Below are 176,764 nucleotides of genomic sequence, written 5' to 3'. Positions count from 1 at the left end.
AGAGGGTTTGCGTTTTGCCATCCGCGAGGGTGGGCGGACGGTGGGCGCCGGCGTGGTGTCGAAAATCATCGAGTGAGAAGGCGGCGCGGCCCTGCGGCCGCGCCATGTTGCAAACGGCATTCAGGCCAGTAGCTCAATTGGCAGAGCGGCGGTCTCCAAAACCGCAGGTTGGGGGTTCGAGACCCTCCTGGCCTGCCAGACACACCGGCGCGGCGGCCACCGCTTCCGGGAAACAGGCGACGCCGCCGGTTGCCCGTTGAAGCGCCACCGCGCCCGAGGCTTAAGTCATGGCAGACAGAATCAAACTGGCCCTGGCGGGCCTTGCCATCGTGGCGGGGCTCGTCGGGTTTTATGCATTGGCCAACCAGCCCCTGGTGCTGCGCGTGCTCTCCGTCATTGGCGGGGTGGCGGCGGCGGCCGTGGTGGGCTGGTTCACCGAGCCGGGGCGCCAGTTTGTGGTCTTCGCCCGGGAGTCCGTCGCCGAGGCCAAGCGTGTGGTCTGGCCCACCCGCAAGGAAGCCATGCAGACCACGGGGGTGGTGTTCGTTTTCGTGGTCCTCATGGCGCTGTTCATCTTCGTGGTGGACGTGTCGCTTTCCGCAATCGTGCGCATGTTGATGGAACGGGGAAGCTGATGGCCAAACGCTGGTACGTGGTGCACACCTATTCCGGCTTCGAGAAGAGTGTCAAGCGGGCCCTCGAGGAACGCATCAAGCGCGCCCACATGGAGGACAAGTTCGGCCAGATCCTGGTGCCCGTGGAAGAAGTGGTGGAGATGAAGGGCGGCCAAAAGCGCACCAGCGAACGCAAGTTCTTCCCGGGTTATGTGCTGGTGGAAATGGAAATGGACGATGCCACCTGGCACCTGGTGAAGAGCGTGCCCAAGGTCACCGGCTTCGTCGGCGGCTCCGCCGCCAAGCCCACCCCCATCAGCGAGAAGGAAGTGCAGGCGCTGATGCAGCAGATCCAGGAAGGCGTGGAAAAACCCAAGCCCAAGGTCCTCTTCGAGGTAGGCGAGGCGGTGCGGGTGACGGAAGGCCCCTTCGCCGACTTCCACGGCAACGTGGAAGAGGTCAATTACGACAAGAACAAGCTGCGGGTGTCGGTGATGATCTTTGGCCGTTCCACCCCCGTGGAGCTGGATTTCAGCCAGGTGGAAAAGGCCTGAGGCACACCGCAGGCTGCGCGCGAGGCGCGGCCCAGCAGGGTGTGGCGTATTCGGGCAGGCCGGAAGCCCTGATTCCGGCACGAGGAGCGCGAGCCGGCTTGCCGGCCGTGCGTTTGGACTCACTTCAAGCAAAGGAAAGCCATCATGGCAAAGAAAATCGTCGGCTACATCAAGCTCCAGGTGCCGGCGGGCAAGGCCAATCCCTCGCCCCCCATCGGCCCTGCGCTGGGCCAGCGCGGCCTCAACATCATGGAATTCTGCAAGGCCTTCAATGCCCAGACCCAGGGCATGGAGCCCGGCCTGCCGATTCCCGTGGTGATCACCGCCTACGCGGACAAATCCTTCACCTTCGTGCTCAAGACGCCGCCCGCCAGCGTGCTCCTGAAGAAGGCGGCGAAGGTGGAGAAGGGCTCCAGCAAGCCCCACACCGACAAGGTGGGCCGCATCACCCGCGCCCAGGCCGAGGAAATCGCCAAAATGAAAATGCCCGATCTCACCGCCGCCGATCTGGAGGCCGCGGTGCGCACCATTGCCGGCAGCGCCCGCAGCATGGGCATCGAAGTGGAGGGAGTCTGACATGGCGAAGATTTCCAAACGCCGCCAGGCCATCCTGGCCAAGGTGGACCGCACCAAGGCCTATCCCGTGGACGAGGCGCTGAAACTGGTGAAGGAAACCGCCACTGCCAAATTCGACGAGTCGGTGGATGTGGCGGTGAATCTGGGGGTGGATGCGCGCAAATCCGATCAGCTCGTGCGCGGCTCCCTGGTGCTGCCCAAGGGCACCGGCAAGAAGGTGCGGGTGGCGGTCTTCGCCCAGGGTCCGGCCGCCGAAGCGGCGAAGGAAGCGGGGGCCGACGTGGTGGGCTTCGATGATCTCGCCGCCCGGATCAAGGAAGGCTGGCTGGAATTCGACGTGGTCATCGCCACCCCCGATTCCATGCGGGTGGTGGGCCAGTTGGGCCAGATTCTCGGTCCGCGGGGGCTGATGCCCAATCCCAAGGTGGGCACCGTCACCCCCAACGTGGCGGAGGCGGTGAAAAATGCCAAGGCGGGTCAGGTGCAGTTCCGCACCGATAAGGCCGGCATCGTCCATTGCACCATTGGCCGCGCCTCCTTCCCGCCCGAGGATCTGAAGGCGAATCTCCTGGCCCTGGTGGAGGCGCTCAACAAAGCCAAGCCGGCTGCCGCCAAGGGGGTGTATCTCAAGCGCATCGCCGTCTCCAGCACCATGGGGGTGGGCGTGAAGGTGGACCAGGGGTCGCTGACCGCCTGAGGTGCGCCCCGCCTGCCTGCCGCGCGGCGCAGGCAGACGCGGCCGAACAGGGGAAGGGAAAAGACTTTGGGCCCGGTCACTCGACTGGTCGCCGCATCTCCGCCGGTTACCGACCGCAACTCCGGTAACCGGCGGGGATCGGCGGCCGGGTTGGGTGAACGGGGTTATCAAAGACCGTAGGTGTCCGTGAGGACTCAATGGAAGGCGAAGGGAAACGGGCACAGGGTGCTGCCGCTCCCACCAGCCGGAAGCCTACGCAGATGGCGTACCCAAGACAGGATGATCGTTGTGCAAGCGATGTTCTCCTATCGGAAGGTCGCCGATTCGCGGTGAGTTCAAGCCGCATTCGACGTAAGGAGTAAGACCGTGGCTCTCAATCTGCAGAAGAAGCAAGAGGTCGTGGCCGAGGTGAGCGAGCAGGTGGCGCGCGCCCAGGCCATCATCCTCGCTGAGTACCGCGGCCTGGGAGCGGGGGACATGACGGTACTGCGGGCGAAAGCGCGCAATGCCGGCGTGTACTTCCGCGTGCTGAAGAACACGCTGGCCCGGCGCGCCGTGGCGAACACGCCGTTTGCTCCCCTGGCGGAGAAAATGGTGGGTCCGCTGGCGTTTGCGATTTCCGCCGATCCGGTGGCCGCCGCAAAAGTGCTCGACGAGTTTGCCAAGAGCAACGAAAAACTCGTGATCAAGGGGGGTGCGCTGCCCAACACGATCATGGGGCCGAAGGAGGTGGCAAGCCTTGCCGCCCTGCCTTCGCGCGAGGAGCTTCTGGCGAAACTGATGGGCACCATGCAGGCGCCCATCGCCCAGTTCGTGCGGACGCTCAACGAAGTGCCGGCACGGTTCGTGCGCACGCTGGCGGCGATCCGTGACAGCAAACAGGCTGCCTGAATCAACCTTTTCGAATCTTGACTGGAGAACATCATGGCCGTATCCAAAGCTGAAATCCTCGATGCCCTTGCCAACATGAGCGTGCTGGAGCTGTCCGAGCTCATCAAGGAAATGGAGGAAAAATTCGGTGTGTCCGCCGCGGCTGCCGCCGTGGCCGTGGCCGCCGCCCCTGCTGCCGGTAGCGCTGCCGCCCCGGCGGAAGAAAAGACCGACTTCAGCGTCGTGCTCACCGCAGCCGGCGAGAAGAAGGTGGAAGTGATCAAGGTGGTGCGTGCCATCACCGGTCTCGGTCTGAAAGAGGCCAAGGACCTGGTGGACGGTGCGCCCAAGCCCGTGAAGGAAGGCATTCCCAAGGCCGAAGCCGAGGCGATCGCCAAGCAGCTCACGGAAGCCGGCGCCACTTGCGAAATCAAGTAAGCGCGGCCACTGCGGCGGATGGCTGGCAACCCGTCAGGGTCGCCGGCCTTTTGCCGCTTCTGGAGCCGAAATCAGAACTGAGCGGATGGCGTCCGCTCACTTGTGATTTCGCCGGGCTGCCCGCCCGGGCCGATTTCCGCTTGCCTCTACCGGAGATGCCATGACCTACTCTTTCGCCGAGAAGAAACGTATCCGCAAGAGCTTCGCCAAGCGTCCCAGCGTGCTCGACGTGCCTTACCTGCTCGCCATGCAGCTGGATTCCTACCGCTCGTTCCTGCAGGCCGACGTGCCGCCCGAGGAGCGCAAGGTGGAGGGGCTGGAGGCGGCGTTCCGCTCCATCTTCCCGATCGTTTCCCATTCCGGCAATGCGCGTCTCGAATACGTGAGCTATACCCTGGGCGATCCCCCCTTCGACGTCAAGGAGTGCCAGCAGCGCGGCCTCACCTATGCTGCGCCCCTGCGGGCCAAGGTGCGCCTGGTGATCATGGACAAGGAGGCGTCCAAGCCCACGGTCAAGGAAGCCAAGGAGCAGGAGGTCTATTTCGGCGAAATCCCGCTCATGACCAACAACGGTTCCTTCATCATCAACGGCACCGAGCGGGTAATCGTCTCCCAACTGCACCGCTCGCCGGGGGTGTTCTTCGAGCACGACCGGGGCAAGACCCATTCCTCCGGCAAGCTCCTCTTCTCCGGGCGCATCATCCCCTATCGCGGCTCCTGGCTCGATTTCGAGTTCGATCCCAAGGATTACGTCTATTTCCGCGTCGACCGGCGGCGCAAGATGCCGGTCACCATCCTGCTCAAGGCGCTGGGCTACACGCCGGAACAGATCCTGCAGATTTTCTTCCAGTTCGACACCTTCCATCTGACCAAGAAGGGCATTGAATTCGAACTCGTGCCCGAGCGCCTGCGGGGCGAGATCGCGCGTTTCGACATCGCGGCCAAGGGTAAGGTCATCGTGCCCAAGGACAAGCGGATTACCGTCAAGCACATCCGCGAGATGGAGGCGGCGGGCCTCAAGAAAATGATCGTGCCGGAGGATTTCCTCATTGGCCGTGTGCTCGCGACCAATGTCATCGACAAGGAAACCGGCGAGCTCATCGCCCGCGCCAATGACGAGATCACCGAGGAGGTGCTGAAGAAGCTCATGGCCGCGGGCATCGACACCATCCAGACCCTCTACACCAACGATTTGGACCACGGCCCCTACATCTCGCAGACCCTGCGCATCGACGAGACGGCCGACACCATGGCCGCGCGTGTGGCCATCTACCGCATGATGCGGCCCGGTGAGCCGCCGACGGAGGAAGCGGTGGAGACCCTCTTCAACCGCCTCTTCTTCTCCGAGGAAACCTACGACCTGTCCAAGGTGGGGCGGATGAAGTTCAACCGCCGTGTGGGCCGCAGCGAGCTCACCGGCCCCGGTACCCTGACGCCGGAGGACATCGTGCAGGTGATCCACCTCCTGGTGGAGCTCCGAAACGGCCGCGGCGAGGTGGACGACATCGACCACCTGGGCAACCGGCGCGTGCGCTCGGTGGGTGAGCTCGCGGAAAACCAGTTCCGTGCTGGCCTGGTGCGGGTGGAACGCGCGGTGCGCGAGCGGCTGGCGCAGGCGGAGTCGGAAAACCTCATGCCCCACGATCTCATCAATGCCAAGCCGGTATCGGGGGCGGTGAAGGAATTTTTCGGCTCCAGCCAGCTTTCCCAGTTCATGGACCAGACCAACCCGCTGTCCGAGATCACCCACAAGCGGCGGGTGTCGGCCCTGGGTCCGGGGGGCCTGACCCGGGAGCGGGCGGGCTTCGAGGTGCGCGACGTGCATCCGACCCACTACGGCCGCGTCTGTCCGATCGAGACGCCGGAAGGCCCCAACATCGGCCTCATCAATTCGCTCGCGCTTTATGCACGCACCAACGAATATGGCTTCCTGGAAACGCCCTACCGCAAGGTCGTGAATGGCCGGGTCACCGATGAGATCGAGTACCTGTCGGCCATCGAGGAGGGCCAGTACGTCATCGCCCAGGCCAACGCCGAGCTGGACAAGAACGGCCGCTTCAAGGAGGAATACGTCTCCTGCCGGCACCGCAACGAGTTCACCATGGCGCCGCGGGAGAACGTGCAGTACATGGACGTGGCGCCGGCGCAGATCGTCTCGGTGGCCGCCTCCCTCATTCCCTTCCTTGAGCACGACGACGCCAACCGGGCGTTGATGGGTTCCAACATGCAGCGCCAGGCGGTGCCCTGCCTGCGTCCGGAAAAGCCGCTGGTGGGCACCGGCATCGAGCGTACCGCCGCGGTTGATTCCGGCACCGTGGTCACCGCGGTACGGGGGGGCGTGGTGGACTATGTGGATGCCACCCGTATCGTGGTGCGCGTCAACGATGACGAGACCGCCCCCGGCGAGGTGGGCGTGGACATTTACAGCCTGACCAAATTCACCCGTTCCAACCAGAACACCAACATCAACCAGCGGCCGCTGGTCCGCATCGGGGATGTGATCCAGCGAGGGGATGTGATCGCCGACGGCGCCTCCACCGACACCGGGGAGCTCGCCTTGGGGCAGAACATGTTCGTCGCCTTCATGCCCTGGAACGGCTACAACTTCGAGGACTCCATCCTCATCAGCGAGCGCGTGGTCGCGGACGACCGCTACACCTCCATCCACATCGAGGAACTGTCGGTGGTGGCGCGGGATACCAAGCTGGGTCCGGAGGAGATCACCCGCGACATCCCCAATCTGTCGGAGCGCATGGCGGCGCGGCTCGACGAGTCGGGCATCGTCTATATCGGTGCCGAGGTGCAGGCGGGCGATGTGCTGGTGGGCAAGGTCACACCCAAGGGCGAAACGCAGCTCACCCCGGAGGAAAAACTGCTGCGCGCCATCTTCGGCGAGAAGGCCTCCGACGTGAAGGACACCAGCCTGCGGGTGCCGTCCGGCATGTCCGGCACGGTGATCGACGTGCAGGTCTTCACCCGCGAGGGCATCGAGCGGGACAAACGCGCGGCGCAGATCATCGACAGCATGCTCAACGAGTACAAGAAGGACCTCGCCGACCGCATGCGTATCGTCGAGGATGACACCTTCGGCCGCATCGAGCGCCTGCTCATCGGCAAGGTGGCCAACGGCGGACCGAAGAAGCTCGCCAAGGGAACGAAGATCACCAAGAAATACCTGGAGGAGCTCAACCGCTACGAGTGGTTCGATATCCGGCTCGCCAACGAGGAGGCCGCGCAGCAGCTCGAGCGCCTCAAGGAAAGCCTGGAGGCCAAGCGCCGCGAATTCGACCAGATGTTCGCCGAGAAGAAGAAAAAGCTCACCTCCGGTGACGAGCTGCCGCCCGGCGTGCTGAAAATGGTCAAGGTCTATCTCGCCGTCAAGCGCCGGCTACAGCCCGGTGACAAGATGGCGGGGCGCCATGGCAACAAGGGGGTCATCTCCAAGATCGTGCCGGTGGAAGACATGCCCTACATGGAGGACGGCACGCCGGTGGACATCGTGCTCAATCCGCTGGGGGTGCCCTCCCGCATGAACGTGGGCCAGATTCTCGAAACCCACCTGGGCTGGGCGGCCAAGGGACTGGGGCAGAAAATCGCCAAAATGCTGGAAGACGCCGAGAACGTCACCGTGGCGGAGCTGCGCAAGTATCTGGAGAAGATTTACAACCGCACCGGCCGTCCGGAACGTCTCGATCTGCTCACCGACAAGGAGATCGTCGAGCTGGCAGTCAACCTCCGCGATGGCGTGCCCTTCGCCTCGCCGGTGTTCGACGGCGCCACGGAAGAGGAGATCAAGGACATGCTGGAGCTCGCCGGCCTGCCCCGTTCCGGTCAGGTCACCCTCTACGACGGTCGCACCGGCGAACCCTTCGAGCGGCCCGTCACCGTGGGCTACATGCACATGCTGAAGCTGCACCACCTGGTGGACGACAAGATGCATGCGCGTTCCACCGGTCCCTACAGCCTGGTCACCCAGCAGCCGCTGGGCGGCAAGGCGCAGTTCGGTGGCCAGCGCTTCGGCGAAATGGAGGTGTGGGCGCTGGAGGCCTACGGCGCCGCCTATACGCTGCAGGAAATGTTGACGGTCAAGTCCGACGACGTCACCGGCCGCACCAAGGTGTACGAAAACATCGTCAAGGGCGACCACCGCATCGATGCCGGCATGCCCGAGTCCTTCAACGTGCTGGTGAAGGAAATCCGCTCGCTGGCCATCGACATCGATCTGGAGCGGGATTGAGTCATAGGGGAATGAGCCAACAGCAGGTTTGACCAGGACGGGGCGTGTTCGGGGAAAAGGGTTTTCGGCTCCCTCACCTCACCACCGTCCTCTGAAACGGAGTGTCACATGAAAGCACTGCTCGATTTGTTCAAACAGGTCACCCAGGAAGAGGAATTCGATGCCATCCGCATCGCCCTCGCATCGCCGGACAAAATCCGCTCCTGGTCCTATGGTGAGGTGAAGAAACCGGAGACCATCAACTACCGCACCTTCAAGCCGGAGCGGGATGGCCTCTTCTGCGCCAAGATTTTCGGCCCGGTGAAGGATTACGAGTGTCTGTGCGGCAAGTACAAGCGCTTGAAGCACCGGGGCGTCATCTGCGAGAAATGCGGCGTTGAGGTGACCCTGGCCAAGGTGCGGCGGGAACGCATGGGCCACATCGAACTGGCGAGCCCCGTGGCCCATATCTGGTTCCTCAAGTCCCTGCCGTCGCGGCTGGGGATGGTGCTGGACATGCCCCTGCGCGACATCGAGCGGGTGCTCTATTTCGAGGCCTACGTGGTCATTGATCCGGGCATGACGCCCCTCGACCGCGGCCAGCTTTTGAGCGAGGACGATTATCTCGCCAAGGTCGAGGAATACGGCGATGAATTCAAGGCGGCCATGGGCGCGGAAGGTATCCGCGATCTGCTGCGCGCCATCGACATCAACGCCGAAGTGGAAAAGCTGCGGGCCGAGCTCGCCGGCACCACCTCCGACACCAAGCTGAAGAAAATCGCCAAGCGGCTCAAGGTGCTGGAAGCCTTCCAGCGTTCCGGCGTGCGCCCGGAATGGATGATCCTGGAGGTGCTGCCAGTGCTGCCGCCGGAGCTGCGGCCGCTGGTGCCCCTGGATGGCGGACGTTTCGCCACCAGCGACCTCAATGATCTCTACCGGCGCGTCATCAACCGCAACAACCGCTTGAAGCGGCTTCTGGAGCTCAAGGCGCCGGAGATCATCGTCCGCAACGAAAAGCGCATGCTGCAGGAGGCGGTGGATTCCCTGCTGGACAACGGCCGGCGGGGCAAGGCCATGACCGGCGCCAACAAGCGGCCGCTGAAGTCCCTCGCCGACATGATCAAGGGCAAGGGCGGCCGCTTCCGCCAGAACCTCCTGGGCAAGCGGGTGGACTATTCGGGTCGTTCCGTGATCGTGGTCGGCCCGCAACTGAAGCTGCACCAGTGTGGTCTGCCGAAGAAAATGGCGCTGGAGCTGTTCAAGCCCTTCATCTTCCACAAGCTGGAGGTGCAGGGGTTGGCCACCACCATCAAGGCGGCCAAGCGCATGGTGGAACAGGAAACGCCGGAAGTGTGGGACATCCTGGAGGAGGTGATCCGCGAGCATCCGGTGCTCCTCAACCGGGCGCCCACCCTGCACCGCCTGGGCATCCAGGCCTTCGAGCCGGTGCTCATCGAGGGCAAGGCCATCCAGCTCCATCCCCTGGTGTGTGCGGCATTCAACGCCGACTTCGACGGCGACCAGATGGCGGTGCACGTGCCGCTGTCGCTGGAAGCGCAGATGGAGGCGCGCACCCTGATGCTGTCCTCCAACAACGTGCTTTCGCCCGCCAATGGTGACCCCATCATCGTCCCCTCCCAGGACATCGTGCTGGGGCTCTACTACATGACGCGGGAGCGCATCAATGCGCGGGGCGAGGGCATGTATTTCGCCGACGTGGCGGAAGTCTCCCGCGCCTATGAGAGCCGTCAGGTGGACCTGCACGCGCGGATCACGGTGCGCATCAAGGAATACGAAATCGGCCCCGATGGGGAAAAAATCGAGAAAATCACCCGCTACAACACCACCGTGGGCCGGGCGCTTCTGTCCGAGATCCTGCCGCCGGGGCTGCCCTTCGAGCTGGTGAACAAGACGCTCAAGAAAAAGGAAATCTCCAAGCTCATCAACGCCAGCTTCCGCCGCGTGGGCCTGCGGGAGACGGTGATTCTCGCCGACAAGCTCATGTACACCGGCTTTTCCTTCGCCACCCGCGCCGGCATCTCCTTCTGTGTGGACGACATGCTGGTGCCCCAGGAAAAGCAGGCCATCCTCGCCGCGGCCGAAGAGGAGGTGAAGGAGATCGAGCGGCAGTACGCCTCCGGCCTGGTCACCCAGGGCGAGCGCTACAACAAGGTGGTGGATATCTGGGGTCGCGCCGGTGACGTGGTGGCCAAGGCGATGATGGAACAGTTGGGCAGCGAGGAGGTGATCGACCGCGAGGGCAGGAAGGTGAAGCAGGAGTCCTTCAACTCCATCTACATGATGGCGGACTCCGGCGCCCGGGGTTCGGCGGCGCAGATCCGGCAGCTTGCCGGCATGCGGGGCCTGATGGCCAAGCCCGACGGCTCCATCATCGAAACCCCCATCACGGCCAACTTCCGTGAAGGGCTGAATGTGCTGCAGTACTTCATCTCCACCCACGGTGCCCGCAAGGGCCTTGCCGATACGGCACTGAAGACCGCCAACTCGGGTTATCTCACCCGCCGCCTGGTGGACGTGACCCAGGACCTGGTGATCACCGAACAGGATTGCGGCACCGAGAATGGCGTGTCCATGAAGGCCCTGATCGAAGGCGGCGAGGTGGTGGAGCCGCTGCGGGAGCGCATCCTCGGCCGCGTGGCCGCGGTGGACATCATCAGCCCCGACACCGGTGCCGTGCTCTTCCCGGCGGGGACGCTGCTCAACGAGGACGTGGTGGATGCCATCGAGGCGGCGGGCATCGACGAGGTCAAGGTGCGCACGCCGCTCACCTGCGAAACCCGCTATGGGCTATGCGCCCAGTGCTATGGGCGCGATCTGGCGCGGGGCAGCCTGGTCAACGTGGGCGAGGCGGTGGGCGTGATCGCCGCCCAGTCCATCGGCGAGCCGGGCACCCAGCTCACCATGCGCACCTTCCACATCGGCGGTGCCGCCTCGCGCGCCGCGGTGGCGAGCCAGATCGAAGTCAAGTCCAATGGGACGGTGCGCTTCGGTCCCACCATGCGCTATGTCACCAATGCCCGCGGCGAGCAGGTGGTCATCTCCCGCACCGGCGAGCTCATGGTGCAGGACGAATCCGGGCGCGAGCGGGAGCGGCACAAGGTCCCCTACGGCGCGACCCTGCACGTGCTCGACGGCGCCGCGGTGAAGGCAGGCAAGGTGGTGGCAAGCTGGGACCCCCATACCCGTCCCATCATCACCGAGTATGCCGGCCGGGTCCATTTCGAGAACGTGGAAGAGGGGGTGACCGTCGCCAAGCAGATCGACGAGGTGACCGGCCTGTCCACCCTGGTGGTGATCGACCCCAAACGGCGCGGTATCACCACCAAGGGCCTGCGCCCGCAGGTGAAACTGCTGGATGCCGAGGGCAAGGAGGTGAAGCTCGCCAATTCCGAAACCCCGGTCAGCATCAGTTTCCCGGTGGGCGCCATCATCACCGTGCGCGATGGCCAGGAGGTGGCGGTGGGCGAGGTGCTGGCGCGCATTCCCCAGGAAACCTCCAAGACCCGGGACATCACCGGCGGTCTGCCGCGGGTGGCCGAGCTCTTCGAGGCGCGCACGCCCAAGGATGCCGGCATGCTGGCGGAGGTCACCGGCACGGTCTCCTTCGGCAAGGACACCAAGGGCAAGCAGCGCCTCATCATCACCGACCTCGATGGCGTCGCCCACGAATACCTGATTCCCAAGGACAAGCACGTCACCGTGCACGAGGGGCAGGTGGTGAACAAGGGCGAGATGATCGTCGATGGTCCGCCCGATCCCCACGACATCCTGCGGCTTTTGGGGGTGGAAGCGCTCGCCCGCTACATCACCGACGAGGTGCAGGATGTCTATCGCCTGCAGGGGGTGCGTATCAATGACAAACACATCGAGGTCATCGTGCGGCAGATGTTGCGGCGGGTGAACATCACCGATCCGGGCGATACCCGCTTCATCCAGGGTGAGCAGGTGGAACGCGCCGAGGTGCTGCAGGAGAACGATCGCGTGATCGCCGAAGGCAAACGCCCCGCCAGCTTCGAATACGTGTTGCTGGGGATCACCAAGGCGTCCCTCTCCACGGATTCCTTCATCTCGGCGGCCTCCTTCCAGGAGACCACCCGCGTGCTCACCGAGGCCGCCATCATGGGCAAGCGCGACGAGCTGCGCGGCCTGAAGGAAAACGTCATCGTTGGTCGGCTCATCCCCGCGGGCACCGGTCTTGCCTACCACCGCAACCGCAAGCGGCAGAAACTGGGCCTCGATGCGGTGACCGGCACCACCGAGATCACCCTCAACGAAGAGGGGACCGGCTCCGGCCAGGAAGAAGTGGCGTAGGCGGCAGGGGGCCGGTTGACCTGCCCACCGCGGCCCGCGCGGTGGGCGTTTTCGTCCCCCTTTGGACGGGCAGGGGTCCTCGCGGGCGGGCCGTCGAGCTGGGAGGATGGCTGGCATGAAGCGCCCCCCGACACTTTTCTGGGCGGCCCTCGCCTACACCGCCTTCGTCGTCTATGGCAGCCTCGTGCCCCTGGATTTCCGGCCGCTGCCCTGGGAAGAGGCGGTGGCGCGGCTGCGCGCCATTCCCTGGCTCAATCTGGGCGTGGGCGCCCGCGCCGACTGGGTGGCCAATGTCCTCCTTTTCATCCCGTTGAGCTTTCTTTGGCTGGGACTGGCGTGGCACGGTGCGTCCAATGCCCGGCGCCTCCTGGCAAGTCTTATCGTCTTCGCCGCTGCCGTTTTGCTTTCGGCGGCCATCGAATTCACCCAGCTCTTCTTCCCCCCTCGCACCGTCTCCCTCAATGACCTGGCGGCGGAAAGCCTGGGCGCCTTGCTGGGTATCCTCGCCTGGTGGCGCCTGGGTCCCCCTTTGCTGCTTTGGCTTCAAACATGGCGCAATGTCCACGGCCCCCTGGAGAAGAGTGAGCGCTGGCTTGCAGTGTGGCTTGCGGGGCTCTTCCTCTATAACCTCTTGCCCCTGGACCTCACCCTGAGCCCGGTGGAGCTCTATCACAAGTACAAGGAGGGGCGGGTTTTGCTGCGGCCCTTCGCCGGCCTGCCCCATGAGCCCGTCGCCGCCGCCTGGGAACTTGCCACCGATGTGGCCCTGTGGTTGCCTGCCGCCTGGCTGTGGCGGGCAGCGGGCGCCTCCCGGGCGCGCGCCGTGGCTTCCACGGTGGCCGCGGCCACCCTGCTGGAATTCCTGCAACTGTGGGTCTGGAGCCGGGTGTCCGATGTGACCGACATCCTCACCGCGACCCTCGGCGCATTCCTGGGGGCGGGACTCGCCCGCCCGGGCCGGCCCGGCCTTCCCCCTCTTGCCCGTGGCCCGGCCCTCACCCTGGCCTTCCTCTGGCTGGGGCTGGTCGTGGCCGTCTTCTGGTATCCCTTCGACTTCCGTCTCGATGCCCCCCGGCTCGCCCGGGAAGCAGCAGGCCTCCTCCGGGTGCCCTTTGCCCTTTATTACTTCGGCACGGAATTCCGCGCGGTCACGGAAGTGCTCCACAAGGTGTTGTTTTTCCTCCCCCTGGGCTTTCTTCTCGGGACGGCGTGGGGCCGGCGGGCGGCCTTGGTCCTCGGCGCCCTGGGCGCCGCGGCGGTGGAGGGGGGGCAGCTTTTCCTGCCGGGCAAGCACGCCGATTTCACCGACTGGCTCCTGGAGGCGGGCGGCGTGGCCTTGGGGGCGGCGCTGGCGCCGGCTGCAGGGGGTCAAGTGCTCCGCCGGGCCCCCTCTGTTCGCCGCCGTCCCGGTTTCGTCCTGGGCCTTTGGCTTGCGTTCACCCTCGGCGGTCTCTTTGCCAGCCGCTTGAGCCCTCTGCCCTACAACGTGCGAGAACTCTTCGCAAGTGACCACCCGCTTCTTTCCTCGGCTCTGCTGAGCCTGCTTCTCCTTTGGGGGGCGGGGCTGCCGGTGGCGGTGGCGCGGCTCGCCCGCACTTCCCCCCATCCTTTCCGCCTTTTCCTTTTCGCACTGCCCCTTCACGGCCTGGTGGGCTATTTCCTGCTGCGGCTTGCCGTGCCCCTGGAGGCCCTGGACGACATCCTCGGCAGCCCCAGCCTCGGCTGGCCCTGGGAGTGGGAGCGCCTGGGCCGTTTCCTGGGGCTTGCCGCCGCTTCGGCTGCGGCAGTCTTCGGCGCGGCGCTGATGGTCTTCGGCGCCCCACGGCCCCTGCGCTGGCTGTGGGGGGCGCTGCTTTTCCCCCTGCTTTTGCTGGCCTATGCCGTGGTGGTGCTCGCCGCTAATACCGACAACCTCACCGAGCTCCTCGCCCATGGGGGGCGTCTGGATGCTTTCCTCTGGGTCTGGCTTGCCGGCTTTTTCACCTCCCTCGCCGGATACGGGGTGGCCCGCTGGGCCGGGACGGGGCGTCCGCGCTGGGTGCCGGCGGCGATCCTCGCGGCGGCCGGCCTCACCTGGGGCGCGCTAACGCTGGGGCTGGAATCGGTGGTGGTGAAATACGGGCAGGTGTTCTCGGCGCTGCAGTTCCTGTTGAGCCGGGACCGCAGTCACTATGCGGCGGGGGGTGAGCTTGTGCTCCGCTTCACCCTGGCCTGGACGCTGGCGGTGGCGCTGCTTGCCCTCGTGGCGGGCTCAGTGGCGCGGGTCGTGGGTGATGGCCGCGTGCACGCCCAGATAGAGCGCGGCAAGCCACGGCCAGGCCACGGCGGCGAGGGCCGCGAAACCCGTGACGTTGAAATGGCGCGCTGAGCCGTCGAGGGGCATAGGCCCGGCCAGCAGCGCGGCAAGGAGCGCCAGGGCCAGGGCGAACCCCGCCGGCCCCCAGCGGGCGGCGGGCCCGGCAGCCTGCAAAAGACGCGCGGCGGACAGCGCCCCGGCGGCCATCCCGCCGGCCAGTTCCAGGGAAAAGAGCCGCGGCGTGACGTGCCACTTCACCAAGGTGGTGGCGGCGAGGAACTTGCCGGCAAGGAAAAGCGCGCCGCCAAGGAGCAGCAGAAGTCCAAGCGGTGGCGGCTGCCGCAGGACGCTCGCGAGGACGCTTGTCAGCACCACGTATTCCACCGCGTAGAGGGCGGCGAGCGCCGGCTCGATGCGTTCCGGCGCCTGCGCCACTTCCCACAGGGGCAGAAAGCCCGTCTTCAGATGCCCGGCGATGAGGGAGGGCGGATCGAGGGAGAACTGGGGCAAAAGCCACAGGGCCAGGAGCAAAAGCCCGAGGGTAGCAAGATGCCCCGACGCAAACCAGCGCACGCGCAGGGCGAGAAGCCACCGCCCCGGCGAGCGCCGGCGGCGGGCCAGTCCATAGATCACCGCGCCCAACAGCGCCCCCAGGGTGTTGGTGGCGATGTCGAGATTGGAGGCGACACGCTCCGGCACGAAGAGCTGGCCGCATTCCAGCGCGGTGGACAGCGCCAGCGCCAGAAGGGAGATCAGGGGCAGCGCCCGCCGCAGCCGCCGCCGCGCGGTGAGGTGACGGGCGGCGAGGAAACCGAAGGGGACATAGATCAGCACGTTGGTGAGGAGATCGGTGCGGGTGACGAAGGCGGGCCAGGGCTGTAGGAGGAAGCGGAACTGCTCCGGCTGCGGCACACGCAGGGGATGCCAGGGATAGAGGCTGCCATAGACGAGGAGCGCCAGATAGAAAAAGAGCGCCCAGGGCAGCCGGCGGATCATGGGCGGCGGCATTCCCAGGCCCAGGCATGGGCGATGAGGGGGGCAAGGGCCGGATGTAGATACTTGAGGGCGAGCCAGTGGGCCTCGGCCAGGTCCGCCAGGTGCACGTCGTCGCGGATGCAGGTGCCATCGGAGGTGTCGTCGTCGCGACCGAACACACTCAGAGGGGGCAGTGGTCCCCTCGCCGCGGCCAGCGCCAAGGGGATGAGATGGGTTTCCGGCTCGTGGCCTTTCCCCAGAGGGCCGGCGGGATCCGCTCCCGCCACGTTGCGCTCCAGCAGCAGGGCCACCATGGGGGAGCCGATATCACCGGCCCCGCCAACGATAAGGAGGGAAAGGGAGGGCGCCATGGGGCCAAGTGTATAAGCAGCCCGTGATTCCCGCTAGAATGGCGCCATGCCCCACTATGACGTCTTCAACGGCGATGCCGACGGCATCTGCGCCCTGCACATGTTGCGGCTCGCCCATCCCCGGGACGCCCGGCTCATCACCGGCGTGAAGCGGGACATCGCGCTTCTTGCGCGGGTCAACGCCGGCGCGGGGGATTCCCTCACCGTGCTGGACATCTCCCTCGACAAAAACCGCGCCGCACTTTTGCGACTGCTGGAAGCCGGCGCCACGGTGGAATACTTCGATCATCACCAGGCGGGTGACATCCCCCTCCATCCCGGCTTGACCGCCCACATCGACACCGGCGCCGAATGGTGCACCAGCCTCATCGTCGATCGCCATCTCGAGGGTCGGTACCGCATCTGGGCGGTGGTGGCAGCCTTCGGCGACAACCTGGAGGAAGCGGCGCGGCGCGCGGCGGCGCCGCTTTCCCTCGCTGCGGCGCAACTGGCATTGCTGCGCGAGCTGGGTGAATGCCTCAACTACAACGCCTATGGCGAAAGTGTGGACGATCTCTACTATCACCCCGCAGAACTCTATCGCCTCGTTCACGCCCACACCGACCCCTTCACCTTCATGGAGCAGGAGAAGGCTTTCGTCCTCCTCCGGCAGGGCTATGCCCAGGACATGGAACGGGCGCAAGGCGCCCATCCCGTGTACGAATCGGAGGCGGGAGCCCTCTACGTCCTGCCGGACGAGGCCTGGGCGCGGCGGGTGTCGGGCGTGTTCGGCAATGCCCTGGCGAGCCGTTTCCCCGCCCGCGCCCACGCCATCCTCACCCGCAAGCCGGGTGGTTATCTGGTCTCCATCCGTGCGCCCCTCACCACGCGGCGGGGTGCCGATGAATTGGCCGGGCGCTTCGCCACCGGTGGCGGACGCAAGGGCGCGGCGGGCATCAACCATCTGCCGGAGGCGGAGCTTGCCCGCTTCATCGCCGAATTCGAGCGCGTCTTCGGCGGACAGGCTGAGGGGCAGGCGTGACAGGTGGCATGGAAACTTTGATTGCGCCATACGGTGGCAGACTCATCAACCTCATCGTGGATGAGGCCCGGGCCGCCGCGCTGCGGGAGGAGGCGCGGGATCTGCCCGACCTCGACCTGAGCCGCGAGGCACTGTGCGATCTGGAGCTCCTCCTCAATGGCGGCTATTCCCCCTTGGAAGGGTATTGCTCCCAGGCGGATTACTTCTCCATCCTCCGCGCCGGGCGGCTTACGGATGGCACCTGGTGGCCCTGGCCGGTGGTGCTGCGGCTTAATGCCAAGCGGGCGCAGGCGCTGGTGCCGGGCGGGCGCTATGCCCTGCGCGACCCGGAAGGCTTCATGCCCGCGGTGCTCACCGTGAGCGAAGTCTGGCCGGCGGACGAGGCCCTCGAGGCGGCGGTCCTCGGTCAGACCCTGGGCGGAGTGTGCGTGGGCGGCCGGGTGGAAGGCGTGGCGTTTCCGCCGCGGCACGATTTCCTTGACCTTAGGCTCGCTCCCGTTCAGCTTCGCGCCCTCTTCCAGCGGCGCGGCTACAAACGCGTCATCGCCTACCAGACGGCGCAGCCCGTACAGCGGGTGCACGAAGCCTTCGCCGTCGAGGCCTCCCTGGCGCGGGAAGCCAATCTCCTCGTGCATGGGGTGGCCGGCGTGCTGCCCCCCAATGAGGCGGAATATTTCGCCCGCGTGCGGGCCTGGCAGGCGGCGGTGAAACACCTGCCCCCCGCCTCCAGCCTGCTGAGCCTTCTACCCCTCGCCCAACTGCCCACGGGTCCGCGCGGGGTGATGCTGCGCGCCATCCTCGCCCGCAACTTCGGCGCCGCCCATCTCATCGTCGGCGGGGAGGACACCGGGGATACCCCCCTCCGGCGCGGCGCCGACATCGTCGCGGAGGTGGAGGAAAAGCTCGCTCCCACTCTCGACGCGGTGGAGGTGGAGCTCGTGCCTTTTCCCCGCATGCTCTACGTGGAGGAAAAAGACCAGTTCATGGGGGAGGAGGAAGTGCCGCCGGGTGCGCGCGCCTTCGCCTATTCCGCCGGGGAATTCCACCGCCGCCTCGACTGGGGGCTCGCCATCCCCGCCTGGCTGGCCTGGCCCGACGTGGCGGCGGCCCTGCAGCGCGCCCACCCGCCCCGTCACCAGCAGGGCTTCTGTGTTTTCTTTACCGGCCTATCCGGCGCAGGCAAATCTACCCTCGCCAAGGCACTGCAGATCAAGCTGCTGGAAATCACCGGGCGCCAGGTCACCCTGCTCGATGGCGACATCGTGCGCAAACACCTGTCCAGCGAGCTGGGTTTCTCCCGGGAACACCGGGAGATCAACGTGCGGCGCATCGGCTTCGTGGCAAGCGAAATCGTCAAACACCGCGGCATTGCCATCTCCGCCCCCATTGCCCCCTACCGGGAAAGCCGGCGTGCGGTGCGGGAGCTGATCCGCCAGTATGGCGGCTTCTTCGAGGTCTATGTCTCCACCCCCATCGAGGTGTGCGAGGCCCGCGACCGCAAGGGACTCTACGCGAAAGCCCGCGCCGGACTCATCCAGGCTTTCACCGGCGTATCCGACCCCTACGAGGTGCCGGCGCATCCGGAGCTTTCCCTCGACACGAGCCAGCTCACCGTGGACGAGGCGGTGCAGCGTATCCTTCTCACCCTGGAGCGGGAGGGGTATCTGCGTTGAGGAGGCCGGCAGGGTAAAGAAAAACCCGGCAGCAAGAACTGCCGGGTTTGCACACCCGCCCCGTCAGGCCGTCTGGCGGCGCCGAGCGGCCGCCAGACCCGCGAGGCCCAGACCCAGCAGCGCCAGGGAAGCGGGTTCGGGAACGCCGGGGTTCGGGTTGGAAGTGGCAAGGCATTCTCGCGTATCTTGCGCATTGACGCAGAGCACGGACTTGGCGAGTGTCACGAACCAGCCATCATTAGTTACATCGATTGAGATGCCGACTTTCAAGCCGTTCGTGATGTCGTCAAAGACACTCAAGGGCAGGGTGAACGTCGTGAAATTCCACATATTGTTTGCCCCCGCAAGGTAACCCAACGAAACCGGGCTGGCGCCATCGTAGGCAAAGATTTGGTCGCGCTCGCCCTGGCTGAAATCCACATCGAAGGCGCTGATGAGGAGGTATGCGGAGGTGATCGGCCCGGCGATGGGGTTGTGTGTCCAGTCCCAGTCCTGGCCGTTCCCGCGGTAATAGGGCGAGCTATACTTCTGGGGATCCGTGGGAACGAAATAACCCGTGGGTGCCTGAACGGTATCGATGATGGCCGCGGAGGCGGGAAGGCTCGCAAGCAACCCGGCCGCGCCCAGGAGGGCGGTGAGCAGTTTATTGCGGATCATGATTGGCTCCTTGGTTGGGGTGGCGAAAGGAGGGCACGCCCTCCATGACCTTGAAACGCAGTGCGTTCGCCAGTTCTTAAGCAACTGTCATGCCACAGTTGAAAAACCGTTTTTTATCAGGGAGATGCCAGTTTCCCGCGGAGAGGCGGCAGTGGGGAGTGTAAAAAAAACCGACATAGAGGGGCGCCCGCGGCGGGCACGAGGCTTTTGGTGCGCCCGCATTCCCTGATTCCCGTACAATCGCCACCGCCGCCAACGGGGTGGGAAGCGAAACCCGGCCCTGCGGCCGGATGAGGGAGGCGCAATGCGTTACTGGTTGATGAAGTCGGAGCCGTCGGAATACAGCATCGATGATCTCGCCCGCGACGGCACGGTGGCCTGGTTTGGCGTGCGCAACTATCAGGCGCGCAATTTCATGCGGGATCAGATGAAGCCCGGCGATCTGGCTTTCTTCTATCACTCGAGCTGCGCTGAGCCGGGTATTGCCGGCATCTGTGAGGTGTCGAAGGCGGCCTATCCCGATGCTACCCAGTTCGATCCCACGAGCAAGTATTACGACCCCAAGGCCACACCGGAGAAGCCCCGCTGGTTCAATGTGGAAGTGCGCTTCGTGCGCAAGACCCGCCTGGTTCCATTGAGCGAGTTGCGCGCCCATCCGGAGCTTGCCCACATGCGCATCCTGGCGCGGGGCAACCGGCTGTCCATCACGCCCGTCGATCCGCGGGAGTGGGCCTTTATCGAAAAGCTTTTGTGAGCGGTGGGGCGTGCTGACCGCCGACGTGCTCACCGAGTGGCTGGCCTACTCCATCCTGGGGGCTGCCGCGGGTTTCCTCGCGGGGCTGTTGGGGGTGGGGGGCGGCCTCATCATCGTCCCCGTGCTCACCTTCATTTTCACGGGGCTTCATTTTCCCGCCACACACGTGGTGCATCTGGCCCTGGGGACGTCCCTTGCCACCATCCTTTTCACTTCCATTTCCAGCCTGCGCGCCCATCACGCCCACGGCGCGGTGAACTGGCGCATCTGGCGGGGGATCACCCCCGGCATCGTCACCGGCACCCTGGCCGGCAGCGTGCTCGCGGCGTGGCTGTCCAGCGCCTTCCTCAAGGGGTTTTTTGTCGTCTTCCTTTTCTACGTGGGCACACAGATGCTCCTCGATATCCGGCCCAAGGCCTCCCGTGAGCTGCCGGGCCCCCTGGGGCTGTTCCTCGCCGGCAACGTGATCGGTGCCGTCTCGAGCCTGGTGGGGATTGGCGGTGGCACGCTTTCCGTGCCCTTCATGACCTGGTGCAACGTGAAGCTGCACGAAGCCATCGGCACCTCCGCCGCCATCGGCCTTCCCATCGCCGCGGCCGGTGCGGTGGGTTATGGGGTGAACGGGCTCTCGGTAACGGGGCTGCCGGCCGGCAGCCTCGGCTTCGTTTATCTGCCGGCGCTGGCCGCCATTGCCTTGGTGAGTGTGCTCACCGCGCCCCTGGGAGCGAAACTGGCCCACCGCCTGCCGGTGAAGAAACTCAAGCGCATTTTTGCCCTGCTGCTCTACGCCCTGGGCGTGCGCATGGCGTTGACCCTGGCTTGAGGGGCGGTTCAGGTGTAGCGCTTCATCTCCCGGCGGCGGCCGGGTTTTTTCTTGAGGATCACCACGCCGCGAATGGCCGAAGGGCCGGCGATGGTGAAGGAGGGGTATTTGGGGTTGAGGGCGTGCAGCGACCAGACCCCGTCGCGGATGCGAAGCTGGCGGAAATAGAACTCCCCCTCGTGTTCCGCGACGACGAAGGCGCCATCCCGCGCGAGGCCCTCCGGTTCGCAGACGATGATTTCCCCATGGTGGAATTCCGGCTCCATGTAGTCGTCCAGCACCATGAGGGCAAAGGGCTCCGCCCCGGCGCAGTGGCTCACTTCCGCCAGGGGGTTGATGGGAATGACTTTCTTGTCGCTCATGGGCCAAGCATAGCGCGGGCGATGCGGCGAATCCACCCTAGAAAGTGTGGGTGTATTGCAGGCCAAGAATGTCCACGCGGCTTTTGTAGGTGCCGGTCACGCCGTTGGCGATGGGCGCATCCTTGACGAAGAGGTGGCTCAAGGCGAAATCAAGGCTGTCGTGGTCGTTGAGGCGCAGACCCACGCCCGCGGCGAGCCACAGGCGGTCGTTATCCGGGATGCGCACGGTGCGGTGTTGCGCGTCGGGCACGGGGGTCTCGTCATAGCCGACACCCATGCGCAGCCGGGTCGTGGCCGAAAGCTGGTAATGGAGACCCAGGGAATAGCGGGTGGTGTCCTTCCAGCTTTCCGGGGTGGCCGCCAGTGTACTGCCGTTGGCGCGCACCACGCGCAGTTCCTGGAAACTGGACCAGCCGGTGCGGGCGATGTCGGCAAGCAGCGCCCAGCGTGGGGAGAGACGGTGATAAAGGCTCAGCGTCCAGGTGTCGGGCAGGAGGATGTCTGCGCTGCCACCGGTGTTCAGTGTTGGCATATTGCTGAACGTGATGTCCCCCGTGAGATGCTGTTTCACCCGGGAGCGGTAGGAAAGGCCCAGCCGGGTGTTTCCGTCCACTTCGTAGAGCAGGCCTGCGTTGTAGCCGTAACCCCAGTCGTCGCCCCGGATGGTCAACGTGCCGGGGCCGGGCGCGGGGACGAAACTGGTGAGCTCCGCCTCGATGTACATGGCGTTGAGGCCCAACCCCAGGGAAAGCTTGTCATTGAGCCGCCAGGCAACCGCGGGGTTGATATTGACGGTCTTCATTTCGGATTTGATGCCCTGGGCTTTGCCCACCCAGTTGGGGTCGTATTCGGTCTTGAGGCCGAAGGGGACGTTGATGCCGAGGCCAAACCAGAGGCTCGCGGTGATGGGCATGGCGTAGTAGAGATTGGGCACCAGGCTGAGTCCGCCGGCATCGCCGCCGTCCGCCGTGGCGGGATTGCCGTCATTGAATCGGACGCTGACGTCGATGGCGTGCAGCGAGGCGACGAGCTGCCGGCCCGGCAGGCGGGTCATGCCCGCCGGATTGAAGAAGAGGGTGCTCGCATTCTCGGCCACCGCGGCGCTGCCGGCGTAGGCGGAACCCTGGCCGTCGGCATTGGATTCGATCAGGCTGAAACCGGAGGCCTGAGCGGCGGTCGCAATGGCCAGGCCGAGACTGACAGTGAGCGGACGCAGTGACATGGTTTTTTCCTCCTGGTGGTGGGTTATCGGTCGGCGCGCAAATCCGCATAGAGAGCGGCGATGGCGTCGCGGTATTTTTCCGTGAGGGGACCCCGTTTCATTTTCAGCGTGGGCGTGAGCAGGCCATTGTCCACCGTCCATTCGTCGAGGGTGGCATGGACACGCCTTATCTGGGCATAGCCCGGGAAATCCCGCAGCCGTTCGCCGATGCGCGCCAGCAGGGCCTTCTGCACACGGCCATCCGTCAGCGCGGCGGGATCGGCGGGGTCGACTCCGAGCTCGCGGGCGAAGGCGGGCCAGTGCTCCCGGTCGAGGCTGGCCACGGCCACAAGACAAGGCCGGGCCTCACCCACCACCAGCACCTGGGCGAAGAGGGGATCGAGGGTGATGGCTGACTCCATGTCCGCCGGCGGCACCTTCTCGCCATTGGAGAGCACAATGATTTCCTTGATGCGGCCCACGATGTGGTAATGGCCGTATTCGTCCAGCCGCGCCTTGTCCCCCGTATGCAGCCAGCCCTCGGCGTCAATGGTGGCGCGGGTGGCCTCCTCATCAGCCCAATAGCCCTGCATGACGCAGCGGCTGCGGGTGAGCAGTTCCCCATCGTCGGCGAGGCGGACCTCCACATGGGGCAGGGGCAGGCCGATGCTTGCGGGAATGTTGGACTTGGGCCGGTTGACCGTGATCACGGGGCTGGTCTCGGTGAGCCCGTAACCCTGGTAGAGGGGCAGCCCCAGCCCGATGAAGACCCGCGCCAGGGTGGGCGAGAGGGCGGCGCCCCCGGAGACGGCGAAGCGCAGGCGTCCCCCGAAGCGGTTGATGAGGGGAGCGGCGATGCGTTTTTGCAGCAGCGGCCACAGCAGGAGTTTCGGCTGCCAGCGGGCACGACCCTGCTGCCATTCGAACCGATGCCAGCCCACCTCCACCGTGAGTTCGAAAAGCCAGCGGGCGATGGCCGGTTTCTTTTCCAGTGCATCGCGGATGCGGGCGTGGAAGCGCTCGTAGATGCGGGGCACGGAAATGAGCACGGTGGGCCGGATGGTCTCCAGATCGTGGGCAAGCAGCAGGACGGAGCGGGCATACGCGACCTCCGCGCCGAGGGCCATGGGCAGATAGACGCCTGCGGTGCGCTCCAGGGTGTGCGACATGGGTAGGAAGGAGAGAAAAACGTCGCTGGCGGAGAAGGGGCCGCAGTGCAGGGTGTACCAGATGTTCCACAGAATGTTGCCGTGGGAGAGCATCACCCCCTTGGGGCGGCCGGTGGTGCCGGAGGTGTAGACGATGGAGGCCAGGCTTTCGAGATTCACCGGTAGCGGCGGCGGCGGGGAGCCGCCCGCGGCAAGCCAGGCGTCGGCCACGACAAGCCGGGGGTCGCTGGGGCTGCCCGCCTCGGGGGGCGTGAGGCTCACCACCCGGCGCAGGCTCGGACTGCCGGCGAGGATGGCATCGAGTTTGCGGTGCTGCACCCGCCCTTCCACGAAAAGCAGGCGCGCCTGCGCATGCTCGAGAATGTAGGAGGCGTTTTCCGGGCGGTCGTCGAGATAAAGGGGCACCACGACGAGGCCCAGGCTCATGGCGGCGAGATCGAAGATCACCCAATGGGGTGAGTTGCGCAGCATCACCGCCACGCGGTCGCCGGGGGAGAACGCCTCCCGGGCGAGGGCGGCGCGATAGCGCGCCACTTCCTGCGCCACTTCGTTCCAGGTGAGTGTTTTCCAGGTCTCCTCGGCGTTATCGTAATAGCGGTAGGCGACCTTGTCCGGCATGGCCGCCACCCGCGCCGCGAAGAGCCCCGGCAGCGAGCCGGCCTCTTCCGGCGCAATGGCGGTGTCCGCCAGATATTCCGGAGGATCGCGGTAGGGTTCACGCATCCGGCACGGCCTCCTTCAGCGGACTCCGGCAGTGGATTCGCCAGCAAGCAGGTGCATGGGCTTCTCCCCGCAAACCCTCATGGCGCCCCGCCGCCCCGAATGGGGACGGGGAAACGCTTGCCGTTGTTTCCCGTCGCGGGGGCAACCCCAACCCTGACCACGCCCATGCGCTGCCACCCTGTCTGGCTTTCAGGTGAGACGACGCAAAGCTTCGCGGTATTTCTCCGCTGTCCTCGCGATCACCTCCGGGGGCAGGGAGGGCGGCGGCGGGGCCTTGTTCCAGCCGGATGCCTCCAGCCAGTCCCGCACATACTGCTTGTCGAAGCTGACCGGATTGGTTCCCGGCCGATAGTCCTCCGCCGGCCAGAAGCGCGAGGAATCCGGCGTCAGGGCCTCGTCGATGAGGTAGAGGATGCCGCAGCCATCGGTGCCGAATTCGAACTTGGTGTCGGCGATGATGATGCCCCGCGCCAGGGCATAGGCCGCCGCCTCCCGGTAGAGGGCAAGCGCCACCTCGCGCACGCGTTCCGCTGCCCCCGCGCCGATGAGTTCCGCCATGCGGGCAAAGGAGATGTTTTCGTCGTGGCTGCCCTGGGGGGCCTTGGTGGAAGGCGTGAACAGAGGCTCCGGCAGGCGGTCGGCCAGGCGCAGGCCGGCGGGCAGGGGAATGCCGCACACGCTGCCGGTGGCCTGGTATTCCTTCCAGGCGGAGCCCACCAGGTAGCCGCGGACGATGGCCTCGATGGGCAGCGGCGTGAGTCTGCGCACCACCAGGGCGCGGTTTTTCACCTGTCCCACCTCGTCCGCAGCCACCACCGATTCCGGGGCATCCTCCGTCAGATGGTTGGGCACGATGTGGCGGAGTTTGGCGAACCAGAAACGGGAAATGGCGGTGAGCACTTCCCCCTTGCCGGGGATGGGCTCCTTCATCACCACGTCGAAGGCGGATAGGCGGTCGGTGGTGACGATGAGGAGCCGTTTCGCATCCACTTCGTAGATGTCCCGCACCTTGCCCCGGTGCAACAGCGTGAGGCTTTTCAGGTCGGACTGGTAGAGGGGGTTCGTCATTTTTCAGCGTCCCGGCGGTCTGAGGGAGCGCAGCTCGGCGTGCGCATCATCCTGGGGATAAGGGTAACGGGTATGCCCATAGCGGATGGCCAGCACCGCCAGGGCCAGGAGCAGGATCGCCCCGGTGACCGCCAGCATGCGAAAGACATCCATTTCCTTCATGTCGAGGATGAGATAACGGGCCAGCGCCACCATGGCGATGTAAAGGGGGAAGCGCACGGGCAGTTTGCCGGAGCCGTAGTAGAGCCCCACCATGGTCAACACTTCGAGATAGATGAAAAGCAGCAGCAGGTCGGCAAGCCGCACGTGACGCGCCTCGATCATCACGCCCACCTCCTGGGCGGTGGCGATCACCGTCGCCACGGCAATGATGAACAGGCCCACATGCTCGATGAGGGCAAGCGCCCGTTTGTTCCAGTCGGCGAGTGGGTGCATGGGGGGGGAAACCTCAGGCGGGGCAAAGGGCGGGCACACTCATGCGGCGGGCTCCCTGTGCGTCGGGGCGGGGCCTTCGACCCCCACCGCGGCGCGCGCGGCCAGGGCCTGGCTGAGGGCGGCTTCCAGGGTGGGGGCGACCACGTTGAAGTGACCCATCTTGCGCCCCGGGCGCGCCTGCCGCTTGCCATAGAGGTGGAGCTTCAGATTGGGATGGGCAAGGAGTCCGCCCCAGTCGGGCGTGCCCCCTCCCCAGATATCGCCGAGGAGGTTCACCATCACCACGGGGGAAAACAACCGCGTCTCCCCCAGGGGCAGGCCGCAGGTGACCCGCACCTGCTGCTCGAACTGGCTGGTCAGGCATGCGTCCAGCGTGTAATGCCCGCTGTTGTGGGGGCGTGGCGCGATCTCGTTCACCAGCAGACGGTCGCCATTGAGGAGGAAAAACTCCACCGCCATCACGCCGCAGTAACCGAGCCGCTCGGCAATGGCCACCGCCATCTCCCGGGCGCGGGTTTCCACTTCCACACCGATGCGGGCGGGCGCCATGCTGATGTCGAGGATGCCATTGCGGTGCTGGTTTTCGGCGACAGGGTAACACACGGTGCGGCCCACCCCATCCCGCGCCAGCACCACCGACAGCTCGGCACGCAGGGGGAGGAAGGCTTCCAGTACACAGGGCTCGTTGCCCATGGCGGCATGGGCGGCGATGGCCTCCTCCAGGGAATCCACGCGCGCCTGACCCTTGCCGTCATAGCCGAACCGGCTCACCTTGAGCAGGGCGGGAAAGCCGGTGGCGCGGGCTGCCGCGCTGATTGCCGAGGGCTCCGGCACGAGGCCGAAGGGTGCGGTGGGAAAGCCGTTTTCGGCGAGGAAAGTCTTTTCCCGCGCGCGGTCCTGGACAATCGCCACGGCCTGCGCCGACGGCCGCACCACGGTGTGGTTTTCCAGCAGGCGCAGGCTGTCGGCGTGCACGTTCTCGAACTCGATGGTCACCGCGGCGCAGGTGCGGCCCATGTGGGCGAGCGCTGCCGGATCCCGGTAATCGGCGCACAGATGTTCACTGGCGATGCGGCCGGCGGGACTGTCGGGGTCCGGATCGAGCACCACCACGCGGTAACCCATGGTGAGCGCGGCCATGGTGAACATGCGGCCCAGTTGACCGCCGCCCAGCACGCCCAGTGTGGCCCCCGGCAAGATGGGGGTCATGGCGACTCCGGCAGGGTCATTGCCAGCACGCTTTCCGTCTGCCGCGCTCGATAGGCTTCCAGCCGGGCGGCGAGCATCCCGTCCTGCAGCGCCAGCAGGGCGGCGGCGTAGAGGGCGGCATTGGCGGCGCCTGCGGCACCGATGGCGAAGGTGGCCACCGGTACCCCCTTGGGCATCTGCACGATGGAGAGGAGCGAATCCAGGCCCTGGAGATGCCGCGAAGGCACCGGCACCCCCAACACCGGCAGTCGCGTCTTGGCCGCCAGCATGCCGGGCAGATGGGCCGCGCCGCCGGCGCCGGCAATGATGCACATAAGGCCTCTGTCCACGGCGCGCTCGGCGTATTCGAAGAGGAGATCAGGCGTACGGTGGGCGGAGACCACCCGCGCCTCGTGGGGGATCGACAGTTCCTTCAGCACCGCACAGGCGTGCTGCATCACCTCCCAGTCGGAAGTGCTGCCCATCACCACACCCACCCGAGGTTGTTCCATGGCCGTCTCCCTGCGGCGCGACATTGGCGAAAACGGGAATTATCCCAAATTCGGGCGGGGGGGCACAGGGGACGGGCATCAATGGTCAGTGGGCAGTGGCCAGAGGACGCCGTGTTCTTCCGCGTCCCCGGTGGTTTCCCAAGCCTTTGCCCGCTGGCTGCGCGTGGTCCCTCGCTTCTAGCGCCGGGTGCGGGTGGCGGCCAGGCTGGCGAAGACGGAGGTGGCGATGATGAGGGCCACCACACCCAGGGCGATGCCCACCGGCACCTTGTAGAAATCGGCGAGCAGCATCTTCGCCCCCACCAGGACCAGTACCAGGGCGAGGCCGTACTTGAGCAGGTGGAAGCGCTCCGCCATGTCGGCAAGGAGGAAGTAGAGGGCGCGCAGGCCGAGGATGGCGAAGATATTGGAGGTGAAGACGATGAAGGGGTCGGTGGTGATGGCGAAAATGGCGGGAATGGAATCCACCGCGAAGATGAGATCCGAGGTCTCGATCAGCACCAGCACCACGAAGAGGGGGGTGAACCAGCGCGCGCCTTCCTGGACGACGACGAAGCGCTCGCCGTGATAGCGTTCGGTGATGGGCAAATGACGGCGCAGCCAGCGCAGGACGGGGTTTTTGTCCAGGTCGGGTTCGTGCTCGGCGAAGATGAGCATCTTGATGCCGGTGACCACCAAAAAGGCACCGAACAGATAGAGCACCCAGTGGAAACGGCTCACCAGCCACACGCCGAGGAGGATCATGATGGCGCGCATCACGATTGCGCCCAGCACGCCGTAGAGGAGCACCCGTCGCTGATACTCGGGCGGTACGGCGAAATGGCTGAAGATCATGAGGAAGACGAAGATGTTGTCCACCGACAATGACTTTTCGATGAGATAGCCGGTGAGGAAGGCCGCCGCCTTGGCGTTGGCCACCTCGCGGCCCACGGTGGTGTCGAGATACCACCACAGCAGGCCGCAGAAGACCAAGGCGAGGCTCAGCCACAGCACACTCCAGGCGAGGGCCTCACGCACGGCGACACGGTGGGCCTGGCGGCCACCGAGGAGGAAAAGATCCAGCGCCAGCATGGCGAGGATGAACAAAACAAACCCCGCCCAGAGGGCGGGGGTGCCGACGCTGATGGCATCCATGGAAGGGTCAGCCCAGGGCCCGCAGGGCGGCGATACGCTCTTCCAGTGGCGGGTGGGTCATGAACAGGCGTTTGAGGCCATGGCCGATGCCACCGCTGATGCCGAAGGCGGCCATTTTGTCGGGCAGAGGCGCGGTGTGGACCCGCATCAGCCGCTCCAGGGCGGCGATCATCTTGTCGCGCCCGGCGAGCTGGGCGCCGCCACGGTCGGCGCGGAATTCGCGCTGCCGCGAGAACCACATGACGATGAGGGAGGCCAAAAGACCCAGCACCAGCTCGGCGATGATCATGGTGACGAAGAAGGCGGGGCCGTGGCCTTCCTCGTTCTTGAAGATCAGCCGGTCGACGGTGTGGCCGATCACCCGCGACAGGAACATGACGAAGGTGTTGACCACGCCCTGGATCAGCGCCAGGGTGACCATGTCCCCGTTGGCGATGTGGGAGACCTCGTGGCCGAGGACGGCTTCCGCCTCATCCCGCGTCATCGAATGCAAAAGACCGGTGGAGACGGCGACGAGAGCATCGTTCTTGTTCCAACCGGTGGCGAAGGCATTCACCTCGGGGGAATCATAGATGGCGACCTCTGGCATGCCGATCCCCGCCTGGCGGGCCTGCCGGCGGACGGTTTCGATGAGCCAGCGCTCGGCTTCCGTCCTCGGCTGGTCGATGACCTGCGCGCCCACCGCCATCTTCGCGCTCCATTTGGACATCAGCAGGGAGAGGAAGGCGCCGCCGAAGCCGAATACCGCGGCGAAGACGAGCAGGGCGTTGACATTAAGCCCTTGGCTCGTGAGGTAGGGCTCGACACCGAGAAGGCGCAGGGTGATGGACAGCATCACCACGATGGCCAGGTTGGTGGCGAGGAACAACAGAATGCGTTTCATGGCAGGACTCCTTGATTGACCGACAATGACACAGGGTGGATTGTAAGGGCGGCAGGCTAAAATAAAATTCGAATGTTTGTGATTAAATCATCGGTTTTATCGAATGATCAACCTCAAGCACCTCTACTACTTCTGGACGGTGGCCAAGAGCGGCAGCATTGCCGCCGCGGCGGAACGGCTGCATCTTACCCCCCAGACCATCAGCGCCCAGATCAAGCTCCTGGAGGAGCGCCTGGGCACCGCCCTCACCCAGCCGGTGGGGCGGCGCCTCAAGCTGACGGAAGCGGGCGTGCGCGCGGCCGCCTACGCCGACGAAATCTTCGCCTTGGCGGAGGCGCTCGCGCGGGATCTCACCAGCCCCGGCGGGGCGGCGCAGCCCCTGCGGGTGGGCATTTCCGATGCCGTGGCGAAAAATGTCGCCTACCGGCTGCTTGCCCCCGTCACTGAACTGGCGGAGCCGGTGCGCTTGATCTGCCAGGAAGGCAAGCTCAACCCGCTCCTTGCCGAGCTCGCCCTGCACCGGCTGGACGTGGTGGTGGCGGACCGTCCCCTGCCACCCACGGTGCGGGTGAAGGGCTACAACCACAAGCTCGGCGAATCGGAGCTCGCCTTCTTCGCCGCACCGGCGCTCGCCCGCCGCTGCCGGCACTTTCCCGCCTGCCTCGATGGCGCTCCGCTCCTGCTGCCGGGGGAGGATTCCGCCTCCCGCGCGCGCCTGACCGACTGGCTGGAAGCCCAGCGGCTTCACCCCCGGGTGGTGGGGGAGTTCGATGATGCGGCGTTGATGAACGCCTTCGGCCAGGCGGGGCGGGGGATTTTTCCCGCCCCCGCGGTGCTCGCCCAGGAGGTGGAGAGCCAGTACGGGGTACGCGAGATCGGCCGGGCACACGGCGTGCGGGAGACCTATTACGCCATCACCGGCGAGCGGCGCATCAGCCACCCGGCCCTGCGCCTGGTGACGGAGAACGCGCGGGACCGTTTCTTCGCCGCCTGAAGCACTCGGCCCGCCACGACCGTGCCCCGCTCGTTGCCGGCAAAAGACTTGGTCCCTTGGTCATGATTCGCCGCCTGCCTTCCCGCCCAGGGCGGCGGCCACGGCGGCAATGCGCGCGGCGGTGACGGCGGCGCGGATTGCCTCGCCCCCCTGATGCTGGCGGGCAATCGTGCCGGCATCGACGGTGGCGGCGGCGCGGAAAGCCGCGGCCAGGCGCTCGGCGCCCGGCATGCGGCGCGCCTCGTAGCCGGGGCGGCCCTGGTAATCGGCCTCGCAGGCTTGCAGGAATTGCTGGAAGCGGGCGGGCTGGCGAAAGGCATCCAGCCGGACGAGGAGATCGACAAGCCGTTCGGCATCCGCTTCATCGGCCCGGTGGGCTTCCCCGTGCCAGCGGGCGACCAGGACTGCCAGCTCGCGACAGTCATGGGGCGCGCGCAGACGGGCGGCGAGGCCCTGCACGAGGGGCACGCCCCGCTCCTCATGGCCGGGATGGAAGGGCCATGCTTCCGGCGGGGTGGTGCCTTTGCCAAGATCGTGGGTGAGGGCGGCGAAGCGCACCGGCAGGGCGCCGCCGTTGGCGGCGGCCCGGTCCACCACCCGCATCACATGCTCCCCCGTGTCTACTTCCGGATGACTTTTGGGATGCTGGGGCACGCCGAAGAGGCGATCCACCTCGGGGAGGATTTTCGCCAGCGCCCCACATTCCCGCAGCACCTCAAACATGCGCGAGGGGCGGGCTTCCATGAGGCCGCGGGAAAGCTCCTGCCATACCCGTTCCGGCACCAGGGCATCCACCTCGCCGCTTTCCACCATCTGCCGCATCAGCGCCAGAGTTTCCTCGGCGAGGGTGAAGTCGGTGAAGCGGGCGGCAAAGCGCGCCACCCGCAGGATACGCACTGGGTCTTCGGCGAAGGCCGGGCTCACGTGGCGCAGCACCCGGTTTTGCAGGTCGCGCCGGCCGCCGTAGGGGTCGATGTACTGACCGGTCTCGTCCTTGGCGATGGCGTTGATGGTGAGGTCCCGCCGCGCCAGATCCTCCTCTAGGGTCACTTCGGGGGAGGCATAGACGGTGAAGCCCTTGTAGCCCCGGCCGCTTTTGCGTTCCGTGCGCGCCAGGGCATATTCCTCATGGGTGACCGGATGCAGGAAGACGGGAAAGTCCCGCCCCACCGGCAGGAAGCCCAGGCGCACCATTTCTTCCGGGGTGGCGCCCACCACCACCCAGTCGCGGTCGGCGACCGGCAGGCCGAGGAGCTCGTCCCGCACCGCGCCGCCGACCATGTAGGTTTTCATGGAGCTTGGCGGGCGCGTTAGCGGCGTGCCCCATGCCGCAGCGCGTCGTAGCGGGAGACCACCGCGTGCGGGCCGATGTAGTGGGGGGCCACCGCTTCCAGGGCCAGCGGATGAATGCCGAAGACAGGGGGGAAAGGCCCGCTGCAGACGCTGTCCACTTGCAGCGAGTAAAAGTTGTCCCGGGTCATGAGGCGCCCCGGCAGATGTTCCAGCAGCCAGGCATTGAGGTAGGACAGTCGCGGGGAAAGGGGCAGGATGATAGGCCGCCGGCCTTCCAGGCTCGCCACGTATTCCACGAGCTCGCGGAAGGTGTAGGTCCGCGGGCCGCAAAGATCGTAGGTCTGGCCGTAGGTGGCCGGGTTCTCCAGGCTGCTCGTGAAGGCGGCGGCCACGTCCTCCACGAACACCGGCGCAAAACGGGCATTGGGGCAGGCAAGGGGGATCACCGGCAGGCGGCGCACCAGGCTGGCAAGCTTGGTGAGGAAGGAATCGCCGCGGCCGAAGATCACCGAGGGACGGAACACCGTGGTGGCCAGGGAATGACCGCGGATGAACTTCGGCCCGTCGAGATACCAGGTCTCGGCCTCCCGGTGGGGCAGTCCCGCCTCCCGCACGAGGGCCTCGCCCACCCCCTTGGAGCGGAGATAGGCACTCCTTGCCACCGGATTGGCGTTGAGGGCACTCATGTGCAGCAGGCGCCGCACGCCCTGCTCGCCGCAGGCGTGGATGATTTTGCGGGGCAGCTCCACGTGCACCTCGTGGAAATCGCCCCGCCGCGCGGTGGGCAGGTCCACGCGGCCCAATCGCACCTCATGGAGGATGCCCACCAGATTGATGGCTGCATCCATCCCCGCGAGAAGCCGCGCCAGCGCCGCCGGGTCGTGGATGTCGGCTTCCACCACCTCCACGCCGGGCAGAACGAGCAATTCCTTCGCCCGCGCAGGCCGGCGCGTGGGCACGCGCACCGTGTAACCGGCGCCGATCAGGCGGTGGACCACGTGCTGGCCGACGAAACCGCTGCCGCCGAAGACGCAGACGCCGTGTATCTTGGGCAGGGTGGGGATCGCTCCGTAGGAGGAAGCCTGTGCTTGCATTTGGTTTGGGATGTTTTCGGCTCGAGGGGAATCGCAGACTTGTCCCCTCATTCTACCCAAGGCAGCTTGCCCCCCGCCAGCGCGAGGGGCGCTTTCAGAAGACGATCACCTCGCCGCGCGTAAGCCGCCGCAGGCAGCGGCTGGAGCAGGCGGCCTGGATTTCCGCCCAGATTTCCTCTTCGCGGCCGGGTTCCATGTGGGTGATGTGGACCATCACCCCGGGAGGGACATGGGCAAGCGCCAGGGCGAGCCGGCGTGCATTGTTGTGTCCGGCGGCCTCGCACGCCGCCTCGAGGGCATTGAGGAAGGTGGTCTCGATGATGAGATGGCGCAGGTTGGCAATGTGCTTGAGTTCGGCAAAGAAGGTTTCGCTGTAGGTGGTGTCGCCGGTGAAGACGAGGCTTGCTGCCCCCGAGTCGATCCGCCAGGCGCAGGCGGGGATGGCGTGTTTCACCGGCAGGGGCTGAAAGCGCCGGCCGCCGATTTCCACCGTCTCGCCCAAGGCCACCGGCTGCAGCCGCACATAGGGCAGGGCCTCCGAGGTGTAATCGGGCCAGACCCGGTTGTTGAAAATGCACTCGCGCAGGGTTTGCAGGGTTTCCGGAAGGCCATGGACGACAAGGGGCTCATCGCGCCGATCCACCCGCGCATCTGCCAGCATGGGCAGTAGCGCGATGTGGTCCAGGTGGGCGTGGGTGAGAAAAACCTGGTCGATAACGATCAGCGCGGCAAGGGGGGAATCCCCCACTCCCGTGCCGCAGTCGATGAGGGTGTCCTCGTCCACCTGCAGGGCGGTGGTGCGCGCCTCGCCGCCGATGCCCCCGCTTGCGCCGAGAACCTTCAGCCGGATCATGGGCGCATTATAGTCGGGCTGGCGCGGCTCGCCCGTAAAGAAAGCGTCATACGCCGGTCACAACACCCCTGTAGCGTGGGCAAAAGCCCTTTTTTTGTCCATGGACCGCGATCCCGCCAGCGAGCTCAATGCCGCCCTTGCCGACCTCGCCCATCAGGTCGCCACCCTGCGCCGCGCGGTGCGGCGGGGTTGCCGCGAGCTGTTGCGGCAATGGGCGCCTTGGCTTTTGCGCCGCGCCTTCCACGGCGGCGCGGAGAACCTCGCCGCCTACATCATTCTCCGCCGCCACGATCTGCGGGCGCTTCAGGAGCGGCTGGCCACCTATGGGCTCTCTTCCCTGGGGCGGGCGGAAGGCCATGTGCTCCCCGCCCTGGATACCCTTCATCAGGCATTGCAACTCATGCTGGGCAAGCCGGTGGATGCGGGCCGGGCCCGTCGCCTGGCCGCCGCCATGAATCACCGCCCCGACCTGGAGGCCCATACCGACCGGCTGCTGGGCCCGCCGCCCCTGCCCAGGCGGGTGCGCATCATGGTCACCCTGCCGGCGGAGGCGGCCGGCGACTATCCCTTCGTGCGGGAGCTGGTGCTGCGGGGCATGGATTGCGCCCGCATCAATTGCGCCCATGATGATCCCGCGAGCTGGGAGCGCATGGCGGCGCACGTGCGGCGCGCGGCGGAGGAAACGGGCCGGTCCTGCCGCATCCTCATGGATTTGGCCGGTCCCCGGGTGCGCACCGGGCCGGTGAAGGCGGGGCCAGAGGTGCTGCATCTGAAGCCGGGGCGGGACAAACTGGGGCGGCTCGTCCGGCCGGTGCGGGTGATTTTGGACGGCAGCGGCATGCCGGGGCGACCCGCGGAAAAAGATCCCTTCGGCCGGGTCCTGCCCGCGCGTGTGGCGGTGTCGGCCCCTTGGGTCAGGGGACTTGAGCCCGGGGAGAGCATCCACTTCACCGATGCGCGGGGGCGCAGCCGGCGGCTTACGGTGCGCGTGCGTCTGACGGAACTCGAAGTGCTCGCCGACGGCGAGGAGGGGTTTTATCTCACGCCGGGGATCATCCTCCGCCGGGAGCGGGCAGGCGGCAAGGAGGAGCGGGAGACGGCGTGTGGTGCCATCGCTGCGCCGCCCATGGAAATCCGCCTGCACGCGGGCGATTATCTGTATCTCACGCGGGCGCCACTGCCCGGCGAGCCGATGGCGCCGGACGCCGGAGGTGAGGCTTTGCCCTTCGCCCATATTCCCTGTCTGCCGCCGGAGGTCTTCGATTTCCTGAGGGAAGGGGAGCCCGTCTTCATCGATGAGGGGCGCATCGCCGCCCGCATCGAGCAGGCGGATGCCCAGGGGGCACTGTTGCGCATCCTCCGCACGCGGCCCGAGGGGGAGAAACTGCGGCCGGAAAAAGGGGTGAATTTCCCGGAAAGCGAGCTTGCCCTGCCCGCGCTGACGGACAAGGACCTGGAAGACCTGGATTTCGTCGTCCGCCATGCCGATCTGGTGGGCTACTCCTTCGTGCAGACGGGGGAGGACATGGACCGGCTTCTGGAGGCGCTCGCCCGGCGCGGCGCCAGGGGGTTGGGCATCGTGGCCAAGATCGAGACGCGGCGAGCGGTGCACAACCTGCCGGAAATCATCGTCCGCGGCGCGGGCCGCCACCCCTTCGGCCTCATGATCGCCCGCGGCGACCTGGCGGTGGAGATCGGTTACGAAAGACTGGCGGAAATCCAGGAAGAACTGTTGTGGCTTGCCGAGGCGGCCCACGTGCCGGTGATCTGGGCCACCCAGGTGCTGGAAAGCCTGGTGAAACACGGTCTGCCTTCGCGCCCCGAGATCACCGATGCGGCCATGGCGGAGCGGGCCGAATGCGTGATGATCAACAAGGGTCCCTTCGTCCTCGACGCCATCGCCCTTCTCGACGACGTGGTGGAGCGCATGCAGGCCCACCAGCAGAAAAAGATGGCGCGGCTGCGCGCCCTGCACTGGTGAGCCGTTACGGCTCCCCGAGCGGTGGGCAGCGTTTGACTTCCTCCCAGGCGCGGGGCAGGGCGGCCAGGGCTTTGCGCCGTTGCCGCTTCACCCAGGCAAGAAAACGGGTGGCCTGCTCGCGGCGGGGGGTGGAACGGCGCTCCTTCGCCCACCTTTCCATCACCTGCGCGGCTTCTGCGAGGTCGTTGAGTTCCCCCAGCCGGTCCTGGAGGCGGGAAAGCCGCCGCAGCCAGGGCTTGCGGGCCGCCTCGGGAAGGAGGGTGCCGAGGAATTCCAGGCCATAGCGCAGCTTCTTCGCCTGCACCCGCAGCCGGTGGCGTTTCACATCATCGCCCCACTTGAGCTTTTTCCCCACGCGGAGGAGCCTTCGGCGGCGCTTTTCCAACCACTCACCGGCGAGGCGCGCCACGGGCGCGGCAAGGAGGCTTCGGCGGCTTGCGTCGGCGCCCTTGCGCCAGCCGCGGCTCGCGAGCCACTCCCCCATCTCCAGCATGAGCACCCCGTAAGCCGTCCCCCCCACGAGGGCCTGCACCTCGGCGTGCGCCTGCCTTCGCCTGGCGGCGATTGCCCGTCGCAGGTGGGGCGCACGCATCTTTTCCGATGCCTCGAAGGCGGGCAGCAGGTGCATGGCGAGGACATCCCAGTCCCGCGCTTGACCCAGCTTCGCGGCAAGGGTGCGTAGCCGGGGGGCCCAGCCTGCCCAGGTGTCGGCCGGCACGGCTTTGCGAAAGAGGGTGAAAAGCGCCCGCAGGCGGCGCAGGCCCACCCGCATCTGGTGCAGGAATTCCGGGTCGCCGCTGGCAAGCACCCCCGGCTGGTTGCGGGTGATCTGTTGCAGGGTGTGCCCAAAGAGGGTGGCGAAGGCAGCATCCACACTCTGCCGGGGGAAGAGGGGCGGCACCGTGGCGCGGGTCGGCGCTTCTTCCCGCCCCTCGATCAGGGCGTAACCCCGCTCGGCCTTGGAACGGGACTCCGGCGCGAGGGGAATCTGACTGGCGAGCAGCCGCGCCACCTGGTAAAGCGCACGGCTTGGGCCGGCGTTCAGTTCCAGCTCCAGCTCGAGAAAGGCGCGCTCCCGCTCACCGCAGCGGATCACGCCCCGGTCGAGGGCCGCTTCCAGCCTCGCTTCCCCGTGGGCGAGGGGCCAAATTTCGCGCTGGAAATCGGTGACGAAGACCGGTGTCAGCGAAGCCGGGTCGAGACCCGCAGCCGCAAGTGCCGTGGCATCGGGCCGGGGTTCTCTCACCTTCAGGTTTTCCTCCTCGCGGCGGTGCAGCCCGCCGCTTTCCCCGCCGCCCCCCTTGAGGGTCTGTACCCACTGGCGGCCGACGCGGCGGATGCGCAGGGCATAACCCCGCGCCGCAAGCGCAAGCTCGGGCGTGTCGTAGTAGATACTCAGCACATGGGTGCGGCGGGGTGGGCCGGCGAGGCGACGCAGGGCCGCGCGCAGACGGCGCACATCCGTTGGCGCCAGGCGCAGCTTAAGCTCCGTTTCCTCAGCCATCGCCGCCAGAGCGTGCCAGGCGGGCGAGCAGCGCGCCCTGAGCGCTGTAGGGCTTGCGCCGTCCGGGTTGAAGGCGAACATAGTTGCCGTCCGGCTGCATCTCCCAGGCCTGCAGGTTGTCCTTGAGATAGGGTAGCAGGCCCTCGCGGATCACCCGTCGTTTGAGGCGGGCATCGAGCACGGGAAAAGCCACTTCGATGCGGCGGAAGAGATTGCGGTGCATCCAGTCGGCGCTGGAGAGATAGACGTCGTCGGCGCCGTCGTTGCGGAACCAGAAAATGCGCGTGTGTTCCAGGAAGCGACCCACCACCGAACGCACGCGGATCCGCTCCGAGATACCGGCAAGGCCGGGGCGCAGGGCACACACGCCGCGCACGATGAGATCGATTTCCACCCCGGCGCGGGAAGCCTCGTAGAGGGCATGAATCACCTGCGGTTCCACCAGCGCATTCATCTTGGCCACAATGCGGGCGTGACGCCCGAGTCGGGCATGCTCCGCTTCGCGGGCGATGGCTTCCAGAAGCCGCGTGTGCAGGGTGAAGGGAGCCTGCCAGAGATGGGAGAGATTGCCGGCGCGGCCCAAGCCGGTGAGCTGGACGAAGATCTGGGCCACGTCGGCGCACAACCCTTCGTGGGCGGTGAGCAGGCCCATGTCGGTGTAAAGCTTGGTGGTGCGGGGATGATAGTTGCCCGTGCCCAGATGGGCGTAACGGCGCAGACGGCCGCCTTCCCGCCGCACCACCAGCGCCATCTTGGCGTGGGTCTTGTAGCCCACCACGCCATAGACCACGTGGGCGCCGGCTTCCTCGAGTTTTTGCGCCCAATTGATGTTGGCCTGCTCGTCGAAGCGGGCCAGGAGTTCCACCACCACTGTCACCTCCTTGCCCCGCTGGGCCGCCTCGATGAGCGCCTCCATGATTTCCGAATCGGTGCCGGTGCGATAGACCGTCTGGCGGATGGAGAGCACATCGGGATCCCGGGCCGCCTGCTGCACGAACTCGATCACCGGATTGAAGGACTGGAAGGGATGGTGCAGCAGCACGTCACCACGGCGGATGACGGCGAACAGATCGGCGCCCTTGCTGCCGCTCAAGGCGGGGGGCAGGCCGGGGGCGAAGGGGGGGAATTTGAGATCGGGCCGGTCCACCCAGTCCGGCACCTGCATGAGCCGCACCAGATTGACCGGACCGTGCACCTGGTAGAGGTCCTCGTCTTCCAGGTGGAACTCCCGCAGCAGGAAGCGGGCCATGGCTTCCGGGCAGTTGTCCGCCACCTCCAGCCGCACCGCTTCGCCAAACTGACGATGGGACAGCTCCCCCTGCAGCGCCTCGCGCAGATTGGTGACCTCCTCCTCGTCCACGAAGAGATCGCTGTTGCGCGTGACGCGGAACTGGTAGCAACCCTTGACGGTCATGCCGGCGAAGAGCTCGCCGACGTGGGCATGGAGAATGGAGGAGAGGAAAACGAAGCCATAGTCGCAGCCGGCAATTTCGCTGGGCATGCGGATCACCCGCGGCAGCACCCGGGGCGCCTGCACGATGGCGGTGCCGGAGGAACGTCCGAAGGCGTCGCGCCCCTCCAGCTCCACGGCGAAATTGAGCGCCTTGTTGAGCACGCGGGGAAAGGGATGGGCGGGATCGAGGCCGATGGGGGTGAGGACCGGCATCACGTGCTCGAAGAAATAATCCCGCACCCACTTTCGCTGTACTTCATTCCAATGGGTGCGGCGCAGAAAGCGGATGCCCTCGCCGGCCAGAGCGGGCAGGATGTCCTCGTTGAGGAGCCGATACTGGCGCTGGATGAGGGCATGGGCTTCGCGGCTCACCGCGCGCAACACCTCAGCGGCGCTCATGCCGTCGGGACCGGGAATGCCGCCGTGGGCCACCTGCTGCTTGAGGCCGGCGACGCGGATTTCGAAGAACTCGTCCAGGTTGCTGCTGACGATGCAGAGAAAGCGCAGCCTTTCCAGGAGCGGTGTGGCCGCATCTTCCGCCTGGGCGAGGACCCGCTGGTTGAAGGCGAGCTGGGCGAGCTCGCGATTGAGGAAGAGTTCGTGGGACAGGTTCATGAATGAGCGCGTCTATTCTACGAACCCGTCGCCCGCAGATTGTGACAACCCTGTGACAGCCGGCCCCAAGGCGCGGCCCGGCATGCCCCGGCAGCGGGGTGGCGGGGCAAAAAGGGGAAAACGGGAGCGCTACTTGCCCCGGGGCGGGACGTAGCCTGCGGGCATGTCGGCACCGCCGCCGAAGAAATAGGCCTCCATCTGTTCCATGAGGTATTTGCGGGCGCGGGGGTCGGCCAGGTTGAGGCGGTTTTCATTGACCAGCATGGTCTGCAGACGAATCCAGCCCTGCCAGGCCTCCTTGGAGACGTTTTCGAAAATGCGTTTGCCCAGCTCGCCGGGGTAGGGCGGGTAATCCAGACCTTCCGCCTCGCGCCCCAGCTTCACGCAATGAACCATTCTTGGCATGGGGTTTCCTTTTCGCGTTGCAAAAAGCCAATGATAACGTGAAACCGCCCCGTTGCGGCCGGCTCCTTACGCGGCTTCGCCCAGGGCGGGATGATCGCCCCTCGGCATGTCCAGATGATAGCCCTGCACGAAGTCCACGCCGAACTCCCGCAGCATGAGCAAGGTGGCCTCGTCCTCCACGAATTCGGCGATGACGGGTTTGCGCATGCCCTGGGCGACACCGACGATGGCCTTGACGAACATCTGGTTGTCGTAGTCGTTGGGCAGGTCGCGGATGAACAGCCCATCGATCTTGAGGATGTCCGCCTTCAGGTGCTTGAGATAGGCAAAGGAGGAAAAACCGCTGCCGAAATCGTCCAGGCAGACGCGGCAGCCAGCCAGATGCAGCGCCTCGATGAAGCGTTGCGCATCGTGCAGGTCGGACACCGCCGCGGTTTCCGTGAGCTCCACCATCAGGCGGTGGGGGGCGACACCGTGGCGATGGAGGGTGTCAGCGATGAACTGGGGCAGGAAGGGATCGTCGAAGGAACGCCCGGAGACATTGACCGCCAGGGCCGGCAGCCCCTGCAGGCGGGCGAGAAGCTTGATGCTTTCGGCGATCACCCAGCGGTCGATGTCCAGAATGCGGCCGCTTGCTTCCGCCAGGGGAATGAAATGGCCGGGCATGATGAGCCGTTCCGGATCGGCTTCGTCCACCATGCGCACCAGCACCTCGAGATGGGACAGGCGACCATCCCGTGCCCCGTACACCCCCTGAAAGTGCAGGCGCAGCAGGCCCTTGTCCAGGGCATTGGCGATGCGTTCGTTCCAGGTGAGTCGGGAAAGCCTCTGGCGCGAGGCATCGAGATCGGCGCGATAGATGCGCCAGGCGTTCTTGCCCGCCTCCTTGGCCTGATACATGGCGGCATCGGCATGGGCGATGAGTTCCTCCACGCTCGTGGCGTGTAGAGGATAGAGGGCAATGCCCACACTGGTGGTGAGCCGGATGTTCTGCCCTTCGAAGCGGAAGGGAATCTGGGCAATGGCGCGCACGATGCGCTCGCCCAGCATGGCCGCTTCCTTTTCCCCGGCATCCGGCAGGAGGACGGCGAATTCATCGCCCCCCAGCCGGCTGAAAATCTCGTTGCGCCGGATGAGGGCACTCACTTCGCCGGCCACCCGGATGAGCATGGCATCGCCCGCCCGGTGGCCGAAGGTGTCGTTGACGTATTTGAATTCGTCCAGATCAAAGAACAGCAGCGCACCCTGGGAGTTGCGGCGGTCCACTTCCGCCATCATGCGCGCAAGCTCCTCCTGGAAACGGCGCCGGTTGTACAGTCCCGTCAGCGAATCCCGCTCGGCGAGGTAAATCAACTGTTCGGCAGTCTGCCGCTCCCGTGTCACGTCTTCGTAAATCCACAGCCGGCCGATGAACCGCCCCTCCTCATCGCGCACGGGATAGGAAATCTGGGTGACCACCCGTCCGTCGGCCATGACGATCTCGAAGGTCTCGCTCACTTCGTGGGTGGCGGTGACCTGCAGCACGTGTTTGGAAAAATGATCGGGACGGGCGAGCACGTTGCCAGAATAGCCCAGCACCTCCGTCGTCCGCCGGCCGGCGAGGTCCACGTTGTCGCGGATGAGCCAGATGCGGCGAAACGCGGCATTGACGTAGATGACCCGGTTGTCGGCATTCTCGAACAGGATGCCGATGTTCATCGCCGACAATAGCGAAGCGAGGCGCGCCTGCTCCTGCCGGGCCTGCTCCAGAAGCCGCCGCTGGATGTCCTCCGACTGTCGGAGTTCCTCGATCGCTTCCTGCAGGACGAACTGGGCCTCCTTCAATTCGGAGATGTCGCGGATGCCGAGGCGGATGCCCAGATATTCGCCCCGCGGCCCATGGATGGGCTGCCAGGCCGCGGAGCACCAGACGAGGGCGCCGTCCTTGCGGTTTATGCGCATTTCGTAGTTGTCCACCGAGGTGCCGGAGATGGCCCGGGTGAGCTCGGCATAGACCCGTTCCCGATCCTCCGCCGCGATCAGGGGCAGGGGATAGTCGGGCATGGCCATCACCTCCTCCGGCGTGTAACCGGTGATGCGCCGCACCGACGGGTTCACCCACAAAAGCCGCCCGTCGGGTCCCAGCCAGGATTCCCAGTCGTAGGTGTAATCGGCGATGGCATGGAAGCGCCGCTCGCTTTCCTCGAGCGCCGCGATGCGGTTTTCGATGGCTGCCGCCATGCGGTTGAAACTGCGCGTGAGACTGGCCACCTCGTCGTCGCCGCTCACCGGCAGGCGCAGATCGAAGCGCCCGGCCGCCACCTCCTCCGCGGCCCGCGTAAGCAACCCGAGATGCCGGGTGAGCCAGTAGCTGAGCAGGATGAGGAGCAGGATGGAGAGCACAATCACCAGCGTGGCGATGGTGAAGGTATCCCGTACCAGGCGCTGGCGGGTGTCGTCGAGGAAACGGGTGGAGATACCGTAGCGCAGCTCGCCATGTACCACCCCGGCAAGTACGATGGGCAGGCGGGCATGGAAGACCTCTTTTCGTCCCAGCGCGGAGTCCGCATCCACCGGCGGCAGCGGCTGGCTGCGATCCCAGCCGGCGGCGGCCGCGACCCGGCCCAGGCCGTCGAAGAGCACGAGATAGGGCAGACCCTGGGCGGAGCGCAATTCGGTGAGGATTTCCTGCAGCGTGGCGTAATCCCGCTGCGCCAAGGGCGCGGCGAGCGCCGCACGCAGCAGGGGCTTGAGCTCCTCGTTGCGGGCGCGGGTCTGATTGATGAGGCTGTCGTCCACCAGACGCACGCCATTGGCAAGGAGCAGACCCACCATGGCGAGTTCCACCAGCACCGCCACCACGATGAGGCGCAGCCGCAGCGAGTGGAATCCACGTCGCCGTTCCCCGCCGGCTGGTTTCAGCACGGCGTTCTCCTCTTTCATCTCTGCCCTCCTTTTTTTGTCCCCGATTCTTCGCCGGGGTGGGTTGGTCATGGGCCGCGCGGGCCTTCGCTTGGGGATTCTCAGAGGCGTTTGACGAACACTTTCGACCGCCGCTGGTAGTTGTAGAGGGCCTGCTTCTGCTTCGGCAGCGCCTCGACGCTGGTTTCGACGAAGCCGTGTTCCACGAACCAGTGGGCGGTGCGGGTGGTGAGCACGAACAGGCGCGTGAATTTCTTCCGCCGCGCGATTTCCTCCATGCGCTGCAGAAGCAGCGTACCGCGGCCGGCATCCCGATAATCCGGGTGCACGGCGAGACACGCGAGCTCCGCTGCCTTCTCCTCGGGAAAAGGATAGAGGGCGGCGCAGCCGACGATGATGCCATCGTGGTCCAGGACGTAGAAGCGGTCGATCTCCATTTCCAGCAGTTCCCGGGAGCGCCGCACCAGGATGCCCTCCTCCTCCAGCGGCTGGATCAGGGCGAGGATGCCGCCCACGTCGTCGATGGTGGCCTGGCGCAGTTGTTCCACCGGGTCCTTGGTGATCATGGTGCCCACCCCTTCGCGGGTGAACAGCTCCTGGACGATGGCACCATCCAGATGACGGCTGATGAGGTGGGCGCGCCCCACGCCGTTGCGGCAGGCCTTGATGGCATAGGGCAGGTAGAGGGCCACGTCGGAGGTGGTGTCCTTCATGGTGCGCAGCACCCGCTCCGCCTCCTGCGCGGTGAGCTCCTTGAGGAGTCTGCCCTTGGCGTCGGTGACCCCCGGCGTTTCCATGAGGAAGATGAGCTTCTCCGCCTTGAGGGCGATGGCGGCGGCGGTGGCCACGTCCTCCAGGGTGAGATTGAACACCTCCCCCGTGGGTGAATAGCCCACCGGAGAAAGCAGCACGATCTCGTTCTGATCCAGGCGCCGCTGAATGGCGACGGCGTCGATCTTGCGCACCTCCCCCGTGTGCTGCAGGTCTACCCCTTCGCGCACCCCCATGGGTTGGGCGGTGACGAAATTGCCGCTGGCGACCCGGATGTCCGCCCCCGCCATGGGCGAGTTGGGCAGCCCCATGGACAGCATGGCCTCGATCTCCACCCGCACCGATCCCGCGGCCTCCTTGACGCAGGCCAGCGCCTCCGCATCGGTGATGCGCAGGCCCCCCGCATATTTCATGGCCACGCCGCGCTCCTTGAGCTCCGCCTCGATCTGCGGCCGCGCCCCGTGCACCAGCACGACGCGCACGTCGAGGGCATTGAGGAGATTGATGTCATGGGCAAGGCGCACGAAATCGCCCTCGCTCACCACCTCACCGCCGAAGGCGATGACGAAGGTACGGCCACCGAAGGCGTGGATGTAGGGCGCAGCGGAGCGGAACCAGTTGACGAAATCCTGGCTGCGGCTTGTGGCGGGGCGAGGTGGGGCCGTTTTCCGGTTCATGGTGGGGGCAAGTTTACTCAAAGGAGGCGCTTTTGGTCAGAAATCCCCCCACAGGGCCTGGATGGCGGCCAGGGCGGCGAGCGCCGCCGTCTCCGTGCGCAGGATGCGGGGTCCCAGCCGGACCGGCAGGAAACCCTGGTGGCGCGCCGCGGCCGCTTCCGCCTCCGTGAAGCCCCCTTCCGGGCCGGCGAGGAGGATGACGGGCCCCTGGGGTTCGCCAAGCGCGGCAAGGCGCGCCCCGCCGGCGGGGCTCAACAGCAGCGCCCGCTCGTCTCCCTGGCGCTGCGCCGTCCAGGTGGCGAGCCAGTCGGCAAGGCGCAGCGGCGCGTGCACCGGCGGCACCCTGCTGCGGCCGCTCTGCTCGCAGGCGGCAATCGCCACCCGCTGCCAGTGGAGGCGGCGTTTTTCCGCGCGTTCCCGGTCAAGCCGCACCACGCTGCGCTCGGCGAGGAGGGGCCAGATTTCCGCCACCCCCAGCTCCACCGCCTTCTGCACCGTATAGTCCATGCGCTCGCCGCTGGAGATGCCCTGCAAAAGCACGAGTTTCAGCGGCGGCTCCCGGTCGTTCGTCGCCGCCGCCTCGACGGCCACCCACACCGTGCCGCCCTCGATGGAGGTGATGCGCGCGGAAAACTCGTGACCCTCGCCATCGAAAAGGCCAATGGGATCCCCAGACTTGAGGCGCAGCACGCGGATGGCGTGATGGGCGGCCTCGGCCGGCAGGGTAAGCCGTGCACCCGGCGCGAGATCCCGTGGACAATGGAAACGATGCATGGTTTAACCCAGATTACCCATTAGACCGGCGTAAGCCTATAGGGGAGACGGGTAGGGTCGGCAAAGGTCTCCGGCATCTCCCATTGCCCGAACCTACGCGGGCCTCGCGTGCCCCTGCCCGGCCATTTTGCGCGCAACTTTTCTCCCGGATGTTCCATCCGGGCTGCGGCCGTCGCGCGCAAACTGTCTCGAGCATGGGCTGCGCGCCTTCCCGCGTCCCCATGGACAATCTGGGTTTAACCCAGATTTGTCATTAGGCCGGCCTCTGCCTTCGATTGGCGCTTTGGTGAGTCGAATCGCATCTGCGTTGCTATTTCATCCCCGCCTGCGCGCGCTCTGGCGGCCGTCTTTCGGCATCTTCGCACCCGTGCTCCTCACCCATAGGCCTCGCTATGGGCTCGTCGCCCGTGCACGAATCTGCTCGAAACCCGGCTCGCCATCATCGCGCGCCCTAATGACAAATCTGGGTTTAACGGCCAGCGGCCAGCGTGCGCAGCAGCCCTTCCACATAGGGGTCCAGGCTGCGCAGCTCTCCTTCCGTGGGCGGTCGCAGACCCAGATAGCCTAGGGATTCCAGGAACTGGCGTCCCTCCGGCGTCTGTTGCACGAAGGTCTGGATGAGGTTGGCGTAGCGCTCCGCTTCCCGGGGGGGCAGGTCCCGGCGGGCGAGGATCATGACGTGGGGCGCCGAGGCCGTGCGCGCAAGGGGCCGCAAGCCCGCCCGCTGTTCCGCCGGCAGTTGCTGAAAGGCGGTTTGCGAGACCACCGCGGCTGCCACTGCGCCCTGTTTTACGGCCAGCACGGCGGCGTTGTGGCTGGGGACTTCCTGCAGGCTCAGATCGCGCCCCGGCTCGAGGTTTTGGCTGCGCAGCGTCTCCAGGGCGAGCCGCGTGATGAGGGCGAGGCTGTCCGGCGTGGCGAGGGTTTTGCCCCGCAGATCGGCAAGACTGCGGGCGGGGCTGTCTTCCGCCACCAGGAAGACGCCCGCCAGATCGGGCTCGGCCCGCAAAAGGGGGCGGTAACCGGCTTCCCGTTGTGCCAGGCGGGCAAAATGGGGGGCTGTCACCACCAGCGGATAAGTGCCGCTCAAGGTGCGGTCGACGAAGCTTCTCATGTCGGGCGCGGTGACCATCACCACCCGCCGGCCGAGCCGGTTTTCCAGATAACGCTGCAGGGGTTGCCAGACTGCAAGCAACGTTCGCGTGGAAAGATAGGGAAAGATGCCGATGGTCAACGGCGTTTCCTCCTCCGCCCGCACCGGGGAGGGGCCGGCCGCCACGGCAAAGAGGAGTAGCAGAAGCGACAGGATGCGGATCACGCTGAGGCTTGCCCGCCGGAAACCCATGATATGTGGATGCTAGCACGTGACCCTGACCCCTCCAAGGTGAAATACGGTGCCATGCGGGTGAGCCGGCTCGGACTGGTGGCCGCCGCCGGGCCCGGGTTAAACTGCGCTTCACGGGCGCGGTTTGTTGAACACCGGCTGCCCTCGCGAAAGGAGCACGAATCATGGTCAGTCTCACCACCCCCGTCTGTGAATTCGGCCGCAAGGCCCCGGATTTCGATCTGCCCGGCGTGGATGGCCGGCGTTACACCCTCGCCAGCACCCGCGGGCCCCGGGGTCTGCTCGTCATGTTCATCTGCAACCATTGCCCTTACGTGAAGGCGATCCGCAGCCGCATCATCCGCGATGCCCGCGACCTCGCCGCCGAGGGCATCGGCGTGGTGGCCATCAATTCCAACGACGCAAGCCAGTACCCGGAGGATTCTTTCGAGGCCATGCAGAAGGTGGCGGCGGAATACGGCTATCCCTTCCCATACCTTTACGATGAGACGCAGGCCGTGGCCCGCGCCTATGGCGCGGTGTGCACGCCGGATTTCTTTGGTTTCAACGCCGACCTCGAGCTGCAATATCGTGGCCGCCTGGATGCCTCCCGCAAGGAGACGGCACCCGAGGATGCCCGGCGGGAGCTCTACGAGGCCATGGTGCAGATTGCCCGCACCGGGCGCGGGCCGGCGGAACAGATTCCCAGCATGGGCTGCTCCATCAAGTGGAAGGAAGGCGCCTAGGCGGGCGGGCGACATGCTCGAGGCGGTCATTCACACCGTCAAACGGGTGGCGCAGCATGAGATCGTGCCCCGCTACCTGCGGGTGGCCCACCAGCACAAGGTGGATGGCAGCCTGTGCACCATCGCCGACACCGCGGCCCAGGCGGCGCTGGTGGAAAGCCTGCGTGCCATCGCCCCCTGCCCGGTGCTGGGGGAGGAGATGGGCGCCGCGGAACAGCAGAAGCTGTGGCAGGCGGGGGGCGAGGGGCTGTGGGTGATCGATCCCATCGATGGCACCTCCAATTTCGTCAACGGCCTACCTTATTTCGCCGTCTCCGTTGCCTTCTGGCGCGGGGAGCGGCCGCGCCTCGGGGTCATCTACGCACCGGAACTGGACGAGATGTTCTGGGCGGTGGAGGGACAGGGGGCCTTCCTCAACGGCGAGCGGCTGCCCATCAAGGAAAAACCGCCGCGCAACCTGCGGGCGGCGCTGGCGGGGGTGGACCTCAAGCGGCTCGACCGGCGGCTCGCCGAGGAGCTGGCGGCGCGGCCGCCCTACCGCTCCCAGCGCAATTTTGGCTCCAGTGCGCTGGATTGGTGTTTCGTTGCCGCCGGCCGCTTCGATGTTTACCTGCACGGCGGGCAGAAGCTGTGGGACTTCGCCGCCGGGGCGTTGATTCTCGAGGAGGCGGGGGGGCGGCTGGCCACCCTGGAGGTGGACGATTTCTGGTCCGCAAGCCCCTGGAAACGCTCCGTCATCGCCGCCTGGCATCCCCCCCTGTTCGAGGCCTGGCGGGACTGGCTGCGCGCACCCCGCTGATGGCCGCGTCCCCTTTGCGCGCCCGCCTGGGCTTTTCGGGAAGCCCGGGACAAAAGCCAAGTCATTGAAAAGCCTGGCGGATTATCCTGTTGCCAAGCTTTGGCGGGCTAGGGGATAATTTCACTTTTGACGTGAGAGCAGACGACGCGTTCCCTCCTCCCTGGCGGAAAAAGACAGGGCGAGGGAATGGAATCATGGCGAATCGCCGTCTCATCCTTCGGGGCGAGGCGGCGCCATGACCGTTCGCTTGAACAGGAACTCGGCAAGCCCGAGCCCCGTCCCCTTCCCCGGGGAGGGGAAAGAAGACTCCGCCCCCGAGCGGGGCATGGCTGGCGCCCCCGGTCTTGTGCCGTCACTCCCCGCCCAGCACTGAAGATGGAATGCGACAAGCCGGCGCGGCCGGCTGGTGGACGAGGTTTCTCAACAAATAAGGACGTTCTGACATGGCAACTCGCAAAGACCTGGCCAATGCGATCCGCATCCTGGCGATCGACGCTGTGGAAAAAGCCAAATCGGGGCACCCTGGGGCGCCCATGGGCATGGCGGAAATCGCCGAGGTCCTGTGGAATCACCACCTGCGGCACAATCCCAACAATCCCAAATGGTTCGACCGCGACCGTTTCGTGCTTTCCAACGGTCACGGCTCCATGCTCCTCTATGCCCTGCTCCACCTCACCGGCTACGACCTGCCGATGGAGGAGATCAAGCGCTTCCGCCAACTCCATTCGAAAACCCCGGGGCATCCCGAATACGGCTACACACCGGGGGTGGAGACCACCACCGGCCCCCTCGGCCAGGGCATTTCCAATGCAGTGGGCATGGCCCTGGCGGAAAAGATCCTCGCCCAGCAGTTCAACCGGCCCGGCCATGAGATCGTCGATCATTACACCTATGTCTTCCTCGGTGATGGCTGCATGATGGAAGGCATCTCCCACGAGGCCTGTTCCCTGGCAGGCACCTGGGGGCTCAACAAGCTCATCGCCATCTACGACGATAACGGCATTTCCATCGACGGCCACGTGGAGGGCTGGTTCACCGACGACACGCCCGCCCGTTTCGAAGCCTACGGCTGGAACGTCATCCGCAACGTGGATGGCCACGATCCGGTGGCGGTGGATCAGGCCATCCGCGCCGCCAAGGAATCCAAGGACAAGCCCACCCTCATCTGCTGCAAGACCATCATCGGCAAGGGTTCGCCCAACAAGGCCGGCACCCATGACGTCCACGGCGCGGCGCTGGGGGAGGCCGAGGTGGAGGCCACGCGCAAGCACCTGGGCTGGACCTATCCCCCCTTCGAGATTCCCCAGGACATCTACGAGGGCTGGGATTGCCGCACCAAGGGCCAGGGCCTAGAAAACCTGTGGAACAACAAGTTCGCCGAATACAAGAAGGCCTATCCTGCCGAGGCCGCGGAATTCGAGCGCCGTATGCGGGGCGAGCTGCCGGCCAACTGGAAGGAGCACGTGGCCAAGGCGCTGGCGGCCATCAACGAGAAGGCGGAGAACGTCGCCACCCGCAAGGCTTCCCAGATCGCCATCAATGCCCTGGCGCCGGTGCTGCCCGAGTTCGTCGGCGGCTCGGCGGATCTGACCGGCTCCAACCTCACCAACTGGACCGGCTGCCATCACACCCACGGCCGCAAGATCGGCAATTATTTCAGCTATGGCGTGCGGGAATTCGGCATGGCCGCCATCATGAACGGCATGGCCCTGCACGGCGGGGTGCTGCCCTTCGGTGGCACCTTCCTCATGTTCTCCGAATATTCCCGCAATGCCCTGCGCATGGCGGCGCTGATGAAGCAGCGCGTCATCCACGTCTTCACCCACGACTCCATCGGCCTGGGTGAGGATGGCCCCACCCACCAGCCCATCGAACAGACCGCCACCCTGCGCCTCATGCCCAACATGGAAGTGTGGCGGCCTTGCGACACCGTGGAGACCTTCCAGGCCTGGGTGGCGGCGGTGGAGAAAAAGGACGGCCCCACCAGTCTCATCCTGTCGCGGCAGAATCTCACCTTCCAGAAACGCACACCGGAACAGATCGAGGCCATCCGGCGCGGCGGTTACGTGCTCGCGGATGCGGAGAACCCCAAGGTGGTGCTGATCGCCACCGGCTCCGAAGTGCAGTTGGCGATGGATGCGAAGAAGGTGCTGGATGCCCAGGGCATCCCCACCCGTGTCGTGTCCATGCCCTCCACCACCACCTTCGACCGTCAGGAGCCGGCCTACAAGGACAGCGTCCTGCCCCCCGGCGTGAAACGGGTGGCCATCGAGGCCGGCTCCACCGACGGCTGGTACAAGTACGTGGGTTGCGATGGCGCCATCATCGGCATCAATCGCTTCGGCGAGTCCGCGCCGGCTGCCGATCTCTTCAAGGAATTCGGGTTCACCGTCGAGAACGTCGTGAATACGGTGAAGGGAATCCTCTGACAAAGCCATTCACCGCGGGGAGGCGCGGTGCGGAGGGGCAAATCCGGAAGGGTTCCCGTGACCAGCGCCTTCTCCGTGGGCAAAGATTTTTGTCATCTAACCTGAAGGAGAAACGCTCATGGCAATCAAAGTCGGCATCAATGGCTTCGGTCGCATCGGCCGCATGGCTTTCCGCGCCATCGCCAAGGAATTCCCCAACCTGGAGGTGGTCGCCATCAACGACCTCCTGGAGCCGGATTATCTCGCCTACATGCTGCGTTATGACTCGGTGCATGGCCGTTTCAATGGCGAGATCAAGGTCGAGGGCGGCCACCTGGTGGTGAACGGCAGGAAAATCCGCATCACGGCGGAGAAGGACCCCGCGAATCTGAAATGGAACGAAGCCGGTGCCGACATCGTCCTCGAGTGCACCGGCTTTTTCCTTGATGAGGAGTCCTGCCAGGCGCACCTCAAGGCCGGCGCCAAAAAGGTGGTGATGTCGGCGCCCTCCAAGGACAAGACGCCGATGTTCGTCTATGGCGTGAACCACAACAGCTATGCCGGCCAGGCCATCGTCTCCGCTGCCTCCTGCACCACCAATTGCCTTGCTCCGGTGGCCAAGGTGCTGCACGACAACTGGGGCATCAAACGCGGTCTGATGTCCACCGTGCATGCCGCCACGGCGACGCAGAAGACCGTGGACGGCCCGTCCAAGAAAGACTGGCGCGGCGGCCGCGGCATCCTGGAAAACATCATCCCCTCCTCCACCGGCGCGGCCAAGGCGGTGGGCAAGGTGCTGCCGGACCTGAACGGCAAGCTGACCGGCATGGCCTTCCGCGTTCCCACCTCCGACGTGTCGGTGGTGGACCTCACGGTGGAGCTTTTGAAACCGGCCAAGTATGAAGACATCTGCGCCGCGATGAAGAAGGCTTCCGAGTCGGGCGAGCTGAGCAAGACGCTGGGTTACACGGACGAGAAAGTGGTGTCCACCGACTTCCGTGGTTGCAGCTACGCTTCCATCTTCGATGCGGAAGCCGGCATCGCCCTGGATGACACCTTCGTCAAGGTGGTGGCCTGGTACGACAACGAGTACGGCTACACCTGCAACATGCTGCGCTTCGCCGAACACATCGCGAAGTAATCGATTCGCGGAAGGGCAGGCCGCGGGAGCGCCCGCGGCCTGCGCCGTGAGGTGTCAGGCATGGAGAGGCTCCATGCCTGACACCTTATCGCAATCAGGAGGGAACCATGTCCGTCATCAAACTCACCGATCTCGATCTGAAGGGCAAACGGGTGTTCATCCGCGCCGATCTGAACGTGCCGGTCAAGGATGGCAAAGTGACCTCGGATGCCCGCATCGCCGCCTCCATGGCCACCATCGAGCATTGCCTGAAGCAGGGCGCGCGGGTCATGGTCACCTCCCACCTGGGGCGGCCCACGGAAGGGGAGTTTTCCGAAGAAAACTCGTTGAAGCCCGTGGCCGACAACATCTCCCAACGGCTGGGCAAATCCGTCCGCCTCATCCGCAACTGGGTGGATGGCGGCTTCGAGGTGGCGGAAGGCGAGCTCGTGGTGCTGGAAAACGTTCGTTTCAACAAGGGCGAGAAAAAGAACGACGACGAGCTGGCGAAGAAATACGCCGCCCTGTGCGATGTCTTCGTCATGGATGCCTTCGGCACCGCCCACCGCGCCGAGGCTTCCACCCATGGTATCGCCAAGTATGCGCCGGTGGCCTGCGCCGGGCTGCTGCTGATGCAGGAGCTGGAGGCTCTGGAAAAGGCCCTGGCCAATCCGGCGCGGCCGATGGTGGCCATCGTCGGCGGCTCCAAGGTTTCCACCAAGCTCACCGTTCTCGAATCCCTTTCGGAAAAGGTGGATCAGCTCGTGGTGGGGGGCGGCATTGCCAACACCTTCATCAAGGCGGCGGGCTACAACGTGGGCAAATCCCTGTGCGAGGATGACCTGGTTCCCACCGCGAAATCGCTGATGGAGAAAATGTCCGCCCGCGGGGCGCGTATCCCCATCCCGGTGGACGTGGTGGTGGGCAAGAAGTTTGACGCCAATGAACCGGCCGTGGTGAAGGACGTCAAGGAAGTGGCCGACGACGACATGATCTTCGACATCGGCCCGAGAAGCGCCCAGGAACTGGCCGACATCATCATGGCCGCCGGCACGGTGGTGTGGAACGGTCCGGTGGGGGTGTTCGAGTTCGACCAGTTCGGCGAGGGCACGAAGAAAATCGCCGAGGCCATTGCCGCCACCCCGGCCTTCACCCTGGCCGGCGGCGGCGATACCATCGCCGCCATCCAGAAATACGGCATCTACGACAAGGTGTCCTACATCTCCACCGCGGGTGGCGCCTTCCTCGAATACCTGGAAGGGAAGAAACTGCCCGCGGTGGCCATCCTGGAAGAACGGGCGCGGGGTTGAGGCAAAGGCGGATCGGGGCGCGCGGGCCGCGGCGCGAGCGGCCGGGCGCCTTTTGCATTTTGAGTGAAGGACGTCAATGCTAAGACGCACCAAAATCGTCGCCACCCTCGGCCCTGCCTGTGACGACCCGAAGGTTCTGGACAAGATGATCGCCGCAGGCCTCGACGTGGTGCGCCTCAATTTCTCCCACGGTACCGCCGAGGACCACATCCGCCGGGCGGAGATGATCCGCTCCTTGGCGCGGGCGCGGGGCAAGACGGTGGGGGTGCTCGCCGACCTGCAGGGACCCAAGATCCGCATCGGCAAGTTCGCCACCGGCTCGGTCACCCTGAAGGCCGGTGACCGTTTCATCCTCGATGCCAACTGCGAGCTGGGCAATCAGGAACGCGTCGGCCTGGACTACAAAGAGCTGCCGCGGGATGTCTCCCGTGGCTCCACGCTCCTCTTGGACGATGGCCGCATTACCATGTGGGTGGAGGAGGTGCGCGGGGATGAAATCATCTGCACCGTTAAGCAGGGGGGCGTGCTGTCCAACAACAAGGGCATCAACCGCCTCGGTGGGGGGCTGTCCGCGCCGGCGCTGACGGAAAAGGATATCGAGGACATCCAGACCGCGGCCGCCTTCAAGGCGGATTATCTCGCCGTCTCCTTTCCCCGCAGCGGCGCCGACGTGGAGCGGGCGCGGCGTCTGTTGCGCGAGGCGGGTGGGCGCGGGCTCATCGTCGCCAAGATCGAGCGGGCGGAGGCGGTGGCGGCCCTGGAGGAAATCATCGATGCGGCGGATGCCATCATGGTGGCGCGGGGCGACCTCGGTGTGGAGGTGGGGGATGCCGCCGTGCCCGGCCTGCAGAAAAGAATGATCCGCATGGCCCGCCAGCAGAACAAGCTCGCCATCATCGCCACGCAGATGATGGAATCCATGATCGAGAACCCCATCCCCACGCGTGCCGAGGTCTCCGACGTGGCCAATGCCGTGCTCGACGGCACGGACGCGGTCATGCTGTCGGCGGAGACGGCCACCGGCAAGTATCCGGTGGAAACCATCGCCGCCATGGACCGCATCTGCGCCGAGGCAGAAAAAGAAGTCGACATTTCCTTCCTCGCCCAATACAAGGTGAAGAAGGTGTTCGAACGGGCGGACGAGGCCATCGCCATGTCCACCATGTTCACCGCCAACCACATCAAGGTGAAGGCCATCTGTGCGCTGACCCAGTCCGGCTCCACCGCCCTCTGGATGTCCCGGCTTCACTCGGAAGTGCCCATCTACGCCTTGACACCCGAAGTCGAAACCCGTAGAAAGTTGACGTTGTTCCGCGGCGTCTACCCCGTCAACTTCAAGACCACGACGAAAGATCGGGAACAGCTCCTGCTGGAGGCGGAAGACGAGCTGCGTCGCCGTGGCGCCGTGCGTGACGGCGACCTGATCATCATCACCTTCGGTGAAGCCATCGGCAAATCGGGGGGAACCAACACCATGCGCATCGTGCGGGTGGGCGATCACAGGAGGGCGTGAATGGCCAACTGCCTTTCCGCCCGGAACGTTTAGTCAAACCCTCAAGGAGAGAACAATGGCACTGATCACCCTGCGCCAACTGCTGGATCACGCCGCCGAGAACGGCTACGGCGTGCCGGCATTCAATGTCAACAATCTGGAACAGATGCGCGCCATCATGGAGGCGGCACACGAGACCAACAGCCCCGTCATCGTCCAGGCTTCCGCCGGGGCGCGCAAATATGCAGGGGCGCCTTTCCTGCGCCACCTGATCCTGGCGGCGATCGAAGAGTGGCCCCACATCCCGGTGTGCATGCACCAGGACCATGGCACCTCGCCCGCGGTCTGCGTCCGTTCCATCCAGCTTGGCTTCTCCTCGGTCATGATGGACGGCTCCCTGCTGGAAGACGGCAAAACCCCCTCCAGCTACGAATACAACGTGGAAGTCACCCGCAAGGTGGTGGAGATCGCCCATGCCTGCGGCGTTTCCGTGGAGGGTGAGCTGGGCTGCCTGGGTTCCCTGGAAACCGGCAAGGCCGGCGAGGAGGATGGCATCGGCGCCGAAGGCACCCTCGACCATTCCAAGCTCCTCACCGACCCCAACGAGGCGGCCGACTTCGTGCGCAAGACCGGCGTGGATGCGCTGGCCATCGCCATCGGCACTTCCCATGGCGCCTACAAGTTCACCCGCCCGCCGACGGGGGACATCCTCGCCATCGACCGGGTGAAGGAAATCCACGCCCGCATTCCCAACGTCCACCTGGTCATGCACGGCTCCTCCTCCGTGCCCCAGGAGTGGTTGAAGATCATCAACGAGTATGGCGGCGACATGGGCGAGACCTATGGCGTGCCGGTGGAGGAGATCGTCGAAGGCATCAAACATGGCGTGCGCAAGGTCAACATCGATACCGACCTGCGCATGGCCTCCACTGGGGCGGTGCGCAAGTTCCTCACCGAAAACAAGAAGGAATTCGATCCGCGCAAATTCCTGAGCGCTGCCACCAAGGCGATGAAGGAAATCTGCAAGGCGCGCTACGAAGCCTTCGGCACCGCGGGTCAGGCAAGCAAGTTCACCAAGATCTACTCCCTCGAGGAGATGTCCAAGCGCTACGAGAAGGGCGAGCTTGATCCCAAGGTCAACTGAAGCTGCTGTCAGGCGGATGTGAAAAACGGCCCGTATGGGCCGTTTTTCTTGGTGCGCCCGGCACGGGCACACTCTTGTGGACGAAAGCCCCACCGTAAGTTGATCACAGCGAGCGAAGCGAAGCGCAACTGCATGGGGGTGACCGAGTGTGGGGAGGAAGCGTGGAGCGAAACTGCGAGCCGAAGAATGTCAGCCCGACCGGCCGCAGAATCATCGTCGCCCCCTTGGCGGGGCCTGCCCCCCCACGGCAGCGCGTTACGGTCCGTGCCGCGGTAACAGTAGCTGCACGTGGCTACGCAGAAAGTCGAGAAACGTTCTCGCCACCACGGACAATTGCTTGCCCCGCAGCCGCACCACGTACCAGTAGCGTTTGATCGGGAATCCCTCGACCTTGAGGATCGTTATCTCCTTCCGGCCCGGATCGAGGCTCAGGGTGCTCTGGGACAGCACCGCCAACCCCAACCCACCGGCGACGGCCTGCTTGATCGCCTCGTTGCTGCCCAACTCCATCTTGATCTTGAGCGGCACGTTCCGCTCCTGAAACACGCGCTCGACAGTCAGCCGCGTGCCGGAACCGCGCTCGCGCACGATGAAGGGTTCGTTGGCCAGATCGGCGAACGCAATGCGCTTGCGCTTTGTCAACGGATGGGAGGCGGGTGCCAGCACCACCAGGGGGTTTTCCAGGAACGGTTCGCACTCGATGTCCAACCCCTCCGGCGGCACGCCCATGATGTAGAGATCGTCCTGATTACGCGCCAGGCGCTCTAGCAGCCGGTCTCGGTTGATCACCTCCAGCGCGATGTCGATGCCCGGATACTGCGCGCAAAAGGGGCCCAGTAGCCGCGGCATGAAGTACTTGGTGGTGGTCACCGCCGCGATCCGCAGCCGACCCTGCTTGATGCCCTTGAGGTCGGCGATGGTCTGCTCGAAGCGGCTCCAGGTCTCCAGCCACTCGGCGCAGGTGGCATAGAGCTGCTCGCCGGCCTCGGTGAGAAAGACCTTCTTGCCGATCTGCTCCAGCAGCGGCAGCCCAACTTCCTCGTGCAGCAGGCGGATTTGCTTCGACACCGTGGGCTGGGTGACGTGCAGCTCCTCCGCCGCACGGGAAAAACTCTTCAGGCGCGCCACGGCCTCGAAGGTCCGCAGCTGGCGCAGGGTGACATGCATCACGGGACGAACCCTCCGCTCATGTATTGCCTAAAGGCTATCATTTTTATGCGAACAATTCATTAGCGGTTTAATCGGCTACTCCCTAGACTCGGCGGCAAGACGTTCAAAGGACGCTCTTTCTACCGACCTCACTCTTAAGGAGTCCGGCCCATGCCACCGACGCTGAGTTCGTTCATTCCAGCTCTCGTCCTCTTCCCGTCCGCCTTGCTTTGGCTGGTCGGTCTCACTCCGGCCGGCTTGGCCAACGCACGCCCCCGCCTGATGGCGCAGATGAACGAGGGCGCCGCCTGGCTCGCGTTCGCCGGTGCCCTCGCGGCGGGGTTTGCCTACCTGTTCGGCACGCCCCACACCTGGGTCCTGTTCTCCCTCGCCCTGCCCGGCGACATCGGCGCCTTCTCCATCGGCACCTACGTCAACAGCGTCACCGTGATCATGCTGCTGCTGGTGTCCTTCGTCGGCGCCATCGTGTCGCGCTATGCGCGCAACTATCTCGACGGCGATCCGAACCAGGGCCGCTTCCACAAGTGGCTCATCCTCACCCTGGCCTCGATCCTGACCCTGATCGTCTCCGGCAACCTGCTGATGTTCTCGCTCGCCTGGATCGTCACCAGCCTGTGCCTGCACCAGCTGCTGATGTTCTACCGGGAGCGGCCGGCCGCGGTGCTCTCGGCCCACAAGAAGTTCATCGCCAGCCGCATCGGCGATGCGAGCCTGCTGCTGGCGATCTTACTGATCGGCTCGACGCTGCACACCCTGGAATTCAACGAAATCTTCGCACGCATGGCCGCCCTGGAGGGCCCGCTGCCTGCGCGTCTGCAAGCTGCGAGCCTGCTGGTGGTGGTGAGCGCGGCGCTCAAGTCGGCCCAGTTCCCGTTCCACGGCTGGCTGATCCAGGTGATGGAAGCGCCCACCCCGGTGTCCGCCCTGCTGCACGCGGGCATCGTCAACGCCGGCGCCTTCCTTGTCATTCGCATGAGCCCGATCATGTCCCACTCCGGCACCGCCATGGCGCTGCTTGCGATCATCGGCCTGGTGACCCTGGCGCTTGCCTCGCTGGTGATGCTGACGCAGACCAGCATCAAGGTCTCGCTGGCCTGGTCCACCACGGCGCAGATGGGCTTCATGCTGCTGGAGTGTGGCCTTGGCCTCTACAGCCTGGCCATGCTGCACCTCGTCGCCCATTCGCTGTACAAGGCCCATGCCTTCCTCGCCTCGGGAAGCGGGGTGGACGCCTTCCGCGCGCCGGCCATCCGCTACGAGGCGAAGGGTTTCCAGCTTGGCCAGCTGCTGCTCGCGCTGATCATCGCCGGCGCCATGACAGCGGGCGTGGGGGCGGCATTCGGCGTAACCTGGCAGCAACAGCCCGCCCTCATCGCCGCCGGCACCATCGTGGCCATCGCCGTGAGCCAGCTCATGCTGCAGACCGCGACCCTACTCGGCAACGCCGCCGCGCTGCTGCGCGCCGTCGGGCTCAGCGCGGTCGTGTCCATCGTCTACTTCATCCTGCACGCGCTGTTCGATCACGCCCTGCACGGCAGCGTGCTGCCCCTGCGCGACGCCGCCGCCGGCTTCCAGGCGGTGCTCGTGCCGCTGACCATCGCCGCGTTCGTCGGCCTGCTCCTGATGCAACAGTTCCTCAAGACCGCACGTTCGAATCTCCGCGACACGCTGTACGTGCATCTCTACAACGGCCTGTACATCGACGTCTACATCACGCGCCTGTTGCAGCGCGTGTGGCCCGCACCGCTTCAACCCGCCCACAACCAGGGAGCCTGAGCATGAAGATGACCGACGCCACCCTCGAAAGGGATTCAGCGGAAGAGCTCAACCGCCGCATCGACGCGGCCTGCGACCGCATCGCCCCATTGTGGCCGCTCAAACACTTCGTCGCGGTCAACCCGTTCTTCGGCCTGCGCGACCTCAGCTTCCAGGACGCCTCCGACACGCTGGCGCGCATCACCGGCGGCAGCCTGTATATGCCGCGCGCCTACTTTCGGGAGCAACTCGCGACTGGCCGCATCACGCACGAAGACATCGAACAGGCGATCGCGCGCTGCGGCAGCCGGCTCGACGTGGCCGCCGTGGAGCGGGCGCTTGCCGTCGAGGCGCCGCAGCCGAAAATGGGCATGGCGTCGGTGAGCGAAGTGCTCGACCGCGTGGAAGGCGGCATCTGGACCCCTTTCGTCACCGATCGCATCAGCCTGCATTGCGCCGCCTATTTCGACCTGGGCCAGGCCATAGTGGGTATGCCGTGGCGCAATCTGTCCCTGTACGCCGCCTGGCGCAAGGCAGCAAGCATCGATCGCAGCCCGGCAATGATGGGGCTCGATCATTTCCGTACTGCCGTCGCCAGCGTGCCCGCGGAACCGCGCGCCGCCATTGCCTGGGCCGTGGCGGAGCTGGACGTGCCCGACGCGGCGGTGGAGCGCTATCTCCATGCCTCGCTTTTGAGCATCGGCGGCTGGGCGGCTTGGACGCGTTATCTGCGCTGGCAGGCGGAGCTGGCCGGACAGCGTGACGACTCTATTGTCGATCTGCTGGCGATCCGCCTGATATGGGACGTGCTGCTGTTCAAGGAAAAGCGCAGCGCGGCGCTGGTCGCGCGCTGGCGCGAGATGCTGGCCGCCAGCATGAGGCCGCCGTCCGCCAAGCGCCAGGCCGCGGCTGAGATCGACCGCATCTTGCTCAACGCGATGGAGATCGGCTTCCAGCGCAGCGTGATCGCCGGGCTTGCCAACCCGACCCTGTCTGCCCCCGCGGCGCGGCCAGCGGTGCAGGCAGCTTTCTGCATCGACGTGCGCTCCGAGGTATTCCGCCGCTCGCTGGAGACAGTGGCGCCCGCGGTGCAGACCATCGGCTTCGCCGGCTTCTTCGGCATCTTTATCGAACACGTGCCGCTGGGCGCCAGCACCGGCCGCAGCCACGTGCCGGTGATTTTCAAGCCCGCCTATCGCATCCATGACCGGGTCAAGGGCGGCGACGCCGCGACCCTGCTCGAGCAGCGGCGCCAGCGCATCGGCCGGTCCAAGGCATGGAAGGGTTTCAAGCTGTCGGCCTCGTCCTGCTTCACCTTCGTCGAGGCCGCCGGCCTGAGCTACGGTCCCAGGCTGCTCAGCGACAGTTTTGGCTGGACCCGGCCGGTGCCCGATCCCCACCGCCAGGGGCTCGCCCGGCAGGACATCGACCGCATCGGCCCGACCCTGGAGGCCGTGCCCGAGGCGCAATGTTGCACGCTCCCCGCCGCTTCCGGCATCCCCCAGGCCGATCGGCTCGACCATGCCGAGCGCATCCTGCGCGCCATGGCCATGACCGAGAACTTCGGTCGGCTGGTGCTGTTGGTCGGCCACGGCAGCACCACGGTGAACAACCCCCATGCCACCGGCCTCGACTGCGGCGCCTGCGCCGGCCAGACCGGCGAGGTCAGCGCCCGCGTGGTGGCTGCGCTGATGAACGACCGGGCGGTGCGCCGAGGCCTGCGCGAGCGGGGCATCGACATCCCAGAGGACACCTGGTTCGTCGCCGGCCTGCACGACACCACCACGGACGAGGTGCGCCTGTTCGACACCGACGAGGTGCCCGCCGCCTTGGCACCGGACCTCGCCCAACTGCGCCAGTGGCTGGAGCAGGCCGGCGACCTCGCGCGCATGGAGCGCGCTGCCATGCTGGGCATTGGCAACCTGCCCGATGATCGCGTGGCGGCAGATGTGCGCCAGCGCAGCCGCGACTGGTCACAGGTGCGGCCGGAATGGGGGCTGGCCAACAACGCCGCCTTCATCGCCGCGCCGCGCGCGCGTACCGCCGGCATGGACCTCGGCGGCCGTGCCTTCCTGCATGAGTATGTCTGGCGGAAGGACGAGGGCTTCAAGATCCTGGAGCTGATCATGACCGCGCCCATGGTGGTGGCGAACTGGATCAACATGCAGTACTACGGCTCGGTGGTGGACAACCGGCGCTTCGGCAGTGGCAACAAGGTGCTGCACAATGTGGTGGGCGGCGCCATCGGTGTGCTCGAAGGCAACGGCGGCGATCTTCGCGTGGGCCTGCCCATGCAGTCGCTGCACGACGGCCAGCGCTGGGTGCACGAACCGCTGCGCCTTTCCGTGTTCATCGAAGCGCCGGAAGCGGCCATGGACGACATCATCAGTCGCCACGAGATGGTGCGGCAGCTGGTGGAGAATGGCTGGCTGCACCTGTTCCGCATCGCTGACGATGGCGTTGTCTACCGACGCGTATCCAAGGCGGATTGGCAACGGGTCTGAGGCAGCGCACCATGCCGGCCAGCGAAAAGCCGACCCCCATCAGCGTTTATGCCGGGGCCGAGATCGCGCTGCTGACCCAACACGGTAAGCAGCGGGTGATTGCACCGGTACTGGAGGATACGCTGGGCTGCCGCGTGCGCCATGTCGATGGCTACGACACCGACCTGCTGGGCACGTTCACGCGGGACATCCCCCGCTTCGGCACGCAGGTGGAAGTGGCGCGAAAAAAGGCGCGCCTCGCCATGGAACTGGCGGGCTTGCCCTTTGGGCTGGGCAGCGAAGGGGCCTTCGTTCCCGATCCCTTCCTCGGCATGGCGCCGTGGAACGTGGAAGTGATCGTGTTCATCGACTATCCGCGCAATCTGGAGGTCGTCGGAATGGCGGAGAATCGGGGGAACTTTCACCACCTGCTCACCCACGATTGGCCGGCGCTCGAGGCCTTCGCGCGCGAGGTCGGTTTCCCGGAACAGCAACTGGTCGTGCGCCCCCGCGACGCGCACGATCGGCGCATCCGTAAAGGCATTCAAACCTGGCCCGAACTGGAAGCGGCGTGGGCCTGGGCCGTGTCGGAAGCGGACAATGGTCTGGCCTTCGTCGAGACCGACGGCCGGGCCCATGCCAACCCCGCCCGCATGGCAAATATCGCCGTGGCGGCGGCGGATCTGGCGGCGAGGCTAGCGTCGCGCTGTCCCGCCTGCGGCACACCCGGTTACTGGAGGGTCGAACGGGTAGCCGGCCTGCCCTGCGCGGATTGCGGCGCGCCGACCGGGGAAACCCGTGCCTGGGTTTACGGCTGCCTGAAGTGCACGCAGCGCGAGACACGACCACTGAGCGGCCCCAGCCACGCCAATCCCGGTCGCTGCGATGTGTGCAATCCCTGATCCCGGTTCCTGCGGGTCCCCTGCCGGGGGGCCTCGCCCGCGTTCCCATGCTTTCGGCCATTGCCACCCCGCGATCCACCGTGACCGGCCGTCGCTGTCCCATGGGTTAAAGGCGAAAGAGGCTCTATCCCGCTGAAGAGCCTTTTTCTCGTGGCCCCTCTCACCTTCTCCTGCGCTGGCTCCCAGGACATGCCGTGGCGCGAACTCCTCGAAAGGAACGTCGCCTTCTGGCTTGGCACCTGATCCCTCCCGGCGCCCTCGTCCCGCCACCGATGCATCTACCTCGTCTTATCGTTCCCATAAAAAATTAAGACTGTTGTCTATCGTTTGACGCCTCTAGTATTGAGCGCGTCACCTCGGAGAGGCATTCAGAATGCTCTCAGAGTGTCTTTCCGCCCCATGCATCAACAATAAGCAAAGGGCGCCTCTACCATGACAGAACGCCGATAGCAAGTTATGGATCATGGTTAATGCCCGGCGTTGGCGCCGCCAGGTAGGGGCGGGCAAGAAAACGCCCGCCGACCGCGTGGTGGCGAACATGGACCACTCTGATCAAGGGACCTTGACGCAGTGGACAAGCTGACACTCCTGCTCCCGGCCCTGCCCTTGCTCTCGGCGCTGCTGATCGCGCTGCTGCGCGATCGGCCGCGCCCCGTGATCGCGCGCCTGAGCGTCGCCTTCAGCGGGCTCACGCTCGTGCTGGGCATCGCCTCGCTGCTGGCCTACCTGGCAGCGCCAAAGCCGCAGTGGGTGGCGTCGAGTGCGGGCTGGGGCAGCCTCTACTTCGATCCGCTTGCCCACCTCATGGCGTTGATGGTCGCGGGCATCAGCCTGGTGGTGCATGTCTATTCCGTACGCTACATGGCCGAGGAGCCGGGCTATGCGCGCTTCTTTGCGTTGCTGGACCTGATGGCGGCGGCGATTCTGCTCATGGTGGCGGCGGGGGACCTGATCACCCTGCTCATGGCCTGGCATCTCATCGGCGTGGTGCTGTATTTCCTGCTGGGCCATGACCTGCGGCGGCCGGCGGCGAGCCGCTACGCTTTCTGGTCTTTCTTCACCTACCGCCTCGGCGACCTGCCGTTGGTGCTGGCGGCGGTCCTGCTGTATCAGGCCTACGGCCTGCTGTCGCTGCCGGCGCTGTTCGAGCGGATCGGCGCCGACCCCAATGGGCACACGGTGCTGGGCATGCCGCTACCCACTGTCGTCGCCTTTCTGGTGGCGCTTGCCGCCTTCGCCCGTTCGGCGCAGTTCCCGCTGCACACTTGGCTGCCCTACACCATGGAAGGCCCCACACCGGTGTCGGCGCTGATGCACGCCGGCATCGTTAATGCCGGCGGCTTCCTCCTCAATCGCTTTGCGCCGGTGTTCGTACATGCCGGCGAGGTGCTGCACCTGGTGTTCATCGTCGGCCTGATTACCGCCATCCTCGGCTCGGTTCTGATGCTGATCCAGAACGACATCAAAAAATCGCTCGGTTATTCGACCATGGGCCAGATGGGCTTCATGTTCGTCGAATGCGGCGTCGGCGCGTTCTCGCTCGCCATCTACCATCTCATCGCCCATGGCCTGTTCAAGGGCACGCTGTTCCTCGGCGCCGGCAGCGTCATCGGCAATGCCCGACGCCACGACAACGTGCCCCACGACGAGCTCTACACCTTCGTCGTCGAACGCAAGGCGGTGGTCTCACGGCTGCCGTGGGTGCTGGCGGCGGTCATCACGCTGGCCGTGCCCTTTTTGATCCTGGGCCTGTCCCACTGGCTGGTGGACCGCGATTTCGTTGGCCGCCAAGGGGCGCTGATCCTGCTGTTCTTCGGCTGGGCGACCGGCGCGCAGCTGCTGTTCGCCACCTACCGCCTGGGTGCCGACAGCGCGTGGCGGCTGATGGCGATGATCATCCTGTCCCTCATCATCGTGGTGGCCGGCTACACCATCATCGGCCACGCCTTCGAGCTGTTCCTTTACCCGGATCGGGCAGTGAGCGATCGCCTCTACGCTGCGGCGAGCATACCGATTGGTACCTTCGAGGTGCTGGTGGCGCTGCTCACGGTGGGCATCGTCGTGGGCTGGCTCGTCACCTACTACGCCAGCGCCAGTAACCGCTCCCCCGGCGGCAAGGTGTCGGCCCTGCGGCTCACCTTCTATTCCCTCCTTTCACGCGAGCTCTACGTGGCCGATGTCTACGCCTGGCTCACCCAGGCGGTGCTCGGCCTGTCCGCGCGGCTCAACATCTGGCTGAAGGGGGTGTGACATGACGCTGCTCCTCGCCGCTGGCCTCTTCTTGCCGTTGTTTCCGCTGAGCATCCTCTTCAACGCCGCGCTCACCTTGGTGCGCCATCCGCTGGCGCGCAGCGTGCTCATCCTGGCGTGGCCGCAAATCGGCGTGCTGCTGCTGCAGAATGCGCCGCAGCCGGTGCCGGCCGCCTTCACCTACTGGGCGCTGGCGACCTCCGCGCTCTACGCCCTGCGCCTGCTCACCGTGCGCGACCTCGGCCTGTGGGCGGGTTTCCTGGCGAGTTCGGCGCTGGCGCTGACCTGGGGCCTGGCGGCGCAGGGGGAAATGGCCAGGCTGCACCAGTTCGCGTTCTGGCTCAGCCTGCCGGCGGCGCTGCTGGCGTTGCTTGTCGCCCCGCTGGCGCGGCGTCTAGGCGCGGCCTATGCCGGCTTGCCGGGCGGCCTCGCCGGTCGTCTGCCGCGGCTTTCCGCGCTGCTGGTGGTGATCGCGCTGGCGGCAGTGGCCACGCCGCCCTTTCCGGGTTTCTTCGCGCTGCTCGGTTTGCTGCACGCGCTCGCCGGCGCGGCCGTCCTCGCCGTGCTCGCGATCTGGCTGGTGTGGGGCTGGGCGGCGACCCGTTTGCTGCAAGGCTTCGTGGCCGGTGACGAATACCCGGGTCCGGCCGCCGACCTCGGCGGCGCCGCCGCGCTGGCGTATTTTGGTGCCCTTGGCGTGTTCGCCGCCGCCGGCCTCTATCTGACAGGGGGTGGACTGTGAGCCTCTCCCTGGGACGCCGCCTCAAGATTCGCGCCATGGTGCAGGTGGCGGGGGAGCCCATCCCTTATTTCTGGCCCATGCGCACCTTCATCCACCATAACCCTCTGCACGGCCTGGAGCACCTACCGTTTGCGCAGGCGGTGGCCCAGGGCGAGCGGCTGTTCCGGGCGCGCGGCTACCTGCCCCGCGCCCTGCAACAGCGCTACCTGGCCGAGGGCAAGGTGGATGCCGGCGTGCTGGCGCGGGAGGTGAAACGCTTCGTCGCGGAGGTGGCGCCGATTCCCGGGCTTGACCTGCAGCGCCTGCTGATGAGTTTGCTCACGAAGGAGGCCCAGGAAATCGGCGCCGCGCCCTCGCTTGCCAGCGCGGGCGACATTCACGCCTCGCTCGCAGGCCGCTCCCTGCCGCCGGCCGCGATCACGCCTGCGGCGCTGGCGGCGCGGGTCCGCGCCGCCATGCCGCCGGGCCGACCGGTGTACACCCTCGTCGACCAGCTGTTCGGCACTGACATTGGCGCGACCCTAGACGAGCTGGTGATCAGAAGTTGTCTCGACTTTTTCGACGAAGGCCAGTCGGTGTGGCAGATGCCGGGGCGCGAGCGGGGCCTGTTCGCGGCCTGGAGCGCGGTGGCCCGCCACAACCTGCGGCTGTTCATCCGCGGCCTGCACATCAAACAGATCCTGGCGGTCGACGACAGCCCCGAGGGTCTCATCAGCCACGTGATGGAAGAGCTGGGCGTTCCCGAGGACGACTGGACCGACACCTTCACCTGCGAGCTCACCCGGCTGCACGGCTGGGCTGGATTCATCCGCTGGCGTGCCGGCGCCAAGCATTACCACTGGAGCCGCAGCTGCCCGGCCGACCTAGTGGATTATCTCGCCATCCGTCTGGTACTGGCCCTGGCGCTGCTGCGCGAGCACGCCCAGCGCAGAAACACGCCGGCGACCCTGCCGGCGCTGGCACGCTTTGTCGAGGAACACCCGGAGGAAGCCTGGCTGCGGCGCGAGTTTCATGGCGGCCATGTGCTGCCGGAACTGGCGCACGCGGTCGAGGAGGCACTCGCCGACGGTCGCCGAAAGCGTCTTTCCCGCCTGCTGCCCGTCTATGTCGCCCGCAAACGGGAACACGAAGCCTGCTACTGGGCCGCGCGTCTGCGACAGCTGGCGGCCCAGGCGGGCCAGGGGGAGGCGCTGATTGAGCTCGATGCGGACGGCATCGAGCGCCTGTGCGCCACCCTCGTCCGCTTTGAGGCGGCGGAGGGCCCGATGTGGCTGGCCGCAGCGGAAGCGAAGTACAGGAATCGGCTGCTGGCCGGGCTGAACCTCGCACCTGCCCCGACGCGGGACAAACGCCCGTTTGCGCAGGTGCTGTTCTGCATCGATGTGCGCTCCGAGCGCATCCGCCGCCATCTGGAGAAGGTGGGCGACTATCAGACGTTTGGCATTGCCGGCTTTTTCGGCGTACCGTTGAGCTTCATCGGCCTGGATAAGGGCAGCGAGACCCATCTCTGCCCAGTGGTGGTCACGCCCAAGAACCTGGTGCTGGAGCTCGCCATCGCGCGCAGTGCCGATCAGGAGGCCTTCGTCTCGGTGTTGGAACAGGTCGTCCACGACCTGAAGGCTTCGATCCTGTCGCCCTTCATCACGGTGGAGGCCATCGGCCTGCTGTTCGGCCTGGACATGTTCGGCAAGACCCTCGCGCCCTTGACCTACAACCGCTGGCGTAGCCGCCTGCAGCCGGACAAGCCGGACAGCCGCCTGATGCTGGACAAGCTCTCACGCGAGCAGGCTGACTCGATCATCCGCTCATTGCAGCGGGCGATGATCGTGAGGGCCGTCGGCCGCGAGCTCAACATCCAGCGCGAGGCACTCACCGACGACATGATCCGCGAGCTGCGCGAGGTGGCGCTGGGTAACCGCACGGGGCCGACCAACTTCGCTGCGGCCTTTGGGCTAAATGCCGAGACCGAAGAGAGGTTCATCGCCCGCCTGCAGCAGGTGTACCGCATCAATCGCGGCTATGCGCAGATCCAGCTGGAGCGCCTGGGGCGGATCGGATTCAGTCTGGACGAGCAGGTGCACTTCGTCAGCACCGCGCTGCGCTCCATCGGTCTCACCTCCGGCTTCTCCCGCTTCGTGCTGCTGGTCGGCCACGGCAGCACCTCCGAAAACAACCCCTATGAGTCGGCGCTGGACTGCGGCGCCTGTGGTGGCAACCACGGCATCGTCAACGCGCGGGTACTGGCGCAGATGGCGAACAAGCCGGCGGTGCGCGAGCGCCTGCGCGCCCAGGGCATTGCCATTGCCGACGACACCTGGTTCATCCCCGCCTTCCACAACACCACCACCGACGAGCTCCGGCTCTATGACCTCGACTTGCTGCCGCCAAGCCACCTGCTCTACCTCGAGCGGCTCAACAACGGTCTGCAGGCCGCGTCGCGCCTGGCCGCGGCGGAGCGCATGCCGACGCTGGAGCCGACGCAAAACGGGCACAGCAGCGATCCGGCGCGTGCCTTTCGCGAGGCGCGCCGCAATGCCCTGGACTGGTCGCAGGTGCGGCCGGAGTGGGGCCTGTCTGGCAATGCCGCCTTCGTCATTGGCCGCCGCCATCTCACCGCAAAGCTCAACCTCGACGGCCGGGTGTTCCTGCATTCCTACGACCATCGCTGCGATCCGAAGGGACGCCTGCTGGAAAACATCCTCTCCGGCCCGCTGGTGGTGGGCCAGTGGATCAACATGGAGCACTACTTCTCCACCGTGGACAACGCCCACTACGGCAGCGGTAGCAAGGTCTACCACAACGTTGCAGGACGCTTTGGTGTCATGACCGGCAACCTCTCGGACCTGCGCACCGGGCTGCCGGCACAGACGGTGCTCAAGGACGGCGCGCCCTACCACCAGCCACTGCGTCTGCTGACCCTGATCGAGGCGCCCTTCGAGCACGCCCGGCGGGCGATCGAGGCCGTCAGCAACGTCCGCACTCTTGTCTATAACGGCTGGGTGCGCATGGCCGTCGTCGACCCGGACACCCAGACGCTGCATGTGTTCGAGGACGGCGCATGGCAGCAGCACGGCGTGCTCACCCCCGACACCGCCATCGAAACCCAGGAGCGCTCTCTATGACCAACCTCAACCTCAGTCCCCTCAAAAAGCTGGAAATCATCATCGAAGGCGCGCATAAGGAGTTCGCCACCGACCTGCTGGACCGCGCCGGCGTGACCGGTTACACCATCGTCGGCAATCTCTCCGGCAAGGGCCGGCACGGATTTCACGAGGGCCACCTCATGTTCAACGAGGACGCCGTGCTGATCATGATCATCGTGGCCGTTCCCGCGGAACTGGTGGAGCCGATCCTGGAAGGTTTCGCGCCGTTTTTCGACAAGCACTCGGGCGTGTTCTTCATCTCCGACATCCAGGTCACGCGCCTGGTGAAGTTCAAGAGTTGACCGGCCTCCCCTCTGGACTCGGCGAGCCATCCCGAGGATGGCGTCGGGTCTCGTCACCTGAGAGACACGGTGGCACGGTGAGCCTGAAACGCTGAACCACGGAGCCGCTATCGCTGTGCGGGAAAGAGAGCACCGAACACGGAGGCCAGTCAGGAAACCCAATGAGCTCAGGAACGGGTAACGCGCCGGTTGGACCGCGTCACTGGTCGCGGTTGCGGCAGCTGCATGATCCGCTCCGCTTCGTTCAGCACGAAATCGTGAAAGGCCTGGGCGATGGGCGACATGCGCTTGCCGCTACGGTGGACCAGGTACCACTCCTTCATGATCGGAAAGCCCTCCACGCTCAGGAGGGCGATGCGGTTGAGCGCCAGCTCGAATTCCAGGGTGTACAGCGACACGATGCCGAGGCCCAGGCCGGCCATCACGGCATGCTTGATGGCCTCGTTGCGGCTCATTTCCATCGAGGTGTTGAGCTTGAGGCCGCGCTGCTGGAAGAAGCGTTCGACCGCATTGCGTGTGCCCGAGCCGCGCTCACGGAGGATGAAGTTCTCTTCCACGAGGCGGCTCAACGGAATGCGGGAGCTGCCTACCAGCGGATGGTCGGGGGGTGCGATGATCACCAGGGGATTCGGCATGAAGGCCTGCGCCTGCACTTCGATGTTGTCGGGCGGTGTTCCCATGATGGCCATGTCCGGCACGTTGTCGTGCAGTTGTCGCACGAGCTCCTCGCGGTTGGTGACCTCGAGATGCACCTGGGTGCCGGGATGGCGCTTGGTGAATGCCGCGAGGAGATAAGGGGCGAAGTACTTGCCGGTGCTGGTGACGGTGAGCGCCAAGGTGCCGCGTTTGACGCCCTTCATGTCGTCCAGTACCGACTCGAGGTCACGGAACTGCTGGGCGATGGCGCGGCTGAAGGCGTAGACCTCCTTGCCCGCCTCGGTGAGAAAGATCTTCTTGCCCATCTGCTCGAACAGGGGCAGGCCGACTTCTTCTTCCAGCTGCTTGATCTGGGTCGAGACGGCGGGCTGGGTCAAATGCAGCTCCTCCGAGGCGCGGGTGAAGCTGGAATGGCGCGCCACCGCTTCGAGTACGCGCAGCTGGCGAAACGTCACGTTCATGACCGAGTCCTTTCTGACTGAGTGAAATCATTCATAAAGATGAATGGAAACGATAAGAATTATTCATTTTTGATTATGCACTTATCTCCCTATAGTTGGCAACAAACGCTTATTCAGCGCAAGTGCCCGACCAACGGTAGCTAATGATCAACTTCTGAACCATAAGGCAATCGGATATGAGCCAAGCGACTGCAACCCCCCCGGGTGAAGCCCTCAGCGGCCGAGAAGCGGCTCTCGCCCGCCGCCGCGCGCTCTCCCTCAAAGGGAAGGGCGCCACCCCAGGCCCCATCACCAGCGGACCGGCAAGCGCCACCGCGGTCCGACTTGCCGCGCGCAACAGCGCCGCCGCGCCGGTCGCAGCCAACCCGGCCGCGCCTACAGCCGGCGAAAACGCCGACGCGGCAAGCTGTGGCTGCCAGCATGGCGAGCCCCTCTCCGCCCGCGTCGAGGAAGCCCGTCCTGCCGCGAATCTCACGCCTCTCCCGCTCTCCCCGGCGCGCCAGCGCCGCATGGAACAATCTCTGAGAGGGCGCGGCGACGCACCCCCCAGCCGCCCCTGCGGCCGGGTACGCCCGCAGCCGACGAAGGTGGAAATCGGCACCACGTTGGCCGGCACCCCCGTGACCGGCAGCCAGGTGGAGCGCACCTCACGCGTCACCGGCAACGAGGCCGGCACCTGCCGTACCATCACCGGCACCGAATACGTGGGCGCGGAGCAGTTCCGCGACTTCTGCGGCACGCTGCCCGAGCCGTCGCCGGCCAAGGTGGGTGTGACCAGCACCAGCCGCGGCCACCGTGTGACCGGCACCCAGGTGGGCCGCAGCAGCAAGGTCACCGGCGACGAATACGGCACGTGCAAGCGCGTGACCGGCACCGAATACCTGGCGGCGGAGCAGGTCCGCGACTTCTGCGGCACCGCCCCTGAGCCGGGTGCCCAGCCCGCGATCAGCGGGCAGAATGAGGAGGGAAACGCCCCAAAAAAGGTGGAAGTCAGTCACACGAGCGCTGGCGCAAGGGTGACCGGAACCCTACTGGGTCGTTCACCGAGCCTTACCGGCGTTGAGCAGGGCTCCTGCAAGCGTGTGACTGGCACCGACTACATCCCCAGCGAAGAGTTCGTTTCCTTCTGCCGCGAGCAACCTTACCAGCCGCCGGCCAAAGTGGGCGTGTCGCGCACCATCAAGGGTCAGGTCGTGACCGGCGCCCAGGTGGGCCGGTCGGTCCGGGTCACCGGCGACGAATACGGCGCGTGCAAGCCGGTGACCGGCAGCGCCTACATCGGCGCCGAGCAGTACGCGGAGTTCTGCGCCGCGCGTGCCGCGGCGGAAGCCATCAACCGCGCCCGTCTGGGCCGCAGTCCGGCGGTCACCGGCATCCAGCCCGGTCCCGACAGCAAGCTGACCGGCAACGCGCGCGGCGCATGCCAGCCGGTCAGCGGCACGCCCTACGTGGGTGAGGACCAGAGCGCCGAGGCCTGCGGCACGCCGCCCGCACCGAGGGTGTCAAGCGGCTTCTCCATCACCACGCCGGCGCGCATGGCGCGCAACAGCGAGGTCCGACGCATCACCGGCAGCGCCTACGGCGACAACGGCCGCATCACCGGGCCCATGGCCCGTGCCGTGGGCCTAGTCTCCGGCACGCCGGAGTTCCGCTACAGGGATGAAACGGCATCCGCCGCCCCCTCACGCCGCCCCGACGGTCAGGTGGATCGCATCACCGGCGAAGGCCGAGCGCGCCAGATCACCGGTGACGCCTGGGACCGGAACGACCGCGTGACCGGTACCGAAGGTCGTTCCGCCCAGAGCCGCAATCCGACGCTACGGGGCGCCTGGCGGGGTGGCGGCCTGAGCGCCCGCGACCACCGCGAAGCGGAACGTCCGACGCCCGCCCCCAGTCGCATCACCGGCAGCAGCGGCAATACCGAGGCCGGGGCACTCGTCACCCTGTCCGGAGGCGCCCGGGGCTGAACGGTTTGGCGAGGACGACGCTGCATGAACACCCGTCAACGCATGGCAGCGCTGCGCGGCCGTCAGGCGGCCCCTGCCACCGCCCCTGTCGGCATGGCTGTACGCACTGCACCCAGCTCCGCTGCGGCATTGCCGGGCTGGCCACAACGGCCAAGCTTCTGCCCGCCCGGCATGGAGGTGCGCGCCGGCGAATGCGTGAGCAGCGCGTGCAGCCCGCGCGCCCATCCGCTGATCGACGCTGCGCGCAATGCGGAACTGGCCGAGTACGAACGCGCCGTACGCGCCCGCTTCGACGCCATCGTTCCCATCCTGAAGGCCATCGCCGCACAGCAACACGAGGCGGGTTTCGAGCAGCGCGCGCAGCAGATCGCCCGGGAGCGCCTTGGCTTCGAACTGCCGGCGGACGTGCTGGGTGACGCCTGGGTGACCACCCTGGACATGCGCAAGCTATACGGATACAGCGTGCTGCAGACCTATTACGCGCTGGCTCGTGAACAGGCCGCAGGCGAAAACCGCCGCGAAGACGCGGAGGCCATGCAACGCTTCTTCATCGAATGCGGCTTTCATGAAGTGGATATCAGCCCCTGTGCCGATGGCCGCCTCAAGGGCTTGCTCCAGTTCGTGCTGCGCCTGCCCCTGCACTCGGTACGCCTCAAGTCCTATGCCGGCGCCCTGTTCGACGTCGAAATGAACGTGAAGCAGTGGATCGAGACCGAATTGCGCCGCTTCCGTGAAGGTGTGCCGACCCTGTCGGATGCCGGCACGCGCTACCTGAAAATCGCGGTCTACCACTTCAGCAGCTCGGACCCGCAGCACGAAGGCTGCGCGGCCCACGGCAGTGATGATCGCAAGGCGGCCCAGGGGGCCCTCGACCGCCTGGCGGCCTTCCGCACCGCGATCGAAAACGGGTTCTGCTGCGGCGCCTCGGTGGCGACATTGCTCATCGGCGTGGACACCGACAACGACGCGATCAGGGTACACGTGCCGGATGCCCAGGGCGAGATGAGCGTGGACTGCTTCGTGGACAACCTGAGCGTGTACCGCCGGACCGCCGACATGGCCGCCTCGCAAGCGGCGAGCAGTGTTACCGCCGCCATCGACGAGGCCGCCCGCGCCGCCGGCCGCAGCATGCCGGAGCCTGGCATGCGCCGCCTGATCGCGCGGCTGCTCACCAACAATCTGTCGCAGATCGATTACGTCTGCGCGCAGCACAACGGCCGCTATGCCGACATCGGCCATGCCGAGCGCCTGATCAACATCGGCGACAGCTTCGACGGGCTGCATCTGCGCAACCTCGCCTACTTCGGTCACCTGTACACCATCGAGGAGGGTGCGGCCGACCTAGACGTGGGCATCAGGATTTTCAGCAAGCTGAACGTGATCCACGGCCTGCCCATCCCGATCGCGATCCATTACCGCTACGACGAGCGGGTCCCGGGTTCGCGCGAGCGCGCGGTGGCCCGCTGCCGCCGCATCAAGGCGGCGATCGAGACGCGCTACCCGGAGCTTGCCAGGCAGGGTTTGCTCGTCTGCGGCATGACGGTGCAGGGCAAGCAGCCGGGCAGCGTGCAGGAAAGCGTTCCGGACATGGATACCAGCGCGAATGGACATTGAGGTGAAGCAATGAAGATCATGCAAGTGGAGAAAACACTGGTTTCGACCAACCGCGTGCGTGAACTGGGTCACCGCCCCCTTCTCGTGGTGCGTGAAAAAGCGGGCGGCGCCCGCCAGGTGGCGGTGGATGCCGTGGGCTGCGTCCCGGGCGATTGGGTGATCTGCGTTGGCAGCTCCGCGGCGCGCGAAGCGGCCGGCGCCAAGGACTTCCCGAGCGACCTGACCATTATCGGCATCATCGACCACTGGCAGGAGCACTGACATGGAGATCATGCGCGTGGTGTCGTCTCTGGTGTGTACCCGGCGCATTCCCGGTCTGTTCAACGCCTCGCTGCGCGTGCTGGCGGACGAGAAGGGCAAGCTCTCCGTGGCGGTGGACCCGGTGGGCGTGCCGGAAGGGAAATGGGTTTTTACCGCCGGTGGCTCGGCCGCCCGCTACGCCACCGGGGATTACAGGGTTCTCACCGACTTGACGATCCTGGGGATCATCGATCAGTGGGATGCGGCGGAAGAACGCCGTGAGGAAAGCAAGGCAGTTTCATCAACCGTGTAAAGGAGAAATATCATGGCAAGCGCAATGACGGGCATCGCCCTGGGAATGATTGAAACGCGTGGTCTGGTGCCGGCGATCGAAGCCGCCGACGCGATGACCAAGGCCGCGGAGGTGCGGCTGATCGGCCGCCAGTTCGTGGGCGGCGGCTACGTGACCGTAATGGTGCGTGGCGAGACCGGTGCGGTGAATGCCGCGGTGCGCGCCGGGGCGGATGCCTGCGAGCGCGTCGGGGATGGCCTCGTCGCCGCCCATATCATTGCCCGCGTCCACAGCGAGGTGGAAAACATTCTGCCGACCGCTGCCGCGGCCTAAAGGGAATTGAAGGCAAACTTTTATGAAGGAGATGAAAATGGCTAACGGAATGACTGGCATTGCCCTGGGCATGATCGAAACCCGCGGTCTGGTTCCGGCGATCGAAGCCGCCGACGCGATGACCAAAGCCGCGGAGGTGCGGCTGATCGGCCGCCAGTTCGTGGGTGGCGGCTACGTGACCGTGATGGTACGTGGCGAGACCGGTGCGGTGAATGCCGCGGTGCGCGCCGGGGCGGATGCCTGCGAGCGCGTGGGGGATGGCCTTGTCGCCGCCCATATCATTGCCCGCGTGCATGGCGAGGTGGAACGCATCCTGCCCACGGAGCCGACCGCCGGCGGCGCCGGGCGCGATGGCGATGTGACCGGCCTTGTCGTGTAGAGCAAGAGGGCGGCATGGCAATCGATCCACGGCTGTTGGGCTATCTGAACCGGGCATTGAGCCACGAAATGGCGGCGGTACTGCAATACATGGCGCAGTCCCGGCTCTGTGACCAGTGGAAAATGAGCGAGTACTGCGCCCATTTCCGGGAGGACGTCACCGAGGAAATCGGCCACGTCGAAAGCCTGATCGATGCGATGGTCAAGCTCGGCGTCGCGCCGAACGCCACCCAGCTGCCCCCGGTGCGGCTCGGACGGTCACTGCACGAATTGATCGCCATTGACCGCATGCTGGAAGTGGAGGCAATCCGCCTGTACGAGGAAGCCGCAGCCTACTGCGCGCGCGTGCGGGATTTCGCCCATCACCAGCTGTTCACGGGGATCCTGGGCGACGAACTGGCGCACCTTGATGAACTCGCCAGGATGGAAGCCGAGTTACCCGAAAAGGAGCAGCGCTATGCCTGACGACAGCGACCCGATCCCGAACTGGCAGCGACATGACCTGCCGCCGATGCTGAGCCGGCGCTTCGAATTCCGAAGCTATGCCGAGACCCGGCGCTTCCTCGATGCGGTGGCCAAGTTATCGGAAGAAACACAGCACTACCCGAATCTGACTTTTGGCAAGAACTACGTCAGTGTGACCCTCGACGCCGACGGCAAGAAGATCGGTGCAGAGATCATTGCCCTGGCGCAGCGCATCGACGCGCTGGCGGTGCCGGAGGAGTAGACGCCATGACCGCCCTGCGCATCGCGCTCGCGAACCAGAAGGGCGGGACCGGCAAGACCACTCTGGCGGTGAATCTCGCCGCCGGTCTGCAGCGTCGCGGACCGACGCTGCTTTTGGATGCAGACCCGCAGGGCTCCGCCAGCCATTGGATGCGGGTGGGGGGTGCCGCCGGCGATCTGGCACCGGTGCAGCGCGTGGTTGCTGAAGAAGTGCGGACGAAGATCGGGCAGGCCGCGCAGCATCACCGCTACGTGCTGGTGGACTGCCCGCCCCATCTGGAATCCGGCGTGCTGCGGGAGGTGATGCAGGCGGTTGACCTGCTGCTGGTACCGGTGCAGCCGTCGCCGCCCGACCTGTGGGCGAGCGTCGACATGATCGCGGCGGTACAGGAGGCGCGGCGGGGCAATGCGCGGCTCAAGGCGTATTTGGTGCTCAACCAGCTCGACCGGCGCAATGCGCTGTCGCGAGCCATGCACCAGGCCCTGGCGGAGTTCGAGGTCCCGGTGCTTAACAGCGGCCTGGCGCGGCGCGCCGCTTACCGCAACGCAGCGCTGGAAGGCAGCAGCGTCTATGGCCTGGGCAAGCGGGGTGGTGCCGCTATCCAGGAAGTGGAATCCATCATCAACGAGGTCTTGAGATCATGAGCAAGCTATCGAACAAGCTGGCAGCCGGCGTGCGCAAAGTGAAGGCGAAACAGGAATCACCGCCTGCCGCATCGGCCCCGCCCCAACCCGAAGCCGGCCGAGAAGCCAGACCCGCCGCGCAACGGCGGTCAGTCCCCTCCGAACTTCATCCGGCGCGCATCTGGCCGGACTGATCCACGTCCCTGATTCCTCAAGGCCACCGGAGCCGAGCCAAACATGGCCGTGGCGAGAACCGCCTGGCTAAGCCGGGCGTTGCCCTTCCTCGACTGGTTCCCGATGACGCGCGCGAGCCTGCGCGCGGACCTGCTCGCTGGCATCACCGTGACCCTGGTACTGGTGCCGCAGAGCATGGCCTACGCCCAACTGGCCGGCCTGCCTGTCGTGTATGGGCTGTATGCCGCCTTCGTACCGGTGATCGTCGCCGCCCTGTGGGGTTCGCTGCGACAGCTGCACACCGGGCCGACGGCGATGCTGTCGCTGCTGTCAGCGCAAGCCTTGCTTCCCTTTGCGATTGTCGGGAGCCCGGAATTCATCGAACTTTCCATCATGCTGGCGTTGATGGTCGGTGTATTGCGCCTGGCGTTGGGCGCGTTCCGGCTCGGGCTGGTGGTGAACTTCCTCTCCCATCCGGTGATCATTGGCTTCACCAATGCGGCAGCACTGATCATCGGCCTGTCCCAGCTCAACAAGCTGCTGAACGTGCCGATGCCACGTAGCGATTTTTTCCTCGGCGACCTGTGGGCGGTGGCGCAGCAGCTCGGCAACGCCCACTGGCCGACCCTGGCCTTTGCGCTCACCGGCTTCGCCATCGTGTTCGGCCTGCAGCGGTTTGCACCGCGGCTCCCGGCCGTGCTGATCGCAATCGTGGTCACCACCGCCCTCAGCCAGGTCGTTGGCTTCGAGCGATCCACCACCGTCAACGTGGCAGCCATTCGGGACGAGGGCGTGCGCGCGATGATCACTGACTTTAGTCGGATCAACGACGAAATCCGGCGCGAGAGTCAGGCCATCGCCAGGCTGAAGGCGGAGCTCGCCCGCAACCGGCCGAAGGATGACGCGGCCCGCCTGCGGCATACGGAACTGGCTGCCGAGATCGAGAAACATAAGATGCGTTTGAAGATTCTCGAGGAGCAGGCCTTCCGCAGCCGGAGCCAACTGCATCAGATCGACCTTCGACGCGTGGACAAAGAAGACGGCGTGATCTACCAGCCAGTGGGCCGTGTGCCCGAAGGCAAGGCACTAGGCGTGAGCCACTGGCGCATCGCCGGCGTGAGCGGCGATGTGATCAAGCTCAGCAGCGGCGGCGAGGTGGTGGGCACCATCCCTGCCGGATTGCCCAGCTTTAAGCCGCCACGCGTGGACTGGGAGCTGGTGTTGCCACTGCTGCCGGCGGCGCTGATCATGGCGCTGCTCGGCTTCATGGAGGCCACCTCCATCTCCAAGGCGATCAGCGCCCGCACCGGCCAGCGCGTGGACACCAATCGCGAACTCATCGGGCAGGGCCTGGCCAACATCGTCGGCAGCTTTTTCCAGGCCTATGTCGTGAGTGGCTCCTTCTCCCGTTCGGCCGTCGCGGCGCAGGCAGGCGCGCAGACTGGCCTGTTCGCCATCGTCAGCGCACTTGGGGTGATGGTGGTGATCCTGTTCATGACGCCGCTGCTGTATCACCTGCCGCAGGCGGTGCTCGCGGTCATCATCATGTTTGCTGCATTCGGACTGGTGCGCATCCAGCCGCTGGTGCAGGCCTGGCGGGTCAACCGCACCGATGCCCTGATCGGCATCGCCACCTTTGTTGCGACCCTTGCCCTGGCGCCGGCGCTGGCCAACGGCATCTTGGTGGGCGTAGGCCTGACGGTGGGGGTGTATCTGCTGCGCAACATGCGGCCGCGGGCCGTGATTCTCGGCCGCCGCGCCGACGGGGTGCTGGCAGGCATGGAGACGCACGGCCTACCACCGGTGAGCGAGTACTATGTAGTGATGCGCTTCGATGGCTCCCTCAACTTCGTGAACGTGGCCCACTTCGAGGACGCCGTGCTGCGAGCCCTCGCGCGCTTTCCGAAAGCGAAGGCGGTGCTGGTGGTGGGTAGCGGCATCAACGACATCGACGCATCGGGCGAGGAGCAGTTGCGAAGCCTTGCGCGCCAGCTACAGGCGAAGGGCGTGGCGCTGTACTTCAGCAGCCTCAAGCAGCAGGTGCGGGCGGCGTTCGCGCGCGGTGGGCTCGCTGAGGTGATCCCGGACGGGCACGTATTCGCAACTAAGGAACAGGCCCTGCGCGCGCTGGAGGCGGCATACGGCGGGCAGCCTCCGGCGGCGGAGGCGGAGTTCAGGCCGGAGAGTGGGAAAGCAGCGTCGCCGCCTCGTCCAACAGGAAGTTTTTGAACGCCTGCGCCACGCCGGACAGGCGCTTGTCCTTCCGGTGCACGATGTACCAATGGCGCCGGATGGGAAACCCCTCCACATCCAGCACCTTGAGGCGCCGGGCGGACAGTTCCAGTTCCACCGTGTGCAGGGAAACCACGCCCAGGCCAAGCCCCGCCTGGACGCCCTGTTTGATGGCTTCGGTGCTGCTCATTTCCATGCCGGTGCGGATCGGTACGCCATGGGCTTCGAAATACCTTTCCATGCTGATCCGGGTTCCCGATCCTTCCTCCCGCATGAGGAAGGTTTCCTCGCCGAGGCGGGCAAGGGGGATGCCCTTCTGGCGCGTAAGCGGGTGGTTGACCGGAGCGATGACCACCAGCGGGTTTTCCATGAAGGACTCGGCGATCAGGTCCAGGCCGTCGGGGGGCTGACCCATGATGGCCAGATCCATCTCGTTGTGGGCAAGCTGCTGCAGCAGGACCTGGCGGTTGGTGACGGTGAGGCTCACCGTCACCGTGGGAAAGCGTTGGCTGAAGGTGGCCAGAAGCTGCGGCGCGAAATAATTGGCGGTGCTGGCCACGGAAATTTTGAGTTTGCCCCGCTTCAAGCCCTTGAGTTCTCCCATGACGGCTTCCGCCTCGGCAAGCTGCTGGGCGATGAGCCGGGCGTAGTGGTAGAGCTCATGGCCGGCTTCGGTGAGATAGATCTTTTTGCCCAGCTGCTCGATGAGGGGCATGCCGACGTTTTCCTCGAGCTGCTTGATCTGCATGGAAACCGCAGGCTGGGTGAGATGGAGCTCCTGCGCCGCCCGGGTGAAACTCCGGTGGCGTGCCACCGCCTCGAAGACCGAAAGCTGCCGGAAAGTGAGGTGAAGCATCCCTGTGGAACCTGCCAAAGATAAGCGATAGCTTATCCTAATTATCAAAAACTTTCACTATTCCTTATGGCGGGGTTGGCTTATAGTTCGGGCTCGCGCTGCATGACCCTGGTGCGATGTCTGATTTTTTTACCGATTGGAGGTTCACATGGCCGTCAAGACCTACACCGCTGGTGTGAAAGAGTACCGGCAGACCTACTGGATGCCCGACTATACGCCTTTGGATACCGACATCCTGGCCTGCTTCAAGATCACCCCCCAGCCTGGCGTGGACCGGGAGGAGGCTGCCGCCGCGGTCGCCGCGGAATCTTCCACCGGCACCTGGACCACGGTGTGGACCGACCTTCTGACCGACCTCGACTACTACAAGGGGCGCGCCTACAAGATCGAGGACGTGCCGGGTGACGACACCTGCTTCTACGCCTACGTGGCCTATCCCATCGACCTCTTCGAGGAAGGCTCGGTGGTCAACGTCTTCACCTCCCTGGTGGGCAACGTCTTCGGCTTCAAGGCGATCCGCGCCCTGCGTCTGGAGGACGTGCGTTTCCCGATCGCCTATGTCAAGACCTGCGGCGGCCCGCCCCATGGTATCCAGGTGGAGCGGGACATCCTGAACAAGTATGGCCGTCCGCTTCTGGGTTGCACCATCAAGCCCAAGCTGGGCCTGTCGGCGAAAAACTACGGCCGCGCTGTCTATGAGTGCCTGCGTGGAGGCCTGGACTTCACCAAGGACGACGAGAACGTCAACAGCCAGCCCTTTATGCGCTGGAAGCAGCGTTTCGATTTCGTCATGGAGGCCATCCACAAGGCCGAGCGGGAGACGGGTGAGCGCAAGGGCCACTATCTCAACGTGACCGCGCCGACGCCGGACGAGATGTTCAAGCGCGCCGAGTACGCGAAGGAAATCGGTGCGCCCATCATCATGCACGACTACATCACCGGCGGCTTCTGCGCCCACACGGGGCTTGCCAACTGGTGCCGCGAAAACGGTCTGTTGCTGCATGTGCACCGTGCCATGCACGCCGTGATGGACCGCAATCCGCACCATGGCATCCATTTCCGGGTGCTCGCCAAGGTGCTGCGCCTGATGGGCGGCGACCACCTGCACACCGGTACCGTGGTGGGCAAGCTGGAAGGCGACCGCGCCGCCACCCTGGGCTGGATCGACCTCTTGCGGGAGAGCTACATCCAGGAGGACCGCTCCCGCGGCATCTTCTTCGATCAGGACTGGGGCTCCATGCCCGGCGTCTTCGCCGTGGCTTCCGGCGGCATCCACGTCTGGCACATGCCGGCGCTGGTCACGATCTTCGGTGATGATGCCGTGTTGCAGTTCGGCGGCGGCACCCTGGGTCATCCCTGGGGCAACGCCGCTGGTGCGGCGGCCAACCGGGTGGCCCTGGAGGCCTGTGTCGAAGCCCGCAACGAGGGCCGGCAACTGGAGAAGGAAGGCAAGGCCATCCTGGAAGCGGCTGCCAAGCACTCGCCCGAACTCAAGGTCGCCATGGAGACCTGGAAGGAGATCAAGTTCGAGTTCGACACCGTGGACAAGCTGGACGTCGCCCACAAATAAGATCAGCGATCTGGATCCGGGATTGAGGCCGAAGGGCGCCGATCTGCCGCGTCCTGCCGGATCCCGGTCCGTGATCCTGTACCCCAACCGAAAAGGAACGTGAAATGTCTGAAATGATGGATTACAAATCGCGGCTTTCCGACCCTGCCAGCCGCAAGTTCGAAACCTTCTCCTACCTGCCGGAGATGAGCAAGGAGCAGATTCGCAAGCAGGTGGAATATATCGTCAAGAAGGGCTGGAACCCGGCCATCGAGCACACCGAACCGGAAAACGCCTTCGGCCACTACTGGTACATGTGGAAGCTGCCCATGTTCGGCGAAACCGATGTGGACAAAATCCTCGCCGAGGCGGAGGCCTGCCACAAGGCCAACCCCGGCCACCATGTGCGGCTGATCGGCTACGACAACTACGCGCAGTCCCAGGGCACGGCCATGGTGATCTACCGCGGCAAGCCGGTCTGACGGCGCGGCAGGGTGGAGGTCGTCAAACCCCCGCCGCCGTCAGGTGGCGGGGGTTTTTGTTTGGGGGCTCAAAGGTGAGAAGGCAAAGGGCTGGACCTCTACATGAAGGCTGCGCCCCTTCGACACCCAATGGCCGTGGCGAGGCGCCATGACGTTTGCGTTGAAGCATTCCGGAGTCAACCATGAGTGACATCATCAAGCAGTACCTGATCGAGAAGGAGCCCTACTATCGCCCCGTGGGGGACGAAGTGGAGCTTTATGAGGCGGCCTATTCGGTGCGCATGCCCATGATGCTGAAAGGCCCCACCGGCTGCGGCAAGACCCGTTTCGTCGAATACATGGCCTGGCGGCTGAAAAAGCCCCTCATCACCGTCGCCTGCAACGAGGACATGACCGCTTCCGACCTGGTGGGCCGTTTCCTCCTCGATGCCCAGGGCACGCGCTGGCAGGATGGGCCCCTGGCGCTGGCCGCCCGCTATGGCGCCATCTGTTACCTCGATGAGGTGGTGGAAGCGCGCCAGGACACCACCGTGGTGATCCACCCGCTCACCGACAATCGCCGCGTGTTGCCCCTGGAAAAGAAAGGCGAGCTCATCCATGCCCATCCGGATTTCCAGCTCGTCATTTCCTACAACCCCGGCTATCAGTCGCTGATGAAGGACCTGAAACAGTCCACCAAGCAACGTTTCGGTGCGCTGGACTTCAATTATCCCGAGCACGACATCGAAACCGAGATCGTCGCCCATGAGGCGGGCATTGCCCCGGAAATTGCCGACAAGCTGGTTTCCATCGCCGAGCGTGCCCGCAATCTCAAGGGGCATGGCCTGGACGAAGGGATTTCCACCCGCATGCTGGTGTATGCCGGCAGCCTGATCGCCAAGGGCGTGGAGCCCAAGGCGGCCTGCCGCGTCGCCCTGGTGCGTCCCATCACGGATGATCCGGACATGCGGGATGCGCTCGATGCCGCCGTCACCACCTTCTTCTGATCGCGCTTGAATACCGCTTGTACGAAGGTCTGGCATGTCAGTCAACCTCGACGATTACAAAGACCTGGTCGAAGCGCTGAGCCCCGATTCCCAGGAAGCCCTGCGCGCCACCTGGGTGGAGGCGACGAAGATCTACTCGCCGCGGGGGCTCGACAACTACCTCAAGGGCGCCATGGCGCTGAAGAGTCTGGGCCGGGGCTGCGACCTGGTGGTGGCGTGGCTGGAAAATGCGCCCCTGGTGGCCAAGGAGGTGGGGGAGGATGTGATCCCCGATCTGGCCACCACGGCGCTCAGCCTTGCCTCGAAGACCTCGGGCGCGGTGCTGGAGCTCATCCTCTCCACGGCGCCGACGGCGGCACGCCGCCTGGGCGATGCGGATCTGTTCCGCAAATACCTGCAGTTCCTCAATGTCCTCGTCGCCCAGGCTCCGCGTGGGGTGCGGCCCATGCTGGACAAACTGGACGTGCTTTTGGGCCAGCTTACGCTGGGCGGGTTGCGCCGCTGGGCCCTGTGGGGGGCGCATGCCCACCGGACCGATTACGAGGCACAGGTCAGATATTTCGGCCTGGAGAGCAAAGAATCGCTGGCCGTCCTGCAAAAGGAACGCAAGGGGACGCTGTTCATCGATGTGCAGCGGCGCATCAACATGTACCTGCGGGCCCTGTGGGGACGGGATTTCTTCATGAAGCCCACCTCGGGCGATTTCGAGACGCGGGAAGGCTACAAACCCTACATCGAAGACTATTTCATCCATCTGCCGGATGCCTTCGACGATTTCATCACTCCCTCCGGCACCCAGGTCCCGGGGCTGGAGGTGTACCGTGCAGCGGCGGCCCATGCGGCGGCACACATCGTCTACACCCGCGAACCCATTTCCGCGGAGGCCCTCAACCCCTGGCAGATGGCGGTGATCTCGGTGATCGAGGACGCCCGCGTGGAAACGCTGGCACTGCGCCGGTTCCCCGGTCTGAAGCAGCTCTGGGCGCGCCTGCATGTCATCACCCCGCAGCAAGAGGCCTCAGCGGGTGACTATCTCAATCGCCTGGCCCGCGCCCTGCTCGATGAGACCTATGAGGACGACGACCCCTGGATCATCGAGGGGCGGCGCCGGTTTGCCGAGGCCGCCGAGCGGCTGGAGACCAACCAGACCTCCTGGGACATCGGCGTGGCCCTGGCCCATGACTTCCTCAGCCGGCGCATCCCCTTCAATCCCCGCACCGACGTCCTGATCGCACCCTATCGCGATGACAACCGGTATTTCTGGGCCTTCGAGGAGTTCGATTTCAACAAGGCTATTGCCGCCGGCTACGAAAAACCCCGGCAGGTGCGCAAATATGTCTCCGTGATGGAGATGGTCAACGAGGTGGATGTGGAGCTCGCCGGCGACGATGCCCAGGAAATCTGGGTGCTGCCCACCGAGTTCTACCTGGACGAAGGGGTGACCATCAATGAGCTGGAAGGCAAAGAGCCGGTGTCGCCCCCCTTCCACTACCCGGAGTGGGATTACCAGATTCAGCTCGAGCGCCCCAGTTGGGTGACGGTGGTGGAAAAGCGCGCCAAGGCGGGCGAGCTTGCCCTCATCGACGACATCACCGCCCAGCACAAGCGCCTCATCTCGCGTATGAAATTCCTCCTTGATGCCATGCAGCCCCAGGGCGTGCAGCGCATCCGCAAGCTGGAGGATGGCGACGAGATTGACATCAATGCCGCCATCCGCGCGCAGATCGACATCCGCATGGGGCAGCAGCCCGATCCCCGCATCATGATGCGTTCGGTGCGCAAGACGCGGGACATCTCCGTGCTGGTCCTGCTGGACCTTTCCGAATCCACCAACGAAAACGTGGCAGGACAGGACTACACCGTGCTGGAACTCACCCGTCAGGCCTGCGTGCTGCTTGCCGACGCCATCCACAAGGTGGGCGATCCCTTCGCCATCCATGGTTTCTGTTCCGACGGGCGCCACAACGTGGAGTATTTCCGCTTCAAGGATTTCGACGAGCCCTATGGCGACAAGCCCAAGGCCCGGCTGGCCGGGATGACGGGGCAGTTGTCCACCCGCATGGGGGCGGCTATCCGGCACGCCACCCATTATCTGCGCCAGCAGAAATCGGCGAAGAAACTGCTCATGGTCATCACCGATGGCGAGCCGGCAGACGTGGACGTGCGTGACCCCCAATACCTGCGCTACGACACCAAGAAGGCGGTGGAAGAGGCGGCGCGGGTGGGCATCGTCACCTACTGCATGAGCCTCGACCCCCGCGCGGACCAGTACGTCTCGCGCATCTTCGGCGCCCGCAACTACCTGGTGGTGGACCACGTCGAGCGGCTGCCGGAAAAACTGCCGCTACTTTACGCCGGCCTGACGCGCTAGGCCGGGGTCTTTCGAGGGGTTCCGCAACGCAGGGAGAGGAAGACATGCTCATCCACATGCGCGACCTGTTGCAATATGCGCGAAGCCGGCGCTTCGCCGTGGGCGGCTATGACATCGTCAGCCTGGAGTTTCTCGAGGCCATCATCGCCGCCTGCGAGCGGGATGCGGCGCCGGCCATCCTCAGTCTTGCTGAGTCCCATTTCCACCACTACGACTTTGCCACCCTGATGCCGGCCGTGGTGGCGGCCGCGCGTCGCGCCCGGGTGCCCCTTGCCATCCACCTCGACCACGGCCTGAGTCGCGCCAGCGTCATCGAGGCCATCCGTCACGGGGTCAACGGCGTGATGATCGACGGCTCCCATCTGCCCTATGGGGAAAACGTCGCCCTCACCCGCGACATCGTGGAACTCGCCCATGGCTGCGGTATCCCGGTGGAAGCCGAGCTGGGCTATGTGCCTGGCGTGGAGGGGGAGGATGCCGCCCTGCACCCGGGGGAGCTAAACATGACAGAGCCGGAAGAGGCGGCGCGTTTCGTCGCTGAGACCGGCTGTGACTGTCTGGCGGTCTCCGTGGGCACGGTGCACGGCCGCATGCGGGGCACCCCGGCGCTGGATTTTGGTCGCCTTGCAGCCATTCGCGACGCGGTGGCGGTGCCCCTGGTCATCCACGGGGGCACCGGCCTCCTCGATGACCAATACCGCTGCCTGGTGGAAGCCGGCATGACCAAGCTCAACTATTACACGGCGCTGTCGGATGCCGCGGCGGATTGCATTCGCGCCAACGCGGGCGTGGCTGGCGCGGGTTATCCCCAGCTTCTGGCGGGCGTGCGGGAGGCCATTGCCCGCGAGGTCTCACGCATGAATGCCCTGCTGGGCGCCACGGGACGGGCGCAGGAAGTGGCGGCAGCCTGCCGGCCGTGGCGGGAAGTGTTGCACAGCATCGGCTTCAACTTGCCGGCGGAAATGCCCCCCGAGGCGCGGGAGGCGCTGCTGCGGCAGGGTGTGAAGACCCTGTCGGCGATTCCCGGCGTGCGTGCCGTGGAAGCCGGTGTCGCCCTGCGCGGGGATGCCCGTTATCATTATTGCTGGAGCATCCGTTTCAGCGCGCCGGAAGTGGTGGAGTCCTATGCGCGCCATCCGGCCCATTGCGATTATGCGGATCGCTTCTTCCGGCCCGCGGCGACGGACCGCCTCACCATCGATTACCGCCTCGATCACCATGACTGACGCCAAGCGTTACGTGGGGCTGTTTCAGGACGGCCATGGGCTTACCCAGTTGGGCCGCATCGTCGTCGATGCTTGGGTATTCGGCCTCATTCCAGAAACGGAGGACTGCGCCGGCTGGGACCTGGGGCGCATGCAGGCGCTCATGGAGCGGGTGGACGCGGAATGGGACAAATACGGCAACCTGCCCAGCCGCCTGCCGCCTGAGCTTAAGGAGCGTCACGCCGCCCTCTACGCCCGCATCATGGAGGAGGCCCGGCGCAAAGGCTGGGATCCCGAGCTCAGCGAAGACGACGAATAGCCCCGTGCCCGAAATCTCCCGTGACGTGGCTTATGCGGTGGCGCGCCTTGCCGCCGGCGGGGTGGTGGCCATCCCCACGGAAACCGTCTATGGCCTGGCCGCCGATGCCCGCAACGTGGAGGCCGTGGGGCGGGTGTTCGCCATCAAAGGCCGGCCGGCCGACCACCCCCTCATCGTGCACATCGGCGGGGCGGCCCAGCTTTCCGATTGGGCCAAGGACATTCCCGCCGAGGCATACACCCTGGCGCGGCGGTTCTGGCCCGGTCCCCTCACCCTCGTGCTCAAGCGTCTGCCCGATGTGCCGGACGTGGTGACCGGCGGCCAGGATACCGTTGCCCTGCGCGTGCCGGCGCATTCCCTGACCCTTGAACTCCTGCGTCGTTTCGGCGGTGGCCTCGCGGCGCCTTCGGCCAACCGCTTCGGTCGCCTAAGCCCCACCCGCCCCGAACACGTGGTGGCGGAGCTTGACGGGGCGGTGGACTTCATCCTCGACGGGGGGCCCTGCCGGGTGGGGCTGGAATCCACCATCCTCGATCTCACCGGGGACGAACCCCACCTGCTGCGCCCGGGCGCCGTGAGTCTGGCGGCGCTGGAAGCTGTCCTCGGCCGGCCGGTGGCCCGGGGCGGGAAAAGCCGCGTGCGTGCGCCCGGTGGCCTGCCCGCCCATTATGCGCCGGCCACACCGCTTCTGCTCCTAGCCGGTGATCGGCTCTGGCAGGAGGCGGCGCGCCAGGCGGCGACGGCGCGCATCGCCGTGCTCACCCACTCGGGGGCGGAAAGCCTGCCCCGGGCCACCGTCGTCACGCTGCCTTCGCGTCCCGAGGACTATGCGCGGGAACTCTACGCGACGCTGCGGGAACTCGATGCGGGGGGCTTCGACCTCATCCTCGTCGAGGCCGTGCCCGAAAGCGAGGAGTGGCTTGCCATTGCCGACCGCCTGCAGCGCGCGGCGGCAGGGCATCGCGAGTTGGGGGGTTCCCCTCAGGAGAGGGGGTGAGACGACCTCGTGGGGATCCTTCGCCCCTCAGGGGGCACGTCATCGGCACCGGCCCGGAAAGCTGCGCCTCAGCAGGTGTTGGCGGAACGTTGGATGCCCTCCGGGCGGATGGAGTAGACGGTGTCGCAGTTTTGAAACTTGAGCCGGATCACCGAGGGCGTCACCACGGTGTAAGCCGTATCCACCGCAGCGTCCCAGTTGTTGGCCGTCCACACCGATGGTTTCGCGAGCTGGGAGAGAGGCGGGTCACCCGGAGGGGGCACTGGGTAAGGCGCGGCGTTTGAGAGTGCCAGCTCCCGGGCCATGCGCTGGGTGACCCCGGTGAAAAGCTCCCGTGGCGTGATGGCAAGCACCCGGTCGTTGTAGGTGTCGGAAAGGGGCGCGGTGGTGACGCTGCTGTTGCCGTCGAAGCCCTCCAGATAATTGCCATAAAAGCCATTGGTGAGCCCCGGGGGGTTGGCCGAGCGGGTCTGGCCCAAGCGGCTCAAGGGCGGGCCGGGCGAAAAGAGAATGGCGACCACCGGCTGCCCGTTGAGCCGAAGCGTGGGTTGCACGGTGGAGTTCATGGGCGCATTGCCGCTCAGGAATGACGGGTCCACCAAAAGCCACAGCTTCTCCCCCTGGCCATCCCGCCGCTCATCCAGGGTGAGGGTGCGCCAGGGCAGCCACCCCACGGGAGGGCTGGCGCAGACCGCGCCTTGGGCATCGCCGTCATTGTCCTGATCGGGGCAGGGCAGCCGCCCCGGGTTGGTGACATTGCCACCAGGGTCCAATGCGGCATAACCCAGGAGGGCCTGCTTGGCTTCCGCCAGGGCCGCTGCCGTTTTGCGGCCTGCTGCCAATTCCGTCTCCGCGCTTTTCAGGCGGCTGACAAAGACAAGCCCCCCACTCACCAGGATGAGGAGCAGGATGAGAAAAAGCGCCGCGCCCCGCTGGCCGCGGGCATCAATCGGCTTCCGCTTCGCTGGTTTCATGGCTTTGGCCCACGGGTCTGGTTGCTTGCGGGGACGGGGGCGCGGGGGTTGCCGCCGGTCGCCGCAACCGCTCCCCCACGCGGCCGCTGATGGGGTCGAGGGTCTGTCCCACCTTTAGCCTCACCTGGCCGGGGCCAGCAGGCAGGGGAATGAGGGCCGCTCCTGGCCCCACGGCGCGGGCGTCGGGTTTTGGCCGGCCGTTCACCCAAACCGTCTGTCTGCCGTCGCTACCGACAACAATGCCGTTCAGGGTGACGCCCTCCCCTTCTGCGTCCGCGGCCGTGGCCTGCTGCTGCGCCAGTTCCAAAAGCGCCCGCTGCTCGGGCGTGAAAAAGATGCGCCCCAGTTCGTCGGCGGAGGCCGGTTGCAACACGCCGGCGAAAAGCCAAAGGAGGTGCCTTGCCTTCATGGCGCCGGCTCCTTCGCGGGCACGAGGGTGATCCACGCCAGCTCACAGTCCGCCTCCAGCTTAGGCTCGAAGCGCACGGTGAAGGGCTCGGCAAGCCGCTTAATGTCGCAGGAGCGGGGCACAAACAGCCCCGCCCGGGCCTCTTCCAGCGCCTGCAGGAAGGCGAGCAGATCGCCTTCGTGCAGAAGCTTGAGGCGCAGCGTCATCACCGATTCCCGTACCTGCACCTCGCGCGGGGCAGCGGGGAGAAGAGCAGGCTGCTGGGCGGCCAGGCGGTAGTCGATGGCAAAACCACGCAGGGACTGGCCGGCCGCCCGCAGGGCATCGATCCAGTCCACCCGTCGCTCCGCGCCAATGATGCCGGCCCCAAGCAGCGCGCGATAGGCCGGGGCATAGTGTTCGATGAGACGCCTTTCCTCGTCCACCTGGTTCAGGCGCCGCTGGGCCTCGGCGCGTTTCGCCCGGGCTTCCTCTCGGCTTTGTTGCGCCTTGATGAGCCCCTCCTGGGCGTGGAACACCGCCGCGGTGGCGAAGGCGGCGGCCGCGATGAGCGCGGTGAGGGGCGCGGCCCAGGCCCGCAGGGTGTTCGTCATGGGCTTCCCTCCAGCGTGAGGAGGAGGCGGAAGCGGGCGCTTTGCGCCTCCCGCGATTCCGCGGTGTTGCCGGAAAGGGGCGCGGTCGGGTCCAGGTTGACGGGAAGCGCAACGACCTTCACCGCTTTCACCGCCGGCCGGTTGCGGAAATCTTCCGTCAAACGCTGGATGAGCGCCAGCGCGGCGCGGAAGTCACCATCGAAGGGACGAATCTCCGCGGTAAGCTCCACCTCCTCCTCGTTGGCATTGCCTCCCTGCCCCCGTTTCCAGGTCAGGCGGGAGAGTTCCACCTGGGGATAGGCGGGCAGCACGCTGCCCACCAGACGCAAGGCGGTGGCGGGTGTGCGGGCCTGCGCCCGCAGCAGGGCGAAAGCCTCCACCGTGGCGCGCATCTCCTCCGCCGAGGCGGGTGCCGCCGGGAAGCTGCGGGTGGCTGCGGCATAACGGGCGGCAAGCGCCGCGGTCTGCTTGCGCAAGGCGGCCGCATCCTTCAGCACCCCCTGCCGCTCGACGAGCAGCCAGCCTGCCGCAGCCCCACCGGCGAGGGCAATGCCCGCGGCGGTGGCATAGAGGACCTGGCGCAGCCTTTGCTCGAGAAAACGTCGCCGCTGCGCCGGCGGGGCGAGGTTGCACTCCGGGGCCGCGCGGGGCAAAAGGCTCAGCATGATGGCGTCCATGTCTTGGGGGAGCTCGCCCACCGGCACCGCCAGCGCCCTCGCCAAAGTCTCCGCGGCCACCACCTGACAACGGAAATTGGGTTCTTCGCTCACCTGCCGGCAGGCGGGCGCCAGGCGGCCATCGGGATCCAGCACCCAGGCGGTGAGCAGGGCATCGCGGGAGAGCACGCGGCTGTTGTAGAAAAAAAGCCGGCTTTTTTCCATTTCCTCCGGCAGCAGGGTGAGGAGGGCCTCGGCGGGGGTCTCCTCCATGGGTGTCAAGCGGCTCAAGGTCAACTGGCCATCGAGGAAGAGGCTTTGGCGCAGACCGCCCCCCTGCAACGACACGAGGAGGAGGGCGCCGCGGCTGCCCAGCTTCTGCACCAGGGGCTGGCTCACCGCAGGCAGGAGATGGATGCCCGAAAGCGGCGCGCCCTGGGCATGGATGGCCTCGAGCCAGGGCTGCAGCAGATCGGTGTTGGTGAGCGCCAGGAAGAGATAACGGTCATCGCGCCGGCGGCCCGCTCCCCGCCCCTGCAGACAGGCTGCACGGTAGGGCGTGGTGCGGAAATATTGGGCAAGCTTGCGCTCCACCATGGCCCGCCGCGCCCTTCCCCACACATGGGGCAGCGCTTCCTGGCGGAAGTCCTCCTCCACCACGTCCAGCATGACCGCAACCGGCCGCTTGGGGTGGGCGGCAAGGAGTTCCAGGAAGGCCGCGCGTGCCGCGGCATCGTTGGCAAGACGGGTGAACCCCTGCAGCCGGCCATGGACGAACACCCCCCAGCTCACCCGGGGCGCCGAAAGATTGAGGACGATCCTGGCCGGCATCGGTACTGCACTCACAGGGGCATGCTGCCCAGAATATCGTAGATGGGCGTGAGGACGGCAAAGAGGATGGCAGCAAGCACCAGGCCCAGGAATATCGTCAATGCCGGCTCGAGGAGCTTCAAGGCCCGCTCCACCGATTCGCGCACGTCCCGGTTGTAGAAATAGGTGACGTTCATCAGCGCCTCATCCAGGGAGCCGGTGGTCTCCCCGATGCGAATCATACGCAGCACCAGGGAGGGAAAAAGGCCGGTGTTGCGGAAACTTTCGGTGAGACTCTCGCCGGCGCTGATCTGCTGAGCGGCACGGCGCAGGCCATCCGCCACGTGGCGGTTGGCAACGATCCCTTCGCAGCTTGCCAGGGCGTCGAGCACGGTGATGCCGGAGCGGTAGAGCAGGCCGAAAAAATTGGCGAAACGGGCGAGGATGATTTTCTGCAACACCGGCCCGGTGACGGGCAGATGCAGTTTCACGTAGTCCCACATCAGCCGTGCCCCCGGGAAGCGCCTCACGGCGAGGAGAAAAATCACGGCGGCAACGGGGGGGAGAACGAAGAAGACCGGCCACCAGCGGCCGATGACATCGGACACGGCGATGAGGGCGCGGGTCTGCCAGGGCAGCTCCTGACGCAGGGTGCGCAGCAGGTTGCTGAGCTCGGGAACCAGATAGAGCACGAGAAACAGCACCACCAGACCGACGACGATGAGCACCGCCGTGGGATAGATGAGGAGTCGGCGGGTCTGGGCGATGAGCTCGTCCTGCCACTTCAGGGTGGCGGCGAGGCTGGCAAGAATCTCCGGCAGGTTGCCGGTCTGCTCCCCGGCGCGGATGAGGCTCACGAAGAGGGAATCGAACACGCGCGGGTGCTGGGCCATGGCCTCCGACAGCATGCGGCCGGCGGCCACGTCCTCGGCCAGCGCGGTGACGATGTCGCGGAAACGGGGATTGTCCAGGGTGCTGGCGAGATCGGTGAGGCCATCGAGAAGGGGAATGCCGCTGGCCTGGATCTGCTCCAGGTGGAAGCAGAAATTGATCAGGTCCTGGCGGGAGACCGGCCGCGACAGCCAAGGCCCGCTCACGGTTTCCACGCGGCTGACGATGAGGTCGAGGCCCATGCGCTTGAGCCGCTGTTCCAGATCGGCCTCGTTGGTGGCATCCATGCGACCGCGGATGCGGTGGCCATCGCGGTCCATGGCGTAGTAGTGGAAGGCAGGCATGTTGGGACCCGGCGGATTCTGGCTTCACCGCAGACGGCCGGTGAGGTCCACCACCCGCCCCACTTCGGCGAGACTGGTCTTGCCTTCGAGGACGCGGCGCACGCCGTCCTCGGCCATGGTGCGGAAACCCTTGGCAAGCGCCGTCTTGCGCAGCACGTGCAGGGGGGCGCGGCTTGCCACCAGTTCGTCCAGTTCACTGTCCATGGGCAGTAGCTCCATCAGGGCCAGGCGCCCACGATAACCCTTGTGGCGGCACTGGGGACAGCCCACGGGGCCGTAGATCACCGTGTCCTGGGGAACATCGCCCAGGATCGCGCGTTCCTCCCCATCCGGATTGTAGGGCACTTTGCAATGGGGGCAGAGCACGCGCACCAGACGCTGGGCGATGACGCCGATGATGTTGCCGGCCATGATCTCCGGCGAAATGCCGATGTCCAGCAACCGGGGAAAGGTGCCCAGGGCCGAGTTGGTGTGCAGGGTGGTGAACACCTGATGCCCCGTCATGGCGGCGCGGAAGGCCATCTCTGCGGTTTCCCGGTCGCGCACCTCCCCCACCAGGATGACGTCCGGGTCCTGACGCATGATGGAGCGGATGCCGTTGACGAAGTCCATCTTCACCGTCTCGTTCACCGAGGTCTGGCGCATGAGGGTGACCGGATATTCCACCGGGTCCTCCAGGGTCATGATGTTGATGGTCTCGTCGTTGATGTGGGTGAGCAGGGAGTAGAGCGTAGTGGTCTTGCCGGAGCCGGTGGGACCGGTGACGATGAGGATGCCCTCCGGCCGCGCCAGCATGCGCTTGAGGGCGGCCAGGGTGTCGGCGGGCAGATCCATGTGCTCCAGGGGAATGATGGAGCGTTCCCGGTCGAGGATGCGCAGGACGATGTTCTCGCCCCAGATGGTGGGCTGGGTGGAGACCCGGAAATCAATGGGCCGGCCGTTGAGGTTGAGGCTGAAGCGTCCATCCTGCGCGGCGCGGGTCTCGGCGATGTTGATGCCACTCATCACCTTGAGTCGCACGGCGATGGAGGGCCAGTAAGTCTTGTGCAGGCTGCGGATCTGTTCCAGCACACCATCCAGACGATAGCGGATGCGCAGGAAGGCGAATTCGGGCTCGAAGTGGATGTCGGAGGCGCCGCGCTTGACCGCATCCGCGAGCAACGCGCCCACCAGACGCACCACCGGCTGGGTGTATTCCATCTCCCCGTTGGCGGTGACAAGACTCGCGTAGTCCACCTCGCCGGTTTCGATCTCGCGCAGGATGCCGTCCACCGACAGCTCGTAGCCATAGAAGAGATCGATGTATTCGGAAAGCTGGGCAAGTCCCGCCAGCAGGGGTTTGATCTCCACCTGCGGGCCCACCAGGGCGCGCAACTGGTCCAGGGCCATGACGTTGAAGATGTCGGCGACCGCCACCACCAGGCGCCGCTTTTCCGCATCGAAGGCGAGAGGCAGGAGATTGTGCCGGCGGGCGAATTCCTGCGGCACCAGTTTCAGGGCCTCGGCATCCGCCACCACGGTGGAAAGATCCACGCTTTCCTGGCCGATGGTGTGGGCGACGATGTCGCGGATCACCGCCTCGGTGACGAAACCCAGTGCGGTGAGCTGGCGTCCCAGGGGAAGCTGGCTGCGCTCCTGTTCCTTGAGGGCGATGCGCAACTGATCCTGGGTGATCAGCCCCTGTTGCACCAAGAGATCGCCGAGGCGGAGTTTCCTGCGTTGTTCGGACACGGCTTTAAGGGCTGGCGAGTCGCTCCAGGCGGCTTCTCGCCTGGGCGGGATCGAAATGGGCGCCGCCGTGTTTTTCCGCGAGCGTCAGGGCGCGGCGGTAATAATCGGCGGCGGCTTTGGCCTCGCCCAGATGTTCCAGGCTGACGGCGAGGTTGAAGGCGTAATCGGCCACTTCGCTGTCCAGGCGCTGGGCCTCGAAATAGGCCTGTTGCGCCTCACGCCAGCGCCCCTGGCCGGCGAGCAGATTGCCCAGGGCAAAATGGAGATAGGCGGCCGGCTGCTCGGCGATCAGGGCGCGCAGGCGGGCTTCCGCCGCCAAAGGCTCGCTGCGGCCGAGAAGGGCAATGAGCGCCGCCTGGGCGTAGGCGTTGCGGCTGTCCTTCTCCAGCACCCGCGCGTAGAGACGGGCTGCGTCCTCGTGGCGGTGGGCGGTGTCGGCCAGCACCGCCAGTCCCAGCCAGACATCCGGATTGTCTGGTTCGGTGAGGGCGAGTTTCTCGTAGGCGGCCTGGGCTTCGGCGTGGCGCCCCGCCTTGAGCAGGGCATAGGCCTCATTCACGGCGGAGGGGGTGGTGGCGTTGCGCACGGGTTTGAGCCAGGCCGCCTCGGCGCTTTGGGTCTTCGCCGGCTGCCCCGCCACGGGACGCACCGCGGGGCCGGGCTGGCTGGGCGCCTGGGGCAAGACCTGGGGCGGGGCGGGTGGATGCGGACGAGGGGAGGCCGCTGCAACCGCCAGCGGTGCGATGGGTCCGGCGGGGGAGGTGACGGGCACCGCCGGGGAGGTGACAGGCGCGGCGCTGGAAGCCGTGGGCGGCGGGACAGGGGCCGCCGGGGGCTTCGGCAGGAAAAGCCAGGGCATATAGATGGCCACGTAGAAATAGCCCCCCATGCCCAGCACAACAGTGACGAGCAGCGCAAGGAGGATCATCAGCCGCCGGTTCTCAGGGTGATCCTCGCGGCTGCGCATCAGTTCCGCCGCCGCCTGGGCGGGACGCGCCGGGGCGTCTTCCCTGGGGGCAAGTTGCCAGTCGGCCGTTTTTTCTGCGGCGGGTTTGCGCTCCACACTCTGCAGGGCCTTGATGAGCAGGCTCATGGCTTGGGCGATTCTTCGGCCTTGGGCAGGTAGCGGCGGTAGAAGGAAAGCTCGCTGCTGGTGAGGCTGGGATGGTCGATCACCGTCGGCCGCAGGAAGATCACCAGCTCGGTCTGTTTGACCTTGCGATCCCGTTTGCCGACGAGGAAGTTGGTGAGGGGATTTTCCGTGAGCCCGGGCAGACCGTCGCGGTTTTTCGCGCTGTCATCCTGCATGAGTCCGCCCAGCACCACGGTTTCCCCACTCGCCACCTGCAGCACGGATTCCATCTCCCGCACCTGGATCACCGGCACTTCGTTTTTCACGTTGACCTTGGCCAGCTCCGGATTGGGGTCCAGCGCCACATCTGCCTTGCGCGTGATGGTGGGGCGCACCACCAGCGTCACCCGCCCATTGGCGTTGATTTGCGGCGTCACCGCCATGATGACCCCCACCGGGACGGTATGGGCGGTGGTGGTGAAGGTGGGCTGGACGATCACCCCACCCGTGGTCTGCGCCCCCTGTTGCACATCGACCGAGAAATACACCAGGTTGTCCACCACCTTGAGCATGGAGGTCTGGTTGTTGAGCACCATGAGTTTGGGGCTGGATAACACCCGCGCCTCACCGAAGGATTCCAACAACTTCACCGCCGCGGTGAAGTCGCGGTTGGTGTTGCGGTAGGTGAGGGTGAAAAAGGGCGAGGCGACAGCGAGATTGGGCGTGGTGCTGAAAAAGAAGCCGGCCCCCGCGCCGCTGGTGAGCGCCCGCTGCCAATCGATGCCGGCGCTGAATTCGTCCTTCAGGGTCACCTCGACGATGGTGGCTTCGATGAGCACCTGCCGGTTGGCCGCCGCCTGCACGCCTTGCAGATACTGCTGCACCAGCTTGTGCTGCGCTTCCGTGGCCATCACCAGCACGGTACCCCCCACGGGGTTGACGATGACGTCGTCCTTGCGCTCCTCGAGTGGCGCCTGCGCGCCCTGGCCGAATACCTCCTTGAACAGCGTGGGGGCCGCCTGACCGGCCCGCGCCACCGCCGCGGCCTGCTGGAGACGCTCCTCCCGCGCCGCCCGCAATGCCTCCACCCGCGCATTGCGTTCCTCCGCGGTGAGGACGGCGGCGCGGGTGGTGCGCAGGATGTCGCGGATGTTGGCGGCAAGCACCTCCCAGAACTCATTGTTGGAAGTGGTGGTGACGGTGGTGCTGGAAGCATTGCTCCCCGCCGCGGCTCCGGCACCGGCACCGGTGCCGCCGCCGGTCGTGGCCACCTGTGCGGAGACGCCGATGCTGGAGGTGGTCTTGCGGCTCAGATTCACGTAATCGACGCGATAGGCCTTGAGGTAGGGGGCGTCGGGCTCGACGATCAGGGTTTTGCCTTCGAGGCGGTAACGGATGTTCGCCTGATTGGCGATGCGGTCGAGGATGGCCGGCAGCGTTTCGTTGATGGCGTTGAGGGTGACAACACCCTGGATGTTGGGATGGACGTCGATGTTGAGCTGGGTATCCCGGGCCAGGGCGAAGAGGAGTTCCTTCACCGGCACCTCGGTGACCACCACGCTGTAAGTGGGTGCCTTGGCTGCGGCCTTGGGCGGTGGCAACTGCGGCGGCGCGGTGACCGGCGCGGGAATGTCGCTCGCGGCCGGGGTGGCCGGAGTGCTGATGTGCCCCGGTGAGAGGGGGATGCGGGGGGAATCGGCACAGCCGGCCAGGCCCAGCAGGGCCAAAGTGAGCCAGAGGGGGGGAATCGCAGCGATGATTGGGCGCCACACGATGGTTTTCCTCTCCGCCCCGGCGGGCTGCCTTCAACGTTGGCTAAGCTCCAATCGCACACCGCGCACGCTGCGCAGATAAGGGCGCTGGGCGCGAAGGGAGGCGGGCAGGTTCTGCATGGCCTCCTGCGCGGCGGCCCGACTGGCAAAACTGCCGTAGAGGACACTGACGGCGGGTTTGCCACCCGCTCGTGTACGGTACACAAAAACCCTCTCTATTTCAACGAGTTTGCCAAGTTCCTGGAGATAGCGCTCGAGCTTTTCCGGCTGGGTGGCATGGATGAGCTGGATATGGATGCTGAAGGTGTCTTCGGGGGCGCTGGCAAGCCACGCCTCGGTGGCGGCGAAGCGCTGCTCGGCAAGGCCCGCGGGTTTGGCCGCCGGGGCCGGCGGCGGTGCAGGGCTTGGCGCGGGCACGGCCAGGGGGGCGGCGGGTGCCGGGCGGGCCGGCGCGGGCGGCCACAGCCGGGCGAGGGCGAAACCGACAAGCCCCCCGCAAAGGAGGAGAAGCAAGCCCCGCCACGGCCGCGCCGGTTGCGGCCGGCTGAAATCGATGAACTCCGAATCCCTGGCGGCGGCGAGCACGTGGCGCGCCGTCACCTCATGGGTGCGCTCGGTGTAGGCGAGCAGCAGGGCCTTGTCGGCGATGATGTTGATGCGTCGGGTGAGCCCCAGCGAGGCGCGCGCGATTTCCCGCACAGCGCCGGCGCTGAATACATCCGGTCCCTTGTAGCCCGCCTGCCGCATGCGGAAATTGAGGTAGGCGCGGGTGTCCACGGCATTCAGGGGATCGAGGTGGAAGCTGTGCACGATGCGCTCCCGCAGTTGGCGGATAGCCGGGTCGGTGAGCAGCTCATCGAGCTCCGGCTGGCCGAAGAGGACGATCTGGAGAAGCTTGTGGTGGCGTGTCTCCAGATTGGACAGGAGCCGAATCTCCTCCAGGGTGGGCAGCGGCATGGCCTGCGCCTCCTCGACGAAGAGAACGACCTGCCGGCCTTCGCCGTGGCGTTTCAGGAGATGCTCGTGGAGGGCTTGCATGACCTGCAGGCGGGGCGCCTCCGCCGCCACCGGAAGCTGCAGATCGAGGGCGATGGCATGCAGGATCTCCTCCGGCCCCATGCTGGGGTTGGCGAGATAGACGGTATCCACGGTGGCGGGGAGGCTTGCCTCCAGCATGCGGCAAAGCATGGTCTTGCCGCTGCCCACCTCGCCGATCACCTTGACGATGCCTTCGCCATGGGTGACAGCGTAGATCAGGGCATCGAGGATGGCGCCGCGGTTGCCCCCCGGGAAAAAGAAATCCGGATTGGGCGTGATGCGGAAGGGGGGTTCTCTGAGACCGAAAAACTCGAGATACACGCGAAGGCTGCCTTCCCCCTATTCGCGGGCCGCGTTTTCGTAGGACTGCATGCGGCTGTAGAGCGTGGTGCGGTTCACCCCCAGCAGTTTCGCGGCCTGGCTCAGATTGCCGTGGGTGATCTTGAGCGCCGCTTCCACGTAGGCCTTTTCCCACTGCTTGAGGGTCTGGTCCAGGTTGAAGTGGGTGGTGCTTGACAGGTGCTTGCGCGCCATTTCCTCCACGGCCTCGCCGCGGGTGAGGGCGGCCAGGGGATCGGGCACGTGGATTTCGCTGTCCAGCTCGTCCTCGAGGGCTTCGGCGCTGACCCGTTGGCCCCCATACTTGGTTGTGAGCCGGATGACGATGTTGCGCAGCTCGCGCACGTTGCCCGGGAAGGGGTAGCTCATCCAGCGCGCCGTGGCCTGCTTGTCCAGTTCGAAGGGTTCCACCTTGGCCTGACGGGCGTAGAAATTGCGGAAATGGTCGAGCAGCGCCAGCTTGTCCTCGCCCAGCTCCCGCAGGGGAGGCACATCGATGGTGAACACCGACAGGCGATGGTAGAGATCGGCGCGGAAACGTCCGGCGCGGATTTCCGCTCGCAGGTCGCGATTGGTGGCGGCGACGATGCGCGCATTGGAATGCCGGGTCTGGGTTTCGCCCACCCTCTGGAATTCGCCATTTTCCAAAACGCGCAGCAGTTTCGCCTGCAACTCGAAGGGCAGCTCGCCGATCTCGTCCAGAAACAGCGTGCCGTCGCTGGCATCCTCGAAATAGCCAGAGCGCGCGGTCTGGGCGCCGGTGAATGCGCCCTTGCTGTAACCGAAGAGGGTGGGCTCCACCAGGGTGGGCGAGATGGCCGCGCAGTTCAGGGCGAGGAAGGGCTTCCTGCGGCGACTGCTCAGCCGGTGCAGGCAGGCGGCGACCAGTTCCTTGCCGCTGCCGGATTCGCCTTCGATGAGCACGGGGAAGGGGGAATCCGCGAACTGGGCGATCTGCTGCCGCAGCTTGGCCACCGGGGGACTTTCGCCGACGATGCCGCAGGTGGCATCGCTTTCCGCCGCCGCTTCCGCCGCCACCTCGGCACGCCGCGCCTCGAGGGCCCGTTCCAGGTGCCGGGTGAGGACGTCGGGGTCGCAGGGTTTGGCGATGAAATCGATGGCGCCCAGGGTGCGCGCATGGCGGGCGTTGGCCTCGTCGTTCTGCCCCGACAGGACCAGGATTTTGATGTCCGGCGAATAGGCGAGCAGCTCGGAAATGAGGTGAAAGCCTTCGTCCGGCAGATGGGGAAGCGGCGGCAGACCCAGGTCCACCAGCGCGAGTTCAGGCGGGGATTCCAGCTCCTGCAACAGGACCTGGGCGCGCGCCCGCGAATCGGCGGTATAGACGCGGAACTTGCGCGCGAGCACGAAGCTCAGGGTTTCACTGATCAGAGGATCGTCATCGACGATCAGCAGAGCAGGTTTTTCGTCTTGCGGCGTGGTCATGGCACTCCTACGAAAACTGCCTCTGCGCCCAATTGGGAATTCTGCTTTTTTGCCCATTTTGCCAGAAGGGCGCCGGCAAAACCAAGCCGGCCGGCTGCGCCTTCAGCCGATTGCGGCAAGATAGGCTTCCTCCAGCGTCGGGCTTGCAAACTGCTCGCGGCAGGCGGCGGGGGTGCCGGCAAAGCGCAGACGGCCATCATGGAGGATGGCCATGGCGGCGCACAATTCCTCCACGTCGGCGAGGCTATGGGTGCTCATGAACACCGTTCTGCCCGCCGCGGTGAGGGCTGCAAGCTCCCGTTTGAGGAGCGCTCGCGCCTTCGGGTCCAGCCCGCTCATGGGTTCGTCGAGGACAAACAGACGCGCCCGGCTGGCAAGACAGGCGGCAAGCCCCAGTTTGCGCGTCATGCCTTTGGAGTAGGTGCGGGCCAGCCGGTCAAGCGCGGCGGGGTCGAAGTCGAGGGCGCTAAAGTAGGCGCGGATCTCCTCTTCCGAATAAGGCTCCCCGCGCAGGGTCTGCAGGTAGCGCAGGAACTCGCGTCCGGTGAGATGGTGGAAAGGCAAGAAATTTTCCGGCAGATAGGCGAGCGGCCGGCGGGCGGCGACCGAGCGGTGTGTCACGCCCAGCAGGCGGATGGTGCCACCATCCAAGTGCACGAAATCCAGCATGCATTTGATGAGGGTGGTCTTGCCCGCACCGTTGGCCCCCACCAGGCCGAAGGCGACCCCCTGCGGCACGGTGAGGGAAATGCCGCAAAGGGCGGCCACCGGGCCGTAGGACTTGCGCACTTCGGTGAGCTCGATGGCGGCATCGGTCATGGGGGGATCATAGCACCGAGGATCGCCGTCACGTCGTGCCGGGGCTGCCAGCCAAGCTCGGTGTGGGCGCGGCTGCAGTCGAGGGTGAGGGAATGGCGCAGCCCCGCCAGCCACCCGGGCTCGCCACCGAAACCGGTGAGGCGCCAGGCGGTGGACAACAGACCCCGGGCGAGGAAAAAGGGCAGCGGCAGGCGACGCCCGGGCAGCGCATCGAGGGTGAAGCTGCCGGGCGCAGCGAGGTTGAAGGGACCAGCCACTGGCCGCTCAAGGGCGGCGAGGATGGCGTCTGCCACGTCCTCTTCGTGCACGCATTGCAGGCGCGGCGCTGGGCCGGACACCTTCACACCAAGGGGCAGCCTGAGCAGCGTTGCCAGCAGGGGCTGGCAATGGGGGCCGAGAATGGCGTGGGGGCGCAGGCGCACCACCTGCGGCAGCGTGGCGGCGAGCCAGGCCTCCACTTCCGCCTTGTGGTGGGCATAGAGAAAACCCGGCAGGGGAGCGAGCGGCGCGGCTTCGGTGAGATTCTCGCCCCCGCCATAGACGGCGGCGCTGGACAGGTGCACGAGCCGTTGTACTCCCCGTTCGGCGGCCAGGGTGAACACCCGCCGGGTGCCTTCCACGTTCACCGCGCGCATGCTTGGCGCATCGAGCCGCCCGCGCAGCACGACGAAGGCCAGATGCACCAGCGCATCGCAGCCCGCGATGAGCCCCTCGAAGCCTGCCTCCCGGATATCCAGGCGGTGGGCAATGAGCTTGGCATGGCGAAAGGGCGTCGGGCGCACATCGCAGCCCACCACCGCCTCCACCCAGGGCGCTGCACAGAGGCGCGGCAGCAGGACCCGGGCGAGATGCGAGGCGCTACCGGTGAGCAGAACCCGCATGATCAGGCCCATCCCCCACGGCGAAATGGGGCATCACCTCCTCGGCGAGCACGTGCAGGCATTCCCGCACCAGGTCGGTGGGCAAGGCACCCGCCCCCACCGCACACAGCAGATGGGTGACGCCCGCCTCGCGGTATTTGCCGAGCGCCTCCACGCATTCCTCGGGGGAGCCGACGACAGCCATGCCGAAGGTGGTGAGGAAACGCAGATTGACGCCCAGCCGCAGGAGGTGACGGAAGCGGCCAAGGCTTGCGAAATGTTCATAGCCCGGGTAGAGGCGCTCAAGCACCGGGGCGGTGACGCGGAAGAGCTCACGGTAGAACCACTCGAAGGCGGGCGCGGCGAGCCTGCGCGCCCGACGCCCATCGCGCAGACAGAAAATGCCCAGGGCAAGACCGATGGAAGGCGGCGTGGAAGGGGGCCAGGCTGCGCGATAGGCGGCGAGGTCGGCGCGGGTCATGAACCACGGTTTGAAGGGCCCGGCAAGCACGGGCAGCTTCTGGTCGGCCGCCCAGGCGAAACCCTCGGGGCTCACCGCCGCCGCCCACAGGGGCGGTGCCGCCTGCACCGGCTTGGGCAGGATGTTGACCGTCTCGCCGCTTACGAGCCGCACCGGCTCGCGGCGGAAACTCGCGCGCAGCAGTGCCAAGGCCTCCGTCATGATGGCGCGGCTGTTTTTCTGATCGGCGCCGAATACCGCGTACTCCAGGGGCGAAAAACCGCGCCCAATACCCACCTCGAGGCGGCCGCCGGAGAGCACATCGAGGGTCGCCACCCGTTCCGCCACGCGCACCGGGTGATGGAGGGGAAGCGGGATCACCGCCAGACCCAGACGCAGCCGGCGGGTGCGGGTGCTCGCCGCGGCCAGCAGAAGATCGGGCGCAGCGCAATGGGAATAGTCGCCGCTGAAGTGATGCTCCGGCAGCCAGGCGCAGCGGAAGCCCAGCGTGTCCGCGAGTTCCAGCTCGCAAAGCCAGTCCGCCACCGCCTGGGTTTCGCTGCGGCCAAGCTGCGGTGGCATGGCCAGCTCATGAAAGAGATCGAAGTGCATGCCCGTGTGGGGGATAATCCTACCCTATGACACATGCGGCGACACATTTCTGCGCCCTCGGTGCGATCGGCTGGGATCATCCCCAGTGGGTGGGTCCCTTCTACCCGGAAGACCTGCCGGAGGAATGGCGGCTTGCCTACTACAACACCCAGTTCGATTGCGTCTTTCTGCCCTATCCCCTGTGGGCCCACGCCCCGCTGCCGACGGTGGCGTCGTGGGCCGAAGAGACCCTGGAGCGTTTCCGTTTCCTCCTCGAGCATCCGCCGCGCGCGCCCGATCAGGGGGACTACGAGCGCATCGCCGCTTTGGGCGAGCGGGCCGTGCTCCTCACCGCCGAAACACGGGATTTTCTCCTCTGGTTTGATGCCGGCACCGACCTGAAAGACCTCGCCGCACGCCTTCAGGCCAAGGCGAAGGAGGCTTTCGCCGGCAACCACAGGCTTTACCTGCTCTCCCTCGATGCCGATCTTGCGAGCCTAGTGCAGGTGCGCACCCTGCTGGAGGTGCTGGGGTATTGACGTGTGCTGGCGTCACACCCGGGGGATGACGGTGTCCTGTCACCAGTGCTGTTTCTGTCTGGCCGAAGACCGACGTTTCGGGTAGAATGCCGCGATTTTGGCGCACATTCATGGCTTCCGAGAACCTGATCGAAATCCGGGACGTGAATTTCACCTACGACGTGCGGCCGGTGCTCAAGGGCATCAACATGGACATCCCGCGCGGCAAGGTGGTGGCCATCATGGGCCTGTCCGGCTGCGGCAAGACGACGCTTTTGCGCCTGATCGGGGCGCAGATTCTGCCCACCAGCGGCCAGGTGGTGGTGGACGGTCAGGTGACCAGTGCGTTGGATCGCGAGGGGGTGTTCGCCCTGCGTCGTCGCATGGGCATGTTGTTCCAGTTCGGGGCGCTGTTCACGGACATGACCGTGTTCGACAACGTGGCTTTTCCGCTGCGGGAGCACACCCGGCTGCCGGAGTCCCTCATCCGCGACCTGGTGATGATGAAGCTGCATGCGGTGGGCCTGCACGCGGTGTGGAACATGCGTCCGGCGGAGCTCTCCGGGGGCATGGCGCGGCGGGTGGCGCTGGCACGGTGCCTTGCCCTCGATCCCATGCTCATCATGTACGACGAACCCTTCACCGGCCTGGACCCGATTTCCATGAGTGTCATCGGCAATCTGGTGCGCCGCCTCAACGACGCGCTGGGGGCCACCTCCATCATCGTCACCCATGACGTTCAGGAGTCGCTGCGGATCGTGGACTACATCTATTTCATGGCGGATGGCGTGGTGATCGCGCAGGGCACGCCGGAGGAAATCCGCCATTCCGACACGCCCTTCGTCCACCAGTTCGTGCATGGTGAGATCGATGGGCCGATGGCCTTCCATTACCCCGCCGCCCCCTATGGCGCCGATCTTGAAGTGGAGGTCGCCCATGCCTGAGCGCCTGGTCAGCACCGTGCGGGGGATTGGCCACCGGGTGGTGGATGCCGTCTGGCGTCTGGGCTATGCGGCGCGTTTCTTCGTCGCCACGCTTTTCCACTCGGGGGCAAGCTTCCGCCGTTTCCATCTCACGATCAAGGAAATCTACTTCAGTGGCGTGCTGTCCCTGATCATCATTCTGGTGTCGGGGCTGTTCGTGGGCATGGTGCTGGGCCTGCAGGGTTATGAAACCCTGCAGAAATACGGCTCCGAGTCGGCGCTGGGCACGCTGGTGGCCCTGTCGCTGGTGCGGGAGCTGGGGCCGGTGCTGGCGGCGCTGCTCTTCGCCAGCCGCGCGGGGTCCGCCATCACTGCGGAAATCGGTTTGATGAAGGCCACCGAGCAGCTTTCAGCCATGGAGATGATGGCGGTCGATCCCATTGCCCGGGTGGTGGCGCCGCGCTTCTGGGGCGGAGTCATCTCCATGCCCCTGCTTGCCGCCCTGTTCTCCGCCATCGGTGTCTTCGGCGGCTACCTGGTGGGGGTGGTGTTGATCGGCGTGGACGAAGGGCAGTTCTGGTCCCAGATGCAGGCGGCGGTGGATTTCCGCCAGGACATCGTCAATGGCGTGATCAAGAGCGTGGTGTTCGGCGTCGCCGTCACCGCCATCGCCCTCTTCGAGGGTTACGATGCGCCACCCACGGCGGAAGGTGTCTCCCACGCCACCACGCGCACCGTGGTGACGTCTTCGCTGGCCGTGCTCGGGTTGGATTTCGTCTTGACCGCATTCATGTTTCGGGGGGTATAGGGAGAATGGAACGCACGACGCTGGATTTGTGGGTGGGCGCCTTCGTGGTGGCTGGTATCGCCGCCCTGCTGGTGCTCGCCTTCAAGGTGGGCAATCTGGGCACCTTCAACCACAATGAAACCTACACCCTGTGGGCGGAGTTCGAAAACATCGGTGGCCTCAAGGTGCGCGCGCCGGTGAAGAGCGCGGGCGTGGTGGTGGGGCGGGTGAGCGACATCCAGTTCGACAATCAGACTTTCCGCGCCAAGGTGACGTTCCACGTGGACAAGCGTTACCAGTTTCCCAAGGACACCTTCGCCAAAATCCTCACCTCGGGGCTTCTGGGGGAGCAGTACATCGGCCTCGACCCCGGCGGGGATCCGGACAACTTGGCGGATGGTGACAAGATCGCCCGCACCCAGTCCGCAGTGGTGCTGGAAAACCTGATCGGCCAGTTCCTCTACTCCAAGGCGGCCGAGGGAAACGGCGAGAAAAAATGATCCGGCAATGAGGACCAGACCATGAAAAAACTGCTGCTTTTCCTTTTCCTGATCGCTCCCCTGACCACTTACGCCAACGCGATGCCGCCGGACGAGCTTGTCAAGTCGGTGGCAAGCGAGGTCATCGCCATTCTCAAGACGGACAAGGACATCCAGAAGGGGGATGCGAAGAAAATCTACGCCCTGGTGGATGCCAAGGTGCTACCCCATTTCGATTTCACGCGCATGACGCGGCTTGCGGTCGGGCGCTACTGGAAGGACGCGACGCCCGAGCAGCAGCAGCGCCTCACCCGGGAATTCCGCGATCTGCTGGTGCGTACCTATGCCATGTCGCTTGCCAACTACAAAAACCAGACCATCGAGTACAAACCCCTGCGCATCGGGCCCAATGACACCGATGTCACGGTGAAGACGGTGGTCATCGAGCCGGGCCGGCAGCCGATCCCCATCGACTATCAGATGGTGAGGACACCCGATGGCTGGAAGGTGTACGACATCACGGTGGAGGGGGTGAGCCTGGTGGTGAATTACCGTTCCAGCTTTGCCCAGGAAATCCAGCAGGGTGGCGTGGAGAGGCTGATACAGACCCTGGCGGCGAAGAACGCCCAGGTGGGTCAGCCCACCCAGAAGAACTGATGGGCGCCGTGCGTCGGGAAGGGTCGTGCCTGAAGCTGGACGGCCCGGTGCAGATGTCCAACGTGCCGGCGCTCCTGGCGGAGGCGGCGCCTCTTTTTGGCCAGGACATCCACTGCATTGACCTCGCCGGGGTGACGGAGGTGGATTCCTCCGCCGTGAGCCTGCTGCTGGAATGGCAGCGCCAGGCCGCCCGTCGGGGCATGCGCCTGCGCTTTGCCCATCTGCCCGCAAGCCTGAAAAGCCTGGCCGCCCTCTACGGTGTCACCGACCTGCTGCCCGAAGCGGAGTAGAAGCCGCCGTGCAGCCCGCCCTCGAGGTCTGCGGCGTCCACAAGCGCTTCGGGGCACTCGAAGCCCTGCGCGGGGTGGACCTCAAGGTGGAGCAGGGCGAGTTCTTCGCGCTGCTGGGCCCCAATGGGGCAGGCAAATCCACGCTCATCAACATTATCGCGGGGCTTGCCCGCGCCACCGCCGGCACCGCCCGCGTCATGGGCCACGACGTGGTGGCGGACTACCGCGCAGCACGCCGTGCCCTCGGTGTGGTGCCCCAGGAACTGGTCTTCGACCCCTTCTTCACGGTACGGGAAACGCTCACCATCCAGTCCGGCTATTTCGGCCTGCGGCGGAATGACGCGTGGATCGACCAACTGCTTGCCGGCCTCGGCCTTGCCGACAAGGCCGACACCAACATGCGGCGTCTTTCGGGGGGCATGAAACGGCGCGTGCTGGTTGCCCAGGCCCTGGTGCACAAACCCCCGGTGATCATTCTCGATGAGCCGACCGCGGGCGTGGACGTGGAGTTGCGGCAAAGCCTGTGGCAATTCATCCAGCAGCTCAACCAGGAGGGGCATACCATCCTCCTCACCACCCATTACCTGGAGGAGGCGGAGGCACTGTGCAACCGCATCGCCATGCTCAAGCAGGGGCGCATCATCGCCCTCGATACCAAGGAAAATCTTCTCGCCCGCTTCACCGAAAAATACGCCACCTTCACCCTGCGCGCAGGTCGTCTGCCTGACACCCTGGCAGGCAGCGTGGTGAGGCAGGGCGACCGCTACACAGTGCGGCTCAACGACATGGCGGAGCTGGAGCAGCTCCTTTGCACCCTGCGCACCGAGGGCGCCACCATTGCGGAACTGGATCTGGTCAAGCCGGATCTGGAGGAAGTCTTTTTGCACCTCATGCAAAGCGAAGCATGACCTCCTTCCTCACCCTTTTCTACAAGGAACTGCTGCGTTTCTGGAAGGTCTTTCTGCAGACCATCCTCGCCCCCATCATCACGGCCCTGCTCTATCTCCTCATCTTCTCCCACGTGCTCTCCCGACACGAGGTCTATCCCGGCGTGCCCTATACCGCTTTTCTCATTCCGGGGCTTGCCATGATGTCGGTGCTGCAGAATGCCTTTGCCAACAGTTCCTCGAGCCTCATCCAGTCCAAGATCACCGGCAACATCGTTTTCGTTTTGCTGCCGCCCATCTCCTATTTGGAATTCTTCCTCGCCTATGTGCTGGCCTCCATGGTGCGCGGCGTGGTGGTGGGCCTGGGTGTGCTGGGCGTGGCCACCTGGTTTACGCCGGTGCCCCTTCTGCATCCCGGCTGGGCGTTGGTGTTCGCCCTGCTGGGCAGCGCCCTGATGGGGGCACTGGGCGTAGTGGCGGGGATCTGGGCGGAGAAATTCGACCAGATGGCCGGCTTCCAGAACTTCATCATCATGCCTCTCACCTTCCTTGCCGGGGTCTTCTATTCCATCCACTCCCTGCCTCCCTTCTGGCAGGCGCTGTCCCATTTCAACCCCTTCTTTTACATGGTCGATGGTTTTCGTTTCGGCTTCTTCGGCGTATCCGACGTGCCGCCGCTGACCAGCTTGTTCATTGTCGCGGCCGCCTGTTTGGTCTTATCATTGATCACCCTGCAATTGCTGAGATCGGGTTACAAGCTTCGCTACTGACCCCATGGTGACACCGGAACAGATCGAGCAATACATCCGTGAGGGGCTGCCCTGTGATCACGTGGAGGTGCGCGGGGATGGCCATCATTTCGAGGCAGTGATCGTGAGCCCCCTCTTCCGGGGCAAGAACCGGGTGCAGCAGCACCAGGCCGTCTATGCCGCTCTGGGGGACAGGATGCGCGAGGAAATCCACGCCCTTTCCATGAAAACCTTCACCCCGGAAGACTGGGCGCAGCGCTAGCCTTGTTTCCCCCACCGGCCAAGGGCGGCACCCCCTGGTCATAAGCGAACGCAATCATGGACAAACTTCTCATCCAGGGCGGCGTGCCCCTTTCCGGCGAGGTGCGCATCTCCGGTGCCAAGAATGCGGCCCTGCCCATCCTCTGCGCCGCCCTGCTCACCCCTGACACCCTCACCCTCACCAACGTTCCCCATCTGCGGGACGTGACCACCATGCTGACCCTTCTGGCGCGCATGGGCATGCAGGTGACGGTGGACGAAAAAATGGGGGTCAGTGTCTGCGCCAGCGACATCCGCCAACGGGAGGCACCCTACGAAATGGTGAAGACCATGCGCGCCTCCATCCTCGTGCTGGGGCCGCTTCTCGCCCGTTTCGGCGAAGCGCGGGTGTCCCTGCCCGGGGGGTGCGCCATCGGCTCACGTCCGGTGGACCTGCACATCAAGGGCTTGCAGGCGATGGGCGCCGACATCCGCATCGAACACGGCTATATCGTCGCCCGCGCCGACCGCCTGCGGGGCGCGCGCATTTTCATGGACCTGGTGTCGGTCACCGGTACGGAAAACCTGATGATGGCGGCCACGCTGGCCGAGGGGGAAACGGTGATCGAAAACGCGGCCCGCGAGCCCGAAGTGGTCGATCTCGCCCAGTGTCTTTCCAGCATGGGCGCTCACATCACCGGCGCGGGCACCGACGTCATCCGCATCCGCGGCGTCGAAAGGTTGCATGGCGCAAGCCACCGCATCATGCCCGACCGCATCGAAACCGGTACCTATCTCTGCGCCGCCGCCGCCACGGGGGGCGAAATCCGCCTCACCCACACCTCGGCCACCTATCTCGACGCCGTCATCGACAAGCTGATGGATGCCGGCTGCGAAATCACCACGGAGAAATCGCCCCAGCATGAAGCCATCCGGCTGAAAGCGCCGGCCAAGTTGGAAGCCGTCTCCGTGCGCACCGCGCCCTATCCCGCCTTTCCCACCGACATGCAGGCGCAGTTCATGGCCATCAACACCATTGCCCGCGGCACGGCGGTGATTCGCGAAACCATTTTCGAAAACCGCTTCATGCACGCCGTGGAGCTCAAACGGCTGGGGGCCAACATCCGTATCGATGGCAACCAGGCGGTGGTGGAGGGGGTGGAGCGTCTCACCGGTGCCGCCGTCATGGCCACCGACCTGCGCGCCTCGGCGAGCCTGGTGATTGCCGGCCTGGTGGCTGAAGGCGAAACCCTCATCGACCGCATCTACCACCTCGACCGGGGCTACGAGGCCATCGAGGAAAAACTCTCCCGCCTGGGCGCGCGCATCCGGCGCGTGCGCTGAAAGCTCAGGGGAAAACCGCTTCTCTGATCCCTGATTCCTGCTGCCTGACGCCTTACGCCTGTCAACGCGGCGGTCGCTGCTCATCGTCCGTATAAAGACCTTCGCGAAAGACGCGGGCGGCGCTCTGGTAAAGGGCGATGGCTTCGCGTGCCAGGGCGGGGTCCTCGATGGGGGAAGCGGGCAGGCCACGGGCGTCGAGGCGGAAGACACTCACTTGGCGGCGGGGTCGCAGCACCACCAATTTGTCGTCCTTGAGATAACCCAGGGTCTGGTAGTTGGCGACGAAGGCCCGGTCGCCCCCGGCTGGCGCGTGCAGCATGTCGCGCCCGAAGAACTTGCCAAAGTAGCTCACACCCAGCAGGCCAAGCAGGGTGGGGGGAATGTCGATCTGCGACATCAGCCGGTCCACCCGCTGCGCGGCAACGTGCTTGGGCGAGTAGAAGAAGACCGGAATGCGATACTTGTCCACCGGGATTTCGAGGGTTCCCCGGGCATTGGCGCCGTGGTCGGCGGTGATGACGAAGAGGGTGTCGTCGAACCACGGCCGTTTGCGCGCTTCGGCAAGCAGGTGGCCAATTGCCCAATCCGCGTACTTGACGGCCCCCTCGCGCCCAGAGCCGGAGGGAATGTCGATGCGGCCTGCGGGATAGGTGTAAGGCCGGTGGTTGCTGGTGGTCATGATATGCATGAAAAAGGGCCGCCAGGCACCGCTGCGGCGCGCTTTTTCCGCGGCGTGGTCGAGGACGCGCAGGGCTTCATCGAAGAGATATTCATCGGCCACCCCCCACACATTGGCGAAGCCGATGCGTTCCGGGGCCATGTCGGTGCGGTCGAAGACGTGGTAGTCATTGCGGGCGAAGAAGGCATTCATGTTGTCGAAATAACCGTAGCCCCCGTAGGCGAAGTAAACGTCGTAGCCGAGATCCTCCAGGACCGCGCCGAGGGAAAACAGATGCTCGTTGTGGGGCCGGCGCACGATGGACTGGCCGGGTGTCGGCGGCAGCGCCAAAGAGAGCGCCTCCAGCCCGCGCACCGTCCGGTTGCCGGTGGCATAAGCATTGGCGAACCACAGACTCTCCTGCGCCAGGCGATCCAACACCGGCGTCAAGCCACGCCGGTCGCCATAACTGCCGAGGAACTCGGCACCCAGGCTTTCGATGCTGACCAGGACGACATTCAGACGCCGCGGCCCGTCGCCGGGGAAAAAGCGCGTCACCCCGCCCGCCGCCTGCGGCAGCCAGACCCCGCCGTCGGCGGCCAGCACGGCGCGGGTGATGGCATAGGCCTCGGCGCGCGGCAGGGCGGCGTAGAAGCGCTCGAAATCCAACTCGTTACGCCGGTTGGCGGCGAAGAAGGAATAAATCCCGTTGCCCGCCAATTCATTGACGGTATCGCTGCGGCTGGTGTCCTTCAGTTCCTGGTCGAGTCCCACGGCGAAGGCGAGGACCAGGCCGACTGAACCCAGGAGCCAGGCCGCGCGGGACCGCCACGGCCACGGCGCCGCCGCCGCACGATAGACGCGCCGCCCCAGCAGAAGCCATGGCACCAGGGCGGCGAAGGCCACGCCGGCGACGATGTGCCCCACGGGATAACTCTCCTTGATATTGCCCAGCACCTCCTGGGTGTAGATGAGGTAATCGACGGCGATGAAATTGAACCGGGCGCCGAATTCTTCCCAGAACAGCCATTCCGCCACGGCGGTGAGCATGAGGAGGAAAGTCAGGACGAAGAGCACCACCATCCCCAGCGCGCGCCAGGTGTGCCAGCGGGCGAGCCGGTCAGGAACGACAGCCAGCGCCAGAACCACTGGCGTGACGAAATACACCGCAGTGGCGAGGTCGTAGAGGAAGCCGAAGCCGAAAATGGCAACATAGGGCAGAAGGCCCGGCGGCACGCCTTCCCGCGCCTGCCACAGCAGGGCGATGCGGGTGGCCGTGGAAACGAAAAGTAGGCAACTCGCCAGCGCAAGGGCAGGGGCAAGCCGGGAGGGAAGGCGGATTCTTTGCATCATCGATGGCGGGAAATCCAACATCATAGCGGGCCGGCCGGCGTCGGCAAAGGCTTAAGAGGGGGGCGCGGCGGCCCCGTGGGGTCAGCGGCGGTTCTCCGCTACAATGAGCGTTTTGGAAGCGCCACCGTGTCCCAGCTCACCATCGCCTTATCCAAGGGCCGCATCTTCGAGGAGACCACACCGCTTCTGCAGGCGGCGGGCATCGTGCCCCTCGAAGACCCGGAAGCCTCGCGCAAGCTCATCATCGGCACCAGCCAGCCAGAGGTGCGCCTCATCATCGTGCGGGCCACCGATGTGCCCACCTATGTGCAGCACGGGGGGGCGGACCTGGGGATCGCCGGCAAGGACGTGCTGCTGGAGCATGGCGGCACCGGCCTCTACCAGCCTCTCGATTTGGGGATTGCCCGCTGTCGTATGATGGTGGCGGTGCCGGAGGGCTTCGATTACGCCGGCCGGGTGCGCCAGGGGGCGCGGCTGCGGGTGGCGACCAAATACGTGAAGACGGCGCGGGAGCATTTTGCCGGCAAGGGGGTGCACGTGGATTTGATCAAGCTCTACGGTTCCATGGAGCTCGCCCCCCTGGTGGGCCTGGCGGACGCCATCGTCGATCTCGTCTCCACGGGCAGCACGCTGCGGGCCAACCGGCTGGTGGCGGTGGAGGAGATCATGCCCATCAGCGCTCGCCTGGTGGTGAACCAGGCGGTGCTCAAGCTCCGCTACGCGCAGATCCGGCCCCTCATCGATGCCTTCGCTCAAGCCGTGAGGTCCGAAACGGAAAATCCCGCCTGATTCAGGGGTACACCATGCTCAAACTGCGTCGCCTTTCCACCCGTGATGCCGATTTCGAAGCCCGCTTCGCCCAACTGCTTGCCTTCGAGGGCGCCCAGGATGCCACCATCGAGGCCACCGTGGCGCGCATCCTGGAGGATGTGAAAAGTCGGGGTGATGCGGCGGTGCTGGACTATACGCGGCAGTTCGACCGCTTGACGGCGCCTTCGGTGGCGGCCCTGGAACTGCCCGCTCCGCGTCTTGCTGAGGCCCTGGAAGCACTTCCCCCGGACACGCGGGCGGCACTTTCCACCGCCGCCGAACGGGTGCGGGCCTACCACGAGCGGCAGCTCCTCCACTCCTGGACCTACCGGGAGGCGGATGGCACGCTGCTGGGCCAGCAGGTCACGGCGCTGGATCGGGTGGGGCTCTATGTGCCGGGGGGCAAGGCCGCCTATCCCTCCTCCGTGCTCATGAACGCCATCCCCGCCAAGGTGGCGGGGGTGGGCGAGCTCATCATGGTGGTGCCCACCCCCGGCGGGGTGGTGAACGAGCTCGTGCTCGCCGCCGCCGCCGTCTGTGGCGTGGACCGGGTGTTCACCATCGGCGGTGCGCAGGCGGTGGGGGCGCTCGCCTACGGCACCGAGACCATTCCCCAGGTGGACAAGATCGTCGGCCCGGGCAATGCCTACGTGGCCACGGCCAAGCGCAGGGTGTTCGGCGTGGTGGGCATCGACATGGTGGCGGGACCCTCGGAAATCCTCATCATCTGCGACGGCCGGACGGAGCCGGAGTGGATCGCCATGGACCTCTTCTCCCAGGCGGAGCACGATGAGCTGGCACAATCCATCCTGCTTTCCCCGGATGCCGCCTTCATCGACCGGGTAGCGGAGGCCATCGCGCGCCTGCTGCCGGACATGCCGAGGCGGGAGGTGATCACCGCCTCCCTGGAGCGACGCGGGGCGCTCATTGAGGTGCGGGATCTGGAGGAGGCGGTGGCGCTGGCCAACCGCATCGCGCCGGAGCATCTGGAGCTGTCGGTGACGGATGCGGAGACGTGGGCGGCCAAGATCCGCCACGCCGGCGCCATCTTCATGGGGCGCCTCACCTGCGAGGCGTTGGGGGACTATTGCGCCGGGCCCAACCATGTCCTGCCCACCTCCCGCACGGCCCGTTTTTCCTCGCCCCTGGGGGTTTATGACTTCCAGAAGCGCTCCAGTCTGATCCAGGTGTCGCCGGAGGGTGCCAATACCCTGGGCCGTATCGCCGCCACCCTGGCCTACGGCGAAGGCCTACCGGCGCATGCCAAGTCGGCGGAGTATCGGATTACCCATCGCTGAAGAATCCTGGACCCGAAAGTGAGGCGTAGGGGTGTGACATCCTGTCCTCTCTGTGGTCCGACGTGAAAAACCATGCCTTTGACCCCTGAGCAGCTCATCCGCGACGACATCCGGGCGCTTTCGGCCTATCACGTGCCTAAAGCCACCGGCCTCATCAAGCTGGATGCCATGGAGAACCCCTACCGTCTGCCGGAGGGGCTGCGCCGGGAAATCGGACAACTGGTGGCGGAAGCGGAAATCAACCGCTATCCGGACGCGGCAGCCGCCCGGCTGAAAGCCCGACTGCGGGAAAGCATGGGTATCGCCGGCGGCTTCGACCTCCTCCTGGGCAATGGCTCGGATGAGATCATCCAGATGCTCGCCCTTGCCGTGGCGCGTCCCGGGGCCACCCTCCTGGGCTTCGAGCCTTCCTTCGTCATGTATCGCATGATCGCCACTTTCGCCGGTCTGCGCTACGTGGGCGTGCCCCTCAAGCCGGATTTTACCCTCGATGGGGAGGCTACCCTGGCGGCGATCGAGGAACATCGCCCCGCTCTGGTTTTCATTGCCTATCCCAACAATCCCACCGGCAATCTCTTTGCCGAGGCAGATATCCTACGCATCCTCGAGGCGGCGCCGGGGCTTGTGGTGGTGGATGAGGCCTATCATGTCTTCGCCGGTAAAAGCTTCCTCGATCGCCTAGGCAGCTACCCCAACCTGCTCATCATGCGCACCCTGTCCAAACTGGGGCTTGCCGGCCTGCGGCTGGGTTTTCTGGTGGGGGCGCCGGCCTGGCTCGGGGAACTTGACAAGGTGCGCCTGCCGTATAATGTGAACGTACTCAGCCAACTGGTGGCGGAGCGGGTGCTGGGGGAGATGGGGGTGCTTGCGGAACAGGCAGCCCGCATCCGTGACGAACGGGGCCGGCTTTTCAAGGCGCTTGCCGCCCTGCCCGGTGTGACCCCTTACCCGAGTGAGGCGAATTTCCTCCTGTTCCGCGTTGCCGACGCGGAGCGGATTTTCGAAGGATTGAAGCAACAGGGCATCCTGATCAAGAACCTGAACCGCACCCATCCCCTGCTTGCGGGCTGCCTGCGCGTGACGGTGGGCACGCCCGAGGAAAACAGCCGGTTCCTGCAAAGCCTGCAGACGCTCCTCTAGACATCATGCGCGAAGCCACCACCCAACGCGAAACCCTCGAGACCCGCATCTTCGCGCGCATCAACCTGGACGGCAGTGGCCAGTCCAGGCTCCACACCGGCGTGCCCTTTCTCGATCACATGCTGGATCAGGTGGCGCGCCATGGTCTGTTCGACATCGAGGTCGAGGCCCAAGGGGATTTGCATATCGACGCCCACCACACGGTGGAGGACGTCGGCATCACCCTCGGTCAGGTGTTCGCCACTGCCCTGGGCGACAAGAAGGGCCTGCGGCGCATGGGCTACGCCTATGCGCCCCTGGACGAGGCCCTGTCGCGGGTAGTGGTGGATTTGTCGGGCCGTCCCGGCCTGGTGTACGAGGTGGCGTTCACCCGGGCCCGCATTGGTGAATTCGACGTCGATCTCATCCGCGAATTTTTCCAGGGCTTCGTCAACCACGGGCAGCTGAGCCTCCACGTGGACAACCTGCGCGGCAGCAACGCCCACCACCAGGCGGAGAGTGTGTTCAAGGCCTTCGGCCGGGCGTTGCGCATGGCGGTGGAAGCCGACCCGCGCGCCGCGGGCATCATGCCTTCCACCAAGGGAACGCTCTAGCGCAAAACCGCGGGGTCGTGGCTCGCGAAGCGATCGCATGTTATGACTGACATCGCCGTCATCGACTACGGAATGGGCAACCTCCGTTCCGTCTCCAAGGCGCTGGAACACGTGGCGCCCCATGCCACCGTCAGCATCACCAGTGATCCGGAGGTGATTGGCCGCGCCGGCCGCGTCGTCTTCCCCGGCGTGGGGCATGCCGCCGACTGTGTGCGCGAGCTCGAGGCCCGCGGGCTGCGCCAGGCGGTGGTGGAGGCGGCGCGCAGCAAGCCCTTCCTCGGCATCTGCCTGGGCATGCAGATGCTCTTCGAGCACTCGGAGGAAGGCGACACGCCCGGGCTTGGCGTGCTGCCCGGGCGGGTGCGGCGGTTTCCCCTGGAGGCCATGCACGATGCGGCAGGCGGCAAGCTCAAGGTGCCGCACATGGGCTGGAACCAGGTGTATCAGGCGGCCCCCCATCCCCTGTGGGCGGGCATTGATGACGGGGCGCGCTTCTATTTCGTGCACAGCTTCTACTGCGAGCCGGCAAGCCCCGATCTGATCGCTGGCTACACCCTCTATCCGTTTCCTTTCACCAGTGCCGTAGCCCGGGGAAACGTGTTCGCCGTGCAGTTCCATCCGGAAAAGAGCCAGGCGGCCGGTCTCACCCTCCTCGGCAATTTCGTCACCTGGGACGGCAGTGCCACCCATGCCGGCGCCTGCGCCTCTTCTGCCTGTTTGTGAGAGTTCCGCCATGCTGATCATCCCCGCCATCGACCTCAAGGACGGTCACTGTGTCCGTCTCAAGCAGGGCGTGATGGAAAACGCCACCGTGTTCTCCGACGATCCGGCCGCCGTCGCCCGGCACTGGGTGGAGCAGGGCGCACGCCGCCTGCATCTGGTGGATCTCAACGGGGCCTTCGCCGGCAGGCCGTTGAACGAAAAGGCGATCCAGGCCATCATCGACGCGGTCGGCGGCGAGATTCCCGTCCAGCTGGGCGGCGGCATCCGCGATCTCGATACCATCGAGCGTTATCTGGACGATGGCGTGAGCTACATCATCATCGGCACCGCCGCAGTGAAAAACCCGGGCTTCCTCCATGAGGCCTGCGATGCCTTTCCGGGCCACATCATCGTCGGCCTGGATGCCCGCGATGGCAAGGTGGCGGTGGAGGGCTGGTCCAAGATGACCGGCCACGACGTGGTGGACCTGGCGCGGAAATTCGAGGGCTATGGCGTGGAAGCCGTGATCTATACCGACATTGGCCGCGACGGCATGCTCACCGGCGTCAACATCGAAGCCACGGTGCGGCTGGCGCGGGCACTCACCATCCCCGTCATCGCCAGTGGTGGCATCACCAATCTCGATGACATCCGCGCCCTGTGCGCCGTGGAAGGGGAAGGCATCATGGGGGCCATCACCGGCCGCGCCATCTACGAAGGCACTTTGGATTTCGCCGCGGCGCAGAAGCTTGCCGACGAACTCACGGGCAACTGAGGCAGAAAACCTCACCGCGAGCCAAGGCCATTTTTCATTCCTTCCACTTTCGGTCCCATGGCCCTTGCCAAACGCATCATTCCCTGCCTTGATGTCACCGCCGGTCGTGTGGTGAAAGGGGTCAATTTCGTCAACCTCCAGGACGCAGGGGATCCGGTGGAGATTGCCCGTCGTTACGACGAGCAGGGGGCGGACGAGCTCACCTTCCTCGACATCACCGCAAGCGCCGATCAACGGGACATCCTCCTTTCCGTGGTGGAGGCGGTGGCCTCACAGGTTTTCATCCCCCTCACCGTGGGCGGCGGGGTGCGGTCAGTGGAAGACGTGCGCCGGCTGCTCCACGCCGGCGCCGACAAGGTGTCCATGAACACCTCGGCGGTGCAGAACCCGGCGCTGGTGGGCGAGGCGGCGGCCCGTTTCGGCAACCAGTGCATCGTCGTCGCCATCGACGCCAAAGCGGTGGCGCCGGGACGGTGGGAGGTCTTCACCCATGGGGGGCGCCGGCCCACCGGTCGCGACGCGGTGGCCTGGGCCAAGGAGGTGGAGGCCCTCGGTGCGGGCGAGATTTTGCTCACCTCCATGGACCGGGATGGCACCCGGCAGGGCTTCGACCTCGCCCTCACCCGGACCGTGGCCGATGCGGTGGACATTCCCGTCATCGCCAGCGGTGGCGTGGGCAATCTGGATCATCTGGTGGCGGGCATCCTGGAAGGCCATGCCGACGCGGTGCTCGCCGCCAGCATTTTCCATTTCGGCGAATACACCATTCGCCAGGCCAAGGAACACCTCGCCCGCCACGGGATCGAAGTCCGGCTCTGAAGGCGGGGGCGCTTGCGCGGCGGCAGCGCCGCGGCGTGTAAAATGGGTCTTTTACGTTGCGCGGTGCATGTCATGACAGACTGGCTTGACGGAGTCCGTTTCACCGAAGAGGGACTAGTGCCGGTGATTGCCCAGGAGGCAGGCACGGGGGATGTGCTGATGTTTGCCTGGATGAACCGCGAAGCCCTGCGGCAGACGGTGGCCACGGGTGAGGCCGTGTACTGGTCCCGCTCCCGCGGCCGGCTGTGGCACAAGGGCGAGGAATCGGGCCATGTGCAGAAGGTGAAGGACATCCGCCTCGATTGCGATGGCGACGTGATCCTGCTCACCGTGGAACAGGTCGGGGGCATCGCCTGCCATACCGGGCGGCACAGTTGTTTTTACCGGCGGCTTGAAGGGGACCACTGGGCCGAGGCCCTGCCCGTCCTCAAGGACCCGGCGGAGATTTATCGCCGATGAACGACATCCTGGAGAGACTTGCCGCCACCCTGGAAGCGCGCAAAGGGGCCGATCCCGAAACCTCCTACGTGGCCAAACTCTACGCCAGGGGGCTGGATGCCATCCTCAAGAAAGTGGGCGAGGAGGCCGCCGAGACCCTGATTGCGGCCAAGGGCAATGACAAGGGGCAGCTCGTGCACGAGGTGGCGGATTTGTGGTTCCATACCCTGGTCCTTTTGGCGAGTCAGGGACTGGGGCCTAAGGATGTGCTCGCCGAACTCGCCCGCCGGGAAGGCGTCTCCGGCCTTGCGGAGAAAGCGGCCCGGCAAAAGTAGAAGGAGGGCTTCATGGAAAACTGCATTTTCTGCAAGATCGTCCGCGGCGAACTGCCAAGCCGCAAGGCCTATGAAGACGAGGAGGTGCTCGTCTTCCACGACATCCGGCCCATCGCGCCGGTGCACCTGCTCCTGATTCCCAAGGCGCACGTGGCGAGTCTCGCCGACTGCGGCCCGGAACACCAGGCCCTCTTGGGCAAGCTGCTGCTTCTGGCGCCGCGCCTGGCCCGGGAGCATGGTCTCACTGACGGTTTTCGCACCATGATCAACACCGGGCGCGGCGGCGGGCAGGAGGTGTTCCACCTCCACCTCCACGTTTTCGGTGGTGGCGAGCGTATCCCCAAGATCTGATTTTTTGAGTGAGGAGCGACAAATGGGTTCTTTCAGCATCTGGCACTGGCTCATCGTCCTGGCCATCGTCCTTCTGGTGTTCGGCACGAAGAAACTGCGCAACCTGGGGGCGGATCTGGGCGGCGCGGTGAAGGGCTTTCGGGATGCCATGAAGGAAGGCGCCGCCGAGGCCCCGAAACAGGTGGAAGCCAAGCCCGCGGGGCAGACCGTTGAGGGTGAGGTGAAGGATAAAAGCCAGGGCGCGTAGGACCTGCGTTCCCTGACCCCCCATCGGTCATGTTCGACGTTGGCTTTTCCGAGCTCCTCGTCATCGGCGTGGTGGCCCTGATCGTGCTCGGGCCGGAACGCCTGCCCAAGGTGGCCCGCACTGCCGGGCATCTTTTCGGCCGCTTCCAGCGCTATGTCTCGGAGGTCAAGGCGGAAATCCGGCGGGAGATGCACAACGAGGAAATCATGAAGCTGCAAACCAGCCTCAAGGAGGCCAAGGAGACCCTGACCGGGGTGGAGCAGAGCATCCGGCAGGAAATGGGGGAGACGGGCGCCCTCTTGAAGGCCGTGCCCGAAGAGGTGGGCAGTCTGGAATTCGTCGAGGAGCCGAAGCCGGTGGAGGTTTCACGAACGGTGCCGGCGGAAGGGGAGAATGCTTCCCCGCCCGGGCCCAGTCCCCAGCTGGAGCTGCCGCTGCCATCTCGTGACGGCGAGGTTCCGCCCCCCGCGGCCCGGTCATGACCGAACAGAGTTTCATCGCCCACCTGCTGGAACTGCGCGACCGGCTGTTGCGCATGGTGCTGGCGGTGCTGGTGATCTTCCTCGTCCTTTTTTTCTACCCCGGCGCCAACACCCTTTACACGCTGCTTGCCAAGCCCCTTCTCGCCAGCCTGCCCAAGGGCGGGCAGATGATCGCCACTGAGGTCACCACCCCCTTCTTCGTCCCCATGAAGGTGACGGCGATGGCGGCCTTTCTCGTGGCGCTGCCTTATATCCTCTACCAGATCTGGGCTTTCGTGGCGCCGGGACTCTATGCCCACGAGAAGCGCTTCGCGCTGCCGCTTTTGGTGACCAGCACCCTCCTTTTCTTCGTCGGCATGGCGTTTGCCTATTTCCTGGTCTTCCCCGTGGTGTTCGGCTTCATCACCAAGGTCGCCCCCGAGGGGGTGGCGGTGATGACGGATATCGGCAAGTACCTGGATTTCGTCATCACCCTTTTCATCGCTTTCGGCATCACCTTCGAGGTGCCGGTGGCGGTGGTGCTTTTGGTGAAAATCGGTCTCGTCAGTGTGGAGAAACTGCGGGAGGCCCGTCCCTACGTGGTGGTGGGCGCTTTCGTGGTGGGGGCCATCTTCACCCCGCCGGATGTCATCTCCCAGTTCATGCTGGCGGTGCCCCTGTGGCTGCTCTACGAGCTGGGTATTCTCGTGGCCCACCTGCTGGCGCGCCCCGCTCCGGAGGAGGAGCCCTACCGGCCCCTTTCCGAATCGGAGCTGGATGCGGAACTGGACCGCATCGAGGCGGAACAAAAGCGGGAAGGCTGAGGTCGCACACCTATAGTCTTCCCAACCAGGGGCAGCCCCATGCGCCTTTTTCTCCTGCTGCTTTTCCTCATTTCCGGGGGCACGGCCGCCGAACCCCTGGTCAACCAGCTTCGCCACCATCCTTCCCCCTATCTGGCCTTGCATGGGAGTGACCCCACCGCCTGGCAGGACTGGAACGCGCAAGCGGTGGAACGGGCGCGGCGGGAGAACAAACTGCTCTTCGTCTCGGTGGGTTATTTCTCCTGCCACTGGTGCCATGTCATGCAGCGGGAGAGCTACCGCAATCCCGAAATCGCCGCCTTCCTCAACGCCCATTTCATCCCGGTCAAGGTGGATCGGGAAATCCATCCGGCTTTGGATGCGGAACTGCAGGCCTTTGCCGAAGCCACCCGGGGACAGTCCGGCTGGCCCCTCAATGTCTTCATCACGCCGGAAGGCTATCCCCTGCTTGCCCTGCTTTACGCGCCGCCGGAGGAATTCCTGCAGGTGCTCAAGCGTCTGAGCGTCCGCTGGGAGCAGGAGGGGCCGCAGCTTGCCCGGATGGCCCGCGAAGCCGCGCTGCCCGCCCCGCCGCCGCTGAAGGTGGAAGCGCAGTTTGCGCCCCGCATCGGCGCCCTCTATGGCAAGCGCCTTGTCGAGGAGGCCCTGGCGCAGGCGGATGTGTTCCGCGGCGGCTTCGGTACCGCCAACAAATTCCCCCATGCGCCGCAACTGGCCGCCCTCCTGGAAAGGCTGCAACGGGAACCGGATGCGCGACTGTCTGACTTCCTCCGCCTGACCCTGGACGAAATGGCGCGGCTGGGCCTGCGGGATCACCTAGCGGGCGGCTTTTTCCGTTACACCGTGGACCCCGACTGGCACATCCCCCACTTCGAGAAAATGCTCTACGACAATGCGCAGCTTGCGCGGCTGTACCTCACCGCGGCGCAGGTGCTGGGTCGGCCGCAATACCGGGCGGTGGCGGAAGAGACCCTGGATTTCATGCTGGCGTGGCTGCGCGATCCCTCGGGGGCCTTCATCACCAGCACCTCTGCGGTGGACGAAGCGGGACGGGAGGGGGGCGTCTACCTCTGGCAGCGGGAGGAGCTGGAAAAGCTTTTGGGTGCCGAGGATTTCGCCATGCTCCGCCGCTTCTGGGGGCTCGATGAGCCTCCCCTGTTGGAGGGAGGATACCTTCCCCTGCTGCGGGTCGCTCCCAGCCGTGAGGAGGCGGTGCGGCTTGCCGCCATCCACCAGCGCCTCAAGGAGGCGCGGCTTGCGCGTAGACTTCCGCGGGATGAAAAACTTCTGGCAAGCCTCAATGGGCTTGCCCTGACGGCGCTATCCCAGGCCGCCCGGGAGCTACCCCGTTTCCGGCCCGCGGCGCGGGCGCTGCGGGATTTTGTCGTGGACCGTTTCATCACCCCCGAGGGCCTCATCAAGGGGGTGGCCGCCGGCAAGCCTCTGGGCCCGGCGGAGCTCGAGGACTACGCCTATGTGGCGGAGGGGTTGCTCGCCTTCGCCGCCCTTGAGGACCTGGGCGACCGCGAACGGGCGCGGCGGCTGGTGGAAGAGGCGTGGGAGAAATTCCATGGCCCGCAGGGCTGGACCCTGACCGTTGCGCCTTTGCTTGCGCGGCCCTATTACCAGCGCATCGTGGCCGACGGCCCCACGCCTTCCCCTTCCGCGGTGCTCATCCGAACGAGTTGGCAGCTGGGGGGCAAAGCCCTGCGCACCCGCGCCCTGCAAGGCCTCAACGTGGGTTACGAGATCCTGGACCAGGGCGTGTTCTGGTATGCCACGCAGGTGGCCACCATGGGTGCCCTCCAGTGAGAGGTGGCGACGGCCGCGGGAGCCGGGCCGCGCTCAGCCGGAATCTTTGGGGTAATAGACCAGCAGTCTGTAACCCACCGCATCGATGCCCACCAGTTCCAGGGGCAGCCGGATGGCAAGCTCGCCGTTGGCCGGGAAGCCCTCTTCGAGGCGGCTTTCTTTCGCCAGGTAATCCCGCGGCGCAAAGTGTCTGCGCGCCACAGGGCGGCCGCTGCTGTCGGTGAGGGTGAGTTCCAGATGGGGATAGCGCTGGGGCCAGGGGGCGAGGTTGCGCAGACTGGCGGCCAGCACCACGCCGCCAGGCCGTTCGGGATCGTTGGTGAGTTCTGAAGCTTCCAGGCGGATGCGCTCCACCTCGGCGAGCGGCTCGATGCGGCAGCCCAGCAGGCGGCAGAAGGCTTCCAGCGCCGGCCGGCTTGCGGGGTAATGGGCCGCCAGCCAATCGCGGCGGAAATAGGCAACTTGTGCGGCGAGCAAAGCGATGAGCAGGAGACTCCCCGCCGCCCAGGCCAGACGTTTGAGCCGCGCCCGGCGCTCCTGGCTGGAGAGTTCCACCTGGAGGTTGTGCAGTTTTTCCTTAAGCTCCGGCGTGATCTCGAGCCGGGGGCGCTCGCCTTTGCCTTCCCCCCGGCGTCGCGGGGGTCGCTGGTTTTCGAGCTGCTCCGATTCGGCGATGCTGCGGTTGATCTCCTCCGTCTCCCGCTGGATTTGTTCGTCCGTGGGCAGGGGGAAGGAGCCGGTGATGGGCTCGGCCATGCTGGGGGGCGCCGGCTTAAGGGTGATGTGCTCCGCTTCCTCCTCGAGGTCTGCCTCCTCCGGTGGGGCGATGAGGCTCACCGTCTCGATGGGCGTGACCAGGGTGTCATAGGCATTGAAGACGAAGGCGCACTTGCCGCAACGCACCTTGCCATCCCGCACCTGAAGCTGCTCGACGCTGATGCGGAATACCGTCTGGCAGGAAGGACAGGTGGTGTGCATGCCACTCATGGCCGTCTGACTCCCACAAGCCTTGCCCAGCCTTCGTCGAAGACGGGCGGCGCCAGGGTGAACCACTGGTTGTAGAGGCGCGAGAGCGCTTCCACCTGTTCCGCGAGCAGCCCGGAGAGCACGATGCGGCCGCCCGCCTTCACGCGCGCGGCGAGGGCGGGAGCGAGCACCTTCAGGGGATTGGCGAGGATGTTGGCCAGCACGACATCGTATTGTGCCGCAGGCAGTTGACCGGGCAAAGCGAAGGCAATGGCCACTCCATTGCGGGCGGCGTTTTCCCGCGCTGCCGCCACGGCCTGCGGGTCGATGTCCACGCCCATGACTTCCCCCGCGCCAAGTTTCTTCGCGGCGATGGCAAGGATGCCAGAGCCACAGCCATAATCCAGCACCGACTCACCCGCTTCAAGCTCATCATCCAGCCAGCGCAGGCACAGGCGGGTGGTGGGGTGGCTGCCGGTGCCGAAGGCAAGCCCCGGGTCCACCTGGATGTTGATGGCGCCGGGATCAGGCGGCGTATGCCAGGAAGGCACGATCCACAGCCGCGGCGAAATGGGGATGGGTTCGAACTGGGACTGGGTGGTCCGCACCCAGTCCTGATCCGGCACTTCCTCCACCCCATAGGAAGGCAGCCGCGCCAGTTGCGCCTGCCGCGCCGCCTCTTGGACCACCGTGGCGATTTCCGTTGCGGCGGGAAAGAGCGCGGTGACGAGGCTGTCGGTCCAGAGGGCGGGCGAGTTTGCTGCACCCGGCTCGCCGAAGACGGCTTCTTCCCGCTCCGTGCCGGCGTTGGCATCCTCGATGGCGGAAGAGAGGGCACCCTGCTTGAGGAGAGCGTCGGCCAGGCGTTCCGCTTCGGCGGCGCTCGCTGGGATGCGCAGCAGCAGCCAGCTCATGGCCCGCTCACTTTTTCAGGGCTTCCAGTTTCTGGGTGAGATAGTGGATGCTGGCGCCACCGGCGAGGAAGGCGGCATCCTGCATGAGATCCATGTGCAACGGGATGTTGGTCTTCACCCCTTCCACCACCATTTCCGTGAGGGCGATGCGCATGCGCGCGATGGCCTGCTGTCGCGTATCGCCATAGGCGATGAGCTTGCCGATCATGGAATCGTAATGGGGCGGCACATAGTAGTTCTGATAGACGTGGGAATCGACGCGGATACCCGGGCCACCCGGCTGGTGGTATTGGGTGATGCGCCCCGGTGAGGGCACGAAGGTGTAGGGGTCTTCGGCGTTGATGCGGCATTCGATGGCATGGCCGCGGAAGCGGATGTCCCGTTGCCGGTAGCGCAGTTTCTCCCCCGCGGCGATGCGGATCTGTTCCTGGATGATGTCCACGCCGGTGATCATTTCGGTCACAGGGTGTTCCACCTGCACCCGGGTGTTCATCTCGATGAAGAAGAATTCGCCGTTCTCGTAGAGGAATTCGAAGGTTCCCGCGCCGCGGTAGCCGATACGGCGGCAGGCGGCGGCGCAGCGCTCGGCGATTTTGTCCCGTAGCTTCGGATCGAGGCCGGGGGCGGGCGCCTCCTCGATGATCTTCTGATGGCGCCGCTGCATGGAGCAATCCCGCTCCCCCAGGTGAATGGCATTGCCATACTGGTCGGCAAGCACCTGGATTTCGATGTGACGGGGATTTTCCAGGAAACGCTCCAGATACACCTCCGGGTTGCCGAAGGCGGACTGCGCCTCGTTGCGTGTCATGTTCACCGCGTTGAGCAGATGGGCCTCCGTGTGCACCACGCGCATGCCGCGCCCGCCGCCGCCCCCCGCCGCCTTGATGATCACCGGATAACCCACCTCCCGGGCGATGCGCAGGATTTCTTCCGGGTCTTCCGGCAGGGCGCCGTCGGAGCCGGGCACACAGGGCACACCCGCTTCCATCATGGCGCGCTTGGCGTTCACTTTGTCGCCCATCAGGCGGATGGTTTCCGGGCGCGGACCGATGAAGGTGAAGCCGCTGGACTCCACCCGCTCGGCGAAATCGGCGTTCTCCGAAAGAAAGCCATAGCCCGGGTGGATCGCTTCCGCGTCGGTGACCTCCGCGGCGGCGATGATGGCGGGCACGTTGAGATAGCTAAGATGGGAGGGCGCCGGGCCGATGCACACCGACTCGTCGGCGAGTTTCACGTATTTCGCCTCGGAATCGGCCTCGGAATGGACGGCCACGGTCTTGATGCCCATTTCCCGGCAGGCGCGCAACACGCGCAGGGCGATTTCACCACGGTTGGCAATGAGGATTTTTTCGAACATGAGAAACCTTTTTCCCTCCCCCGGCAGGCGGCCGTGGAAGACTGACTTTCGGCCCCCGCCTTTGGCGCGAGTGGGGCGAGGACTTCAGCCAATGATGAACAGCGGTTCGCCGTACTCGACGGGCTGGCCGTTTTCCACGAGGATGGCCTTGATCACCCCGCCGCGGTCGGCTTCGATTTCGTTGAGGAGTTTCATCGCCTCGATGATGCACAGGGTATCGCCGGCATTCACCGTCTGGCCCACCTCCACGAAGGGTTTGGCACCCGGCGAGGGAGCGCGGTAGAAGGTCCCCACCATGGGCGATTTCACCACGTGTCCTTCGGGCAACGCCGGCTCCTGGGGAGCAGGCGGGGCGGGCTCGGGGGGAGGCGGGACATTCACCACCTGCGGGGCGGGCGGCGGCGCATAGGCCATGCTGGGGGCAGCCTGCGTGCGGGTGATGCGCACCTTTTCCTCCCCCTCCGTGATTTCCAGCTCGGCGATGCCGGATTCCTGCACCAGATCGATGAGCTTCTTCAGTTTGCGCAAATCCATGAAAAGGGTTCCTCAAGCCTTGAGCGCGTACTGTAGCGCCAGTTCATAGCCCAGCGCCCCCAAGCCGCTGATGACTCCCACCGCCCGGTCGGAAAGGTAGGAGTGATGGCGGAAGGGCTCCCGCGCGAACACGTTGGACAAATGCACTTCGATGAAGGGAATGCCCACCGCAATCAGGGCATCCCGCAGGGCGATGCTGGTGTGGGTGAAGGCGGCGGGGTTGATGAGGATGAAATCCACCCCTTCGCCCCGTGCGGCGTGGATGCGCTCGATGAGCGCGGCTTCCCCGTTGCTTTGAAAGGTGGAAAGGCTTGCGCCGGCGGCCTGCGCCTGCCGCATGAGCCGTGCATCGATCTCCTCCAGGGTGTCGCGGCCATAGTGTTCCGGTTCGCGGCTGCCCAGGAGATTGAGATTCGGCCCATGGAGAACCAGGATTTTTTTCTTCTTCTTGGCCTGCGCTGCGCGTCCTGGCCCCGGAGCGGCCGCGGTTGCGGCGGGGGCTTGCTTTTTCATGGCCGCAAGTTTGCCCCATTTGTGGGGAATTTGTCTATATCTTCGCCGAAGATGACGGAAGGAGGGTGGCTCAGAGCAGGGGCGTGATGAGCTCTGCCGCTTCCGCCTCACTCAAGGTGCCAAGATGCCTCACGACCACCCGCCCCTCTCGATCCACGAGCACACTGAAGGGCAGCGCGCCACGGCTGCCCAGCTCCCGGGCCAGGGCGGAGCCCGCAGCCCCGCCCAGAAGCAGCGGATAGTTGACGCCGAGCTCGGCCGCAAAGGCACGCACCGCCTCTGCCTCATCCAGGGCAATGCCCACCAGGGTGAAGCCCCGGTCCCCGTAGCGCGCCTGGAGGCGGACGAACTCCGGCATCTCGGCGCGGCAGGGGGGGCACCAGGTGGCCCAGAAGTTGATGAGGAGCACTTGTCCCCGCCAGCGGGAAAGGCGCTGGGGCGTGCCCGCAAGATCCGGGAACTCCACCCCGAAGAGGCGTTCGGCACTCACCGCCGCGACGGGGCCAGTCTCCCAATGGCGCACGCCTGCCCAAAGCCCGAGGGCGAGCGCCGCTGCGGCCGCGGCGAGGATCCACAACCTCCCTCCCGAGATAGCCATCTTCACTTGAAGGCGGCGTCAATGCTGGCCAGGAATTTTTCCGGCGGCTGGTAGCCCACCACCCGGTAACGCTCGATGCCCTGGGTGTCGAGGAAGATGATGCCCGGCGGGCCGAACAGCCGGAAGCGCTTGAGCGCCGCCTTGTCCGCGTCGGTGTTGGCGGTCACGTCGATCTTGAGCAGGGTAACGCCTTTCAGGCGTTCGACGACGCGGGGGTCGGAGAAGGTGAAGCGTTCCATCTCCTTGCACGACACACACCAGTCGGCGTAGAAGTCCACCATGACCGGCGTGCCCCGCGCGGCGGCGAGGCGCGCATCGAACTGGGCAGCGGGCACCTTCTCGAATTGCAGGCCGGTGGCCGCGGGCGTGGCCGCCGCGGGCCGCAGCCCCGCCAGGGGCTGCAGGATGTCGCGGCTGCCGGACAGCGCGCCGATGAGGAGGGCCGCCCCGACGAGGAGGGCGATGACACCCACCCCCTTCCAGAACTTGCGGAAGCCGCTGGCATTGGGGGGCAGGGGATCGATGGCGTGCAGGTAGATTGCGGAGACGATGAGGAGCGCCGCCCACAGAAGCATGTGCGCCACCGGCGGGATGACGGGGGAGATGAGCCAGATGGCCACCCCCAGCAGCATGACGCCGAAGAACGCCTTCACCGCATTCATCCACGCCCCGGCCCGGGGCAGCAGGGCGCCGCCGGCCACCCCCACCAGAAGCAGGGGCACCCCCATGCCCAGGGCCATGGCGAAGAGGGCGGAGCCGCCGAGCCACACATCCCGCGTCTGGCCGATGTAGAGGAGGGCGCCGGCCAGGGGCGCGGCCACACAGGGGCCCACCACCACCGCCGACAACACCCCCATGACGAAGACACCGGCGAGATTACCGCCCTTCATGCGGTTCGCCCGCTCGGTGAAACGGCTTTGGATGAAGCTTGGCATCTGCAGCTCGTAGAAGCCGAACATGGAGAGGGCAAGCAGCACGAAAATCAAGGCGAAGGTGCCCAGCACCCACGGGTTTTGCAAAGCGGAGGAGATGAGGGCGCCGGACAGGCCCGCCACCACACCCGCCGCCGCATAGGTGACGGCCATGCCCAGTACATAGGCGGCGGAAAGGATGAAGCCCTGCATCTTGGTGATTTCTTTGCCCTGGCCGACGATGATGCCCGACAGGATGGGAATCATGGGGAAGACACAGGGGGTGAGGGAGAGCAGCAGGCCAAAGCCGAAGAAGCTTACGACGATGAGCCAGAAGCCGCCTTTTTCCAGCATCCTGGCAATCACCGAGGTTTCGTCTTCGGCCCCCGGAGTGGCGGCAGGGGCCGCCGGGGTGGGGCTTGCTGCTTCCGCCTTCGCCGGCGCGGCTTCCTCGATAGCAGGGGGCGCGGCGGTGGCGGCTGCACCTGACGCGGGGGCCTTGCCCCCTTCCGCCAGTGCCGGCAGGGTGAGGGTGAAGCGACGGCTGGCGGGCAGGTAGCAGACCCCCTTTTCACTGCAACCCTGCCAGCCCACCTCCAGGACGAGGGTTTGGCCGGCCGTATCCTTGCGCTCGAAGCTGAGTTCCGCCACCACCCGGTTGTGGTAGACCTCGGTGCTGCCGAAGTTGGGATCTTCCTTCACCTCGCCCTTGGGGAGGAGGACCCGGGCCAGGGTGGCCGACCCTTCCACGACGCGGAATTTCAGCTTGTCGCGATAGAGGTAATAGCCCGCCGCCGGCTGGAAGGTGACGAGAACGGTTTTCCCGTCCCGCACCGCCGCCGAAACCTGGAACGCCTGCTCGGGGGGGAGGAGATCGGATTCCCCGCCGAGCTCCCGGCCCAGGCTTTGCAGGGCCGCAAGGCCACCGCCGGATCGCGCCGCGGGCAGGGTGAGGGTGACGCTCTGGGTGAGGGGCGGATAGCACACCCCCACGTCGGCGCAGCCCTGGGAGGTGGCCTTGAGGGTGAGGGTCTGGCCGGCAGCCGAACGGGTGAGGGGCAGCTTGAAGGTGAGATTGCCCCGGTAAGTTTCCACCCGACCGAAGAATTCGTCCTGTTTCACCTTGCCTGGGGGGAGCTGCGGCGTGCCAACGCCGATGCTCTTGGGCTCGACCTCGAAGCGGAACTTGTCCCGGTAGAGGTAATAGCCGTCCGCCACTTGGTAGCGGATTTCCAGGGTGGAGGGATCCAGGGCGCGGGCGGAAAAGGCAAAGGCTTTTTCCGGCTCCAAAAGCTCCCCTTCCTCGGCGGCGTGGGCAAGCGGCCAAAGGAGAAGGAGGCTTACGAAAAACGCAAGGGCGGGCAAGTGTCGCATGGCTAATCCTGTTGCTTTTGTCGTTGAGGGGGTTGGGCGGCCTACGCCGTTTCCGCCGCCAGCCATTGGAGATAAGCGGCAAGACCCGTTTCGATTGGGACTGCCACGATTTCCGGAAGTTCGTAGGGATGCCGGGCGCGGATCAGGGCCTCGAGTTCCCCATAGCGCGCCCGGGTGGTCTTGAAAAGAACCGGCACTTCGCTGGCCCTTTCCAGTTTGCCGGCCCACCGATAGACTGAGGTGCACGGCGCCATCACGTTCACACAGGCGGCCAGACGCGCTTCCACCGCCGCCTGCGCCAGGGCTTCGGCACTTTCCCCATCGGGCAGGTTCGAAATCACCAGCATCGTCTCCATCCCCGGGCCTCCATGCGTTATTTTCTCATCCCGCTCATTTTACTGGCTTTTCCCGTGATCGAAGCGGTGGGCCTCGTCATAGCCGCCCACCATCTGGGCTGGTGGCTTTTGCTCTGGCTGCTTTTCGCCTTTTTTCTCGGGCTTTTCCTCATCCGCGAAGAGCGTCTGGCGGTGCTGGGACGCATCGCGGCCGCGGTCATCGAGGGGCGCGACCCCCTGGAAGGGCTGTTCGTCTCCGGCCGGCTGATGCTGGCGGGGCTTTTGCTCATCTTCCCCGGTCTCCTCTCCGATGTCCTCGCCTTCGCCTTGCTTTTCTACCCGCGTGGCAGGCCGCCGGCCGGAGGCATCATCGAGGGACAGTGGCGGCGGGAGGAATGATGGGGCGGGTGCCGGCCTCCACGTCGGGATAGAGCAGGGTGATGCGCAGCTCCTTTTTCATGCGCCGGTTGGAGACCCGGCGCGATTCATTGAGGAAGGAGAGGAGATTGGCCGGCAGCGCCGTTTGTGCCTCCGCCCGCGTCACTCGCCGGGGCTTGGGCAGGGCGTGGCGCTCCGCCAGAAGATCGAACCAGTCACCCATCTTGATCCGCGAGTCGTCCACCGCGTTGTAGAGGCGGCCGGGGCGGCCGCGGAAGAGGGCGGCAACCGCAATGCGGGCCAGATCCTCAGCATGGATGTGATTGGTGTAGCTGTCCTCCTCCGGCACCAGGGTGGGCAGCCCCGCCTCTAGACGCTTTAAGGGCAAGCGGTCCTGGGCATAGATGCCGGGCACGCGCAGAATGCTCACCGTCACCTTCTGACGCCGGCCCCAGGCGCGCAACTGGTTTTCCGCGGAAAGCCGGCGCCGGGCGCGGGGGGTGGCGGGGCGCGCCGGATGGGTTTCCGTCACCCACTCGCCGGCGCAATTCCCATACACGCCGGTGGTGCTGATATAGACGAGGCGCTGTGGTAACATCTCGCCCCTGCCCAGAGCAGCCAGCAGGTGACGCGTGCGCCTGTCCTCCTCGCCCTCGTTTTGCGGCGGCGCGAAATGCAGCACGCAATGGGCCAGCCCTGCGAGCCGCGCAAGGGTTGCCGGGTGATCCAGGTCACCGACGATGGGTGTGATGCCCAGGGCGCGCAGGGTGGCGGCCCGCGCCGCACTGCGCGTCAGCGCGTAGAGGCGAAACGCCGGCAAAAGCCGCTTCGCTGCGCGCAGGCCCACGTCGCCGCAGCCGATGATCAGCAACCGTCTCACTTTCGACCCGGAGCAAAAGGGCTCCGGATTATAAGGAATCGCCATGCCGTTTCATATCACCATTCAACCCAGCGGTCACAGCTTCGAGGCGGGGGAGGGGGAAACCATCCTCGAATCGGCCCTGCGTCACGGCTTCACCCTGCCCTATGGGTGCCGCAACGGGGCATGCGGTTCCTGCAAGGGCAAAGTCCTCTCCGGCCGCGTGGATTATGGCGATTACCAGAGCACGGCGCTCACCGACGAGGAGAAGGCCGCCGGCTTTGCCCTCTTCTGCTGCGCCCGGCCCCTGTCCGACCTGGTTATTGAATCCAGAGAGGTGGCCGTCGCCGGGGACATCCAGGTGAAGACCATTCCCTGCCGGGTGCAGCGCATCGAGAAGCCCTCCCCGGATGTGGCCGTGCTCTATCTCAAACTGCCCGCCAGCGAACGTCTGCAGTTCCTCGCCGGCCAGTACATCGACATCCTCCTCAAGGACGGCAAGCGGCGCAGTTTCTCCCTGGCCAACGCCCCCCACGACGACGCCCTGCTGCAGCTCCACGTGCGCCACGTGCCCGGCGGGGCCTTCACCGAGTACGTCTTCACCTCCATGCAGGAGAAAACCATTCTCCGTTTCGAGGGACCGCTGGGCACCTTCTTCCTGCGGGAGGACAGCGACAAGCCCATCATCATGCTGGCCACGGGTACCGGCTTCGCCCCCATCAAAAGCATGCTGGAACACGCCTTCCACGTGGGCATCACGCGGCCCATCACCCTCTATTGGGGCGGCCGTCACCGGCAGGACCTCTACATGCTGGAACTGCCCCGCCAGTGGGAGCAAAGCCACGCCAATTTCCGCTTCGTGCCCGTGCTCTCCCAGCCCGCGCCGGAAGACCAGTGGACCGGCCGCACCGGCCATGTGCAGGATTGCGCCCTCGCCGATCATCCGGACATCGCGGGCTTCGAAGTCTATGCCTGCGGTTCCCCTGCCATGGTGAATGACGCGCACCGGCTGCTGGTGAAAGCCGGCCTGCCGGAAGAGGCGTTCTTCTCCGACGCCTTCACGCCGGCGAAGGACAAGTAGGGGGTGATAGGGATCAGAGATCAGGAATGGGGTGAGGCTTTTGCGCCTTACGGGAGCTTGAGGCTTTCGCGGTAGTGGCGGCAGGCTTCGTCCGGCAGGTTCATGCGTTCCAGGAGTTCCGCGAGGGCGAGGTGGGCTTCCCGGGTGGGTTCCACGGCGAGGCTGGCTTCGATGTAGGAACGCGCCTTGCCCCACAGTTCCTGCGCCGCGCACAGACGGCCCAGGGTGAGGAGGAGGGCGGGGTCGTGGGGGTGCGCGGGCAGCCATTTCTCTGCCTGTTCGATTTGCCTGATGACGTCGCGGTCTGCGCACTCGGCATAGAGGGCGACGAGGGCGCTGTCCCACTGTTTTTCCAGGCTCTGTTCGATGATCTCCCGTGCCTGGCGACTGCCGCCGAGGGCGAGGAAAAGGCGCGCCGCGGAGGCGGCGATCTGGGGATGCTGCTGGAATTCCGGCGCCATGCGGGCCCAGTAGCTCTGCAGGGCGTCGGGGTTGTGGGCTTTGCGCTTCAGATTTTCCAGGTGGGCATGGAGGGCGAGCTGTTGTGCCTGGGTGGCCTCCATGGCGCCCCGTTTTTCCAGATGGCTCACCAGGACCAGCACCTGGTCCCAGTTCTTCATGAGCTGCTGCGCCTTGAGGTCAAGCCGCAGCACACCAAGGTGGCGGGGGGCGAGGGCCTTCAGCTCTTCGATGAGGGGCAAGGCGGCCTCCGCCTGCCGCGCATCCAAGAGCAGTTCCACCTGGGTCATGAGCCGCGCGGTGGCCTCCTTGGGGCTTACCTCGGCGGCGCGGGCGAGATAGACATCCCGGGCCTGGAAGTTGCGTTGGGCATGGGCGGCGCGTGCGGCGAGGAGGGCATTGAGGAGCAAGGCCTCGCCCATTTCCATGGCCTGCACGGCAAGGCGTTCCGCTTTGGCCCATTGACCCTCGGCGAAGGCAAGCTGCGCCTCCAAGGTGGCGCGGCGCGCCTTCTCCCGCTGCCGCTCCCGCCGGAAGCGGCGGACATAGGCCGGCAGCCGCCAGGTGTGCACCGCCACCCGCACCGCAGCGTAGAGGAGGACGAAGCCCACGACGAGGGCGAGGATGAGGAAATTGAGGGAGAAGTCGATGCGGTAGGGGGGATAGACCACCACCACATAGCCCACGTTGGTTTTGATGGCCAGCACGAGGGCGATGGCCAGCCCGACGACCGCCAGAAACCAGGTCAGAGCCTTCACCGCGCGCCCCGTTCCTGCGTCAGTCTGAAGTTGCGCACCGCGGCAAGGCTTGTGGCGATGTCCGGCACGTCCACGCGCACCGGGCTTTCCGCCAACTGGCGCAAAAGTGCCGCGGTCGCCCGCACTTCCTTGTCCTGGGTATCGAAATAGCGCGCAAGCCACGCCTGGGCGGCTTTCAGGTCGCGGCGGTAGCTGGCTTCATCATGGTGGAAGAGGGCAAGGCGCGCCGTGAGCAGGCGCAGTTTCAGGTTTTCCCGCGCATAGTAGGCCTGCTCCGGGGGCAGCAGGGGAACCTCCATGCGGCCGGTGTCCTGGATGCGGATGAGCTGGGTGAAATCCGACCATGCTTCCGCGGCGATGCGCTTCCACCACACCTCCTCCACCTTCTGCGTCTTCGCCCCTGCTGCCGGGGTTTTCGCCGGTGCCGGGAAGAGGGGCAGGCGATCCACGGCTTCGATGAGCTCGTCAAGGCGCAGGGCGAGGCTGGTGACATCCACCGCGGGCGAGGCGCGCAGACGGTCGATGTCCTTGGCGATCGCCTTGCGCAGATTGTGGAACTGGGGTTTGTCGGCGCGGCTCAAGCGGCTTTCCGCGGTCTGCAGGGCGATGAGCGCCGCCTTGACGTTGCCCGACAGTTGCAGTTGCTGGCTGGCGAAATAGACGAGCTGCTCGATTTCCGCCAGGGTAGCCTCGTCCTGGCCCCGCGCCAGTTGTTGGTAGAGGGCTTCCAGGGCGAGCTGTTGGTCCTGGGATTCCTGGAGTTTCTGTTCCAGCACGCCGAGGCGCACCGTCAGCTCCCGCATGGCTTCCTGGGCCTGACGGGCGAGGAGCCGGCTTTCGCTGCTGCGGGTGTCGAATTCGGACAGCCGCTTGGCGAGCTCGGCTTCCAAGCTATGCACCTGGCGCATGGTGTAGAGCCATACGCCAAGCGCCGCCAGGATGGCCAGCAGCGCAAGGAGCCGGGAGGCCGTGAAAAGCCGCCGGCGGGGAGGCGAGACGGGGAGACTATCGGGCATTTCGCTCATCGGGGCATTCTACTGGATGGTGGCAGAGCGGGCAGCGGATCTTCAAGGGGCGGGGGCATCCGCTTCGCTCCGGCGCCAGGCGATGAGCCCGGCGACGAGACCCTCATCGCCCGGGGGGGTGACGAATGTCCGGCTGAGTCCCAGGGCGCGCGCGGCCTCGACGATGCGCGGGTGCGGCGCGAAGAGGGGGGTGTTTTTCATCCATTGCTGGCCCAGACGACCCACCATCTCGAAGAGGTTGTGCAGGCTTTCGGCACTGGTGACGGTGATGGCATTGAGTTCGTTGCGTGCCCACAGGTGCAAAAGCGGTGTGCTGTCCGCGTTGGGCCGGCTGCGGCGGTAGCATTCCGCGTATTCCACCTGGGCGCCCCGCTGGCGCAGGACTTCGGCCAGGTGTTCCCTTCCCCCTTCGCCGCGGAAGATCACCACGCGGCGACCCTGCATCTGCGCCAATTCCGGCAGAGCGAGCAGGGCCTCACTGTCGAAACGTCCGCTGGGGGCGATGACCGAGGTCACGCCCCGCTCCCGGAGCGCCCGGGCGCTGCCCTGGCCCACCGCCGCGACGGCAAGGCCCGGCGGCAGTCCACCCCGCGCGGCGATGAGGTTCATGGCCTTGGCCACCGCATTGGGGCTGATGAAGATGGCCAGATCGAAAGTGGCGAGACGGTCGATGAGCGAAAGCAGCGGCCCCAGCTCCGGCACGTCCACGATTTCCAGCACGGGAAAGAGAATGGGACGTCCCCCGGCCTCGCGGATGAGACGGGCGAGATTTTTCGCCTGATGGGCCGGGCGTGTGACCAGGATGCCCAGGCCGGCCAGGGGGGGCGTGCTCACGGCAGCACTCCGAGTTCCGCGAGGATGCGGTCGGCGCCGCGGGCCAGCAGATTTTCTGCGAGGGCGACCCCCAGCCGCTCGGCGTCTTCGACGGCGCCTTCGAGTCTGTCCTCGACGAAGCGCTGCCCTTCCAGGTCTGCGACGAAGGCGGTGAGGGTCAGCCGGTCGCCGGCGAGGGTGGCGTAGGCGCCCAGGGGGGTCTGGCAACTGCCGGCAAGGCGGCGGCTGACCGCCCGCTCCGCCGTCACGCAGGCGGCGCTGGCCGGATCGTTGAGGGGCAGCATTTTCTCCACCACATCCTGGCGCGCCGCCAGACACTCGATCCCCAGCGCACCCTGTCCCACCGCCGGCAGGCTTTCCTCCGGGGCGAGGAAGGCGGTGATGCGGTGGGCAAGCCCCAGCCGCTTCAGGCCCGCCGCGGCGAGGATGATGGCGGCATAGCGCCCTTCGTCCAGCTTCTTCAGGCGCGTCTGCACGTTGCCCCGCAGCGGCTCGATCGCCAGATGGGGATAGCGGGCCTTGAGCTGCACCTGCCGGCGCAGGCTGGAGGTGCCCACCCGCGCGCCGGGGGGCAGCTCCCGCAGGTGCCCATAGTCATTGGAGACGAAGGCATCCCGGGGGTCTTCGCGGGCGCCGATGGCGGCGAGCACGAAGCCTTGCGGCAGCACCATGGGGACGTCCTTCATGGAATGCACCGCAAGATGCGCCCGCCCCTCCTGCATGGCCACCTCCAGCTCCTTCACGAACAGACCCTTGCCGCCGATTTTGGCCAGGGGGGCGTTGAGGATCTGGTCGCCGGTGGTGGTCATGCCCAGGATGGAAATCCGGCAATCCGGGTATAATGCCGCAAGTTGCGCCTGGATATGGCGGGCCTGCCAGAGGGCAAGGGGGCTTTCCCGGGAGGCGATGATCAGTTCGCTGATGATGGTCTCCTTGGGGCGCGACGGAACAATACCGAAAAAAGAGAGACTCAGGACAACGGGCGATGAACGGAGACAAGCAGATGAAGACCTGGGGAACGCGCGTCGACACGTTCCGGCTGATCCTTCTGGCCGGCATTCTAGCATGGCTGGCGGGCCCGGCCGCAGCAGTGGAGCGGGGTGTTCTGCCGATGGCGCGCGACCTCACCAAGGTGGCGCGCGAGGCGGCGAGCCGCCGCGCCGCCATCCTCATTCTTTTCAGCTCGGCGGGTTGTCATTACTGCGCCCAGGTGCGGCAGGATTTTCTCATCCCCACCACCCGCAACGCCGACTACGACGACAAGGTGGTGATGGTGGAAATCGACGCCGGCAGCGCCATGCGGCTTGTCGATTTCGATGGCCGTCCCACCACCCATGCCGAATTCGCCGCCCGCCACCAGGTGAGCGTCACACCAACGGTGAAGTTCCTCGACCCCCGCGGTCGCGAGATTGCGCTGCCCCTGGTGGGCATCGCCAATCCGGATTTCTACGGCGGACCCCTGGACGAAGCCATCCATTCCGCGGCCGCCCGCGTCCGGGCGGAAGGCCGCACCGCCGCCAACTGAACCCAGGCGCTTTAGCCGTTCTTGAATTCCCGGATCACGTGCTGCTGCCGGCGGGAGACCGGCAGCGTTTCCGGCACGCCCGTCAACATCACCACCCAGCCACTGCCGGCGTGCTCGCCCTCCTCCTCGCCGCCGTGCACCCGTTTGAAGCCGGCCACGTGGTCCCGCGCCACCAGGCAGTTACGATGGATGCGAATAAAGCGGCCGGAAAATTCCTGCTCGAGGCGCGTCAGCGATTCCTCGAGGAGATATTCCTTGGCAGCGGTGCGCACGGTGACGTATTTGAGCTCCGCCTTGAGGTAGATCACTTCCGTTAGGGGCACGAGGATGATGCGGCCGCGGTCGGTGATGGCGAGATGGGTGCGCGCATGTCCTGCTGCCGCCTTCAGGGCCTCGAGGCGATGGGTGGTGAGGGCCCGGGCCTTTTGCAGCGCAGCAGCGAGGCGTTCCTCGCGCACGGGCTTGAGCAGATAGTCGATGGCATTCACCTCGAAGGCGCGTAAGGCATAGCCATCGTACGCGGTGGTGAAGATCACCGCCGGCGGCTGTTCCAGTTTGAGGAGATGCTCCGCCGTTTCGATGCCATCGATATCCGGCATGCGGATGTCGAGGAGCACCACATCCGGCTTGAGGGCGCAGACGGCGGCGAGCGCCTCGCGGCCGGTCGCCGCCTCCCCCGCCACCTCCACGGGCAGGGTGGCGGCCAGGTCGGCGATGAGGTCCTTGAGCCGCGCCCGCGCCGGCGCCTCGTCATCCACCAGCAGCACCCGCATCCGCCTTGTGCTCCCTTTGTCTTCCGCGTCCCCTGCCCCTTGTGCCGGGGGCGCGGTTGAAGTTGCGATCATGATCGCCGCACCCTGCCCTGCGCCTTCGCCCGGGTGTAGGGCATGATGATGTGCACCAGATAGGTGTCGCCCACCCGTTCCGCCTTCATGCTGGCCTCGGCGTCGAAGTGCAGCGCCAGGCGTTCGCGGATGTTCTGGGTGGCCATGCGGTTACCCGCATGCTGGCTGCCGGAAGGCGGGCAGGGGTTTTTCACCACCAGGTGTACCTGATCCCGGTGGCGGTAGATGTTCACGACGATCTCGCCGGGCTCGGCCACCGGTTCCACCCCATGATAGACGGCGTTTTCCAGGAGGGGCTGCAGGATCAGGGGCGGTACCAGGGCATCCTTGGGCATCTTGTCGATGTGCCAGATGACCTTGAGGCGGTCGCCCAAACGCAACTGCTCCAGTTCCAGATACTGCCAGCTCAGGTTAAGCTCCCGCTCCAGGGGCACGAGTTCCCGGTTATTGCCCATGAGGACGCGGAACATGTCGGCCATGTCCAGCAACGCCCGTTCCGCACGTTTGGGGTCGGAGCGCAGCAGGCTTGCCACCGCATTGATGCTGTTGAAGAGGAAATGGGGACGGATGCGCGCCTGCAGCGCGGCAAGTCGCGCCTCGGTCACCGCCGGCGAGAGGATGCGCGCGCGCATGTGGAAATAAACGAGAACGGGGATGATCCCCATGAGGGCCAGAACCAGGGCGCGGCCGAAGGCAGGCTCGCTCGAGGGAAAGAGATGGGCAAGCAGTGCTTCGTTGGCGAGGCTGAGCAGCATGACGAGCGCCGTCACGACAACAAGCCCCCAGCGGTAGGGCAGACGCTCAAGGAGGGAGTGGGCAGCCCACAACAAACCGATGGCGGCCAGCACCACCGGCTGCAGATGCACGGCCACCTCCTGCAGCGTCTGGCCGGTCTTGTCCAGGGTCGGTGCCATGATCAGGGCAGCGCCCAGCCCCATGAGATTGCTGAGCACAAGAATGCGCAGGATCACGCCCAGGTTGGCGAAATTGGGCAGCGTGACCGCAGGCGGATGATTTATACTTGCCACCATCCTATTGTGGTTAAGGCATATCCTTGATGCAAGAAGAAAAATCCCCCACCGGCGGCTGGTCCGGCAGGTTTTCCGAGCCGGTGGACGAGCTGGTGAAACGGTTCACCGCTTCGGTCCACTTCGACCGCCGGCTGGCCCCCTTCGACATCCAGGGCTCCCTCGCCCACGCGCGCATGCTCCATGAAGTGGGGGTGCTTTCCGCTGCCGATCTGGCCGCCATCGAGACGGGGATGGCGCGCATCCGAGAAGAGGTCGAGGCCGGCACCTTCCCCTGGTCGGTGGACCTGGAAGACGTGCACATGAACATCGAGCGCCGGCTTACCGATCTCATCGGCGAGGCGGGCAAACGGCTGCATACCGCCCGTTCCCGCAACGATCAGGTGGCCACCGATGTCCGCCTCTACCTGCGGGATGCCATAGACCGGCTGCTTGCCGCTCTGCGCCGGCTGCAGGGCGCCCTCCTCGATCTCGCCGAAGGACACACGGAGACCATCATGCCGGGCTTCACCCACCTGCAGGTGGCGCAGCCCGTTTCCTTTGCCCATCATCTGCTGGCTTACCAGGAGATGTTTGCGCGGGATGCCGAGCGCCTCACCGATTGCCGACGGCGGGTCAACCGGCTGCCTCTGGGCGCGGCGGCGCTTGCCGGCACCACCTATCCCATCCGGCGGGAACGGGTGGCGGAACTGCTGGGCTTCGAGGGTGTGTGCGAGAACTCCCTGGACGCGGTGTCGGACCGCGATTTCGCCATCGAATTCACGGCCGCCGCCGCCCTCGTCATGATGCATTTGTCGCGGCTTGCGGAAGAGCTCATCCTCTGGATGAGCCCCCGCTTCGGCTTCATCCGCCTGGCCGACCGTTTCTGCACCGGCTCCAGCATCATGCCCCAGAAGAAAAACCCGGACGTGCCGGAACTCGTGCGCGGCAAGGCGGGGCGCGTCTATGGCCATCTGATGGCCCTCCTTACCCTGATGAAGGCGCAGCCCCTCGCCTACAACAAGGACAACCAGGAGGACAAGGAGCCCCTTTTCGACACGGTGGACACGCTTTTGGATGCGCTCACCCTCTTTGCCGACATGATGGGGGGCATCACCGTCAACCGGGACGCCATGCGCAAGGCCGCGCGGGAGGGGTTCGCCACCGCCACCGATCTTGCCGACTATCTGGTGAAAAAGGGCATGCCCTTCCGCGATGCCCACGAGGCGGTGGCGCGCGCAGTGCGCCATGCGGAGGCGAAGGGCTGCGATCTCGCTGATCTCAGCCTTGCCGAACTCAGGCAGTTCTCCCCCTTGATTGGCGAAGACGTCTATGGGGTGCTGACCCTGGAAGGGTCACTCGCCGCACGCAATCACATTGGCGGCACCGCACCGGAAGCGGTGCGGCGCGCCATCGCCCGCGCCCGTTCACGCCTCGCCGGCGCTTGAGCGTTAGCCTCTTCAGCTCACGGAGCCGAAGGACGGGTCGGTGGCGTGGGGTGGTACGGGCAGTCCCGCGATTTTCATCCCCTGCACCATGGGGCCGCGGGGGAAGAGCTGATAGAGCCAGCGCCGTCCCCCTTTGTCGGCGAAGTATTCCTCCGTGGAACGCAGGATCTGATGGGCATCCTCGGTGCTGCCGTTCTGGTTGATGAAGTAATCGCGCAGGAAGTTGAGGACCTGGAAGTGCTCATCGGTCAGGGTGAGCCCCTCCTCCGCGGCGATTTTGCGCGCGATGTCGGGGGACCATTCGTCGAGCTCCACCAGTTCGCCGTAATGGTTGCGCACGATCACTTTGCCTTGCACGGCATCCAGGATGGGGTTGTGGGTCATGGCAAGCTCCTTCTTCCGGGTTGCAGGAATCATTCAACGGGGATGGATCGTCCGCTGCGCCGGCCGGGCTCCCGTTTGGGCAGCTCCACCCGCAGCACGCCATTGCGGTAGCTCGCCCGCGCCTCTTCCGTCTTCACGGGCACTGGCAGAGGGATGACGCGGCGGAAGCTGCCATAGGCGCATTGCAGGGTGTGCCAGCGGCCCTCGGTGGACTCGCGCTCGAAGCGTTTCTCGCCGGAGACAATGAGGCTGTCCCCCTCCACCTCGAGATTGATGTCGTTTTTGTCCATGCCCGGCAACTCGAGCCGCACCACGAGCCGTGTGTCGTCCTCGAACACTTCGCCGCCCAGCATGGCCCAGCCGAAGCCGAGGGCAAAGGACTCGTCGTCCACCTCCTCCGGCTTGGGCAGATTGGTCTTCTCCCCCGGCCGGAAGCGCGTGAGCGCCCCCCGCGCCGATTCCCACAGATGCCGCCACCCTTCGGTGACGCTGTCCCAGAGATTCCCCACGTCTTTGAGGCTTGCGAGTTTCATGGCCGATCCCCTTGTTTGCAAGTATCCTATGCTGAATTAAAGCAGGAAATGGCGAAGGCTGTAAAAAATAGTTGCGGGCACCGCGTGTCAGCTTCAAGTATCCGGCTTCCCCTTGATCGCTGCCATTTCGCCCCCAATTCCCATCACTGCCGCGACGCCATCCCATAAGGACAAGGCATGGAATTCAAGAACTACTACGAGGTGCTTGGCGTATCCCGCGATGCCACGGCGGATGAAATCAAGAAGGCCTTCCGCAAGCTCGCCCGCAAGTATCACCCGGACGTGTCGAAGGAGCCCGACGCCGAGCAGCGCATGAAGGAAATCAACGAGGCCTACGCGGTGCTCTCCGATCCGGAAAAGCGGGCTGCCTATGATGAGCTTGCCAAAGGCTTCCGCCCCGGTGAGGAATTTCGTCCCCCGCCCGGCTGGGATGCGGGCTTCGAGTTTTCCGCCCATGGGTTTTCGCCCCACGAGGCTGCGGAGTTTTCCGACTTCTTCTCCCAGCTGTTTGGCGGCCTGGGCGGGCGTGCCCGCGGCTTCCGCAGCCATGGCGAGGACCACTACGCCAAGGTTTATCTGGATTTGCGCGACGCCTTCACCGGGGCAACGCGCACCCTCACCCTGCGCGTGCCGCGCCTCGATGCCCACGGCCGGCTCACCCTCGACACCCGCACCCTCAATGTGAAGATTCCCAAGGGGGTGCGCGAGGGGCAGATCATCCGCCTCGCGGGTCAGGGGGCGCCGGGGCTCGCCGGTGGGCCCCCGGGCGACCTTTTGCTGGAGGTCCATTTCCATCCGGACCCCCGCTTCCAGGTGCAGGGGCGCGACCTCATCATGCAACTGCCGGTGGCGCCCTGGGAGGCCGCATTGGGCGCGGTGATTCCCGTTGCTCTCCCCGATGGCGTGGTGAAAGTGCGCATCCCCCCGGGCGCGCAATCGGGCAGACAGTTGCGGGTGCGGGGCAAGGGCATTCCCTCCGAGCCGCCCGGGGATTTGCTCCTCAACCTGCAGGTCGTGCTGCCGCCGGCGGATACGCCGCGGGCGAAGGAACTTTATGAAACCATGGCGCGGGAGCTCCACTTCGACCCGCGAGCCGGGAGGTGATGATGAGCGATGAGGACGTGCTGATCGGAACCTTGCTTTCCGAAAGCTGGCTGACCCTGGAACAGGTGGCCGCTGCCTGCGACGTGGAAACCGACTGGCTGCTCGCCCACCTGGAGGCCGGGCTTTTCCCCCATGCCGAAAGCGTGGGCGGGGTGTGGCGCTTCACGGAAGAGGCGGTCCTGCGCGCCCGGCGCATGCGCCAACTGGAGCGGGACTTCGATGCGGTGCCGGAGCTGGCTGCGCTGGTGGCCGACCTTCTCGAGGAAACGGACCAGCTACGCCGCCGCTTGCGTTGCCTGGGCGAGTGGTGAGGGGAGAGGACGACCTCTGGCGCCGCCACGCCGCGGTCAACCGGCTGCAGAGTCTGCTGCTGGTTTGCGTCCTTTTCGCCATTGCCGGCGGCGCCGGCTGGCTCCTCTTGGGGCGGGATGGCCTCATCACTGCCCTCGTGGCCTCTGTCGTGGCGCTGGCCATGGAGCCGGCGGCCACCGCGCGGCTGACCCTGCGCCTTTATGGTGCGCGGCCCCTGGAGGGAATCCCGGCGGCTACTGCGCTTGCCAACGAGTTGGCCCGGCGGGCGGGATTGCCCGCCCCGCCCCGGCTCTACCGGGTGGCAAGTCCGCTCGTCAACGCGTTTGCCGTGGGCAGTCGCAGCGAGTCGGCCATCGTCCTCACCGATGGGCTTTTGCAAAACCTATCCCCCCGGGAGCTGAGGGGGGTGCTGGCCCACGAGATCGCCCACATCACCCAGGATGATCTGCGGGTGATGGGGCTTGCCGATTACGTGAGCCGGCTCACCGCCCTCTTTGCGCTGGTGGCGCAGATGCTGCTTCTCTTTTCCCTGCCGGCGTGGCTGATGGGCGTGACGGAGATTCGCTGGGGGGGACTGCTCCTGCTCCTTATCTCGCCGCAGCTTGCCCTTCTGGCGCAGCTCGGTTTGTCGCGGGTGCGGGAGTTCGATGCGGACAGGGTGGCGGCGCAGCTGACGGGGGATCCCGCGGGGCTTGCCTTAGCGCTGGCGAAGATCGAGCGGGTGAGCCGAAGCTGGCGGGCGTGGCTCATGCCGGGCTGGGGCAATCCGGAACCTTCCTGGTTGCGCACCCATCCCGCCACGGAGGAACGCATTGCCCGCCTGCGGGCCTTGGACGCCCACGCGCAAGGGGGCGAGGCGCCCTGGCAGGGGCCGCAGGCCCTGGACCGCCGTCCCCGCTGGCACCCTCTGGGATTCTGGTACTAGGAGCACGTCATGGAACAGAAGACGCAGTGGAACCTCATCTACTGGATCACCGCCGTTTTTCTGCTGCTGATGCTGCAAAGCTGGTGGCAGACCGCGCGCACGGTGGAGCCCGTTCCCTACAGCGAATTCGAGCAGGCCCTGAAGGAAGGGCGGGTGGCCGAGGTGACCATCACCGACAAGCTGCTCACCGGCCGCCTGAAGGCGCCGGACGCCAGGGGCAAGACCATCATCGTCGCCAACCGCGTGGAGCCCGAGCTGGCGGAGCGGCTTTCCCGCTTCGGTGTGCCCTACACCCGCGTGGTGGAGAGCACTTTCCTGCGGGATTTGCTGTCCTGGGTGCTGCCGGCGGTGATTTTCTTCGCCGTGTGGTTCTTCCTTTTCCGCAAGTTTGCGGAAAAGCAGGGCATGGGGGGCTTCATGACCATTGGCAAGAGCCGCGCCCGCGTCTACGTGGAGAAGAACACCGGGGTGACCTTCGATGACGTGGCCGGGGTGGACGAGGCCAAGGCGGAGCTCGCCGAGGTGGTGGCTTTCCTCAAGAACCCCCAAGAATACGGCCGGCTGGGGGCGCGGGTTCCCAAGGGAGTGCTCCTCGTCGGCCCGCCGGGCACGGGCAAGACTTTGCTGGCCAAGGCGGTGGCGGGCGAGGCGGGGGTGCCCTTCTTTTCCATCTCCGGCTCCGAGTTCGTGGAGCTGTTCGTCGGCGTGGGGGCGGCGCGGGTGCGTGACCTCTTCGAACAGGCGCGGGAGAAGGCGCCGGCCATCATCTTCATTGACGAGCTCGACGCCCTGGGGCGGGCGCGGGGTGTGGCGGGGCCCATCGGCGGCCATGACGAGCGGGAGCAGACCCTCAACCAGCTCCTCACGGAAATGGATGGTTTCGACTCCTCGGTGGGACTGGTCATCCTCGCTGCCACCAACCGGCCCGAGATTCTCGATCCGGCGCTGTTGCGCGCCGGCCGCTTCGATCGGCAGGTGCTGGTGGATCGCCCGGACAAGAAGGGGCGCCTTGACATCCTCAAGGTGCACGTGAAGAAAATCAAGCTCGCCCCCAATGTGGATCTGGAGCAGGTGGCGGCGCTGACCACCGGGTTTTCCGGGGCCGATCTCGCCAACCTGGTCAATGAGGCGGCCCTGATGGCCACCCGGCGCAAGGCCGAAGCGGTGGAGCTTGCCGATTTCACCGCTGCCATCGAGCGCATCGTGGCGGGGCTGGAAAAGAAAAACCGTGTCCTCAACGAACGGGAGCGCAAGACCGTCGCCTATCACGAAATGGGCCATGCCCTGGTGGCGCTGGCGCTGCCGGGGACCGATCCGGTGCACAAGGTCTCCATCATTCCCCGCGGTGTGGGGGCCCTCGGCTACACCATCCAGCGCCCCACGGAGGACCGCTATCTCATGACCCGCCAGGAGCTGGAAAACAAGATCGCCGTTCTGCTGGGGGGGCGGGCGGCGGAGAAGCTCGTCTTCGGGGAACTGTCCACGGGTGCCGCCGACGACCTGGCCAAGGCTACCGACATCGCCCGCGACATGATTACCCGCTATGGCATGGACGAGGATCTGGGCTACATCGCCTTCGAAGCCCAACGGCCCCGTTTCCTCGATGTGCCGGAGATGGCCGCTGGCGGTTGCCGGGTGGCGGAATCCACCCAGGCGCGCATCGATGCCGCGGTGCGCGCCATCATCATGGGGGTGTTCGCCAGGGCCTACGGCATCCTCGCCGACAACCGGGCGGTGCTGGACCGCTGCGCCCAGGAATTACTTGGTCGGGAGACCCTGGATGAAGCCGCCATCCGGGAGCTCACCCGGGATCTGAAAAAACCCGCGGCCTCCGCTTGAGGAAGTTTTTGGCTTTGGAGAATCATCGTGAGTGAAACCCTGAACATCGTCTGTCCCCACTGCCAGGCCGTCAACCGTGTGCCCGGCGCCCGCCTGTCCGAGCAGCCCCATTGCGGCAAGTGTCACCAATTCCTTTTCACGGGGCATCCCGTGGCCCTCACCACCGCGACCTTCGCCAAGCACATCGAGCGCAGCGACATCCCGGTGCTGGTGGATTTCTGGGCGCCCTGGTGTGGGCCTTGCCGGATGATGGCCCCCCAGTTCGAACAGGCCGCGCGGCTTCTGGAGCCCCACGTGCGTGTAGCCAAGGTGGATACCGAAGCCGAACCTGCGCTTGCCGCCCAATTTGGCATTCGCAGCATCCCCACCCTGGCCCTCTTCCGCGGCGGGCGGGAAGTGGCGCGACAGGCAGGGGCCATGGGGGCGCAGGACATCGTGCGCTGGGTCAGGGCGCACCTGGGTTGAGCGGCGCCCTTTCTGCAGGATCTCTTTTCCTTCTCCCTCGTCCTGCTGGCGGCGGGGCTGGCGCTCGCCGAGCGGGCCCTGCTCACCAGCGGCATCGATGCCGAAGGCACCGATGGCATCATCACCACCCTCCGGGAGGCGCTACAATCGCCCCTTCACCCTTCTTCCCCCATGGAGGTTGCATGACGCCGCGACGACCCCGCATGTTCCAGACCCTGCGCGAGAACTGGGCGGTGATGAGTTTTTACGAGCGCTTCGAGGAGGTGATCGCCCTCATTCTTTCCGCTGTGATCGCCGTGATCGTGGTCATCTCCATGATCCAGCTCATCCGCCTGGTGTTCACCCTCTTGTGGGTGGATGCCTTCAATCCCTTGGACCACGCCGTTTTCCAGACCGTCTTCGGCGCCATCATGACCTTGCTCATCGCCATGGAATTCAAGCATTCCATCATCAAGGTGGCCTTGCGCCGGGACAGCATCATCCAGGTGAAGACGGTGGTGCTCATCGGTCTCATCGCCCTTTCCCGCAAGTTCGTCATCCTCGACCCCGAGGCGAGCCCAGGCAAGATCGCGGCGCTGGCCGGTGCCACGCTGGCTTTGGGTATCGTCTACTGGCTCATGCGGGAGCGGGACGAGGCCGCGGCGCGGGCTACATCGGCCAACGCGCGCTGAAGAGAAAGGAGTCCCCATGTCCTTGCGTAGTCTTGGCACGCTGCTGTGGATCGCCGTGGGCGTGCTGCTCCTCTTCACCCTCTGGCAGGGCGGTCCGCCATGGGTAGCCACCCCCAGTCCCGATGCCAGGCCCCGCGCGGTGACGGCGCGCGGCGACCTCGCCGCGGACGAGAAGGCTACCATCGAGATTTTCGAACGGGCCAAGGACAGCGTGGTGTACATCAGCACCCGCGCCACCGTCATGGATGCCTGGACCCGCAATGTGTTCACCGTGCCGCGGGGTACCGGCTCCGGCTTCATCTGGGATGATGCCGGGCACGTGATCACCAATTTCCATGTCATCGAGGGGGCCTCCGAGGCCACCGTACGGCTCGCCGACGGGCGCAGCTTCCGCGCCGCCCTGGTGGGTGCTTCCCCGCCCCACGACATCGCCGTGCTGCGTATCGGTGTCGGCTTCAAGCGGCCGCCGCCGGTGCCCATTGGCACCAGCCATGACCTGAAGGTGGGGCAGAAGGTGTTTGCCATCGGCAATCCCTTCGGCCTGGACTGGACACTCACCACCGGCATCGTTTCCGCCCTCGACCGTTCCCTGGGGACGGAAAGCGGGCGCACCATCGACCATCTCATCCAGACCGATGCGGCCATCAACCCGGGCAATTCCGGCGGGCCCCTCCTGGATTCGGCGGGCCGCCTGATCGGCATCAACACCGCCATCTTTAGCCCCAGCGGGGCTTTTGCCGGGATTGGTTTTGCCGTGCCGGTGGATACCGTCAACCGGGTGGTGCCCCAGCTCATCGCCAAGGGACGCTACATCCGGCCGGCGCTGGGCATCGCCGTGGATGAAGCGCTCAATGCGCGGCTTGCGCGGCTTCTGGGGGTGGAGGGCGTGGTGATCCTGCAGGTGCTGCCGGACTCCCCCGCCGCCCAGGCGGGACTGCAACCCGCCCGCATCGCGCCGGACGGCAGCCTCATTCCAGGGGATGTGATCCAGGCGGTGAACGGCAAGCCGGTGCGCAGCGTGGGCGAGCTCTTCTCCCGACTCGACGATCACCAGGTGGGCGAGGTGGTCACCCTGCGTCTGCTGCGACAGGGCAAACCGGTGGAGGTGCAGGTCACCCTCATGGCGGGCAGTTGAGCCGTCAGGCGTGGGGCACGTGCAGGCGGCAAATCTGACGCGTTTCCGGCACGCTAAGACGGTCGCCGGTGAGCCCGCAGTGGTAGATACGGGCGCTTTCCCGCTGCAGGTGACGGCAGGTGTTGCACACACCGAAGGTGCGTTCCTGGTGCATGGCCTGCAGATTGCGTAAGGTCTCCTGCAAAACCAGCACCGTGGTGCGGGTGCGGGCGGGGCTGATGTTGGCCGCCGCGCTCTGCCAGACCGGCGCGAGCTGGGCCTCCTTCATCAGCCGGCGGCCTGCCGCCGAGAGCTTGAGGCGCACCACCCGCTTGTCGTGCTGGTCCACGTAACGGGTCACCAGCCCCTTGCGGTAGAGGAGCAGCAGGCTCTGGGACACGGTGCCCTTGGTGAGCCCCAGATATTCGCTGATGGCCTGGGGCGTGTTGCTGTAGCGGTTGGCCTGGCGCAGATAGCTCAATGCCTGCAGGTGGACGGGATGGAGCTTGTAGGCGGCGCCCAGGCGACGCATCTCGGCGCGGATGAGGTTGCCAAGCCGCTCCGTGAGTTCGAGGAGATTGAAGGCGCTGCGGCGCATGAAGGCCTTCAGGCGAGGTGTACCCTCTCACCCGCCTGCTGACTCACCCACTCGGAAAGACCAGTAAAGAGCTCGGAGCCATCCCGGGTATTGCGCCAGGCCCCATCCTGCCAGCGGTAATGAAAGCCCCCGGCGCGGGCCGCCACCCACAGCTCCTGATGGGCACTCTGGCGGTTGATGACGATTTTGCTGCCGTCGGCGAATTCCAGGGTGAGGATGCCGGCCGTGGTTTCATATTCGATGTCGGCGCCGCTTGCCTCGATTGCCGCCTCGATGCGGCGCAGGGTCTCATCCACCAGTTGATTGAATTCCGTCTCCGTCATTGTTTTTCCCCGTTCTTGGGGGCAGGCGCGGCCAGGTTGCGCAAGGCCCCGTGTGGGGCAGGAGGAACGCATCGCGCGCTTTCATGCTAAGATGCCCGCGCCTGCCCGGGCTTTGACCATGTCGCCATTCGTTTTCCGGCTTGTCCCCATGATATTGGTGCTCGCCTTCGCCCTGCAAGGGTGTGGCGTGAAGGGTCCCCTCTATCTGCCGGACAAACCCGCCACCGATTCCCGCAAGTCGTCTTCCCAGGAAACCAAGTGAATCCGTTTCAGTACCGGGAGGAGGGGCTCTGCGTGGAAGACGTGCCCCTTGCCCGCATCGCCGCCCAGTACGGCACACCCTGTTACGTCTATTCCCGCGCCGCCCTCGAATCCGCCTGGGAGAGCTTCGAGGATGCCTTCGCCGCCCTGCCCCATCTCATCTGTTACGCCGTCAAGGCCAACCCGAATCTGGCCATCCTCGACCTTCTTGCCCGCCGGGGTGCGGGCTTCGACATCGTTTCCGGGGGTGAACTTCAGCGGCTGCGCGCCGCCGGGGCAGACCCGGCCAAGGTCGTCTTCTCCGGGGTGGGCAAGACGGAAGCGGAAATGCGGCTGGCGCTTTCCTGCGGCATTTTCTGCTTCAACGTGGAATCGGAAGCCGAGCTCGATCGCCTGAATGCCGTGGCGGGGACGATGGGACGGCGGGCGCCGGTGTCCCTGCGGGTCAACCCGGACGTGGACCCGAAAACCCACCCCTACATTTCCACCGGCCTTAGGGAAAACAAATTCGGCATCCCCTACGGGCAGGCCCTCCACCTCTACCGCCGGGCAGCAGGGCTGCCCCATCTGGAGGTGCGGGGCATCGACTGCCACATCGGCTCCCAGATCACCGAACTTGGGCCCTTCCTCGATGCCCTCGACCGCGTGCTGCAACTCGTGGACCAACTGGCGGCGGAAGGCATTCACCCGGAACACCTGGACCTGGGCGGCGGCCTAGGTATCCGCTATCGCGACGAAACGCCGCCCGATCCCCGGGAATACGCGCAGCGTGTGGCCGAACGCCTCGCCGGCCGCCGGCTCAAGCTGCTTCTGGAGCCGGGGCGGGCGCTGGTGGGCAATGCCGGTGTCCTGCTCACCCGGGTGGAGTATCTCAAGCCGGGTCCGGCGCGCAATTTCGCCATCGTCGATGCGGGCATGAACGACCTCATGCGCCCCGCCCTCTATGATGCCTGGCATGACATCCTCCCCGTGGTGCCGGGGGATGGGCCGCCTTGCACTTGGGACATTGTCGGCCCCGTCTGCGAAAGCGGCGACTTCCTGGGGCGGGAGCGCAGCCTCGCCCTCAAGGCCGGCGATCTCCTCGCCATCATGTCGGCAGGGGCTTACGGCATGAGCATGGCGTCCAATTACAACAGCCGCCCCCGGCCCGCCGAGGTCATGGTGAGCGGCCAGCGGGTCTTCCTCATCCGGGAGCGGGAGACCGTCCCTTCACTCTACGCCCTGGAACACCGGCTGCCCGCGGATGGGGCGGATGCCGGTTGACCCCGCTGCACCCGCGAAAATTATTTTTTCTGGCGATAAAAGAATCGACTCGATACCAATCGCCAGAAGCCGCGCCAGTGCTTGCTTTGCACAAGACGCGGGGCTCCGGAAATTGGTTTCGAGTCGCGACCAAATGATTTGGACCCCGGAGAATACCGCGAAAAAACGCGGCTTTGCGTTGACAACGCTTGTGTGTGGGGGAGGGCTGCCCTAAATTTCGCGTCACCAGGCGGTGGCGAAACTTTCAACTGAGTCACGAAAGGAAAGAGTTGCGCGTGAGTCAATTGGGAGCCGTCGGCCGCCGGGTGGCGTGGTCGCGAGGCCTCGCCGGTTTCAACCCTTAACGTTATGGAAAGGAGTTCGACCATGGCAACACTGGAAATGGCCGCGGCGTCAGCGGGTGGTTCGTCTGCCAAGCCTGCGGCCAAGAAACCCGCCGCCAAGAAAGCGGCAGCCAAGAAACCCGCAGCGAAGAAGGCGACCGCCAAGAAGCCCGCAGCCAAGAAAGCTGCTGCCAAGAAACCGGCCGCCAAGAAACCTGCGGTGAAGAAGGCCGCCGCGAAGAAACCCGCCGCCAAGAAAGCGGCTGCCAAGAAACCGGCCGCGAAGAAGCCAGCGGCGAAGAAGGCGGCTGCCAAGAAACCGGCCGCGAAGAAAGCGGCGGCGAAGAAACCCGCGGCGAAGAAGGCCGCGGCAAAGAAACCCGCCAAGAAAGCCGCGGCGAAGAAGCCGGCCGCCAAGAAAGCGGCGGCGAAGAAACCCGCGGCGAAGAAGGCGGTCGCCAAGAAGCCGGCCGCGAAGAAAGCGGCGGCGAAGAAACCCGCGGCGAAGAAGGCGGTCGCCAAGAAGCCGGCCGCCAAGAAGCCGGCGGCGAAGAAACCCGCCGCCAAGAAAGCCGCGCCGAAACCTGCAGCGCCCGCTCCGGCGCCTGCTGCGGCTCCTGCGGCGCCCATCGCTCCGGTGATCCCGAAGCCGATGGCCACGGTGGCTTCGCTGCTCAAGTAAGCGGCATTCTGTCCCTCCGGCGGGTGGGGTTTCCCCACCCGCTTTTTTATTCAGGCTCCCGGCTGCTTACCCCCTCCGGCGCGGGGGCAACAGGCGCGCGGCGAGAAGCAGGGCGAGCAGCGCGCTATAGAAGAGGGGTTGGGTTGCGTCCTTTTTCACCAGCCACAGGTAATGGAGGCAGCCCGCCGCGGCCACGACATAGACGAGGCGGTGCAGCCGCCGCCACTGGCGGCCCAGGCAACGCATCATGGCGTCCGTGGAAGTGGCGGCCAGGGGCAGCATCAGGGCGTAGGCGGTCATGCCGGCGGTGATGAAGGGCCTTTTGCCCACATCCCGCCAGATTTCCCGCCAGTCGAAGAACTGATCCCACCACAGATAGGTGAGCAGGTGGAGGCTGGCGTAAAAGAAGGCCGTAAGACCCAGCAGGCGGCGCAGGCGCAGCCACTGGGCCATACCCGTGAGCCGGGCCAGGGGCGTGAGGGCGAGGGTGGCCAGCAGCCACACCAGTGTCCAGGTGCCGGTGGAGTGGGTGACGAACTCGATGGGGTTGGCTCCCAGGCGGTCCAGCTTGGCGAGCACCACGAGCCTTGCCAGGGGCAGCAGGGTGGCGCAGAAGACCAGGGGCTTGAACCAGGAAGCGGCGACCAGCGCCGCTGCCGACGCGGGCACGCCCATTCAGAAAAACTTCCGCAGGTCCATGCCCGCATAGAGGTGGGCCACCTGCTCCCCATAGCCGTTGAAGGGGAGGGTGGGCCGTTTGTGGAATTCCCCGATGCGCCGTTCCCGCGCCTGGCTCCAGCGGGGATGATCCACCGCCGGATTCACATTGGAATAGAAACCGTATTCGTCCGGGGCGGCACGCATCCAAGTGGTGACCGGCTGATGTTCCTGAAGACGGATGCGGACGATGGACTTGGCGCTCTTGAAACCGTATTTCCACGGCACCACGAGGCGGATGGGCGCGCCGTTCTGGTTGGGCAAAAGCTCCCCGTACAGGCCCACCGCCAGCAGGGTGAGGGGATGCAGGGCCTCGTCGAGGCGCAGCCCCTCGCGATATGGCCAGTCGAGGAGGGGCAGACGCTGACCCGGCATCTGCCGCGGGTCGTGGAGACTGATGAACTCCACATAGCGGGCGGAGCCCATGGGTTCCGCTTCCCGGATGAGACGGGCAAGGGGAAAGCCGATCCAGGGGATGACCATGGACCAGCCCTCGACACAACGCAGCCGATAGATGCGCTCCTCCAGGGGAAAGCGCAAAAGCGCTTCCACGTCCCAGATGCGCGGTTTGTGCACCAGGCCCTCCACACTCACCGTCCAGGGGCGGGTGATCAAGGTGTGGGCGCGCGCGGCGGGGTCCTCCTTCCCCGTGCCGAACTCATAAAAGTTGTTGTAGGTGGTCACCTCCCGATAGGGGGTGAGGGGCTCCGTCGTCGAATAACTGCTGGGGCGGGCGGCAAGCCTTGCCTGCGCGGACGTCGCGAGACCGGCCAGCGTCGCCGCCCCGGCGAGGAGGAAACGGCGCCGGTTGCGGAAGACATCGGGTGGGGTGATTTCCGAGGGGGGAATGTCGTGTCCCATGGCGATCCTTCAATCGAGTTGCTTGTAGACGGCCTCGGCGACCGCGAGCAGCTGGGGCCGCTCCAGTTCCCCCGAGAGGGCGAAGCCCAGACCCCCATCCACCCAGTAGAAGACACCGACGCCATCCCGATGATCGTAGCGGAAGGCCGTCTCCTTGGCCGCGGCCGCCAGCACCCGCACATAGAGGGTCAGGCGTCTGCCCTGCGCATCCTGGTACATGAACTGGGCCGCCGGTCCTTCCGTCGCCGGCAGCAGCCGCCCGCCCAAAAGCTTGAAGCCGGTGGCGGTGAGATCGGGCACCTTGAGGGGGGTGTTGAGGCGCCGGGAGAGCCATTTCTCAAGATGCGCCTCTTCCGCGGCGCCTACTTCCACCGGATGCATGACCTCCGGCGCATACACCACGTGGGCCACGGCGGCCTCCTGGGGGAGGCTTGCCAGGCTTGGCGTGGGGCTTTCGCCCCGGGCAAACCAGCCGACAAGGACACCCAGCGCAAGCCACAGGCCCGCAGCGATCGCCCCCCAAAGTCGCTTTTCCCTGTTCCTGCGGCAAGCGAACTCCAGGGCGGGGGGCAGGGGTTCCGCCAACACGCCATCGAAGAGGGCGTGCAACCCTTCTTTCTGGGCCTGCCAGGTGGCCACGCGGCGGGCGGCCTCCGGGTGGCGGGCGAGATGGGCTTCCACCTCGCGGCGCCGGTGCCGATCGAGCTCCCCATCCACGTAGGCGTGCAGATCCGCTTCGCTGATGTCGTCCATCACTTGACGCGGCGCAAGTTCAACCCGCGCTCGCCTTCCATGAGACTTTGCAACCGCTGCCGTGCCCGGCTCAGGCGGGACATCACCGTGCCCGTGGGTATGCCAAGAATTTTCGCCACCTCCTCGTAGCGCAGCCCTTCCAGGCCCACCAGCAGCAGCACCTCCCTCTGCTCCGGGGGAAGACGCGCCAGACCCCGGGCAAGATCCCGCAGTCTCAGCGCTTCCTCCTGGGGGCTTGCGGGAGGGATGCCGGGCTGCGGCCCTTCGCTGGCCTCCCCATTCCACTCCTCAAGGGGATACCGGCCGGCTGCCACCTGGTTCATGTACACGTTGTGCATGAGGGTGAACAACCACGCCCGCAGATCAGAGCCGGGGCGCCAGAGGGCGAGTTTACGCAGCGCCCGCTCCAGGGTGTCCTGCACCAGATCGTCCGCGCGCGCCGCATCCCCCGTGAGCGCCCGCGCATAGCGGCGCAGACGGGGGATGTGTTCCGCGAGGCGCGCGCCAAGCTCCACCGCCCCCTCTCAATAGGGCTTGTAGCCGCTGCCGAAACTGAGCCGCGGATCGATCTGCCATACTTCGTTGACCACCTTACCGCCCCGGAAGACGAGGACGTAGCGCACCTTGACCGTATTCTTGCCGGAAAACTCTACATTGGCGGTGACGGTCGCCCCTTTGTCATTGGCCGATTCCTCCACCTGGGCAACCCGCACCGCGTAGGGCCCGTTTTTCACGAATTTGGACCAGACCTCGCGGATGGGCTCAACGCCCCTGTAGGCGCCGTCCAGGGGACCGCCCACCCACTGGAAAGTGGCCTCCGGCGCGTAGTGGGCCATGAGGGTCTCCACTTGGCCGGCTCCAATGGCCTCGAAGTGGGCGCGCGCATCATCCGCCGGCCCGGCGTGGGCGGTAAGCGAAAAGACGCCAAAGAAAACGAGAGGAAGGGTGTGTCTCATGGCATTGCTCCTTTTCGGGTGGGTGACACCGGAGCAAACAGGGCGAGGCGGGGTTTTATTCCCGGGGGGAGTTGGCCTCGCGGCCGCTGCAATCCGCCGCCTTGAGCTGGGCCATGAGGCTTTGCGCCGCCTGGTAGATGCTCTCCGCCCGCGTCGGGTAGCCATAGAAGGTGGTGGCGAAAGCGCGCAGGGCATTGGGCTCGTGCAAGCGGCCGGCCAGCAGGTGAATGAGTTCTGCCGCCTCCGCCCCCACCACCTCGGCGCCGGTCAGGGCACCCGTCCTCGCATCGACGATGAGACGCACGAAGCCGTCGCCATCATCCTCGCTCATGGCCCGCACGTTGACGGCAAAGGCGGAAGTGGCAGTCATCGTACCCTCTCCATTCCCCACGGTATGGCCGATGCGCCCCAGCTCCAGGGCCGAATGAATCACCTCCGGCACGGCGCGCCGATCCTGGGTCCGCGAGCGGGGGCTTAAGATGTTGGCAACGGCCACTGCCGCATCGGCCAGGGCCTGATTGGCACTCATCCGGGGATTGACCACATCGCCGACGGCATAGATGTGGGGCTGCGAGCTTTCGAGGAACTCGTTGGTCTTGATGAAACCCTTGCTGTCGGTGCTGACACCGGCGGCATCCAGCGCCAGTCCCGAGGTGTGGGGACGGCGCCCGGTGCCCAGCAGCACCCAGTCCGCCACCACGGAATCGTTACCCCCCTCCAGGATCAGCCGCACACCTTCCGGAGGCATCTCCACCGCTTCCGGTCGTGCCCCCACCCGGGCTTCAATGCCGTGTCGCCGCAGACGATCGTAGAGCTGCTGCAGGGCTTCGGCGGAAAAACGAGAGTTGACGAGGGGCTTGTTCTGCGCCACCCACACCACTTCGCGGCCCAGCATGCTGAGGATGAAGGCGAATTCGGTGGCCACCGCCCCGGAACCGACGATGGCCACCCGGCGCCCCGGCGGCGGAGGCTGGCTGAAGAGTTCGTCTGTGGTGAGCACCCGCTGTTCGGTGATGAAGAAGGGTTTGGGAACGTAAGGGGTGGAACCGGTGGCGATGACGAAATGACGCGCGGTGAGGCGGTCGCGCCCATCCAGGCTGATGGTGTGGGGATCGACGAAGGAGGCGGTGGCGGCGAAGCCGTCGATGCCCAGCCGCTTCATCTGGCCGATGTAGGTTTCGCGCACGGCGCGGGTGAGTTTTTTCTGGTGCTCCCAGGCGCCGGCGAGATCGATGGAGAGGGAGCCCTGAATGCCCCGGCGGGCGAAGCCGCGGGCGGCGGCGATGAGTTTGGCGGTGTGGTGCCAGTCGTTTTTGGGCAGACAGCCGCGGTTGAGGCCGCAACCGCCCCATTCCCCTTTTTCCACGATACCGACCTTGAGGCCGTGATGGGCGGCGAGCATGGCGGACCGGTATCCCCCCGGCCCGGAGCCGATCACGATCAGGTCGTAGTGCATGGTTCGATGCCGCCCCCGGGGGTCCCCTTCTGCCTGTTGCGGATTGTCTGACTTTACAACAAAAAGAGCGTGGCGAGGCCGAGGAAAATGAAAAAGCCGCCGCTGTCGGTGATGGCGGTGATCATGACGCTGGATCCCACCGCCGGGTCACGCCCCAGCTTCTGCATCACCAGGGGGATGAGCACGCCCATGGTGGCGGCAAGCAGCAGGTTCAAGGTCATGGCCGCGGTCATCACCAGCCCCAGGGCCACGTTGTCGTAGAGCCACCAGGCGATCAGCCCGATCACCGATCCCCACAACAGGCCGTTGACCAGCGCCACCCCCAGTTCCTTGAAGAGGAGTTTGCGTGCGCTCTCCTCCTGGACCTGACCGAGGGCGATGGCGCGCACGATCATGGTGATGGTCTGGTTGCCGGAATTGCCGCCGATGCCGGCGACGATGGGCATCAAGGTGGCCAGGGCCACCAGCTTCTCGATGGTGCCCTCGAACAGCCCGATCACGCGGGAGGCGACGAAGGCGGTGACGAGATTGATGGCAAGCCACGTCCAGCGGTTCTGCACGCTCTTCCACACCGGCGCGAACAGGTCCTCCTCCTCGCGCAGACCGGCCAGGCTGAGTTTCTCGGCTTCCGATTCCTCGCGGATGAAGTCGAGCACCGCATCCACCGTCAGGCGGCCGATGAGATGGCCCTCGGCATCCACTACCGGCGCCGTCACCAGGTCATAGCGTTCGAAGGCCTGGGCCGCCTCACGGGCATCGTCCTCCGGATGGAAGACCACCACATCCTCGGCCATCACTTCGGCGACGGTTTTTTCCGGGTCTTCGGTGAGCAGGCGTTTCAAGGGCAACACCCCCTTGAGCACATTGGCCCGGTTCACCACGAAGAGCTTGTCCGTCTGGTCCGGCAGTTCCTTCAGCCGGCGCAGGTAGCGTAACGCGGTCTCCAAGGTGACATCCTCGCGGATGGGCACCATGTCGAAGTCCATGAGGGCGCCAACCCGGTCCTCCTCATAGGAGAGGGCCGACTGCAGCCGGGCCCGGTTCTGGACGTCGAGGGAGGCGAGCAGCTCATCGATGACATCCTGCGGCAGGTCCGGCGCCAGATCGGCGATCTCGTCCGTGTCCAGGGTTTCCGCGGCGGCGAGCAGCTCGTCCGCGTCCATGTGCTTGATGAGGCTTTCACGGACCGCATCGGAAACCTCGAGCAGGATTTCGCCGTCCCGCTCGGCCTTGACCAGGTCCCAGACCTTGAGCCGCTGGGGAAGCGGCAGCGCCTCCAGGATATAGGCCACATCCGCGGGGTGGAGCTCGTCCAGCTTTTTCTGTAGGGCGGCGAGGTTCTGCTTGTGGACGAGGGATTCCACCAGCTCATGCCGTCGCATGTCCTGTTTGTGGACGAGCCCCTCCACGAGCTCGGCCTTGCGCAGAAGCTCCTGCACTTCGTGCAACGCTTCCTGCACGCGCTCGTGGGGTTTGCCTTCCTGGACGACGGTCATGGGGGATCGCGACAAAACAAAGCCCGGATTGTACCGGGATTGTTGCGGCCAAGGGGTGATCCTGCGGGAAAACGGGGAGGAAAAGCCCCTAACGGATCACCATGGGGGCGAGATCGGTGAGCCGGCGCACGAGGGCTGCGGCTTCCTCCGCCTCGGCGCGGCTGGCATAGGGCCCGGCGCGCAGGCGCACCACACCTTCCCCATCCACCAGGCGCAGCCGGTCGGCAAGTTGGGCAAGCTCAAGCTTAAGCCGTCCCAGCATCTGTTCGGCATTGGCCGCCACGCTGAAGGCGCCGAGCTGGACCCAGAAGGCGCCTTCCGGCTCGGCTGTGGTTTTGCCGGCCACCTGCGTGGGAGTGGTGGCATCGATGCTTTCTACCCGCACGCGGCCGCTGCCGCTTTGCACCAACCCCAGCTTGTAGGCGGCGGTGTAGGACAGATCGATGAGGCGGTCGCTGTGGAAAGGGCCGCGGTCATTGATGCGCACGATCACCGACTTGCCGTTCTGCAGATTGGTCACCCGGGCATAACTGGGGATGGGCAGGGTGGGATGGGCGGCGGTCATGGCATACATGTCGTAGGGTTCGCCGCTGGAGGTGGGCTTGCCGTGGAATTTGCGGCCATACCAGGAGGCGATGCCCTCCGCCACGTACGGCCGGCCGCTCACATCCGGCACATAGGTGCGGCCCAGAACAACGTAGGGGTTGTTGGCGAAGCGGTGCAGGGGTTCCGGTTTCGGTTCCGCATCCGGGATGCGCTCCAGATCCGCCGGCGGATTGTCGCCGGGGCCATCATCCTGGTAATAGCCACCCCGTTGCGGGAGGGAGACCGGTTTTTCGGCGCGAAAGACCGCGTCCGCGGATGGCGAGGGCCTGGGGGCGGTGGCGCAGCCGGTAAGCAAAAGCAGTGTCACCGCCAAGCCGCGGCCAAGGGTGGAAATCCGGCGTTCCTGCCTCACGTTTTGATTAGTTTCCGGTGGGTGGCGATGCTCATCAAAATACCAAAGCCCAAAAGCAGCGTCACCATGGCCGTGCCGCCGTAGCTGATGAGGGGCAGCGGCACCCCCACCACGGGCAGCAGTCCCGACACCATGCCCATGTTCACCACCGCATAGGTGGCGAAGGTGAGGGTGAGGGCGCCCGCCATCAGCCGCCCGAAGAGGGAGGGCGCATGAGCGGCAATGATGAGGCCGCGGGCGATGATGGCGGAGTAGAGGAGGAGGAGGACCAGGACACCCAGGAGGCCGAATTCCTCGCCCAGGACGGCGAAAATGAAATCCGTGTGGCGCTCGGGCAGGAAATCCAGGTGTGCCTGGGTGCCCTTGAGCCAACCCTTACCCAGCACCCCGCCGGAGCCGAGCGCGATGGTGGACTGGATGATGTGGTAGCCGGCGCCCAGGGGGTCCTGACTGGGATCGAGCAAGGTGAGCACCCGCTGTCGCTGGTAATCGTGCAAAGCCGACCAGACGATGGGCATTGCCGCCGCTGCCGCCACGACAAGCCCGAGGAGGACGCGCCAGCTCAACCCGGCGAGGAAGAGCACATAGAAACCGGAGGCGGCGATCAGCAACGCCGTGCCCAGATCGGGCTGCTTGGCGATGAGGCCGACGGGCACGGCGAGGATCACGCCGGCGATGGCGAAATCCCGAAGTCTGAGGCGCTTTTCGTGGCGGTCCAGGTACCAGGCGAGCATCAGGGGCACCGCCACTTTCATGAGTTCGGAGGGTTGGATGCGCATGAACCCCAGATTGAGCCAGCGGCGCGCCCCCTTGGCCACCTCGCCGAAGAGGGCGACGCCAAAGAGAAGAACCAACCCAGCCACATAGGCGGGCAGGGCGAAGCGGTGCAGATGCTGGGGCGGCACGTTGGCCACCGCCCACATGAGGCCCAGCGCGAGGAGGATGTTCAAGGCCTGGCCCAGCACCCGCCCGGCGTCCTGCCCCGAAGCGCTATAGAGCACGACCAGTCCAGCGGCCAGGGTGACGAGGAGCAGGGAAAGCAGCACGTAGTCGAGGTGACGGGCGGCACGGAAAATCCAGCGTCTCCAGTTCATGGCTTCCCCTCACGCAAAGTTTTGGCACCCATGGGCCTCGCCCCGGATTCAGTCATGTTCGCCTCCCTCCGCGTCGGCGTCGGTGGCGGCGGCCGCCGTCGGACGCTTGCCGAGCAGGTAATAGTCGAAAAGGGCGCGGGCGATGGGGGCGGCCGTGGAACCGCCGTGCCCGCCGTTTTCCACCAGCACGGCGACGGCGATGGTGGGATCTTCCGCCGGGGCGAAGGCGATGAACAGGGCATGGTCGCGGAAGCGTTCCGCCACCCGGCTTTCCACATATTTCTCCCCCTGCTTCATGCCGATCACCTGGGCGGTGCCGGTCTTGCCCGCCATGGCGTAGGGGGCCCCGGCACCGGCGCGGCCCGCCGTGCCGCCGGGGCGGGTCACGTCCACCATCGCCGCCTTGACGCGGGCGAGGTTTTCCGGCGCCACCGGCAGGTTGGACACGAGCTCAGGCTCCACGGGGGTGACGGCTCCGGTCCTCGCATTCTGGATTTCCCGCACGAAGCGCGGCCGCATTTCCCGGCCTCCGTTGGCCAGGGTTGCCGTGGCCACGGCAAGCTGCAGGGGGGTGGCCAGCATGTAGCCCTGGCCGATGCCCACACTCACCGTGTCACCGAGGAACCACTTCTGTTTGAAGCGCTTCCATTTCCATTCCGGGGAAGGCAGGTTGCCCGCACGCTCCCCTTCGATGTCGATGCCCGTCTTACGGCCGAAACCGAAATGACCCATGAAGTCGTGGATGGCGTCGATGCCCATGTCCACCGCCAGGCCGTAGTAATACGTATCGCAGGAAATGACGATGGACTTGTGCAGGTCCACCATGCCGTGACCACCGGGCTTCCAGTCGCGGTAGCGGTGGCTGCTGCCGGGCAGGCTGTAATAGCCGGGGTCGGCGATGGTGTAGCTGGGAGTGCGTTTCTTGAGCTCCAGCGCAGCCAGTGCCATGAAGGGTTTGAAGGTGGAGCCCGGCGGATACATGCCATGGATGACGCGGTTGATGAGGGGCTTGTCGGGTGACTCGTTGAGGGCCTGCCAGTTTTGCGGATCGATGCCGTCGATGAAGAGATTGGTGTCGTAACCGGGCTTGGAGAGAAAGGCGAGGATGCCGCCGGTGCGGGGGTCGATGGCCACCAGGGCGCCGCGGAAGCGGCCGAAGGCCTGTTCCGCCACCCGTTGCAGCTCCAGATCCAGGTGCAGGGTGAGATTGTTGCCGGAAACCGGCGGGGTGCGCGACAGGGTGCGCACGGCGCGGCCACTGGCATCGGTTTCCACCCGCTCGAAGCCGGTCGTACCATGCAGCTCCTGCTCGTAGCTTTGTTCCAGGCCCGCCTTGCCGATGTAGTCCGAACCGCGGTAGTTGGCAGCCAGCTCCGCCTCCTCCAGACGCTTGAGGTCCGCATCGGTGATGCGTCCGATGTAGCCCACCACGTGGGAGGTGATTTCCCCCTGGGGATAATGGCGGAACAGCCGGGCACGGATCTCCACCCCCGGAAAGCGGTAGCGGTTGGCGGCGAAACGGGCGATCTCCACGTCATTGAGCCGCGTCCGGATGGGTAGCGTCTCGAAGTTGCGGCTTTCCTCCAAAAGCTTGCGGAAGCGTTTGCGGTCCTTCGGCGTGATTTCGATGAGCTCCGCCAGCGCATCGATGGTCTTTTCCAGTCCGCCTTCCACCCGGGTGGGCGTGATCTCCAGGGTATAGGCGGAGTAGTTGTGGGCGAGCACGGCGCCGTTGCGGTCCAGGATCAAGCCGCGGTTGGGCACGATGGGCACGATGGAAATGCGGTTCTCCTCCGCCAGAGTGTGGTAGTGCTCGTATTGCAGCACCTGCAGCCAGAAGGCCCGCGCCAGGAGAATGGCAAACAGCAGCAACACGACACTCGCCGCCACCGTCAGGCGCAGGCGGAAGTAGTAGAGCTCGCGCTGGTGGTTGCGAATCTCCGGTCGTTGTGTCATCGGGAGGCGGTGCCGTAGGGCGGGCTCACCGGTTTGCGCTGGGGCAGCGCCAGCAGGGTGGACAAAAGCGGCCACAGCAGCGCGCCCGTCGCGCTGCCGGCGAAATAGAGGGGACCGGGGAAAGCGGCGCCGAAGGCAAGGCGCACGAGCAGCATGGAGACATCGAGCAGAAGCAAAAGCCCCAGCACATAGAGGGCCTGCTGCCATAGATTGAAGGTCTGCAGCCGGCGGTGCAGGCGCCAGGCGGCATAGGTGGTGATGACGTAGGCGAAGGCATGCTGGCCGAAGAGCACCCCATCGGCGATGTCCATCAGCAGGCCCAGCAACCAGGCGCTGCCGAAGCCCACCCGCCGCGGGGCATGGATCACCCAGTAGAGGAGCGCCAGCGCCACCAGATCCGGCCACAGCAAAATGGCGAGGCCCGTGCCCGGCAGCAGGTTGGCGATCAGGGCGGCAAGGAGCGAGCCGACGATGAAGCGGCTGCTGGGCGGTCGCGTCAGCACCGAGGGGCGGGGATCAGCGTTTGCCACGGGCGACCTCTGCAGGGGGACGGGGTGGAGGGGGCGCGGTGGAACGCAACACCAGCACGTGACGGTGGCGGTCGACGCCGGCCGCGGGCAGGCAGGCAATGCGGGCGAAGGGATAGGCGGCATTGCGCTCCACGCGCACCACGGTCGCCACCGGCAGCCCCGGCGGGTAGATGCCATCGAGGCCCGAGGTGACCAGTTGATCGCCGGGCACGAGATCGGCGTTGGTGGGCATGAAAGGCACGTTGAGGGTGCCATCCTGGCCGCTGCCGAAGACCACCGCGCGCAGACCATTGCGTAGATTCTGCACCGGCACCGCCTGGTTCTTGTCGGTGATCAGGGTGACTTCGGCGACGGCCGGATAGGCGCGGGTGACCTGTCCCACCACGCCCGTCTCGTCCACCACCACCTGACCGGCCTCGACATGGTGGAGACTGCCGCGGTCGATGATGATTTTGCGCGAGAAGGGATCGCGTTCGGCATAGAGGATTTGCGCAAGCTGAGCGGTGTGCCCATAGCGGGGCCGGGCGTCGAGCAGGGCGCGCAGATGGGCGTTTTCCGCCCGCAGCGCCTCCAGCTCCAGCAACTGCGCCGACAGGCGCAGCCGGGTTTGCCGCAGTTCCTCGTTTTCCAACCGCAGCCGGCTGTGGGTGACGAAGAAATCCGCCACCTGGCCAGCCAGTCGCACCGGCGCATTGACCGCGTGTTGCAGGGGGTTGACGAAGACGGCCAGCGCCTGACGCAGGGCGCCAAGATAAGTGAGGCGTGCGTCGGCCAGCATGAGGACGGCGGACAGCAGGACGAAGATGGTGAAGCGGAGGTGGGGCGGCAGCCCGGTCTTGAAAAAGGGTGGGGGAGTGGGGTCGTTCATGGCGCGCGCTCAAGGGGCGCAGGACATTGCCCCGAAAGGACGCCTGCCATGCCCTCAGTCGTTGGTGAAGACGGTGGAAAGGCGCTCCATCTCCTCCAGCGCCCTGCCCGAGCCGCGCACCACACAGGTGAGGGGATCCTCCGCCACGATCACCGGCAGGCCGGTCTCTTCCATGAGCAGCCGGTCCAGGTCCCGCAGCAGCGCGCCGCCGCCGGTGAGCACCATGCCCTTTTCGGCGATGTCCGCCCCCAGCTCGGGGGGCGTCTGCTCGAGGGCGGATTTCACCGCGGAAACGATGCTGTTCAGGGGATCGGTGAGTGCCTCGAGGATCTCGTTGCTGGAGATGGTGAAGCTGCGGGGAATGCCTTCCGCCAGATTACGGCCCTTCACCTCCATCTCCCGCACGTCTGAGCCGGGGAAGGCCGAGCCGATTTCCTTTTTGATCTGCTCCGCCGTGGATTCGCCGATCAGCATGCCGTAATTGCGCCGGATGTAATTGATGATGGCCTCGTCGAACTTGTCGCCCCCGACGCGCACGGAGGCCGCATAGACGATGCCACCCAGAGAGATCACCCCCACCTCGGTGGTGCCGCCGCCGATGTCCACCACCATGGAGCCGGTGGCCTCCGCCACCGGCAGGCCGGCGCCGATGGCCGCCGCCATGGGTTCCTCGATGAGATAGACCTGACGGGCGCCAGCACCGATGGCGGATTCGCGGATGGCCCGTCGCTCCACCTGGGTGGAACCACAGGGCACGCAGATGATGATGCGCGGGCTGGGACCCAAAAGCCGCGAGCCGTGAATCTTCTTGATGAAATACTTGAGCATCTGCTCGGTGATGGTGAAGTCCGCAATCACGCCATCCTTCATCGGCCGGATGGCGGTGATGTTGCCGGGGGTGCGCCCGAGCATCTGCTTCGCCTCGATGCCCACCGCCTGGATGGTCTTCTTGGCCGAGGGCCCGCCCTCATGGCGGATGGCCACCACTGACGGTTCGTTGAGCACGATGCCCTTGCCGCGCACGTAGATGAGGGTATTGGCGGTGCCGAGGTCGATGGCAAGATCGGTGGAAAAATAGCCGCGCAGGAATCCGAACATGTCTTTTACCGTAGCCGTCATGAAGAGGCGGCAGCCGCTGCCCGATGCCGCGGTGCGGCCTCCTCAAATAAACGGCTTATGATACCCTATAGGGCTCGTTTCGTTAACGGAAGCCGGTGAAATCCATGTCATTTTCCGCAGCCGACGTGAAGCGCATCGCCCACCTCGCCCGCATCGAAATCACGGATGTCGAGATCGGGCCCGTGCTGGCGCAGTTGTCCAACATCCTCAAGCTCGTGGAACAGATGCAGGCGGTCAACACCGAAGGCATCAAGCCCATGGCCCATGCGCAGGACATCCCCTTGCGCATGCGCGAGGACGAGGTCACCGAGACCGACCAGCACGAGCTTTTCCAATCCATCGCCCCCCAGGTGGAAGCCGGGTTGTACCTGGTGCCCAAGGTGATCGAGTGACTTTTCCACGTCGCAGGCGGCGGGGCCAGACTGCCTTGCCGCCGGTGCCGTGAGGCGAAAACGGACCCGTCATGATCAACAGCTCCCTCAAAGAACTTTCCGCGTTGCTTGCGGCAAGGAAGATTTCCAGCCGCGAGCTCACCGAAGCTTTTCTTGCGCGCATCGAAAAATTCAATCCCGAGCTCAATGCCTTCATCACCGTCGACCCGGAAAAATCCCTCGCCCAGGCCGAGGCCGCGGACCGGCTGCGGGCTGAGGGCCGGGCCGGGCCGCTTACCGGCATTCCCGTGGCGCAGAAGGACATCTTCTGCGCCAAGGGGTGGCTGACCACCTGCGGCTCGAAGATGCTCCACAACTTCGTCGCCCCCTACGATGCCCATGTGGTGGAAAAAATGAACGCGGCGGGCATCGTCAATCTGGGCAAGACCAACATGGACGAGTTCGCCATGGGCTCGTCCAACGAGACCTCCTATTTCGGCAAAGTGAAAAATCCCTGGGACCGGACGGCGGTGCCCGGCGGCTCTTCGGGGGGTTCGGCGGCCGCGGTCGCGGCGCGGCTTGCCCCGGCGGCCACCGGCACCGACACCGGCGGCTCCATCCGCCAACCCGCCGCCCTGTGTGGCATCACCGGGATCAAGCCCACCTATGGCGTGGTCTCCCGCTATGGGATGATCGCTTTCGCCTCCTCCCTCGATCAGGGCGGACCCATGGCCAAAAGCGCCGAGGATTGCGCCCTGCTGCTCAACGTCATGGCGGGGTTCGATGCCCGGGATTCCACCAGTCTGCAACGCCCGGCGGAGGATTACACGCGGCAGCTTTCAGAGCCCCTGACTGGCCTCAAGATCGGCCTGCCCAAGGAGTACTTCGCCGAGGGGCTCGCACCTGACGTGGCCCAGGCGGTGGAGACCGCGATTGACGAATTCCGCAAGCTCGGCGCGCAGGTGGTGGAGGTTTCCCTGCCCAACACGCGCCTGTCCATCCCCGTTTATTACGTGCTGGCGCCGGCGGAAGCCTCCAGCAATCTGGCGCGCTACGACGGTGTGCGCTATGGCTATCGCGCGCCGGAATACACCGATCTCACCGACATGTACAAGAAGACCCGCGCCCAGGGCTTTGGCGCAGAGGTGAAGCGGCGCATCCTGATCGGCACCTATGTGCTCTCCGCCGGCTATTACGATGCCTATTACCTCAAGGCGCAGAAACTCAGACGCCTGATCGCCCAGGATTTCGCCGATGCATTCCGCCAGTGCGACGTGATCATGGGGCCCACCTCGCCCACTGTCGCCTTCGATCTGGGGGAAAAAGCAGACGACCCGGTGGCCATGTATCTTTCCGACATCTATACTATCGCGGTCAATCTGGCCGGGCTGCCCGGCATGTCGATTCCCGTGGGCTTCGGCGCCAAGGGGCGGCCGGTGGGGTTACAGATCATCGGCAATTATTTCGCGGAAGCCCGCATGCTCAACGTCGCCCACCAGTACCAACAGGTGACGGATTGGCACACCCGGCTTCCCGAAGGTCTCTGAAGGACAGGCTGATGGGGCAGTGCCGGTGCTGGCGGCGGTCCCCTGCCGCCCCCTTCGCCTCCGCTTCGTTCATCACCCAACACGGGCCCGGGACGGCCTCTGCCGGCGGGGTGACCGTGACGCACAACGGATGAGTCATCATGGAATGGGAAATCGTCATCGGGCTCGAGGTCCATGCCCAGCTTTCCACCCGCAGCAAGATCTTCTCCGGCGCCTCCACCCGTTACGGCGCGGCGCCCAACACCCAGGCCTGTGCGGTGGACATCGCCTTGCCTGGGGTGCTGCCGGTGTTCAACAAGGCGGCGGCGGAGCAGGCCATCAAATTCGGTCTTGCCATCGGTGCGCGCATCAATCGGGAGTCGGTGTTCGCGCGCAAGAATTATTTCTACCCCGATCTGCCCAAGGGCTATCAGATCAGCCAGTATGAGCTGCCCATCGTGGAAGGGGGCGAGATTGTCATCCAGGTGGGGGAGGAGGAAAAAATCATCCGCATCACCCGCGCCCATCTGGAGGAGGATGCCGGCAAGTCCCTGCACGAGGATTTCCACGGCATGACCGGCATCGACCTCAACCGGGCCGGCACGCCGCTTCTGGAAATCGTTTCCGAGCCGGACATGCGCAGCGCGCAGGAGGCCGTGGCCTATGCCAAGACCCTGCATTCCCTGGTCCAGTATCTCGACATCTGCGATGGCAACATGCAGGAGGGCTCCTTCCGTTGCGATGCCAATGTCTCGGTGCGGCCAAAGGGGGCAGACAGCTTCGGCACCCGCTGCGAAATCAAGAACCTCAATTCCTTCCGCTTCCTGGAAAAGGCCATCGAATACGAGGCGAATCGGCAGATCGAAATCCTGGAAGCCGGCGGCTACGTCGAGCAGGAGACGCGGCTTTACGATGCCGAGCGTAACGAGACCCGCTCCATGCGCTCCAAGGAGGAGGCCTTCGACTACCGCTATTTCCCTGATCCGGATCTTTTGCCGCTTTGCATTCCGGAAGAGATGATCGAGGCCATCCGCGCCAGCCTGCCGGAACTGCCCCATGCCAAGCGCCACCGTTTCATGAGCCAGTATGGCTTGTCGGCCTATGATGCGGGGGTGCTCACCGCCAGCCGGGCCATGGCGGCCTACTACGAGGAAGTGGTGGCCGCCGTGGGCGCGGCCCATGCCAAGGTCGCCGCCAACTGGGTGATGGGCGATCTCGCCGGAGCACTGAACCGGGAAGGGCGCGATATCAGCGAAAGTCCCATCGGGGCGCAGGCGCTGGCCGGCCTCATCCGGCGCATCCTCGACAACACCATTTCCGGCAAGATCGCCAAGGAAGTGTTCGAGGCCATGTGGGCGGGCGAAGGCAGCGCCGATGAGATCATCGAAGCGCGGGGCCTGCGCCAGATCACCGATTCCAGCGCCATCGAGCGCCTGGTGGAGGAGGTGATCGCGGCCCATCCCAAGTCCGTGGAGGAATACCGCGCCGGCAAGGAGCGCGCCTTGAATGCCCTGGTGGGGCAGGTGATGAAGCGCAGCCAGGGCAAGGCCAACCCCCAGCAGGTGAGCGAGCTTCTGAAAAGGAAGCTAGCGCAGTAGCCCGCCGGCGCGTCACGGCGAGGCGGGCAGGCCCTTGAGTTCGAGGAAGCGGCGGCGGTCTTCGGCGAAGCGGGCGCGGATGCGTTCCTTCTCCTGCACCGCTTCCTGGATGCGGCTTTGCAACTGCCGGACTTCCTCCTGCGCTTCCCGGATGTCGTCGTTGAGGTCGGCGGGGGCGGGCCGGTTGCGGGCGGCAAAGCTATCCCGCTGTTTTTTCAGCCCGGCAAGCCGCCCCTCCACCGACTTGATGCGCAGTTCATAGCTTTTGATCTGCAGGTCCACCGCCTCTAGGTTGCGGCGTTCGGCCAGATCGAGCTCGCCCACGGTGGTGTAGCTGGCAAGCAGTGCCTTGTCCCGCCGGCGCTGTTCCTCCGCCTTCTCCCGTGCTTCCCGGTCGCGCGCTTCCGCTTCCTGGCGCGCCTTGAGCTGCTCCGCTGTGGGTGCCGGCGGCGCCTCCTTCACCACGCGCCCGCTCTTGGTCATCTCCGCATGACCCTGGCGGACAGACTCGGGGGGCAGGGTGTCGCTGTAGTGCACCTTGCCCTGGGCATCCACCCAGCGGTAGAGCTGTTTGCCCGCGCCCGCCGCGCCGGGGAGCAGGAGCCCTGCCACAAGGAGAGAAACTGCCGTGCGATGAAGGTTCATGGTGTCTGCCTGTTGCCAATACCGTAGCGTTCCCGATAGGCAAGCATGCGTTCAAGCGCCGCCGCATAGGCCGGCCGCTGCCGCAGGTAGGCGATGAGGTCGTCAAGGGTGGCAATGGCGATCACCGGCATACCGTATTCCCTTTCCACCTCCTCCACTGCGGAAAGCTCGCCCTGTCCCTTTTCCTGCCGGTCCAGGGCGATCACCACGCCGCAGGGGGTGGCGCCATGGGCGCGGATGAGGTTCACCGACTCGCGCACCGAAGTGCCTGCCGAGATCACATCATCGGCAATCAGCACCCTTCCCTTGAGGGGGGCCCCAATGGTGCTGCCGCCTTCGCCGTGGTCCTTGGCCTCCTTGCGGTTGAAGGCGAAGGGCACGTTGCGCCCCATCTCCGCCAGCACCACGGCCAGCGCCGCCACCAGGGGAATACCCTTGTAGGCGGGGCCGAAGACCATGTCGAAGGCAAGCTGCGACGCGAGGAGGGCTTTCGCGTAAAATCGCGCCAGCCTGCCCAGGGAAGCGCCGTCGTTGAAAAGGCCGGCATTGAAGAAATAGGGGCTTGTCCGCCCCGCCTTGGTTTTGAACTCGCCAAAGAGCAGAACCTGCCGCTCCAGGGCGAATTCGATGAATTCCTGGCGGAAGTTTTCCATAGACGAAAGCCGAGTACGTTTTGCGCATTATAACGGTCAACCTCAACGGCATCCGGTCCGCTGCCAACAAGGGTTTCTTCGACTGGCTGAGACATCAGCGGGCGGATGTGGTGTGTGTCCAGGAGCTCAAAGCCCAGGCCGCCGATCTCACGCGGGAGATGCTGCAGCCGGGCCGGCTGTTGGGCTACTTCCACTACGCGGAAAAAAAGGGCTATAGCGGCGTGGGTCTCTATAGCCGCCGGCAGCCCGATGAAATCATCGAGGGGCTGGGCATGGCCGACATCGACGCCGAGGGGCGTTATCTCGAGGCGCGTTTCGGCCAGCTCAGCGTGGTCTCCCTCTATCTTCCCTCGGGTTCGGCCTCGGAGGCCCGGCAGGCGGCGAAGTTCGATTTCATGGCGCGGTTTCTGCCGCATCTTTCCGCCCTGCGGAAAAGCGGCCGGGAAGTGATCCTCTGCGGCGACTGGAACATCGCCCACACGGCAAAAGACCTGCGCAACTGGAGATCCAACCAGAAAAATTCCGGCTTCCTGCCCGAGGAGCGGGCCTGGCTGGGACAGGTTCTGGCCCTCGGTTGGGTGGATGTGTACCGGGCGCTTTATCCCGAGGCGGAAGGCGAGGGTTACACCTGGTGGAGCAATCGCGGTCAGGCCTTTGCGAAGAACGTGGGTTGGCGCATCGACTATCAGATCGCAACGCCAGGTATCGCCGCCCGCGCCCGCTCGGCGAAGGTGTACAAGGCGCAACGTTTCTCCGACCATGCGCCCCTCATCGTGGATTACGCCGAATGGCCGTGAAGGAAGCGCGCTGGCGCGATGCCCTGGCCGTCTATGCCCATCCGCGGGTGGCGGCCATGCTCTTTCTGGGCTTTTCCGCCGGACTGCCCCTGCTCCTCGTGTTGGGCACGCTTTCCTTTTGGCTGTCGGAAGCGGGCGTTGCCCGGGCCACCATCGGCCACCTCTCCTGGGTGGGGCTTGCCTACGGAACGAAATTCGCCTGGGCGCCCCTGGTGGACCGCCTGCGCTTGCCCTGGCTTACCGCGCACCTCGGACGCCGGCGCGCCTGGCTTTTGCTGGCGCAGGGGACCATCGTGCTGGGGCTGTTGGGCATGGCCCATGCCGATCCGGCGCGGGAGCTTTCCCATACGGTCTTTTTCGCGCTGCTCGTGGCCTTCGCCTCCGCCACCCAGGACATCGCGGTGGATGCCTGGCGCATCGAGGCGGTGGAGGTGACGCGCCAAGGCGCCATGGCGGCTGCCTATCAAGTGGGGTACCGGGTGGCGATGATCACCGCCGGCGCGGGGGCCTTGTGGATCGCCGCCCTCTTCGATCCTTCCGAAGCGACCTATGATTTCCGCCCCTGGCAGGTGGCCTATACGGTCATGGCGGCGTTGATGGGCGTGGGCATCCTCACCACCCTGCTCATCCCTGAACCCGAAGGCCTCGCCACCCCGCCCCCCGTTGCCAAGCTGGGGGTGAAGGCGTGGCTTTTCGAAAGTTTCGTCCAACCCTTCCTGGAGCTATTCCAGCGGCTGCGCTGGCAGGCCGTGCTGATTCTCGCCCTCATTGCCTTCTACCGCATTTCGGACGTGGTGCTGGGGGTGATGAGCAATCCTTTCTATCAGGAGATGGGCTTTACCAAAGACGAGGTGGCCAGCGTGTCCAAGGTCTATGGCGTGATCATGACCCTCGTCGGTGCCGGACTGGGCGGCCTGCTGGTGGTCCGCCTCGGTCTCATGCGCACGCTGTTCCTCGGGGCGCTCGCTTCCGCCGCCAGCAATCTGCTCTTTGTCTGGCTCTACGGCCGGGGCCATGACGTGGGGGCGCTGGTATTCACCGTCTCCGCCGACAACCTTTCCGCCGGCATCGCCTCCAGTGGCTTCGTCGCCTATCTCTCGGGGCTGGTGAACCAGGCCTATTCCGCCACCCAGTATGCCCTGTTCACCTCGGTGATGCTGCTTTTGCCCAAGGCGCTCGCTGGTCTTTCCGGGGATGTGGTGGATGCCTTCGGCTGGGCGGCGTTCTTCACCGGCACGGCCGCCCTCGGCGTGCCGGTGCTGCTCCTGGTGTGGCTCGCGGCCAGGATGGAAAAGCGCCATGCCTGAGCAGACCCTGCTTGCCGCGGCCCTGGTGGGCCTCTTGGGCGGGGTCCACTGCGTGGGCATGTGCGGCCCGCTGGTGGCGGCTTTTTCCCTGCAGCGCTCGCCGCTTCCGCCGCGCTTCTCCCTGTACCTTGCCGCCAATCTGGGGCGGCTTGCTTCCTACACCGTCGCCGGCGCCCTGGCCGGTCTGCTGGGGGCGGGGAGCCTCTTCCTGCGCCGTCTTTTTCCGGTGGAGCTGGTGCTCTATGGGGTGGCCAACGGCATGCTGGTGCTCCTCGGGCTTTACCTCATGGGCCTCAATCGCTGGGTCACCCACATCGAGCGCGCCGGGGCCTGGCTCTGGCGGCGGCTGCAGCCGCTCCTGGCCCGCTGCCTGCCCATCCGCACCCCCGCGCAGGCCTTTGCCGCGGGGCTCATGTGGGGGTGGCTGCCCTGCGGCCTGGTCTACAGTGTGCTGGTCACCGCGCTGGCGAGCGGCAGTCCGGCAACGGGCGCCCTCACCATGTTCGCCTTCGGGGTCGGCACCCTGCCCAATCTCCTCGCCATGGGGTGGCTTGCCGAGCGCCTGGCGGTGCTGGTCAAGGCACGCGGCTTTCGCGTGGCCGCCGGCATGGGCGTGACCGCGCTGGGTCTTTGGGGCCTGGCGCGTGCCTTCTTCTAGTGCGCCTGGCGCAAGCCCGCCGCTCTATTTGTAGAAGGCCTTCTCGAACTCGAAGGCCAGGGGCTGGGTGGTTCCTTCCGGCTGCGCGCTCACCTTGAACTTCAGGGTTTGCGGGGGATTCACCCGGAACTCACCGATATAGTAGATGGCCGTGCCCTCGACGATCTCCCGCAGCGGCACGTCGATGCTCTGCCCGGTGAGGGTGGGGATCGTCACCTTGACCGACGCCTTCACCGGCTGGCTCACCCCCAACGGCGTCTTCTTCAGCACGGACAGGGTGACCATGCCCCGGTTGCGGGAGCGCTCGATCTTGTAATTCTTGGCCACCTCGGGCAGCAGCTCATCGGTTGGCATGGCGTTGTAGTGCACCTCCACGTCGCCGAAGCGCGCCGCCTGCTCGGCTTGCACAGGCAGGGCGAGGCAAAGGAAGGTGAGGCAGGCAAAGAGTTTTTTCATTTTTCGTCTCCTCCAGGCTACACACCCAATATAGACCACGGGCTGCTCATTGGCGTGCCTGCAGCCGATAGACGGCAAGACTGCCCAGCAGATTGGGGAAGAGGCTCACCCGTCGGCCCCGGTGCATGACCACCCGTTCCAGGATTTCCACGCCGTGGGTGGCGCAGAACTCCTCGAAATCCTTCAGCGTGCACAGGTGGATGTTGGGGGTGTCATACCATTGGTAGGGGAGCTCCGGGGAGACGGGCATGCGTCCGAAAAGCACCTGCAGGCGGTGGCTCACGTGGCCGAAGTTGGGGAAGGTGACGATGGCTTCCCGCCCCACGCGCAGCATCTCGCGGATGATTGCCTCCGTGTGGCGCATGGCCTGCAGCGTCTGCGACAGAATGACGTAATCGAAGGAATGGGAGGCGAAGGTGGACAGCCCGCTTTCCAGGTCGCTCTGGATCACGTTGACGGCATTTCTGACGCAGGCGGCGACCTTTTCATCGTCGATCTCCACCCCGTAGCCCAGGGTGTTGCGCGTCTCGCGCAGATATTTGAGCAGGCTGCCATCACCGCAGCCCAGGTCGAGCACCTTCGCCCCCGCGTGCACCCGCTCGGCGATGATGGCGAAATCCGGACGGACGCTCTGGTTCATAGGACAATATTGCTCATGTAGGTGCGGACCACTTCGTGGTAATAGGGGTCCACCATGAGGAAGGCGTCGTGGCCATGGGTGGACTTCACCTCCGCATAGGTGACGTTGCGCTCGTTGTCCAGCAGGGCCTTGACGATCTCCCGGGAACGCTCCGGGGCGAAGCGCCAGTCACTGGTGAAGGAGATGACCAGGAAATCGGCCTTTGCCGGTGCCAGCGCCTCCGACAGATGCCCGCTTGCGTAATGGTGGGTGGGATCGAAATAGTCCAGCGCCTTGGTCATCAGCAGATAGGTGTTGGCATCGAAGCTGGCCGCGAACTTATCGCCCTGGTAGCGGAGGTAGGATTCGATCTCGAACTCCACGTCGTAGCCGAACTGGAAGGCCCCGGAGCGCAGGATACGGCCAAACTTGGTGCCCATCACGTCATCTGAAAGATAGGTGATGTGCCCCAGCATGCGGGCCAGGCGCAGACCCCGTTTCGGCGTCACCCCATAGGCGTAGTAATCCCCGCCGTGGAAATCCGGGTCGCTGAGGATGGCCTGGCGTGCCACGTCGTTGAAGGCGATGTTCTGCGCCGTGAGCTTGGGAGCGGCGGCGATGACCAGGCAATGGCGCAGACGGTCGGGGTAGGTGATGCTCCACTGCAGGGCCTGCATGCCGCCCAGGCTGCCGCCCACCACAGCGGCGAACTGGGTGATGCCCAGCCGGTCGGCAAGCAGCGCCTGAGTTTTCACCCAGTCGTCCACAGTCACCACGGGAAAGCGCGAACCCCAAGGCTTGCCCGTGGCCGGGTCGATGCTGGAAGGGCCGGTGGAACCATGGCAGCCGCCCAGGTTGTTGACACCGATGACGAAGAAGCGGTTGGTGTCGATGGGCTTGCCCGGCCCCACCATGTTGTCCCACCAGCCGGGATATTTGTCGTGTTCGGTGTAACGCCCCGCCACGTGATGGTTGCCGGAGAGGGCATGGCAGACCAGGACGGCGTTGGAACGCGCGGCGTTGAGCGTGCCATAGGTTTCATAGACGAGCTGGTAGCTGGGGATCACCGCGCCGCTGCGCAGCGTGATGGGCGTGTCGAAGTGCGCCGTCTGCGGCGAGACGATACCGACGGAACCGGTGGCGTGGGCCGAATGGCTCTTCATGGGAACGAAAGGAAAAAACAGCCGGGATTATACGCGCAGGCTGCGTCTGTCGGCTGCCGGGGGTTGGTTCAGTGGGCCGACTTGCGACCTATGCGCCGCCGGTCAGTGGAGCCGTCCCGGGGGCGCTTCGACCAGTCGCGGCGGTCCGGGGTTTTGCGCCGGTCGAGTTCCGGCGGGAAGTTTTCCAGGAGCCGGGCGAGATAGACCTCGGCCCCTTCCTGCAGCCGCCGCTGGCCTTCCGGTGTGGCCATGAGTTCGCGGATTTCCTCCGGGCGGAAAGTCTTGTTGATGGCTTCCTGCCAGGCCAGCATGACATAGCGCTCGACGGTCATGCGCTCTTCCCGCGTGCCTTCCATTTCGATGCCCGCATCGGCATCCTCCACCAGGGAGAACTCGATGCCCGCCGGCCCGATCCGGTAGTGATATTCCAGCTTCACGCCCGACTCCCGTTTCCTTTTCCCTTCGCCCGCCTCATGCCCAGGCCACCTGCTCGCGGTTGGCATCGAAGGCGAGGCTTTCCATAAGGCGGCTGTGCAGGTCGTTGAGCTCGGCAAGCTGGTCGAGGAGGGTGGTTTCCATTTGTTCCAGCTCGGCGATGCGGTCTTCCAGGGTGTCCGTGGCCTTGTGGATGCGCTTGATGCTCTCCAACCGGCGGCGCAACTGCAACTGGTGTTCCCGCACCTGGGTTTCCATGGGTGCCATCACCGCCTTCAGCCAGTTCTCCACATCGCGGTTGGCGATCTCATAGACGTGCACCACCCGCGCGGCCACCGTCTCGAAAAACTTGGCCATGAGACTGAAGCGTTCGGTGGCATAAACGGTCATGGTGCCGAAGTGATCGTTGTAGGCCTTTTCCAGTTTGGCCAGTTCCTTGCTGTACTTCAGCGTGGAGAAGGGCGCCGGGGTGGTCGCCTTGAGGCCGTGCTCTTCGGCGAATTTTTTGTACATGGCATCCATCATCGCCTTGATTTCCTCGATCTGCTCCGTGGCCTTGGCGATGTTGGCATGGGTGTCGCGGAAGAACTGGTTCATGGCATCGCGGATGCCCTTGGTGAACTTGCTCTTCGCCATCTGGATGCGGACGTTGCGGATTTCCTGCTTCAACGCCTCCATGCCCAGGTGGCTGAAGAGGACATTGGTGTGATGGGAAAACACCGAGCGCAGGGCCTGGAAGCGCTGCAGGCCGCGTTCGAAATCCTGCTTGTCCTGCTGCACCTTGGCCATCATGTGTTCGATCACGTCCTGGTTCTTGCCGCGCAGGTTCCTGAGTTCCGTCAACTGTTCGCGCACACCGGCGAGCCTGCCGCGCAGGATCTCGCTGCTCTGCTGGATCATGTCCTCCAGCTCGCTTTGGGTCGCATCCCGCACGATCTCCTGCTTGGAGGGGATGAGCTCGTCCGATAACGCCCGCTCCAGGCGGGGCAGTCGGCTTCTCCAGAGCAGCGCCTCGTCATGGGTGACCTTGGCCAGCAGCCCCTTCTGCGCCGAGACGGGGAAGACCTGGGCGGGGTCGAGCCCCAGCAGATGGGCGGTGGTCTCCACCTGGCGCTGGATTTCCCGTTCCACCACTTCCTCGCCCTTGAGCTCATCCCACATGGCATCGATCTTGTTCAGCACCACCAGGCGTCCCTTTTGCCGCCCCTGGGTGTTGCCGATGTGATTGCGCCAGACTTCGATGTCGCTCTTGGTCACCCCCGTGTCCGCCGCCAGAATGAAAAGGATGGCGTGGGCATTGGGCAGCAGGTTGAGGGTGAGCTCGGGCTCGGTACCGATGGCATTGAGGCCCGGGGTGTCGAGGATCACCAGCCCCCGTTCCAACAGGGGATGGGGAAAGTTGATGATGGCATGGCGCCAGGCGGGGATGTCCACCGTCCCGTCCTCGTGCACGGTGAGGGCATTGTCCTGGTCTTCGCGGTCATAGAGGCCGTAGCGTTCCGCCTCCTCCACCGGCACCCGGCGCGTCTCCGACACCCTTTGCAGCGCCTCGATCATGCCCTCGCCGGAGGCGGTGTCGAGGGGGATCACCGTCCACTCCTCCGGGTAGCGCTTGTATTCGGTGGTGGTGGTGTCGGTGGCGCGCGTCTCGATGGGCAGCAGCATGATGCAGGGCTCCCGCGAAGGATCGTAGAGGAGCTCCGTCGGGCACATGGTGGTGCGTCCGGCACTGGAGGGCAAAAGCCGCTGCTTGTAGTCGGCGAAGAAAATGGCGTTGATGAGCTCGGACTTGCCGCGGGAGAACTCCGCCACGAAGGCGACGTTGAGCTTGTCGTCCTTGAGCCGTTCCAAAACGTGCTGCAGGCGAAGATCGATCTGCGCATCGATGAGCTCCTGCTCCGACAGCCATTTGCGCAGGCTGCTCACGTCCTCGGTCAGGCGTTCCCGCCAGTCGCTATAGGCCTGGAAATGGGCGACGAGATTGTCATTGCTCATGGGAATCTCCCCGTTCATTGCCGATGGCGCCTCACCCCGGGCGCCTGCGGGACACCTGCCTGGGCTTCTCCGCCCCGCGGGGCAAAGGGCCGCCTGCCGCAGGGGCTGGTCATGGCGCTTCGCCAGGCTCCTTTGCCCCCCGCCCACGCCACTAAAGGGGCGGGAAGGCTTGGCCCTCTGCTGCCTAATGTAGCAGAAAGCGCTTGCAAACAACAGGCTTACGCGCTTTTCCTGAAGCAGTTTGGCGAAATGCGCGCCTCGCGTGATCCTCAGCGCTGGCAGCGGCCGCAGAAAAAAGTGGAATGGCCGTTTAGGCGCAGCAGGCGGATGCGCGCACCGCAGCGCCGGCAGGCCTCCCCCGCACGCCCGTACACCGCGTATTCCTGCTGGAAATAGCCCGGGTGGCCATCGGCGCCGACGAAATCGCGCAGGCTGCTGCCGCCCGCCGCGATGGCGCGTTCCAGGGTTTCCCGCACGGCGGCCACAAGACGGCCACAGCGGGCGGGGCTCAACGATCGGGCGGGCCGGCGGGGATCGATCCCCGCGGCGAAGAGGGCCTCGCTGGCGTAGATGTTGCCCACGCCGACGATGAGGCCGGCATCCATGAGCACCGTCTTGATGGCCCCGTGGCGATTCCGCAATGCCCCGTGGAGCCACTCCCCGGTGAAGGCGGGGGAGAGGGGCTCGATGCCGAGATGGGCGAGCAGCGGATGCGCCTCCGCCGGGCCCGTCTGCCACAGCAGGGCGCCGAACCGCCGGGGATCGCGCAGCCGGACACAGGCGCCGCTTTCCACAAGCAGGTCCACGTGATCGTGGCGGTCGACGGGAAAATCCGCCGGCACCAGGCGCAGGCTGCCGGACATGCCCAAATGCCAGATGAGAAAGCCCCCCTGGCGGCCCTCCACATGGAAAAGCAGATATTTGCCCCGGCGGTCGAGGGCCACGATGCGGCCGCCCTGCAGCCGATGGGGCAGATCCTTGGGGACGGGCCAGCGCAGGCGCGGCTGCCGCACCAGAAGGCCCGTGATCACGCGGCCGGTCAAGTGGGGCGCAAGGCCGCGCCGTGTGGTTTCCACCTCGGGCAGTTCTGGCATCTCAGGGCAGGGCGCCAAGCCTGGCCGGATCCAGCAGACGTTCGCCCACATCCGGCGCGAAGTGGTAGTCGAGCCCCTCGTCCTCCCGGCGCAACACCCATTCCGGCTGCCGCGCCAACAACGTAAAGGTAAGCGTGCGGCCATCGGCAAGGCGCACCGCGATAGACGAAGACGGGCCACGCCGGTCCGCCCCGGCCCGCGCCGCCTCGACCCGGGCCGCCGTGGCGAGCCGCCATTCATCGGCGAAGCGGTTCAACTGGTCGGCGCTGAAACGGCCATCGTCCGGCTCCCGCCGCCAGCGGCCGTTTTCCAGAAGCAGACTCAGCCCCGGCAGGGTGAAGCCCACCGGATTCTCGTCGTCGGCGAGGAGTTTCCGGGCGAGGAAGGCTTCCACGCCGCGGGAGACATCCACCGTGTAGACCGGCGAGACCAGATACACCGCGCCGCCGGTGGCCACGTACACCTCACCCGTTACCGGCTGCGTATCACCGAAATCGAACACCTGCGCCCCTTCCGCGGTGTGCACCGTCAGGCGCAGGGCGGGTGGGGCCAGGCCGAATTTGGCTGCGTTCCCGGAGGGCAGGCGGCGCTCGCTTTGCGCGCCGAGGATATTGAGCACGGCCTCCACCCGCGCGCCATCGGCGCGCGCAGTCCGCGGCGCACGCACCCGCCAGCCGGCTTTTCCCCGCTCGAGGACGATGGGGTCTGCCCCGCGGGGCGCAAGCTCCAGCGACACCACATCGGCGGCGCGCAGCGTGGATAAGGCAAAGCGCTGCGGCCCCGCCGGCTCCGGCCGGAAAAACAGAAACAACGCCAGGGCCACCACCGCGGCCGCAAGCAGAAGGTTATGCAGGAGGCGCGAACGCATGCCCGAATTATCCCCCACGGCCCGGTGAAAACAAACCGGGCCCCACCATGGCCCGCGCGGCGGGCGGTCCACCGCCTTGTGGCCCGTGGCACAGCCAAGAGGGGAAGCCGTCCGCGGGTCATCGGGTGGGCGCCAAGCCCGTCCCCCACCCGCAGCGCCGGCGACGCTACAATTGACGAGACTGCAAACGTCCAAGTGCTGGGAAGGGAGGGAGCCACCGGTTTGGTTGGTGCGGGCGGGACCCGATGGCGAGTACGAGCCGAAATACATAGATGAAAGCCGCATCTATGTGACCTGGAGTCACCTCGACGTCGATCTCTCCAAACTCCGTGATCGCGACGAACTGACAAAGGAGATGCGCAGGCGCTATCCCGACGCAAAGCCCAAGGCGATTGCAAACTGGGTAAGCCAGGTCTGGCCTTTCGCCCACGAAATGAAGAAGGGGGACCTCGTTGTGCTCCCCCTGAAGACCCAGCGCGCCATTCAAATTGGCGAAATCGCCGGCGACTACCACTCGCGGATTCAAGTTTGAAGTGCAATTTTGATTAACGGGTAGGTGGGTCAGAATGTGCGAGCATTTTGCCCCATCAAC

170 protein-coding genes, 1 tRNA gene and 1 pseudogene are annotated in these 176,764 nt (G+C 65.7%); 93 read left to right on the top strand and 79 right to left on the bottom strand.

Features of this window, described 5'->3' with window-relative positions:
• The 11 genes from K6T56_02310 to K6T56_02260 form a co-directional block, all read left to right on the top strand.
• On the top strand, nucleotides 1-76 hold a 76-nt coding region (locus K6T56_02310; protein MCL6555176.1), incomplete at its 5' end, for an elongation factor Tu.
• Nucleotides 77-122: 46 nt separating this feature from the next.
• Nucleotides 123-198: transfer RNA gene (locus tag K6T56_02305), tRNA-Trp, on the top strand.
• A gap of 89 nt (nucleotides 199-287) precedes the next feature.
• Entirely contained in the window at nucleotides 288-635 is a 348-nt protein-coding gene (gene secE / locus K6T56_02300; protein MCL6555175.1) for a preprotein translocase subunit SecE, read from the top strand.
• Complete coding sequence (gene nusG, locus K6T56_02295; protein MCL6555174.1) at nucleotides 635-1,168, top strand: transcription termination/antitermination protein NusG; 534 nt, start codon at nucleotides 635-637, stop codon at nucleotides 1,166-1,168. The genes secE and nusG overlap by 1 nt, the downstream gene beginning before the upstream one ends.
• 144 nt (nucleotides 1,169-1,312) lie before the next feature.
• The gene (gene rplK, locus K6T56_02290; GenBank protein ID MCL6555173.1) at nucleotides 1,313-1,744 is read left to right on the top strand and encodes a 50S ribosomal protein L11; all 432 of its coding nucleotides are present in this window, start codon (nucleotides 1,313-1,315) and stop codon (nucleotides 1,742-1,744) included.
• Between the two features lies 1 nt (nucleotide 1,745).
• The gene (gene rplA, locus K6T56_02285) at nucleotides 1,746-2,441 is read left to right on the top strand and encodes a 50S ribosomal protein L1 (protein MCL6555172.1); all 696 of its coding nucleotides are present in this window, start codon (nucleotides 1,746-1,748) and stop codon (nucleotides 2,439-2,441) included.
• Between the two features lie 366 nt (nucleotides 2,442-2,807).
• Complete coding sequence (rplJ, locus tag K6T56_02280; GenBank protein MCL6555171.1) at nucleotides 2,808-3,332, top strand: 50S ribosomal protein L10; 525 nt, start codon at nucleotides 2,808-2,810, stop codon at nucleotides 3,330-3,332.
• Between the two features lie 33 nt (nucleotides 3,333-3,365).
• Nucleotides 3,366-3,749 carry a 50S ribosomal protein L7/L12 gene (gene rplL / locus K6T56_02275; protein ID MCL6555170.1) on the top strand — a complete coding sequence of 128 codons (384 nt, stop codon included), beginning with the start codon at nucleotides 3,366-3,368 and terminating at the stop codon, nucleotides 3,747-3,749.
• A 160-nt stretch (nucleotides 3,750-3,909) separates the two neighbouring features.
• The gene (gene rpoB, locus K6T56_02270; protein ID MCL6555169.1) at nucleotides 3,910-7,986 is read left to right on the top strand and encodes a DNA-directed RNA polymerase subunit beta; all 4,077 of its coding nucleotides are present in this window, start codon (nucleotides 3,910-3,912) and stop codon (nucleotides 7,984-7,986) included.
• Nucleotides 7,987-8,094: 108 nt separating this feature from the next.
• Complete coding sequence (gene rpoC / locus K6T56_02265; GenBank protein MCL6555168.1) at nucleotides 8,095-12,297, top strand: DNA-directed RNA polymerase subunit beta'; 4,203 nt, start codon at nucleotides 8,095-8,097, stop codon at nucleotides 12,295-12,297.
• Between the two features lie 115 nt (nucleotides 12,298-12,412).
• Entirely contained in the window at nucleotides 12,413-14,665 is a 2,253-nt protein-coding gene (locus K6T56_02260; GenBank protein MCL6555167.1) for a VanZ family protein, read from the top strand.
• Here the strand turns inward: K6T56_02260 and K6T56_02255 are convergent.
• Nucleotides 14,549-15,589 (bottom strand): VanZ family protein, encoded by a 1,041-nt coding sequence (locus tag K6T56_02255; GenBank protein ID MCL6555166.1) that lies wholly within the window; start codon nucleotides 15,587-15,589, stop codon nucleotides 14,549-14,551. The two genes, K6T56_02260 and K6T56_02255, sit on opposite strands and share 117 nt — an antisense overlap.
• Nucleotides 15,586-15,939 (bottom strand): NAD-dependent epimerase/dehydratase family protein, encoded by a 354-nt coding sequence (locus tag K6T56_02250; protein ID MCL6555165.1) that lies wholly within the window; start codon nucleotides 15,937-15,939, stop codon nucleotides 15,586-15,588. Before K6T56_02250 ends, K6T56_02255 begins: the two co-directional genes overlap by 4 nt.
• A gap of 46 nt (nucleotides 15,940-15,985) precedes the next feature.
• Between K6T56_02250 and K6T56_02245 the strand changes: the two genes are divergently transcribed.
• Nucleotides 15,986-16,960, top strand: a complete 975-nt coding sequence (locus K6T56_02245) for an acetyltransferase (GenBank protein ID MCL6555164.1) — start codon at nucleotides 15,986-15,988, stop codon at nucleotides 16,958-16,960.
• Between the two features lie 8 nt (nucleotides 16,961-16,968).
• Nucleotides 16,969-18,633 carry an adenylyl-sulfate kinase gene (cysC, locus tag K6T56_02240; GenBank protein ID MCL6555163.1) on the top strand — a complete coding sequence of 555 codons (1,665 nt, stop codon included), beginning with the start codon at nucleotides 16,969-16,971 and terminating at the stop codon, nucleotides 18,631-18,633.
• A 63-nt stretch (nucleotides 18,634-18,696) separates the two neighbouring features.
• On the opposite strand, the gene K6T56_02235 is transcribed toward cysC, so the two are convergent.
• Nucleotides 18,697-19,290, bottom strand: a complete 594-nt coding sequence (locus K6T56_02235; protein ID MCL6555162.1) for a VPLPA-CTERM sorting domain-containing protein — start codon at nucleotides 19,288-19,290, stop codon at nucleotides 18,697-18,699.
• A gap of 304 nt (nucleotides 19,291-19,594) precedes the next feature.
• Here K6T56_02235 and K6T56_02230 point away from each other — a divergent pair, with 304 nt between their 5' ends.
• On the top strand, nucleotides 19,595-20,044 hold the full coding sequence (locus K6T56_02230; protein ID MCL6555161.1) for an EVE domain-containing protein: 450 nt from the start codon (nucleotides 19,595-19,597) through the stop codon (nucleotides 20,042-20,044).
• Between the two features lie 25 nt (nucleotides 20,045-20,069).
• On the top strand, nucleotides 20,070-20,867 hold the full coding sequence (locus tag K6T56_02225; protein MCL6555160.1) for a sulfite exporter TauE/SafE family protein: 798 nt from the start codon (nucleotides 20,070-20,072) through the stop codon (nucleotides 20,865-20,867).
• Between the two features lie 8 nt (nucleotides 20,868-20,875).
• Here the strand turns inward: K6T56_02225 and K6T56_02220 are convergent, their stop codons facing one another.
• The 9 genes from K6T56_02220 to htpX all read right to left on the bottom strand — a co-directional run bounded on the left by K6T56_02220 (nucleotide 20,876) and on the right by htpX (nucleotide 29,542).
• Complete coding sequence (locus K6T56_02220) at nucleotides 20,876-21,229, bottom strand: S24 family peptidase (GenBank protein ID MCL6555159.1); 354 nt, start codon at nucleotides 21,227-21,229, stop codon at nucleotides 20,876-20,878.
• Nucleotides 21,230-21,266: 37 nt separating this feature from the next.
• Nucleotides 21,267-22,451 carry an outer membrane protein transport protein gene (locus tag K6T56_02215; GenBank protein ID MCL6555158.1) on the bottom strand — a complete coding sequence of 395 codons (1,185 nt, stop codon included), beginning with the start codon at nucleotides 22,449-22,451 and terminating at the stop codon, nucleotides 21,267-21,269.
• A gap of 23 nt (nucleotides 22,452-22,474) precedes the next feature.
• Entirely contained in the window at nucleotides 22,475-24,322 is a 1,848-nt protein-coding gene (locus K6T56_02210; protein ID MCL6555157.1) for an AMP-binding protein, read from the bottom strand.
• A 189-nt stretch (nucleotides 24,323-24,511) separates the two neighbouring features.
• On the bottom strand, nucleotides 24,512-25,390 hold the full coding sequence (locus tag K6T56_02205; GenBank protein MCL6555156.1) for a phosphoribosylaminoimidazolesuccinocarboxamide synthase: 879 nt from the start codon (nucleotides 25,388-25,390) through the stop codon (nucleotides 24,512-24,514).
• A 3-nt stretch (nucleotides 25,391-25,393) separates the two neighbouring features.
• A complete protein-coding gene (locus K6T56_02200; GenBank protein MCL6555155.1) occupies nucleotides 25,394-25,825 on the bottom strand; it encodes a phosphate-starvation-inducible PsiE family protein in 432 nt (143 codons plus the stop codon).
• Nucleotides 25,826-25,864: 39 nt separating this feature from the next.
• Entirely contained in the window at nucleotides 25,865-27,034 is a 1,170-nt protein-coding gene (locus K6T56_02195) for a 5-(carboxyamino)imidazole ribonucleotide synthase (GenBank protein ID MCL6555154.1), read from the bottom strand.
• On the bottom strand, nucleotides 27,031-27,525 hold the full coding sequence (gene purE / locus K6T56_02190) for a 5-(carboxyamino)imidazole ribonucleotide mutase (protein MCL6555153.1): 495 nt from the start codon (nucleotides 27,523-27,525) through the stop codon (nucleotides 27,031-27,033). Before purE ends, K6T56_02195 begins: the two co-directional genes overlap by 4 nt.
• Nucleotides 27,526-27,702: 177 nt before the next feature.
• Nucleotides 27,703-28,659 carry a TerC family protein gene (locus K6T56_02185; GenBank protein ID MCL6555152.1) on the bottom strand — a complete coding sequence of 319 codons (957 nt, stop codon included), beginning with the start codon at nucleotides 28,657-28,659 and terminating at the stop codon, nucleotides 27,703-27,705.
• Between the two features lie 7 nt (nucleotides 28,660-28,666).
• Nucleotides 28,667-29,542, bottom strand: a complete 876-nt coding sequence (gene htpX, locus K6T56_02180; GenBank protein MCL6555151.1) for a protease HtpX — start codon at nucleotides 29,540-29,542, stop codon at nucleotides 28,667-28,669.
• A 103-nt stretch (nucleotides 29,543-29,645) separates the two neighbouring features.
• On the opposite strand from htpX, the gene nhaR reads away from it, so the two are divergent.
• Nucleotides 29,646-30,536, top strand: a complete 891-nt coding sequence (gene nhaR / locus K6T56_02175; GenBank protein MCL6555150.1) for a transcriptional activator NhaR — start codon at nucleotides 29,646-29,648, stop codon at nucleotides 30,534-30,536.
• Nucleotides 30,537-30,596: 60 nt separating this feature from the next.
• On the opposite strand, the gene K6T56_02170 is transcribed toward nhaR, so the two are convergent.
• The 3 genes from K6T56_02170 to K6T56_02160 form a co-directional block, all read right to left on the bottom strand.
• Nucleotides 30,597-31,829 (bottom strand): multifunctional CCA addition/repair protein, encoded by a 1,233-nt coding sequence (locus tag K6T56_02170; protein MCL6555149.1) that lies wholly within the window; start codon nucleotides 31,827-31,829, stop codon nucleotides 30,597-30,599.
• A 17-nt stretch (nucleotides 31,830-31,846) separates the two neighbouring features.
• A complete protein-coding gene (locus K6T56_02165) occupies nucleotides 31,847-32,923 on the bottom strand; it encodes a complex I NDUFA9 subunit family protein (protein MCL6555148.1) in 1,077 nt (358 codons plus the stop codon).
• 94 nt (nucleotides 32,924-33,017) lie between these two features.
• Complete coding sequence (locus tag K6T56_02160) at nucleotides 33,018-33,776, bottom strand: 3',5'-cyclic-nucleotide phosphodiesterase (protein MCL6555147.1); 759 nt, start codon at nucleotides 33,774-33,776, stop codon at nucleotides 33,018-33,020.
• 100 nt (nucleotides 33,777-33,876) lie between these two features.
• On the opposite strand from K6T56_02160, the gene K6T56_02155 reads away from it, so the two are divergent.
• Nucleotides 33,877-35,757, top strand: coding sequence for a pyruvate kinase (locus K6T56_02155; protein MCL6555146.1), 1,881 nt, complete (start codon nucleotides 33,877-33,879; stop codon nucleotides 35,755-35,757).
• Between the two features lie 4 nt (nucleotides 35,758-35,761).
• Here the strand turns inward: K6T56_02155 and K6T56_02150 are convergent, their stop codons facing one another.
• The 7 genes from K6T56_02150 to K6T56_02120 all read right to left on the bottom strand — a co-directional run bounded on the left by K6T56_02150 (nucleotide 35,762) and on the right by K6T56_02120 (nucleotide 46,202).
• Nucleotides 35,762-37,261, bottom strand: coding sequence for a CHAD domain-containing protein (locus K6T56_02150; GenBank protein MCL6555145.1), 1,500 nt, complete (start codon nucleotides 37,259-37,261; stop codon nucleotides 35,762-35,764).
• Nucleotides 37,254-39,329 (bottom strand): polyphosphate kinase 1, encoded by a 2,076-nt coding sequence (gene ppk1, locus K6T56_02145; protein ID MCL6555144.1) that lies wholly within the window; start codon nucleotides 39,327-39,329, stop codon nucleotides 37,254-37,256. The genes K6T56_02150 and ppk1 overlap by 8 nt, the downstream gene beginning before the upstream one ends.
• A 129-nt stretch (nucleotides 39,330-39,458) precedes the next feature.
• The gene (locus K6T56_02140) at nucleotides 39,459-39,734 is read right to left on the bottom strand and encodes an oxidative damage protection protein (GenBank protein MCL6555143.1); all 276 of its coding nucleotides are present in this window, start codon (nucleotides 39,732-39,734) and stop codon (nucleotides 39,459-39,461) included.
• Between the two features lie 66 nt (nucleotides 39,735-39,800).
• A complete protein-coding gene (locus K6T56_02135) occupies nucleotides 39,801-42,656 on the bottom strand; it encodes an EAL domain-containing protein (protein ID MCL6555142.1) in 2,856 nt (951 codons plus the stop codon).
• An 80-nt stretch (nucleotides 42,657-42,736) separates the two neighbouring features.
• A complete protein-coding gene (argA, locus tag K6T56_02130) occupies nucleotides 42,737-44,083 on the bottom strand; it encodes an amino-acid N-acetyltransferase (protein MCL6555141.1) in 1,347 nt (448 codons plus the stop codon).
• Between the two features lie 36 nt (nucleotides 44,084-44,119).
• Entirely contained in the window at nucleotides 44,120-44,857 is a 738-nt protein-coding gene (locus K6T56_02125; protein ID MCL6555140.1) for a 16S rRNA (uracil(1498)-N(3))-methyltransferase, read from the bottom strand.
• 469 nt (nucleotides 44,858-45,326) lie between these two features.
• The gene (locus tag K6T56_02120) at nucleotides 45,327-46,202 is read right to left on the bottom strand and encodes a phosphate/phosphite/phosphonate ABC transporter substrate-binding protein (protein ID MCL6555139.1); all 876 of its coding nucleotides are present in this window, start codon (nucleotides 46,200-46,202) and stop codon (nucleotides 45,327-45,329) included.
• A gap of 164 nt (nucleotides 46,203-46,366) precedes the next feature.
• Here K6T56_02120 and K6T56_02115 point away from each other — a divergent pair, with 164 nt between their 5' ends.
• From K6T56_02115 to fba, 7 genes are all read left to right on the top strand, one after another.
• Complete coding sequence (locus tag K6T56_02115; protein MCL6555138.1) at nucleotides 46,367-46,927, top strand: thioredoxin family protein; 561 nt, start codon at nucleotides 46,367-46,369, stop codon at nucleotides 46,925-46,927.
• A gap of 13 nt (nucleotides 46,928-46,940) precedes the next feature.
• Nucleotides 46,941-47,726, top strand: a complete 786-nt coding sequence (locus K6T56_02110) for an inositol monophosphatase family protein (GenBank protein MCL6555137.1) — start codon at nucleotides 46,941-46,943, stop codon at nucleotides 47,724-47,726.
• 443 nt (nucleotides 47,727-48,169) lie between these two features.
• A complete protein-coding gene (gene tkt, locus K6T56_02105; GenBank protein ID MCL6555136.1) occupies nucleotides 48,170-50,155 on the top strand; it encodes a transketolase in 1,986 nt (661 codons plus the stop codon).
• Between the two features lie 118 nt (nucleotides 50,156-50,273).
• Nucleotides 50,274-51,275: a type I glyceraldehyde-3-phosphate dehydrogenase gene (gene gap, locus K6T56_02100; protein ID MCL6555135.1), complete on the top strand. Its 1,002-nt coding sequence runs from the start codon at nucleotides 50,274-50,276 to the stop codon at nucleotides 51,273-51,275.
• 107 nt (nucleotides 51,276-51,382) lie between these two features.
• A complete protein-coding gene (locus K6T56_02095) occupies nucleotides 51,383-52,564 on the top strand; it encodes a phosphoglycerate kinase (protein ID MCL6555134.1) in 1,182 nt (393 codons plus the stop codon).
• A gap of 76 nt (nucleotides 52,565-52,640) precedes the next feature.
• Nucleotides 52,641-54,077, top strand: a complete 1,437-nt coding sequence (gene pyk / locus K6T56_02090; protein ID MCL6555133.1) for a pyruvate kinase — start codon at nucleotides 52,641-52,643, stop codon at nucleotides 54,075-54,077.
• A gap of 55 nt (nucleotides 54,078-54,132) precedes the next feature.
• Entirely contained in the window at nucleotides 54,133-55,200 is a 1,068-nt protein-coding gene (gene fba, locus K6T56_02085) for a fructose-bisphosphate aldolase class II (protein ID MCL6555132.1), read from the top strand.
• A gap of 255 nt (nucleotides 55,201-55,455) precedes the next feature.
• Here the strand turns inward: fba and K6T56_02080 are convergent, their stop codons facing one another.
• Complete coding sequence (locus K6T56_02080) at nucleotides 55,456-56,367, bottom strand: LysR family transcriptional regulator (protein ID MCL6555131.1); 912 nt, start codon at nucleotides 56,365-56,367, stop codon at nucleotides 55,456-55,458.
• 153 nt (nucleotides 56,368-56,520) lie between these two features.
• Between K6T56_02080 and K6T56_02075 the strand changes: the two genes are divergently transcribed.
• The 7 genes from K6T56_02075 (at nucleotide 56,521) to K6T56_02045 (ending at nucleotide 67,947) form a co-directional block, all read left to right on the top strand.
• Nucleotides 56,521-58,146, top strand: coding sequence for an NADH-quinone oxidoreductase subunit L (locus tag K6T56_02075; protein ID MCL6555130.1), 1,626 nt, complete (start codon nucleotides 56,521-56,523; stop codon nucleotides 58,144-58,146).
• A gap of 2 nt (nucleotides 58,147-58,148) precedes the next feature.
• Complete coding sequence (locus K6T56_02070; protein MCL6555129.1) at nucleotides 58,149-60,629, top strand: DUF2309 domain-containing protein; 2,481 nt, start codon at nucleotides 58,149-58,151, stop codon at nucleotides 60,627-60,629.
• 11 nt (nucleotides 60,630-60,640) lie between these two features.
• Nucleotides 60,641-61,510, top strand: a complete 870-nt coding sequence (locus K6T56_02065) for a hypothetical protein (GenBank protein ID MCL6555128.1) — start codon at nucleotides 60,641-60,643, stop codon at nucleotides 61,508-61,510.
• Between the two features lie 570 nt (nucleotides 61,511-62,080).
• A complete protein-coding gene (locus K6T56_02060; GenBank protein ID MCL6555127.1) occupies nucleotides 62,081-63,760 on the top strand; it encodes an NADH-quinone oxidoreductase subunit L in 1,680 nt (559 codons plus the stop codon).
• 1 nt (nucleotide 63,761) lies between these two features.
• Entirely contained in the window at nucleotides 63,762-64,502 is a 741-nt protein-coding gene (locus K6T56_02055; protein MCL6555126.1) for a hypothetical protein, read from the top strand.
• A gap of 35 nt (nucleotides 64,503-64,537) precedes the next feature.
• Nucleotides 64,538-67,624, top strand: a complete 3,087-nt coding sequence (locus K6T56_02050) for a DUF2309 domain-containing protein (protein MCL6555125.1) — start codon at nucleotides 64,538-64,540, stop codon at nucleotides 67,622-67,624.
• A complete protein-coding gene (locus K6T56_02045; GenBank protein MCL6555124.1) occupies nucleotides 67,621-67,947 on the top strand; it encodes a P-II family nitrogen regulator in 327 nt (108 codons plus the stop codon). Before K6T56_02050 ends, K6T56_02045 begins: the two co-directional genes overlap by 4 nt.
• A gap of 167 nt (nucleotides 67,948-68,114) precedes the next feature.
• Here K6T56_02045 and K6T56_02040 read toward each other — a convergent pair whose 3' ends face one another.
• On the bottom strand, nucleotides 68,115-69,065 hold the full coding sequence (locus K6T56_02040; GenBank protein MCL6555123.1) for a LysR family transcriptional regulator: 951 nt from the start codon (nucleotides 69,063-69,065) through the stop codon (nucleotides 68,115-68,117).
• Nucleotides 69,066-69,241: 176 nt separating this feature from the next.
• Here K6T56_02040 and K6T56_02035 point away from each other — a divergent pair, with 176 nt between their 5' ends.
• From K6T56_02035 to K6T56_01990, 10 genes are all read left to right on the top strand, one after another.
• The gene (locus K6T56_02035) at nucleotides 69,242-71,032 is read left to right on the top strand and encodes a CsoS2 family carboxysome shell protein (GenBank protein MCL6555122.1); all 1,791 of its coding nucleotides are present in this window, start codon (nucleotides 69,242-69,244) and stop codon (nucleotides 71,030-71,032) included.
• 24 nt (nucleotides 71,033-71,056) lie between these two features.
• On the top strand, nucleotides 71,057-72,646 hold the full coding sequence (locus K6T56_02030; protein ID MCL6555121.1) for a carboxysome shell carbonic anhydrase: 1,590 nt from the start codon (nucleotides 71,057-71,059) through the stop codon (nucleotides 72,644-72,646).
• Nucleotides 72,647-72,655: 9 nt separating this feature from the next.
• Nucleotides 72,656-72,907 carry a carboxysome peptide A gene (locus tag K6T56_02025; GenBank protein MCL6555120.1) on the top strand — a complete coding sequence of 84 codons (252 nt, stop codon included), beginning with the start codon at nucleotides 72,656-72,658 and terminating at the stop codon, nucleotides 72,905-72,907.
• Between the two features lies 1 nt (nucleotide 72,908).
• Nucleotides 72,909-73,199 carry a carboxysome peptide B gene (locus tag K6T56_02020; protein ID MCL6555119.1) on the top strand — a complete coding sequence of 97 codons (291 nt, stop codon included), beginning with the start codon at nucleotides 72,909-72,911 and terminating at the stop codon, nucleotides 73,197-73,199.
• Between the two features lie 24 nt (nucleotides 73,200-73,223).
• A complete protein-coding gene (locus K6T56_02015; GenBank protein ID MCL6555118.1) occupies nucleotides 73,224-73,511 on the top strand; it encodes a BMC domain-containing protein in 288 nt (95 codons plus the stop codon).
• Nucleotides 73,512-73,560: 49 nt separating this feature from the next.
• Nucleotides 73,561-73,890: a BMC domain-containing protein gene (locus tag K6T56_02010; GenBank protein ID MCL6555117.1), complete on the top strand. Its 330-nt coding sequence runs from the start codon at nucleotides 73,561-73,563 to the stop codon at nucleotides 73,888-73,890.
• Nucleotides 73,891-73,904: 14 nt separating this feature from the next.
• Complete coding sequence (locus K6T56_02005; protein ID MCL6555116.1) at nucleotides 73,905-74,354, top strand: ferritin; 450 nt, start codon at nucleotides 73,905-73,907, stop codon at nucleotides 74,352-74,354.
• Entirely contained in the window at nucleotides 74,347-74,616 is a 270-nt protein-coding gene (locus K6T56_02000; GenBank protein ID MCL6555115.1) for a 4a-hydroxytetrahydrobiopterin dehydratase, read from the top strand. Before K6T56_02005 ends, K6T56_02000 begins: the two co-directional genes overlap by 8 nt.
• 5 nt (nucleotides 74,617-74,621) lie before the next feature.
• Complete coding sequence (locus K6T56_01995; GenBank protein ID MCL6555114.1) at nucleotides 74,622-75,260, top strand: ParA family protein; 639 nt, start codon at nucleotides 74,622-74,624, stop codon at nucleotides 75,258-75,260.
• Nucleotides 75,261-75,476: 216 nt separating this feature from the next.
• Nucleotides 75,477-77,642 carry an STAS domain-containing protein gene (locus K6T56_01990; protein ID MCL6555113.1) on the top strand — a complete coding sequence of 722 codons (2,166 nt, stop codon included), beginning with the start codon at nucleotides 75,477-75,479 and terminating at the stop codon, nucleotides 77,640-77,642.
• Here the strand turns inward: K6T56_01990 and K6T56_01985 are convergent.
• Nucleotides 77,587-78,501 (bottom strand): LysR family transcriptional regulator, encoded by a 915-nt coding sequence (locus K6T56_01985; GenBank protein MCL6555112.1) that lies wholly within the window; start codon nucleotides 78,499-78,501, stop codon nucleotides 77,587-77,589. The genes K6T56_01990 and K6T56_01985 overlap by 56 nt on opposite strands.
• A gap of 148 nt (nucleotides 78,502-78,649) precedes the next feature.
• On the opposite strand from K6T56_01985, the gene K6T56_01980 reads away from it, so the two are divergent.
• The 7 genes from K6T56_01980 (at nucleotide 78,650) to K6T56_01950 (ending at nucleotide 86,410) form a co-directional block, all read left to right on the top strand.
• On the top strand, nucleotides 78,650-80,071 hold the full coding sequence (locus K6T56_01980; protein MCL6555111.1) for a form I ribulose bisphosphate carboxylase large subunit: 1,422 nt from the start codon (nucleotides 78,650-78,652) through the stop codon (nucleotides 80,069-80,071).
• 104 nt (nucleotides 80,072-80,175) lie between these two features.
• The gene (locus K6T56_01975) at nucleotides 80,176-80,532 is read left to right on the top strand and encodes a ribulose bisphosphate carboxylase small subunit (GenBank protein MCL6555110.1); all 357 of its coding nucleotides are present in this window, start codon (nucleotides 80,176-80,178) and stop codon (nucleotides 80,530-80,532) included.
• A gap of 206 nt (nucleotides 80,533-80,738) precedes the next feature.
• Nucleotides 80,739-81,518, top strand: a complete 780-nt coding sequence (locus K6T56_01970) for a CbbQ/NirQ/NorQ/GpvN family protein (protein MCL6555109.1) — start codon at nucleotides 80,739-80,741, stop codon at nucleotides 81,516-81,518.
• 34 nt (nucleotides 81,519-81,552) lie between these two features.
• Nucleotides 81,553-83,889 (top strand): nitric oxide reductase activation protein NorD, encoded by a 2,337-nt coding sequence (locus tag K6T56_01965; protein MCL6555108.1) that lies wholly within the window; start codon nucleotides 81,553-81,555, stop codon nucleotides 83,887-83,889.
• A gap of 44 nt (nucleotides 83,890-83,933) precedes the next feature.
• Complete coding sequence (locus K6T56_01960; GenBank protein MCL6555107.1) at nucleotides 83,934-85,115, top strand: class II fructose-bisphosphate aldolase; 1,182 nt, start codon at nucleotides 83,934-83,936, stop codon at nucleotides 85,113-85,115.
• The gene (locus tag K6T56_01955) at nucleotides 85,108-85,413 is read left to right on the top strand and encodes a hypothetical protein (protein ID MCL6555106.1); all 306 of its coding nucleotides are present in this window, start codon (nucleotides 85,108-85,110) and stop codon (nucleotides 85,411-85,413) included. The genes K6T56_01960 and K6T56_01955 overlap by 8 nt, the downstream gene beginning before the upstream one ends.
• Nucleotides 85,414-85,417: 4 nt before the next feature.
• Entirely contained in the window at nucleotides 85,418-86,410 is a 993-nt protein-coding gene (locus tag K6T56_01950) for a threonylcarbamoyl-AMP synthase (GenBank protein ID MCL6555105.1), read from the top strand.
• Between the two features lie 68 nt (nucleotides 86,411-86,478).
• On the opposite strand, the gene K6T56_01945 is transcribed toward K6T56_01950, so the two are convergent.
• From K6T56_01945 to K6T56_01885, 13 genes are all read right to left on the bottom strand, one after another.
• Nucleotides 86,479-87,384 carry a hypothetical protein gene (locus K6T56_01945; protein MCL6555104.1) on the bottom strand — a complete coding sequence of 302 codons (906 nt, stop codon included), beginning with the start codon at nucleotides 87,382-87,384 and terminating at the stop codon, nucleotides 86,479-86,481.
• Nucleotides 87,356-87,793, bottom strand: coding sequence for a hypothetical protein (locus tag K6T56_01940; protein MCL6555103.1), 438 nt, complete (start codon nucleotides 87,791-87,793; stop codon nucleotides 87,356-87,358). The genes K6T56_01945 and K6T56_01940 overlap by 29 nt, the downstream gene beginning before the upstream one ends.
• Nucleotides 87,790-88,386, bottom strand: a complete 597-nt coding sequence (locus K6T56_01935; protein MCL6555102.1) for a hypothetical protein — start codon at nucleotides 88,384-88,386, stop codon at nucleotides 87,790-87,792. The genes K6T56_01940 and K6T56_01935 overlap by 4 nt, the downstream gene beginning before the upstream one ends.
• Nucleotides 88,383-89,888, bottom strand: coding sequence for a hypothetical protein (locus K6T56_01930; GenBank protein ID MCL6555101.1), 1,506 nt, complete (start codon nucleotides 89,886-89,888; stop codon nucleotides 88,383-88,385). The genes K6T56_01935 and K6T56_01930 overlap by 4 nt, the downstream gene beginning before the upstream one ends.
• Nucleotides 89,885-91,087, bottom strand: a complete 1,203-nt coding sequence (locus K6T56_01925; protein MCL6555100.1) for a type II secretion system F family protein — start codon at nucleotides 91,085-91,087, stop codon at nucleotides 89,885-89,887. The genes K6T56_01930 and K6T56_01925 overlap by 4 nt, the downstream gene beginning before the upstream one ends.
• Nucleotides 91,088-91,111: 24 nt before the next feature.
• Nucleotides 91,112-92,818 carry a GspE/PulE family protein gene (locus K6T56_01920; GenBank protein MCL6555099.1) on the bottom strand — a complete coding sequence of 569 codons (1,707 nt, stop codon included), beginning with the start codon at nucleotides 92,816-92,818 and terminating at the stop codon, nucleotides 91,112-91,114.
• A 4-nt stretch (nucleotides 92,819-92,822) separates the two neighbouring features.
• Nucleotides 92,823-93,911 carry a tetratricopeptide repeat protein gene (locus K6T56_01915; GenBank protein MCL6555098.1) on the bottom strand — a complete coding sequence of 363 codons (1,089 nt, stop codon included), beginning with the start codon at nucleotides 93,909-93,911 and terminating at the stop codon, nucleotides 92,823-92,825.
• A complete protein-coding gene (locus tag K6T56_01910; GenBank protein MCL6555097.1) occupies nucleotides 93,908-95,662 on the bottom strand; it encodes a type II and III secretion system protein in 1,755 nt (584 codons plus the stop codon). The genes K6T56_01915 and K6T56_01910 overlap by 4 nt, the downstream gene beginning before the upstream one ends.
• Before the next feature lie 33 nt (nucleotides 95,663-95,695).
• A complete protein-coding gene (locus tag K6T56_01905) occupies nucleotides 95,696-97,021 on the bottom strand; it encodes an AAA family ATPase (GenBank protein ID MCL6555096.1) in 1,326 nt (441 codons plus the stop codon).
• 18 nt (nucleotides 97,022-97,039) lie between these two features.
• Nucleotides 97,040-98,485 (bottom strand): sigma-54 dependent transcriptional regulator, encoded by a 1,446-nt coding sequence (locus tag K6T56_01900; protein ID MCL6555095.1) that lies wholly within the window; start codon nucleotides 98,483-98,485, stop codon nucleotides 97,040-97,042.
• A 102-nt stretch (nucleotides 98,486-98,587) separates the two neighbouring features.
• Nucleotides 98,588-99,304, bottom strand: coding sequence for an ABC transporter ATP-binding protein (locus tag K6T56_01895; GenBank protein ID MCL6555094.1), 717 nt, complete (start codon nucleotides 99,302-99,304; stop codon nucleotides 98,588-98,590).
• On the bottom strand, nucleotides 99,301-100,185 hold the full coding sequence (locus K6T56_01890; protein MCL6555093.1) for an NAD-dependent epimerase/dehydratase family protein: 885 nt from the start codon (nucleotides 100,183-100,185) through the stop codon (nucleotides 99,301-99,303). Before K6T56_01890 ends, K6T56_01895 begins: the two co-directional genes overlap by 4 nt.
• A complete protein-coding gene (locus tag K6T56_01885) occupies nucleotides 100,163-101,236 on the bottom strand; it encodes an LLM class flavin-dependent oxidoreductase (GenBank protein ID MCL6555092.1) in 1,074 nt (357 codons plus the stop codon). The genes K6T56_01890 and K6T56_01885 overlap by 23 nt, the downstream gene beginning before the upstream one ends.
• A gap of 26 nt (nucleotides 101,237-101,262) precedes the next feature.
• Between K6T56_01885 and K6T56_01880 the strand changes: the two genes are divergently transcribed.
• The 10 genes from K6T56_01880 to murA all read left to right on the top strand — a co-directional run bounded on the left by K6T56_01880 (nucleotide 101,263) and on the right by murA (nucleotide 108,089).
• Nucleotides 101,263-101,754, top strand: coding sequence for a hypothetical protein (locus K6T56_01880; GenBank protein ID MCL6555091.1), 492 nt, complete (start codon nucleotides 101,263-101,265; stop codon nucleotides 101,752-101,754).
• Between the two features lie 110 nt (nucleotides 101,755-101,864).
• A complete protein-coding gene (locus K6T56_01875; GenBank protein ID MCL6555090.1) occupies nucleotides 101,865-102,677 on the top strand; it encodes an ABC transporter ATP-binding protein in 813 nt (270 codons plus the stop codon).
• Complete coding sequence (gene mlaE, locus K6T56_01870; GenBank protein ID MCL6555089.1) at nucleotides 102,670-103,464, top strand: lipid asymmetry maintenance ABC transporter permease subunit MlaE; 795 nt, start codon at nucleotides 102,670-102,672, stop codon at nucleotides 103,462-103,464. Before K6T56_01875 ends, mlaE begins: the two co-directional genes overlap by 8 nt.
• A 5-nt stretch (nucleotides 103,465-103,469) precedes the next feature.
• Nucleotides 103,470-103,943, top strand: a complete 474-nt coding sequence (mlaD, locus tag K6T56_01865; protein ID MCL6555088.1) for an outer membrane lipid asymmetry maintenance protein MlaD — start codon at nucleotides 103,470-103,472, stop codon at nucleotides 103,941-103,943.
• 21 nt (nucleotides 103,944-103,964) lie between these two features.
• On the top strand, nucleotides 103,965-104,579 hold the full coding sequence (locus tag K6T56_01860) for an ABC transporter substrate-binding protein (GenBank protein ID MCL6555087.1): 615 nt from the start codon (nucleotides 103,965-103,967) through the stop codon (nucleotides 104,577-104,579).
• Nucleotides 104,579-104,869 (top strand): STAS domain-containing protein, encoded by a 291-nt coding sequence (locus tag K6T56_01855; GenBank protein MCL6555086.1) that lies wholly within the window; start codon nucleotides 104,579-104,581, stop codon nucleotides 104,867-104,869. Before K6T56_01860 ends, K6T56_01855 begins: the two co-directional genes overlap by 1 nt.
• On the top strand, nucleotides 104,752-105,777 hold the full coding sequence (locus K6T56_01850; GenBank protein MCL6555085.1) for an ABC transporter ATP-binding protein: 1,026 nt from the start codon (nucleotides 104,752-104,754) through the stop codon (nucleotides 105,775-105,777). Before K6T56_01855 ends, K6T56_01850 begins: the two co-directional genes overlap by 118 nt.
• A complete protein-coding gene (locus tag K6T56_01845) occupies nucleotides 105,774-106,526 on the top strand; it encodes an ABC transporter permease (protein MCL6555084.1) in 753 nt (250 codons plus the stop codon). Before K6T56_01850 ends, K6T56_01845 begins: the two co-directional genes overlap by 4 nt.
• 4 nt (nucleotides 106,527-106,530) lie before the next feature.
• A complete protein-coding gene (locus K6T56_01840) occupies nucleotides 106,531-106,767 on the top strand; it encodes a BolA family transcriptional regulator (protein ID MCL6555083.1) in 237 nt (78 codons plus the stop codon).
• A gap of 56 nt (nucleotides 106,768-106,823) precedes the next feature.
• A complete protein-coding gene (gene murA, locus K6T56_01835; protein ID MCL6555082.1) occupies nucleotides 106,824-108,089 on the top strand; it encodes a UDP-N-acetylglucosamine 1-carboxyvinyltransferase in 1,266 nt (421 codons plus the stop codon).
• Nucleotides 108,090-108,150: 61 nt separating this feature from the next.
• Here the strand turns inward: murA and K6T56_01830 are convergent, their stop codons facing one another.
• Nucleotides 108,151-110,100, bottom strand: a complete 1,950-nt coding sequence (locus K6T56_01830; GenBank protein ID MCL6555081.1) for a sulfatase-like hydrolase/transferase — start codon at nucleotides 110,098-110,100, stop codon at nucleotides 108,151-108,153.
• Nucleotides 110,101-110,226: 126 nt separating this feature from the next.
• Here K6T56_01830 and hisG point away from each other — a divergent pair, with 126 nt between their 5' ends.
• The 14 genes from hisG to K6T56_01760 all read left to right on the top strand — a co-directional run bounded on the left by hisG (nucleotide 110,227) and on the right by K6T56_01760 (nucleotide 120,705).
• Nucleotides 110,227-110,889 carry an ATP phosphoribosyltransferase gene (hisG, locus tag K6T56_01825; GenBank protein ID MCL6555080.1) on the top strand — a complete coding sequence of 221 codons (663 nt, stop codon included), beginning with the start codon at nucleotides 110,227-110,229 and terminating at the stop codon, nucleotides 110,887-110,889.
• Between the two features lie 14 nt (nucleotides 110,890-110,903).
• Entirely contained in the window at nucleotides 110,904-112,208 is a 1,305-nt protein-coding gene (gene hisD, locus K6T56_01820; protein MCL6555079.1) for a histidinol dehydrogenase, read from the top strand.
• Nucleotides 112,209-112,280: 72 nt separating this feature from the next.
• On the top strand, nucleotides 112,281-113,348 hold the full coding sequence (hisC, locus tag K6T56_01815) for a histidinol-phosphate transaminase (GenBank protein MCL6555078.1): 1,068 nt from the start codon (nucleotides 112,281-112,283) through the stop codon (nucleotides 113,346-113,348).
• Between the two features lie 5 nt (nucleotides 113,349-113,353).
• Complete coding sequence (gene hisB, locus K6T56_01810; GenBank protein MCL6555077.1) at nucleotides 113,354-113,941, top strand: imidazoleglycerol-phosphate dehydratase HisB; 588 nt, start codon at nucleotides 113,354-113,356, stop codon at nucleotides 113,939-113,941.
• 42 nt (nucleotides 113,942-113,983) lie between these two features.
• On the top strand, nucleotides 113,984-114,664 hold the full coding sequence (hisH, locus tag K6T56_01805; protein MCL6555076.1) for an imidazole glycerol phosphate synthase subunit HisH: 681 nt from the start codon (nucleotides 113,984-113,986) through the stop codon (nucleotides 114,662-114,664).
• Between the two features lie 10 nt (nucleotides 114,665-114,674).
• Entirely contained in the window at nucleotides 114,675-115,418 is a 744-nt protein-coding gene (gene hisA, locus K6T56_01800) for a 1-(5-phosphoribosyl)-5-[(5-phosphoribosylamino)methylideneamino]imidazole-4-carboxamide isomerase (GenBank protein MCL6555075.1), read from the top strand.
• A gap of 57 nt (nucleotides 115,419-115,475) precedes the next feature.
• Nucleotides 115,476-116,237 carry an imidazole glycerol phosphate synthase subunit HisF gene (gene hisF, locus K6T56_01795; protein ID MCL6555074.1) on the top strand — a complete coding sequence of 254 codons (762 nt, stop codon included), beginning with the start codon at nucleotides 115,476-115,478 and terminating at the stop codon, nucleotides 116,235-116,237.
• A gap of 72 nt (nucleotides 116,238-116,309) precedes the next feature.
• Nucleotides 116,310-116,696, top strand: coding sequence for a phosphoribosyl-AMP cyclohydrolase (gene hisI / locus K6T56_01790; protein MCL6555073.1), 387 nt, complete (start codon nucleotides 116,310-116,312; stop codon nucleotides 116,694-116,696).
• Complete coding sequence (locus K6T56_01785; protein MCL6555072.1) at nucleotides 116,693-117,010, top strand: phosphoribosyl-ATP diphosphatase; 318 nt, start codon at nucleotides 116,693-116,695, stop codon at nucleotides 117,008-117,010. The genes hisI and K6T56_01785 overlap by 4 nt, the downstream gene beginning before the upstream one ends.
• Nucleotides 117,011-117,022: 12 nt before the next feature.
• Nucleotides 117,023-117,361, top strand: coding sequence for a histidine triad nucleotide-binding protein (locus K6T56_01780; GenBank protein ID MCL6555071.1), 339 nt, complete (start codon nucleotides 117,023-117,025; stop codon nucleotides 117,359-117,361).
• 22 nt (nucleotides 117,362-117,383) lie between these two features.
• On the top strand, nucleotides 117,384-117,608 hold the full coding sequence (tatA, locus tag K6T56_01775) for a Sec-independent protein translocase subunit TatA (GenBank protein MCL6555070.1): 225 nt from the start codon (nucleotides 117,384-117,386) through the stop codon (nucleotides 117,606-117,608).
• Nucleotides 117,609-117,637: 29 nt separating this feature from the next.
• On the top strand, nucleotides 117,638-118,090 hold the full coding sequence (tatB, locus tag K6T56_01770) for a Sec-independent protein translocase protein TatB (GenBank protein ID MCL6555069.1): 453 nt from the start codon (nucleotides 117,638-117,640) through the stop codon (nucleotides 118,088-118,090).
• A complete protein-coding gene (gene tatC, locus K6T56_01765) occupies nucleotides 118,087-118,893 on the top strand; it encodes a twin-arginine translocase subunit TatC (GenBank protein ID MCL6555068.1) in 807 nt (268 codons plus the stop codon). The genes tatB and tatC overlap by 4 nt, the downstream gene beginning before the upstream one ends.
• A gap of 39 nt (nucleotides 118,894-118,932) precedes the next feature.
• The gene (locus tag K6T56_01760) at nucleotides 118,933-120,705 is read left to right on the top strand and encodes a DUF255 domain-containing protein (GenBank protein MCL6555067.1); all 1,773 of its coding nucleotides are present in this window, start codon (nucleotides 118,933-118,935) and stop codon (nucleotides 120,703-120,705) included.
• A gap of 33 nt (nucleotides 120,706-120,738) precedes the next feature.
• On the opposite strand, the gene K6T56_01755 is transcribed toward K6T56_01760, so the two are convergent.
• From K6T56_01755 to K6T56_01720, 8 genes are all read right to left on the bottom strand, one after another.
• A complete protein-coding gene (locus K6T56_01755) occupies nucleotides 120,739-121,692 on the bottom strand; it encodes a DUF3426 domain-containing protein (protein ID MCL6555066.1) in 954 nt (317 codons plus the stop codon).
• The gene (gene prmA, locus K6T56_01750; GenBank protein ID MCL6555065.1) at nucleotides 121,689-122,585 is read right to left on the bottom strand and encodes a 50S ribosomal protein L11 methyltransferase; all 897 of its coding nucleotides are present in this window, start codon (nucleotides 122,583-122,585) and stop codon (nucleotides 121,689-121,691) included. Before prmA ends, K6T56_01755 begins: the two co-directional genes overlap by 4 nt.
• A 7-nt stretch (nucleotides 122,586-122,592) precedes the next feature.
• Nucleotides 122,593-123,942, bottom strand: coding sequence for an acetyl-CoA carboxylase biotin carboxylase subunit (gene accC, locus K6T56_01745; GenBank protein MCL6555064.1), 1,350 nt, complete (start codon nucleotides 123,940-123,942; stop codon nucleotides 122,593-122,595).
• Nucleotides 123,943-124,026: 84 nt separating this feature from the next.
• Entirely contained in the window at nucleotides 124,027-124,476 is a 450-nt protein-coding gene (gene accB, locus K6T56_01740) for an acetyl-CoA carboxylase biotin carboxyl carrier protein (GenBank protein ID MCL6555063.1), read from the bottom strand.
• A gap of 12 nt (nucleotides 124,477-124,488) precedes the next feature.
• Complete coding sequence (aroQ, locus tag K6T56_01735; protein MCL6555062.1) at nucleotides 124,489-124,989, bottom strand: type II 3-dehydroquinate dehydratase; 501 nt, start codon at nucleotides 124,987-124,989, stop codon at nucleotides 124,489-124,491.
• 70 nt (nucleotides 124,990-125,059) lie between these two features.
• Complete coding sequence (locus K6T56_01730; GenBank protein ID MCL6555061.1) at nucleotides 125,060-125,593, bottom strand: TlpA family protein disulfide reductase; 534 nt, start codon at nucleotides 125,591-125,593, stop codon at nucleotides 125,060-125,062.
• The gene (gene dsbD, locus K6T56_01725) at nucleotides 125,590-127,872 is read right to left on the bottom strand and encodes a protein-disulfide reductase DsbD (protein ID MCL6555060.1); all 2,283 of its coding nucleotides are present in this window, start codon (nucleotides 127,870-127,872) and stop codon (nucleotides 125,590-125,592) included. Before dsbD ends, K6T56_01730 begins: the two co-directional genes overlap by 4 nt.
• A gap of 41 nt (nucleotides 127,873-127,913) precedes the next feature.
• Nucleotides 127,914-128,228 carry a divalent-cation tolerance protein CutA gene (locus tag K6T56_01720; protein ID MCL6555059.1) on the bottom strand — a complete coding sequence of 105 codons (315 nt, stop codon included), beginning with the start codon at nucleotides 128,226-128,228 and terminating at the stop codon, nucleotides 127,914-127,916.
• Nucleotides 128,229-128,240: 12 nt separating this feature from the next.
• On the opposite strand from K6T56_01720, the gene K6T56_01715 reads away from it, so the two are divergent.
• Nucleotides 128,241-128,606, top strand: coding sequence for an FxsA family protein (locus tag K6T56_01715; protein MCL6555058.1), 366 nt, complete (start codon nucleotides 128,241-128,243; stop codon nucleotides 128,604-128,606).
• On the opposite strand, the gene K6T56_01710 is transcribed toward K6T56_01715, so the two are convergent.
• Nucleotides 128,575-129,510: an SDR family oxidoreductase gene (locus K6T56_01710; protein MCL6555057.1), complete on the bottom strand. Its 936-nt coding sequence runs from the start codon at nucleotides 129,508-129,510 to the stop codon at nucleotides 128,575-128,577. The genes K6T56_01715 and K6T56_01710 overlap by 32 nt on opposite strands.
• Between K6T56_01710 and K6T56_01705 the strand changes: the two genes are divergently transcribed.
• The gene (locus K6T56_01705; GenBank protein ID MCL6555056.1) at nucleotides 129,509-130,525 is read left to right on the top strand and encodes a CDP-6-deoxy-delta-3,4-glucoseen reductase; all 1,017 of its coding nucleotides are present in this window, start codon (nucleotides 129,509-129,511) and stop codon (nucleotides 130,523-130,525) included. The two genes, K6T56_01710 and K6T56_01705, sit on opposite strands and share 2 nt — an antisense overlap.
• Nucleotides 130,526-130,572: 47 nt before the next feature.
• Here K6T56_01705 and K6T56_01700 read toward each other — a convergent pair whose 3' ends face one another.
• The 4 genes from K6T56_01700 to hemC are packed head-to-tail and all read right to left on the bottom strand — an operon-like array spanning nucleotide 130,573 to nucleotide 134,668.
• On the bottom strand, nucleotides 130,573-131,742 hold the full coding sequence (locus K6T56_01700; GenBank protein MCL6555055.1) for a hypothetical protein: 1,170 nt from the start codon (nucleotides 131,740-131,742) through the stop codon (nucleotides 130,573-130,575).
• Nucleotides 131,739-132,767: a uroporphyrinogen-III C-methyltransferase gene (locus tag K6T56_01695; GenBank protein ID MCL6555054.1), complete on the bottom strand. Its 1,029-nt coding sequence runs from the start codon at nucleotides 132,765-132,767 to the stop codon at nucleotides 131,739-131,741. The genes K6T56_01700 and K6T56_01695 overlap by 4 nt, the downstream gene beginning before the upstream one ends.
• A 42-nt stretch (nucleotides 132,768-132,809) precedes the next feature.
• Nucleotides 132,810-133,601 (bottom strand): uroporphyrinogen-III synthase, encoded by a 792-nt coding sequence (locus tag K6T56_01690; GenBank protein MCL6555053.1) that lies wholly within the window; start codon nucleotides 133,599-133,601, stop codon nucleotides 132,810-132,812.
• Complete coding sequence (gene hemC / locus K6T56_01685; protein ID MCL6555052.1) at nucleotides 133,598-134,668, bottom strand: hydroxymethylbilane synthase; 1,071 nt, start codon at nucleotides 134,666-134,668, stop codon at nucleotides 133,598-133,600. The genes K6T56_01690 and hemC overlap by 4 nt, the downstream gene beginning before the upstream one ends.
• Before the next feature lie 44 nt (nucleotides 134,669-134,712).
• Between hemC and K6T56_01680 the strand changes: the two genes are divergently transcribed.
• Entirely contained in the window at nucleotides 134,713-135,126 is a 414-nt protein-coding gene (locus tag K6T56_01680; protein MCL6555051.1) for a thioredoxin family protein, read from the top strand.
• An 11-nt stretch (nucleotides 135,127-135,137) separates the two neighbouring features.
• Here K6T56_01680 and K6T56_01675 read toward each other — a convergent pair whose 3' ends face one another.
• Together K6T56_01675 and K6T56_01670 are read right to left on the bottom strand one after the other, a co-directional pair.
• Nucleotides 135,138-135,899, bottom strand: coding sequence for a LytTR family DNA-binding domain-containing protein (locus K6T56_01675; GenBank protein ID MCL6555050.1), 762 nt, complete (start codon nucleotides 135,897-135,899; stop codon nucleotides 135,138-135,140).
• Nucleotides 135,900-135,967: 68 nt separating this feature from the next.
• Nucleotides 135,968-137,002, bottom strand: coding sequence for a histidine kinase (locus tag K6T56_01670; GenBank protein ID MCL6555049.1), 1,035 nt, complete (start codon nucleotides 137,000-137,002; stop codon nucleotides 135,968-135,970).
• A gap of 26 nt (nucleotides 137,003-137,028) precedes the next feature.
• Here K6T56_01670 and argH point away from each other — a divergent pair, with 26 nt between their 5' ends.
• Nucleotides 137,029-138,426 carry an argininosuccinate lyase gene (gene argH / locus K6T56_01665; GenBank protein MCL6555048.1) on the top strand — a complete coding sequence of 466 codons (1,398 nt, stop codon included), beginning with the start codon at nucleotides 137,029-137,031 and terminating at the stop codon, nucleotides 138,424-138,426.
• Between the two features lie 12 nt (nucleotides 138,427-138,438).
• Here argH and K6T56_01660 read toward each other — a convergent pair whose 3' ends face one another.
• The gene (locus tag K6T56_01660; GenBank protein MCL6555047.1) at nucleotides 138,439-138,810 is read right to left on the bottom strand and encodes a TusE/DsrC/DsvC family sulfur relay protein; all 372 of its coding nucleotides are present in this window, start codon (nucleotides 138,808-138,810) and stop codon (nucleotides 138,439-138,441) included.
• Nucleotides 138,811-138,839: 29 nt separating this feature from the next.
• A complete protein-coding gene (locus tag K6T56_01655; protein MCL6555046.1) occupies nucleotides 138,840-139,343 on the bottom strand; it encodes an Hsp20/alpha crystallin family protein in 504 nt (167 codons plus the stop codon).
• Between the two features lie 177 nt (nucleotides 139,344-139,520).
• Here K6T56_01655 and K6T56_01650 point away from each other — a divergent pair, with 177 nt between their 5' ends.
• The 7 genes from K6T56_01650 (at nucleotide 139,521) to K6T56_01620 (ending at nucleotide 145,794) form a co-directional block, all read left to right on the top strand.
• Nucleotides 139,521-140,447: a DnaJ domain-containing protein gene (locus tag K6T56_01650; protein MCL6555045.1), complete on the top strand. Its 927-nt coding sequence runs from the start codon at nucleotides 139,521-139,523 to the stop codon at nucleotides 140,445-140,447.
• A 2-nt stretch (nucleotides 140,448-140,449) separates the two neighbouring features.
• Nucleotides 140,450-140,758, top strand: a complete 309-nt coding sequence (locus K6T56_01645; GenBank protein ID MCL6555044.1) for a chaperone modulator CbpM — start codon at nucleotides 140,450-140,452, stop codon at nucleotides 140,756-140,758.
• Nucleotides 140,740-141,684: a M48 family metalloprotease gene (locus tag K6T56_01640; protein MCL6555043.1), complete on the top strand. Its 945-nt coding sequence runs from the start codon at nucleotides 140,740-140,742 to the stop codon at nucleotides 141,682-141,684. The genes K6T56_01645 and K6T56_01640 overlap by 19 nt, the downstream gene beginning before the upstream one ends.
• A 9-nt stretch (nucleotides 141,685-141,693) precedes the next feature.
• Nucleotides 141,694-143,523 carry an ATP-dependent zinc metalloprotease FtsH gene (gene ftsH, locus K6T56_01635; GenBank protein ID MCL6555042.1) on the top strand — a complete coding sequence of 610 codons (1,830 nt, stop codon included), beginning with the start codon at nucleotides 141,694-141,696 and terminating at the stop codon, nucleotides 143,521-143,523.
• 27 nt (nucleotides 143,524-143,550) lie between these two features.
• A complete protein-coding gene (gene trxC / locus K6T56_01630) occupies nucleotides 143,551-143,988 on the top strand; it encodes a thioredoxin TrxC (protein ID MCL6555041.1) in 438 nt (145 codons plus the stop codon).
• Between the two features lie 182 nt (nucleotides 143,989-144,170).
• The gene (locus K6T56_01625) at nucleotides 144,171-144,659 is read left to right on the top strand and encodes a phosphate-starvation-inducible PsiE family protein (protein ID MCL6555040.1); all 489 of its coding nucleotides are present in this window, start codon (nucleotides 144,171-144,173) and stop codon (nucleotides 144,657-144,659) included.
• 16 nt (nucleotides 144,660-144,675) lie between these two features.
• Nucleotides 144,676-145,794, top strand: a complete 1,119-nt coding sequence (locus K6T56_01620) for a trypsin-like peptidase domain-containing protein (protein ID MCL6555039.1) — start codon at nucleotides 144,676-144,678, stop codon at nucleotides 145,792-145,794.
• A gap of 4 nt (nucleotides 145,795-145,798) precedes the next feature.
• On the opposite strand, the gene K6T56_01615 is transcribed toward K6T56_01620, so the two are convergent.
• Both K6T56_01615 and cyaY read right to left on the bottom strand, forming a co-directional pair.
• On the bottom strand, nucleotides 145,799-146,371 hold the full coding sequence (locus tag K6T56_01615; protein ID MCL6555038.1) for a MarR family winged helix-turn-helix transcriptional regulator: 573 nt from the start codon (nucleotides 146,369-146,371) through the stop codon (nucleotides 145,799-145,801).
• 8 nt (nucleotides 146,372-146,379) lie between these two features.
• Nucleotides 146,380-146,694, bottom strand: a complete 315-nt coding sequence (gene cyaY, locus K6T56_01610; GenBank protein ID MCL6555037.1) for an iron donor protein CyaY — start codon at nucleotides 146,692-146,694, stop codon at nucleotides 146,380-146,382.
• Between the two features lie 148 nt (nucleotides 146,695-146,842).
• Here cyaY and K6T56_01605 point away from each other — a divergent pair, with 148 nt between their 5' ends.
• The 3 genes from K6T56_01605 (at nucleotide 146,843) to K6T56_01595 (ending at nucleotide 149,223) form a co-directional block, all read left to right on the top strand.
• Nucleotides 146,843-146,956 carry a lipoprotein gene (locus K6T56_01605; GenBank protein MCL6555036.1) on the top strand — a complete coding sequence of 38 codons (114 nt, stop codon included), beginning with the start codon at nucleotides 146,843-146,845 and terminating at the stop codon, nucleotides 146,954-146,956.
• Entirely contained in the window at nucleotides 146,953-148,218 is a 1,266-nt protein-coding gene (gene lysA, locus K6T56_01600; protein MCL6555035.1) for a diaminopimelate decarboxylase, read from the top strand. Before K6T56_01605 ends, lysA begins: the two co-directional genes overlap by 4 nt.
• 366 nt (nucleotides 148,219-148,584) lie before the next feature.
• Nucleotides 148,585-149,223: a histone H1-like repetitive region-containing protein gene (locus tag K6T56_01595; protein MCL6555034.1), complete on the top strand. Its 639-nt coding sequence runs from the start codon at nucleotides 148,585-148,587 to the stop codon at nucleotides 149,221-149,223.
• A gap of 66 nt (nucleotides 149,224-149,289) precedes the next feature.
• On the opposite strand, the gene K6T56_01590 is transcribed toward K6T56_01595, so the two are convergent.
• From K6T56_01590 to K6T56_01535, 12 genes are all read right to left on the bottom strand, one after another.
• The gene (locus K6T56_01590) at nucleotides 149,290-149,898 is read right to left on the bottom strand and encodes a sulfoxide reductase heme-binding subunit YedZ (protein ID MCL6555033.1); all 609 of its coding nucleotides are present in this window, start codon (nucleotides 149,896-149,898) and stop codon (nucleotides 149,290-149,292) included.
• Nucleotides 149,899-150,801 (bottom strand): protein-methionine-sulfoxide reductase catalytic subunit MsrP, encoded by a 903-nt coding sequence (gene msrP, locus K6T56_01585; GenBank protein ID MCL6555032.1) that lies wholly within the window; start codon nucleotides 150,799-150,801, stop codon nucleotides 149,899-149,901.
• A gap of 9 nt (nucleotides 150,802-150,810) precedes the next feature.
• Complete coding sequence (locus K6T56_01580) at nucleotides 150,811-151,554, bottom strand: anti-sigma factor (GenBank protein MCL6555031.1); 744 nt, start codon at nucleotides 151,552-151,554, stop codon at nucleotides 150,811-150,813.
• Nucleotides 151,554-152,069 carry an RNA polymerase sigma factor gene (locus K6T56_01575; GenBank protein ID MCL6555030.1) on the bottom strand — a complete coding sequence of 172 codons (516 nt, stop codon included), beginning with the start codon at nucleotides 152,067-152,069 and terminating at the stop codon, nucleotides 151,554-151,556. Before K6T56_01575 ends, K6T56_01580 begins: the two co-directional genes overlap by 1 nt.
• 9 nt (nucleotides 152,070-152,078) lie before the next feature.
• The gene (locus tag K6T56_01570; GenBank protein MCL6555029.1) at nucleotides 152,079-152,510 is read right to left on the bottom strand and encodes a nuclear transport factor 2 family protein; all 432 of its coding nucleotides are present in this window, start codon (nucleotides 152,508-152,510) and stop codon (nucleotides 152,079-152,081) included.
• 55 nt (nucleotides 152,511-152,565) lie between these two features.
• Entirely contained in the window at nucleotides 152,566-153,966 is a 1,401-nt protein-coding gene (locus tag K6T56_01565; GenBank protein MCL6555028.1) for an NAD(P)/FAD-dependent oxidoreductase, read from the bottom strand.
• A 53-nt stretch (nucleotides 153,967-154,019) separates the two neighbouring features.
• Nucleotides 154,020-155,462 carry a magnesium transporter gene (mgtE, locus tag K6T56_01560; protein MCL6555027.1) on the bottom strand — a complete coding sequence of 481 codons (1,443 nt, stop codon included), beginning with the start codon at nucleotides 155,460-155,462 and terminating at the stop codon, nucleotides 154,020-154,022.
• A gap of 88 nt (nucleotides 155,463-155,550) precedes the next feature.
• Nucleotides 155,551-156,363 (bottom strand): septal ring lytic transglycosylase RlpA family protein, encoded by an 813-nt coding sequence (locus K6T56_01555; GenBank protein ID MCL6555026.1) that lies wholly within the window; start codon nucleotides 156,361-156,363, stop codon nucleotides 155,551-155,553.
• A 53-nt stretch (nucleotides 156,364-156,416) separates the two neighbouring features.
• Complete coding sequence (gene rodA, locus K6T56_01550; protein MCL6555025.1) at nucleotides 156,417-157,514, bottom strand: rod shape-determining protein RodA; 1,098 nt, start codon at nucleotides 157,512-157,514, stop codon at nucleotides 156,417-156,419.
• A gap of 48 nt (nucleotides 157,515-157,562) precedes the next feature.
• The gene (gene mrdA / locus K6T56_01545; GenBank protein ID MCL6555024.1) at nucleotides 157,563-159,470 is read right to left on the bottom strand and encodes a penicillin-binding protein 2; all 1,908 of its coding nucleotides are present in this window, start codon (nucleotides 159,468-159,470) and stop codon (nucleotides 157,563-157,565) included.
• Nucleotides 159,467-160,123, bottom strand: coding sequence for a rod shape-determining protein MreD (mreD, locus tag K6T56_01540; GenBank protein ID MCL6555023.1), 657 nt, complete (start codon nucleotides 160,121-160,123; stop codon nucleotides 159,467-159,469). Before mreD ends, mrdA begins: the two co-directional genes overlap by 4 nt.
• Before the next feature lie 799 nt (nucleotides 160,124-160,922).
• Complete coding sequence (locus K6T56_01535) at nucleotides 160,923-161,966, bottom strand: rod shape-determining protein (GenBank protein MCL6555022.1); 1,044 nt, start codon at nucleotides 161,964-161,966, stop codon at nucleotides 160,923-160,925.
• Nucleotides 161,967-162,091: 125 nt separating this feature from the next.
• On the opposite strand from K6T56_01535, the gene gatC reads away from it, so the two are divergent.
• The 3 genes from gatC to gatB all read left to right on the top strand — a co-directional run bounded on the left by gatC (nucleotide 162,092) and on the right by gatB (nucleotide 165,482).
• Nucleotides 162,092-162,379, top strand: a complete 288-nt coding sequence (gatC, locus tag K6T56_01530) for an Asp-tRNA(Asn)/Glu-tRNA(Gln) amidotransferase subunit GatC (protein MCL6555021.1) — start codon at nucleotides 162,092-162,094, stop codon at nucleotides 162,377-162,379.
• Nucleotides 162,380-162,450: 71 nt separating this feature from the next.
• The gene (gene gatA / locus K6T56_01525; protein MCL6555020.1) at nucleotides 162,451-163,905 is read left to right on the top strand and encodes an Asp-tRNA(Asn)/Glu-tRNA(Gln) amidotransferase subunit GatA; all 1,455 of its coding nucleotides are present in this window, start codon (nucleotides 162,451-162,453) and stop codon (nucleotides 163,903-163,905) included.
• A 140-nt stretch (nucleotides 163,906-164,045) separates the two neighbouring features.
• The gene (gene gatB / locus K6T56_01520; GenBank protein ID MCL6555019.1) at nucleotides 164,046-165,482 is read left to right on the top strand and encodes an Asp-tRNA(Asn)/Glu-tRNA(Gln) amidotransferase subunit GatB; all 1,437 of its coding nucleotides are present in this window, start codon (nucleotides 164,046-164,048) and stop codon (nucleotides 165,480-165,482) included.
• Between the two features lie 12 nt (nucleotides 165,483-165,494).
• Here gatB and K6T56_01515 read toward each other — a convergent pair whose 3' ends face one another.
• Complete coding sequence (locus K6T56_01515) at nucleotides 165,495-166,127, bottom strand: DUF4124 domain-containing protein (protein ID MCL6555018.1); 633 nt, start codon at nucleotides 166,125-166,127, stop codon at nucleotides 165,495-165,497.
• Nucleotides 166,124-166,780, bottom strand: a complete 657-nt coding sequence (gene pyrE / locus K6T56_01510) for an orotate phosphoribosyltransferase (GenBank protein ID MCL6555017.1) — start codon at nucleotides 166,778-166,780, stop codon at nucleotides 166,124-166,126. Before pyrE ends, K6T56_01515 begins: the two co-directional genes overlap by 4 nt.
• Before the next feature lie 20 nt (nucleotides 166,781-166,800).
• On the opposite strand from pyrE, the gene xth reads away from it, so the two are divergent.
• The 3 genes from xth to K6T56_01495 are packed head-to-tail and all read left to right on the top strand — an operon-like array spanning nucleotide 166,801 to nucleotide 169,542.
• Entirely contained in the window at nucleotides 166,801-167,577 is a 777-nt protein-coding gene (gene xth / locus K6T56_01505; protein ID MCL6555016.1) for an exodeoxyribonuclease III, read from the top strand.
• Complete coding sequence (locus tag K6T56_01500) at nucleotides 167,568-168,884, top strand: MFS transporter (GenBank protein ID MCL6555015.1); 1,317 nt, start codon at nucleotides 167,568-167,570, stop codon at nucleotides 168,882-168,884. Before xth ends, K6T56_01500 begins: the two co-directional genes overlap by 10 nt.
• Entirely contained in the window at nucleotides 168,877-169,542 is a 666-nt protein-coding gene (locus K6T56_01495; protein ID MCL6555014.1) for a sulfite exporter TauE/SafE family protein, read from the top strand. Before K6T56_01500 ends, K6T56_01495 begins: the two co-directional genes overlap by 8 nt.
• Before the next feature lie 24 nt (nucleotides 169,543-169,566).
• Here K6T56_01495 and K6T56_01490 read toward each other — a convergent pair whose 3' ends face one another.
• The 7 genes from K6T56_01490 to K6T56_01460 all read right to left on the bottom strand — a co-directional run bounded on the left by K6T56_01490 (nucleotide 169,567) and on the right by K6T56_01460 (nucleotide 176,172).
• A complete protein-coding gene (locus tag K6T56_01490) occupies nucleotides 169,567-169,998 on the bottom strand; it encodes a DUF4426 domain-containing protein (protein MCL6555013.1) in 432 nt (143 codons plus the stop codon).
• A gap of 46 nt (nucleotides 169,999-170,044) precedes the next feature.
• The gene (gene metW / locus K6T56_01485; protein MCL6555012.1) at nucleotides 170,045-170,638 is read right to left on the bottom strand and encodes a methionine biosynthesis protein MetW; all 594 of its coding nucleotides are present in this window, start codon (nucleotides 170,636-170,638) and stop codon (nucleotides 170,045-170,047) included.
• Nucleotides 170,635-171,780, bottom strand: a complete 1,146-nt coding sequence (locus tag K6T56_01480) for a homoserine O-acetyltransferase (GenBank protein MCL6555011.1) — start codon at nucleotides 171,778-171,780, stop codon at nucleotides 170,635-170,637. The genes metW and K6T56_01480 overlap by 4 nt, the downstream gene beginning before the upstream one ends.
• Nucleotides 171,781-171,848: 68 nt before the next feature.
• Entirely contained in the window at nucleotides 171,849-172,217 is a 369-nt protein-coding gene (locus K6T56_01475; GenBank protein MCL6555010.1) for a hypothetical protein, read from the bottom strand.
• A gap of 34 nt (nucleotides 172,218-172,251) precedes the next feature.
• Nucleotides 172,252-174,210 (bottom strand): dynamin family protein, encoded by a 1,959-nt coding sequence (locus K6T56_01470; protein ID MCL6555009.1) that lies wholly within the window; start codon nucleotides 174,208-174,210, stop codon nucleotides 172,252-172,254.
• A 269-nt stretch (nucleotides 174,211-174,479) separates the two neighbouring features.
• On the bottom strand, nucleotides 174,480-175,304 hold the full coding sequence (mutM, locus tag K6T56_01465) for a bifunctional DNA-formamidopyrimidine glycosylase/DNA-(apurinic or apyrimidinic site) lyase (protein MCL6555008.1): 825 nt from the start codon (nucleotides 175,302-175,304) through the stop codon (nucleotides 174,480-174,482).
• A 1-nt stretch (nucleotide 175,305) separates the two neighbouring features.
• Nucleotides 175,306-176,172 carry a DUF4340 domain-containing protein gene (locus K6T56_01460; protein MCL6555007.1) on the bottom strand — a complete coding sequence of 289 codons (867 nt, stop codon included), beginning with the start codon at nucleotides 176,170-176,172 and terminating at the stop codon, nucleotides 175,306-175,308.
• Between the two features lie 181 nt (nucleotides 176,173-176,353).
• Here K6T56_01460 and K6T56_01455 point away from each other — a divergent pair.
• Nucleotides 176,354-176,689, top strand: a pseudogene (locus K6T56_01455) (hypothetical protein).
• Nucleotides 176,690-176,764 lie beyond the last annotated feature (75 nt).

The sequence above is a fragment of the Burkholderiales bacterium genome (assembly GCA_023511995.1).
Classification (GTDB): Bacteria; Pseudomonadota; Gammaproteobacteria; order Burkholderiales; family Thiobacteraceae; genus Thiobacter.
The sequence above is the reverse complement of the archived record's forward strand: the minus strand, read 5'-3'. Positions and strand labels throughout refer to the sequence as shown.

What these genes read in the sequence shown, in the direction of transcription:
- secE (MCL6555175.1), top strand. Translation starts at nt 288, where the DNA reads ATGGCAGACAGAATCAAACTGGCCCTGGCGGGCCTTGCCATCGTGGCG.
- nusG (MCL6555174.1), top strand. Translation starts at nt 635, where the DNA reads ATGGCCAAACGCTGGTACGTGGTGCACACCTATTCCGGCTTCGAGAAG.
- rplK (MCL6555173.1), top strand. Translation starts at nt 1,313, where the DNA reads ATGGCAAAGAAAATCGTCGGCTACATCAAGCTCCAGGTGCCGGCGGGC.
- rplA (MCL6555172.1), top strand. Translation starts at nt 1,746, where the DNA reads ATGGCGAAGATTTCCAAACGCCGCCAGGCCATCCTGGCCAAGGTGGAC.
- rplL (MCL6555170.1), top strand. Translation starts at nt 3,366, where the DNA reads ATGGCCGTATCCAAAGCTGAAATCCTCGATGCCCTTGCCAACATGAGC.
- rpoB (MCL6555169.1), top strand. Translation starts at nt 3,910, where the DNA reads ATGACCTACTCTTTCGCCGAGAAGAAACGTATCCGCAAGAGCTTCGCC.
- rpoC (MCL6555168.1), top strand. Translation starts at nt 8,095, where the DNA reads ATGAAAGCACTGCTCGATTTGTTCAAACAGGTCACCCAGGAAGAGGAA.
- K6T56_02260 (MCL6555167.1), top strand. Translation starts at nt 12,413, where the DNA reads ATGAAGCGCCCCCCGACACTTTTCTGGGCGGCCCTCGCCTACACCGCC.
- K6T56_02255 (MCL6555166.1), bottom strand. Translation starts at nt 15,589, where the DNA reads ATGATCCGCCGGCTGCCCTGGGCGCTCTTTTTCTATCTGGCGCTCCTC.
- K6T56_02250 (MCL6555165.1), bottom strand. Translation starts at nt 15,939, where the DNA reads ATGGCGCCCTCCCTTTCCCTCCTTATCGTTGGCGGGGCCGGTGATATC.
- K6T56_02245 (MCL6555164.1), top strand. Translation starts at nt 15,986, where the DNA reads ATGCCCCACTATGACGTCTTCAACGGCGATGCCGACGGCATCTGCGCC.
- cysC (MCL6555163.1), top strand. Translation starts at nt 16,969, where the DNA reads ATGGAAACTTTGATTGCGCCATACGGTGGCAGACTCATCAACCTCATC.
- K6T56_02235 (MCL6555162.1), bottom strand. Translation starts at nt 19,290, where the DNA reads ATGATCCGCAATAAACTGCTCACCGCCCTCCTGGGCGCGGCCGGGTTG.
- K6T56_02230 (MCL6555161.1), top strand. Translation starts at nt 19,595, where the DNA reads ATGCGTTACTGGTTGATGAAGTCGGAGCCGTCGGAATACAGCATCGAT.
- K6T56_02220 (MCL6555159.1), bottom strand. Translation starts at nt 21,229, where the DNA reads ATGAGCGACAAGAAAGTCATTCCCATCAACCCCCTGGCGGAAGTGAGC.
- K6T56_02215 (MCL6555158.1), bottom strand. Translation starts at nt 22,451, where the DNA reads ATGTCACTGCGTCCGCTCACTGTCAGTCTCGGCCTGGCCATTGCGACC.
- K6T56_02210 (MCL6555157.1), bottom strand. Translation starts at nt 24,322, where the DNA reads ATGCGTGAACCCTACCGCGATCCTCCGGAATATCTGGCGGACACCGCC.
- K6T56_02205 (MCL6555156.1), bottom strand. Translation starts at nt 25,390, where the DNA reads ATGACGAACCCCCTCTACCAGTCCGACCTGAAAAGCCTCACGCTGTTG.
- K6T56_02200 (MCL6555155.1), bottom strand. Translation starts at nt 25,825, where the DNA reads ATGCACCCACTCGCCGACTGGAACAAACGGGCGCTTGCCCTCATCGAG.
- K6T56_02195 (MCL6555154.1), bottom strand. Translation starts at nt 27,034, where the DNA reads ATGACCCCCATCTTGCCGGGGGCCACACTGGGCGTGCTGGGCGGCGGT.
- purE (MCL6555153.1), bottom strand. Translation starts at nt 27,525, where the DNA reads ATGGAACAACCTCGGGTGGGTGTGGTGATGGGCAGCACTTCCGACTGG.
- K6T56_02185 (MCL6555152.1), bottom strand. Translation starts at nt 28,659, where the DNA reads ATGGATGCCATCAGCGTCGGCACCCCCGCCCTCTGGGCGGGGTTTGTT.
- htpX (MCL6555151.1), bottom strand. Translation starts at nt 29,542, where the DNA reads ATGAAACGCATTCTGTTGTTCCTCGCCACCAACCTGGCCATCGTGGTG.
- nhaR (MCL6555150.1), top strand. Translation starts at nt 29,646, where the DNA reads ATGATCAACCTCAAGCACCTCTACTACTTCTGGACGGTGGCCAAGAGC.
- K6T56_02170 (MCL6555149.1), bottom strand. Translation starts at nt 31,829, where the DNA reads ATGAAAACCTACATGGTCGGCGGCGCGGTGCGGGACGAGCTCCTCGGC.
- K6T56_02165 (MCL6555148.1), bottom strand. Translation starts at nt 32,923, where the DNA reads ATGCAAGCACAGGCTTCCTCCTACGGAGCGATCCCCACCCTGCCCAAG.
- K6T56_02160 (MCL6555147.1), bottom strand. Translation starts at nt 33,776, where the DNA reads ATGATCCGGCTGAAGGTTCTCGGCGCAAGCGGGGGCATCGGCGGCGAG.
- K6T56_02155 (MCL6555146.1), top strand. Translation starts at nt 33,877, where the DNA reads ATGGACCGCGATCCCGCCAGCGAGCTCAATGCCGCCCTTGCCGACCTC.
- K6T56_02150 (MCL6555145.1), bottom strand. Translation starts at nt 37,261, where the DNA reads ATGGCTGAGGAAACGGAGCTTAAGCTGCGCCTGGCGCCAACGGATGTG.
- ppk1 (MCL6555144.1), bottom strand. Translation starts at nt 39,329, where the DNA reads ATGAACCTGTCCCACGAACTCTTCCTCAATCGCGAGCTCGCCCAGCTC.
- K6T56_02140 (MCL6555143.1), bottom strand. Translation starts at nt 39,734, where the DNA reads ATGCCAAGAATGGTTCATTGCGTGAAGCTGGGGCGCGAGGCGGAAGGT.
- K6T56_02135 (MCL6555142.1), bottom strand. Translation starts at nt 42,656, where the DNA reads ATGAAAGAGGAGAACGCCGTGCTGAAACCAGCCGGCGGGGAACGGCGA.
- argA (MCL6555141.1), bottom strand. Translation starts at nt 44,083, where the DNA reads ATGAACCGGAAAACGGCCCCACCTCGCCCCGCCACAAGCCGCAGCCAG.
- K6T56_02125 (MCL6555140.1), bottom strand. Translation starts at nt 44,857, where the DNA reads ATGCATCGTTTCCATTGTCCACGGGATCTCGCGCCGGGTGCACGGCTT.
- K6T56_02120 (MCL6555139.1), bottom strand. Translation starts at nt 46,202, where the DNA reads ATGGGTTTCCGGCGGGCAAGCCTCAGCGTGATCCGCATCCTGTCGCTT.
- K6T56_02115 (MCL6555138.1), top strand. Translation starts at nt 46,367, where the DNA reads ATGGTCAGTCTCACCACCCCCGTCTGTGAATTCGGCCGCAAGGCCCCG.
- K6T56_02110 (MCL6555137.1), top strand. Translation starts at nt 46,941, where the DNA reads ATGCTCGAGGCGGTCATTCACACCGTCAAACGGGTGGCGCAGCATGAG.
- tkt (MCL6555136.1), top strand. Translation starts at nt 48,170, where the DNA reads ATGGCAACTCGCAAAGACCTGGCCAATGCGATCCGCATCCTGGCGATC.
- gap (MCL6555135.1), top strand. Translation starts at nt 50,274, where the DNA reads ATGGCAATCAAAGTCGGCATCAATGGCTTCGGTCGCATCGGCCGCATG.
- K6T56_02095 (MCL6555134.1), top strand. Translation starts at nt 51,383, where the DNA reads ATGTCCGTCATCAAACTCACCGATCTCGATCTGAAGGGCAAACGGGTG.
- pyk (MCL6555133.1), top strand. Translation starts at nt 52,641, where the DNA reads ATGCTAAGACGCACCAAAATCGTCGCCACCCTCGGCCCTGCCTGTGAC.
- fba (MCL6555132.1), top strand. Translation starts at nt 54,133, where the DNA reads ATGGCACTGATCACCCTGCGCCAACTGCTGGATCACGCCGCCGAGAAC.
- K6T56_02080 (MCL6555131.1), bottom strand. Translation starts at nt 56,367, where the DNA reads ATGCATGTCACCCTGCGCCAGCTGCGGACCTTCGAGGCCGTGGCGCGC.
- K6T56_02075 (MCL6555130.1), top strand. Translation starts at nt 56,521, where the DNA reads ATGCCACCGACGCTGAGTTCGTTCATTCCAGCTCTCGTCCTCTTCCCG.
- K6T56_02070 (MCL6555129.1), top strand. Translation starts at nt 58,149, where the DNA reads ATGAAGATGACCGACGCCACCCTCGAAAGGGATTCAGCGGAAGAGCTC.
- K6T56_02065 (MCL6555128.1), top strand. Translation starts at nt 60,641, where the DNA reads ATGCCGGCCAGCGAAAAGCCGACCCCCATCAGCGTTTATGCCGGGGCC.
- K6T56_02055 (MCL6555126.1), top strand. Translation starts at nt 63,762, where the DNA reads ATGACGCTGCTCCTCGCCGCTGGCCTCTTCTTGCCGTTGTTTCCGCTG.
- K6T56_02050 (MCL6555125.1), top strand. Translation starts at nt 64,538, where the DNA reads ATGGTGCAGGTGGCGGGGGAGCCCATCCCTTATTTCTGGCCCATGCGC.
- K6T56_02045 (MCL6555124.1), top strand. Translation starts at nt 67,621, where the DNA reads ATGACCAACCTCAACCTCAGTCCCCTCAAAAAGCTGGAAATCATCATC.
- K6T56_02040 (MCL6555123.1), bottom strand. Translation starts at nt 69,065, where the DNA reads ATGAACGTGACGTTTCGCCAGCTGCGCGTACTCGAAGCGGTGGCGCGC.
- K6T56_02035 (MCL6555122.1), top strand. Translation starts at nt 69,242, where the DNA reads ATGAGCCAAGCGACTGCAACCCCCCCGGGTGAAGCCCTCAGCGGCCGA.
- K6T56_02030 (MCL6555121.1), top strand. Translation starts at nt 71,057, where the DNA reads ATGAACACCCGTCAACGCATGGCAGCGCTGCGCGGCCGTCAGGCGGCC.
- K6T56_02025 (MCL6555120.1), top strand. Translation starts at nt 72,656, where the DNA reads ATGAAGATCATGCAAGTGGAGAAAACACTGGTTTCGACCAACCGCGTG.
- K6T56_02020 (MCL6555119.1), top strand. Translation starts at nt 72,909, where the DNA reads ATGGAGATCATGCGCGTGGTGTCGTCTCTGGTGTGTACCCGGCGCATT.
- K6T56_02015 (MCL6555118.1), top strand. Translation starts at nt 73,224, where the DNA reads ATGACGGGCATCGCCCTGGGAATGATTGAAACGCGTGGTCTGGTGCCG.
- K6T56_02010 (MCL6555117.1), top strand. Translation starts at nt 73,561, where the DNA reads ATGACTGGCATTGCCCTGGGCATGATCGAAACCCGCGGTCTGGTTCCG.
- K6T56_02005 (MCL6555116.1), top strand. Translation starts at nt 73,905, where the DNA reads ATGGCAATCGATCCACGGCTGTTGGGCTATCTGAACCGGGCATTGAGC.
- K6T56_02000 (MCL6555115.1), top strand. Translation starts at nt 74,347, where the DNA reads ATGCCTGACGACAGCGACCCGATCCCGAACTGGCAGCGACATGACCTG.
- K6T56_01995 (MCL6555114.1), top strand. Translation starts at nt 74,622, where the DNA reads ATGACCGCCCTGCGCATCGCGCTCGCGAACCAGAAGGGCGGGACCGGC.
- K6T56_01990 (MCL6555113.1), top strand. Translation starts at nt 75,477, where the DNA reads ATGGCCGTGGCGAGAACCGCCTGGCTAAGCCGGGCGTTGCCCTTCCTC.
- K6T56_01985 (MCL6555112.1), bottom strand. Translation starts at nt 78,501, where the DNA reads ATGCTTCACCTCACTTTCCGGCAGCTTTCGGTCTTCGAGGCGGTGGCA.
- K6T56_01980 (MCL6555111.1), top strand. Translation starts at nt 78,650, where the DNA reads ATGGCCGTCAAGACCTACACCGCTGGTGTGAAAGAGTACCGGCAGACC.
- K6T56_01975 (MCL6555110.1), top strand. Translation starts at nt 80,176, where the DNA reads ATGTCTGAAATGATGGATTACAAATCGCGGCTTTCCGACCCTGCCAGC.
- K6T56_01965 (MCL6555108.1), top strand. Translation starts at nt 81,553, where the DNA reads ATGTCAGTCAACCTCGACGATTACAAAGACCTGGTCGAAGCGCTGAGC.
- K6T56_01960 (MCL6555107.1), top strand. Translation starts at nt 83,934, where the DNA reads ATGCTCATCCACATGCGCGACCTGTTGCAATATGCGCGAAGCCGGCGC.
- K6T56_01955 (MCL6555106.1), top strand. Translation starts at nt 85,108, where the DNA reads ATGACTGACGCCAAGCGTTACGTGGGGCTGTTTCAGGACGGCCATGGG.
- K6T56_01945 (MCL6555104.1), bottom strand. Translation starts at nt 87,384, where the DNA reads ATGAAACCAGCGAAGCGGAAGCCGATTGATGCCCGCGGCCAGCGGGGC.
- K6T56_01940 (MCL6555103.1), bottom strand. Translation starts at nt 87,793, where the DNA reads ATGAAGGCAAGGCACCTCCTTTGGCTTTTCGCCGGCGTGTTGCAACCG.
- K6T56_01935 (MCL6555102.1), bottom strand. Translation starts at nt 88,386, where the DNA reads ATGACGAACACCCTGCGGGCCTGGGCCGCGCCCCTCACCGCGCTCATC.
- K6T56_01925 (MCL6555100.1), bottom strand. Translation starts at nt 91,087, where the DNA reads ATGCCTGCCTTCCACTACTACGCCATGGACCGCGATGGCCACCGCATC.
- K6T56_01915 (MCL6555098.1), bottom strand. Translation starts at nt 93,911, where the DNA reads ATGAGCCTGCTCATCAAGGCCCTGCAGAGTGTGGAGCGCAAACCCGCC.
- K6T56_01900 (MCL6555095.1), bottom strand. Translation starts at nt 98,485, where the DNA reads ATGACCACGCCGCAAGACGAAAAACCTGCTCTGCTGATCGTCGATGAC.
- K6T56_01895 (MCL6555094.1), bottom strand. Translation starts at nt 99,304, where the DNA reads ATGACCGATGCCGCCATCGAGCTCACCGAAGTGCGCAAGTCCTACGGC.
- K6T56_01890 (MCL6555093.1), bottom strand. Translation starts at nt 100,185, where the DNA reads ATGCGGGTTCTGCTCACCGGTAGCGCCTCGCATCTCGCCCGGGTCCTG.
- K6T56_01885 (MCL6555092.1), bottom strand. Translation starts at nt 101,236, where the DNA reads ATGCACTTCGATCTCTTTCATGAGCTGGCCATGCCACCGCAGCTTGGC.
- K6T56_01880 (MCL6555091.1), top strand. Translation starts at nt 101,263, where the DNA reads ATGACACATGCGGCGACACATTTCTGCGCCCTCGGTGCGATCGGCTGG.
- K6T56_01875 (MCL6555090.1), top strand. Translation starts at nt 101,865, where the DNA reads ATGGCTTCCGAGAACCTGATCGAAATCCGGGACGTGAATTTCACCTAC.
- mlaE (MCL6555089.1), top strand. Translation starts at nt 102,670, where the DNA reads ATGCCTGAGCGCCTGGTCAGCACCGTGCGGGGGATTGGCCACCGGGTG.
- mlaD (MCL6555088.1), top strand. Translation starts at nt 103,470, where the DNA reads ATGGAACGCACGACGCTGGATTTGTGGGTGGGCGCCTTCGTGGTGGCT.
- K6T56_01860 (MCL6555087.1), top strand. Translation starts at nt 103,965, where the DNA reads ATGAAAAAACTGCTGCTTTTCCTTTTCCTGATCGCTCCCCTGACCACT.
- K6T56_01855 (MCL6555086.1), top strand. Translation starts at nt 104,579, where the DNA reads ATGGGCGCCGTGCGTCGGGAAGGGTCGTGCCTGAAGCTGGACGGCCCG.
- K6T56_01850 (MCL6555085.1), top strand. Translation starts at nt 104,752, where the DNA reads ATGGCAGCGCCAGGCCGCCCGTCGGGGCATGCGCCTGCGCTTTGCCCA.
- K6T56_01845 (MCL6555084.1), top strand. Translation starts at nt 105,774, where the DNA reads ATGACCTCCTTCCTCACCCTTTTCTACAAGGAACTGCTGCGTTTCTGG.
- K6T56_01840 (MCL6555083.1), top strand. Translation starts at nt 106,531, where the DNA reads ATGGTGACACCGGAACAGATCGAGCAATACATCCGTGAGGGGCTGCCC.
- murA (MCL6555082.1), top strand. Translation starts at nt 106,824, where the DNA reads ATGGACAAACTTCTCATCCAGGGCGGCGTGCCCCTTTCCGGCGAGGTG.
- K6T56_01830 (MCL6555081.1), bottom strand. Translation starts at nt 110,100, where the DNA reads ATGATGCAAAGAATCCGCCTTCCCTCCCGGCTTGCCCCTGCCCTTGCG.
- hisD (MCL6555079.1), top strand. Translation starts at nt 110,904, where the DNA reads ATGCTCAAACTGCGTCGCCTTTCCACCCGTGATGCCGATTTCGAAGCC.
- hisC (MCL6555078.1), top strand. Translation starts at nt 112,281, where the DNA reads ATGCCTTTGACCCCTGAGCAGCTCATCCGCGACGACATCCGGGCGCTT.
- hisB (MCL6555077.1), top strand. Translation starts at nt 113,354, where the DNA reads ATGCGCGAAGCCACCACCCAACGCGAAACCCTCGAGACCCGCATCTTC.
- hisH (MCL6555076.1), top strand. Translation starts at nt 113,984, where the DNA reads ATGACTGACATCGCCGTCATCGACTACGGAATGGGCAACCTCCGTTCC.
- hisA (MCL6555075.1), top strand. Translation starts at nt 114,675, where the DNA reads ATGCTGATCATCCCCGCCATCGACCTCAAGGACGGTCACTGTGTCCGT.
- hisF (MCL6555074.1), top strand. Translation starts at nt 115,476, where the DNA reads ATGGCCCTTGCCAAACGCATCATTCCCTGCCTTGATGTCACCGCCGGT.
- hisI (MCL6555073.1), top strand. Translation starts at nt 116,310, where the DNA reads ATGACAGACTGGCTTGACGGAGTCCGTTTCACCGAAGAGGGACTAGTG.
- K6T56_01785 (MCL6555072.1), top strand. Translation starts at nt 116,693, where the DNA reads ATGAACGACATCCTGGAGAGACTTGCCGCCACCCTGGAAGCGCGCAAA.
- K6T56_01780 (MCL6555071.1), top strand. Translation starts at nt 117,023, where the DNA reads ATGGAAAACTGCATTTTCTGCAAGATCGTCCGCGGCGAACTGCCAAGC.
- tatA (MCL6555070.1), top strand. Translation starts at nt 117,384, where the DNA reads ATGGGTTCTTTCAGCATCTGGCACTGGCTCATCGTCCTGGCCATCGTC.
- tatB (MCL6555069.1), top strand. Translation starts at nt 117,638, where the DNA reads ATGTTCGACGTTGGCTTTTCCGAGCTCCTCGTCATCGGCGTGGTGGCC.
- tatC (MCL6555068.1), top strand. Translation starts at nt 118,087, where the DNA reads ATGACCGAACAGAGTTTCATCGCCCACCTGCTGGAACTGCGCGACCGG.
- K6T56_01760 (MCL6555067.1), top strand. Translation starts at nt 118,933, where the DNA reads ATGCGCCTTTTTCTCCTGCTGCTTTTCCTCATTTCCGGGGGCACGGCC.
- K6T56_01755 (MCL6555066.1), bottom strand. Translation starts at nt 121,692, where the DNA reads ATGAGTGGCATGCACACCACCTGTCCTTCCTGCCAGACGGTATTCCGC.
- prmA (MCL6555065.1), bottom strand. Translation starts at nt 122,585, where the DNA reads ATGAGCTGGCTGCTGCTGCGCATCCCAGCGAGCGCCGCCGAAGCGGAA.
- accC (MCL6555064.1), bottom strand. Translation starts at nt 123,942, where the DNA reads ATGTTCGAAAAAATCCTCATTGCCAACCGTGGTGAAATCGCCCTGCGC.
- accB (MCL6555063.1), bottom strand. Translation starts at nt 124,476, where the DNA reads ATGGATTTGCGCAAACTGAAGAAGCTCATCGATCTGGTGCAGGAATCC.
- aroQ (MCL6555062.1), bottom strand. Translation starts at nt 124,989, where the DNA reads ATGAAAAAGCAAGCCCCCGCCGCAACCGCGGCCGCTCCGGGGCCAGGA.
- dsbD (MCL6555060.1), bottom strand. Translation starts at nt 127,872, where the DNA reads ATGCGACACTTGCCCGCCCTTGCGTTTTTCGTAAGCCTCCTTCTCCTT.
- K6T56_01720 (MCL6555059.1), bottom strand. Translation starts at nt 128,228, where the DNA reads ATGGAGACGATGCTGGTGATTTCGAACCTGCCCGATGGGGAAAGTGCC.
- K6T56_01715 (MCL6555058.1), top strand. Translation starts at nt 128,241, where the DNA reads ATGCGTTATTTTCTCATCCCGCTCATTTTACTGGCTTTTCCCGTGATC.
- K6T56_01705 (MCL6555056.1), top strand. Translation starts at nt 129,509, where the DNA reads ATGCCGTTTCATATCACCATTCAACCCAGCGGTCACAGCTTCGAGGCG.
- K6T56_01710 (MCL6555057.1), bottom strand. Translation starts at nt 129,510, where the DNA reads ATGGCGATTCCTTATAATCCGGAGCCCTTTTGCTCCGGGTCGAAAGTG.
- K6T56_01695 (MCL6555054.1), bottom strand. Translation starts at nt 132,767, where the DNA reads ATGAGCGAAATGCCCGATAGTCTCCCCGTCTCGCCTCCCCGCCGGCGG.
- hemC (MCL6555052.1), bottom strand. Translation starts at nt 134,668, where the DNA reads ATGCTAGAATGCCGGCCAGAAGGATCAGCCGGAACGTGTCGACGCGCG.
- K6T56_01680 (MCL6555051.1), top strand. Translation starts at nt 134,713, where the DNA reads ATGGCGCGCGACCTCACCAAGGTGGCGCGCGAGGCGGCGAGCCGCCGC.
- K6T56_01675 (MCL6555050.1), bottom strand. Translation starts at nt 135,899, where the DNA reads ATGCGGGTGCTGCTGGTGGATGACGAGGCGCCGGCGCGGGCGCGGCTC.
- K6T56_01670 (MCL6555049.1), bottom strand. Translation starts at nt 137,002, where the DNA reads ATGGTGGCAAGTATAAATCATCCGCCTGCGGTCACGCTGCCCAATTTC.
- argH (MCL6555048.1), top strand. Translation starts at nt 137,029, where the DNA reads ATGCAAGAAGAAAAATCCCCCACCGGCGGCTGGTCCGGCAGGTTTTCC.
- K6T56_01660 (MCL6555047.1), bottom strand. Translation starts at nt 138,810, where the DNA reads ATGACCCACAACCCCATCCTGGATGCCGTGCAAGGCAAAGTGATCGTG.
- K6T56_01655 (MCL6555046.1), bottom strand. Translation starts at nt 139,343, where the DNA reads ATGAAACTCGCAAGCCTCAAAGACGTGGGGAATCTCTGGGACAGCGTC.
- K6T56_01650 (MCL6555045.1), top strand. Translation starts at nt 139,521, where the DNA reads ATGGAATTCAAGAACTACTACGAGGTGCTTGGCGTATCCCGCGATGCC.
- K6T56_01645 (MCL6555044.1), top strand. Translation starts at nt 140,450, where the DNA reads ATGAGCGATGAGGACGTGCTGATCGGAACCTTGCTTTCCGAAAGCTGG.
- ftsH (MCL6555042.1), top strand. Translation starts at nt 141,694, where the DNA reads ATGGAACAGAAGACGCAGTGGAACCTCATCTACTGGATCACCGCCGTT.
- K6T56_01625 (MCL6555040.1), top strand. Translation starts at nt 144,171, where the DNA reads ATGACGCCGCGACGACCCCGCATGTTCCAGACCCTGCGCGAGAACTGG.
- K6T56_01620 (MCL6555039.1), top strand. Translation starts at nt 144,676, where the DNA reads ATGTCCTTGCGTAGTCTTGGCACGCTGCTGTGGATCGCCGTGGGCGTG.
- K6T56_01615 (MCL6555038.1), bottom strand. Translation starts at nt 146,371, where the DNA reads ATGCGCCGCAGCGCCTTCAATCTCCTCGAACTCACGGAGCGGCTTGGC.
- cyaY (MCL6555037.1), bottom strand. Translation starts at nt 146,694, where the DNA reads ATGACGGAGACGGAATTCAATCAACTGGTGGATGAGACCCTGCGCCGC.
- K6T56_01605 (MCL6555036.1), top strand. Translation starts at nt 146,843, where the DNA reads ATGATATTGGTGCTCGCCTTCGCCCTGCAAGGGTGTGGCGTGAAGGGT.
- K6T56_01595 (MCL6555034.1), top strand. Translation starts at nt 148,585, where the DNA reads ATGGCAACACTGGAAATGGCCGCGGCGTCAGCGGGTGGTTCGTCTGCC.
- K6T56_01590 (MCL6555033.1), bottom strand. Translation starts at nt 149,898, where the DNA reads ATGGGCGTGCCCGCGTCGGCAGCGGCGCTGGTCGCCGCTTCCTGGTTC.
- msrP (MCL6555032.1), bottom strand. Translation starts at nt 150,801, where the DNA reads ATGGGACACGACATTCCCCCCTCGGAAATCACCCCACCCGATGTCTTC.
- K6T56_01580 (MCL6555031.1), bottom strand. Translation starts at nt 151,554, where the DNA reads ATGGACGACATCAGCGAAGCGGATCTGCACGCCTACGTGGATGGGGAG.
- K6T56_01570 (MCL6555029.1), bottom strand. Translation starts at nt 152,510, where the DNA reads ATGAGACACACCCTTCCTCTCGTTTTCTTTGGCGTCTTTTCGCTTACC.
- K6T56_01565 (MCL6555028.1), bottom strand. Translation starts at nt 153,966, where the DNA reads ATGCACTACGACCTGATCGTGATCGGCTCCGGGCCGGGGGGATACCGG.
- mgtE (MCL6555027.1), bottom strand. Translation starts at nt 155,462, where the DNA reads ATGACCGTCGTCCAGGAAGGCAAACCCCACGAGCGCGTGCAGGAAGCG.
- rodA (MCL6555025.1), bottom strand. Translation starts at nt 157,514, where the DNA reads ATGAACTGGAGACGCTGGATTTTCCGTGCCGCCCGTCACCTCGACTAC.
- mrdA (MCL6555024.1), bottom strand. Translation starts at nt 159,470, where the DNA reads ATGACACAACGACCGGAGATTCGCAACCACCAGCGCGAGCTCTACTAC.
- mreD (MCL6555023.1), bottom strand. Translation starts at nt 160,123, where the DNA reads ATGCCGCCTATCCCTTCGCCCGCATTGCCTGCCTGCCCGCGGCCGGCG.
- K6T56_01535 (MCL6555022.1), bottom strand. Translation starts at nt 161,966, where the DNA reads ATGTTCGGATTCCTGCGCGGCTATTTTTCCACCGATCTTGCCATCGAC.
- gatC (MCL6555021.1), top strand. Translation starts at nt 162,092, where the DNA reads ATGTCATTTTCCGCAGCCGACGTGAAGCGCATCGCCCACCTCGCCCGC.
- gatA (MCL6555020.1), top strand. Translation starts at nt 162,451, where the DNA reads ATGATCAACAGCTCCCTCAAAGAACTTTCCGCGTTGCTTGCGGCAAGG.
- gatB (MCL6555019.1), top strand. Translation starts at nt 164,046, where the DNA reads ATGGAATGGGAAATCGTCATCGGGCTCGAGGTCCATGCCCAGCTTTCC.
- K6T56_01515 (MCL6555018.1), bottom strand. Translation starts at nt 166,127, where the DNA reads ATGAACCTTCATCGCACGGCAGTTTCTCTCCTTGTGGCAGGGCTCCTG.
- pyrE (MCL6555017.1), bottom strand. Translation starts at nt 166,780, where the DNA reads ATGGAAAACTTCCGCCAGGAATTCATCGAATTCGCCCTGGAGCGGCAG.
- K6T56_01500 (MCL6555015.1), top strand. Translation starts at nt 167,568, where the DNA reads ATGGCCGTGAAGGAAGCGCGCTGGCGCGATGCCCTGGCCGTCTATGCC.
- K6T56_01495 (MCL6555014.1), top strand. Translation starts at nt 168,877, where the DNA reads ATGCCTGAGCAGACCCTGCTTGCCGCGGCCCTGGTGGGCCTCTTGGGC.
- K6T56_01490 (MCL6555013.1), bottom strand. Translation starts at nt 169,998, where the DNA reads ATGAAAAAACTCTTTGCCTGCCTCACCTTCCTTTGCCTCGCCCTGCCT.
- metW (MCL6555012.1), bottom strand. Translation starts at nt 170,638, where the DNA reads ATGAACCAGAGCGTCCGTCCGGATTTCGCCATCATCGCCGAGCGGGTG.
- K6T56_01480 (MCL6555011.1), bottom strand. Translation starts at nt 171,780, where the DNA reads ATGAAGAGCCATTCGGCCCACGCCACCGGTTCCGTCGGTATCGTCTCG.
- K6T56_01470 (MCL6555009.1), bottom strand. Translation starts at nt 174,210, where the DNA reads ATGAGCAATGACAATCTCGTCGCCCATTTCCAGGCCTATAGCGACTGG.
- mutM (MCL6555008.1), bottom strand. Translation starts at nt 175,304, where the DNA reads ATGCCAGAACTGCCCGAGGTGGAAACCACACGGCGCGGCCTTGCGCCC.
- K6T56_01460 (MCL6555007.1), bottom strand. Translation starts at nt 176,172, where the DNA reads ATGCGTTCGCGCCTCCTGCATAACCTTCTGCTTGCGGCCGCGGTGGTG.